This window comes from Ruegeria sp. CDSB013 (genome assembly GCF_059611165.1).
This window is the reverse complement of sequence record NZ_JBXWPA010000001.1, coordinates 1-226098: the sequence shown is the minus strand read 5'-3', so window position 1 is coordinate 226098 and position 226098 is coordinate 1. Positions and strand designations below refer to the sequence as shown.

228 protein-coding genes, 3 tRNA genes, 4 pseudogenes and 1 riboswitch (1 of these 236 only partly in view) are annotated in these 226098 nt (G+C 56.7%); of the genes and pseudogenes, 95 read left to right on the top strand and 140 right to left on the bottom strand.

The window, feature by feature from the left end; translation table 11 throughout:
* The 8 genes from folP to AC2FJF_RS01140 form a co-directional block, all read right to left on the bottom strand.
* A protein-coding gene (folP, locus tag AC2FJF_RS01175; protein WP_496722195.1) for a dihydropteroate synthase crosses the window boundary here: on the bottom strand, window positions 1–654 show its 5' portion. Its footprint begins 345 nt before the window's first position; 654 of the gene's 999 nt are visible here — the first part of the coding sequence; the start codon lies at window positions 652–654; its stop codon lies beyond the left edge, outside the window.
* Window positions 651–1571 carry a dihydroneopterin aldolase gene (locus tag AC2FJF_RS01170; RefSeq protein ID WP_496722194.1) on the bottom strand — a complete coding sequence of 307 codons (921 nt, stop codon included), beginning with the start codon at window positions 1569–1571 and terminating at the stop codon, window positions 651–653. The genes folP and AC2FJF_RS01170 overlap by 4 nt, the downstream gene beginning before the upstream one ends.
* Before the next feature lie 103 nt (window positions 1572–1674).
* Complete coding sequence (locus AC2FJF_RS01165; RefSeq protein ID WP_496722192.1) at window positions 1675–3045, bottom strand: multicopper oxidase family protein; 1371 nt, start codon at window positions 3043–3045, stop codon at window positions 1675–1677.
* A gap of 73 nt (window positions 3046–3118) precedes the next feature.
* Window positions 3119–3760, bottom strand: a complete 642-nt coding sequence (locus AC2FJF_RS01160) for a cell wall hydrolase (protein ID WP_058277625.1) — start codon at window positions 3758–3760, stop codon at window positions 3119–3121.
* Window positions 3761–3946: 186 nt separating this feature from the next.
* The gene (locus AC2FJF_RS01155; protein ID WP_496722189.1) at window positions 3947–6508 is read right to left on the bottom strand and encodes a putative PEP-binding protein; all 2562 of its coding nucleotides are present in this window, start codon (window positions 6506–6508) and stop codon (window positions 3947–3949) included.
* Between the two features lie 43 nt (window positions 6509–6551).
* Entirely contained in the window at window positions 6552–8771 is a 2220-nt protein-coding gene (glyS, locus tag AC2FJF_RS01150) for a glycine--tRNA ligase subunit beta (protein ID WP_496722187.1), read from the bottom strand.
* A gap of 9 nt (window positions 8772–8780) precedes the next feature.
* Complete coding sequence (gene gltS, locus AC2FJF_RS01145; protein ID WP_496722185.1) at window positions 8781–9995, bottom strand: sodium/glutamate symporter; 1215 nt, start codon at window positions 9993–9995, stop codon at window positions 8781–8783.
* A 7-nt stretch (window positions 9996–10002) separates the two neighbouring features.
* Complete coding sequence (locus tag AC2FJF_RS01140; protein WP_496722183.1) at window positions 10003–10527, bottom strand: DUF6446 family protein; 525 nt, start codon at window positions 10525–10527, stop codon at window positions 10003–10005.
* Window positions 10528–10618: 91 nt separating this feature from the next.
* Here AC2FJF_RS01140 and AC2FJF_RS01135 point away from each other — a divergent pair, with 91 nt between their 5' ends.
* The gene (locus tag AC2FJF_RS01135; RefSeq protein ID WP_058277621.1) at window positions 10619–11251 is read left to right on the top strand and encodes a MarC family protein; all 633 of its coding nucleotides are present in this window, start codon (window positions 10619–10621) and stop codon (window positions 11249–11251) included.
* A gap of 8 nt (window positions 11252–11259) precedes the next feature.
* On the opposite strand, the gene AC2FJF_RS01130 is transcribed toward AC2FJF_RS01135, so the two are convergent.
* Window positions 11260–12189: a glycine--tRNA ligase subunit alpha gene (locus tag AC2FJF_RS01130; RefSeq protein WP_058274256.1), complete on the bottom strand. Its 930-nt coding sequence runs from the start codon at window positions 12187–12189 to the stop codon at window positions 11260–11262.
* A gap of 205 nt (window positions 12190–12394) precedes the next feature.
* On the opposite strand from AC2FJF_RS01130, the gene AC2FJF_RS01125 reads away from it, so the two are divergent.
* A complete protein-coding gene (locus tag AC2FJF_RS01125) occupies window positions 12395–14128 on the top strand; it encodes a serine protease (protein ID WP_496722181.1) in 1734 nt (577 codons plus the stop codon).
* A gap of 55 nt (window positions 14129–14183) precedes the next feature.
* Here the strand turns inward: AC2FJF_RS01125 and AC2FJF_RS01120 are convergent, their stop codons facing one another.
* The 5 genes from AC2FJF_RS01120 to metZ all read right to left on the bottom strand — a co-directional run bounded on the left by AC2FJF_RS01120 (window position 14184) and on the right by metZ (window position 20726).
* On the bottom strand, window positions 14184–15758 hold the full coding sequence (locus AC2FJF_RS01120; RefSeq protein WP_496722179.1) for a thiamine pyrophosphate-binding protein: 1575 nt from the start codon (window positions 15756–15758) through the stop codon (window positions 14184–14186).
* On the bottom strand, window positions 15758–17206 hold the full coding sequence (locus AC2FJF_RS01115) for a TrkH family potassium uptake protein (protein WP_496722177.1): 1449 nt from the start codon (window positions 17204–17206) through the stop codon (window positions 15758–15760). The genes AC2FJF_RS01120 and AC2FJF_RS01115 overlap by 1 nt, the downstream gene beginning before the upstream one ends.
* Before the next feature lie 51 nt (window positions 17207–17257).
* Window positions 17258–17983, bottom strand: coding sequence for a hypothetical protein (locus AC2FJF_RS01110; RefSeq protein WP_496722175.1), 726 nt, complete (start codon window positions 17981–17983; stop codon window positions 17258–17260).
* Window positions 17984–18262: 279 nt separating this feature from the next.
* A complete protein-coding gene (folE2, locus tag AC2FJF_RS01105) occupies window positions 18263–19366 on the bottom strand; it encodes a GTP cyclohydrolase FolE2 (RefSeq protein WP_496722173.1) in 1104 nt (367 codons plus the stop codon).
* A gap of 169 nt (window positions 19367–19535) precedes the next feature.
* A complete protein-coding gene (gene metZ / locus AC2FJF_RS01100; protein WP_496722171.1) occupies window positions 19536–20726 on the bottom strand; it encodes an O-succinylhomoserine sulfhydrylase in 1191 nt (396 codons plus the stop codon).
* Window positions 20727–20791: 65 nt separating this feature from the next.
* A riboswitch (SAM riboswitch) is annotated at window positions 20792–20869 on the bottom strand.
* A 121-nt stretch (window positions 20870–20990) separates the two neighbouring features.
* Here metZ and AC2FJF_RS01095 point away from each other — a divergent pair.
* Together AC2FJF_RS01095 and AC2FJF_RS01090 are read left to right on the top strand one after the other, a co-directional pair.
* Window positions 20991–21680, top strand: a complete 690-nt coding sequence (locus AC2FJF_RS01095; RefSeq protein WP_496722170.1) for a glutathione S-transferase N-terminal domain-containing protein — start codon at window positions 20991–20993, stop codon at window positions 21678–21680.
* A 105-nt stretch (window positions 21681–21785) separates the two neighbouring features.
* Window positions 21786–22403: an imm11 family protein gene (locus AC2FJF_RS01090; protein WP_496722169.1), complete on the top strand. Its 618-nt coding sequence runs from the start codon at window positions 21786–21788 to the stop codon at window positions 22401–22403.
* A 13-nt stretch (window positions 22404–22416) separates the two neighbouring features.
* On the opposite strand, the gene AC2FJF_RS01085 is transcribed toward AC2FJF_RS01090, so the two are convergent.
* Window positions 22417–22548 carry a hypothetical protein gene (locus AC2FJF_RS01085; RefSeq protein WP_496722167.1) on the bottom strand — a complete coding sequence of 44 codons (132 nt, stop codon included), beginning with the start codon at window positions 22546–22548 and terminating at the stop codon, window positions 22417–22419.
* A gap of 200 nt (window positions 22549–22748) precedes the next feature.
* Between AC2FJF_RS01085 and AC2FJF_RS01080 the strand changes: the two genes are divergently transcribed.
* The gene (locus tag AC2FJF_RS01080; RefSeq protein ID WP_496722166.1) at window positions 22749–23483 is read left to right on the top strand and encodes an extensin-like domain-containing protein; all 735 of its coding nucleotides are present in this window, start codon (window positions 22749–22751) and stop codon (window positions 23481–23483) included.
* 4 nt (window positions 23484–23487) lie between these two features.
* Here AC2FJF_RS01080 and AC2FJF_RS01075 read toward each other — a convergent pair whose 3' ends face one another.
* Window positions 23488–23859, bottom strand: a complete 372-nt coding sequence (locus tag AC2FJF_RS01075; RefSeq protein WP_496722965.1) for an OB-fold nucleic acid binding domain-containing protein — start codon at window positions 23857–23859, stop codon at window positions 23488–23490.
* A gap of 127 nt (window positions 23860–23986) precedes the next feature.
* On the opposite strand from AC2FJF_RS01075, the gene AC2FJF_RS01070 reads away from it, so the two are divergent.
* Both AC2FJF_RS01070 and AC2FJF_RS01065 read left to right on the top strand, forming a co-directional pair.
* Window positions 23987–24310, top strand: coding sequence for a 2Fe-2S iron-sulfur cluster-binding protein (locus AC2FJF_RS01070; RefSeq protein ID WP_170383687.1), 324 nt, complete (start codon window positions 23987–23989; stop codon window positions 24308–24310).
* Window positions 24310–25032 (top strand): FG-GAP repeat domain-containing protein, encoded by a 723-nt coding sequence (locus tag AC2FJF_RS01065; RefSeq protein WP_496722163.1) that lies wholly within the window; start codon window positions 24310–24312, stop codon window positions 25030–25032. The genes AC2FJF_RS01070 and AC2FJF_RS01065 overlap by 1 nt, the downstream gene beginning before the upstream one ends.
* Window positions 25033–25113: 81 nt before the next feature.
* On the opposite strand, the gene purD is transcribed toward AC2FJF_RS01065, so the two are convergent.
* Window positions 25114–26376: a phosphoribosylamine--glycine ligase gene (gene purD / locus AC2FJF_RS01060; RefSeq protein WP_496722161.1), complete on the bottom strand. Its 1263-nt coding sequence runs from the start codon at window positions 26374–26376 to the stop codon at window positions 25114–25116.
* Between the two features lie 74 nt (window positions 26377–26450).
* On the opposite strand from purD, the gene xseA reads away from it, so the two are divergent.
* Window positions 26451–27944, top strand: a complete 1494-nt coding sequence (xseA, locus tag AC2FJF_RS01055) for an exodeoxyribonuclease VII large subunit (protein WP_496722159.1) — start codon at window positions 26451–26453, stop codon at window positions 27942–27944.
* Window positions 27945–27950: 6 nt separating this feature from the next.
* Here xseA and AC2FJF_RS01050 read toward each other — a convergent pair whose 3' ends face one another.
* A complete protein-coding gene (locus AC2FJF_RS01050; RefSeq protein WP_496722157.1) occupies window positions 27951–28346 on the bottom strand; it encodes a hypothetical protein in 396 nt (131 codons plus the stop codon).
* A gap of 132 nt (window positions 28347–28478) precedes the next feature.
* Here AC2FJF_RS01050 and AC2FJF_RS01045 point away from each other — a divergent pair, with 132 nt between their 5' ends.
* The 5 genes from AC2FJF_RS01045 (at window position 28479) to AC2FJF_RS01025 (ending at window position 32779) form a co-directional block, all read left to right on the top strand.
* Entirely contained in the window at window positions 28479–29117 is a 639-nt protein-coding gene (locus tag AC2FJF_RS01045; protein WP_496722155.1) for a lysoplasmalogenase family protein, read from the top strand.
* A gap of 58 nt (window positions 29118–29175) precedes the next feature.
* Entirely contained in the window at window positions 29176–30339 is a 1164-nt protein-coding gene (gene ftsY / locus AC2FJF_RS01040) for a signal recognition particle-docking protein FtsY (protein ID WP_496722153.1), read from the top strand.
* An 86-nt stretch (window positions 30340–30425) separates the two neighbouring features.
* A complete protein-coding gene (locus AC2FJF_RS01035; RefSeq protein WP_282118758.1) occupies window positions 30426–31328 on the top strand; it encodes a DMT family transporter in 903 nt (300 codons plus the stop codon).
* A 16-nt stretch (window positions 31329–31344) separates the two neighbouring features.
* Window positions 31345–31950, top strand: a complete 606-nt coding sequence (locus AC2FJF_RS01030) for an inner membrane-spanning protein YciB (RefSeq protein ID WP_496722151.1) — start codon at window positions 31345–31347, stop codon at window positions 31948–31950.
* 160 nt (window positions 31951–32110) lie between these two features.
* Window positions 32111–32779 carry a Crp/Fnr family transcriptional regulator gene (locus AC2FJF_RS01025; RefSeq protein WP_058274845.1) on the top strand — a complete coding sequence of 223 codons (669 nt, stop codon included), beginning with the start codon at window positions 32111–32113 and terminating at the stop codon, window positions 32777–32779.
* A 220-nt stretch (window positions 32780–32999) separates the two neighbouring features.
* On the opposite strand, the gene AC2FJF_RS01020 is transcribed toward AC2FJF_RS01025, so the two are convergent.
* From AC2FJF_RS01020 to rpiA, 7 genes are all read right to left on the bottom strand, one after another.
* On the bottom strand, window positions 33000–34436 hold the full coding sequence (locus tag AC2FJF_RS01020) for a Do family serine endopeptidase (protein WP_496722963.1): 1437 nt from the start codon (window positions 34434–34436) through the stop codon (window positions 33000–33002).
* A gap of 185 nt (window positions 34437–34621) precedes the next feature.
* Window positions 34622–34816: a DUF2065 domain-containing protein gene (locus tag AC2FJF_RS01015; protein ID WP_496704414.1), complete on the bottom strand. Its 195-nt coding sequence runs from the start codon at window positions 34814–34816 to the stop codon at window positions 34622–34624.
* The gene (gene hflC / locus AC2FJF_RS01010; protein ID WP_282118761.1) at window positions 34816–35712 is read right to left on the bottom strand and encodes a protease modulator HflC; all 897 of its coding nucleotides are present in this window, start codon (window positions 35710–35712) and stop codon (window positions 34816–34818) included. Before hflC ends, AC2FJF_RS01015 begins: the two co-directional genes overlap by 1 nt.
* Window positions 35712–36857, bottom strand: a complete 1146-nt coding sequence (hflK, locus tag AC2FJF_RS01005; RefSeq protein ID WP_108858948.1) for an FtsH protease activity modulator HflK — start codon at window positions 36855–36857, stop codon at window positions 35712–35714. The genes hflC and hflK overlap by 1 nt, the downstream gene beginning before the upstream one ends.
* 72 nt (window positions 36858–36929) lie before the next feature.
* Window positions 36930–38288, bottom strand: a complete 1359-nt coding sequence (gor, locus tag AC2FJF_RS01000; protein ID WP_496722148.1) for a glutathione-disulfide reductase — start codon at window positions 38286–38288, stop codon at window positions 36930–36932.
* 94 nt (window positions 38289–38382) lie between these two features.
* Window positions 38383–38829, bottom strand: a complete 447-nt coding sequence (locus tag AC2FJF_RS00995; protein WP_496722146.1) for a hypothetical protein — start codon at window positions 38827–38829, stop codon at window positions 38383–38385.
* 23 nt (window positions 38830–38852) lie between these two features.
* The gene (rpiA, locus tag AC2FJF_RS00990) at window positions 38853–39638 is read right to left on the bottom strand and encodes a ribose-5-phosphate isomerase RpiA (protein WP_496722144.1); all 786 of its coding nucleotides are present in this window, start codon (window positions 39636–39638) and stop codon (window positions 38853–38855) included.
* 167 nt (window positions 39639–39805) lie between these two features.
* On the opposite strand from rpiA, the gene AC2FJF_RS00985 reads away from it, so the two are divergent.
* Genes AC2FJF_RS00985 through AC2FJF_RS00970 form a run of 4 tightly spaced genes read left to right on the top strand, consistent with a single transcriptional unit; the run spans window position 39806 to window position 43271 of the window.
* Window positions 39806–40507, top strand: a complete 702-nt coding sequence (locus AC2FJF_RS00985) for a glutathione S-transferase family protein (RefSeq protein WP_496722961.1) — start codon at window positions 39806–39808, stop codon at window positions 40505–40507.
* 1 nt (window position 40508) lies between these two features.
* Window positions 40509–41882 carry an L-serine ammonia-lyase gene (locus AC2FJF_RS00980; protein ID WP_496722959.1) on the top strand — a complete coding sequence of 458 codons (1374 nt, stop codon included), beginning with the start codon at window positions 40509–40511 and terminating at the stop codon, window positions 41880–41882.
* Window positions 41883–41906: 24 nt separating this feature from the next.
* Window positions 41907–42317, top strand: a complete 411-nt coding sequence (locus AC2FJF_RS00975) for a GFA family protein (protein WP_496722143.1) — start codon at window positions 41907–41909, stop codon at window positions 42315–42317.
* A gap of 39 nt (window positions 42318–42356) precedes the next feature.
* Complete coding sequence (locus tag AC2FJF_RS00970) at window positions 42357–43271, top strand: DMT family transporter (RefSeq protein WP_496722141.1); 915 nt, start codon at window positions 42357–42359, stop codon at window positions 43269–43271.
* Here the strand turns inward: AC2FJF_RS00970 and AC2FJF_RS00965 are convergent.
* Complete coding sequence (locus tag AC2FJF_RS00965; protein WP_496722139.1) at window positions 43216–43893, bottom strand: thiamine diphosphokinase; 678 nt, start codon at window positions 43891–43893, stop codon at window positions 43216–43218. The genes AC2FJF_RS00970 and AC2FJF_RS00965 overlap by 56 nt on opposite strands.
* Window positions 43894–44044: 151 nt before the next feature.
* Between AC2FJF_RS00965 and AC2FJF_RS00960 the strand changes: the two genes are divergently transcribed.
* Window positions 44045–45676 carry a hypothetical protein gene (locus tag AC2FJF_RS00960; RefSeq protein WP_496722137.1) on the top strand — a complete coding sequence of 544 codons (1632 nt, stop codon included), beginning with the start codon at window positions 44045–44047 and terminating at the stop codon, window positions 45674–45676.
* 73 nt (window positions 45677–45749) lie between these two features.
* Here the strand turns inward: AC2FJF_RS00960 and AC2FJF_RS00955 are convergent, their stop codons facing one another.
* The 5 genes from AC2FJF_RS00955 to nthA all read right to left on the bottom strand — a co-directional run bounded on the left by AC2FJF_RS00955 (window position 45750) and on the right by nthA (window position 49120).
* Entirely contained in the window at window positions 45750–45992 is a 243-nt protein-coding gene (locus tag AC2FJF_RS00955; protein ID WP_496722135.1) for a DUF2842 domain-containing protein, read from the bottom strand.
* Window positions 45992–47284 (bottom strand): adenylosuccinate synthase, encoded by a 1293-nt coding sequence (locus AC2FJF_RS00950; RefSeq protein WP_496722134.1) that lies wholly within the window; start codon window positions 47282–47284, stop codon window positions 45992–45994. The genes AC2FJF_RS00955 and AC2FJF_RS00950 overlap by 1 nt, the downstream gene beginning before the upstream one ends.
* A 215-nt stretch (window positions 47285–47499) precedes the next feature.
* The gene (locus tag AC2FJF_RS00945) at window positions 47500–47835 is read right to left on the bottom strand and encodes a nitrile hydratase accessory protein (RefSeq protein ID WP_496722133.1); all 336 of its coding nucleotides are present in this window, start codon (window positions 47833–47835) and stop codon (window positions 47500–47502) included.
* On the bottom strand, window positions 47832–48509 hold the full coding sequence (gene nthB / locus AC2FJF_RS00940; RefSeq protein WP_496722132.1) for a nitrile hydratase subunit beta: 678 nt from the start codon (window positions 48507–48509) through the stop codon (window positions 47832–47834). The genes AC2FJF_RS00945 and nthB overlap by 4 nt, the downstream gene beginning before the upstream one ends.
* Window positions 48506–49120 (bottom strand): nitrile hydratase subunit alpha, encoded by a 615-nt coding sequence (gene nthA / locus AC2FJF_RS00935; protein WP_496722130.1) that lies wholly within the window; start codon window positions 49118–49120, stop codon window positions 48506–48508. The genes nthB and nthA overlap by 4 nt, the downstream gene beginning before the upstream one ends.
* A gap of 150 nt (window positions 49121–49270) precedes the next feature.
* Here nthA and secG point away from each other — a divergent pair, with 150 nt between their 5' ends.
* The 11 genes from secG to AC2FJF_RS00880 all read left to right on the top strand — a co-directional run bounded on the left by secG (window position 49271) and on the right by AC2FJF_RS00880 (window position 58157).
* On the top strand, window positions 49271–49636 hold the full coding sequence (gene secG / locus AC2FJF_RS00930; RefSeq protein ID WP_058276104.1) for a preprotein translocase subunit SecG: 366 nt from the start codon (window positions 49271–49273) through the stop codon (window positions 49634–49636).
* 158 nt (window positions 49637–49794) lie between these two features.
* Window positions 49795–51438, top strand: a complete 1644-nt coding sequence (gene pyrG / locus AC2FJF_RS00925) for a CTP synthase (RefSeq protein ID WP_496722128.1) — start codon at window positions 49795–49797, stop codon at window positions 51436–51438.
* Window positions 51439–51561: 123 nt separating this feature from the next.
* A complete protein-coding gene (locus AC2FJF_RS00920) occupies window positions 51562–52044 on the top strand; it encodes a bacterioferritin (RefSeq protein ID WP_496722126.1) in 483 nt (160 codons plus the stop codon).
* Between the two features lie 160 nt (window positions 52045–52204).
* Complete coding sequence (locus tag AC2FJF_RS00915; protein WP_496722125.1) at window positions 52205–52981, top strand: isocitrate lyase/PEP mutase family protein; 777 nt, start codon at window positions 52205–52207, stop codon at window positions 52979–52981.
* A 110-nt stretch (window positions 52982–53091) separates the two neighbouring features.
* Complete coding sequence (locus tag AC2FJF_RS00910; protein ID WP_058276107.1) at window positions 53092–53541, top strand: tellurite resistance TerB family protein; 450 nt, start codon at window positions 53092–53094, stop codon at window positions 53539–53541.
* A 20-nt stretch (window positions 53542–53561) separates the two neighbouring features.
* Window positions 53562–53999, top strand: coding sequence for a tellurite resistance TerB family protein (locus tag AC2FJF_RS00905; protein WP_496722123.1), 438 nt, complete (start codon window positions 53562–53564; stop codon window positions 53997–53999).
* Window positions 53996–54748 carry a phosphate/phosphite/phosphonate ABC transporter substrate-binding protein gene (locus AC2FJF_RS00900; protein ID WP_496722121.1) on the top strand — a complete coding sequence of 251 codons (753 nt, stop codon included), beginning with the start codon at window positions 53996–53998 and terminating at the stop codon, window positions 54746–54748. The genes AC2FJF_RS00905 and AC2FJF_RS00900 overlap by 4 nt, the downstream gene beginning before the upstream one ends.
* A 125-nt stretch (window positions 54749–54873) precedes the next feature.
* Window positions 54874–55650, top strand: coding sequence for an ABC transporter ATP-binding protein (locus AC2FJF_RS00895; RefSeq protein WP_058274821.1), 777 nt, complete (start codon window positions 54874–54876; stop codon window positions 55648–55650).
* A gap of 31 nt (window positions 55651–55681) precedes the next feature.
* Window positions 55682–56395, top strand: coding sequence for a transporter substrate-binding domain-containing protein (locus AC2FJF_RS00890; RefSeq protein ID WP_496722119.1), 714 nt, complete (start codon window positions 55682–55684; stop codon window positions 56393–56395).
* 71 nt (window positions 56396–56466) lie between these two features.
* Window positions 56467–57354, top strand: coding sequence for an ABC transporter permease (locus AC2FJF_RS00885; RefSeq protein WP_496722957.1), 888 nt, complete (start codon window positions 56467–56469; stop codon window positions 57352–57354).
* Window positions 57351–58157 carry an ABC transporter permease gene (locus AC2FJF_RS00880; RefSeq protein ID WP_496722117.1) on the top strand — a complete coding sequence of 269 codons (807 nt, stop codon included), beginning with the start codon at window positions 57351–57353 and terminating at the stop codon, window positions 58155–58157. The genes AC2FJF_RS00885 and AC2FJF_RS00880 overlap by 4 nt, the downstream gene beginning before the upstream one ends.
* 104 nt (window positions 58158–58261) lie before the next feature.
* On the opposite strand, the gene AC2FJF_RS00875 is transcribed toward AC2FJF_RS00880, so the two are convergent.
* Window positions 58262–58338: transfer RNA gene (locus tag AC2FJF_RS00875), tRNA-His, on the bottom strand.
* 47 nt (window positions 58339–58385) lie between these two features.
* The gene (locus AC2FJF_RS00870) at window positions 58386–58868 is read right to left on the bottom strand and encodes a GNAT family N-acetyltransferase (RefSeq protein ID WP_496722115.1); all 483 of its coding nucleotides are present in this window, start codon (window positions 58866–58868) and stop codon (window positions 58386–58388) included.
* Between the two features lie 77 nt (window positions 58869–58945).
* On the opposite strand from AC2FJF_RS00870, the gene AC2FJF_RS00865 reads away from it, so the two are divergent.
* Window positions 58946–59134 (top strand): DUF6324 family protein, encoded by a 189-nt coding sequence (locus tag AC2FJF_RS00865; protein WP_058274816.1) that lies wholly within the window; start codon window positions 58946–58948, stop codon window positions 59132–59134.
* Between the two features lie 4 nt (window positions 59135–59138).
* On the opposite strand, the gene AC2FJF_RS00860 is transcribed toward AC2FJF_RS00865, so the two are convergent.
* Entirely contained in the window at window positions 59139–59570 is a 432-nt protein-coding gene (locus AC2FJF_RS00860) for an MmcB family DNA repair protein (RefSeq protein ID WP_496722113.1), read from the bottom strand.
* A 116-nt stretch (window positions 59571–59686) separates the two neighbouring features.
* Between AC2FJF_RS00860 and AC2FJF_RS00855 the strand changes: the two genes are divergently transcribed.
* The gene (locus AC2FJF_RS00855) at window positions 59687–60007 is read left to right on the top strand and encodes an ArsR/SmtB family transcription factor (protein ID WP_108858970.1); all 321 of its coding nucleotides are present in this window, start codon (window positions 59687–59689) and stop codon (window positions 60005–60007) included.
* Window positions 60004–60429: an SRPBCC family protein gene (locus AC2FJF_RS00850; RefSeq protein WP_496722110.1), complete on the top strand. Its 426-nt coding sequence runs from the start codon at window positions 60004–60006 to the stop codon at window positions 60427–60429. Before AC2FJF_RS00855 ends, AC2FJF_RS00850 begins: the two co-directional genes overlap by 4 nt.
* 255 nt (window positions 60430–60684) lie before the next feature.
* Here the strand turns inward: AC2FJF_RS00850 and AC2FJF_RS00845 are convergent, their stop codons facing one another.
* Window positions 60685–60981 (bottom strand): hypothetical protein, encoded by a 297-nt coding sequence (locus tag AC2FJF_RS00845; protein ID WP_496722108.1) that lies wholly within the window; start codon window positions 60979–60981, stop codon window positions 60685–60687.
* 94 nt (window positions 60982–61075) lie between these two features.
* Between AC2FJF_RS00845 and AC2FJF_RS00840 the strand changes: the two genes are divergently transcribed.
* A complete protein-coding gene (locus tag AC2FJF_RS00840; RefSeq protein WP_496722106.1) occupies window positions 61076–61855 on the top strand; it encodes a helix-turn-helix transcriptional regulator in 780 nt (259 codons plus the stop codon).
* A 154-nt stretch (window positions 61856–62009) separates the two neighbouring features.
* Here AC2FJF_RS00840 and nusB read toward each other — a convergent pair whose 3' ends face one another.
* The 4 genes from nusB to AC2FJF_RS00820 all read right to left on the bottom strand — a co-directional run bounded on the left by nusB (window position 62010) and on the right by AC2FJF_RS00820 (window position 64864).
* Window positions 62010–62492, bottom strand: a complete 483-nt coding sequence (nusB, locus tag AC2FJF_RS00835; protein WP_058274810.1) for a transcription antitermination factor NusB — start codon at window positions 62490–62492, stop codon at window positions 62010–62012.
* A complete protein-coding gene (locus AC2FJF_RS00830) occupies window positions 62489–63040 on the bottom strand; it encodes a 6,7-dimethyl-8-ribityllumazine synthase (protein ID WP_496722104.1) in 552 nt (183 codons plus the stop codon). Before AC2FJF_RS00830 ends, nusB begins: the two co-directional genes overlap by 4 nt.
* 2 nt (window positions 63041–63042) lie before the next feature.
* Window positions 63043–64164: a 3,4-dihydroxy-2-butanone-4-phosphate synthase gene (ribB, locus tag AC2FJF_RS00825; protein WP_496722102.1), complete on the bottom strand. Its 1122-nt coding sequence runs from the start codon at window positions 64162–64164 to the stop codon at window positions 63043–63045.
* A gap of 112 nt (window positions 64165–64276) precedes the next feature.
* Window positions 64277–64864 carry a riboflavin synthase gene (locus AC2FJF_RS00820; RefSeq protein ID WP_496722100.1) on the bottom strand — a complete coding sequence of 196 codons (588 nt, stop codon included), beginning with the start codon at window positions 64862–64864 and terminating at the stop codon, window positions 64277–64279.
* A gap of 141 nt (window positions 64865–65005) precedes the next feature.
* Here AC2FJF_RS00820 and AC2FJF_RS00815 point away from each other — a divergent pair, with 141 nt between their 5' ends.
* From AC2FJF_RS00815 to AC2FJF_RS00805, 3 genes are all read left to right on the top strand, one after another.
* Window positions 65006–66304: a capsule polysaccharide biogenesis protein gene (locus AC2FJF_RS00815; RefSeq protein WP_496722098.1), complete on the top strand. Its 1299-nt coding sequence runs from the start codon at window positions 65006–65008 to the stop codon at window positions 66302–66304.
* A gap of 80 nt (window positions 66305–66384) precedes the next feature.
* Window positions 66385–67518 (top strand): polysaccharide biosynthesis/export family protein, encoded by a 1134-nt coding sequence (locus AC2FJF_RS00810; RefSeq protein ID WP_496722096.1) that lies wholly within the window; start codon window positions 66385–66387, stop codon window positions 67516–67518.
* Window positions 67518–69515 carry a capsule polysaccharide biogenesis protein gene (locus AC2FJF_RS00805; protein WP_496722093.1) on the top strand — a complete coding sequence of 666 codons (1998 nt, stop codon included), beginning with the start codon at window positions 67518–67520 and terminating at the stop codon, window positions 69513–69515. Before AC2FJF_RS00810 ends, AC2FJF_RS00805 begins: the two co-directional genes overlap by 1 nt.
* Here the strand turns inward: AC2FJF_RS00805 and ribD are convergent.
* The 6 genes from ribD to AC2FJF_RS00775 form a co-directional block, all read right to left on the bottom strand.
* On the bottom strand, window positions 69512–70612 hold the full coding sequence (ribD, locus tag AC2FJF_RS00800; RefSeq protein WP_496722091.1) for a bifunctional diaminohydroxyphosphoribosylaminopyrimidine deaminase/5-amino-6-(5-phosphoribosylamino)uracil reductase RibD: 1101 nt from the start codon (window positions 70610–70612) through the stop codon (window positions 69512–69514). The two genes, AC2FJF_RS00805 and ribD, sit on opposite strands and share 4 nt — an antisense overlap.
* Window positions 70609–71079, bottom strand: a complete 471-nt coding sequence (gene nrdR, locus AC2FJF_RS00795) for a transcriptional regulator NrdR (protein ID WP_037307671.1) — start codon at window positions 71077–71079, stop codon at window positions 70609–70611. Before nrdR ends, ribD begins: the two co-directional genes overlap by 4 nt.
* Before the next feature lie 121 nt (window positions 71080–71200).
* The gene (locus AC2FJF_RS00790) at window positions 71201–71614 is read right to left on the bottom strand and encodes a secondary thiamine-phosphate synthase enzyme YjbQ (RefSeq protein ID WP_496722089.1); all 414 of its coding nucleotides are present in this window, start codon (window positions 71612–71614) and stop codon (window positions 71201–71203) included.
* Window positions 71615–71632: 18 nt separating this feature from the next.
* Window positions 71633–72034, bottom strand: coding sequence for a hypothetical protein (locus AC2FJF_RS00785; RefSeq protein ID WP_496722087.1), 402 nt, complete (start codon window positions 72032–72034; stop codon window positions 71633–71635).
* 78 nt (window positions 72035–72112) lie between these two features.
* Window positions 72113–72628 (bottom strand): DUF4166 domain-containing protein, encoded by a 516-nt coding sequence (locus AC2FJF_RS00780; protein ID WP_496722085.1) that lies wholly within the window; start codon window positions 72626–72628, stop codon window positions 72113–72115.
* A gap of 33 nt (window positions 72629–72661) precedes the next feature.
* Window positions 72662–73096, bottom strand: coding sequence for a thiol-disulfide oxidoreductase DCC family protein (locus AC2FJF_RS00775; RefSeq protein WP_496722083.1), 435 nt, complete (start codon window positions 73094–73096; stop codon window positions 72662–72664).
* 306 nt (window positions 73097–73402) lie between these two features.
* On the opposite strand from AC2FJF_RS00775, the gene AC2FJF_RS00770 reads away from it, so the two are divergent.
* On the top strand, window positions 73403–74410 hold the full coding sequence (locus tag AC2FJF_RS00770) for a helix-turn-helix domain-containing protein (RefSeq protein ID WP_496722081.1): 1008 nt from the start codon (window positions 73403–73405) through the stop codon (window positions 74408–74410).
* Between the two features lie 193 nt (window positions 74411–74603).
* Here the strand turns inward: AC2FJF_RS00770 and rpoD are convergent, their stop codons facing one another.
* The 4 genes from rpoD to AC2FJF_RS00750 form a co-directional block, all read right to left on the bottom strand.
* The gene (gene rpoD / locus AC2FJF_RS00765) at window positions 74604–76592 is read right to left on the bottom strand and encodes an RNA polymerase sigma factor RpoD (RefSeq protein ID WP_058277324.1); all 1989 of its coding nucleotides are present in this window, start codon (window positions 76590–76592) and stop codon (window positions 74604–74606) included.
* 114 nt (window positions 76593–76706) lie between these two features.
* Window positions 76707–78656 carry a DNA primase gene (gene dnaG / locus AC2FJF_RS00760; protein WP_496722079.1) on the bottom strand — a complete coding sequence of 650 codons (1950 nt, stop codon included), beginning with the start codon at window positions 78654–78656 and terminating at the stop codon, window positions 76707–76709.
* Window positions 78657–78736: 80 nt separating this feature from the next.
* Complete coding sequence (locus tag AC2FJF_RS00755; RefSeq protein ID WP_496722077.1) at window positions 78737–79033, bottom strand: hypothetical protein; 297 nt, start codon at window positions 79031–79033, stop codon at window positions 78737–78739.
* A 153-nt stretch (window positions 79034–79186) separates the two neighbouring features.
* On the bottom strand, window positions 79187–80617 hold the full coding sequence (locus AC2FJF_RS00750) for a Glu/Leu/Phe/Val family dehydrogenase (protein ID WP_496704433.1): 1431 nt from the start codon (window positions 80615–80617) through the stop codon (window positions 79187–79189).
* Window positions 80618–80942: 325 nt separating this feature from the next.
* Here AC2FJF_RS00750 and AC2FJF_RS00745 point away from each other — a divergent pair, with 325 nt between their 5' ends.
* Genes AC2FJF_RS00745 through AC2FJF_RS00735 form a run of 3 tightly spaced genes read left to right on the top strand, consistent with a single transcriptional unit; the run spans window position 80943 to window position 83921 of the window.
* A complete protein-coding gene (locus AC2FJF_RS00745; RefSeq protein WP_496722074.1) occupies window positions 80943–82751 on the top strand; it encodes a Tad domain-containing protein in 1809 nt (602 codons plus the stop codon).
* Window positions 82748–83281 (top strand): TadE/TadG family type IV pilus assembly protein, encoded by a 534-nt coding sequence (locus tag AC2FJF_RS00740; RefSeq protein ID WP_496722072.1) that lies wholly within the window; start codon window positions 82748–82750, stop codon window positions 83279–83281. Before AC2FJF_RS00745 ends, AC2FJF_RS00740 begins: the two co-directional genes overlap by 4 nt.
* A gap of 1 nt (window position 83282) precedes the next feature.
* Window positions 83283–83921 carry a TadE/TadG family type IV pilus assembly protein gene (locus tag AC2FJF_RS00735; RefSeq protein ID WP_496722070.1) on the top strand — a complete coding sequence of 213 codons (639 nt, stop codon included), beginning with the start codon at window positions 83283–83285 and terminating at the stop codon, window positions 83919–83921.
* Here AC2FJF_RS00735 and AC2FJF_RS00730 read toward each other — a convergent pair.
* Window positions 83851–84348: a hypothetical protein gene (locus AC2FJF_RS00730; protein WP_496722068.1), complete on the bottom strand. Its 498-nt coding sequence runs from the start codon at window positions 84346–84348 to the stop codon at window positions 83851–83853. The two genes, AC2FJF_RS00735 and AC2FJF_RS00730, sit on opposite strands and share 71 nt — an antisense overlap.
* A gap of 158 nt (window positions 84349–84506) precedes the next feature.
* Between AC2FJF_RS00730 and AC2FJF_RS00725 the strand changes: the two genes are divergently transcribed.
* Window positions 84507–85418, top strand: coding sequence for a pirin family protein (locus AC2FJF_RS00725; protein ID WP_496722066.1), 912 nt, complete (start codon window positions 84507–84509; stop codon window positions 85416–85418).
* Between the two features lie 14 nt (window positions 85419–85432).
* On the opposite strand, the gene AC2FJF_RS00720 is transcribed toward AC2FJF_RS00725, so the two are convergent.
* The gene (locus AC2FJF_RS00720) at window positions 85433–86020 is read right to left on the bottom strand and encodes a TetR/AcrR family transcriptional regulator (RefSeq protein WP_058277332.1); all 588 of its coding nucleotides are present in this window, start codon (window positions 86018–86020) and stop codon (window positions 85433–85435) included.
* Window positions 86021–86119: 99 nt separating this feature from the next.
* On the opposite strand from AC2FJF_RS00720, the gene AC2FJF_RS00715 reads away from it, so the two are divergent.
* The 6 genes from AC2FJF_RS00715 to AC2FJF_RS00690 all read left to right on the top strand — a co-directional run bounded on the left by AC2FJF_RS00715 (window position 86120) and on the right by AC2FJF_RS00690 (window position 90940).
* Complete coding sequence (locus tag AC2FJF_RS00715) at window positions 86120–86368, top strand: hypothetical protein (protein WP_496722064.1); 249 nt, start codon at window positions 86120–86122, stop codon at window positions 86366–86368.
* 127 nt (window positions 86369–86495) lie between these two features.
* On the top strand, window positions 86496–87782 hold the full coding sequence (locus AC2FJF_RS00710) for a homoserine dehydrogenase (protein ID WP_496722062.1): 1287 nt from the start codon (window positions 86496–86498) through the stop codon (window positions 87780–87782).
* Window positions 87783–87851: 69 nt separating this feature from the next.
* Entirely contained in the window at window positions 87852–88835 is a 984-nt protein-coding gene (gene glpX, locus AC2FJF_RS00705) for a class II fructose-bisphosphatase (protein ID WP_058274789.1), read from the top strand.
* A gap of 90 nt (window positions 88836–88925) precedes the next feature.
* On the top strand, window positions 88926–90668 hold the full coding sequence (gene recJ / locus AC2FJF_RS00700) for a single-stranded-DNA-specific exonuclease RecJ (RefSeq protein ID WP_496722060.1): 1743 nt from the start codon (window positions 88926–88928) through the stop codon (window positions 90666–90668).
* 98 nt (window positions 90669–90766) lie between these two features.
* Window positions 90767–90841 (top strand) — tRNA-Glu (locus AC2FJF_RS00695).
* A gap of 24 nt (window positions 90842–90865) precedes the next feature.
* Window positions 90866–90940 (top strand) — tRNA-Glu (locus tag AC2FJF_RS00690).
* Between the two features lie 10 nt (window positions 90941–90950).
* Here AC2FJF_RS00690 and AC2FJF_RS00685 read toward each other — a convergent pair.
* The 8 genes from AC2FJF_RS00685 to AC2FJF_RS00650 all read right to left on the bottom strand — a co-directional run bounded on the left by AC2FJF_RS00685 (window position 90951) and on the right by AC2FJF_RS00650 (window position 99932).
* Entirely contained in the window at window positions 90951–92792 is a 1842-nt protein-coding gene (locus AC2FJF_RS00685) for a V-type ATP synthase subunit A (protein ID WP_496722058.1), read from the bottom strand.
* On the bottom strand, window positions 92789–93481 hold the full coding sequence (locus AC2FJF_RS00680) for a hypothetical protein (protein ID WP_496722056.1): 693 nt from the start codon (window positions 93479–93481) through the stop codon (window positions 92789–92791). Before AC2FJF_RS00680 ends, AC2FJF_RS00685 begins: the two co-directional genes overlap by 4 nt.
* A 1-nt stretch (window position 93482) precedes the next feature.
* Window positions 93483–94160, bottom strand: coding sequence for a hypothetical protein (locus AC2FJF_RS00675; protein WP_496722054.1), 678 nt, complete (start codon window positions 94158–94160; stop codon window positions 93483–93485).
* Entirely contained in the window at window positions 94160–94603 is a 444-nt protein-coding gene (locus tag AC2FJF_RS00670; RefSeq protein WP_050602715.1) for an ATP synthase subunit C, read from the bottom strand. Before AC2FJF_RS00670 ends, AC2FJF_RS00675 begins: the two co-directional genes overlap by 1 nt.
* On the bottom strand, window positions 94600–96396 hold the full coding sequence (locus AC2FJF_RS00665) for a V-type ATP synthase subunit I (protein ID WP_496722052.1): 1797 nt from the start codon (window positions 96394–96396) through the stop codon (window positions 94600–94602). The genes AC2FJF_RS00670 and AC2FJF_RS00665 overlap by 4 nt, the downstream gene beginning before the upstream one ends.
* Window positions 96393–96998 carry a V-type ATP synthase subunit D gene (locus AC2FJF_RS00660; protein ID WP_496722050.1) on the bottom strand — a complete coding sequence of 202 codons (606 nt, stop codon included), beginning with the start codon at window positions 96996–96998 and terminating at the stop codon, window positions 96393–96395. Before AC2FJF_RS00660 ends, AC2FJF_RS00665 begins: the two co-directional genes overlap by 4 nt.
* The gene (locus AC2FJF_RS00655; RefSeq protein ID WP_496722048.1) at window positions 96976–98337 is read right to left on the bottom strand and encodes a V-type ATP synthase subunit B; all 1362 of its coding nucleotides are present in this window, start codon (window positions 98335–98337) and stop codon (window positions 96976–96978) included. The genes AC2FJF_RS00660 and AC2FJF_RS00655 overlap by 23 nt, the downstream gene beginning before the upstream one ends.
* Window positions 98338–98528: 191 nt before the next feature.
* Window positions 98529–99932 (bottom strand): MATE family efflux transporter, encoded by a 1404-nt coding sequence (locus AC2FJF_RS00650; RefSeq protein WP_496722046.1) that lies wholly within the window; start codon window positions 99930–99932, stop codon window positions 98529–98531.
* Between the two features lie 548 nt (window positions 99933–100480).
* Here AC2FJF_RS00650 and AC2FJF_RS00645 point away from each other — a divergent pair.
* The 4 genes from AC2FJF_RS00645 to AC2FJF_RS00630 all read left to right on the top strand — a co-directional run bounded on the left by AC2FJF_RS00645 (window position 100481) and on the right by AC2FJF_RS00630 (window position 106168).
* Window positions 100481–102403, top strand: a complete 1923-nt coding sequence (locus AC2FJF_RS00645; RefSeq protein WP_496722044.1) for a DUF3604 domain-containing protein — start codon at window positions 100481–100483, stop codon at window positions 102401–102403.
* Between the two features lie 76 nt (window positions 102404–102479).
* A complete protein-coding gene (locus tag AC2FJF_RS00640) occupies window positions 102480–103310 on the top strand; it encodes a peptidyl-prolyl cis-trans isomerase (protein WP_496722042.1) in 831 nt (276 codons plus the stop codon).
* Window positions 103307–104308 carry a HupE/UreJ family protein gene (locus tag AC2FJF_RS00635; RefSeq protein ID WP_496722040.1) on the top strand — a complete coding sequence of 334 codons (1002 nt, stop codon included), beginning with the start codon at window positions 103307–103309 and terminating at the stop codon, window positions 104306–104308. Before AC2FJF_RS00640 ends, AC2FJF_RS00635 begins: the two co-directional genes overlap by 4 nt.
* A 306-nt stretch (window positions 104309–104614) precedes the next feature.
* The gene (locus tag AC2FJF_RS00630) at window positions 104615–106168 is read left to right on the top strand and encodes a serine hydrolase domain-containing protein (protein ID WP_496722038.1); all 1554 of its coding nucleotides are present in this window, start codon (window positions 104615–104617) and stop codon (window positions 106166–106168) included.
* An 87-nt stretch (window positions 106169–106255) separates the two neighbouring features.
* On the opposite strand, the gene AC2FJF_RS00625 is transcribed toward AC2FJF_RS00630, so the two are convergent.
* The 4 genes and pseudogenes from AC2FJF_RS00625 to AC2FJF_RS00610 form a co-directional block, all read right to left on the bottom strand.
* Entirely contained in the window at window positions 106256–106378 is a 123-nt protein-coding gene (locus AC2FJF_RS00625) for a hypothetical protein (protein ID WP_496722036.1), read from the bottom strand.
* A 21-nt stretch (window positions 106379–106399) separates the two neighbouring features.
* The gene (locus tag AC2FJF_RS00620; protein ID WP_496722034.1) at window positions 106400–106669 is read right to left on the bottom strand and encodes a hypothetical protein; all 270 of its coding nucleotides are present in this window, start codon (window positions 106667–106669) and stop codon (window positions 106400–106402) included.
* A gap of 30 nt (window positions 106670–106699) precedes the next feature.
* Window positions 106700–107226, bottom strand: a pseudogene (locus tag AC2FJF_RS00615) (hypothetical protein); the annotation flags it as partial.
* 129 nt (window positions 107227–107355) lie between these two features.
* Window positions 107356–108024: a TetR/AcrR family transcriptional regulator gene (locus AC2FJF_RS00610; protein WP_496722032.1), complete on the bottom strand. Its 669-nt coding sequence runs from the start codon at window positions 108022–108024 to the stop codon at window positions 107356–107358.
* A 68-nt stretch (window positions 108025–108092) separates the two neighbouring features.
* Between AC2FJF_RS00610 and AC2FJF_RS00605 the strand changes: the two genes are divergently transcribed.
* Genes AC2FJF_RS00605 through AC2FJF_RS00590 form a run of 4 tightly spaced genes read left to right on the top strand, consistent with a single transcriptional unit; the run spans window position 108093 to window position 112058 of the window.
* A complete protein-coding gene (locus tag AC2FJF_RS00605) occupies window positions 108093–109448 on the top strand; it encodes a flavin-containing monooxygenase (protein WP_496722030.1) in 1356 nt (451 codons plus the stop codon).
* Complete coding sequence (locus AC2FJF_RS00600) at window positions 109445–110359, top strand: bile acid:sodium symporter family protein (protein WP_282150874.1); 915 nt, start codon at window positions 109445–109447, stop codon at window positions 110357–110359. Before AC2FJF_RS00605 ends, AC2FJF_RS00600 begins: the two co-directional genes overlap by 4 nt.
* Complete coding sequence (locus tag AC2FJF_RS00595) at window positions 110344–111282, top strand: SDR family oxidoreductase (protein ID WP_496722028.1); 939 nt, start codon at window positions 110344–110346, stop codon at window positions 111280–111282. Before AC2FJF_RS00600 ends, AC2FJF_RS00595 begins: the two co-directional genes overlap by 16 nt.
* The gene (locus AC2FJF_RS00590) at window positions 111279–112058 is read left to right on the top strand and encodes an SDR family NAD(P)-dependent oxidoreductase (protein ID WP_496722026.1); all 780 of its coding nucleotides are present in this window, start codon (window positions 111279–111281) and stop codon (window positions 112056–112058) included. The genes AC2FJF_RS00595 and AC2FJF_RS00590 overlap by 4 nt, the downstream gene beginning before the upstream one ends.
* 4 nt (window positions 112059–112062) lie before the next feature.
* Here the strand turns inward: AC2FJF_RS00590 and AC2FJF_RS00585 are convergent, their stop codons facing one another.
* The 20 genes and pseudogenes from AC2FJF_RS00585 to AC2FJF_RS00490 all read right to left on the bottom strand — a co-directional run bounded on the left by AC2FJF_RS00585 (window position 112063) and on the right by AC2FJF_RS00490 (window position 132642).
* Window positions 112063–114267 (bottom strand): PAS-domain containing protein, encoded by a 2205-nt coding sequence (locus AC2FJF_RS00585; RefSeq protein ID WP_496722024.1) that lies wholly within the window; start codon window positions 114265–114267, stop codon window positions 112063–112065.
* A 3-nt stretch (window positions 114268–114270) separates the two neighbouring features.
* Window positions 114271–115440 carry an FIST N-terminal domain-containing protein gene (locus tag AC2FJF_RS00580; RefSeq protein ID WP_496722022.1) on the bottom strand — a complete coding sequence of 390 codons (1170 nt, stop codon included), beginning with the start codon at window positions 115438–115440 and terminating at the stop codon, window positions 114271–114273.
* Window positions 115441–115491: 51 nt separating this feature from the next.
* Window positions 115492–116169, bottom strand: coding sequence for a response regulator (locus tag AC2FJF_RS00575; protein WP_496722020.1), 678 nt, complete (start codon window positions 116167–116169; stop codon window positions 115492–115494).
* 92 nt (window positions 116170–116261) lie between these two features.
* Window positions 116262–116726, bottom strand: a complete 465-nt coding sequence (locus AC2FJF_RS00570) for a putative molybdenum carrier protein (RefSeq protein WP_496722955.1) — start codon at window positions 116724–116726, stop codon at window positions 116262–116264.
* Between the two features lie 40 nt (window positions 116727–116766).
* The gene (locus AC2FJF_RS00565; RefSeq protein ID WP_496722018.1) at window positions 116767–117201 is read right to left on the bottom strand and encodes a hypothetical protein; all 435 of its coding nucleotides are present in this window, start codon (window positions 117199–117201) and stop codon (window positions 116767–116769) included.
* Window positions 117191–119263: a glycosyltransferase gene (locus AC2FJF_RS00560; protein WP_496722016.1), complete on the bottom strand. Its 2073-nt coding sequence runs from the start codon at window positions 119261–119263 to the stop codon at window positions 117191–117193. The genes AC2FJF_RS00565 and AC2FJF_RS00560 overlap by 11 nt, the downstream gene beginning before the upstream one ends.
* Entirely contained in the window at window positions 119260–120342 is a 1083-nt protein-coding gene (locus tag AC2FJF_RS00555; RefSeq protein ID WP_496722014.1) for a hypothetical protein, read from the bottom strand. Before AC2FJF_RS00555 ends, AC2FJF_RS00560 begins: the two co-directional genes overlap by 4 nt.
* A gap of 5 nt (window positions 120343–120347) precedes the next feature.
* Window positions 120348–120668 (bottom strand): hypothetical protein, encoded by a 321-nt coding sequence (locus tag AC2FJF_RS00550; RefSeq protein ID WP_282150864.1) that lies wholly within the window; start codon window positions 120666–120668, stop codon window positions 120348–120350.
* 75 nt (window positions 120669–120743) lie between these two features.
* Window positions 120744–122753 carry a hypothetical protein gene (locus AC2FJF_RS00545; RefSeq protein ID WP_496722011.1) on the bottom strand — a complete coding sequence of 670 codons (2010 nt, stop codon included), beginning with the start codon at window positions 122751–122753 and terminating at the stop codon, window positions 120744–120746.
* 414 nt (window positions 122754–123167) lie between these two features.
* Window positions 123168–123476, bottom strand: coding sequence for a Dabb family protein (locus tag AC2FJF_RS00540; RefSeq protein WP_496722009.1), 309 nt, complete (start codon window positions 123474–123476; stop codon window positions 123168–123170).
* A 109-nt stretch (window positions 123477–123585) separates the two neighbouring features.
* On the bottom strand, window positions 123586–124341 hold the full coding sequence (locus tag AC2FJF_RS00535; RefSeq protein WP_058274761.1) for an ABC transporter ATP-binding protein: 756 nt from the start codon (window positions 124339–124341) through the stop codon (window positions 123586–123588).
* 9 nt (window positions 124342–124350) lie between these two features.
* Window positions 124351–125106, bottom strand: coding sequence for an ABC transporter ATP-binding protein (locus AC2FJF_RS00530; RefSeq protein WP_282118831.1), 756 nt, complete (start codon window positions 125104–125106; stop codon window positions 124351–124353).
* Between the two features lie 10 nt (window positions 125107–125116).
* The gene (locus AC2FJF_RS00525; RefSeq protein WP_496722007.1) at window positions 125117–126322 is read right to left on the bottom strand and encodes a branched-chain amino acid ABC transporter permease; all 1206 of its coding nucleotides are present in this window, start codon (window positions 126320–126322) and stop codon (window positions 125117–125119) included.
* A 3-nt stretch (window positions 126323–126325) separates the two neighbouring features.
* Entirely contained in the window at window positions 126326–127357 is a 1032-nt protein-coding gene (locus AC2FJF_RS00520; RefSeq protein WP_109311932.1) for a branched-chain amino acid ABC transporter permease, read from the bottom strand.
* Window positions 127358–127470: 113 nt separating this feature from the next.
* Window positions 127471–128817, bottom strand: a complete 1347-nt coding sequence (locus AC2FJF_RS00515; protein WP_058274871.1) for a substrate-binding protein — start codon at window positions 128815–128817, stop codon at window positions 127471–127473.
* Window positions 128818–129390: 573 nt separating this feature from the next.
* Window positions 129391–130094 (bottom strand): annotated as a pseudogene (locus AC2FJF_RS00510) (IS6 family transposase).
* A 92-nt stretch (window positions 130095–130186) separates the two neighbouring features.
* Window positions 130187–131446 (bottom strand): FCSD flavin-binding domain-containing protein, encoded by a 1260-nt coding sequence (locus tag AC2FJF_RS00505; RefSeq protein WP_496722004.1) that lies wholly within the window; start codon window positions 131444–131446, stop codon window positions 130187–130189.
* Window positions 131447–131470: 24 nt separating this feature from the next.
* Window positions 131471–131857: a c-type cytochrome gene (locus AC2FJF_RS00500; protein WP_496722002.1), complete on the bottom strand. Its 387-nt coding sequence runs from the start codon at window positions 131855–131857 to the stop codon at window positions 131471–131473.
* Window positions 131857–132189, bottom strand: a complete 333-nt coding sequence (gene soxZ, locus AC2FJF_RS00495) for a thiosulfate oxidation carrier complex protein SoxZ (RefSeq protein ID WP_496722000.1) — start codon at window positions 132187–132189, stop codon at window positions 131857–131859. The genes AC2FJF_RS00500 and soxZ overlap by 1 nt, the downstream gene beginning before the upstream one ends.
* 15 nt (window positions 132190–132204) lie before the next feature.
* Window positions 132205–132642 (bottom strand): thiosulfate oxidation carrier protein SoxY, encoded by a 438-nt coding sequence (locus tag AC2FJF_RS00490; RefSeq protein WP_496721998.1) that lies wholly within the window; start codon window positions 132640–132642, stop codon window positions 132205–132207.
* Between the two features lie 180 nt (window positions 132643–132822).
* Here AC2FJF_RS00490 and AC2FJF_RS00485 point away from each other — a divergent pair, with 180 nt between their 5' ends.
* The 9 genes from AC2FJF_RS00485 (at window position 132823) to pqqE (ending at window position 139902) form a co-directional block, all read left to right on the top strand.
* Window positions 132823–133569: an ABC transporter ATP-binding protein gene (locus AC2FJF_RS00485; RefSeq protein ID WP_496721996.1), complete on the top strand. Its 747-nt coding sequence runs from the start codon at window positions 132823–132825 to the stop codon at window positions 133567–133569.
* Window positions 133566–134357, top strand: coding sequence for an ABC transporter permease (locus AC2FJF_RS00480; protein WP_496721994.1), 792 nt, complete (start codon window positions 133566–133568; stop codon window positions 134355–134357). The genes AC2FJF_RS00485 and AC2FJF_RS00480 overlap by 4 nt, the downstream gene beginning before the upstream one ends.
* Window positions 134354–135955, top strand: a complete 1602-nt coding sequence (locus tag AC2FJF_RS00475; RefSeq protein WP_496721992.1) for a sensor histidine kinase — start codon at window positions 134354–134356, stop codon at window positions 135953–135955. Before AC2FJF_RS00480 ends, AC2FJF_RS00475 begins: the two co-directional genes overlap by 4 nt.
* 9 nt (window positions 135956–135964) lie before the next feature.
* Window positions 135965–136648: a response regulator transcription factor gene (locus AC2FJF_RS00470; RefSeq protein WP_496721990.1), complete on the top strand. Its 684-nt coding sequence runs from the start codon at window positions 135965–135967 to the stop codon at window positions 136646–136648.
* A 102-nt stretch (window positions 136649–136750) separates the two neighbouring features.
* Window positions 136751–136852, top strand: coding sequence for a pyrroloquinoline quinone precursor peptide PqqA (gene pqqA, locus AC2FJF_RS00465; RefSeq protein ID WP_085823998.1), 102 nt, complete (start codon window positions 136751–136753; stop codon window positions 136850–136852).
* 23 nt (window positions 136853–136875) lie between these two features.
* Window positions 136876–137772 carry a pyrroloquinoline quinone biosynthesis protein PqqB gene (gene pqqB / locus AC2FJF_RS00460; RefSeq protein WP_496721987.1) on the top strand — a complete coding sequence of 299 codons (897 nt, stop codon included), beginning with the start codon at window positions 136876–136878 and terminating at the stop codon, window positions 137770–137772.
* A complete protein-coding gene (pqqC, locus tag AC2FJF_RS00455; protein WP_496721985.1) occupies window positions 137769–138518 on the top strand; it encodes a pyrroloquinoline-quinone synthase PqqC in 750 nt (249 codons plus the stop codon). Before pqqB ends, pqqC begins: the two co-directional genes overlap by 4 nt.
* Entirely contained in the window at window positions 138518–138790 is a 273-nt protein-coding gene (pqqD, locus tag AC2FJF_RS00450; protein WP_496721983.1) for a pyrroloquinoline quinone biosynthesis peptide chaperone PqqD, read from the top strand. Before pqqC ends, pqqD begins: the two co-directional genes overlap by 1 nt.
* The gene (gene pqqE, locus AC2FJF_RS00445; protein ID WP_496721981.1) at window positions 138790–139902 is read left to right on the top strand and encodes a pyrroloquinoline quinone biosynthesis protein PqqE; all 1113 of its coding nucleotides are present in this window, start codon (window positions 138790–138792) and stop codon (window positions 139900–139902) included. The genes pqqD and pqqE overlap by 1 nt, the downstream gene beginning before the upstream one ends.
* A 3-nt stretch (window positions 139903–139905) precedes the next feature.
* Here pqqE and AC2FJF_RS00440 read toward each other — a convergent pair whose 3' ends face one another.
* The 7 genes from AC2FJF_RS00440 to AC2FJF_RS00410 are packed head-to-tail and all read right to left on the bottom strand — an operon-like array spanning window position 139906 to window position 145119.
* Window positions 139906–140502 carry an ABC transporter ATP-binding protein gene (locus AC2FJF_RS00440; protein ID WP_496721979.1) on the bottom strand — a complete coding sequence of 199 codons (597 nt, stop codon included), beginning with the start codon at window positions 140500–140502 and terminating at the stop codon, window positions 139906–139908.
* Window positions 140499–141248: an ABC transporter permease gene (locus tag AC2FJF_RS00435; RefSeq protein ID WP_496721976.1), complete on the bottom strand. Its 750-nt coding sequence runs from the start codon at window positions 141246–141248 to the stop codon at window positions 140499–140501. Before AC2FJF_RS00435 ends, AC2FJF_RS00440 begins: the two co-directional genes overlap by 4 nt.
* 6 nt (window positions 141249–141254) lie before the next feature.
* A complete protein-coding gene (locus AC2FJF_RS00430; RefSeq protein WP_496721974.1) occupies window positions 141255–142217 on the bottom strand; it encodes an ABC transporter substrate-binding protein in 963 nt (320 codons plus the stop codon).
* A gap of 15 nt (window positions 142218–142232) precedes the next feature.
* Complete coding sequence (locus AC2FJF_RS00425; protein WP_496721972.1) at window positions 142233–142481, bottom strand: PepSY domain-containing protein; 249 nt, start codon at window positions 142479–142481, stop codon at window positions 142233–142235.
* A gap of 15 nt (window positions 142482–142496) precedes the next feature.
* A complete protein-coding gene (locus AC2FJF_RS00420; protein WP_496721970.1) occupies window positions 142497–142934 on the bottom strand; it encodes a cupredoxin domain-containing protein in 438 nt (145 codons plus the stop codon).
* Window positions 142935–142953: 19 nt separating this feature from the next.
* Entirely contained in the window at window positions 142954–143925 is a 972-nt protein-coding gene (locus AC2FJF_RS00415; RefSeq protein WP_496721968.1) for a YVTN family beta-propeller repeat protein, read from the bottom strand.
* A gap of 12 nt (window positions 143926–143937) precedes the next feature.
* Window positions 143938–145119 (bottom strand): ABC transporter substrate-binding protein, encoded by a 1182-nt coding sequence (locus AC2FJF_RS00410; RefSeq protein ID WP_496722953.1) that lies wholly within the window; start codon window positions 145117–145119, stop codon window positions 143938–143940.
* 312 nt (window positions 145120–145431) lie between these two features.
* On the opposite strand from AC2FJF_RS00410, the gene AC2FJF_RS00405 reads away from it, so the two are divergent.
* Genes AC2FJF_RS00405 through AC2FJF_RS00395 form a run of 3 tightly spaced genes read left to right on the top strand, consistent with a single transcriptional unit; the run spans window position 145432 to window position 147717 of the window.
* A complete protein-coding gene (locus tag AC2FJF_RS00405) occupies window positions 145432–145971 on the top strand; it encodes an SRPBCC family protein (protein ID WP_496721966.1) in 540 nt (179 codons plus the stop codon).
* Window positions 145972–146008: 37 nt separating this feature from the next.
* Entirely contained in the window at window positions 146009–146902 is an 894-nt protein-coding gene (locus AC2FJF_RS00400; RefSeq protein WP_496721964.1) for a YncE family protein, read from the top strand.
* On the top strand, window positions 146899–147717 hold the full coding sequence (locus AC2FJF_RS00395; protein ID WP_496721962.1) for a quinoprotein dehydrogenase-associated SoxYZ-like carrier: 819 nt from the start codon (window positions 146899–146901) through the stop codon (window positions 147715–147717). Before AC2FJF_RS00400 ends, AC2FJF_RS00395 begins: the two co-directional genes overlap by 4 nt.
* Window position 147718: 1 nt before the next feature.
* On the opposite strand, the gene AC2FJF_RS00390 is transcribed toward AC2FJF_RS00395, so the two are convergent.
* The 7 genes from AC2FJF_RS00390 to AC2FJF_RS00360 form a co-directional block, all read right to left on the bottom strand.
* Window positions 147719–148273, bottom strand: a complete 555-nt coding sequence (locus AC2FJF_RS00390; RefSeq protein WP_496721960.1) for a PQQ-dependent catabolism-associated CXXCW motif protein — start codon at window positions 148271–148273, stop codon at window positions 147719–147721.
* On the bottom strand, window positions 148270–149067 hold the full coding sequence (locus AC2FJF_RS00385; protein WP_496722951.1) for a substrate-binding domain-containing protein: 798 nt from the start codon (window positions 149065–149067) through the stop codon (window positions 148270–148272). Before AC2FJF_RS00385 ends, AC2FJF_RS00390 begins: the two co-directional genes overlap by 4 nt.
* A 28-nt stretch (window positions 149068–149095) precedes the next feature.
* The gene (locus AC2FJF_RS00380) at window positions 149096–149599 is read right to left on the bottom strand and encodes a c-type cytochrome, methanol metabolism-related (protein WP_496721958.1); all 504 of its coding nucleotides are present in this window, start codon (window positions 149597–149599) and stop codon (window positions 149096–149098) included.
* Between the two features lie 69 nt (window positions 149600–149668).
* A complete protein-coding gene (xoxF5, locus tag AC2FJF_RS00375; RefSeq protein WP_496721956.1) occupies window positions 149669–151471 on the bottom strand; it encodes a lanthanide-dependent methanol dehydrogenase XoxF5 in 1803 nt (600 codons plus the stop codon).
* 132 nt (window positions 151472–151603) lie between these two features.
* The gene (locus AC2FJF_RS00370; protein ID WP_496721954.1) at window positions 151604–151960 is read right to left on the bottom strand and encodes a c-type cytochrome; all 357 of its coding nucleotides are present in this window, start codon (window positions 151958–151960) and stop codon (window positions 151604–151606) included.
* A gap of 55 nt (window positions 151961–152015) precedes the next feature.
* Window positions 152016–152849, bottom strand: coding sequence for an S-formylglutathione hydrolase (gene fghA, locus AC2FJF_RS00365; protein WP_496721952.1), 834 nt, complete (start codon window positions 152847–152849; stop codon window positions 152016–152018).
* A gap of 1 nt (window position 152850) precedes the next feature.
* Window positions 152851–153963 (bottom strand): S-(hydroxymethyl)glutathione dehydrogenase/class III alcohol dehydrogenase, encoded by a 1113-nt coding sequence (locus tag AC2FJF_RS00360; RefSeq protein WP_496721950.1) that lies wholly within the window; start codon window positions 153961–153963, stop codon window positions 152851–152853.
* A gap of 162 nt (window positions 153964–154125) precedes the next feature.
* On the opposite strand from AC2FJF_RS00360, the gene AC2FJF_RS00355 reads away from it, so the two are divergent.
* Together AC2FJF_RS00355 and AC2FJF_RS00350 are read left to right on the top strand one after the other, a co-directional pair.
* Window positions 154126–154740 (top strand): hypothetical protein, encoded by a 615-nt coding sequence (locus tag AC2FJF_RS00355; RefSeq protein WP_496721948.1) that lies wholly within the window; start codon window positions 154126–154128, stop codon window positions 154738–154740.
* 26 nt (window positions 154741–154766) lie between these two features.
* Window positions 154767–155546, top strand: a complete 780-nt coding sequence (locus tag AC2FJF_RS00350) for a pentapeptide repeat-containing protein (protein ID WP_496721946.1) — start codon at window positions 154767–154769, stop codon at window positions 155544–155546.
* Between the two features lie 4 nt (window positions 155547–155550).
* Here AC2FJF_RS00350 and AC2FJF_RS00345 read toward each other — a convergent pair whose 3' ends face one another.
* Window positions 155551–156582 (bottom strand): quinoprotein relay system zinc metallohydrolase 2, encoded by a 1032-nt coding sequence (locus AC2FJF_RS00345; protein ID WP_496721944.1) that lies wholly within the window; start codon window positions 156580–156582, stop codon window positions 155551–155553.
* A gap of 122 nt (window positions 156583–156704) precedes the next feature.
* Between AC2FJF_RS00345 and AC2FJF_RS00340 the strand changes: the two genes are divergently transcribed.
* On the top strand, window positions 156705–157517 hold the full coding sequence (locus AC2FJF_RS00340) for a quinoprotein dehydrogenase-associated SoxYZ-like carrier (RefSeq protein ID WP_496721942.1): 813 nt from the start codon (window positions 156705–156707) through the stop codon (window positions 157515–157517).
* Window positions 157518–157535: 18 nt separating this feature from the next.
* Here AC2FJF_RS00340 and AC2FJF_RS00335 read toward each other — a convergent pair whose 3' ends face one another.
* The 16 genes from AC2FJF_RS00335 to AC2FJF_RS00260 form a co-directional block, all read right to left on the bottom strand.
* On the bottom strand, window positions 157536–157871 hold the full coding sequence (locus tag AC2FJF_RS00335; RefSeq protein WP_496722949.1) for a hypothetical protein: 336 nt from the start codon (window positions 157869–157871) through the stop codon (window positions 157536–157538).
* Between the two features lie 47 nt (window positions 157872–157918).
* The gene (locus AC2FJF_RS00330; protein ID WP_496721940.1) at window positions 157919–158593 is read right to left on the bottom strand and encodes a hypothetical protein; all 675 of its coding nucleotides are present in this window, start codon (window positions 158591–158593) and stop codon (window positions 157919–157921) included.
* 45 nt (window positions 158594–158638) lie between these two features.
* Window positions 158639–160894 carry a hybrid sensor histidine kinase/response regulator gene (locus AC2FJF_RS00325; protein WP_496721938.1) on the bottom strand — a complete coding sequence of 752 codons (2256 nt, stop codon included), beginning with the start codon at window positions 160892–160894 and terminating at the stop codon, window positions 158639–158641.
* Between the two features lie 2 nt (window positions 160895–160896).
* Entirely contained in the window at window positions 160897–162054 is a 1158-nt protein-coding gene (locus AC2FJF_RS00320) for an FIST N-terminal domain-containing protein (protein ID WP_496721937.1), read from the bottom strand.
* A 9-nt stretch (window positions 162055–162063) separates the two neighbouring features.
* A complete protein-coding gene (locus tag AC2FJF_RS00315) occupies window positions 162064–162783 on the bottom strand; it encodes a response regulator (protein WP_496721935.1) in 720 nt (239 codons plus the stop codon).
* A 110-nt stretch (window positions 162784–162893) separates the two neighbouring features.
* The gene (locus AC2FJF_RS00310; protein ID WP_496721933.1) at window positions 162894–164075 is read right to left on the bottom strand and encodes a hypothetical protein; all 1182 of its coding nucleotides are present in this window, start codon (window positions 164073–164075) and stop codon (window positions 162894–162896) included.
* Window positions 164072–164746 (bottom strand): hypothetical protein, encoded by a 675-nt coding sequence (locus AC2FJF_RS00305; protein WP_496721931.1) that lies wholly within the window; start codon window positions 164744–164746, stop codon window positions 164072–164074. Before AC2FJF_RS00305 ends, AC2FJF_RS00310 begins: the two co-directional genes overlap by 4 nt.
* Window positions 164743–165642, bottom strand: coding sequence for a vWA domain-containing protein (locus AC2FJF_RS00300; protein WP_496721929.1), 900 nt, complete (start codon window positions 165640–165642; stop codon window positions 164743–164745). The genes AC2FJF_RS00305 and AC2FJF_RS00300 overlap by 4 nt, the downstream gene beginning before the upstream one ends.
* Complete coding sequence (locus tag AC2FJF_RS00295; RefSeq protein ID WP_496721927.1) at window positions 165639–166616, bottom strand: VWA domain-containing protein; 978 nt, start codon at window positions 166614–166616, stop codon at window positions 165639–165641. Before AC2FJF_RS00295 ends, AC2FJF_RS00300 begins: the two co-directional genes overlap by 4 nt.
* Window positions 166594–166965 (bottom strand): hypothetical protein, encoded by a 372-nt coding sequence (locus AC2FJF_RS00290; protein WP_496721925.1) that lies wholly within the window; start codon window positions 166963–166965, stop codon window positions 166594–166596. Before AC2FJF_RS00290 ends, AC2FJF_RS00295 begins: the two co-directional genes overlap by 23 nt.
* Window positions 166962–167867, bottom strand: coding sequence for a DUF58 domain-containing protein (locus tag AC2FJF_RS00285; protein ID WP_496721923.1), 906 nt, complete (start codon window positions 167865–167867; stop codon window positions 166962–166964). The genes AC2FJF_RS00290 and AC2FJF_RS00285 overlap by 4 nt, the downstream gene beginning before the upstream one ends.
* Window positions 167864–168820, bottom strand: coding sequence for an AAA family ATPase (locus AC2FJF_RS00280; protein ID WP_496721921.1), 957 nt, complete (start codon window positions 168818–168820; stop codon window positions 167864–167866). Before AC2FJF_RS00280 ends, AC2FJF_RS00285 begins: the two co-directional genes overlap by 4 nt.
* Before the next feature lie 84 nt (window positions 168821–168904).
* Window positions 168905–169831, bottom strand: coding sequence for a hypothetical protein (locus AC2FJF_RS00275; protein ID WP_496721919.1), 927 nt, complete (start codon window positions 169829–169831; stop codon window positions 168905–168907).
* Window positions 169832–169898: 67 nt separating this feature from the next.
* Window positions 169899–170612: an IS6 family transposase gene (locus tag AC2FJF_RS00270; RefSeq protein WP_496721917.1), complete on the bottom strand. Its 714-nt coding sequence runs from the start codon at window positions 170610–170612 to the stop codon at window positions 169899–169901.
* A 65-nt stretch (window positions 170613–170677) separates the two neighbouring features.
* Window positions 170678–171484 (bottom strand): phytanoyl-CoA dioxygenase family protein, encoded by an 807-nt coding sequence (locus tag AC2FJF_RS00265; protein ID WP_496721915.1) that lies wholly within the window; start codon window positions 171482–171484, stop codon window positions 170678–170680.
* 4 nt (window positions 171485–171488) lie between these two features.
* A complete protein-coding gene (locus tag AC2FJF_RS00260; protein ID WP_496721913.1) occupies window positions 171489–172547 on the bottom strand; it encodes an L-idonate 5-dehydrogenase in 1059 nt (352 codons plus the stop codon).
* A 69-nt stretch (window positions 172548–172616) separates the two neighbouring features.
* Here AC2FJF_RS00260 and AC2FJF_RS00255 point away from each other — a divergent pair, with 69 nt between their 5' ends.
* Window positions 172617–173384, top strand: coding sequence for an SDR family oxidoreductase (locus AC2FJF_RS00255; protein ID WP_170777660.1), 768 nt, complete (start codon window positions 172617–172619; stop codon window positions 173382–173384).
* Between the two features lie 47 nt (window positions 173385–173431).
* Here AC2FJF_RS00255 and AC2FJF_RS00250 read toward each other — a convergent pair whose 3' ends face one another.
* Genes AC2FJF_RS00250 through AC2FJF_RS00230 form a run of 5 tightly spaced genes read right to left on the bottom strand, consistent with a single transcriptional unit; the run spans window position 173432 to window position 178366 of the window.
* Window positions 173432–174022: a LysE family translocator gene (locus tag AC2FJF_RS00250; protein ID WP_496721911.1), complete on the bottom strand. Its 591-nt coding sequence runs from the start codon at window positions 174020–174022 to the stop codon at window positions 173432–173434.
* A gap of 16 nt (window positions 174023–174038) precedes the next feature.
* Entirely contained in the window at window positions 174039–174962 is a 924-nt protein-coding gene (locus tag AC2FJF_RS00245; RefSeq protein ID WP_496721909.1) for a 2-hydroxyacid dehydrogenase, read from the bottom strand.
* Window positions 174955–175803, bottom strand: a complete 849-nt coding sequence (locus AC2FJF_RS00240; protein WP_496721907.1) for a fumarylacetoacetate hydrolase family protein — start codon at window positions 175801–175803, stop codon at window positions 174955–174957. The genes AC2FJF_RS00245 and AC2FJF_RS00240 overlap by 8 nt, the downstream gene beginning before the upstream one ends.
* Window positions 175804–175814: 11 nt before the next feature.
* Entirely contained in the window at window positions 175815–177611 is a 1797-nt protein-coding gene (locus AC2FJF_RS00235) for an IlvD/Edd family dehydratase (protein WP_496721905.1), read from the bottom strand.
* Window positions 177608–178366, bottom strand: a complete 759-nt coding sequence (locus AC2FJF_RS00230; protein ID WP_496721903.1) for an SDR family oxidoreductase — start codon at window positions 178364–178366, stop codon at window positions 177608–177610. Before AC2FJF_RS00230 ends, AC2FJF_RS00235 begins: the two co-directional genes overlap by 4 nt.
* A 190-nt stretch (window positions 178367–178556) precedes the next feature.
* Between AC2FJF_RS00230 and AC2FJF_RS00225 the strand changes: the two genes are divergently transcribed.
* On the top strand, window positions 178557–179441 hold the full coding sequence (locus tag AC2FJF_RS00225) for an NAD(P)-dependent oxidoreductase (protein WP_496721901.1): 885 nt from the start codon (window positions 178557–178559) through the stop codon (window positions 179439–179441).
* Window positions 179438–180406, top strand: coding sequence for a D-erythronate dehydrogenase (denD, locus tag AC2FJF_RS00220; RefSeq protein WP_496721899.1), 969 nt, complete (start codon window positions 179438–179440; stop codon window positions 180404–180406). Before AC2FJF_RS00225 ends, denD begins: the two co-directional genes overlap by 4 nt.
* Here denD and AC2FJF_RS00215 read toward each other — a convergent pair.
* The gene (locus tag AC2FJF_RS00215) at window positions 180403–181053 is read right to left on the bottom strand and encodes a GntR family transcriptional regulator (RefSeq protein WP_496721897.1); all 651 of its coding nucleotides are present in this window, start codon (window positions 181051–181053) and stop codon (window positions 180403–180405) included. The two genes, denD and AC2FJF_RS00215, sit on opposite strands and share 4 nt — an antisense overlap.
* A gap of 198 nt (window positions 181054–181251) precedes the next feature.
* Here AC2FJF_RS00215 and AC2FJF_RS00210 point away from each other — a divergent pair, with 198 nt between their 5' ends.
* The 10 genes and pseudogenes from AC2FJF_RS00210 (at window position 181252) to AC2FJF_RS00165 (ending at window position 192256) form a co-directional block, all read left to right on the top strand.
* A complete protein-coding gene (locus AC2FJF_RS00210; RefSeq protein ID WP_480793242.1) occupies window positions 181252–182265 on the top strand; it encodes a TRAP transporter substrate-binding protein in 1014 nt (337 codons plus the stop codon).
* Window positions 182266–182344: 79 nt separating this feature from the next.
* Entirely contained in the window at window positions 182345–183514 is a 1170-nt protein-coding gene (locus AC2FJF_RS00205; RefSeq protein ID WP_496721895.1) for a mandelate racemase/muconate lactonizing enzyme family protein, read from the top strand.
* 16 nt (window positions 183515–183530) lie between these two features.
* The gene (locus AC2FJF_RS00200) at window positions 183531–184373 is read left to right on the top strand and encodes a TRAP transporter small permease subunit (protein WP_496721893.1); all 843 of its coding nucleotides are present in this window, start codon (window positions 183531–183533) and stop codon (window positions 184371–184373) included.
* The gene (locus AC2FJF_RS00195; protein WP_142634770.1) at window positions 184373–185995 is read left to right on the top strand and encodes a TRAP transporter large permease; all 1623 of its coding nucleotides are present in this window, start codon (window positions 184373–184375) and stop codon (window positions 185993–185995) included. The genes AC2FJF_RS00200 and AC2FJF_RS00195 overlap by 1 nt, the downstream gene beginning before the upstream one ends.
* Before the next feature lie 10 nt (window positions 185996–186005).
* On the top strand, window positions 186006–186956 hold the full coding sequence (locus AC2FJF_RS00190) for a phytanoyl-CoA dioxygenase family protein (protein ID WP_496721891.1): 951 nt from the start codon (window positions 186006–186008) through the stop codon (window positions 186954–186956).
* 24 nt (window positions 186957–186980) lie between these two features.
* Complete coding sequence (locus AC2FJF_RS00185; protein WP_496721889.1) at window positions 186981–188483, top strand: UxaA family hydrolase; 1503 nt, start codon at window positions 186981–186983, stop codon at window positions 188481–188483.
* Window positions 188480–189484, top strand: a complete 1005-nt coding sequence (locus AC2FJF_RS00180) for a Gfo/Idh/MocA family protein (protein ID WP_496721887.1) — start codon at window positions 188480–188482, stop codon at window positions 189482–189484. Before AC2FJF_RS00185 ends, AC2FJF_RS00180 begins: the two co-directional genes overlap by 4 nt.
* A gap of 100 nt (window positions 189485–189584) precedes the next feature.
* A pseudogene (locus AC2FJF_RS00175) lies at window positions 189585–190511 on the top strand (NAD(P)-dependent oxidoreductase); the annotation flags it as partial.
* A gap of 3 nt (window positions 190512–190514) precedes the next feature.
* Window positions 190515–191396, top strand: coding sequence for a DMT family transporter (locus tag AC2FJF_RS00170; protein WP_496721885.1), 882 nt, complete (start codon window positions 190515–190517; stop codon window positions 191394–191396).
* Window positions 191393–192256, top strand: a complete 864-nt coding sequence (locus tag AC2FJF_RS00165) for a sugar kinase (protein WP_058277412.1) — start codon at window positions 191393–191395, stop codon at window positions 192254–192256. The genes AC2FJF_RS00170 and AC2FJF_RS00165 overlap by 4 nt, the downstream gene beginning before the upstream one ends.
* Here the strand turns inward: AC2FJF_RS00165 and AC2FJF_RS00160 are convergent.
* Entirely contained in the window at window positions 192243–193439 is a 1197-nt protein-coding gene (locus AC2FJF_RS00160; RefSeq protein ID WP_496721883.1) for a mannitol dehydrogenase family protein, read from the bottom strand. The two genes, AC2FJF_RS00165 and AC2FJF_RS00160, sit on opposite strands and share 14 nt — an antisense overlap.
* Window positions 193440–194783, bottom strand: a complete 1344-nt coding sequence (gene uxaC / locus AC2FJF_RS00155; RefSeq protein WP_496722948.1) for a glucuronate isomerase — start codon at window positions 194781–194783, stop codon at window positions 193440–193442.
* A gap of 122 nt (window positions 194784–194905) precedes the next feature.
* On the opposite strand from uxaC, the gene AC2FJF_RS00150 reads away from it, so the two are divergent.
* The 7 genes from AC2FJF_RS00150 to AC2FJF_RS00120 all read left to right on the top strand — a co-directional run bounded on the left by AC2FJF_RS00150 (window position 194906) and on the right by AC2FJF_RS00120 (window position 201668).
* Complete coding sequence (locus tag AC2FJF_RS00150; protein ID WP_496721881.1) at window positions 194906–195922, top strand: Gfo/Idh/MocA family protein; 1017 nt, start codon at window positions 194906–194908, stop codon at window positions 195920–195922.
* Window positions 195919–196920 (top strand): Gfo/Idh/MocA family protein, encoded by a 1002-nt coding sequence (locus tag AC2FJF_RS00145; protein WP_496721880.1) that lies wholly within the window; start codon window positions 195919–195921, stop codon window positions 196918–196920. Before AC2FJF_RS00150 ends, AC2FJF_RS00145 begins: the two co-directional genes overlap by 4 nt.
* Window positions 196917–197969: a Gfo/Idh/MocA family protein gene (locus AC2FJF_RS00140; protein ID WP_496721879.1), complete on the top strand. Its 1053-nt coding sequence runs from the start codon at window positions 196917–196919 to the stop codon at window positions 197967–197969. The genes AC2FJF_RS00145 and AC2FJF_RS00140 overlap by 4 nt, the downstream gene beginning before the upstream one ends.
* Window positions 197966–199147, top strand: coding sequence for a mannonate dehydratase (uxuA, locus tag AC2FJF_RS00135; RefSeq protein ID WP_496721878.1), 1182 nt, complete (start codon window positions 197966–197968; stop codon window positions 199145–199147). The genes AC2FJF_RS00140 and uxuA overlap by 4 nt, the downstream gene beginning before the upstream one ends.
* Before the next feature lie 224 nt (window positions 199148–199371).
* Complete coding sequence (locus AC2FJF_RS00130; RefSeq protein ID WP_472723369.1) at window positions 199372–200262, top strand: NAD(P)-dependent oxidoreductase; 891 nt, start codon at window positions 199372–199374, stop codon at window positions 200260–200262.
* Between the two features lie 11 nt (window positions 200263–200273).
* Window positions 200274–201137 (top strand): sugar phosphate isomerase/epimerase family protein, encoded by an 864-nt coding sequence (locus tag AC2FJF_RS00125; RefSeq protein ID WP_496721877.1) that lies wholly within the window; start codon window positions 200274–200276, stop codon window positions 201135–201137.
* A 111-nt stretch (window positions 201138–201248) separates the two neighbouring features.
* Window positions 201249–201668 (top strand): secondary thiamine-phosphate synthase enzyme YjbQ, encoded by a 420-nt coding sequence (locus AC2FJF_RS00120; RefSeq protein ID WP_496721875.1) that lies wholly within the window; start codon window positions 201249–201251, stop codon window positions 201666–201668.
* Window positions 201669–201698: 30 nt separating this feature from the next.
* On the opposite strand, the gene AC2FJF_RS00115 is transcribed toward AC2FJF_RS00120, so the two are convergent.
* From AC2FJF_RS00115 to AC2FJF_RS00080, 8 genes are all read right to left on the bottom strand, one after another.
* Window positions 201699–202469 (bottom strand): SDR family oxidoreductase, encoded by a 771-nt coding sequence (locus tag AC2FJF_RS00115; RefSeq protein ID WP_496721873.1) that lies wholly within the window; start codon window positions 202467–202469, stop codon window positions 201699–201701.
* Complete coding sequence (locus AC2FJF_RS00110) at window positions 202466–203506, bottom strand: zinc-dependent alcohol dehydrogenase (RefSeq protein ID WP_496721871.1); 1041 nt, start codon at window positions 203504–203506, stop codon at window positions 202466–202468. The genes AC2FJF_RS00115 and AC2FJF_RS00110 overlap by 4 nt, the downstream gene beginning before the upstream one ends.
* A complete protein-coding gene (locus AC2FJF_RS00105) occupies window positions 203503–204603 on the bottom strand; it encodes a mandelate racemase/muconate lactonizing enzyme family protein (RefSeq protein WP_496721869.1) in 1101 nt (366 codons plus the stop codon). Before AC2FJF_RS00105 ends, AC2FJF_RS00110 begins: the two co-directional genes overlap by 4 nt.
* Window positions 204600–205598, bottom strand: a complete 999-nt coding sequence (locus AC2FJF_RS00100) for an ABC transporter permease (RefSeq protein ID WP_200833187.1) — start codon at window positions 205596–205598, stop codon at window positions 204600–204602. The genes AC2FJF_RS00105 and AC2FJF_RS00100 overlap by 4 nt, the downstream gene beginning before the upstream one ends.
* A 3-nt stretch (window positions 205599–205601) precedes the next feature.
* Window positions 205602–206579 (bottom strand): ABC transporter permease, encoded by a 978-nt coding sequence (locus AC2FJF_RS00095; RefSeq protein WP_496721867.1) that lies wholly within the window; start codon window positions 206577–206579, stop codon window positions 205602–205604.
* Complete coding sequence (locus AC2FJF_RS00090) at window positions 206564–208099, bottom strand: sugar ABC transporter ATP-binding protein (protein WP_496721865.1); 1536 nt, start codon at window positions 208097–208099, stop codon at window positions 206564–206566. The genes AC2FJF_RS00095 and AC2FJF_RS00090 overlap by 16 nt, the downstream gene beginning before the upstream one ends.
* Window positions 208100–208166: 67 nt before the next feature.
* Entirely contained in the window at window positions 208167–209141 is a 975-nt protein-coding gene (locus AC2FJF_RS00085) for an ABC transporter substrate-binding protein (RefSeq protein WP_496721863.1), read from the bottom strand.
* Window positions 209142–209195: 54 nt separating this feature from the next.
* A complete protein-coding gene (locus AC2FJF_RS00080; protein ID WP_496721861.1) occupies window positions 209196–210662 on the bottom strand; it encodes an aldehyde dehydrogenase family protein in 1467 nt (488 codons plus the stop codon).
* A gap of 238 nt (window positions 210663–210900) precedes the next feature.
* Between AC2FJF_RS00080 and AC2FJF_RS00075 the strand changes: the two genes are divergently transcribed.
* Together AC2FJF_RS00075 and AC2FJF_RS00070 are read left to right on the top strand one after the other, a co-directional pair.
* Entirely contained in the window at window positions 210901–211929 is a 1029-nt protein-coding gene (locus AC2FJF_RS00075) for a LacI family DNA-binding transcriptional regulator (protein ID WP_496721859.1), read from the top strand.
* A gap of 10 nt (window positions 211930–211939) precedes the next feature.
* A complete protein-coding gene (locus AC2FJF_RS00070) occupies window positions 211940–213577 on the top strand; it encodes a GMC family oxidoreductase (RefSeq protein WP_496721857.1) in 1638 nt (545 codons plus the stop codon).
* Window positions 213578–213720: 143 nt separating this feature from the next.
* Here the strand turns inward: AC2FJF_RS00070 and AC2FJF_RS00065 are convergent.
* The 9 genes and pseudogenes from AC2FJF_RS00065 to AC2FJF_RS00025 all read right to left on the bottom strand — a co-directional run bounded on the left by AC2FJF_RS00065 (window position 213721) and on the right by AC2FJF_RS00025 (window position 221269).
* Window positions 213721–214427 (bottom strand): annotated as a pseudogene (locus AC2FJF_RS00065) (IS6 family transposase).
* A gap of 78 nt (window positions 214428–214505) precedes the next feature.
* Window positions 214506–215249, bottom strand: coding sequence for a ribonuclease activity regulator RraA (locus AC2FJF_RS00060; protein WP_282120607.1), 744 nt, complete (start codon window positions 215247–215249; stop codon window positions 214506–214508).
* A 16-nt stretch (window positions 215250–215265) separates the two neighbouring features.
* On the bottom strand, window positions 215266–216189 hold the full coding sequence (locus AC2FJF_RS00055) for a sugar kinase (RefSeq protein WP_496721855.1): 924 nt from the start codon (window positions 216187–216189) through the stop codon (window positions 215266–215268).
* A 72-nt stretch (window positions 216190–216261) separates the two neighbouring features.
* The gene (locus tag AC2FJF_RS00050; protein ID WP_496721853.1) at window positions 216262–217005 is read right to left on the bottom strand and encodes an SDR family NAD(P)-dependent oxidoreductase; all 744 of its coding nucleotides are present in this window, start codon (window positions 217003–217005) and stop codon (window positions 216262–216264) included.
* 53 nt (window positions 217006–217058) lie between these two features.
* Complete coding sequence (locus AC2FJF_RS00045; protein ID WP_496721851.1) at window positions 217059–217994, bottom strand: NAD(P)-dependent oxidoreductase; 936 nt, start codon at window positions 217992–217994, stop codon at window positions 217059–217061.
* The gene (locus AC2FJF_RS00040; protein WP_496721849.1) at window positions 217957–218376 is read right to left on the bottom strand and encodes a GlcG/HbpS family heme-binding protein; all 420 of its coding nucleotides are present in this window, start codon (window positions 218374–218376) and stop codon (window positions 217957–217959) included. The genes AC2FJF_RS00045 and AC2FJF_RS00040 overlap by 38 nt, the downstream gene beginning before the upstream one ends.
* 19 nt (window positions 218377–218395) lie before the next feature.
* Window positions 218396–219682 carry a TRAP transporter large permease gene (locus AC2FJF_RS00035; RefSeq protein ID WP_010437285.1) on the bottom strand — a complete coding sequence of 429 codons (1287 nt, stop codon included), beginning with the start codon at window positions 219680–219682 and terminating at the stop codon, window positions 218396–218398.
* Between the two features lie 2 nt (window positions 219683–219684).
* Window positions 219685–220218, bottom strand: coding sequence for a TRAP transporter small permease (locus AC2FJF_RS00030; protein ID WP_496721847.1), 534 nt, complete (start codon window positions 220216–220218; stop codon window positions 219685–219687).
* Between the two features lie 76 nt (window positions 220219–220294).
* Window positions 220295–221269 (bottom strand): TRAP transporter substrate-binding protein, encoded by a 975-nt coding sequence (locus AC2FJF_RS00025; RefSeq protein ID WP_496721845.1) that lies wholly within the window; start codon window positions 221267–221269, stop codon window positions 220295–220297.
* A gap of 322 nt (window positions 221270–221591) precedes the next feature.
* Here AC2FJF_RS00025 and AC2FJF_RS00020 point away from each other — a divergent pair, with 322 nt between their 5' ends.
* Window positions 221592–222260 (top strand): GntR family transcriptional regulator, encoded by a 669-nt coding sequence (locus tag AC2FJF_RS00020; protein WP_496721843.1) that lies wholly within the window; start codon window positions 221592–221594, stop codon window positions 222258–222260.
* Between the two features lie 24 nt (window positions 222261–222284).
* Here the strand turns inward: AC2FJF_RS00020 and AC2FJF_RS00015 are convergent, their stop codons facing one another.
* Window positions 222285–222803, bottom strand: coding sequence for a redoxin domain-containing protein (locus AC2FJF_RS00015; protein ID WP_496721841.1), 519 nt, complete (start codon window positions 222801–222803; stop codon window positions 222285–222287).
* Window positions 222804–223328: 525 nt separating this feature from the next.
* Between AC2FJF_RS00015 and AC2FJF_RS00010 the strand changes: the two genes are divergently transcribed.
* Both AC2FJF_RS00010 and AC2FJF_RS00005 read left to right on the top strand, forming a co-directional pair.
* Window positions 223329–223949 (top strand): class I SAM-dependent methyltransferase, encoded by a 621-nt coding sequence (locus tag AC2FJF_RS00010; RefSeq protein WP_496721839.1) that lies wholly within the window; start codon window positions 223329–223331, stop codon window positions 223947–223949.
* Window positions 223950–224132: 183 nt separating this feature from the next.
* The gene (locus AC2FJF_RS00005) at window positions 224133–225863 is read left to right on the top strand and encodes an adenylate/guanylate cyclase domain-containing protein (protein WP_496722946.1); all 1731 of its coding nucleotides are present in this window, start codon (window positions 224133–224135) and stop codon (window positions 225861–225863) included.
* Window positions 225864–226098 lie beyond the last annotated feature (235 nt).

Here is a 226098-nt window from a genome sequence, read left to right as displayed (position 1 = left end):
ATCCAGCAGAACGTCGTCATAGGTCGGATTGTCTTGCATTGTGCCCGGATCGCCCTGCATGTGCATCACACAGACCGGAGCGCCAACTTGTGCGCAAAACGGCGCAAGCTGTGGGTCGAAGGTAAATCCTGTTACATCGTTGATCAGCCCTGCTCCGGCCTCCCACGCTGCTTTGGCGACGGCGGATTTGCGCGTATCTATGGATATCAACGCATCTGTGCGGGATTTGATCGCTTCGATCAGGGGGCGGGTCCGGGCGATCTCTTCATCTTCGGGCACGAAGGTTGCTCCGGGTCGGGTCGATTCGCCGCCGATATCCAGAATGGTTGCGTTTTGTGAAACCATCTGTTCAGCCGCAGATTGGGCCGCGCTGACCGAATTGTGCACACCGCCATCCGAGAAACTATCTGGGGTCGCATTCAGAATGCCCATAATGTGCGGGCGATCCATGGCAAGGCCCGCAGCATCGGCACGCGGACGCGTCAGTCGGTCCAGCGCATCACCTGGTACATCCTGCACGGCAATGATCATTGGACGTTCTTTTCGGCTTAACCGTTCAACATGGGTAAACCAAAGCGGCTGGCCAGCTAGCGGCACTGAACCCGGCGGACGGTTCGGACCATGCTGAACCAGAGGTCGAAAATAAGCGGTCACAGTTGTGCCTGATCCACCGAGATCGCACGCAAAGGGGTTTCAGGGGCGTCGGGCAGCGCGCCGCCGATCACCATCATCTCACTCGCCTCAAAAGTGGCAGCAAACCATGCCGCCAGCGCGACCGCATCCGAAGGTGCCGCCGATTGGCCGTCAACAGCATCCAGCACGATTTTCGAGGGCGCCCAGACGCAAATCTGACCATTTTTCATGGCCCAATCCAGCTCAGTCCGCGTTGAAACGACGACACAGCGGTGATCGCGGGCAGCTAAAACCCAGGCATTCTGTTCAATCGCCAACAGATCAATTCGGCGTTGGGTCATCGCGTAGCCAGTCTGTGAAACAGGCATATCCGCCGCACCGACGCACAGGATTAGGGGTCGTTCGCGGTTTTCCAACTGATCGATCCACCCGGTCAGATTGGGCGAGGCAATGGCCTCATTCGACAGGAAAGCCAGACGGGGATGCGGGCGTTCCTCTTCGACGACGTCGTGGTGAGTCTTGTCTTTTCCGCGCACGATCTCGACACCCAAAGCGCCAGGACCACGGTCCAGTTTTTCTATTCTGACAAAAGCTCTTACGGCCTGTGGCTCAAGTAAAATTCGCTCGGCCACCCGGTCTGCCAAAGTCTCAAGCAGGTTAAGCCGTTCCGCCGCAAGCTCATAAGCAATCGCCTCAGTCACCCGGTCGTAGGACAGGATGCGATCCACGTCATCGTCGATGGGATCACTCAAGGGGCGAACTTCCACTACTATGTTAAAACAAATACGCTGGGTCGTTCCACGCTCGGCCTGAAACGCGCCGATTTCAACCTCGACAATATGGTCGCGCAGAGAAATTCGATCCAACGGCCCCCGGGCAGCGGTCGCTTCGGACCGCTCGGACGGGTGCGCAAAGGCAAGACGGATTTCAGAGCTCATACAGGCGGACCTTTTCGGGCTTTGTGGACGTGTTTGCCCAAAATAAACGATGCGCGCGCGTATAGCACCGCAACATGCGTCTTTCCAGCCATCGAATGCGGCGTCAGCTGACGCGGAACCAGCTCATCATGCCCGAGGCGGCGTGTCCCAGCATGTGGCAATGCAGCAGCCAATCGCCTGGGTTATCTGTGACCAGAGCGATTTGACGGGTCTGGCCCCGGTCCACCAGTATAGTGTCGCGCCAAGGCCCCAAACTGCCATCCGGCAGGATGAGCCGGAAGTGGTGACCATGCAGGTGCATGGCATGAGGGAAAACGGTTTCGTTCACAAACTCGATCCGGTGCACCTGACCCAGACGCGCATCCAGAAACGGATCCTTGGGTCGCTCTGCGTATCCGTTCAACGCCCAGAACCGACCCAGTTGAGCCAACTCACGGCCTGTCAGGTCCTGATCGCCAAGCTTGGCCCCTTCCAGCCATCGCATCGCGCCGCCTTGCAGGGACATGCGATGCAGCGGTGCCTGATCATACTGAAATTCAGGCATATTGTTCGCAGGCAATGGTTCAATACCCTGCCTTTGCGATATGGAGGCCTCGGAAACTTGAAAGCGTACCAAGCCATAGCCGCCGTCCCGCTCGATACTGGCGAGACCCGCGACTTCCCCGGACGCGGACGTTACATCCACGACAAGGTCCGCCCGTTGTGCGGGCGCAAGTGGGAAGCTGTCCTCTACAGGCAATGGAACTGCCAGCGGCATCCCATCCAAAGCCACAATCCAACCTGCAAGCCCGTCCAACGCCAAATCAAATATCCGAGCGTTCGATGCGTTGATCAGACGTAATCGCAATCGTTCCCCCGATCCAACAGGGTATGCCGGATCGAAACCGCCATTGACGGACACCAGATTACCCAGCCGCCCCGCATGGCTAAGATCGTGCCCATTGTCAAAATCGTCCACGATATGCGCTGTTTCCGGGTCCAGCCGCCAGTCGTCCAGCATCAGCGTCAGATCCTGATCAACATCCGGCGGGCTGGATTCTTCAACAATCAGAGATCCATAGAGACCTCGGGCAACCTGTTCGGTAGACCGGTTATGCGAGTGATACCAATAGGTTCCTGCATCGGGTGCAACAAAGTCATAGTCGAAGGATTGGCCCGTCTCGACCGCGTCCTGCGTCAACCCCGGCACGCCATCCATGGCGTTGTCGATCCGAATTCCGTGCCAATGCACTGCCGTCGGTTGAGACAGGTTGTTTATTAGCTTGCGACTGACGCGCCCGCCCTGAAGCAACCGGATGTCGACACCGGGAACGCGACCGCCATAGGTCCAAACCGGCGTAGCTGGATATCCGTCAGGCGCAATCTGTTGCACCGCTTCTTGCGCAACCAGATCGGAGCTGGCCGCATGCGCCACCTTTGGCAGCAAGGCAAGCGCGGTCGAAGTTTGCAGAAACCGTCTGCGGGATAACATCATGGCGGACCTCCTGGTCCGCTACATAAGGCAGAAAACGCCCCGCGCCATCAAGGTTCCAGCGCGGGTGCGTCAATCAGTTGCTCGCGGTCCGATAGTTGTGGCGGTAGAAAATGTGAACGCCGATCCGGGCCGTTTCTTTGTAGACACGCGACCATGACGGGCGCACCGCCTTGGTGTGGTAATGGGTCGCCCCTTCGGTCAGCCCGACGCCAACGCCGTCGATTGCCGCACGGGCAACCTTGGACACACGCTCATAGGCTCTTTTCTCGCGAATAACTTCTTTCTGACCATCGCAGGTGTAGGTGAACTGGCATTGGTACTTCTTACCGGTTCCCTGCTTGATCACCCCGCACAGCGAACTTGGAAAGCGGCTACTTTTGACCCGATTCAGGATCACCTCGGCCACGGCAAACTGACCGCGAACGCTTTCGCCGCGCGCTTCGAAGTAAAGCGCCTCAGCCAGACATTTGAAATTCTCGTCACCAGCGGCAGTCGGCAGTTGATCCAGCCAATCCTTGGAATAGGACACCTGTTGCAGCACAGGTTCTTTACGTGGCTTAAACAGGCCTAAGTAATCACGAAACTTTTGCCCAGGCAATTCGCTCCGGGTTACTAGTTCGCGTTTGGCAGATTCGGTGGCTTCCCTCTCGGCGACGGAAACACTCGGCAGCACGGTTGCCGCCAATGTGGCAACAGCCAATATGTATCGTAGCATCAGATAACCTCGCACAGGCACAATTAGCGCCGTACCCTCCCCCGGCGGGCGCGATGAGGCTCATACCGAATTCAAACGGCGACGTCCAGTTCTGACGGAAAAGCAAGTGGAAAATCGCCGTTTCGTCAACAATATTTGACGACGGCGCTTTCTGTTACCTACTAATTCTAGAGTGCCGCCCTTCTGTCAACCCCCAAGTCTGGACGAAATCGCCAGTTGAGCGGCAGCCAGCCGAGCGACGGGCACCCGGAAGGGCGAACAGGACACATAGTCAAAGCCCAATTCCCGGCAAATGGCGATTGATTCGGGGTTCCCGCCATGTTCGCCGCAAACTGACAATGTGACTTCTGGTTGTGCTTGCCTGCCGCGTTCAGCCCCCAGTTTAAGCAATTCGCCAACTCCGTCCGCGTCCAACACATGAAACGGATCTTCGACAAAGACACCCTGCCGGACATAAGCCGACATGAACCGGCCTGCGTCATCGCGGGACAGGCCATAGGTCATCTGCGTCAGGTCGTTGGTTCCGAAACTTAAAAACGCGGTTTGCGGCGCGATCTCGGCTGCCCGCAAACAAGCCCGAGGGGTTTCGACCATCACGCCCAGCCGGTACTCAAATTCCTGCCCGCGTTCAGCGGCGACGGCTGCCGCCACGGAATCGATGCGCGCCTTGACCAGCTCGACTTCGCGCTTGGCAGAGACAAGCGGGATCATCACCTCGGGCACCACCGGTGCCCCGTCTTTGCTGGCTTCAAGCGTCGCCTCGAAAATCGCACGCGCCTGCATGTCGTATATTTCGGGAACCGTCACGCCCAGACGAACTCCGCGCAGGCCCAGCATCGGGTTGTATTCGGTCATGGCGTCGACCCTGCGTTCGACATCTGAGACCGGCAGGTCCAGCGCTTCGGCAAGTTCGCGTTGGCCGGTGCGCGTGGTCGGAAGAAACTCGTGCAACGGTGGATCGAATAGACGGATACAGACAGGCTGGCCTTCCATGATCCGGAATAGCTGCGCGAAATCATCGCGTTGCATCGGCAGCAAGCGTTCCAAGACCGCTTCGCGACCGGATGAGGTCTGCGCAAAGATCATTTCGCGCATCACGATCAGGCGGCCGGGGTCAAAGAACATGTGCTCGGTCCGGCACAACCCGATCCCTTGTGCCATGAAGTTCCGCGCGGTTTGCGCGTCTGCAGGTGTGTCCGCATTGGCGCGGATGGCAATATCCCGCTCTGCGTCCGCCCAGCCCATCAGGGTCTGGAAACAGTCATCCAGCGCAGCCTCCAGCATGGTCGGTTGCCCAGCCAACACCTGACCCGAGCTACCGTCGATGGTCAATGTGTCGCCTGTATTGAATACCCGCCCGTCGGGAGCCATCAGCTGTTTTTTCTTTGTCTGAAACCGCATCTCGGACGCGCCGACGATGCACGGCAGGCCCAAACCCCGGCCAATCACGGCCGCGTGGCTGGTCATGCCGCCCTTTTCCGTCAGGACCGCCACGGCGGCATGCATACCGCGCACATCTTCCGGGGAGGTTTCACGGCGCACCAAAATGCACGGCTCTCCCCGCGCGGCGCTTGCCTGCGCCTCGGCCGAGGTGAACACGATCTTGCCGGTCGCAGCACCCGGACTGGCGGCAATTCCGGTGGTCAGGATGTCCCGTTCCGCATCAGGGTGAACCTGTCGGTGCAACAGCTCGTTCAGGGAATGCGGATCCACCCGCATCACCGCCTCTTGCGGCGGGATGATCCCGTCTTCCGCAAGCCGCACGGCGATGCGCATCGCGGCCCGGGCACTGCGTTGCACCCGTACACCGTCCAAAATGTGAACGTGGCCGTTTTCGATCACGAACTCGACCTGCATTTCCTCGCGCAGCTTGACCCGCATCAGCGCTGCATGCGTCTTGAGGTCCGCAAAAGCCTCGGGCGCGACATCTTCCAAAGACACTCCGCGCGGGTCCTTTTCGAGGTACAGCGCCGCGACGCCTTCCCCTAGCGCATCCCGTCCCTGACTTTGACTCAGATACCGACCGGTGATCTGAGGCAATCCAGTGGTCGGGTCAATCAGTTGCAGCACGCCCGATCCGCATTCCCCCTGCCCAACGCCAGGGATCATCTCCTGGATCACAAGCCCCAAGCCTGCATCCGCTGGTGCACCCTTGGCCTGACGCAACAATCGGGCCGAGGTGCCCTCCCATGCGCGTGCCATCGAACGCAGCACGGCAATCAGCTGCTCACCGCGATCCTGCGGAAAGGCTTCGTCAGTCTCGTCTTCGTAAGCCCGCAGAGATTCCTGCAGCCCCTCACGGCCATCTGCATCGATCTCGTCAAACACATCCGGGTCCAGCCGCGCAACATGAACCGCGTAGCTTTGGACAAAGCGCAGATACAGCGCAGCCGCGGCCTCGACCCCCATCGAATCCGACAGGTCAACATAGCGCGCGTCATTCATGCCGATGTTCAGGATGGCACCCGGGCCGCCCCAATCGGGATCTTCTGAACTGGGCCGGACACACAGCAGCGCGGTCTGTTCAAACTGCTCAAGAACAGCGGCCAAATCCGGCACCTGCCCATCCGATATCTGATGCACCGCATCAAACGACAACGCGACCGTTCGTGGAACCGGCAGTTCCAGACGAACCAGACGTTGCAGACATTTCGCCCGCCCGCCATGCGTGTTGGCAGCAACGGGCGCTTCGGACGTGATAAGCGTAGTATGCGGATTATTCTGCACTGCGGCACCTTTTGATTTCACCGCAGCATAAGCCCCTGCACCAATGGCGCAAGGGCGTTCTGGATCAGCCTTCGATGCGGCTCAGATCAGCAACACTGGAGCAGACCTGACGGATCTGGCTTAGCAGGTTCAGGCGGTTACGGCGCAGGATGTCATTGTCGGTATTGACCTGAACATCCTCAAAAAACGCATCCACCGGGCCGCGCAGGTCGGCCATGGCCGACATCGCACTTGGGAAATCCTCGGCTTTCAGCGCCGGGTCGATCTTGGCCTGTGCAGCTTCTAACGCGCCGAACAGAGCCTTTTCACTGTCAGTCTCCGCAAATTTGATATCAGCGCCATAGGAATACTCGACCCCGTCCTTTTCCTCGGCCTGGGTCAGAATATTGTTGGCGCGCTTGAACCCCTGCACGAGGTTTTCGCCATCCTCGGTCGCGATCACGGCATTCAGCGCGCGGGCGCGCTTGACCAGCAGGTTGAGGTCATCATTGCCGTCCATCGCGATGCAGGCGTCGATGATGTCGTGGCGAATGCCCTCGTCGCGGAGGAAGGTTTTGAGTCGGTCGTGGAAGAAGGAGAGGAGATCGTCGGACGCGTCCGGGACTTTCTTCTCCAACCCCAGAAATTCAGCGGTCGGCTTGTCGCCGAGATTGTCTTTGACCGCTTTGAAGGCTGCACCGAAGACGCCGTGATCCGCGATTTCTTCCAGCAGGTCCTCGACATCTGATTTCGGCAACGCGTCATTGATGGCACCCTCTGCCCGAACCAACTGGCTATCAAAGAACCGATCCAATCTTAGACGCAAATCGTTTTCGAGTATCAATCGCGTCACGCCCAACGCCGCGCGGCGTAGGGCAAACGGGTCTTTCGATCCCGTGGGCTTTTCCTCAATCGCCCAGAACCCGGTCAGCGTGTCCAACTTGTCGGCCAGCGCCACAGTTACTGACAACGGCGCGGTGGGCACATCATCCGACGGCCCCAACGGCGAGTAATGTTCCTGCGCCACGGAGGCCACGGCGGCGTCCTCACCGGCGGATTCGACGTAATATCGACCCATAAGCCCCTGAAGTTCCGGGAATTCATAGACCATCTCGGAGCTTAAATCGGCCTTGGCCAGACGCGCGGCTTTCGCGGCCTGATCTGCATCCGCTCCGACCACCGGGGCCAGTTCACGGGCCAGTGCGGCGATACGGTCGATCCGCTCGGCCTGTGTGCCCAGCTTGTTGTGGAAGGTAACGTTCTCCAGCGCGCGGGTCCATTGGGCGATATCCGATTTGGCCACGCGCAGGTCGTTCTCCCAGAAGAACTTGGCATCCGCCAGACGCGCCGACAGAACCTTTTGGTTGCCTGCCAGAATGGTCGCGCCATTATCGGTGGTTTCGCGGTTTGCAACAGTAATGAACTGTTCGATCCGGCCGGTTTTGGGATTGCGGACCGAGAAGAATTTCTGATGCTCCTTCATCGAAGTCTGCAGCACCTCGGGCGGCAGTTCCAGGAACTCGTCGTCGATCTTCCCCATCAGGACGACCGGCCACTCGACCAGGCCGGCAACCTCGGCCAGGAGGCCCGCGTCATCGACCACTTCCAGACCCGCCGCAAAGGCAAGGTTCTGGGCGTCGTTCCAAATATGCTCAGCGCGTTCTGCAGGCGACAGCACAACGAACGCGCGTTTCAGCTTGGCGGCGTAATCCTCAAAGGAAGACACGGCGAACCGACCCGGCGCCATGAAACGATGACCCTCCGTGGTATCGCCGGACGTGATGCCTTCGATTTCCATCGGCACGACCTGCGCGCCGGTCTCATCAGTCAGGATGCACAGGATCGAGTGCAACGGACGCACCCAGCGCAGACCGCCACTGCCCCAGCGCATGGATTTGGGCCAGGGGAAGTTGCGGATCGTCGCCTCAAGCACCTCGGCCACGATCTCAGCCGCCGGACGGCCGGGCTTTTCGATAGTGGCGAAATAAACCGCGCCTTTGGGAGTTTCACGCTCTTCCAACTGATCGCGTGTCAGACCTGCGCCCCGCAGGAAACCTTCTATGGCTTTGTCCGGCGCGCCAACTTTCGGACCCTTGCGTTCTTCGCGGATCATCGGGCTTTCCGAAAGCAACCCTTCGACCGCCAGTGTCAGACGGCGCGGCGTCGTCAGAGAGGCAGCAGAGGCATATGTCAAACCGGCCTCGACCAAACCATCGGTGATCCGCTTTTTCAGGTCATCGCCGGCACGGGTCTGCATGCGCGCGGGGATTTCCTCGGAAAACAATTCGATCAGCAGGTCGGGCATTTTCTGTCCTTAGAAATTGACGATCGTCTGAATGACGATGGCATTAGCGATATCCACAAAGAATGCGGATACAAGGGGCAGCACGATAAAGGCAATAGGCGAAGGACCATATCGCTTGGTAACGGCGGTCATATTTGCGATTGCGGTCGGAGTCGCGCCCAGGGCGAAGCCCCCGAAACCTGCGGCCAGCACGGCAGCGCGATAGTTTGAGCCCATGACGGGAAATAGAACCCAGATCACGAAGGCGATGGCAAACAGTGTCTGGGCGGACATGATGACCACGATTGCCAGACCCAGTTCCGCGATGGTCCACAACTGCAGGCTCATCAACGACATCGCCAAAAACGCACCCAGCGAGAATTCCGAGATCAGCGCCAGTGAGGGTGTACGTTCAATCGGTGGACGGTTGGGGAAAAACGTTGCACGCAGATTTGCGATAACGATGCCCATGATCAGACAAGGCACAAACAGGGGCAGCTTCAGACCAGCGGCGCTGATCACCTCTCCCAAGAAATACCCCGCGATAATCGCCAGATTGAGAAACAACAAGACCCGCATGATTGTGACATGGTCGATCTTTACCGCCGTTTCGTCGGGATCCATCGGCAGGCCAACGGTGTGGTCCTCATCCGGGCGCGCGGGGCTAAGGTTGCGACCCTCAACCAAAAGCCTTGCGATCGGTCCGCCAATCAATGCGGCCAGAACAAGCCCAAGTGTTGCAACGGCAACGCCTAGCTCAGTTGCGCCGTCCAGGCCGGTGGCCTCGGCAACCTCGGGGGCCCAGGCAATCGCAGTTCCGTGCCCGCCGATCAGAGATGCCGAGCCGAACAGAACCCCAGCCTGCGCCGGATACCCGAACATAGACGCCCCAATTGCCCCGATCCCGTTTTGCGCGACAATCGTCGCCAAAGTCAGGATCAAAAGTAAAAACAGAGGCTTGCCGCCTGATATAAGGTCAGAGAGCCGCGCGTTTAACCCGATGCCCGCAAAGAACACCACTAACAGAAAATCCCGTGTGGCAAGGTCAAAGGACAGCTCAAGATCGAAGGCCAGATACAATATCAGCACGACCAGTGAGGCCAGCAGGCCACCCGTGACAGGTTCGGGAATGTTAAACTGGCGTAGTGCGGCGACGCGCGCATTGATCTCGACCCCCAAAAGATACACCGCAAAGCCCAACGTAGCGGTCAGGAAATCAGGTATCTGCAGGGTCTCGGCGGTCATCATATCCTCAATTCTGTGGCCGGTCCGGGCATTCTTCGCCAATCACGGTGCCGTCATAGGCCTTTTCGCCGCAATTGTTCAGCGCGTGCCAGACATAGCCTTTGCCGCCATTTGTAACGGCAACAATTCGGTCAACGCCAAAGTGGATGTTTTTGGCGCCCAGAAAGGCTTTGGCCTCACCTGATTTCAGTGCATCCGCCACCGCCACGGCGTCAAAGCAATCGAACCATCCGGGCGCGGTCAGCGGCTCTGCATTCTCGACCGCGACATGGGTTTCCTCAATCTGCGCAAGCGTCAGATCCGTTTCGAAACAGGCACGGTAGCGGATGGGTGAGCTGTCCGCGTCAATCGCCTGAAACGCACTGTAGGATATAGGCGTGGGCGCCTCGGCCCCTTCCGTCATCAACATGACATCCTGCCCGGGCTTGGATTCCACGTCATAATAAAATCCGTATATCTGCAGGTAATACATCCCAAAACCGGCTACTGCCGCCGAGATCAGCACTATGATCGCAAGCACTTTTCCTGTCATTGTCTTTTCCTTTTGCTCACGATGCCTCTTTCACGATCGGTAAAAATAGGACAGGTTCCAATTGATTACAGGCCGGAAAGAGACTTTTGAAATGGACAGCACCCTTGCCGTAGGATTCTTCGGAGCGCTTTTTGCGATCATGAATCCAATCACGAACCTGCCAGTATTCCTTAGCGTCACCGACGGCCTTGCCCCGGCTGAGCAACGCAAAGTGGCTACAAAGACGGCCCTCTACTGCCTGATCCTTGGCGCATCGTTTGCGGCTGTGGGAAGTCAAACGCTCAGCCTGTTCGGCATCAGCGTCGATGACCTGCGTGTCGCGGGTGGTCTGGTCGTTCTGATGATTGGCCTGAACATGCTGAACGGAAAGCCAAGCACGTCGCATCACGGAACCGAGGGGGAACGGCAATCCTACCCCGAACCTGATACGGTTGCCTTTTATCCGCTGGCTTTTCCGATCCTTGTCGGGCCGGGCACAATCACCACGTTGATCCTGTATGCAAGCCACATCCATAAACCGGTAGATGCCATTGTTTACGCTGGCGTTTTCCTGGCCGTCCTGCTGTTGCTGTTCGTGACATTCTGGAACGCCGCAGCCATTGCCAAACGTCTGTCTGACAATGCTCGTGTTATCATGAGCCGGTTCATGGGCATGATCCTGTCGGCCATCGCAATCAGCATGATCGCTGCTGGCCTTAAGGTTTTGCTGCCCGGACTGGCCTGAGCGGCGCATCAGGCCTGGAACCCGGCGGCCTCGGTCAGCAGGAATGCGTCTGCGCATTGCTTCGCCAAGGCCCGCACGCGGCCGATATAGGCCTGACGTTCGGTTACCGAGATCACGCCCCGCGCGTCCAGCAGGTTGAACACGTGACTGGCCTTGATGCATTGATCATAGGCCGGGTGGGCCATGATGATGCGCTTGCCGGTTTTCGGGTCGTCATGCTCTTGTGCCAGAATGGCGGCGCACTCAGCTTCGGCTTCTTCGAAGTGGCGCAACAACACTTCGGTGTTGGCCACGTCAAAGTTCCAGCGGGCGTATTCTTCTTCGGTCTGTTTGAAGATGTCGCCATAGGAAAGCGGGCTTGGTGACTGCGGATCATTGAATGGCATGTCCATCACGTGATCGATACCAAGTACATACATCGCCAGACGCTCCAGACCATAGGTCAGCTCGCCCGAGACCGGTGCGCAATCATGGCCACCGACCTGCTGGAAATACGTGAACTGGCTGACTTCCATGCCGTCGCACCAGACTTCCCAACCCAAACCCCAGGCACCCAGAGTGGGGCTTTCCCAGTCGTCTTCGACAAACCGGATGTCATGCAGGTTCATGTCGATGCCGATGGCTTCGAGGCTGCCGAGATACAGGTCCTGCAAATCCGGCGGGCTGGGTTTGATCAGCACCTGATACTGATAATAGTGCTGCAACCGGTTGGGGTTCTCGCCGTAGCGTCCGTCCGTCGGACGGCGCGAAGGCTGCACATAAGCTGCGGCCCAGGTTTTCGACCCCAACGCGCGCAAGGTGGTCGCCGGGTGGAACGTGCCTGCACCAACCTCCATGTCATAGGGCTGCAGAATAGCGCAGCCTTTCGAGGCCCAATAGGTCTGAAGCCGCAAGATAATCTCTTGAAAAGAACGTGGTGCGCTGGACTGGTCGGTCATGACATTCCCTTTGGACGCCACTGCGCCCGGTTCCGTTGGGTTTTGCCCTTCCTATGCAAGGGGCCGTTGGGCGTCAACGGGCGGCAAAGCCTATGCTGTCACTGCGCAGCCACACTGTAAATTCCCCGTATTCCGGGCATGGCTTTCGGTACGTGAGTTCGCGTAGGGTCCGGCAAAGATAAAACACTGCGGACACGGGCAGACAATGACTCGCATATTCACGGCAATTTTGTTTCTTTTTCTCATCGGCGCGCGCGCTGTTTTTGCACAGCAGGACGCAGGCGTCTGGGTGCAGGTCGAAGCGCAGCCCTCGCTGCGCGAAGCGCAGGAACGTGCGCGGGTCTATGCCAGCACCCTACCGGACGTAAACGGGTTTCGCTTGAACTCTGGTTGGTATGCCATTGTTATCGGGCCTTATTTACGCAACGATGCGGAACAGGTTCTAAGCGTTTACCGCGCCGAGGGGCAAATCCCTGCGGACAGCTACATCGCTTTTTCCAGCGCATTGGGACAGCAATTCTGGCCGGTTGGAGAGAACATTCTGGACCGGGGCGTCGTGACGCCACCAGTTGAATCCCAGCCTGAACAGCCTGCTGTTGGCGTAACCCCGCAGGCCTCGGACGAGACACGCTCACAAGCGTTGCAAAGCGAGCGTCTTCTAAGCACGCAGGAACGCATGAATTTGCAAACCGCCCTGCAGGCCGCGGGTTTTTACAATTCAACGATCGATGGCGCATTTGGCCAAGGCACGCGGCGCTCCATGGGCGACTGGCAACGGTTCAACGGCTTTGAAGCAACCGGCGTTCTGACGACCGCACAGCGCAAGGCGTTGATTGACGATTTTAATGCCCCCCTTCTGAGCGTCGGGATGGAGCGTTACTCCGACCCGCAGGCCGGTATCGATTTGGATCTGCCGCTGGGTGTCATCGCATTCGACCGTTATGAGGCCCCGTTTGTTCACTTCAAAAGCACAACCGATCTGGACGCCAAGGCCCTGTTGATCAGTCAGAAAGGCGACAAAGCCACGCTGCGCGCCCTTTATGAGGTGCTGCAATCGCTGGAAATCGTTCCGCTCGATGGCCCACGGCAGCTGCGTGGCGACAGCTTTACGCTGGAAGGGCGCGGTAATGGGATCGTGACCTATAGCGAAGCACGGCTGGACGATGGCCAGATCAAAGGCTTTGCACTGGTTTGGCCCGAGGGTGACGATGCCCGGCGCGCCAGAGTGCTAGCCGCAATGAAGAGCGGCTTTACCGCAACTGGCACCGTGCTGGACGCCGCAGCGGGTGCCAATGCCGAGCAGCGGATTGATCTGGTGTCCGGACTGCAGGTACGCACACCGCGCCTGTCCCGTTCGGGCTTCTTTGCTGATACCAGCGGCACGGTCCTGACCGTATTTGAGGCAGCGGACAGCTGCACACGCATCACGCTTGATGACGATCAGGAGTTCCAGGTCGCCTTGTCAGATGCAGATCTGGGCGTGGCGGTTCTGCGCCCCAGCCGCAATCTGGTTCCGGTCAACGTGGCAGAATTCAGCGCCGATGCGCCGCGTATTCAATCTGAGATCGCGGTGTCGGGTTTCTCGTATGAGGGCGCCTTGGGCGCACCGACGCTCACCTTTGGTCAGATCGCTGATGTGCGTGGCCTGAACGGAGAAGACGGCGTGAAACGTCTGGCATTGGCGGCCCAACCCGGCGATGCGGGCGGACCGGTTTTTGACGGCAATGGCCAGGTTGTTGGCATGCTGCTGCCAACCCCGACCGAAGGACGCACCCTGCCCGCGTCCGTCAGCCTTGCTGCAACGGCCAACAGCCTGAACGAAGTTCTGGCCAAGGCGGGCGTGTCCGGTCAATCGGGTCAGCCGACGGCGCAAATCTCGCCCAATGAACTCAGCCGCCGGGCGACCGGAATGACCGTATTGGTTCATTGCTGGGATTGATCTCTGCGCCAAATCGCACAAAGCGCCGCTCGTCCGAGCGGCGCTTTTTTGTTGGCTAAAGGATATCCGGCGTGACACGGATCAGTGTCGGGACCGGGGCCGTAAAGGCGGCTCGGACCGCCTCTTGCATCTCGGGCAAACTGGAGGGCGCAGAGGACAACGCGCCAAAGGCCTCGGCGAGTTTGCAGAAATCCGGGTTCCGCGCGACAACCGCATTTGGGGCGATCTGACCTCGGACCATGCTGTCCTCAATCTCTTTGAGCTTTCCGTTGTCCCAAAGAATAATCGGCAGAGACAGGCCCAGTTCGACTGCTGCCCCAAGCTCTTGCATCGTATAGTGAAAACCGTAGTCCCCGGCGATCACCGCTGTAGGCTTGCCTCGGCGCGCCACAGCCCCGCCAATTCCAGCCGGCAGCGCATAGCCAAGCGTGCCGAACCCGGTCGGATGGTGCCAGTGATAGGGATAGCCCATATCCCAAACCTCTTTGGCGACATAAGCGAACTGGGTCATGTCAGAATAGATCATAGTGTCGCCGGGCATCGCCGCGCGAAGGGCATCCAGGACCGGGACGATACCTGGCCGTTCCGCATCCACTTCGGCCCGCCAACGGCGGCGCGTGTCAGCTACGTCCTCCGCTGTCCACCCCGTTGCAGGTTTGACATGATCAATGGCAGCCCAAAGTGCATGGGCAAAGCTTTCCCCGTCAGCTTGCAGCTTGACCGCTGCGCGATGCTGATCCGACAGCACCTTCGGGTCCACATCTATACGCACCAGATTGCCCGTGTGGCCCAATGTGCTTCGCCACAAGTCGACCTCGCCCAATTCCGCGCCCACGACGACCACAAGATCGGCCGAGGCGATAACATCAGCGCTGCCCGGTCGTGGCAACATGGCTCCATAGTCCAAGGCATAGCCCAACCCCGCCATTCCGCGCCCGGCATACGTGGTGAAACAGGCCGCGCCCAACTGCGTCAGGATTTGCCGCCACAGATTCGACCGCGCGCCCCCACCCAGAATAAACAACGGGCGCCGTGCGATGTTCAGCATGGACATTACCGGAGCCAAATCCGGCGGCAAAACTTTTGAGCGCAAACCAGGTTGGTGGGGAAACGGTGCAGGATCAGCATCGGCCTCAAGCTGTGCAATCGGCACTTGGATGTGTTTTGGGCGTGGGCGGTTGAGTTCGAACTCCTCAAAAGCACGCTCGACCAGATTGTAGGCTGCCTGCGCCGTATTGGCCTGATGCGACCAGTCCGTCACGGTCTCAGCTGCGGCGCGCTGGTCTTTCATCTGGTGCAACTGCCCGTGCACCCCTTGCGTTTCATCAAGGCACGAGGACATCACCAGCATCGGGACCGAGTCCGCATAGGCCTGCCCCATCGGCGTCATGATATTGCACAACCCCGGTCCGGTGATGACATATGCAACACCCGGCTTGCCGGTCGCACGGGCATAGCCGTCGGCCATGAACCCTGCCCCCTGCTCGTGCCGGGCCAGCACATGGGTGATTCCGGCCTCTTCGATCCCGCGATACATTTCTTGATTGTGCACGCCGGGAATACCAAAGATCACATCCACTCCGCGATCCCGCAGCATATGCGAAAGCTGCGCACCAAGGGGTCTTTTCATCAATTCCTCCAGAACTGGACAGTGAAGAGTGCGTATACGGCCAAAAGCTCAAGCCGTCCCACCAGCATTCCGATTGAAAGCAGCCATTTCGCGGTGTCGCTGAGCCCTGCAAAATTGCCGGCCGGTCCGATTTGGTCTCCCAGTCCCGGCCCTACATTGGCCAGCGCTGTGGCCGCCCCGGAGACGGCAGTTATGAAATCCAATCCCGTCAATGCCAGCGCCCAGGCCAGCACGCCCAACGAGAGCACGAAAAACATGAAGAAGCTCATAACCGAGGTCAGGACGTCCGGACCAATCGAACGGCCATCATATTGCGGCTTAAAAACCCCATGAGGTGAGCGGATGCGGCGGATCTGGGTCTTGATCGAAGCAAACAGCAGTTGATACCGGAAGATCTTGATCGAACAGGCGGTTGAACCCGCGCAGCCGCCAATCAGACCGATCAGGAAGAACATCATGATCGGGAAACTGCCCCAACCCATGTAGTCGACGCTGGCATACCCGGTACCCGAAATGATCGAGGTGATATTGAACAGGGATTCCCGAACAGCTTGTTCCCAATGATGCGGGAAAACGGAGGTCAGAAAGACCGCCATAATGACCACCAGCACAAGAATGGTCGCCAGAAAGGTCCGTATCTGGCTGTCGCGGAAAATGGACCTCGTATTGCCATTGGCGAATTGGACGTAGCGCACGAAAGGCAGTGCAGCGAGAATCATGAAGACAGCGGCCGCATATTCTGCTGGGCCGGAAAACGTGCCAAAGGACGCGTCATAATTTGAAAACCCGCCCGTTGAGATCGTCGTCAGGGCGTGCACCACGGCATCAAAGAAGCCCATTCCCAGACCTGCATAGACCAACGCGCAAACAATCGTCAGAAAGACATAGATCAGGGAAATCTGGCCCGCGATCTCTTGCGCCCGTGGAAGAATTTTCCCCATGGTTTCAAATCCTTCCGAGCGGAAGATTTGCATCCCCCCGACGCGAAGCTCGGGCAAGAAGACCATGGCCACGACGATGATGCCGATGCCGCCCAGCCATTGCAGCAGGCCACGCCAAAGCAGCAACCCCTGTGGCAGGTTATCGAGGCCGGAAATCACGGTCGAGCCTGTCGTCGTCAGGCCCGACATCGCCTCGAAATACGCATCGACAAAGCGCAGTTCGGTCTCGCCCAAAAGAAACGGAATGGCGCCAAAAAATGGCAATGCGACCCAGACCCCTGTGGTCAGTAAAAAGGTCTGACGGATCGTCAGACCTTCGCCCACCCCGTTCGAGCAGCTCATCGCCAGAATGACGCCGGTCAGAATCGTGATGACGCCGCTTTCCAGAAAAACGTGCCATTCGCCCCGGCCTTCGATGAAGTCCGCAAGCATAGGCAGCAGCATGGTCGCCCCAAGAATGGCGACCAATAGGCCAATCACATATCCAACCGGGCGCATATCCGTCATGAGGCGCAGCGTTGGCGCGCCTGCACGACTGTGTCAAGCCGGTGTCGGGTTTTACCCGTCCGTTTTGCGGGCCGTTGTTGGCATCGCGGGCGGATTAGACGGGGCGCGCGGGCGACGCGCCGCAGCTGCCTGTGCCCCCTCGAGCTTTGTGGCAACGGCTTTTGCAGGCGCAGGCTGCGCCGCGACCGGCTTGCCGGGTGCTGGTTTCGCCGCGACCGGCTTGGGTGCGGCCGGTTTGGCCGGGGTCTTCGGCGCAGTGGTGTTTGCCGCCACAGGTTTCGGCTTGGCAACCGCTGCCGGTTTTGGCGCAGGTGTTTTTCTAGCAACGGCAGGCTTTGGTTTGGCTGCCGCTGCGGGTTTGGCCTCTGGCTGCCCTTTGGCGACGGCAGGATTGGCGGTAGGCTTTTCTGCAACTTCAGCCGATTTGGCTGCCACCGGTGTGGGTTTGGTTACAGCAGCCACCGTTTTGGGCGCGGTCGGCTTGGGTGATTCGACCTTGGGTTTTGCGGCGGCTTTCTTGCGGGCTACAGGCTTGGGCTTGGCCACCACCACAGGTTTTGCCTTGGCGACCGGTTTGGCCTTGGGCGCGGGTTTTGCCGAGGGTGCAGCCGGGGCCGGAGCAGCAGCCGACGCGTGCAAGGCACTAACCGACACAAACGGCAGCTCCATCGCCGAACGGGTCAAAATCTGCATAATTTTCATTTGGTTGCTAACCGCATAGCCGGCCATTCGGATGGCCGCAGCCTGAAATTCCAGCGGTTGGGAAATTGGATTCATACTTTAGTTCTCCTCTGAAAGCGATGCAGCCTGCAAAAGAGTGAATTGAGCTGCCCGTCCCGATTTTTCGGGCGGATCAAGCAGTCACGAAGTCCTGAGCGTCGCACGTCTCAGCTTCCTTTCAGAGTGGCAGACGCACGAACAGAAATTCGCCTGCCACGGCTGCATTCCACACCAGTGTTACTTGAACGATCGTGCAAATGCAGCACGAATTGCCGCGCTGCGGCGGAAAACCGCCCTTAGTCTAAAAGTGATACTTTTTTGATCCACCCTGCCCTGTCACCCGACGTGGAACAGTGTAGTGAACAGCCGCGGGTCCAGGCTGGGTGACACAAAGGTCGGACCTTCGGTCAGAACCGACACCGCATCGTGGCTGTGCAGGCTTTCCTGGTGGCTTGCGACCACGCGGAAATCGCCGATATGGTGATCGGCCAGCAATTCGGCACAGAACAGCCGGGCGGCGTCTTCGACAAAGATCGGATTGGCCGCGTTAAGCTCGGCAAAGGCCTGTTCATCCTCGCGTTTGACCATCACCTGCGTTTCTGTCGGAACGGCACGGCGGCACATGGCAATCAGATCCTCGAACCATAGGCAATCCGTGTCGCAGTCGACCACAACAGAAATCCGCGCCACTGAACGTTGCGAATGCGGTGTGGCCAGCTGTCCACGTGTTGCGCGTGCGTGCTCGCTAAGTTCCAGCGAACAGGGACATGTTGAGGAATAGACATAGTCCAGATGCATGATCTTTTGGCGCACTCCGCCCTGTTCAACCAGCTCAAGTGCGATGTCGTAATACTGGTACCCTTCCAAACCGGACCGCAGGCTTTGCACCCGGTCGGGATAGGAAAACCGCATCTGGATACGGGCGTCAAAGCTGTCCAGATCGGTCATATAGTCATCCAGCGCGGCCTCCATGACTTCAAAGCTGAACGTACGCTCGGCGTGTTTGTAAAACGAGCGCATGATCCGGGACATGTTGATGCCCTTCTTTTCGGCATCCAGACTGACAGTCCCGGTCACCGAGGTCTCCAGCGTCAGGTCATCGCCGCGCTTGCGATGAAAGCGGATCGGCAGGCGAAAGTTCGAGATACCAACATGCTGGATTTGCTGTTTTGCGCCCCGGATCAGACTGGACGGGCCATTCTGCAAATCCGGCAAGGACGCGCGATACGCACTGTCGACCGTGAACCCCTCGGGGTATTCGCGCGACAGGGACGGATAGTTCACGGGCACCAGACCGGGCACAAGGCGCGCAATCGCCGGGTCGAGCTGGCTGATCTCGGCCTCGGTTGCGGACTCGGCCCATTTGCGCAGCGTCTTTAGAGCGGCTGCGGCTTCGTCATTGTCGGGCATATCCTCAATGTCGCGGGGGTGCACGTTCATCGATCGGGTTCCTCGGTTGGTCGCCGAACCTTATTCGTGTTCGGCTTGCTTTCCAGTGTAGCTTTATACGCTGAAAAACACAGCCCGGATCGAAATTCGGCGAAAATCGCATGACTTACGTCATTTTCACCTAGGTTCGACCCGGTTGTCAGTAAACCACCGCCGCAATTTAACGTTGCGACACGTCCAGCGCATGCTTGATGTCTGCAAGCAGATCGCCCGCATCCTCCAACCCTACGGAAAAGCGGATCAGGCCGGGCGTGATGCCCAATTCGTCCTTCTGATCGTCGCTCAGACGCTGGTGCGTTGTCGTGGCCGGATGTGTCGCAATCGACTTGGCATCGCCCAGATTGTTCGAAATGACAGGGATCGTCAGCGCGTTCAGGAATGCAAACGCTGCGTCCTTGCCGCCCTTGATGTCCAGCGACAGAACAGTTCCGCCTTTGCCGCCCAATTGGGTTTGCACCAATGCGTTTTGCGCATGGGTTTTCAGGCCCGGATAAAGCGTGCGTTCCAGCGCCGGATGCCCCTCCAGTGCTTCGGCAATGGTCTGTGCCGTCTCTGCCTGAGCGTTAACGCGCAGCGCCATCGTTTCCAGACCTTTCAGCATGACCCAAGCGTTGAACGGGCTCAGCGCTCCACCGGTGTGTTTTAGATAAGGCTCAACTGTTCCCCGGATGAAATCCTTTGTGCCAATGATGACACCGCCTAAAGCACGCCCCTGCCCGTCGATATGTTTGGTCGCGGAATAGACCACGACATCCGCCCCTTGTTCGATCGCGCGCGAAAAAACCGGGGTGGAAAACACATTGTCCACGATGACAAGCGCGCCAACCGCATGGGCCAGTTTGGCAACCGCCTCGATATCAATGACCTCAAGCGTCGGGTTTGACATGGATTCAAAGAAAACCGCCTTGGTCTCAGGGCGGATCGCCGCTTTCCAGGCGTCCAGATCGGTGCCGTCAACAAAGGTGACGTCCACACCATAACGGGAAAGGATGTTTTCGAGGATATACAGGCAGGACCCGAACAATGCCTTGGCCGAAACCACATGGTCGCCCGCCTGCAACATGGAGGTCAACGCCGCGTTCACCGCAGCCATGCCGGACGCTGTGGCAAACGCGTCCTCGCCACCTTCCAGCGCGGCAATGCGCTGTTCGAACATCGAAACGGTCGGGTTGCCATAGCGGGCATAGATGAACTCATCCGGGCCGGATTCGATGAACCGCGCCTCGGCTTGTTCGGCTGTCTCATAGACAAAGCCCTGTGTCAGAAAAATTGCTTCGCTGACTTCGTTGTATTGGCTGCGACGGATGCCGCCATGGACGGCTTGGGTGCGTTTGTTCCAGCTCTCGCTCATCTCATTCCTCTCGACCCTTGTCTGGCAAGGGCATCAAAAAAACCCCAGACGCGGTCAAGCGAAAGGGGCCTTTCATCCTGACCTTTTAGCGGTGTTGTTTAGCGTGGCCCGCAATCCGGTAACAAATCGCCACGTAGCTTCTGCGATGCAAATACGCCGCGCATTCTTGGCCGTCAAGCCCGGTTGCCCTGTGTCACGCTTTCGTAACCGCCTCTTGCCGATTGCGCAGAATACCGCATCATCGCTTCAACCTGAGGAGGCACCATGATCGATCTATATTTCTGGCCCACGCCGAATGGCTGGAAGGCGTCCATCGCTTTGGAAGAGATGGACCTTCCCTACACCACTCACCTGATCAATATCGGCAAGGGTGATCAGTTCGACCCCGAGTTCCTTAAAATCGCGCCTAACAACCGGATGCCTGCCATCGTTGACCCGGACGGCCCGGATGGCGCGCCGATCTCGGTTTTTGAGAGCGGCGCGATCCTGATGTACCTGGCCCGCAAGACAGGTCGCTTTTACGGCAACACCGAGCGTGACCGGATCGCCGTCGAGGAATGGCTGATGTGGCAAATGGGCGGCGTCGGCCCAATGGCCGGTCAGGCGCATCACTTCTTGAAATACGCGCCAAACCTCGAGCCGCCGCAGGACCTGCCTTATGCCAAAGACCGCTACCGCACCGAGGTCGGGCGGCTGTACGGAGTATTGGACCGGCGGTTGGCCGAAAATGAATACGTCGCGGGCGATTTCTACTCGATCGCGGACATGTCGGTCTGGGGCTGGGCCAGCCTGTGGGAAGGTCAGCAGCAGGTATTGGATGACAAACCCCATTTCGCCCGCTGGCTTGAAACGGTAAGTGCCCGCCCCGGTGTTCAGGCCGGACGCGCGCTACATGCGGAGTTGCGCGGGGATCATCGGGACAAGCGAGCTCAGAGCAACCTTTTTAAACGGTGAAGCTCAATTCACTCTTGAAACACAACAAAACACTGTGCCATCGCTGGCATTGCAATGGCGCGACACATATTTGATTTAAAACACATTTTCAGGCGAGAAGTTTAAATGGCATATGTTTGTTACTACCCTGCAACCGGTCGTTACCTAAAAGGGTTCAAGTTGCCCGGTTGGAGCGAAAAGTACCACTCCGGCGAAATTGCGGATGATGTTGCGAGCGTCTTTCATACTGGTCAACGGCGCTTAGAACCTGGTGAGGCACCGAAAAAAGTGCTACTCAAGAAACAGGCGGCAAAGCTCCCAGACATATTCTCTGCGTCGGGTGGTGCTCGGATTATCACTGATCGCGTGCGTCAAATTTTGGAAGCATTCGATCCGGGTGTACACCAAATCCTTCCGATCGAAGCCTTTTACAGAGATGGGTCAAAGCCCGATACAGCATATTTTTTCATGAACGTGACCAAGCGCCTAGACACAGTCATCGATGAGGCATCCAGTGTTGAGATGTCTTGGCAATTTTCAGGTATCAAAACGACTGAGCGAATGGAGTTGTCCCCTCCATCCTCAAAAGACTTAGTTTTGCGAAAGGAGAAAACTGCTGGGAACAATCTTTGGCGTGAGAAAAGATACCTACATCTGCCACTGTTAATGTCCGACGAAATGCATGCCGAGTTCAAAGCCCAAAAGATCAAGGCCTACCATTTTTGGCGCGCTGAAGAGCGATAGTCTTATTCTGGGGTCAGCCCGACCCCTCTCCCCGCACCAGCATGTCCAGCATGCCCGAGATATCCTCGACCTCTTCCGCGATCACATCGGTCATCGAATGCGCCCGCTGAATGTTGATTTGAGCTCGGGCAACCGGGACAAGCAAGCGCAGAGCAGTTTGTTCAAGCGATAAGGTTTTTCTGCTATACTCTGGCTTTGTATAGGAAAAGGATTGTACAAAGCCCCGCCCTATCCGCACTTCGCGCAGACGTACCAAGGCCGGTCATGATACAATCGGTCCGAGCTGACAAGGGAACGAGTTATTTTATGCGAGTATTGGCCCCTCTGTTTGTATTATGCGCAGGCATGGCGAGTGCTACGCCGGATTGCGAAGAACCTGCGCAGGCTCAAGCGCATGAGCTTGTTGCGTTTGAACCGTCCACTGAACTGGACGTTCTCTTGGAGGAAGGCACCGCACCTGTTCCCCCTAAGCAAGAGCTGACTGTTTCCCCCAGACCGCGGCTGCGGCCCTGCAAGTTTCGTCAGATCGAAGTCGGCCGCGAAAGGATGCGCGAACGTGGTGCAGTCTGTGGCGACTGGACTATTCTCGGCGAAAAGCGAAAACCCTTTAGAGGAAAGTACCAGGGATGCGGCATTGCTGATCCCGTGCGCATCCGCATGGTATCTGACGTCCTTCTCAGCCAGTTGGCGTTGATGGATTGTGAAACCGCCGTCACACTCAAAACATGGTTGGAGAACACAGCCAAACCGGCCTTTGCGAATCTGGGCGGCGGCCTGAAAGGATTGCGTCTGGCTGGTCATTATGCGTGCAAGACGCAGAACAATCAGCCACGCGCGCGGATTTCGGAACATGCCCGTGGCCGCGCAATCGACATTTCATCCTTCATACTTTTGGATGGCACCGTGATCACTGTGCGCGACGGATGGGCAGCCGAAGATACAAGCGATGTTATGCACGAACTGCACGCAGGCGCCTGCGGTCTGTTTGGCACCGTGCTGGGTCCTGACGCCGATCGCTATCACAAAGGGCACTTCCATTTTGACACAGCGCGCCGCCGTAGTGGACCCGTTTGCCGCTGACGGACTACCCCTCCCCCCGCACCAGCACATCCAGCATGCCCGAGATATCCTCAACCTCTTCCGCGATCACATGGGTCACCGAATGCGCCCGCTGCATCCTGCCCGTGACCCGCAGCAGCCGCCCCGAGATCACCGCCCGGCGGAAACGTTCATAGATCTTGCGCCAAACCACCACGTTCACGATGCCGGTCTCATCCTCGAGCGTGACAAAGATCACCCCCTTGGCCGTCCCGGGCCGCTGCCGCAAGATCACCAGCCCCGCGACCGCCACCAGCGCGCCCTCGGGCGGGTCGTTCAACCGATTGGCGGGCAGACACGCGGGCGGCCGCGGCCAGTTCCGGTTCGTAGATATAGGGCGGGTAGGCAACACAATCATGAGAACAAAAATAGAACATCCGCAAGGAAAGTCCATAGACGGCGTGACGAGTCGCAAATGAGGCTGGAAAGACCTAAATGCCTTCACTAAGGAAGAATTCGACAAGCGAAAGAGGAAGACGCAAGCAATGGCAAAGATCACCTATGTCGAGCACGGCGGTACCGAACATACAGTCGAAGTCGCCAACGGCCTGACCGTCATGGAAGGGGCCCGTGACAACAATATCCCAGGCATCGAGGCCGATTGCGGCGGCGCCTGCGCCTGTTCGACCTGCCATGTCTACATCCACCCGGACTGGGTCGAGAAAGTTCCGGCCAAGGACGACATGGAAGAGGACATGTTGGACTTCGCCTTTGAACCCGACCCCGCCCGCTCACGTCTGACTTGCCAGATCAAGGTCACTGATGAATTGGACGGGCTGGTTGTTCAAATGCCCGAAAAGCAGATCTGATGCTTTTCAAAGCGATCGCGGCGGCCGCGATCGCAATTGGAATCTGTCCGAGCCAGACAAGATCTCAGCAGCCATGGCAGTATGAACCGCTGGGTTCGGCAGAGTACTCCGAACCCACTGCGCGATACCCGCACGGCGTACTCGGTGATCAGATTGAATACGGCGCTCTGATCCTGCAATATGCGCCGGAATGGGCGAAATACACAATCCGGCTGCCAAAAGAGCGCGTTTTCGAAGATATTCGTCCGCGCCTGATTGATGTTGACAATGATGGCCGTCGCGAAGCTTTGGTGGTTGAAAGCCATCGTGATAAAGGTGCACGGCTTGCAATCTACAATGGCGGCGGTCTGATCGCCGCTACGCCCTACATCGGCACCCGCTTTCGCTGGCTCGCTCCGGTCGGTGCCGCCGACCTGGATGGCGACGGCAACGTCGAGATCGCCTATGTTGATCGCCCTCACTTGGCCAAAACCCTGCGCATATGGCGATTTACAGACGGCGAATTGATCGAAATCGCATCGCTGCCCAATCTCACCAATCACCGCATTGGAGAAGATTTCATCTCCGGCGGTCTGCGCGATTGCGGCGGCACTCCGGAACTGATCCTTGCCAACGGCAACTGGACCCGCGTCATCAGCGTCACTTACGAAAACGACTGGACCACCCACGACCTCGGCGCGTTTACCCGCCACAAAAGCCTGAACAACGCACTCAAGTGCTGATCCGCCTCTTCATCTGGCTAAAAATTTCCTGTGAGTGAGGCGATAGGCCGAAGGGGCAAAGCCCCCTGACCTAGCGACTGTTCAAAGAGCCCGCCAGCCGATATCGCGGCGGTAAAAGCCTTCGGGCCAATCCACACCCTCAACCATCGCATATGCCCGGTCCCGCGCCTCTTGCAATGTATTCCCACGCGCGGTCACATTCAGCACGCGCCCGCCTGCGGCTTGCACTTGCCCATCAACGGCCTTGGTGCCCGCGTGGAAGATCATGTTGCTGCTGTCTTCAGGAAGCGCTTCCAACCCCTTGATCGCAGATCCTTTTACGTAGGAGCCCGGATACCCCTGTGCCGCCATCACAACAGTGATCGCATGATCGTCGGCCCAGTTTACCTGCGTCTCGCTCAAACGGCCCTCGGCCGCGGCATGAAGTAGGTCCAGAACCTGGGCACCAAGCCGCATCATCAGAACCTGGCATTCCGGGTCACCAAAGCGGACGTTGTATTCGACCAACCTCGGTTGGCCGTCCTTGATCATCAGGCCAGCATACAAAACGCCCTGAAACGGCATACCCCGGCGCTTCATCTCGGCCATAGTCGGACGCACGATCTCTTCCATCGCCCGCGCCTCAATCTCGGCGCTCAGAACGGGTGCAGGCGAATACGCCCCCATGCCGCCGGTGTTCAGACCCGTGTCGCCTTCTCCCACGCGTTTGTGGTCCTGCGCGGTGCCGATGGACAGGATGTCCTCACCATCACACAGCACGAACAAAGATGCCTCTTCGCCTTCCATAAACTCTTCGATAACGACCTCGGCACCCGCGCCCCCAAAAGCGCCGCCGAACATGTCGTCGATAGCCTCCAGCGCGGCCTGTTCGTCCATCGCGACGATCACACCCTTGCCTGCCGCCAAACCATCGGCTTTGACCACGATCGGCGCGCCCTGTTCGCGGATATAGGCTTTGGCAGGATCGGCCTCGGTGAACTTTGCATAAGCTGCGGTCGGAGCGTTCGACGCGTCACAGATTTCTTTGGTAAAACTCTTCGAGGCTTCCAGCTGTGCTGCATCGGCCGACGGCCCAAAGACCAGCACACCCGCTTCACGCAGACGATCTGCGACGCCAGCGGCCAATGGGGCCTCGGGGCCAACAATCACGAAATCAATCGCGTTCTCTTCAGCAAAGCTGACAACCGCGCCGCCGTTTTCAGTATCGAGCGCTGCGCACTCAGCGATCTGCGCAATTCCGGCATTTCCCGGCGCAACGATCAGACGGTCACATTTGGGGTTTTGCATCACCGCCCAGGCGAGGCTGTGTTCGCGCCCGCCGCTGCCGAGAATAAGGATGTTCATGAAGGTCTCCGATCTGCTTGGCCTCGCCTTCCGGGCGTTCTAAGCTGGCCGGGCATTTGACACAAGGCGCTGAAATGTCCGACCTGCTTGATGACCCGATCCCGGGCCAAAACACACCAGAATATACCGTTTCGGACATCTCGGGTGAGGTGAAACGCACGCTGGAAGGCACGTTCGGGCGAATCCGTGTGCGTGGTGAGGTCGGCCGCGTGTTCACGGCGCGGTCGGGCCACCTGTACTATGACATCAAGGATGACCGGAACGTGTTGGCCTGCACAACATGGAAAGGTCAGGTTTCCGGCCTATCGGTGGTGCCGGAAGAAGGTCTTGAGGTCGTGGTCACCGGTCGCCTGACGGCTTTTGGCGCGCAGTCGAAATACAACCTGAACGTCGATGAGGTCGCGGTCGCCGGGCAAGGCGCTTTGATGGCGCTGCTGGAAAAGCGCAAGAAACAGCTTGAGGCTGAAGGTTTGTTCGCACCCGAATGTAAAAAGCCTCTGCCCTACCTGCCCCAGATTATTGGCGTGGTGACATCACCATCTGGCGCTGTGATCCGTGACATCCTGCACCGCCTGCGGGATCGCTTCCCGCGCAAGGTGCTGATCTGGCCCGTCGCTGTACAGGGCTCCAACTGCGCACCAGAAGTTGCGCGGGCCATCGACGGTTTCAACAAACTGACGCCGGGCGGCTCGCTGCCCCGTCCCGACCTGATCATTGTCGCCCGGGGCGGCGGGTCGATCGAGGATCTTTGGGGCTTTAACGAAGAAATTGTCGCGCGAGCGACGGCCGCTTCGGACATTCCGCTGATTTCAGCCGTTGGTCACGAAACAGATACGACGCTGATCGACTTTGTATCAGACCGCCGCGCGCCAACACCGACCGCCGCGGCCGAGCTTGCCGTGCCGGTTCGAATGGAACTTCTGGCTTGGACGGGTGAGCAAGGCGCGCGTTTGTCTCGTGCCGCGACGGATGCGGTTCAAAGGCGGTCTCAACGGCTTCGCGACCTGTCCCGCGCGTTGCCGCGCCCGGAAAGCCTGTTGAACACCCCACGCCAACGACTTGATTTGATTGCAGATCGACTGGCGCCCGCACTGAATCGCGGCGTCCAGAACCGGCGTTTGCAGGTGGTCGAACTGTCTGCACATCTGCGCCCGTCGACTTTGCGCAACCTGGTGTCGACCAGAAACGAATCTTTGCGCAACCTGTCATCCCGTCTGTCCCTGCGCCCGATCCAGCGCGAGGTCGAACAGCAACGACATAATATCAACAGGTTGGCAGAACGAATGAACACGGCGCAGGCCACGCGACTGGATCGGATGCGACAACAGCTGGACGCCGCCGACCGCCTGCGTGAAACACTAAGCTATAAAGCTACACTGCAACGTGGTTATGCTGTGGTCCGGGCCGAGGGAGAGGTTCTTACAACCAAGAAACAGGCCTCAAAACACAGCACGTTCGAGATCGAATTCGCGGATGGCCTCCTAAATACCGGTCAGCCCACGGCTTCGCGGGCGGCACCAAAGAAACCGGCCAAGAAAGATGCACCTGATCAGGGCTCTCTGTTCTAGCGACCTTCAGACGCCAATCTCGGGGCCGAGACAGACCATCTCTTCATTGATATCTTCGGCCTCGTACAGCTCGGTGGCTTCCGAGTTGCCTTCGAACAAGGCGGTCAACCCCCTGTCGGTCTTGGAAAAGACCCAGCATTGCGGATCAATCCTGTCTTCATAGATGAAGCAGATCTGCCCTCCTTGTTCGTACCAAACGCCCTCTTTGCAATTGCCATCCAGAAACGACCAGATCACGCGTTTATTGGGCAAATAGCGTTCCACCCCGTACACCGTACCCTGAAACCCGTAGAACAGTGTTTTCCCACGCGTGTAGTTGTCAAACTCAGACCCGGACAAGGCCGGCTGGGCAACGGCCGCCTGCGCAGTGAGTGTCATAAGAATCGCAAGACGCGTCAGCATGAGATCATTTTGGCAGATGCAGTTCGGCATCGCCAATAAACAATTCCCCACAAACGGCTGCCTTCACGTCACCGGTTGAGTTGTTGTGGCGATCCCGGTGATGCTGCAGAAAAACCAACTGGGGGATAGCTTATGACAACCGCTCTTTTCTGGATCGCCGCCGCGTCTGCTCTGGCCTATTTGCCGATGTCACCACGCCCCGCAAGCGCCCTGCGATCCCTCTTCAAGACGGCCTCTGTCGCGCTTCTGGCGCTGACGGCGGTCCTAAGCGGTGCTCCGATGCTATTGACCCTTGCCTTGGCTCTATGTGCTCTGGGCGATGCGCTGCTATCACGCGAGACGGATTCAACCTTCATGGCAGGGATCGGCGCATTCGCAGCTGGCCATCTGGCCTATATCGCTCTGTTCCTAAGCCACCCAGCCAGCGACACTGCCCTGATCTTTGACAAGCCCGGTATCTTCTGGTCCCTAATCATCCTCGGCATCGTGGCCGCAACCCTGCTCGCCCCCCGCGCCGGAGAGCTCAAGATACCGGTGCTGGGCTATATCCCGATCATCCTTGGTATGGGCATCGCGGTTCTCACACTGCCCGAAACAGGCGCGCTGCGTTGGGCCCTGCCTGCCGCACTGGCCTTCATAGCCTCAGACCTGATCCTTGCGACCGAGAAGTTTCTGCTCCCCTCCAATCATCCGGCGCTGCGCTTAACGCCCTATATGATCTGGATCCTGTACTGGGGCGCTCAGGCGGGGCTTTTGATTGCGTTTTTGTGACCCTTTGCAACTGCCGCAAATCCGCATTAGGTGAGAGGAACACCTGCGGAGACCAAAAATGGCGTTTTTCTCAAAGCTCAAGGACAAGCTGTTCAAATCCTCGTCCCGCCTCGAACAGGGGCTGGATGCGATCGTCGAAGACGGTGGTGAGGAAACGACAGCCCCCGATCCGATAATACCCGAGCCCGAGCCGCAGCCAGAACCGGTTCCCGAAGTTCCACAGCCGGTGCCAGAGACACCTGAACCCGCCCCTGTGCCACAGCCGGTCGAAACACCTGAACCCGCACCGGTCGATCCAACCCCTGCTCCGCCACCGCCCGAGGCCGCGCCATCCAAAGGGGTGTTGGGACGGCTGTTTGGCCGCAACGAAGCCAAGGCAGTTGTCCGTCGCACGTTGGACGACGACATGCTTGAGCAGCTAGAGGAATTGCTGATCGCCTCGGATATGGGCGTCGACACCGCTTTGCGGGTCACATCCAACATGGCCGAGGGGCGGTTGGGTCGAAAGCTCTCCACGCAAGAGATCAAGCAATTGCTGGCCCAGGAAGTCGCCCGTGTGATGGAACCGGTTGCCAAGCCTCTGCCCATCTACCCCAAGCGCCCGCAAGTCGTGCTGGTCGTTGGCGTCAACGGGTCCGGCAAAACCACGACCATCGGCAAGCTCGCCAGCCAGTTCAAAGCCGCGGGCAAAAAAGTCGTCATCGCCGCCGGGGACACCTTCCGCGCCGCCGCCGTCGAACAGCTCCAGGTCTGGGGCGACCGCGCCGGTGTGCCGGTGCTGACCGCACCCGAGGGGTCAGACCCGGCCTCATTGGCTTTCGACGCCCTGACCCGCGCGCAGCAAGACGGCGCAGACCTGCTGATGATCGACACGGCCGGGCGCCTGCAAAACCGATCGGACCTGATGGAGGAACTGGCCAAGATCGTCCGCGTGATCCGCAAAATCGACGAGACCGCCCCGCACAACACGCTGCTGGTGCTGGACGCCACCACGGGCCAGAACGCGCTAAGCCAGGTTCGGACATTCCGCGACCTCGCTGACGTGTCAGGGCTGGTGATGACCAAACTCGACGGCACCGCCAAGGGTGGCGTATTGGTTGCACTGGCCGACAAATTCGGCCTGCCAATCCATGCCATCGGCGTTGGAGAACAGATCGACGACCTCGCCCCCTTCGACCCCGAAGAGTTCGCCGCCGCCCTCACTGGCCTGGACCAGGCCTGATCCCCCCTCTATCTGGCCCCAAATATCCTCCGGGGGTCTGGGGGCGGAAAGCCCCCGGCCTCTCCACCCAGCGAAAAGACTGACATTTGAGCGACTGGCTGATTTCTCTCGAAGGCACCGAAGCGGGCCATCAGCTGGCTCTTGGCCTCGCTCTGATGGCCGCCTTCCTGCATGCGGTATTTGGAGCGCTGCAGAAAGGCCGTCACGATCCCTGGCTGTCCCGTGGGGCAATCGACGCCTGCTATTGCCTGATGGCCGCCCCTTTTGCCTTTTTCGTGGTACCGTGGCCTGAACCCTACATGTGGTCCATCTTCGCCGTGGTCTGGGTGATCCACATCGCCTACAAAGTCCTTCAGGCCATGGCCTATACAAAGGGTTCATACACTGTCGTCTACCCGGTCGTACGCGGCACTGGCCCCCTATTCACGGTCATCGGCGCCTATCTGCTCTTTGGCGAGACCTTTACTGGGATTCAATGGTTTGGAGTTTTGGTCCTGCTGGCCGGTATCTTCGGCCTGGCCGCCTATAATTTGCGTTTTCTGGAAACCAACCGGGAAACGCTGGGCATAGCGCTGGTACTGGCCATCGCAACCGGCCTGTTCGTCGCGCTCTACACCACTTATGACGCCTATGGTATCCGGGCCACCGCCGACCCGTTCACCTTTCTGGCGTGGTTTTTCATGATCGACGGTTTTGCGATGCCGATTTACGCATTCCTAAGATGGCGCGCCATGATCAACCGCCCTGCCGTTGGCCCATTAATGTTGCGGGGCTTGGCCGGAGGCATCATCGCCCCTATGTCCTTCGGAGCAATCATGCTGGCCACCCGTCTGGACAAGGTCGGCGAAGCCGCCGTTCTGCGAGAAACCTCGACAGTCTTCGCGGCGCTTATCGGGTGGCTGGTGTTAAAAGAAACTGTGGGGCCAAGACGGGTCGCGCTGATGGCATTGATTGCATTGGGCGCCGTAATAGTTGAAATGGGCGGGTAAAAATCAGGAAACCGACATGCCAGGCAAAAAAGAAATCAATCCATTTCTGAAACAGGCGTTGGAGCTTGGGCCCCCACTGGCCTTTTTTTTCATCTACCTACGCCTGCGTGACGACAGTTTCCTGATCGGAGGTACCGAATATTCCGGCTTTATCGTCGCCACGATCATCTTCGTCCCGCTGATGCTGGCCGCTATGGGTATCCTCTGGTACTTGACCGGGAAACTGAGCCGGATGCAGATATTTACTGCCTTCATGGTCATCTTCTTTGGGGGCCTGACCGCGTGGTTCAATGATGAGCGGTTTTTCAAGATGAAAACCACGCTGGTTTACGGTTTCTTCTCGGTCATCCTTGGTATTGGCCTTCTGCAGGGGAAATCCTATCTAGCCTATGTCCTCGAAGATATGCTCCCGATGCGCCATGAGGGCTGGATGATCTTGACCCGCCGGTTGTGCGGCTGCTTTGCGGTTCTGGCCGTAGCCAATGAATTTGTCTGGCGTACCATGTCGACGGACTTATGGGTCAAAATCGAAACTTTCGCCTTTCCCATCGCGCTGATGGCGTTTCTGATGCTTCAGTTCAGTCTGCTGCAACGCTACATGGATGACCCCGACCACCAATAGGCGAACACCGATAAATGGCGCGCAGCTTAAGCGTTTGCTTTCATTTTGAGCCGTCACACAGCGCGCAATCAGGCAAACCAATAAAAACCTTGGAATAATAGCCCGGCTGTGGAACATTGGGGCACCACTCAACACCAGCAGCCGGAGACCCCTCAACCACATGAAGGCACTCCCAAACAGCGGATTCCTGTCCGAGGCATCAGACCGACTCAGGGCTATGCTTTCGGCACTCGCGACCGAGATTTCCTTGGATCAGGGCCAGGTGCTGTTTGAGCAGGGGGACGAAGGCGATGCGCTGTATGTGATTTCTGAAGGTACGCTTGAGGTTTCATTCCTTGCGATGAGCGGGCGCAAGCTGTCCTTGACACTTATGAAGCCGGGCGAAGTGTTTGGCGAAATCGCGTTGTTTGACAGCGGGCCGCGTACCGCCACGATCGCAGCGGCCGAGCCATCGAGTGTGCTGCGCGTGCGCCGCAGCGACGTCATGGACCAGATCCGCCAGCATCCCGATCTTGCCGTCGACATGATCCGTCTGGCGGGGCTGCGCATGCGCTGGATGGGGTCACAGCTAAACGAACAAGTGTTCTTGCCGATGCCCATTCGTCTGGCGCGCAAATTGCTGCATCTGTCTGCCCTTCAGGACGACCCCGCCATGCGCATCACCCTGTCCCAAAGCGAATTGGCCGAGTTCGTCGGTGCCACGCGCGAGGCTGTATCCAAGACGATTTCCACTTGGAAACGCGACAATGTTGTCGAGGCATCTCGCGGCGGGCTGATGATCCAGGACTTCAACGCCCTGAAAGAACTGGCCGAATCCGACTTAATCTGACCTTGTGACCTCCTTCACATACGGCGCATGCCAAAATAGCTAATGTCTTAGTTGTTACCGTAGGGGGCCAGAGAATCATCCCCGATATCTGTCCACTGGCCTCTCCCTGTACCAGAGCCATGCGCCTCCCCGGCGTGTGGCTCACTTACTTTCAGCGCCACGTAGAACGGAAAAGGCCGAGGCATTGCCCCGGCCTTGTCACAACGTCTGATGTGGTGCGTTACTCGCCCAGGCTCAGCGCCACAAAGCGGGGGTCGCCACCGCGACGTACAAGCAACAACAGCGATTTACGCCCGGCCTCACGCGCCTCTTCCATGCGTGCTTCCAAGTCTCCAATCGACGTTACCTTTTGCTGTCCAGCCTCGGTGATCAGATCGCCGGCGCGCAACCCTTTGGAAAACGCCTCAGAGGCTTCATCCACTTCGGTCACAACCAGCCCATCGGCGTCTTCTTCCAGACCAAGATCCGTGCGTAGCGTGTCCGTCAGCGGCGAAATGGTCAGACCAAGAATGTCAGCATTCTCTTCCGTTGGAGCCTCAGACGTTTCCTCGTCGCCCTGATCGGCCCGTTCGGCATCCTCACGACGCCCCAGAGTAACCAGGACGGTCTGTGTTCCGCCATCGCGATGCACGACAACACGCACGGCTTTGCCCACGGTTGTCTCGCCGACCTGACGCACAAGGCCGCGTGTATCTTCGACCTCGACCCCATCAAAACTGAGGATCACGTCACCAGCCAGCAGACCAGCATCTTTCGCCGGCCCATCCGGAACATCGCTGATCAGCGCACCGCCCGGTTTGGCCAACCCCATTGCCTCGGCCATGTCCTCGGTTACGTCCTGAATGCGAACGCCCAGCCAACCACGGCGGGTTTCGCCGAATTCACGCAGTTGGTCGACCACCTTGACCACGACGTTGGACGCCATTGAAAAGCCGATCCCGATCGAGCCGCCGTTGGGCGACAAAATCGCTGTATTCACACCAATCACTTCGCCATTCATGTTGAACAGCGGACCGCCCGAGTTGCCCCGGTTGATGGCCGCGTCGGTCTGGATGTAGTCGTCATACGAGCCGCTCAGCGCCCTGTTGCGGGCCGAAACGATCCCGGCCGAAACCGAGAAGCCCTGCCCCAAAGGGTTGCCCATGGCAATAACCCAATCACCGACACGGGCGACGTCACTGTCGCCAAACTGTACGTATTGCAGCGGGCCCGGGGCCTCGACCTTCAGCAACGCAATATCGGTTTTCTCGTCCGTGCCTATCACCTTGGCAGGCAGTTCTTCAGGCGGCTGTCCATCACCGGGGAAGAACTCCACCAGGATTTCATCGGCCTCGGCGATCACGTGATTGTTGGTGACGATGTAGCCGTCCTCGGAAATCACGAACCCCGAACCCAGCGCGTTGCTGCGGCGCGGGCGATTTTCATCATCACCGTTCCGGTCCTGAAAATCGCGAAAGAAATCTTCGAACGGTGATCCCTCGGGCACTATGCCCTGCGGGCCGGTCTGGCCTTCAATCAACGTTGAGGTGGTAATGTTGACCACGGCCGGGCTGATCTTTTCTGCCAGCGGCGCCAAGCTTTCGCTCCGCGCCTGTGCTGCGACGGTTTGGGCCAGAACAAGAATCATCCCCGCAATGGCCAGCCACATCAGCCGCATGAAACCAACACCCTCGTCCTGCCGGACTGAAATACTGCGTGCTTGTGCCTGCACTTGGGAACTCCTTGTCAACAAGTCTTGTAAAACTGCCCTCGGGCAAATCTTCTCAGGAACCAATGTAGTCGGTTTGTCCTTGCCCGCAACTCGGGATCGCGGGGAAATCACCTGCAAGTGAGGTCACCGCATCAAAACCCAACCTGATAAGCCCCCCATAGCAGGACAAACCCACTAACTACGCTCAGCAGACCGACCAGCCGCCGCGCCTGCTCGGGCAATGACCGCAATGCCTCTAACATGCGCTCAATAAGCGAAGGGGCCAGCGCATAGGCCAGCCCCTCTACAATCAATACCAGCCCGAAAGCCAGAAGGATCAGCCCCATTATTCGGAGGCCGCAGCAGCCGGAGCTTGCCGTCCGGTTGGCGAACCGAGGTAGTTGAAGAACTCGGAATCCGGGCTCAGAACCAACGAGCTATTGCCGCCCTGCAACGCGTTCTCATACGCGGTCAGCGAACGGTAGAATTCAAAGAACTCCGGGTCCGCGCCATAGGCTTCGGCAAAGATCGCGTTGCGTTCGGCGTCCGCTACACCACGGGTGATTTCGGCCTCACGACGTGCATCTGAAACCAGTTCGACCACCGTCCGGTCAGCTTGCGCACGCACACGCTGCGCCGCCTCGTTACCACGGGCACGCTCGTCTGTTGCTTCACGCTCCCGCTCGGCCTTCATGCGATCGAAAGTCGCCTCAAGGTTGGCCTGTGGCAAGTCGGTCGCCTTCAATCGCACGTCGATTACAGTCACGCCCAGCGCCTGTGCTTCGGCAATCGCGCTGTTTCGGATGCGCAACATCAACGCTGCACGGTCCGAGCTCAGGATATCACGGGACGATACCGAACCCAGCACTTCGCGGGTTTCGGCCCGCAAAATACGATCCAGGCGATCCTCGGCAACCGGAATACCGCCGACACCAACGGCCTGACGGAACTGGTTCAGATCGGAAATCCGATAACGTGCGAATGCATCAACAACCAGACGCCGATCGTCCAGAGGGGTCACCTCAAGGGGCTGTACGTCAATTGACAGGATACGGTCGTCATAGCGGACAACTTCTTGAATCACCGGGATTTTGAACGCCAGACCGGGATCTTCCTTGACCGCGACAACACGACCAAATTGCAAGACCAGCGCACGTTCACGTTCATCCACGATAAAGATCGAAGACAGGCCAACGACGCCAAGGATCACGACAAGAATGAGGATAATGGGTGATTTACGCATCAGTTGCTCTCCCCGGCTGGGCTACGACGCAGCTCGTTCAGCGGCAGATAGGGCACGACACCCTGCCCTTGCCCGGATGAGTTCTGGTCCAGAATGATTTTGTCAACGTCACCCAGAATCTGCTCCATTCGCTCCAGATACAGACGCTTCCGCGTCACATCGGGTGCTTTGGAGTATTCTTCCAGAACTGCGCTAAAGCGGCTGGCTTCACCCCGCGCACTGTTGATCTGTTGGGCGCGATATCCTTCCGCCTCTTCCAGAACCTGCGCAGCTTCGCCGCGCGCTTCTGCCAACACCTTGTTCGCATAGGCATCGGCTACGTTCTGCAACCGGTCCCGTTCCTGCGCAGCAGCCTGAACGTCGCGGAAGGCGGCGATCACATCCTGAGGCGGGTCGGCTTTGTCAAAGTTGACGCGGACAATGTTGATCCCTGAATCATAACTGTCCATCGTGGATTGGATCAGTTCCTGCAAGCGATCCGCGATAACACCACGATCCCGGTTCAGGATTGGTGCAAGCTCGCTTTGAGCGATAATCTCGCGCATCGCTGATTCCGACACCGCACGGATCGTTTGGCGCGGATCACGCAAGTTGAACAGGAACTTCGCAGGGTCGTTGATGTTCCAGACGACTTGATAGTCGATATCGACCACGTTTTCGTCGCCGGTCAGCATCAAGCCATCATCGCTGCCGCGCGCGCCGCCCATATCTTCGTTCTGTTCACGGGTGACCGGGATGACTTCGGCGGTAACGAAAGGCCACGGCGCAAAGTTTAGACCCGGATTTCCGACGGCCGAGAATTCGCCGAGGAACAACTCAACCGACTGTTCTTCGGGCTTGACCGTGTAAAAACTGGCCGCCCCCCACAATACCGCCGCGACGACGACACCAATAAGAACCGTACCTTTTGTGAAGATGGGGCCACCGCCGCCAGAGCCCTGACCGTTGCCACCGCGGCCTGAACCACCGCGGCCGCCCATCAGGACGCGCAGCTGTTCCTGGCCTTTCTTCATCAATTCATCAATCTCGGGGATTTGCGGACCATCGCCTTCGGGGGGCTTGCGCCCATCACCGTTATCACCCCGATTTCCTCCGCCGCCCGAAGAGCCTCCGCCCCCCCAGGGGCCGCCGCTATTGCCCGCCATATGTATCTATTCCCTTGTGTTGGACCGTGTGATCACGGGTTCCCTTGTAACTTGTGTGCGCGCGGTTGCAAATCAAGCAGTGCGCACAGGTTGCCGCATTGTTACCAATTCCTCTGCCATCACCGGATGAACGGCAACCGTGCGGTCGAAATCTTCCTTGGTTGCGCCCATTTTAACGGCGATGCCAGCCAGCTGGATCATCTCACCCGCGCCCGGCGCGACGATGTGGCAACCCAGAACCTTACGGGTCGCCTGGCTGACAATCAGCTTCATCAACACGCGCTGCGTTCCACCGGCAAAGGCCTTTTGCATCGGCTTGAACGATGTCGCGTAAACCTCAATCGGTTCCTGTGCCGCGCCTTCTTCTTCGCTTAGGCCCACAGTGCCGAATTCCGGTTGGGTGAAGATCGCGGTCGGGATCAGTTCATGATCCACCGGAGTCGGGTTGCCTTTGAAAACGGTCTCTACAAACGCCATGCCTTCACGGATCGCAACCGGCGTCAGATTTACGCGGTCGGTAACATCGCCAATGGCATAGATCGAGGGCACGCCTGTCTGGCTGTACTCATCGACTACAATCTCACCTTTGCGGCCACGTTCCACGCCCAGCGCCTCAAGGCCCAGGTTGTCTGCATTCGGCGCACGCCCTGTGGCGTACATGACCACGTCGAACTGATCCTCGGTGCCATCGGTGGCCTTGACGCGGATCTTGTCGCCTTCCTTGGTCATTTCCAGCACGTTGGTGCCCAGACGAACATCAATGCCGTTCTGGCGCATCTCTTCGCAGATCAGGCCACGTGCTTCTTCGTCGAAGCCACGCAGGATTTGCGCACCGCGATAGAACTGAGTGGTCTGGACTCCCAACCCGTTCATGATTCCGGCAAACTCGCTGGCAATGTAGCCGCCACCGACGATCAGAATGCTTTGGGGCAGTTTTTCAAGGTGAAAGATCTCGTTCGACGTAATCGCCAAGTCCGATCCCGGGAACTCAGGCACGACCGGACGACCACCTGTGGCGATCAGGATGTGCTTGGCTGTCTTGCGTGTCCCATCCGCCAATTCGACCGTATGTGGATCGACTACGGTTGCACGTTGATCAAAGCTTTCGACGCCGTTGTTTTTCAGGATATTGCGGTAGATGCCTTCAAGCCGGTCCAGTTCGGTCACCAGCTTGCCGTGAAAGGTATCCCAATTCAAAGCACCGGTCTGAATGTCCCAGCCATAGGCCTGCGCATCACCGACCATGCCCGAGAATTCACTGGCGAAGACCATCAGCTTCTTGGGCACACAGCCCCGGATGACACAGGTTCCGCCATAGCGATCCTCTTCGGCCAGCGCCACTTTGGCACCGTTTTCGCCAGCTGCCACACGCGCCGCACGGACCCCGCCTGAGCCTCCGCCGATAACGAACAGATCATAATCAAAGCTCATTTGTCCCGCCTCTTTCAAATTTCCGCAAGCGCCCGCAGGCCTTGCATGGGGTGTACTCTATCTCGCGCTGCTGTCCAGAGTGATCCATGGTTGGCTAGCCACCCGTGATTTCACGAACTTCCACTGGGAATTGCTGCAACGCTGCAAGCAATCGTTCAGATATAGAACCGTCGAGCAGATTCAACGGTAACCGGATCGTCTTTGGCCGATCTTTTGTCGTGTTGAAGTGAACAAGGCAGAAATCGCGTGAAGGCCCCACTTCAATCGTGTCAATGCGGGACCAGGGGATGGAGCGATAGACGGTGTTCAGTGCGCGAAACCTGAGCGCATGATCAGTCAGGATGACCAAACGAGGGTCCCGCAATACCCCAACTAAACCGGCAAAGGAAATACTTAGCAACGCCGTTATCAATAGTAAGCCTGCCAATTGCCAAGCAACGTTCATTATATCACCGGACAACGTTTGCAACATGATGAGCCACATCAACAACAAGAACCAGAACCCAGCAGGCGCGCGCCAAAGTGCGGTCGAGCGCGACATTAGGAATTCTGTGGGCTTAACACTCAATCCGCCAGATCCGAAAACAGGTTTTCACCACCATCGACCAAATGATCCAAGTCGACCATTCCATCGTTGATATCGCGCAGCTCGACCCGGCCATCGCCGTGGCCGATCACAACTTTGTCACAGATGTCGATGAATAAACCATTTTCGACCACACCCGGCACCTGATTCAGCACCAGCGCCAGTTGCCTGGCATTTCCGATGCGCTGAAGGTGAAGGTCCAGAATGTGATTGCCCTCGTCCGTGACACACGGTGCTTCGCCGTTCATACGCAACACCGCCGAAGTGCCAAGAACGTCCATCGTATCGAGCGCTTCTTGAATCAGAGTTCGCGTGGTCTGCCAGCCAAAAGGGATCACCTCAACCGGCAACGGGAATGCGCCCAGCGTTTCGACCTCTTTCCCGGCATCTGCAATAACGATCATCTGATCGCTGGCCGTGGCTACAATCTTTTCCTGCAGATGCGCGCCGCCTCCACCTTTGATCAGGTTCAGATCGCCGTCAAATTCATCTGCGCCGTCGATGGTCAGGTCCAGCCAGCCCGCCTGATCCAGCGAGACGACCTCAATCCCCAACTCACGGGCCAGTTGCGCGGTGCGGGTTGAGGTCGGAACAGCCTTGATCCGCAAACCTTCCTGCTGCACCCGCTCTCCCAGACGGCGGACCATCCAGGCGGCCGTTGATCCGGTGCCCAGCCCAACGCGCATCCCGTCCTGAACCATGTCAGCGGCCTGCCGCGCCGCGGCATATTTGGCTTTGTCTATAGGTGACAAATCTCCGGTCATTGTTGCATTCCCCCTTGGTATTGCGGAATTTATACGGAATGTCCGACCCAACTGCGAGCGCCAATTCGCCGATCCAACAGGCCAACTTGTCGCGAAACTACGCGTTTCCTATTGGAAACGTCGCAATCGAGACGTTCGACATCTCTGCTGGTGTATACATACAGCCCATGAACGCGCCCTACAGATTGCACTTTGCCCCCGACAATGCCTCTCTGGTGATCAGACTGGTGCTGGAAGAGATGGGCCTGCCTTATGAGACGGCTTTGGTGGATCGTCGGCAAAACGCACAGGATGGCGCGGCTTACAGAGGGTTGAACCCGAACGGTCTGATCCCTGTTCTTGAAACGCCGCACGGCCCGATCTTTGAAACAGCCGCCATCCTTTTGTGGCTGGCAGATACGCATGCGCAACTGGCCCCCACTGCGGACAACCCGGATCGGGCTGCGTTCCTGAAATGGCTTTTCTTCGCGTCGAACACGTTACATGCCGATCTGCGCATCCTGTTCTATGCCGAAAAATACATTGATCCGGCACATGCTGAACCTTTGCGCAACGGTATCCGCCCGCGCCTGCGCCAACATCTTCGGGTTCTGGATGACGTGGCCAAAACTGCGCCCAGCTGGTTGAACGCGGATCAGCCCTCGGTTCTTACATACTACCTTGCCTGCCAGATGAGGTGGATGGCCCTTTACCCGGAGCGCGCTGATCGCAGTTGGTATCAATTGGCGGATACGCCATACCTGCAATCCATTCTGATGCGCCTGGAAAGCCGTCCCGCAACCCGGGCTGCCATCGCGGCCGAGGGGTTGGGGGTTACCCCCTTCACCAGCCCATCTTATGCTCACCCTCCAGAAGGCTCTGCTACCTGATATGTTCTTGTCTGTTTTTGATATGTTCAAAGTGGGCATCGGCCCGTCCTCGTCACACACAATGGGGCCGATGGTTGCCGCCGCTCGGTTTCTGGACCTGATGCGCGCCTCACCGTTTGAATTCGCTGGTCTTCGCGGATCGCTGCACGGATCGCTGGCCTTTACTGGCGTAGGTCACGCAACAGACCGGGCTACGATCCTTGGGCTGGCCGGGTTTGTTCCTGACACCTATGACAACGACAAGGCCGAGGCCGCGTTGGCTGCTATTGCTGAAACGCACTCAGTCACGCCCGAGGGGTTGCCGACCCTGCAATTCGATCCAAAGGCCGATCTGATCTTTGACTACGACCACAACCTGCCCGGCCATGCTAATGGGATGATCCTGATGGCCACCGATGCGCAGGGCGACGTGATCCTGCGGCAGGTCTATTATTCCGTAGGCGGCGGTTTTGTCCTGACCGAGGAAGAACTGGCCGAAGGCAAATCCACCAATGACGGCCCTGCCGTGCCTTTCCCGTTCCACTCGGCGGCCGAAATGCTTGAGATGGCAAACGCTAGCGGCAAAAGCATCGCCCAGATGAAGCGCGAGAATGAAATCGCGCGTGGCTGTGCGGACAGTTTCGCCAAAGGCACCGCCCGGCTTTGGGAAGTCATGAACAACTGTATCGAACGTGGACTGAAGACGGATGGCATTCTGCCCGGCGGCCTGAAAGTGCGCCGCCGCGCCAAGGGCATCCATGACGCGTTGTTGGCCGAACGGGGTATGAACTTGAACGCGCCGCACACCATCAACGACTGGATGAGCGTCTATGCGATGGCGATAAACGAGGAAAACGCGGCTGGCGGGCAAGTCGTCACTGCTCCCACAAACGGGGCAGCTGGTACGATGCCTGCCGTACTGCGCTATTACCTCGACCACGTTCCGGGTGCCTCGGAAAGCCATATCGAGGACTTCCTCCTTACGGCAGCGGCCATTGGCGGGCTGGTCAAATACAACGCCTCGATCTCGGGTGCAGAAGCCGGTTGTCAGGCCGAAGTTGGCAGCGCCTCGGCAATGGCTGCAGCGGGCCTCTGCGCTGTGATGGGTGGTACGCCCGAGCAGGTCGAAAACGCCGCCGAAATTGCATTGGAGCATCATCTGGGCATGACCTGCGACCCGGTCGCTGGTCTGGTGCAAGTTCCTTGCATCGAACGCAACGGTTTGGCGGCCATCAAAGCTGTCTCGGCTGCTTCACTTGCGCTGCGTGGCGATGGGAAACACTTCGTACCGCTGGATTCAGTGATCGAAACCATGCGCCAGACCGGGCATGATATGCATGAGAAGTACAAGGAAACGTCTCTGGGCGGGTTGGCCGTAAACGTGCCAAACTGCTGACAGTGAAAGCAACGGAGGTCAACGATGCAAGGACATTGCCTGTGCGGCACCATCCGCTACGAGGTTGATCCTCCGGTCCTGTCCTGCGTGAGCTGCCATTGCGATAGTTGCCGCAGGCAATGTGCGGCCCCGATGACGACCTATTTTGGCGTGCGCGACGGGCAATGGCGCTGGACTGGCGAGCCGCCGAAAACCTTTAATTCCTCGCCCGGTGTCGAGCGCAGCTTTTGTCCCGATTGCGGCACGCCGATCTCGTTTCGATCGCAAGCCATGTCGGACGTGCTGCATCTGTATGTCGCCACATTAGAGGATCCCAATCAATTGCAGCCCACACTGCACGTGGCTCATGAGGAACGGCTGAATTGGCTGAAACTGGATGACGACCTGCCCGTCTGCATCGGACCCGACTACACAAAGGTGCAGACGATTTCATAGACGCTTTCAACCGGGTGCCAAAACCCGTAGCGTCGCCGCATGACCCAGGATCGTCCCGTCTTTGGCATCTTCTTGATGCTGTGTTTTTGCGTGATTGCACCGATGGGCGATTCCATCGCCAAGCTGTTGGGTGGGACGACACCGGTCGGCGTTTTGGTGTTCATCCGCTTTGCCGTTCAGTCGTTGATCCTGATACCCTTGGTGGCCCTGACCGGTCGGCACTGGCGCATGCGCGGACATCTTGTCTGGCTGGCGCTTATCCGAACAGTTCTGCACATCATTGCTATCGCGGCAATGTTCAGCGCACTGCAGTACCTGCCGCTGGCGGACGCTGTCGCCATCGCCTTTGTCATGCCCTTCATCATGCTGTTGCTGGGCAAGTGCGTGCTGGGTGAAGAGGTTGGTATGCGCCGCCTGATCGCCTGCGGTGTCGGGTTCGCGGGCACTCTGCTGGTCATCCAGCCCAGCTTTGTTCAGGTTGGCGCCGCAGCTCTGTTGCCCTTGGTCGTTGCGGTGGCCTTTGCCCTTTTCATGCTGGTGACACGACAGATTGCCAAGGACACCGATCCGATTGCCTTGCAGGCTGTATCCGGAGTGATGGCGACGGTTCTGCTGCTGCCGGTTCTAGCGCTGGGAACACTCGGCAATATTTGGGAGCTGTCCTTCATTGTTCCCGAGCGCGAAAGCCACCTGCTGCTGATCGGGGTCGGTGTCTTGGGCACAGTCGCGCATCTGTTCATGACTTGGTCCTTGCGCTATGCGCCGTCCGCCACGCTGGCCCCCATGCAATATCTTGAGATCCCAGTGGCCACGTTCTTTGGCTGGTTGATTTTCCATGACCTTCCGGACAGCATGGCCGCCGTCGGCATCGGCATCACCGTCGCCGCGGGCCTGTATGTCATTCTGCGCGAGCGGGCCAGCGCCCGGTCTGCCCCGACACAAACGCCTGCATAACCTGATCCAGCGCATACCTTGGCACCATCACCAGCAATCCCGGCGCATCCACCGTCAGCTCAACATCTGCCAGCGCACGGTTGGATGTGCCTACTTGCCCGCCGGGTTCCATAACCAGATCGTCGATGGCCCATTCAAGGCCTTTGCTGGCACCGGTTACCCGTTGGAACGGAAACAGTGAAACGACATCGCCGGGTGTGATACTAAGGGAAACCCGCGGCGGCGCGTGAAAGACGACCTCAGTCTCACCCAATAAGACGCAGGGGCGATCCTGCCTCAGGACCAATGTGTTAAGAACAGCAAGCTGATGATCCAGCCGCCCGCCCAGGAACCCGGCCCCCAACACGACAGGCGCTTCGATGCTGCGCAGAGCCTTGTCAAAATCCGTGCTGTTTTGTTCCCGTATAGGATACAACCGGTCCACCGGAATTTGGTCTTTGTGCCGGCTGTCCAGCGAATCGAAATCGCCAATCACGGCATCCGGAATGCGACCTGATTCTACCAAAGGGGCGGCCCCACCATCGGCCGCCACAACCGTCTTGGCGCGAATCAGCATCACATTTAGGTCGTCAGGGCCGATTTCCCCGCCTCCGACCAGTGCAATTGGCTCAAATGACCGCACAATTGGGCGTTTTTTACTTAGATTGACCATTTTTTCCGGATTTGGACACATTGAGACCACAAAATGATAGGTTCATGCAAAGAGTTCCGAGCCAATAGGTGTGCCTGCATAAGGTGGTTGGCTCTCGTAGTTTGTAGAGGACGTGCGTCTGATGGTACAGAACAACAAGGTATTGACCGTTTCTTATGGAACCTTCTCCTGCACTTTGGAAGGATTCGACGATTCATTCGAAACGATGAAGGCAATCGCTGAATACTTCCGCGATCTTTCTGCCGATGATCGGTATTTTGGTTCTGAACCCCCGCAACCTGACGCAGAAATGCTGACCCGGATCGCACAGCGCGACGCCGCAAAACATGTAGAAGCCAGCCAGAGCGATTCCGGCCTGTTGCTGCGTGCAACCCAGCAGGCTGCAAAGCCAGCCCCTGCTGCGGTTACAACCGCTGCGCAAACAGACCCCCATGTGATGAGCCCCAATGCCACCCCCCCTGCACAAGGGGCCGACTCGTTTTTCGCTGACGCCGAGCCGGTCGAAAGCGCGCCTGCCCCGGCTGCGGACAGCATTGCCGCCAAACTGCAGCGCATCCGCGCCGTCGTTTCGCATTCCGAAGAAAACTCGGTGATTTATACAGAAGACGAGGACGCAAGCCTGGGTAATCAGCCAGCTGCACCGATGGATGCGATCGCCGCCGCGTTCGAGGCAGGCTCGCTCGACGCATCGGACCTTTCGGAAACGGACAAGGCTGACGCAGCCGTTGAACCGATGGCACCGGCTTTTGAAGCAGAAGAAATCGCGGATACCCCCGCCGTGGCAGCGCCAGCGGCAGAGGCCGAAGCAACGGAAGAACCGGTAGAATCCGTGCAGCCATTCTCGATGCAGCAGGACGCAGATTATGAAGACGAGGAAGAGGCGCCTGCACCCTCGGCGCTGTTCACCGATCTTGAGGAAACGACCGAAACTGATGAGCCCGTCAATATCCTGAGCGAAGAGACCGAAGAGGATCTGATAGATGAAGTCGCAGAGACCCAAGAGGGTTATCTGACCGCCGAGGATGAGGCCAATGTTCTAAGCGAGATCTCGAAGGTTGAGGCCGCAATGGGTGGTCAATCACCGAACGAAACGGCCCTGGATCAGGATTTGTCCCGCCTGATGGACAAGGCGGACAGCCAGATGGATGACCCGGCGACCAGCACGCAGCGCGAAACATATTCACATCTGCGCACGGCAGTCGCTGCGACCGAAGCTGAGCGCGGGAACCAGCCGCGGGACGAAGACTCCGAAGAAAGCGGATATCGTGGCGATCTGACGTCGGTCGTAAGCCCGCGCCGCCCCGAGATTCAAGTCACCAGCATGCGCCCGCAATCCGACACTTCATCCCCCTTGAAGCTGGTTGCAGAACAGCGGGTTGACACAAATGAACAGGACGCCGGCCCCGTGACCCCCCGCCGCGTCACGTCCAAATCAGAAGACGAAGCCGACGATTCCAACGAAGAAGGTGGTTTTGCCCTTTTTGCACAGGAACAAGGTGCACAATCTCTGCCTGACCTGTTAGAGGCTGCCGCCGCTTACCTGTCGTTCATCGAAGGTCAGGAACAATTCTCGCGCCCGCAGCTGATGAATAAGATCCGCTCACTCAAGCAGGACGACTTCAACCGCGAAGAAAGCCTGCGCTCGTTCGGTCAATTGCTTCGGGACGGCAAGATCGAAAAAGCCGGTGGTGGTCGTTTTGCCGCCTCAACACAGATCGGGTTCCGCCCCGATGACGAGCGCGCTGCAGGCTGAACTTAAGAAAATCAAAAGAAACGGGGCCGATGCAATCATCGGCCCTTTTTTGTACGGGAAATGAATCGCCCTCTCAGTCTTGCGACTGATCCGGGTCTGCTTGCCCAACGCCTTTGAACACGAATTTGAAAGGCAAGGCCCACACGATGCCCAGACCGATATAGACTAGCAGCTCAAGCCAGAGCGGCGGGCGGTCTAGCCAATTCACAACCGTCACGACCGCCACAATATAAAGAGGCAACCCAACCAGCAGCAGCACTAGTGACCAGCGACGGCGCGCTTTATAGCTGAGGCCTCGTTTCTGTTCCTCTGCCATCAGTCTGCAAACGGGTCAGTCACCAAAATGGTGTCATCCCGCTCCGGGCTGGTGGACAAAAGGGCGACAGGGCAATCGATCAGCTCTTCGACCCGGCGCACGTATTTGATGGCATTGGCCGGCAGATCCGCCCAGCTGCGCGCCCCTTCGGTGGATTCGCTCCAACCCGGCATCTCTTCGTAAATCGGTTTGCAGCGCGCCTGTTGATCCGCGGCCGTCGGAAGGTAGTCCAGACGTTCGCCGTCCAGCTCATACCCAACGCAGATTTTCAGGGTCTCGAAACCGTCCAGAACATCCAGCTTGGTCAGCGAGATGCCGTTCACACCGCTGGTCGCACAGGTCTGGCGCACAAGGCAGGCGTCAAACCACCCACAACGGCGCTTACGGCCCGTGGTGGTCCCGAACTCGTGCCCGCGCTCACCAAGCCGCTGACCATCGTCGTCGTCCAACTCGGTTGGGAACGGGCCCTCACCCACGCGGGTTGTATAGGCTTTGACAATGCCCAGAACGAAGTCAATCGAACCGGGACCGATGCCGACGCCTGTTGATGCCTGACCGGCAATGACGTTGGACGAGGTTACAAACGGATATGTACCGAAGTCGATATCCAGCAGCGCCCCCTGTGCGCCCTCGAACAGGATGCGTTTGCCAGCCTTGCGCTTTTCGTTCAGCACTTTCCAAACCGGCGCGGCAAAGGGTAGGATTTTTGGCGCGATCTCTTTCAGCTGGGCAATCAGTGCATTTCGGTCAATTGGCTCCAGTCCAAGCCCGTTTCGCAGCGCATTGTGGTGAACCAGAGCGCGATCAACTCGCAATGCCAGCGTTGCATCGTCAGCCAGATCAGCCACACGGATCACGCGGCGACCAACCTTGTCTTCGTAACAAGGACCAATTCCGCGACCGGTCGTCCCGATTTTCGCAACCGAGTTTTGACTTTCACGTGCCCGATCCAGTTCCCCGTGGAAGGGCAGGATCAACGGTGTGTTTTCCGCAATCATCAGGTTTTCAGGGGTGATTTCAACGCCCTGCGCCTGGATGGTTCCGATCTCTTTGATTAGGTGCCATGGGTCCAGAACGACACCGTTGCCGATGACACTCAACTTGCCGCCACGCACAACACCCGACGGCAGCGCGTGCAGCTTGTATACTTCTCCGTCGATGACCAGCGTGTGCCCGGCGTTATGTCCGCCCTGAAAGCGTGCAATCACGTCTGCACGCTCGCTGAGCCAGTCGACGATCTTGCCTTTTCCTTCGTCACCCCACTGGGCGCCGACAACAACCACATTGGCCATATCCGGTCCTTTTGCGCTGAGTTATCAAACTCGGCTCGTATAACGGGGGGAAAGCGACAGGGAAACCGGTAATTCGACGCATGCAGAGATCGTGCTGCGCACGATGCCTCCGGCGGGGATATTTTTGGCCAGGTGAAGAAACGGATCCCCCGCTTCATCTGGCTGAAGATACCCCCGGGGGAAGTGCCCGGCACGGGCAACGAGTGCAGAGCCCCCTACCCCTTGGCCAACCGCACCGGCTGTCCATGAGAGGTGGTCAAATAAGCCTCTTCCCACTTGTCGCGAAATTGGACCACTTCATCTGGAGCTGCGACACCTTGCTCGGCCAAAAACACCTCGAGCGTTTCCAGCCAGGCAAAAAAGTAGTCATCCCCTCCATTCAGTTCGCGATCCAAACCGTTCTGTTTCAAGCTGGCCGAAAAGCGCGCCGCCCAATCCGGCCAGTCGAACCGTCCGGCCTCGTTTAAGGCAACCGTCACAGCAAAGACCTGAGCGTGCCAGGGCTCTGCGAAGGCTGGTTCGGGAGCAGTATGAGTTATGCAGTCGCTCATGCGAGTTCCAGATAGCTTTGCCAAAGATCCAAAACGACTTCATCCTGCGAGTGTTCGGGATTGGCCCAAAGCTCGGATGCCGGAAAGACCACGGCGTAAAGCGGCTCGGGTGCATCCCCCAACCTATGAGCACTAGAGTCCGGCAGCACATGCGTTCCGTGCATCATAAGGATGCGCCCTTTTGCCCCGGTGGCGTACATGGGCAAACGCGTATGCCCGCCGCCGACAAGGCGGTTCGCGGCTTGACGGGCGGTCACAACTTTTTGCCCCGGTTCAAATTTCACCCGCACATTTGAAGGGCGATCCGCAGGCCCGCCGCTGGCCAACACTTTCGCAACCGCGTCAGACTTCAGCACGCGGCTTGCCAGGGGGTGATTGTCGCCGTCTGTCTCGCCGCGCAGATCCTCATCTGTCAGCACGCCTGTTTCGACGAGAAGGTCCGCAAGCCCCGAAATCCATTTCTCGTAATAAGAAAAACGGGCGTAGTCCTTAGGCGACAATCTCTCGCGCGCATGCCGGGATACGTCGATGTTCCACTGCCCAAGCGATCCCGCTGCCAGTGTTACGGCCAATGCCCTTGCATGCCAGTCTTCGGCAAAGACCGGGGCATCTTCGGGTTCAGGGAGCACAGGCCCATCGCCAAAGCGCCCGCCCATATCGTGAACTCGGGTCATGATGGCACCTTTGGCAAACCGGTTCCGATCATGCTGTCGCGTGTGACAAGCGCCGCCAACTCGTCTTCTGTTAAGCCATCCGTGTCTTCTGGCCGCATCGGAAGTACAAGGTACCGCACCTCGGCCGTCGAATCCCAAACGCGAACCGAGGACGTCTCGGGCAGGGTCACCCCGAACTCAGCCAGAACCTTGCGCGGCTCACGCACAGCCCGCGCCCTATAGGCATCTGATTTGTACCAACCCGGCGGAATACCAAGCAGCGGCCACGGGTAACAACTGCACAGGGTGCACACGACCATGTTGTGCTGTTCAGGTGTGTTTTCGACGACAACCATGTGTTCGCCCTGACGCCCGTAATAACCCAGATCGGCGACAACCGATGTGGCATCTTTCAGCAACGCGGCTTTGAAGTCCGGGTCAGTCCAGGCTTTGGCAACGACGCGGGCGCCGTTCTGCGGGCCGATCTTGTTCTGATAGGTATCAATAATTTCATCCAGCGCCGCCGGATCGATCAGTCCCTTGCGAGTCAGAATCGTTTCCAGCGCCTTTACCCGCAGCGCAGGATCAGGTGGCAAAAGGGTGTGCGGGTGGTCGTGATCATCATGTGGCATGGCCGCAGCCTGCGCGAGGTGCGGCCATGCTGTCCAGTCCCTTTGCCGTGATCCGGAACATCACCGATCTTGATGCCAACTCCTCACTTGCCCCCGCTGGCAAACTTGCATAAGTACCACGCGATACACGCCACGCTGTACAGGAACACCATGGAAAACGTCGTTCTCATCATCCACCTCCTCCTGGCCTTGGGCCTGATTGCCGTTGTTCTGATGCAGCGGTCCGAAGGCGGTGGCCTTGGCATGGGCGGCGGGGGCGGCGGCGCCATGACCGGACGCGCCGCAGCGACTGCTTTGGGCAAGGTGACGTGGATCCTGGCCGCTTGTTTCATCGTGACTTCAATCACGCTGACCATTCTGGCCGCTCAGAAATCCTCGGGCAGTTCGGTGATCGACCGTTTGGGCGTTCCGGCCCCGGCACCAACCGAGGAAAGCACACCTGCGGTTCCGTCGGCTGACGATCTGCTGCCTCCGGCAGATGGCGACAACGCGCCGCTGATCCCACAAGCCAACTGATCCACAAAACCTAGAAACCTGAAAGAGAACTGCAACAGCATCTTGCGGTTCTCTTGCGCTATTGGCGCGAATCCTTTATATGTGAAGTCCCGTGGTGCAGCGGTTTTTCGGAACCGTCGGGCAGCTGATTTTGACGTCTCACGGGAGCAGCCGAAAACATGGCGCGTTTTATTTTCATCACTGGTGGTGTGGTTTCGTCTTTGGGCAAAGGACTGGCTTCGGCGGCTTTGGGCGCGCTGTTGCAGGCCCGAGGGTATTCGGTGCGTCTGCGCAAGCTGGACCCCTATCTGAACGTTGACCCCGGCACGATGTCGCCGTTCGAGCATGGCGAAGTGTTCGTGACCGATGACGGGGCCGAAACCGACCTGGATCTTGGTCACTACGAACGATTCACCGGCGTGGCGGCCCGCAAGACCGACTCGGTTAGTTCAGGTCGGATTTATTCCAACGTGCTCGAGAAAGAGCGCCGCGGCGACTATCTGGGCAAGACCATTCAGGTGATTCCGCACGTCACCAACGAGATCAAAGACTTTATCTCGATCGGTGAGGATGAGGTCGATTTCATGCTGTGCGAGATTGGCGGCACCGTCGGCGATATCGAAGGCCTGCCCTTCTTTGAAGCTATCCGTCAGTTCAGCCAGGACAAGCCGCGCGGCCAATGCCTGTTCATGCACCTGACCCTGCTGCCCTACATCAAAGCCTCGGGCGAACTGAAAACCAAGCCGACCCAGCACTCGGTGAAAGAGCTGCGCTCGATCGGTCTGGCCCCTGACATTCTGGTCTGTCGCTCCGAGGGTCCCATCCCGGTCAAAGAACGCGAAAAGTTGGCGTTGTTCTGTAACGTGCGCCCCGACAGCGTGATCGCGGCACAGGATCTGTCGACCATTTATGACGCCCCGCTGGCCTATCACCGCGAAGGATTGGATCAGGCGGTTCTGGATGCGTTTCAGATCAGCCCTGCCCCCAAGCCCGATCTGGCCAAATGGGAAGACGTCAGCGACCGCATCCACAATGCCGAAGGCGAAGTCAAAGTCGCCATCGTTGGAAAATACACTCAGCTTGAAGATGCCTATAAGTCGATTGCCGAGGCCCTGACCCATGGCGGTATGGCCAACCGGGTTCGCGTCAAGGTCGAATGGGTCGATGCCGAGGTATTTGATACCGAAGACGCAGCCCCGCATCTGGAAGGTTTCCACGCGATCCTCGTTCCCGGCGGATTTGGCGAACGCGGCACCGAAGGCAAGATCAAAGCCGCGCAATACGCGCGCGAACACAAAGTGCCCTATCTGGGAATCTGCCTTGGTATGCAGATGGCTGTAATCGAAGCAGCCCGCAACGCCGCTGGCATCACAGAGGCGGGCTCAGAAGAGTTCGACCACGAAGCGGGCAAAAAACGTTTTGAGCCTGTTGTTTATCACCTGAAAGAATGGGTGCAGGGCAATCACAAGGTCGAACGCAAGGTCGGTGACGATAAAGGCGGTACCATGCGTTTGGGCGCCTATGACGCGGTACTGGCCGATGGCTCGAAAGTGGCAGAGGTATACGGCGGCACCAATATCGAAGAACGCCACCGGCACCGCTATGAGGTGGACATCAAGTACCGCGACAAGCTGGAAAAAGCTGGCTTGAACTTCTCGGGGATGTCGCCCGATGGCCGTCTGCCGGAAATCGTAGAATGGTCAGACCATCCGTGGTTCATCGGCGTACAGTACCATCCGGAACTGAAGTCCAAGCCATTTGATCCACACCCCCTGTTCCGCGACTTTGTGCGCGCAGCGAAAGACACCTCGCGCCTCGTTTAAGTGGTGTCTGTGTCGGACTGTCACCCCGCATTGTTTTGTGGGGTGTAACCTCCTAACTATTTGAACAAGCAGGTCCACCTGCCGTGCACCATGGATGCAGTTCAAAGATTTAGGAGTTTTCAGATGAGCAATGCGACAACGATCACAAACCTCCAACAAGCGCTTCACATGGAAATGACCGCAGCGCATCAGTACCAGTTGCATTCGCATGTACTGAACGATTGGGGTTTGGACATCCTGGCCGAGAAGATGCGCGGCGAGATGCAGGAAGAGTTGGGGCATTCTGATGCCTATATCGAACGCATTCTTTTCCTTGGCGCAAAGCCAGAGCTTGAGCTTCAGAAAAACCCAAAGGCGGCGGACGACCTGGAAGAGATGTTTACCGCGGACCTGAAGGATGAAATGGAAGCCATCGACTTCTACACCCAAGCTGCGGCACAGGCGGCTGAGGCCGGTGACGTGGGAACCCGAACCCTGTTTGAGCGAATTCTGTTGGAAGAAGAAGGTCACAAGGCGTGGCTGGAGACCGAGTTGTCGCTGCTCAAACGATTGGGTGAGCCGGCGTTCAGCGCTCGATACGTGTCGAGCACAGCCGGCGAAGACTGATTCCTCAGCAACTGATCTCACCATGTCGAAGAATTCGGGCCAACAAATGTTGGCCCATTTTCGTTCGTCACCGCAAAGTGACGCTGTGCGGCCAAAAAACACTACTCGGGCACAGTTCCAAGTGGTTACTGTTAAGTAAATGATGACAGGAGAGGCCCAAATGACCGATCAAATCCAAAACGCAGAAACCTTTGCGGCCCTGCACAAAAAGGGCGATCCGGTCATCCTTTTTAACATCTGGGACGCTGGCAGCGCCGGTGCCGTGCGGGATGCAGGCGCCATGGCATTGGCGACCGGCAGCGCGCCAGTGGCAATGGCGCAGGGGTTTGGCGACGGCCAGAATATCCCCTTGGATGTCGCCCTGGACAACGCCCGCCGAATCGTCAGTGCCGTTGATCTTCCTGTCTCATTAGATTTCGAAGGGGCCTATGCCGAGGACGCGGTGGGGGTTATCGCCAATGTCCAGAACGCGCTTGAAACAGGTGTCGTTGGCTTCAACTTCGAAGACCAGATTGTCGGCACCAAGGACCTATACGACATCGAAACCCAAGCCGCCCGCGTTGGTGCGATGCGCGAAGGGTGTGACGTCGCTGGCGTCCCTGCTTTTATCAACGCCAGAACGGACATCTTCCTGAAGGCTGCGCCGGAAACGCATGACGAGGCGATGCTGGACGATGCGATGGCCCGCGCCAAAGCCTATGCCGATGCGGGTGCCAACGGGTTCTTTGCACCCGGCCTCAAGGATGAGGACATGATCGCCCGGCTTTGCGAATCGACTGATCTACCTGTGAATATCATTGCCCTGCCCGGGACGCCGGATACCGCGACGCTTGCGTCGCTGGGCGTCGCCCGGATCAGTTATGGGCCTGTGCCGTATCGGAAGATGCTGGGCTGGCTGCAGGAACAAGCGAAACAGGCACTGCAGTCAGGCGCCTAGCCAGCGGGTAGATACCGATACAAGCGGATACCGGCAAAGTTGTGACCATTCAGGGCTATGACGGGTAGTCAGCGCTTGGCGGGCCACAAAATATGGAATAACCTCGCGGCATGTTGAAAAAATTCCTTCAGGCGTTTCGCCCGCCACAGCACGACCATTTGCCCGATCCTGACGCCGAACTGGCTTTGGGTGCTTTGATGGTGCGCGTGGCGCAGGCGGATCGGGATTACAAACTGGAAGAAATCAGCCTGATCGACCGCATTCTTGCGCGGCTCTATCAGCACAACGCGATCGAGGCCGCCAAGGTCCGCGCCACCTGCGAAAAATTGCACGCCGCCGCGCCAGACACCGATACATTCGGCAAGTTGATCCGCGAAACAACCGACCTGCAGGAACGTCTGGCCGCGCTGGACGCTTTGTGGGAGGTCGTTCTGGCCGATGGCAATTCGGACGAAGGCGAAATGAAGATCGTCGAAGAAGCCCGCATCGCCATGGGCCTGAGCTTTAAAGACAGCCAAGAAGCGCATGAACGGGTACAAACGCGCTTGGAACAGAAGTAGTCCGCTTCTATAACCAATTCATGTTCAGCGATTTTCTGTCCCGGCTCACGCAGCCGCAGCCCGACCCACTTGCCGATAACGACGCCCGTTTGGCCCTTACGGCCCTTCTGGTTCGCATCGCCAGATCCGACAACGACTATGCCGACACGGAAATGGCCCGAATCGACCGGATTTCGACGGAACGCTATGGCCTGTCCCCTTTTGAGGCCGCAGCCCTTCGCGCTAGCGCCGAGGATCTAGAAGCCGAAGCCCCCGATACTGTCCGCTTTACCCGCGCGATCAAAGAGGCTGTCGCTTACGATGACCGATTGGCCGTGGTTCAGGCGATGTGGTCGGTCGCACTGGCCGATGGGCATCGGACCGGCGAAGAAGACTCGCTGCTGCGTCTGGTAGTCAGCCTGCTGGGTGTCAGCGATGTCGATTCTGCCCTGGCCCGGCAAAAGGCAGCCAAATCGTGATTGCAATGCTGGGCATGTATGACATGCCCGCGCTGCAACCAGCCAATGATCGTTTCTGGTCGTTGATTCGGGCGCATCTTGGATTTGGCGCCGCGCATCTGACACGTGGCGCTGACGTTTGGGATGTCTGGCATAGCCCTGACCTTGTTTTCTCCCAAACCTGCGGCATGCCTTACCGCACCCGATTGCATGGGAAGGCTCAGCTTGTCGGCACGCCGGACTACGGTTTGGCAGGCTGTCCGCCAGGGTACTACCGGTCTGTTATCGTGGCCCGAAGAGACGATACCCGCGATCTGGACCAGCTTGCCGACGGCACCTTTGCTTACAATGAATCGCTTTCTCAGTCCGGTTGGGCTGCGCCAATGGTCCATCTGTCACGTCACAGCCGCCTTCCAAGTTCCGTGCTGGAAACTGGCGGTCATGCCCTTTCGGCAGCCGCTGTTGCGGAAGGCCGCGCGGATTATGCCGCGCTGGATGCGCTTACGTGGGAATTACTCAAGGAACACTCGAATTTGGGGACTGAGCTTCGCGAGGTCGCAGCAACCGAACCTTCGCCCGCCCTGCCCTACATCACGGCCAATGGTCAGGATGCGCCCCAGATTGCAAAGGCGGTTCGTGCAGCCATCAACGATCTTTCCCCCGCCGACCAAAAGATGCTGCACTTGCGTGGTCTGATCAACATTTCAGCCGAGCATTACCTTGCCGTTCCCGACCCGTCCCCTGAGGCTGCCAAATTGATCGATCCGTGACCACTTTGGTCAGAACGTCTGGTCATTTTGACAGTTTGTGGCCCGTTCCGTGTCATTTGCGCATTGCATTGATCTGAAATTTCAGCCCTAGTACCGCACCAACACCAATAGCAGCTGGACCACCCGTGACAGATTCCACTCCGGTCATCGAGATCAAGAACCTACACAAGAGCTTTGGCAATCTTGAGGTATTGAAAGGGGTGGATATCACCGCCAGACGCGGTGATGTCGTCTCACTCATCGGTTCGTCCGGTTCTGGCAAATCGACACTTCTGCGTTGCTGCAACCTGTTGGAAGACAGCCAAGAGGGCGAAATTCTGTTCAAGGGCGAACCGGTCCGCTGGACTGGCAACGCACATAACCGCCGTCCGGCCGATCCCAAACAGGTCCTGCGCATTCGCACAAACCTGTCGATGGTGTTTCAGCAGTTCAATCTGTGGGCTCATATGACCATCCTGCAAAACGTGATGGAGGCCCCAGTAACCGTCATGGGTCGCGACAAGGCCGAGGCTGAAGACAGCGCCCGTAGGTATCTGGAAAAGGTCGGCATCGGCGACAAATGCGACGCGTACCCTGCGCAACTGTCAGGCGGTCAGCAGCAACGCGCCGCGATTGCGCGCGGCCTGTGCATGGAGCCTCAGGCCCTGCTGTTCGACGAACCAACTTCGGCGCTGGACCCCGAACTGGAACAGGAAGTGATCAAAGTGATCAAGGATCTGGCCGCCGAAGGCCGCACCATGATCATCGTGACACACGATATGAAAATGGCTGCCGATATCTCGAGCCATGTGGTGTTCCTGCATCAAGGCCTCATCGAAGAAGAAGGCCTGCCGGAAGACATCTTCACGACCCCTGAATCCACGCGACTTCAGGGTTTTCTCTCCGCCACCATGGCGGCATAAATTCAGGACAGAACCAAAAAGGGGAGTAACAATGAAAAACCTGATTCTGACCACAGCAGCACTGGCGCTGAGCGCCGGTATGGCCATGGCCGATACGGTCCGCATGGGCACCGAAGGCGCCTACCCTCCGTGGAACTTCATCAATGACGCCGGCGAGATCGACGGTTTTGAGCGTGAGCTGGGTGATGAGCTGTGCAAGCGCGCAAATCTGGAATGCGAATGGGTCAAGAACGACTGGGATTCGATCATTCCGAACCTGGTGTCGGGCAACTATGATGTCATCATCGCGGGCATGTCGATCACTGACGAGCGCGACGAAGTGATTGATTTCACTCAGAACTACACACCACCTGATCCGTCGGCTTATGTCGCGACCTCTGACGACGTTGACGTCGCGAACGGCGTGATTGCGGCGCAGACCGGTACCATTCAGGCCGGTTATATTGCCGAATCCGGTGCAACTCTGGTTGAGTTCGCCAGCCCCGAGGAAACCATCGCAGCCGTGCGCAATGGTGAAGCTGACGCCGTTCTGGCCGACAAGTCTTTCCTTGCACCGATTGCAGATGAAGACGCGGACCTGCGCTTTGTCGCCGAAGATGTCCCGCTGGGCGGTGGTGTCGGCATCGGTGTGCGCGAGTCGGACGGTGATCTGAAAGAAAAGCTCAACACTGCCATCCAGTCCATGAAGGATGACGGCAGCCTGAACGAGCTGATCACCAAATGGGAAGTGTCCTCGACCTTCTGATCTGAATCAGGTTGCGCGCCCCAATACCGGGGCGGGCTGCCCCTGCGCCTTAGCACCTCAAGAGGCCCGCCATTTTCTCGTTTTGCACTGATCCCGATACGCTGGGCACGTTCCGCTGGTTTTCCTGCTATCTGACCAACGGCGTACACTGGTCGTTCTACCTGTCGTTCCTGAAGGTCCTGCTGTTGCTGGCCGTCACAGCGCCCGTAGCGTTGAGTTTCGGGTTCGTTGGTGCCATGGCCGCCCGCTCGCATATCCCCCCCGTCAGCTGGCTGGGCAAGGGCTATATCGCGATTGTACGGGGTGTGCCGGACATCGCCTTCTTCATGTTCTTTGTGATCGCGCTGGATCAAGCTTTTGAATGGACGCGCCATAAGATCCTTTGCCCTGACTGGACGGACCCGATCCGGCAGGGCAATGACTTCATCGTCTGTCAGGCGGCGAAACTGCCGCTCAGCACCGCGCCGGAGATTGTGCATGAAACCTACGGTTTCTTCCTTGCGGTCATCACATTCTCGATTGTCTTTGGTGCCTTCGCGGCCAATGTGCTGTTCGGCGGCATGCGGGCGGTGCCCCATGCGCAGCTGGAAACAGCCGCCGCATATGGTCTGACCCCCAGCCAGACATTCTGGCGTATTCTGGTGCCGCAAATGTGGGTCTATGCCCTGCCCGGCCTGTCGAACCTGTGGATGGTGCTGATCAAAGCCACTCCATTGCTGTTCCTGCTTGGTATCGAAGACATCGTCTATTGGGCCCGCGAATTGGGCGGCACGAAAACCACAAAATTCACACAATACCCCCATGGCGATTGGCGCATGTGGTACTTCCTGGCTCTGCTGATCTTCTACCTCGGCATGACCCGCGTCTCGGAAATCGGGCTTGAAAAGCTGATGCGCCGCCTGTCCCACGGTCAGGCCACGTCGGGCGGAGAGCTTCTGCGCAAGGAGACCACCGCATGAGCTGCATCCAGACCATCCAAGATTACGGCCTGCGTTCCCTGGGCCTTGGTGAGCGGCTACTGCCGCGCAACGACTTTACCCTGTGCGAGCAATTCACCCTGATCGGTTCAGGTATGATCTGGAATATCTATTTCGGCATCATGGCACTGGTCACCGGGTTCTTTCTGGCAACCGCCGTGGCAATGGGCAAAGCATCCACCAACAAGTGGCTGCGCAAACCGTCCGAGTGGTTTATCTTTATCTTCCGCGGCTCACCGCTATTCATCCAGTTCTTCTTTGCCTATTTCTTCTTCCTGTCGCTGAAGAAGTCCTATCCCATGTTCGACGCCCTGACATCGGCATGGCTGGGGGCGTTGATCGTTCTGTTCCTGAACACCGCCGCCTATACCGGTGAGATCTTCTATGGCGCGCTGCGCTCGATCCCCAAGGGTGATATCGAGGCCGCTGATGCCTATGGCATGTCGGGCTGGTCGCGGTTCCGTCGGATCATCTGGCCCACCATGCTGCGTCTGGCCTGGCCTGCCTATACGAACGAAGCAATCTTCCTGTTTCACGCCACCACGCTGGTCTTCTTCTCGGCCTTCCCCGCCTGGCAGCAACGTGGCGACGCGCTGTACTACGCCAGCTATTTCGCCGACAAGACGTTCAATCCGTTCATTCCCTACCCGATTCTGGCCTTTTACTTCATCCTGCTGACACTAGTAGTTGTCGGGGTGTTCGGGCAGATCAACAAACGGCTGAACCGCCACTTGCCAGCGGCCAGAAAGGCCAAGATGAGGTTCCGTCTGAACCTGGCGCGCTAAGTCAGGCAACCACACAATTCGACAGCCGGGCTTGTTTTTGGCCCGGTTTTTTCTTGCCGAGAATCTCAGGAAAGTACTGAGAAAGCGTTATGAATAAGGGAAAATGGTACCGCCTGCTGGATTCGAACCGGCGACCTCTGGATCCACAATCCAGCGCTCTAACCAACTGAGCTAAGGCGGCACTCGTGAGGGGCGATGTACCGAACACGCGCAGGGAATGCAAGAGAATTAAAGACGAATTTCCCAGCTTTGTTCGACAAGATCACAGCCAAAGGAATGAACCTTTTTGCTGCCGGTTAATTGCCATCCGGAAGCCCTGTAAAGTGCACAAGCTGCCCGATGGCTTTCATGGGTCCATAAGGCCATATCACGATAACCGGAATCGCGGGCGAACCCCATGCATGTGTTGAGCATGCGTTTACCCAAGCCCTGTCCACGGGCCTCTGGCATCAACAGAAACAACCTCAATTTTGCGGTGTGGTCGTTCAGCGCGACACAAAAGATACTGCCAAGGCGCACGCCATCCCGCACCGCGATCCAGCCCTTCTCACGTGTTGGATCGTGTGATGCCATGAAATCCGCCAGAATCCTTTCAACCAGTGGCGCGAATGTGTCATCAAACCCCTCGTTCCGCTGATAGAGGCAGCCGTGCTGTTCTACCAACCAGGGCGCATCATCTGGCCGGAATGGTCTGATCAGAATATCATTCATACCTTACCTGACCTCAAAGGCGGCTTGATTCTCAACCCTTTGCGCGCTAGCAGGAACGCTCAGTCCCGGAGGCGCAAATGGGCATTAACACCGAACGTGACATTCAGGCGAACCTTCAGATCGGCCCGACCGACCATGGCATGGTGCGCCTGTTCATCGAGGCCGACGGCGTCGAAATTCCAATGGACTTCGAACCTGAAGAAGCGGAAGAAATCGCTGACGAAATCCTCGCCGCTGTGCAAGCTGCCCGGATCGTAAAAGACTGACAGTTCAAATTCTTGGATCACGCAATGCCTGCAATCTGCGGGCTGTGTCTGTTGCAAACTTCTGAATCATCTTCTTGCGCCGCGCTGGCGCCAGCTTATCTTCCGGTGCCATTCGGATGATTTCGGCGTCATAGGCATCTGCGATGATCAGACCGGTCTCTACTGGCAACAAGTCTGTCGGGAAATCGGTGTCCACCGCCCAGAAAAAGCGATCACACCAATCCAGATACCCCTGCCATTTAGAATCCGTCAGATAATCTGCGCGGCTGGATTTGCACTCGATCACCCACAGTTCCCCCTTGGGACCCAATCCCATGACGTCGACTCGCAGACCGCGGGTGGGGACAAATTCCTCAACAGATACAAAGCCATGCGCCAATAAATGGCGCGAAACCCCACGGGCCAGTTTTTGTCCGGGCTGTAAATCCAGTGTCATTCCCGAAATGTGAACAATTCGTGAACAAAAATCAAGCGCCTGAAAGACTCTTGACGTGATACCATTTGGTATCCCATAAACTACAATACCAAATGGTATCACTATTGAGGTGACGAATGCAGACGCAAATTCAAAACGCGTTCCGCGCCCTTGCGGACCCGACCCGACGGGAGATCGTCCAGATCCTTGCCTCTGGCGACATGACGATCGCGCAGCTGACCGATCAGTTCGATATGACCCGTGCAGCGGTCAAAAAGCACCTGACCGTTCTTTCCGATGGCGGCCTCATCACCGTCGAGGCACGTGGACGTGAGCGCATTAACCGGCTGGAGCCGAATGGAATGGCCCCCATCCTCGACTGGTTCAGCTATTTTGACCAGTTCTGGGATGATCGCCTGAATAATCTGAAGGAAGCTATTGAAAGGAATAAAAAATGACGAATGCAGTTCTGCAAAAACAGATTTTCCTGAGGGCCACGCCGGAAACCGTATGGGCCTATTTGACCGAACCCGCCCGCTTGGCAGAGTGGTTTCACAAACCAGAGCGTCCGTTGGCCACCGGTCAGAAACTTGAGATGTTCGGGACTACCAGTGGCGATCTTCTGATCTGGGGTGAGGTACGCGCTGCCCGTCCGCCCGAATATCTGGAATATACATTCACCATCAAACCCATGGGAGACGCTGTTAGTGTCGTAAAATGGACGCTGGACCCTGTACCGGGCGGTACCCGGCTGGGCTTGGTTCACGAAAGGCTGCCGCAAGGCGCAGAGGCATTTGGCCTGATCCTTGCACTCGATGACGGTTGGGACGAACATTTGGGCAAGATGCGCAATGCGCTGCACGAAACTGTTGACGCCTGACCCCTTGTGCAAACCCGCCGCAACCCCTACTTAGGCCCGTGGCGGGTTCTGCCCTTCTTGTGATTGGTAGCATTCTGGTGGCCTTAAGCAATTCCGAGGGGGCTGGCTCTGTTCAGGTCCTGGCCTGATTACCTGGCGCCCACCTGTACATACAGGTCCTCGGGAATCACACCGCACGGTTGACTGGCGGTCCCGCCACATAAACTTATCTCTCGCCCGGTCTGGGAGAGTCTTCATTTTCCGAAATAGGTTGGCTCAGCCCTTGTCCACCGCAACGCGGGCGGGTTCGAACTTGGCCGCAACGGGTGTACCGCGCCTGGGGCCTGTTGGCTTTTCCGCCAAGCTCATGATCGCGTAGGCGAACTGAACACCGGCGAACACGATGCCGTTCATGAACCAGATCATTGCCAGAGCGATCAACCCGATCTCGGATCCGAAAATCAGGCCGCGCAAGTTGGCCACGTTCAGGGCCAGCAGCACCCCGACAAACAGGGCCGAGATGACAAATCCCCATGCAACTTGCGTGATGTAAAGGCGGATCAGTTTGGGCACGACAAAGCTCCTTGTCTGATACCGTGATGATAGCGCATGGTCGTGCTGAGTAAACCGCGGCCTCAACGGGTGCGACACTATATTCGGAGTCTCTATGAATGCCCTCAGCCTGTTCACGCTTGATCTTCTCGAAGAGCTGTCATTGCGCCATGATGATCAGGAACGTTGGGAGTTCACGTTAGACCGTCTGAATGAGATCGGGTTTAACGCCCTGAACATGCTTTGCTTCACACCCGAGACTGGCGCCATTCATTGGGTTCGAAGTTCAATGTCCAAAGGTTGGCTGAACCGCTATGACAGCCAAGGTTACGCCGAAGCAGATCCGATGCTGGCGCAGGTTCAAAATGGCAAGGAAAGCCTCTACGTGCAGGCCGCAAGCCTCCGGTCTGCGGACGGCCATTCCTCCAAGGCGCTGGGTCTGAACCACGATCTGGAAAAGGCCGGATATATTCACCTTTACTCTCTGGTGGTTCCCTGCCCCGACAACGAGGCCAAGCTGGTGGTTCTGTCATCGGACCGACCGGACGCCCAGGTTCAGATGACTGAACGGCAGCGCGAAATGCGTGTCCTGGCAACCGTGCTGGCCACCAATCTGGGATCGGATATCCCCAGCAATCACGGTCGTGTGTACGACATCACAAGCATTGCTCCAACCGCTCCGGACCTGACGCCACGAGAGCTGCAGGTCCTGAACCTTTTGGCTCTTGGGCACCGAAACGATAGAATCGCCGAACTTTTGAACCTCTCGGAAGTTACGGTACGAACCCATTTGAAGAATGCGCGCGAAAAATTGAGAGCCCCGACCCGAGAATCCGCACTGGTCCGTGCGATGCAACTTGGCCTGATCAATCCGCCGGGCTATCGGAATCGATAGGTGGCACGCCGGCTACGTTCCGGTAAAATGTTGGTGTCTTTGGAAAAAACTGTGAGTGGTGGAGGCCGAAGACTTGTTTGAACAAGTGTATTTTTAGATTTCAGGCGCAGCGCTTTGTGTGGCTGCGCCTTATTCAACTGGACTAAGGCTTAACTCAAAACGCCTCTGGCTGTGCTTCGCGGGCCATGTGATCCAAAACTGCGTTGACGAATTTCGGTTCTTTACCTTCCGGGAAGAACGCGCGCGCCACATCAACGAACTCGGTGATGACGACCTTTGGTGGCGTATCGCCTTGGGTCAGTTCGGCCCCGGCTGCACGGAAGGTGGCGCGCAGGGTCGGGTCGATGCGCGCGATCGGCCATTTGGCGACCAAAGCGCGGTCGGTCATCTGGTCAATCGGCGCCTGATAATTCACCGCGTCTTCAACCAACTTGCGGAACACGCGGATATCGCCGTCCAGCATTTCCTCACCCTCATAGACAGCGCCAAACCGATGATCCAAAAACTCGTTCACGACTGCTTCCGTCGTTTGGCCCGATTGCTCCATCTGGAACAGCGCCTGCACGGCATAAAGCCGGGCGGCGGATTTCATCAGGCGTTTCTGGTTGGCCGGTTTCGGCGCGTCTGTCTGGGTCATGCTGTTGTGGGTCCGTTGTTGTCGCCCGCCACAAGGATGGACTCGGACGGCGGCTTGAACCCGACGCCCTTTTTGGAAGAGCCCCACTTACGGCTGAGTGCGATCAGATGCAAGGCCGCAGCGGCCGCACCACCGCCTTTATTCATCTTTTCGGGATTTGCGCGTACTTCGGCCTGATCGTCATTCTCGACCGTCAGGATGCCGTTGCCGATGCACACGCCTTGCAGGCCCATCAACTGGATCGCTCGGCTGGAATCGTTGCACACCGTTTCATAATGCGTGGTTTCACCCCGGATGACACAGCCTAGCGCCACGTAGCCATCATAGTTGCACTGGCGATCCGCCATGGCGATGGCGGTCGGGATTTCCAGCGCGCCCGGAACCTCAACAACTTCGCAGGTGCCGCCAGCGGCTTCGATCTCGGCCTTTGCACCAGAAACCAGATTGTCGGCAATGGCGCGATAGAACGGGGCCACCACGATCAAAAGTTTCACAGGCTTGTCGAATGTCGGCGTTGGCAGTACGCCGTGTTTGTCTTGTTCAGCCACGATCAATCATCCTTGAGAATGGAACGGGTTCCGACGATGGAGATTCCAAACGCGTCGAGACCCAGATATTTCGTTTCCGGTGTATCGGTCAGCAGCACCAGTTCCTGGATGCCCAGTTTGGACAAGATCTGCGCCCCAAGACCTGTTTGTTTGATGGTGCGCGGGCCTTCGTCATCGGTTGCGTAAAGCGCATTGCGCGGTTCACGAAACAGGCAAACTACGCCACGTCCTTCGGCGGCGATCTTTTCCATAGCACGCGGCAGTTCCTGTGGCGATTTCGGCCCCAGGCCCAGAACATCAGGCGCTTCATGCAGTGCATGGGTTCGGGTCAAAACCGGCTCGGGCGTGGTGATGTCACCCTTGATCATGACGACGTGTTCGATGCCATGTGTCTGATCCGTGAACAGGCGCATTTCCCATTCGCCGCCATATTCAGACGCCACCGTCCTGCGCGAGGTTTCGACAACCAGATTGTCGTTGCGCGAGCGATATGTGATCAGGTCGCTGATCGTGCCGATCTTCATGTCATGTTCTTTGGCGAACGCGACCAGATCAGGTAGGCGCGCCATGGTGCCGTCGGGCTTCATGATCTCGCAGATCACCCCCGATGGGTTCAACCCGGCCAGCCGAGAGATATCGACCGCCGCCTCTGTATGACCGGCGCGCACCAGCACCCCGCCCCTCTTGGCGCGCAGCGGAAAGATATGGCCTGGTGTCGCGATGTGCGCCATCGTATTTTGCTCGTTGATCGCCGTTTCAACGGTCAGAGCGCGATCTGCTGCCGAGATGCCGGTTGACACGCCTTCGCGCGCCTCGATGGACACGGTGAATGCGGTTTCGTGACGGGATGAGTTGTTCACGGCCATCATCGGCAGGCCAAGGGCTTCGACGCGCTCCGCCGTCATCGGCAGGCAGATCAGCCCGCGCCCATGGGTGGCCATAAAGTTGATCGCCTCGGCATCCGCAAACTCGGCCGCAATGACCAGATCACCCTCGTTCTCGCGATCTTCATGATCGACCAGAATATACATCCGGCCCTTGCGCGCCTCTTCGATGATATCTTCGATCGGACTGATCGCGTCGCGCAGCAGGGCCTCGACGGGACCGGGGGTTTCAAAGCTCATGGGGCAGCCTTTCACAAGAGCGTGTCTGGACGGCTGGATAGACCACCAAGCACTCAAATACCAGAGCGCTTGCTGCTACACTCCGCCGAAACGCGACGTCTCAACCTGTGGTTCAGGACATCTCAGCCAAGCGGGCGACGTAGCGGGCCAGGGTGTCGATCTCAAGGTTTACCTGATCTCCGACCGAGACATCGCCCCAGGTCGTCACTTCTTTGGTGTGGGGGATGAAATTGATCCCGAAATCGCAGCCGTCCACATCATTGACCGTCAACGATGTGCCATTCAGCGCAACCGATCCCTTTGGCGCTATAAAGCGGGCCAATTCCTTGGGCGCACGCAACGTTACACGGGTGCTGTCGCCTTCGTTCTGCAGGGCAACAACTTCGGCCACGCCGTCGATATGGCCGGAAACGATGTGCCCCCCCAGTTCGTCCCCAACCTTGAGGGCGCGTTCAAGGTTCACGCGTTTGCCAACTTGCCATGTGTTGAGATTGGTTTTCGACACCGTCTCGGCGCTGATCTGCACGTCGTACCAATCATCCCCAAGGGCGATCACGGTCAGACAGACGCCGTCACTGGCGATGGATGCGCCAATATCGATACCCGCAGTGTCATAGCCGGTTTTGATCCGGGCGCGCAGATCCCCTTGCTGGTCCAACTCGGTAACAATTCCGATATCGGTGACGATCCCTGTGAACATTGCTTTCACCCTTAGCTTATAACCTGTGCGTATGTGTAACCGCCGAGGTAAGCCCAAGAAACGCTGCGGGCAAGCCCTGCCTTGCCCGGATTGATGTATACAGGCATAATTTTGGTACCAAACGATAAAGAGCAGACCAGGATGCATCCACTCGCCTCGCGCTCGCATCGCCGTGTATTCCTGTTTTTGCAGGGACCGCATGGCCCTTTCTTTAGCGCACTGGCACGCGCTTTGCGCGCCGCCGGGGCTGATGTTTTGCGCGTGGGGTTTAATGCGGGCGATCAGGCGTTCTGGTTTGACCGCAGCACCTACATCCCGTTTTTGGACAATTCCGAGCAATGGCCCGAAACCCTTAGGGAACTGATCCGGTCACAGTCGGTCACAGATATCGTCCTATACGGCGACACCCGTCCGGTTCATGCCAATGCTGTGGATATTGCGCGCGAAATGGGAGTGACTGTCCATGTTTTCGAAGAGGGGTATCTGCGCCCGTGGTGGGTCACTTACGAACGGAACGGATCAAATGGACACTCACGACTGATGTCTTTGGACGTCGCGCAGATGCAGGATGCGCTTGACCAGTCCGAGGCGCCGGTTCCACCACCACCATCCCATTGGGGCGATATGCGGCAACACATATTCTACGGCGCGCTTTATCACTGGTTTGTCCTGTTCCTGAACCGGAGGTACTCCAACTTCAAGACGCACCGGGAATTGCCCGTTTCAAAAGAGTTTCGCCTGTACTTCAAACGACTTGCACTGATGCCTTTCCACAGGATTAGGCGTCGCTGGGCCACCATGCGCGTTCGGCAAAACGGTGCACCCTATCACTTGGCCCTGTTGCAACTGGGTCATGACAGTTCGGTGCAGGCCCATTCAGACTATACCTGCATGTCGGATTTTCTGGAGCATGTCATATCAGGTTTCGCCAAAGGCGCTCCGGCCCATCACCTTCTGGTTCTGAAGGAACATCCGCTCGAAAACCACCGCGAGCCGCTGCGCCGCAGGGCGCGCGAAATAGCCCGCGCGCACCAAGTGGCGGATCGCGTGCACTACGTTCCCGGCGGCAAACTGGCCGGATTGCTGGATGACGCGAACACAGCCGTGACGATCAATTCCACAGCCGGTCAACAAGTTCTGTGGCGCGGAATCCCGTTGCGCAGTTTTGGAAAGTCCGTCTACGACAAACCCGAGTTTGTCTCGCAACAACCCATTGCCCAGTTCTTTGCCGACCCGGACGTACCAGACCACGAATCCTACCAAGCTTACCGGAAATTTCTATTGAAAACCAGTCAGTTACCCGGCGGCTTTTATTCGCTGCGTGGGCGACGGCAACTGCTGCGCCGCGCCGCCGACATGCTGCTGCAGGCGCATGACCCCTATCAGTCCGTTCTGTCCGACAACGAGGCGTCGACGCCACAGTTGAAACTCGTCGATTAAGCCGGGTTGGTTGGTGCTGGATGTTGGACCCCGAACAAGCTAACTTGACGCAAACAAAAGACGACTGAGGATAATCGGCAGTGCAGTGCTTTCCAATTCGCTGGGTGCGAGGGGCCGCCCTTGTGGCTGTATGTGGCGTGCTGGCCGCGTGCCAGCTCCCTAAATCTGGCCCCAACAAGTCCGAGATTTTGGCGGGTTCAGTTGAAAATGGTGGCAATGCCTTTGTCGTCGAGGTGGATGACAGGGTCGCACGAGCGACATCCAAAATCCCCCAATTCGGTTTCTCGTCTTCCTTCACCAGCGCGCAAAGCCTGACGGCGGATACCGTTCGCCCTGGAGACGTGTTGGGATTGACGATCTGGGAAAACGTCGATGATGGCCTGCTGTCAGGTGACGTCGGTTCTGCCACATCACTCAATGAAGTTCAGGTAGACGCCGATGGCTTCATCTTTGTGCCCTATGCAGGACGTGTGCGCGCCGCTGGAAACACGCCCGAGCAACTCCGTCAAATAATTACTGGAAAATTGCAGGACCAGACTCCTGACCCCCAAGTCGAAGTCCGCCGGGCTGCGGGAGATGGTGCGACCGTTTCACTAACAGGAAGCATTGGGTCGGCGGGGATCTATCCAATTGAACTTCCTACTCGTACCCTCTCAGGCATGCTGTCACGTGCAGGTGGCGTATCCGTTGGTTCCGACATAGCGGTTGTGACGCTACTCAGGGGCAACCAAAAAGGGACGGTGTGGTACGACGACCTGTTCAGCAACCCAAAGCTGGATGTCGCTCTGCGCGGCGGCGATCGCATTCTGGTTGAAGCCGACAGCCGGTCGTACATTGCGCTTGGCGCAACTGGTGGCCAATCCCGGGTTGCGTTTGACACCCAGGACCTTTCGGCGCTTGAAGCATTGGCGCAGGTTGGCGGATTGCTGCCCCTATCCTCGGACCCTACCGGCATATTCGTGTTGCGAAAGGAACGTCAGGATATCGCACGCTCGGTGATGGGCCGTCCGGACCTGCAGGGCGATCAGCGTATGATTTACCTGCTGAACCTGACGGCACCAAACGGTCTGTTCATTGCACGGGATTTCGTCATTCGCGATGATGACACTATTTACGTGACCGAAGCACCATATGCGCAGTGGACCAAGTCTATTTCCCTGATCTCCGGTGGCCTTACACCCCTGGCCAATGTCGCCACGCTGACAGGCAACTGATGTCGCCTGAAACAACAGCCGGGTCTGAACGTACCCGGCTGCTTGTCTACAATGGTGGTTTCCTGACATCCCGCCGAATTCGCCGAATATTGTCCCTGTCCGGTTACGACATCCGGATTGGCCTGCCAAAAGGCGGTGATGCCGTCGGGGTTTGGGGCAATAGCCCGACGGCCCATCGCGGCCTTGCTGTCGCGGATCGGCACAATGCCCCGGTGCTGCGCGTTGAAGATGCCTTTCTTCGGTCTTTGCATCCAGGTCGCAGCGGAGAGCCGCCTCTTGGCCTGTTGCTTGATCGATCCGGCTTACATTTCGATGCGGCTCAGACGTCCGATCTGGAAACGCTGTTGGCCACCGATCCTTTGGACGACACCGCCCTGCTGAACCGCGCACGGGGCGGGATTGAACGGATGCGCGACCTGCATCTCAGCAAGTACTCGGCCTTTGATCTGACCGCTCCGCCCCCTGACCCCGGCTACGTACTGGTGGTTGATCAGGTCCGCGACGACGCGGCTGTGACGGCCAGCGCCGGGGATGAGGCCCGGTTTCGCGAAATGCTGGTCATGGCGCAGGAAGAGAATCCCGGCGCCAAAGTTCTGATCAAGACACATCCCGACACCATCGCCGGGCATCGTTCAGGTTATTTCTCCACCGCTGACCAATCCGATCGCGTCTCGGTCATCAGCACACCGGTCAGCCCGTGGTCTTTGTTGGAAGGTGCGGTTGGCGTTTACACCCTATCCTCACAGATGGGGTTCGAGGCAATTTTGGCCGGGCATAAACCGCGTGTTTTCGGCCAGCCCTTCTATGCAGGCTGGGGGCTGACGCAGGATGAAGCACACCTGCCACGCCGCCAACGCAACCTGACGCGCGCGCAATTGTTTGCTGCAGCGATGATCCTCTATCCAACCTGGTACGATCCATACCGGGACCAGCTGTGCGAGTTGGAAACCGTTCTGGACACGCTTGAGGCGAGAACCCGCGCCTGGCGGCAGGATCACAAGGGATGGACCGCCTCGGGTATGCGCCTGTGGAAACGCAAACACCTGCAACGGATGTTTGGGCGCGAGAAAACGGTCCGCTTCACTGACGATCAACCAGCGCAGTCAGATCGTCCTCATATGGTCTGGGCAAGTAAAGCCAAGGGCACGGAAAGTGCCGTCAGGGTAGAAGATGGATTTCTGCGCTCGCGCGGGCTGGGCGCAGATCTTGTTCCGCCCCTGTCATTGGCAACGGACAATCAGGGGATTTACTACGACCCGACGCATCCCAGCCAACTGGAAGGGTTTATTGCCGCCCGGGAAACTCTGCGGCCAGATCAGGAATTGCGTGTCGAAAGGTTGATCGCTCAAATCGTGTCCGCCCAAATCACCAAGTACAACACGGGGGTCGGCGCACCGGATTTGCCAGTTGGGCATCGCATACTGGTGCCCGGTCAGGTCGAAGACGATGCTTCGATCCAGTTGGGCACCAGCACTGTTCGCACAAATACCGATCTGTTGCGCGTCGTTCGCGAGGCTAACCCAAACGCCATTCTGGTCTACAAACCGCACCCCGATGTCGAAGCGGGCCTGCGCGATGGGGCAATCGAGGCCGCAGACCTCGCCGATGTCATCGCCACCCATTGCGACCCGGCAGCTCTGCTGCCGCAGGTCCAAGAAGTCTGGACCATGACCTCATTGCTGGGGTTTGAGGCTTTGATGCGCGGTGTCGGTGTTACCACCCTGGGCGCGCCTTTCTATGCGGGTTGGGGGCTGACAAACGATTTGGGAACCGTCCCAGTCCGCAGGGGCGCTCGACCACCGGTTTTAGGTTTGGTCCACGCGGCGCTGATCGACTATCCCCGGTACTTGGACCCTGTGACAGGTGAGCCCTGTCCCGTAGAAGTTGCGGTTGAACGGCTGTCACAAGGTGCTGCACCCGCAGGCGGTCCACTGCTTCGAGTTCTATCAAAACTACAAGGCGCATTCGCGACCCATGCACATATCTGGCGTCGTTAACGCAGCGCCCGCGCCCAACGGTGCATGATGTCCGGCCCGATGACCTGGGTCTCGATCAACTCAAAACGCGAGGCATTGTCCAACTTGTCCAGCCCCAGCGTGCCGATGGCTGACAACCCTTCGACACCGATCGCAAGCCCGGCGGTGAACCCGACCAATTCATCGACCATATCCGCGGCAAGTAACGACGCGGCCAAAGCCGCTCCGCCCTCGCAGAACACGCGGGTCAGACCTGCTTTACCCAACTGCTGCAACAAGTCCGCTGCATCGATCTGGTGGTCGTCCAGCGCGCAGGGCAGCAAGCGCGCGCCCAGCCCTTCCCACGCGCGGGCACGCTCGGCATCCGGGGATGGGCCATGACATAGCCAAACGGGTATCTCAGCAGCCGTGCGCGCCAGCTGCCCCAATAAGGGAATGTCCAAATGGCGCGAGACCACAATTCGCACAGGCTGAGCGTCGACCCCAATATCCCGAACGGTCAGGGATGGGTCATCGGCGCGCGCGGTTCCCGCCCCGACCATCACCGCATCATGACGCGCACGCATGGCATGCACCGCACGCCGCGCCTTTGGGCCGGTGATCCATTGGCTATGCCCCGTCGCGGTGGCAATGCGCCCGTCAAAACTGCTGGCCAGTTTCAGGGTGACGAAAGGGCGCCCCTGTTCGGTTTTCAGGAAGAACCCCGCAAGATCCTGGGCTGCTTGGTCGGCCAGAACACCGGTGACAACTTCGATCCCCGCCTCGCGCAGCATGGCAAAGCCCTGCCCCGCAACACGCGGATCGCTGTCTTCGATGGCCGCGACAACACGGGCCACACCGGCAGCGATCAGGGCCTCGGCGCATGGGGGTGTTTTGCCGTGGTGGGCGCAGGGTTCAAGCGTGACATAGGCCGTTGCACCCCGCGCCGCGTCTCCGGCTTGAGCCAGCGCTTGGGGTTCGGCGTGTGGGCGGCCACCCGGCTGGGTCCAGCCGCGCCCCATAATGCGCTCATCACGTACGATCACGCAACCGACGGCTGGGTTTGGCCAGCACGTTCCTTGACCGCGCCGCCCCAAAGACAGGGCAAGCGCCATATATCGCTTATCTGTTTCGCTCACTCGTCCGTCGAAGGCTGCGGCGGGCGCAGTTCGTGGACAAACTCCTCGAAGTCATCGGCCGCCTGGAAATTCTTGTATACGCTCGCAAAGCGAACATAGGCGACGGTGTCGATCCGCGCCAGAGCTTCCATGACGATCTCGCCAATTTTGCTGGACGGGATGTCGGTCTCACCCATGCTTTCCAGACGACGCACAATTCCAGAAATCATCTGGTCAATACGTTCCGGATCAATCGGGCGTTTCTGCATCGAAATGCGGATCGAACGCTCCAACTTGTCCCGATCGAAGTCTTCGCGTTTGCCGTTGGTTTTGATCACCACCAGGTCGCGCAACTGGACACGTTCGTAAGTCGTAAAACGTCCGCCGCAAGCAGGGCAGAACCGGCGTCTGCGGATCGCGACGTGATCCTCTGCCGGGCGTGAATCTTTGACTTGAGTATCGATATTTCCGCAAAACGGGCAGCGCATCCACCGTCTCCTCGTCCCTGGTTCCGCCTCTTTTTGTAAGCACTACGACCTACTTATCCACAACTATAGGGTAGCCGCTAGGATTTGGGTAGTCGGAAATTTCCACCGCAACATAAAGGGGTCAGGCGAAGTGCGCAGCGACCTTTCGCACATGCGCTGCGGTGCGGTGTTCAAACAAGTAAATGCCCTGCCAAGTTCCCAGCACCGGTTGCCCCGCGGACACGGGAACAGAAAGCGAAACAGGCAAGAGAGCCGCCTTAATATGGGCGGGCATGTCGTCTGGGCCTTCGTAGGTATGGCGCAGATAGGCCATAGCGGGGTTGTCGGACGGCGGCACCAAACGTTCAAAAAATGCGTGCAGATCTGTTTGCACCTCAGGATCAGCATTTTCCTGAATGGTCAGCGAACAGGACGTATGTCGTACGAAAAGCGTAAGTAATCCATCGCCTGAGACCGAGTTAAGCCAGTTGCGCACGTCCCGGGTAAATTCGTACAACCCTGGTCCGTTCGTCGAAATAATAAACTCGGTCTGCATATGGCGATCAGTCCTCGATCAGTCGCGGAACGGGCGGATGTTGCAACGTCCGTTTGCCCCCTGAACCGACATGCTTTCGCCAGCCTTAAAGCCGACCGAGATCGAGCTGCTTTGCTGGGCAACGTTTGTAGGTTGCTGCAGCGAGAATTGAACGGCTGTGCGGCGACCCGTCGCTTCGCTGGGGCCATAGCCGCGCCAGACGTAAATTCGCTGCTGCCAACCGGCACCCAAAGTTCGACGCGCATAGTCCGCAGCCGCGCACCAATACCCATCCACATCCTGTCGTGCCCGCGGGATCACTTCGAACACAGTGTTGTTGACTGAAACCGTCTGATACCCGTTTCGTGCGGCCGAAGCCGATGACACTGGCACGGTCAGCAAGATCGCGGCGGAAACCGCCAAAGTCATAACCTTTTTCATAATCATACTCTCATTCGCTTCGAGGTAATTTTTCAAATAGTATACATTCTTACCGGGCAAAGCTGGTTCACAATCATTTCAGTTCAGGCTGGCCAGCGCGTGATCGTACGTAAGCCAGCCCTTGTACCGGATCAAGTCCCCGACAAAGGGCATTCGGGCCGCAACATCAAACCGGAATCGTCCGTCATCATCCTGCCATTCCGCGGTCTTTGATTGCGGCAGAAGCACCTTTGGGAAAGGTACTCGCAGCAGGCTGAGGCGCAGGATCTGGATCTCTAACCGCTCGTTCGCAACAACCGGTTTCAGCCAAACGCAAACCTGTCCAAACTGCTCGCGGACGCATCCCATGTCCTGGTCCAAAGTCAGCTGCGATCGGGTGATGTGACCATCGAAATCGCGCGTCCAGATCCAAGCGCTCCCTTCTTTCTCGACGCCGAGCCGCACCGGGATATCGTCGCACCCAAACGGCATACCGGCAAAGCGCAACGCGAGTTTGGCCAGCCATCCCCTGCCCGGCGTGACCGAACATCGCCCGGAATAAAACCCGCCCGTACTATGCAATGCCTGCAACGCTTTGGGCAGGCTTGTTCCCATCGGCAACGTTTGCAAAAAAGGATCAGGCTGCACTCAGAACCCCTCGGGCAGGAAACGAGCCCGCAGAGCTTTGTCCGGGACCATGCAGGTCGGTGAACGCCCAAAGATGGCATACCGGTTTCTGGCGATCGCGTAGTACAGGGGGTCTTTGATGATACTTGGAAGGTATTTGCAGATCGAAAGAGCACGCCAGAACCCTGGCAGCTTGTGAATCGCGGCAGCGAAAGCATCCAACCGTTGATGCACCACGCCATCGGTCACAACGAGATTGGTTTCAAAATCCCGGGTCGGCAGTCCAAGTTCTTTGTATAGCCTTTGTCCCAAAGGCGATTGCGCGGTGGCAAATTTGAACTGTTGCACTTTATCCCGCGCGACGATGAAACGAAAGAAGCCCGAACACAGAACGCATTCGCCGTCAAAGACGATGAAATCCTGACCATCTGCCGCATCGGTTCCCAGTGTGGTCATATCAGTTACGCCCGCTAACCCAATTTGACGCACATTCCCACCACTGCGCCTTTCCGGCAATGCGACACTGGGCCATCTTTGCGAATTGATATGTGTCGGGGAGCCTCGGGTCATCTGCGCGACAAGTTTCCTGGGCTCTGGCCTCATCCCCACAAGGCCTAACCCGACAGCACGCGGAAAATACGCTTGATGGTCACTGTAGTCTTGCGAAGTTCAGCCATTGTCATTTGAATAGGTGACAACACTGTCACCAGCGGCCGGAACTTCGGCTGTGATAAGAAACATGCTGCTAACTCGGGTTTGAACATGGACGTCGATATTGCGCGCATTCAAGTGTTGTCCAAAACGTTGGATCAACGGGCAAAAGATCCTTCGATTGGTGACCGCGTTCTGGCCAAATCCGGTTTGAGCCGCAGCGATATTGCGCCACCTGCAACAGCCTATAGCGCGCACAAAGAGGCGTTGTTTGTCCGCTACGCCTGCGACGCGCTGAATGACATCACCTTTTCGGCCAGTGCTGGGCTTGGCTTCAGGTCATCCTCCAGCCTGACGGCGTATATCAGTAAATACTCGCGTGATCTGAAGCAGGTGATCGAAAACTCGTCGCGATTTCACGGGATGATAGACCCGGCGCTATACTTCAGTCTGCGCGTTTCTGGAAATTTTGCTTCAATCGAAGCCGACTGGAAGGATGCCAGTTTTGCCCGATATCACCGTCGTACCGAATTTTTGATTTTCGCGGCCCTCGCCCGCATTCGCTCGTTAACGCAGACAAGTTTCTTTCCTATCGAAATCCGCTTTCAGCACGAGGTCGGCGAAGCCAGAAAAGAGTTTCAGAAACTAGCGGGCTTTCCTGTGTCCTTTGGTGCAGAACGGTTGGAATTAATACTGACGCTGTCTTCATTGGATCTGCCGGTGCCGACATATGACCCCTCTCTGCGCGAGCATCTTCTGTCATATGGCGACAGGGTTCAGGCCGAAAATGACCAGCCTGCGCAAAAACTTAGGGCGCAAGTTGAGGGGCTTATCACCCGGTCGATGCCCGGCGCGATTATTCAAGCGGACGACGCAGCCTCGAACCTTGGGATGAGCCCGCGCACCTTTGCCAGACGGTTGAATGACGAAGGCACAAGCTATCGTGAGATTGTCGAAGACCTGAGATGTGATCTGGCGCAGACTTTTATCACCAACGGGATGCCCTTATCGGAAATCGCCTATTCGCTGGGTTATGCGGATCAACCTGCGTTTTCTACGGCTTTCAAACGCTGGACCGGTCAGGCACCCAGCACGTTCCGCACTCGGTTGGAACCGTAACACGGAAAGGGTGGCCGGGGGTCGTCAGCGGCACAGCCTCGCCCCGGCCTGTCCCATGAGTGGACAAGTCAGAAATAGGGGCCGCAACGTCGCTTGCCTTGTGAGTTCTCGCCAATTTGAGGTTTGAACCGGTCACCGTGATCATCGCGTGAACGGATAAGAAAAAGGCGCCTCGGTTGAGGCGCCTTTTCGATTACTGATCCAGGAACGACCGCAGTTTGCGCGATCGGCTAGGATGTTTGAGTTTGCGCAGCGCTTTCGCCTCGATCTGGCGAATACGCTCGCGGGTCACGCTGAACTGTTGACCAACCTCTTCCAGAGTGTGGTCGGTATTCATACCGATGCCAAAACGCATCCGCAGAACACGTTCCTCACGCGGCGTGAGCGAGGCCAGAACCCGTGTAGTCGTTTCCTTGAGGTTTTCCTGAATGGCGCTGTCCAAAGGCAGCACGGCATTCTTATCCTCGATGAAATCGCCCAGTTGGCTGTCTTCCTCGTCGCCAATCGGCGTTTCAAGGCTGATCGGTTCCTTGGCGATCTTCATCACCTTGCGAACCTTCTCAAGCGGCATCTGCAGCTTTTCGGCCAGTTCTTCCGGCGTCGGCTCACGTCCGATTTCGTGCAGCATCTGACGACCGGTCCGGACCAGCTTGTTGATCGTTTCGATCATGTGAACCGGGATACGGATCGTACGGGCCTGATCCGCGATGGAACGCGTGATCGCCTGACGGATCCACCAGGTCGCGTAGGTCGAGAACTTGTACCCGCGACGGTATTCGAACTTGTCGACTGCCTTCATCAGGCCGATATTGCCTTCCTGAATAAGATCAAGGAATTGCAGGCCACGGTTCGTGTACTTTTTGGCAATCGAGATCACCAGACGCAGGTTGGCTTCGACCATTTCCTTCTTGGCCTGACGCGCCTCTTTTTCACCCTTTTGAACTTGCTGCACGATACGGCGGAATTCAGGGATATCCAGACCGACATACTGACCGACCTGAGCCATATCGTTGCGCAGTTCCTCGACCTTGGCGGTCGAACGTTCGATGAACATCTGCCAACCTCGGCCCGGCTTTTCTGCCATCTCGGTCAGCCAGTTCGGGTCCAGTTCGCGTCCACGATAGGCGTCGATAAACTCACGACGGTTGATGCGCGCCTGATCCGCCAGTTTCACCATCGAGCTGTCCAAAGACATGATGCGACGGTTAATGCCGTACAGCTGGTCAATCAGCGCTTCGATACGGTTGTTATGCAGATGCAGACCGTTCACCAATTCGACGATCTCAGACCGCAGCTGTTGATAGGTCGCCTCTTGTTTTTCCGAGAACGTGTCGTCTTCGTTCAGGGTCGCCGAGATCCGGCTATCCTGCATTTCCGAAAGCATCGAGAAGTCGGTCGAGATCCGTTCCAGCGTGGTAAGAACCTGATCTTTCAGCGCGGCTTCCATCGCTGCCAACGACATGTTGGCCTGCTCGTCGTCGTCATCGTCGTCGTCGTTGTTCAGCGGGTTGCCGTCGGCGTCCAGCTCGGGGCCGGTATCCTTGGCGGGTTTCGCCGCCTGAACCGCAGACGTGTCGACAACCGGCTCTTCAACATCCCCGTCTTCGTCTAATTGGTTGCCAAACGTGGCCTCCAGATCAATGACGTCGCGCAACAGAATGTCTTCGGACAACAATTCGTCGTGCCAGATGGTGATCGCCTGGAAGGTCAGCGGGCTTTCGCACAGACCGGCAATCATGGTGTTGCGACCGGCTTCGATCCGCTTGGCGATGGCAATCTCGCCTTCGCGGCTCAGCAGTTCGACGCTGCCCATCTCGCGCAAATACATGCGGACCGGGTCATCTGTGCGATCCAGCTTTTCAGCACCAGCACCCGCCAGCGCAACCTCTCGGTTGCTTTCTGCAGCAACCAGTTCGGTCGAGCCTTTGTTCTCTTCTTCCTCGGCCTCTTCATCTTCGATGATGTTGATGCCCATCTCGGACAGCATCGACATAACGTCTTCGATCTGTTCCGAGCTGACCTGATCAGGCGGCAGAACCTGATTGAGCTGGTCGTAGGTGATGTAACCTTTCTCGCGGGCCTCGGCGATCATTTTCTTGACGTTGGCCTGGCTCATGTCCAGCGAGATTTCCTGTTCCTGCTCGTCGGATTTGCGGTCTTCGTTTGTATCCTTGGCGGCCATTCAATGCTCCTGCAGGGATGGGTGATTCGTTTGTACCGAATCATTAGCGCGTAGAAGTGATTCGGCCACCCGTTTACCCGTTTTTCTTTTCCAGTGCCTTACGAAAACACCACTTTAGCGACGTTTCCGTTCAAAATTGATGCCAGACATGATCGCCTGAAACGCGTCTTTCTCGTCGCGGTTGATTCGTGCGCCGTTATCGGCGATGTCAAAAACCGCTCTATCCTCGTTCTGACTGCGGCTTGTGCGGTTACGCTCTTCGGCGGCTTGGGCCAGCCGGTATGTCAGCGCTTCATCAGCCAGATCAGACAGTTCCTCTGCAGCTTCGGCAATCTCGGCATCCAATCCCCGGAGCGCTTTGATTTTCGCGAGTTCCTCGGCCAGAGTCATCTCGGCCTTTTCGACGTCGCCTGGTTTGAACACACAAGGGATTACTGCGACATGGCGAAGGGCCAGCAGGTTTTCAAGGATTTCGCCGCCCAAAGTTTCAAAAATGTGGTCTTTCAGATGCTCTGGGTCGTCGATCGCATGTCGAAGGATGGCGGCGCGCAAGGCGGCATGATCGGGATCGTGGCACTCCATCTCTTCAAGTTGATGTTCGAATTGGACCACAACAGTGGGGTTCAGGATGGCGATTGCCAGAATCGCAGCCTCGCGCATCTGGATATCCGCAGTTTCTGAAGACGCCAGAAAAGATGAGCGCGCACCGGGGGTTGCTGGCTGTTTCGGAGGTTGCCACTTGCCGCGTGGCTGCCATTGGCGATTTTGCGGCTGACGTTGCGGGCGGAACAATTGCCAGCGCAGGTCTTTGATCTCTTGCCCGTAATGCGCCCGGATCGAGGGGTCGCGGATCAGTTTGATCTTGTCCCTCAGCGACTTATCCAACGCAGCTTTGCGTTCCGGGCTGTCGAACACCTTGCCCTCTGTCTCACGCTGCCACAGCAGCTTGACCATCGGAATCGCGCCTTCAAGCACTGTTTTCACGGCTGCCGGTCCCTCGGCCCGTAGTAAATCATCGGGATCCTTGCCCTCGGGCATCAGGGCAAAGCGCAGAGATTTCCCGGCCTCTAACAGTGGCAACGCCAGATCAACGGCCCGCATCGCGGCACGCAGGCCGGCCGTGTCGCCATCCAACGCGATGATCGGCTCATCCGAGATGCGCCACAGGAGCTGCAACTGATGTTCGGTGATCGCCGTGCCCAATGGGGCGACCGACGCCCCGAATCCGGCTTCGGCCAGTGCGATCACATCCATGTACCCTTCGGCCACGATCAGAGGTTGCCCTTTGCCTGCGCCCTGACGCGCAGGGCCGTGGTTATAAAGACTGCGCCCCTTGTCGAACAATTCCGTTTCGGGAGAGTTCAGGTATTTCGCATTGTCATTGGGGTCCAATGCCCGACCGCCAAACGCGATGCACCGCCCGCGCGGATCGCGGATAGGGTACATGATCCGGTTGCGGAACGTATCATAAGGCTTTTTGCCCTTGTTTGAAGGTTTGGCCAGCCCTGCCCCAAGGATCAGGTCCTCGGCCACATTCTTTCCGCGCAGGTGATCCCACAAACCTTGCCAGCCATCAGGCGCAAACCCGATCTCCCACCGGTCCAACGCCTGTGCATCCAATCCTCGACGCGTCAGGTAGTCTCGCGCCGCGCCCCCTGCCCCGGTCTTGAGTTGCAAGCGGAAGAATTGCGCGGCCTGCTCCATGACGTCGGCCAGTTGCGACCGGCGATCTTTTTTTTCCTGTGCCTTTGGATCACGTGCGGGCATCGGCATGCCCGCCTCACGTGCTAGAATCTCCACCGCTTCGATGAACGAGACGTTCTCGGTCTCTTTCACAAAGCTGATCGCATCGCCTTTGGCGTGACAACCAAAGCAGTAATAAAACCCCTTTTGGTCATCTACGTGGAAGGACGCGGTCTTTTCGTGGTGAAACGGGCATGGCGCCCACATGTCCCCCTTGCCTTGATTGGACTTGCGCTGATCCCACATGACTTTGCGCCCGACGACCTGAGACAGGCTTAGGCGGGTGCGCAGTTCATCCAGAAATCCGGGGGGCAGTGACATGGGTCAAACCTGACAGAAACAAGAACGCGCGCCAAGGGTATGACGCGCGTTTGTCCACAGGGAAATGATGGGGCTGTGGATTATTGCTGCAAACACAGCTCAAGCCAGGCGGCGCCCAGATCCTTTTTGCGCACGTCGCGCATCTTTTGTTCGTAGACCCAAGGCGCGATCAACGGGATGGCAGCATTGTAATTTTCGGGCCAAGTCGGGCTGGTTTCGGCAACTGCCTGGGGCACGTTGCGCTCTTTTACACGGTCCAGCCGTGCCTTCTGGATCGCCGCAACAACGTCTGCCTGATATTTGCAGCTTTGCTCTTTGGTCTCTTCCGCAGCTAATGGGGTAGCCAGCAAAGCGGCTGCAATGGCGATACGCAACATAGAAAACTCCGGTAATCGATTCTGTCGCTGCAGCTTACCTGTCGCAGGCACGGCCCGCCATTACCGTTTTCGGCGTATCTGCCGGGGTTGAGGCCGCCAGCCCTTATCGTAGGGGCAGCCTGACAAAGCCAGGCTGCCCCTGATTTCAAACCATCATAGCCCTTTAGCGCGATAGCTTTTGGACACACGGTCGATGGCCACAATATAGGCCGCCGTCCGCAGATCCTCGACATCATCACGGCTGTGCCAGACTTCGCGCATGGATTGATAGGCAATGCGCATCGTGTCATCGAGGCCCGAGCGCACCAGTTCCAACTCGTCCGCACCGCGAAGGTACTTGGCCTTAAAGTCCGGCGACATCGACCAGGCATCGCCTAGGTAACGATCCAGCCGCTCCAGTTCGCTGACGATCAACTCATGCCGCGCCTCTTCTTGACGGCGCTGCATACGGCCAAAGCGAATATGGCTGAGGTTCTTGACCCATTCGAAATAGGAAACCGTCACACCACCCGCGTTTGCGTACATGTCCGGAATGATCACCGTGCCCTTCTTGCGCAGAATCTCATCCGCACCGGCAGTCACCGGGCCATTCGCAGCCTCAATGATCAAAGGCGCTTTGATCCGGTCTGCATTAGACAGGTTGATAACCGCTTCCAGAGCAGCCGGGATGAGGATATCGCATTCTTCTTCAAGAACTGCACCACCCTCGGCCGAGTGCGTCGCATCTGGATAGTCACTGACACCGCCATGCTTGACGATCCACTGGCGTACGGATTCCACGTCGATCCCGTCGGGATTATACAGCGCACCATCCCATTCGATGATGCCGACAATTCTGGATCCGTCCTCCTCGCTCAGGAACTTTGCGGCGTGATAGCCCACATTGCCCAGTCCCTGAACAATGATACGTTTCCCATCCAGCTTGCCGGACAACCCTGCCTTTTGCATGTCTTCCGGGTGGCGGAAGAACTCTCGCAGAGCGTATTGGATGCCACGGCCCGTTGCTTCGACCCGGCCGGCGATGCCGCCCGCATTCAGCGGTTTACCGGTCACACAGGCGCGCGCATTGATGTCCGTCGTGTTCATCCGGGCGTATTGGTCCGCCATCCACGCCATCTCACGCTCACCCGTTCCCATGTCGGGAGCGGGAACGTTTTGCGAGGGGTTGATCAGATCGCGCTTGGCCAGCTCATAGGCAAAGCGGCGGGTGATCTGCTCCAACTCGTGCTCTTCGTATTTACGGGGATCGATGCACAATCCCCCTTTGGATCCGCCAAAGGGTGTTTCGACCAGAGCACATTTGTAAGTCATCAGAGCGGCAAGCGCCTCGACCTCGTCCTGGTTCACAGCAAGGGCGTAACGAATACCGCCCTTTACAGGCTCCATATGCTCGGAATGAACCGAGCGGTAGCCGGTGAAAGTATGAATATCGCCGCGCAGGCGGACGCCGAACCGAACGGTGTAGGTGGCGTTGCAGACACGGATCTTTTCCTCAAGCCCCGGCGGCAGGTCCATAAGGGACGCCGCCCTGTTAAACATCAAATCTACACTTTCGCGAAAGCTTGGTTCATTAATGGCCGTCATGTAATCCTCCGTGCCGACGAACGACGAGCGTTCTGACGTTTTGTCGCACCCATTGGCTAAACGATCAATAATTAAGCAACAATAAAACTCGAAATCGTCATTAAGGCGCTCAGACCGGGCTGAGTCGCGCGTTGGGCTCAACACCTGAGAAATTGTCGCTCGCCCGAAAACAGAGGCGATAAAGTCGTTCAATTATCTACGGTTCCAGCCCAAAGTTGCCATAACTCTGGCGCTTCCGCCCAATTCACGCCACGATTCGCCGTTAGTTTTCATACGTTAACTTTTCCTTAGCAGCGTCGGATATCTGCTCAGCGAGGTCGGCTAGATGAAAATGCGCGTATTTAAGTGCAACGCCAAGAATTATAGGAACGCAGCCGCTGCTGCTCGTCGTTTTTCACGCGACGAGGACGGTGGCGTATTCACGATCTTTGTGGTTGTTGGGTTTTTGCTCATATTTGCGACGGCAGGTATCGGCGTTGACATTATGAATTTTGAGCGTGACCGAGCGAGCCTTCAAGGAACTCTGGACCGTGCGGTTCTTGCAGCGGCCAACGTCAAACAAAAACTCGCCCCAAAAGATGTAGTCATTTCTTACATTGAGAAATCCGACGTCCGCGGCGATCTTACCGAAGAACCTATCGTTTTTGATGATCCGACCATCGGATCAAGAAAAGTTACCGCAAACGCTAAAGTCGACGTCCCTACACACTTCATGTGGTTTTTTGGGTATCCCACACTGACAGCTTCGGTAACAAGCGTCGCTGAAGAGGCCATTGGGTCGCTCGAAATCGCGTTGGTTCTGGATATTTCCGGCTCTATGGGCGATCCATCCGCAACGGCGGGTAAAACAAAGATACAGGCGCTTCGAGAGGCCGCCGTACAATTCGTGGATACGATCTATCTTGGCGAAGACCCGGACAAGATTTCTATCTCGATCATACCCTACAACAACCAGGTGAACGCTGGCGCGAACCTTCTGGACAACATGCCGGGTGTTACGACGGAACACAGTTATTCCCATTGCGTGGATTTCAAGGACACTTCAATCGAAGACCAATTCAAAGAATCTTGGATTGATCCGAACAAAACACTCAATCGGACGGCCCATTTCGACCCCTTTGGCAAAAGTGACCGATATAATCGAGAAGCCCCCACCTCTTCAGTCTGCACTACCCGAGCCGGCAGTTCCATCACGCCGGTAACCAATATCGTCACTGACCTGCACAAACAGATAAACGCCATGACTGCGGGCGGAAACACGTCGATTGATATCGGAGTCAAATGGGGTGCCGCGCTGCTGGATCCCCAATTCCAGCCGGTCATCAGCAGACTGTCAACGCAGAACGCCGACCCGAATGTCGTAGTTGATCCGGAAACGGGAAAAGACGCGGATGGAAACATTCCCCCCAAAGTCGTTCCACCGACTTTTAGCAACCGCCCACTGGCATATGAATCTAATGTCAAAAAGATCATGATTGTCATGACAGACGGACAGAACACCAGCAATTGGATTTTGGACGAGGACTTGCGCGATGGATTGTCGGATGTTTGGTACAATCCCAGCACAAGTTATGAAAGGGAATATAGGAACTGTCGCGAGTATTACGACTGGGGCGCCGGATTATGGATTAAATACGACTGCACCAGAACGCTTACCCGCTCCGGTGAGTACAGTGTTCAAATCTCGGAAAACCCACCTGAGTATTTATATACCCGACGCGGAACAAGAGGGCACTCGGAACCCTTCAATGAAGAGGGTGAATCCGTCCGACTGACCTACCCGGAACTGTGGAATCGTGTGAACTTGGACTGGAACGCCGAGTATAACTATGCATTCGAATACCAGCGCACTCGAGACTGGTACAATAATGCCTTCACAACGATTGGTAGCGGAACCAAAAACACTAGGGTGAGTGATATTTGCGGTGCGATCAAGGCTAAGAACGTTGATGTCTATGGCATTGCATTCGAGGCACCGGAAGCAGGTGCCACGGTCATCGATAACTGTTCTAGCGGCGACGGCTTCTTTTTCAAAGTCAACGACGGCGGCGGCCTGGGCGACGATAACCTCTCGCTTTCACAAGTTTTTGACTCCATTGCCGTTTCAATCAAACAACTGAGACTGACGCAATGATCCGCAAAGCTCTGGGAAAAGTGATCAGGTTCAAACGAACTGAGGACGGTTCGTTGACCGTCGAGTTCGCCATACTGTTCCCTTTGTACATATTCTTCATTCTAGGCGTCATCGAATACTCGTTGGTCACGATTCAGAAAGCGATGCTGGATCGCTCTATGGATCTGGTCGTGCGCGACATTCGACTTGGGATCAATTTGCCGGATACTGAGCACGATACAATCAAGAATGCCATCTGCGACCATATGGTTGTTATGCACGCATGCTCTGACAACCTGCTATTGGAGATGATTGTTCAGAATCCGCGTGGCGTTTTGGATTTTCCGGTCGAGCCCACCTGCGTTGACAGAGCGGAAGAGGTTCAACCTGTTACCGTGTTCCAAAACGGCGGATCCAACGCACTGATGATCATGCGCGCCTGTGCAAAGGTCGATCCAGTATTTCCCACGACGGCAATGGGGCGAGCTCTGTCAGGCGAAGATGGTCTGGTCACTCTTACGTCGACGACGACCTTTGTTCAGGAGCCTTAAAATGACGCGTATTGCTTCACGTATCCGTCACTCGCTTGGCACTTTTGCGAGCAACGAAAACGGCAACCTGTCCGTGGAGACGGCTATTATTTTACCTCTCCTCGTATGGACTGTTACACTTACATATACGTACTTTGATGGTTTTCGCGAAAACACCGCCAACCTAAAAGCTGCGTACACAGTAAGTGACTTGATTTCACGCGAAGGTGAGGATGCAATTACCGATAACTATGCGGAATCTATGTATTTGGTATACAACCGTATGGTGACCGACAATTCACCGCTAAAAATGCGTTTGTCGGTAATCCAGTACATCGCTGCAGATGTAGATGCGGGTACAGAAGAGCGCTATAGAATTGAGTGGTCGACAACTTGCGGGTTCGAGGGCAATTGGACCAATGACAACCTCGACCCTTTGGTTGAATTGCTTCCGGAAATGGCGGATTTGGACACTATGATCATTGTCGAAACGTCGAAAGACTACGTTCCATTGCTGAACACCACTTGGCTGGACAGAGATCACACATTCAATAACTTTGTTTTCACGCGTCCGCGTTTTGTTCCAATCGTCAAGGGGAACGTTTCTGATCACTTCTGTCAGCAGGATGTAGAGCCAGTGGGTGTAGCACCTGTATCATGAATTTTGTTTCGGCGGCTGTGGTCAGGCCGCCGATGCCAACACGGCGCCCCAATCGCCACCACAGTCCCGGTGCCCAGCTGTTTCCTGCGCTTTCCGTAGTCTTCAACAAAAATCCATTTGACGGCTTGAACGCAAACACCCCCTGATCGATCGACTCGATATCTTCGACACGCGCAATCACCTGCCCTGAACCGGTCCGCAATTCAGTCTCGGTCAGCTCGATCCAGTCACTGGTGGCTTGCCACATGCGATAGGCCAGCCAGAACGCCGCCACACCAACGACAAGTAAAAAGACCAGCCAGGCCGGTTCCGGTGGCGTGGTCAAAGCGACATAGATGACCAGCACACCCACGGTCGACAGCATCCCCACCCCTATCCAACGTCTGGATGATGAAGGTCGGACCGTGGCCAGAATTTCTTGTTGCATTGACGTCCCCTGCTCTGCTCGGTCCGGGTTTATCCGCTTTGTCTGCCGAAAAACAGAGGGAAGCCGACTATGGAATTGCGCACAGCACCCGTGTTTGCACGCAAATTGACGCATATCGCCAACAGCATACATGATCCCCACAAATTCAGGAGGCCATCATGTCCCTTAGACCAACATTGGAAACCCGCAAAGCCATGCCAACCATGGAAGGCGCAGGCGTCAAATTGCACCGGGCCTTTGGATTTCAGGACCCGTCCGAGCTTGACCCGTTCCTGTTGTTCGACGACTTCCGCAATGATCACCCCAAGGATTATCAGGCAGGCTTCCCCTGGCATCCGCATCGCGGCATCGAAACCATCACTTATGTCCTGTCCGGCTCGGTCGAGCATGCGGATTCGCTGGGCAACACCGGCACTTTGGGCGCAGGCGACGTTCAGTGGATGACCGCCGGGTCCGGAATCCTGCATCAGGAAATGCCCAAGGGAAACGGTGCGGGCCAAATGCACGGTTTCCAGCTGTGGGGCAATCTGCCGTCAGATCAAAAGATGACAGCCCCCCGCTATCAGGATGTCCAAAGCAAAGAGATCCCCGAGGTCATTGATGATGACGGCACCACTGTGCGCGTTATTGTTGGTGAGTTCTGGGGCAAAACCGGCCCGGTAGTCGGTATTGCCGCCGACCCGCAGTACTTGGATATTCAGGTTCCGGCCGGTGTGAGAAAGACCTTTCGCATCGACACCTACCGGCGGGCGTTTGCCTATGTGTTCCAAGGACAGGCGGCCTTTGCCGATGCATCACAACCTACCGGCGTGCTTTTGGAAAAAGAGGTCGCGGGCCAAGAGGTCAACATCCGCGATCTGTCCGGTGACCGCACTCTGGTTCGGTTTGGCACCGGTGATGAGGTCACGGTTCAAGCTGGTCCGGAAGGTGTCCGGTTTCTGTTGATCTCGGGTGCGCCGATTGATGAGCCTGTCGCATGGCATGGTCCAATTGTTATGAACACGCGTGCCGAGCTGGAACTGGCGTTCAAAGAACTGCGCAATGGCACATTCATCCGCGCCGCGCACTGATTAAGCAAAGTTGGTCAGGCGGTTACGGCGCGTCTGACCATATCCCAATAAACCTGCTCTACTTCGTCCAGCGACAAGCGTCCGCCTGCACGGTACCAGGTCATCACACCATTCAGCATCGCGATCACGGCCAGGGTCGCGATTTTGGTATCGGCAACCGAAAAGAGCCCAGACTTCTGCCCATCCTGCAAGATGGCTTCAAGCGAATCCTCATAAGCCCGGCGCAGGCCTTCGATTTCCGAGAAGTTTTCGGGCGTGAGGTTGCGCAGCTCCATATAGGCGATAAAGACTTCATCCGGTCGCTCCATATGAAACCGAATGTGAAAGCCGACAAAGCGGCGCAGCGCGGTCTCGGCATCGGCGGGTTTTTCAAGTTCACCATAAGCGGCCAACAGATCCTGCATGTGATCCTGCATCAGGCGAAACAGCAGGCTTTGCTTGTCGGGCGTGTAGTTGTACAGCGCCCCCGCCTGCACACCCACGTCTTTTGCGATCTGGCGCATGGACACGGCTGCATAGCCATGTCGGGCAAACAGCCCCAGCGCTGCTTTTCGAATGCGCGGGCCGGTGATATCCGAGTGTGAGCCTTGGGTACGTGCCATACTGCCATCGTATATGAACAAGCGTTCATATAGAACCCCGCTTGAACGACCGCCGCAAAAGGTGCATCACGGGGTCAGTCTCCATTGAAAGGGTTCGGTATGAAGCCCCTGCCACTTTTGGTTCTGCTTCTGACTTGCGCAGCCTGCACGGACTTCCCGGAATTGGAAGGACGCGAACAGCCGAATGTGCGCTCGGCCGCGTATCCGAAGCTGGTCCCACTTCAGAACATTCTTGGCCCGCCCATAGATCCCGTGAACGAAGCGGCCGAGGTTGAAGAAGACCTGACCGCGCGCCGCGAAGCGCTGGCCAAAAGGGCCGAAGCGCTGCAGAACGCGCAAACCAACTGACCTTTCGCGTTTCAACCGACTGTTACCGCTGTCCCGGATTGCGCCTCGACGCCGAACCCGTTAAGGCACCTTTGAACGGGCAAACAGCCCGAAACCAAGGACATTCGAGCGGAAAGGAACCCACGGGATGACACAGGCGCTGCGGCTGGGAATTGCCGGCTTGGGAACAGTTGGCGTGGGTGTCGTGCGGATCGTGCGCCGCCATGCCGAACTGCTGCAGGCGCGTACAGGTCGCGCGATCGAAATCACCGCTGTTTCTGCGCGCGACGCAAACAAAGACCGTGGCGTAAACCTGTCGGAGTATGCATGGGAGACTGATCCCGTCTCATTGGCGCAGCGCGACGATGTCGATATTTTTGTCGAACTTATGGGCGGCGAAAACGGCCCCGCCAAAGCATCTGTCGAGGCCGCGTTGGCCGCTGGCAAGGATGTGGTGACCGCAAACAAGGCTTTGTTGGCCATTCACGGTCAGGAGCTGGCTGAACAAGCGGAGGCCGCAGGCCGTGTGATCCGTTTTGAGGCCGCCGTAGCAGGCGGTATCCCCGTGATCAAATCCCTGACCGAGGGGCTGGCCGGGAACGAGATCACCCGCGTCATGGGCGTGATGAACGGCACCTGCAACTATATCCTGACGCGGATGCAATCGCAGGAACTAGGGTATAACGCGCTGTTCGAAGAATGCGCGGAACTGGGCTACCTCGAGGCTGACCCGAACTTGGACGTGGGCGGCATCGACGCGGCGCATAAGCTGGCGCTGTTGTCCTCGATCGCATTTGGCACCAAACCGAATTTCGACGGCATTCAGATCGAAGGCATCCAGCATATCAGTCTGGATGACATTCATCAGGCAGCCGACATGGGCTATCGTATCAAGTTGCTGGGTGTCACTCAACGCTCGGCACGCGGTCTGGAACAGCGGATGCAGCCGTGCCTTGTCCCCAGCGGCTCGCCCTTGGGTCAGCTGGAAGGCGGCACCAACATGGTGGTGATCGAAGGCGACGCGGTCGATCAGGTCGTCCTGCGCGGCCCTGGTGCGGGCGAAGGTCCAACGGCAAGCGCCGTTATGGGCGACGTCTGCGATCTGGCGCGGGGATTGCAGATCCCAACTTTTGGCCGTCCCGCCACGACACTGGAAGAGGCAAAACCTGCCATAACCGGCCTGCCCGCCCCCTACTATCTGCGCCTTGCACTGTTCGACAAACCGGGTGCTCTGGCGAAAGTGGCGGCTATTCTGGGTGATGCAGGCGTCTCAATTGATCGAATGCGCCAGTACGGGCACACCGAAGCCACCGCGCCGGTTCTGATTGTTACGCACAAGACCACACGTGCCACGCTGGATGTCGCTTTGGAAGGCCTCCGGACGACCGATGTCGTGTCGGGTGAGCCCGTTGCACTGCGGATTGAAGAGGTTTGACCCTTGCGGCTTGCACAAAACGCAGGCTATGCCCGATGAAACGCCTTTATTGACCTGAGGATACGAAAAATGAGCGCTGCCAAAATCGATTTCAACGACCGCCTGTTGTCTCTGGGCCTTGCACGGGTCGCAGAGCAGGCCGCACTTGCCTCGGCCTCGCTGGTCGGACGTGGTGACGAAAAGGCTGCGGATCAGGCGGCTGTAAACGCGATGCGCGAACAGCTGAATCTGCTGGACATTGCCGGCGTGGTTGTCATCGGCGAAGGCGAGCGTGACGAAGCACCGATGCTGTATATTGGCGAAGAGGTCGGCACCGGAAACGGCCCCGGTGTGGATATCGCACTGGACCCGCTTGAGGGCACGACTCTGACCGCCAAGGACATGCCGAACGCGCTGACCGTGATCGCGATGGGCCCGCGCGGCTCGATGCTGCACGCACCCGATGTTTATATGGACAAGCTGGCCATTGGTCCGGGCTTTCCGGAAGGCGTCGTGAACCTCGACATGAGCCCACGCGAGCGTGTTGAAGCGTTGGCCAATGCCAAAGGCTGCAAGCCTGCCGACATCACCGTCTGCATTCTGGAGCGTCCCCGCCACGAAGCGATGATCGCTGAAGTGCGCGAAACCGGCGCCTCGATCCGCCTGATCACCGATGGTGATGTGGCCGGCGTGATGCACTGTGCCGAAAGCGAAGAGACCGGCATCGATATGTACATGGGGCAAGGCGGAGCACCCGAGGGCGTTCTGGCCGCTGCCGCGCTGAAATGCATGGGTGGGCAGATCTTTGGCCGCCTGCTGTTCCGCAATGATGACGAGCGCGGTCGTGCCGCCAAGGCGGGTATCACCGATCTGGACCGCGTTTATTCTCGCGATGAGATGGTGACCGCAGACGTGATCTTTGCCGCAACTGGCGTGACCGGTGGCTCTTTGCTGCCGCGGATCAAACGCCAGCCGGGTTGGGTTGAAACCACCACCCTGCTGATGCGTTCCAAAACCGGTTCGGTGCGCCGCATGTCCTACCGCACGCCAACCTGGCCGCACGACAACGCGTGATGGCTTGCACCTTTGCCTTTGGCAGAGGTTTCGATAGATACAATGAGGCCGGACCCGAGAGGGTCCGGCCTTAGCATATGAGAGGCAGGCATGAGCTTTTTAGGGGTTGAGCAGTCACTGACCGGGCGGCGTTGGATCGGACCGGAGGCCGAGGTCGAACGGGCCACGGAAATGCTGGTGCAACAGTCCGGGCTGCCACGTGCGCTATGTCAGGTTCTGGCACGGCGCGGAGTGCCACCCATGGAAGCCGAAAGCTTTCTTGAACCAAAGCTGAAGGAATTGCTGCCCGATCCCCGGTCCATGAAAGATATGGAGACCGCCGCAACGCGGTTTTTGGAAGCTGTCCGAAACAAGCAGCGGATCGCGGTTTTTGCCGATTACGACGTCGATGGGGGCAGTTCGGCGGCTTTGTTGCTTGTCTGGATGCGTCAGATGGGGCTGCAAGCCACGCTGTATGTGCCAGATCGAATTGATGAGGGTTATGGGCCGAACGTGCCTGCAATGCAGGAACTGGCGGCTGCGCATGACCTAATCATCTGCGTGGATTGCGGAACGCTTAGCCATGAACCTATCGCGGCGGCAAAAGGCGCGGATGTCATTGTGTTGGACCACCACCTTGGTGGTGAAACGCTGCCGGATTGCGTGGCGGTAGTGAACCCGAACCGGCAGGATGAAAGCGGCGACCTGGGTTATTTCTGCGCTGCTGCGGTGGTGTTTCTGATGCTGGTTGAGGCCGGACGGCAACTGCGTGAGGCTGAGGTTAAGGGTCCCGACCTGATCGGGTTGCTGGATCTTGTGGCATTGGCAACCGTTGCAGACGTGGCCCCGCTGATTGACGCGAACCGGGCGCTGGTGCGGCAAGGCCTTAAGGTCATGGCACAGAGGCAACGACCAGGATTAGTGGCGCTGTCGGATGTGGCGCGTATGGATTCAGCGCCTACCAGCTATCACCTGGGTTTTCTTCTGGGTCCGCGCGTCAATGCGGGCGGGCGGATCGGTCAAGCGGATCTGGGCGCGCGACTGCTCAGCACGGACTCGATGACCGAAGCCGAAGCGCTTTCTCAAAGATTGGATGAGTTGAACACCGAGCGTCGTGATATCGAAAACGCAGTCCGTGCAGCGGCGCTGGAACAGGCCGAGGAACGTGGGCTGGATGCCCCCTTAGTCTGGGCGGCGGGCGAAGGGTGGCATCCCGGCGTTGTCGGCATCGTGGCATCCCGCCTCAAGGAAAGCGCCAACAGACCCGCCATTGTCATCGGCTTTGATGGTGATGAAGGAAAGGGTTCAGGGCGGTCGGTTTCTGGCGTTGATCTGGGGGCATCAATCCAACGGTTGGCGGCCGAGGGGCTTTTGGTTAAAGGCGGCGGGCACAAGATGGCCGCAGGGCTGACCGTTATGCGGGATCAGTTGGAACCGGCCATGGAACGCCTCAGCGAGTTGTTGGCCAAGCAAGGCGCGGGCAAGGGCGGTCCTGCAGACATGAAGCTAGACGGAGCGCTTATGCCGGGCGCAGCTTCGGTCGATCTGATCGAACAGATAGAAAAAGCCGGTCCTTTCGGGGCCAGCGCCCCTGCCCCGCGCTATGCGTTGCCGGACTTGCAGGTGCGATTTGCCAAGCGCGTGGGGGAATCGCATCTGAAACTGTCGCTGTCCGACGGGGTTGGTGGTGGTCTTGATGCCATTGCCTTTGGAGCCTTTGACGGACCAATGGGTGAAAAGCTGTCCAACCATGGCGGCGCGCGCTTTCATTTCGCCGGACGGCTTGAAGTGAACACATGGGGTGGACGGCAAAGCGTTCAGCTGAGGTTGGAGGACGCGGCAGAGGCAAACTGAGCCCATTTCCGGCCCTGCCAAAAAAGTTTCGCATCCCTGCATTTTTCGGCTTGCGGGGGTCAGAGGTAAACCGTAAAAGGCCCTCCACAAGCCAGCGTGGCCCGTTCGTCTATCGGTTAGGACGCCAGGTTTTCAACCTGGAAAGAGGGGTTCGATTCCCCTACGGGCTACCACTTGTGCTAATGCCACTACCAGATGGCCCGTTCGTCTATCGGTTAGGACGCCAGGTTTTCAACCTGGAAAGAGGGGTTCGATTCCCCTACGGGCTACCATATCCCTGACCTACACTCCAAATTTTCCACGACTCAGGTCCTGTATCTGTCCCCACAGCGACTTGAATTCCGGCGTGTTTTCCGCGGCGTAGTGGAAGTTCTTCATAAGACCTGTGAGCTGGGTGAACACCTGACGCACTTCACCCTTATCTTCGAATTCCGCAGTTGATTGCGTAACATCATAGACCAGCTTGAATGTCATCTTCTGACGCTCTAGCGGGACGGTTGCGTCGACTTTGTCAAAGGCATCCTGCTGTAGGTACACCATGTCCACGAACAGCGCTTTTTGCTGCGTGACGAAGTCCTCGATGGTGACACCTTCTTCGCCGGTCACCTGCATCATCTGGTCGACCTGTTCGCCTTTTTCAATTAGGGCCAGCAGATCGCGCACCTTGCCTGTCCAACCGGGCTCAGCGTTATTGTCGTACCAATCCGAGAGCTGATCGGTATATCGCGACCAGCTAAGCATTGGGTCAACCGCAGGATAGAACCGTTTGTAAGCCCGTTCCGAGGACAGCCCCAGAAAGCACTTCACGGTAGACAACGTGGACTGCGTCACTGGCTCGTCAAAATTGCCACCCGCGGGGGAAACTGTGCCAATCAGCGTAAGGCTGCCCAGATCGCCGTCATTTGTTTTCAATGCGCCCGCGCGCTCGTAAAGGCCCTTGATCGAGCTTTCCAGATACGCTGGAAAGCCCTCCTCACCCGGAATTTCCTCGAGCTTGCCCGAAGTTTCGCGCATCGCTTGCGCCCAGCGGCTGGTGCTGTCGGCAATCAGCAGCACATCATAGCCCATCTGCCGGTAATACTCGCCCAGTGTAATTCCGGTGAAGATTGATGCCTCGCGGGCCGCAACGGGCATGGAAGAGGTGTTGCAAATGATGATCGTCCGATCCATCAGACTGCCGCCCGACATCGGATCGGTCATCTTGGGGAATTCGTGTATCGTTTCAACAACCTCGCCCGCGCGTTCACCACAGGCAACGACGATCACGATATCCACTTTGGAGTTCCGCGCGATCAGGTTTTGCAGCACGGTTTTGCCCGCCCCAAACGGACCGGGAATGCAGGCCGTGCCGCCGCGGGCAATGGGAAAGAACGTGTCGATTAGGCGTTGCGAGGTCAGCACCGGCTCGGTTGGGTACAGGCGTTCTGACAGGGAGCGCTTCAAGATGCTTTCGGGCAAAGGTCGCCGAACTGGCCACTTCTGACACAGCGTCAATGTGTGCTCACCCCCCTGCTCGTCTTCAAGTCGGGCAACAATCTCATGGATCGACGCGGCCCCTTTCTGAACCCAAACGACCTTGTATTCGCCAACCCAATTGAAGGGCAGCATAATTTTATGGGTGAACCGGCCTTCCGGAACTGTCCCAATGCTGTCGCCTGCCGTGACTGTATCTCCGACCTTAACCGAAGGCGTGAAGGACCATTTCGCCTGATCGTCCAGCGGCGCCACATCAGCACCGCGCGGCAGGAAGGTCCCAAACTCGGCCGCAACCTTCGGCAAAGGCGATTGTAGGCCGTCAAAGACCTGACCCAACAGCCCCGGCCCCAGTTCTACGGACAGCAACTGACCCGATTGTTCCACCGGATCGCCAACGGCCACGCCGTCTGTGCTTTCATACACCTGTACATCAGCTGTGTCCCCGCGCACGCGCAGCACCTCGGCTTTGAGCCGTTCCTGTCGCCCGCCCGGTCCAGCACGGGTCGGCAGGATGAACACCACCTCGTTCTTGACCAGTTGCCCGGGAACTCCGGCTGCATCTTGGTTGGCCTGAATCTGCACCAGCCCTTCCTGGACCGAGACGACACGGGCGGTTGCGGTTTGAACTGGAGGTGTTTGGGCAGTCATGCGCTTACTCTCTCAAAATCGAATTCTTCGACATTGGCCATGGCCTGCTGGGCCAGTTTCTCAAACCTGGTGGCTGCGTCCTGAGCGTTGCTTTGCGCCCATCGATCAAAAATGTTCCAGATCAGGACGTATATTGCCACGGCCTCAAAATCGAACAGGTGGCGGGCGGCGTATCGTTTCAGTTGCTTGTGGTTGACCGACAGCAACAGCCGTTCCAGACCCAAAGGGTCCTCGGCTTCTAGCAGCTGACGCGCTTCCCTGATCCACGGCATCGGCACCGAAAGGCGGAAATCCGGGTCCCCCCAGTTGGCTGGAATATGGCGGCTCCAACGTCCAATGCCGTACGCTCCCGAGGGCGGATTGCCTCCACGCGCGCGCAAGCGCAGTGCAGCAACAACAGTGCGCAAGTCCATCCGCTCAAGGAACAGTCTACGCAAGGTTGGTTGCGGAATTTTGCCCAACGCCTGATTGCATCGCTGTACTGCCTGCGCATCCGTGACATCCATGTCATATGCACTCCAGTTCAGCGCCTGCTCCAACGCTTTCAGAACACGCGCATCCTCAGATGCAAGCGCGGTCAGGCGACGATCCAACCGCAGCCGTGACAGCGGTGGCTGCTTGGCCACAAACAGCCGTTCAGATCCCGGCAGGCTGCTGATCAGCGCGATATAGGCGTCAGGGTCTGACATCTCAGCGGATCACACCTTCCAGCACGGCACGGAACCGCGGCTGAAGATGCTCCATCAGCAGTGAGGCGACCGCCTTGTCCGTCAGGTCCAGCACAACGCCCTGATCTTCGGCCCGAACGCGGATACCATCTTGGTTGTCGTCCGATGCATGCAGCTCTACCTGTTCGCGCAACATTTCAGCTGTCAGCCCAAGAACATATTTGGTCAGCTTGCCAGACTGGATGTCATCCGCGTTCTGCTTGATGTCTTCCTGCGTCGCGACTTTGGCAGGCAGAATGACCTGGACCTTGCCATCCAGATTGACGCCATCAGCCTCTTGACCGACGACCTCCAAAATCATCTGTTTCAGCAATTTCGGGTCAGCCATTTCCTTGGTCACCAGACGTTCGACATCTTCACGAAACCGGTCGGTCAATCCACCTTTCATGGTCAGAACTGCATCACGCATGGCGGTATTCAACGCCTCTTCTCCCGCCGCGCGGTATTTGTCGGAATCGCTGCGCGCCTTTTTCTGATAGTCGTCCGCTTCGCGTTTCGCGTCAGCCAAGATTTTGGCGGCTTCGGCCTTGGCCTCTGACCGCAGTTTTTCAGCGTCAGCCTGACCAGCCGCCACGCCATCATTTCGCAGCTTATCGATCAGGGCATCCACACCGTGTGAAATCATGCCATCCTGCGCCATCAGCTGATCCCCGCGCTGATCACCAGAGCAAAGACAAAGGCAAAGACGCCGAACCCTTCGATGATCGCCGCCGGAGCCAGTGCCAGGCCAAAGATCTCGGGCTTTTCCTTGGTGGCGTTGATCGCCGCAGCACAGGCCCGACCCTGCCAGATCCCGCAATACATCAATGCGATGCCTGACAGGATACCTATCCCGAACAAGCCGCCCGCGTTTTCGGGTGTCACATCTCGGTTCAAGGTAAACATGATGACGATGCCGTAAATCACCATGGTCGACGGAAAGGCTGATACGCCAACAAAGCGACCATAGCCGCCTTCAGTTTCTGTCATGGCGCCAATACTGGCCATGCCGGCGATGGAGCACCCGATCGCGCTGGAGGCCGCGCCCAACGCCATAGGCGCGTAAATGCCCAGCCAACCCAATGTCAAAACAAGCTCATTCATTCCTGAACCTCCTTGCGGGCGAACGGGCGAAAGACAACGCCTTCGTCCGGCAGACCCCATTTAAAGAATTCGATGTAATTGAGACGTAATCCGTGGACGACGCCGCTCATCATGGCGAGGGCGAAGTTGAGAATATGGCCGATGATTAGGATCAGCAGGGCAAGCAGAACGCCGAGCCCCTTGAGGGACTGCATCACCGACCCCGCCAGATCGTTGAACGTGATCGCCAATGAGGCTGAGGCCAGACCTAACGCAAACAGCCGCATGTAGCTAAGCACATCGCCAAATGCACCCATCGCCCCGGCAAGGCTTTGCAGCCCTTCGATCAGCCGCCATAACCAGTCGGTTGGTTTCTTGATGACCCGCTCGCTTGAGAACCAGACGATGGCCAGAACCCCGATCCCCATCAAGGCCGCACCCGGCACCGGAGAATTGCCCTTCATGTAGCTAAGCCACAAAATGAATCCTCCAATCAGCGCCGCGATCCAGCCCAGATTGGCAATGGCGTTTCGGTGCCCCCAAGCCGCGCGGGCGGCAAGCGCATTGGCCAGCACCAGATGCAATACGCCAACGACAATCGAAACCATCATCATCGCGCCGAAATTGTTCAGGTCGAGCAGTTTGAGCTTGGACCAGAACGACCCCTCAGTTGGCGATACGCCGAAATAGCTGCCGACCAATATGCCGTACAGGATCGTCGCCCCCGAGATGATCACGCCAAAGCGTCGCCAGGAACGCTCATGTGGTGTGCGATCAAGGCGTTTCCAAAACAACAAGAGCCCCGCCAAGATAATTGCCCCGTACCCGGCATCGGCCACGATCATCGCAAAGAAGATCGCGAACGAAACGGCGACGATGACGCTAGGGTCCCAATCCTTGTAACCCGGCACTTGATAAAACAGTGCCAAGTCTACAGCAGCACTGCGCTTTTCTGGTTGTTCTAACAAGGTGGGCGGGCTGTCTTCGGGGCCGGGTTCTTCGATCAGCACAGCGGCATCCTTGGCGTTTGCCATGTCCAGAACCGCATCTATACGATCCTCGGGCACCCAGCCCTGAAGGGCAAACATCGCCTCTTCGTCGCGCACCTTTTGGGTAGCATGGGCCAGCTCAGCCGCACTTTCGGCAACCGACAGGTTCCGGCGCATCAGTGTCAGGTATCGGGTCTGCGCGACGCGCTCAGCCTCAAGCGCTTCGATGGCGATCTCAGCCTCTTCCAGTTGCGCCTCAAGCTCGTGAATGGGCAGCGATCCTGTGTGCGTGCGCGGGACTGGAAGGATATCGTCATCCGGCTCATCCGGGTCGATCAGCACGGCATAGATGAACCTATGGTCCTGCTCGAGTATAGCCCAGGGCATATCCAGGGCTTCCAACGCATCGCGATGCTTGAGCGGCAGTTGATAGAACCACAATCGGTTCCCTGCTAATACATCGTCGGGTGGAAAATCCAGGTCACCCCAAGGGCGAACCTGCGCGATCCGGTTGGCCAGAAAATCCCTTTGGTCCGTCATGTCACGGGTCCGTTGCATCAGGTCCAGCACATCCTTGACGAACTGCTCCATGTCAAAACCGGGGTCGCGCTGGATTTGTCGGCGCGGTTCGGACACGTCATGCAGGAACCGCAGCGCCTTATAGGCGTCCCGCGCACCACGCTCGCTGATCTTTTCCGGTTCAGAGGGCGGCGGGACCAGCGGCAGGACGTGCATGCATCCCAATTCCTGCAGCGCCTCAAGCGTTTCGGTCTTTTGATTTGATCGCCCGACCAGTGACAGTTTCTTGAGGCGCGCGACACTCATGACACCGCCTCCTGCGCATGTTTGCGCTTTGAGATTTTCGACCGGACCACGGCCTGCATCTGTTCATCACTCAGATAAATGCGGATTTTCTTTATGTTCGCTTTGGCGCGCGGGATCAGAACCTTTTCGAACAGATTGACACGCTGGGTGATGGTGGCCACAGCCCTATCGAATATCTTCACCCGCTCTTCGGCCACTTTGACCCGTAGACGCGCCTCGATCATATCGTGCAGCAACCGGGCCGCCGCATCGACCCAATGAGGTTTGGCCAGATAGGAATACAGACGCACCGCGACCTCGATCCGGTCTAGCGCAGGCATCTTTACGCCCACGACGTTGACCTCTTTGACTTTGTAGTCTTTCAGCGCGACCAACCCGTCCAGATCAACGCCTTGCTGCGCCAGCATCGGCAGTTTTTCTCCAACCTTTTGCGCCAGTTCCTGCACCTCATCCTGAAGGCGCTGCACATCTTCGCGCGCCTTCGCGCGCTCGGCCATCAATTGCTGACGCTTAAGGTCCAGCGATGGCAAGAACCGCTCATAGCTTTTCAGCTGCGTCTGCTCGCGCGCGAGCGACGATTTATTCAGCTGCAACCGCGCCATCGGCATCCTTTGGGAAATACTTTTCGATCAGGGCCTGTTTCATCAGTAGCTGCTCAGGTGCGAAACACTCGGCCAGAGTTTTCCACCCCAAATCCAGCGCATCTTCCAGCGAGATTGAAACGTTGATGTCCATGAACCGGGTTTTGAACAGGTCACCAAACTTCAACAACTGATGGTCGTAATCCGAAAGGTCGAACGCCATTGCCTGTTTCTGCGCGGCGTCGCGGCTTTCTGAATAGAACCGGATCATGGTGTTCATGATCTGCCCGTGATCCTCGCGCGTCGTCTTGCCGATCACGTTCTGCTTGAGCCGCGAGAGGCTGCCGAACGGGTCAATCACACCCGAGTGCAAATAGATCTGCCCCTCGGTGATATAGCCCGTGTTATCCGGCACAGGATGGGTCACGTCATTACCGGGCATCGTCGTCACGGTCAGCACAGTGACCGATCCGCCCTTGGCATAATCACAGGCCTTTTCGTACCGACGGGCTAATTGGGAATAGAGGTCACCCATATAGCCACGCTGCGACGGCACGCGTTCCTGGCTGATCCCGACCTCTTTCATCGCATCAGCATAGGCGGTCATATCGGTCAGCAGGACCAGAACGCGCTTACCTTCCTCCACCGCGAATTTTTCGGCCACGGCCAGCACCATATCGGGTACCAGCAGCCGTTCGACCAGCGGATCCATCGCCTGATTGACGAACATCACCGTTCGGGAAAACACGCCTGCATCCTCGAAGGACGTCCTGAAGGTAAAGTAGTCGTCAAAGATCAACCCCAGCCCGCCAAACACCACGATATCCGCGTCCGCCTGAATGCCGATACGACTGAGGAACGCGTTGAACGGCTCACCTGAAACCGAAAAGATCGGGATTTTCTGACTTTCGACCAGCGTGTTGAACACGTCGATCATGGGCACATCGGTTCGGATCATCTTGTTGGGAACGGCGCGTTCCGCCGGGTTCACGGTTGGCCCGCCAATATCCACGCGCGGCTCAGACGACAGGTCAGGTCCACCATCAATAGATACACCCGCGCCGTCAAAAACGCGGCCCAGTATGTTCTGTGAATATGGCGTCTGCATCGGGTGGCCCAGGAACGTCGCCGTCGCCTCGGTCGAGATGCCCTTGGTGCCGGAAAACACCTGCAGGGTGACAACATCCCGGTCAATGAAAATGGCCTGCGCCAGCGTCTTGTGGCCGTCCACGGTTTCGATTACGGCCAGATCATTGAAACGCACCGCTGCGTCGGTCGATCCGTCCAGAGGCACCCTGACTTTGATCGTGTCTCCGACAATCTCAAGAACACGCGTGTACTTCAAAAGACTTCCGGACATTGCTCATCCTCGGTCGTTAAAGGTGTTTTTTGAAATCAACGCCCCGTAATAACTTGGCGTTTTTTGCAATCATAAGCTCAGCTTACAACGAATTCATGAATTGGCAAATGAGGATGTCTTTGTTGCGACAAAGGAGACGAAAACTGCCTCTGGTGACCAAAAACGTTGGTATTCAAACGCGCTGGGAAGGCTCACCACCCCCTGCGCCCGAACAGGGATTGCAGCCGGCTTTGCCCGGCAAAAGGATCGACCTCTGATGGCGCAGTCAGGCCCGAGACAACGCGGCGCACCATTACCCAGCAGATTACAGCAAATATCACACCGCCCAGCGCCTGCCCCAACAACACTCCCGGAGCGCCTGCGAAATAGGCTCCGGCCACTGCAAATGGCCACGTGCCCAGCGTATGTCGCCCCCAGTTAACCCACGTGGAGTAAATGGGATAGCCAAGGTTGTTGAAGCTGGCATTCGCAACAAAGATCACCCCGTTGAAGAAGGACGCAAGGGCCAGCGGCCCGCAAAACAGATAGATCAGCGCCCGCGTCTCGCCTTGGGCCTGAAACAAGTCGGCGATGGGGGCACGCAGGACGAACAGCACCGCAGCCATCAGAACCACATAGACGGCAGTAAATTTCACGCCCGCCAGGAACGCGCCCTTCACCCTGTCATACTGCCCTGCCCCAAAGTTCTGCCCGACAATCGGGCCTATCGCCCCGGATAGAGCAAATACCACGGAGAATGCGACGGGCATCAACCGCCCTATTACCGCCATGCCAGCCACGGCGTCTGTTCCAAACTGTGCAACCTCACGGATCACGATGGCGTTGCCGACCGGCGTGGCGACATTGGTCAGAACTGCCGGTATTGCAATCGCCCGAACCGGTTGGAGGTCATCCATCACTTGCCTCAGCGACGGTCGCGCAAATCCATGGTGCACGCGCACTGCGGGCCGGACCGCCGCTATCAGCATACAGATACGTGCAATAACCGAGGCAATCGCCGCCCCGTCCAGGCCAAGACCGACAGCGAAAATCAGGATCGGATCCAGAACCGCGTTCGCAAGCCCGCCATAAATCGTGGCCTGCATAGACCGGCGCGCATCACCATGCGCACGTAGCACAGCCATACCCGTCATTGCCACTGCCATCACCCACATGGTCGGCAGAATAATGCTGACATACCGTGCGGCCAGTTGCAGAACCTCGCCCTGCGCGCCCAGCAAGGACAGCAAAAACTTGATGTTGATCATGACTATGGCAGACACAATCAATCCCATCAGAATACCAAGAAGGGCAACGCTTGTACCGAATTGCCGGGCTTTTTCGAGCCGCCCGGCCCCCAACTCGCGGGCGACAAGAGCCCCGGCTGCGATGGACAGCCCCACATTGATCGAGTTGGTGAAAAACAAAAGCGTGCCCGCATAGCCGACCGCTGCGGCCAAGGCGTCATTGCCCAGCATTGAGATGAACACCATGTCCACGAAATCCACGGCAAAGATTGCCATAAGACCAATGCTGGTGGTCAGCGACATTCGGGTCACATGCCGCATCAGACTGCCGGTCAAAAAGACAGCCATGCCCGTGGATTGTTGTGTCATTGGCTGGTCCGTCCCTTTGTCCTGGAAATCAATCTGCCCGCGATGGGCACTAGTCAGCAACCTCAAACTTGTGCCGTGCGCGCCGATTACAGCCCTACCTTTTTTGGCAATCCGCATTTTGCGCCGCTGCGATGATGTTGCAGTACGAAAATCCTTACCGCTTTGGATATCGGCGTCCGCCGCTGCGTCCACTGGCGCCTCGCATCCAGCATTATAAGTCAACGGATTTTGCCGGGAATGCCTGATCGACGGGAAGGTTGCCGTTCTCAACGAACAGGACAAACTCACCCAACCCGGCGCGTACTACCTTTTCGGCGCATACGTTCGCGCAGTGTTTATCAAGGGCGGGCACGCAAGTGGCCGCCGTGCGAAACGGTCGATGGCGGTGAGGTACTCTGACCGCGGGTACCGCCACGCGGGGCATGAGCCTGCACTGGACGAGGTCTAAAGATAGAAAAATCAGTACCAAAACTCGCTCAATACATTATAAGAAATGAATATACTGAGTTTACGATATTCGATTAGCGCGAAGACCTGGGGAGGGTTCAATGCTTCGACTTACAACCTGTTTGATCTCTTTGCTGACACTACCAGCGCTTGTTTGGGCAGACGCGGTCCCCAGCAAAGAGGCTGCTGAAGGCACCTTTGCTGACCGCCCATATTCGCCCTACGCCAACCGATCGTTCCCCGAACGGCCGCTTTGGGGTGATACACACCTGCACACCGGTTTGTCGCTGGATGCGGGCGCATTCGGAAACACCTTGCTTCCTGATGAGGCATGGCGGTTCGCAAAGGGGGAACAAGTTATTTCGTCAACCGGTCAGGCCGTCAGGCTGGCGCGGCCCCTGGATTGGATGGTGCTGACGGATCATACTGATTTGATGGGTTTCGCCCCGGACCTGCAGGCCGGTAAACCTGGCGTTATTGGTGACCCAAAAGGCTTGGAGTGGTACGAAGGTTACAAGGCGGGTGGTGAAGAAGCCGGGAAAGCGGCCTTCGACATTATTACTAATTTCTCTCAAATGACCCTGCCGGAAATCCTACTTGAGTCATACAGCCCAGGCGCGGACGCATTCGCATTTACATGGGAAAACATCGTTATGGCAGCGGAACGGCATAACGACCCCGGCAATTTCACCGCCTTTATTGGGTTTGAATGGACGTCCGTTCCCAAGGGATTCAACCTGCACCGCAATGTCATGCTACGTGACGGACCAATTCGGGCACTGCAAATGGTGCCGCCGGTGACTCAGCCTCCTTACGGCGACACCGACCCCAAGGCGCTTTATGCGTGGCTTGAAGAATATCAGGGTAAAACCGGCGGTCGCGCGGTTGCTTTTGCACATAATGGCAACCTGTCAAATGGCTGGATGTTCCCCACTGAGGATACTTATCACGGCGGCAAGGTAGACGAAGAATACGTGCAGAACCGCGCCAAGTGGGAGCCGCATTATGAGGTCACCCAAATCAAAGGCGACGGAGAAGCACACCCCTTCCTTAGCCCGGAAGACGAATTTGCGGACTATGAAAACTGGGACGTCGGCAACCTCGATATTACCGAGCTGAAAACAGAGGACATGCTGGCCGGTGAATATGCCAGGGAAGCCTTGAAACGTGGCCTGATGCTGGAAGAAAAATTCGGGGTGAACCCTTATAAGTTCGGAATGGGTGGGGCAACAGACAGCCACACATCGCTGGCAACAGCTGAAGAGGACAACTTTTTCGGAAAATCCGTCAGCGTTGAACCGTCGGCCACAAGAATCCAGCACCCCTTCATCGCCAATGATCTTGGCGAAATCCCCGGCGACCTTCTTGTCGCATCTGGTTACACTGCCGTCTGGGCCACCGAGAACACGCGTTCGGCGATCTTTGATGCTTTCAAACGGCGTGAAACCTATGCCACGACTGGTCCTCGGATCGGTCTGCGGTTCTTTGGTGGATGGGAATTTGACGAAGCAGATCTTGAGACCCGGTTCCTTGCGGACGTTGGCTACACCAAAGGCGTTCCGATGGGCTCGGACTTACGCCCTAACGAAGGTGATGGAGCGCCTTCATTCCTGATTGCAGCGCTACGCGATCCGGTTGGGGCCAATCTGGACCGGGTACAGGTCGTAAAAGGGTGGCTCGATGGCGAAGGAGAATTGCACGAGAAAGTCTACGACGTTGCATGGTCGGATGACCGGGCTGCTGATGAAAACGGCAAAGTCCCGGCTGTCGGCAACACCGTCGATATCGAAACCGCCAGCTGGAGTAACACGATTGGCACCGCCGAGCTTGTGTCGGTTTGGGCCGATCCAGACTTTGATCCAAATGCGCGGGCCTTCTACTATGTCCGGGCGCTTGAAATTCCCACACCCCGTTGGGTCCTGTACGACAAGGTCCGGTTCGGTATTGAATTGCCGGAAGAGGCGCAACTGGTTCATCAGGAGCGCGCATACTCCTCGCCGATCTGGTACACTCCTAGCGAGTAACCGAACAATACACTAAAGACATTGCCGGGCGGCCAACCCCGCCCGGCAATATTGCGACACGACATTGAGAACCCGCATGCAAATTTTAAAACAACCTTTAGTCCACTTCATTTTGATCGGGGTTGCCATTTTCGGTTGGTTTGCATGGATTTCCCCGCAACAGGACATCGTTGAAGAAACCGACACGATCACAGTCGATGGTAACGATGTCGCCCTACTGAAAACACGTTTCCAAAACAGCTGGAACCGCCCACCGACGGAAGATGAGTTACAGGCCCTGATTGACGGGGCGATCCGCGAAGAAGTTCTTGTGCGCGAAGCACGCAAGCTTGGGCTGGATCAAGGTGATCAGGTCATCCGTGCACGTCTGGCGCAGAAGATGGATTTTCTGACTGACGCAATCGCAGCTTCGATCGAGCCCGAGCCCGAAGTGTTGCAGACCTTTCTAAACGAAAACCCGGAACGGTTCACCAAACCGGCACAGATCGCTTTTGACCAGATCTATCTGGGCGAGAACGCTGATCCGGATGCCATCGAACGCACGATCGAGGCTGCAAACACTCAGCAGGACTGGAGCAGCATCGGACCGACAACTTTGCTTCCAAAGTCGATGCCTCTGACAGTAGTGCGCGTGGTGGACGCAAACTTTGGCACTGGCTTTTCGGCGGCTCTGAATTCGTTGGAGCCAGGCAGCTGGTCCGGCCCTGTCCGATCCGCATATGGCATCCACGTGGTTCGTGTTACGGACAAACAAGAACCCATATTGCCAAAGCTGGAAGATATCCGCGATACCGTTTTACTGGAATGGCGCCGCGAAGCCGGGTCGGATCTGGCGCAGGCACAATATGAAAGCCTGGCGTCGAATTACCAGGTCGAAACACCCGACATGGACAAGGCGGTCGAATGAAGCGGCTCTTTTGCCTGTTATTCTCGGGCTGGCTGATGTTCGCCGCACAAGCGGGACATGCACATGCACTTGACCCCGGTTATTTGGACCTGCGGCAATTGGCGAGCAACACCTGGCAAGTGTTATGGCGCAAGCCTGATGTGAATGGCCGCCCCATGGGTATCGATGCCATACTACCCGCTCAATGTGCCCAAAACCGAGGACCCGAGCCACGATCCGACGGAACAGCTTGGATCACGACCTGGGTTCTTGAGTGCGAGGAGGATATCGCCGGTCACACCATCACCATTGAAGGGCTGGAGCAACAACGAAACGACGTTCTGCTGCGCATCCAACCCATATCGTCGGAACCCTCCACCTTGCGGTTCACACCCGAGACGCCTGCTTTGATCATACCAGAACAGCCAACGACCTGGTCGGTTCTGAGCAGTTACTTCCGCCTTGGGTTCGAGCATATCCTGGAGGGTTGGGATCACCTTCTGTTTGTTTTCGCTTTATTTGTGCTGGTGCGCGACCCATGGCGGTTGGTCGGGGCGGTTACAGCCTTTACCGTCGCGCATTCCATTACGCTGGCGCTTGCCACGCTGGGCGTTCTGAACGTGCCCGGTCCACCGGTCGAAGCCGTGATCGCCTTGTCGATCGTGTTCCTCGCTTTGGAAATCCTCAACCGAAAGGATGGTGAGCTGCGCCTGTCCGAACAATATCCCTGGATCGTCTGCTTTTGCTTCGGATTGTTGCACGGACTGGGATTTGCTGGCGCGCTGGCCGATATCGGAGTTCCAACAGAGGATATCTTCGCGGCACTGCTGGCCTTCAACATCGGGGTCGAGACCGGTCAGCTTCTGTTCATCGCCGCACTGTCGGGCCTGATCCTGTTATGGCGTCTTGCGCTGCCAACGATTTCGCAAAAGGCTGGCGTCGTCGCAGTACCCGTCACCGGATATACCATCGGCTGCGTGTCGCTGTACTGGTTAGTTGAACGCGTCAGCGGGTTTTGATTGGCGTGTCCGCTAATTCGCGGCCTCTTGCAGCAGCAGTAAACACGCCTGAACCCGGTCCGTTTCGACCTGCGCCCAGCCTTCGTTTGTTAGTTTCTGGTGCTGGCGCGCCTCGATCAACACCTGCTGGGCGCCCTCGGGATCACCGGCCGAAAAAAATCAGCTTGGCGATCAAAATCAACGGGTACGGTTGTAGTTCCCTGCACCACTGACCCACCTGGCCTCGGCCGCCTGACGCACCCCACTGATGTTGTCAAAGGTCGGCGCATCATAGCCAGTCACCTAGCTACGCTCGGAAAATCGCAATTGCTGGTCCAGTTACCGGCGTCACCGACGGGACATGTCACCATCAAGGACGACACCAAAGCTTTGGCCAAGTGCTACGACAAGGGCGGGTCGACGGGCGCATTTGGTCGGAACCTACGCGACGGAAAGGTGGCAACCAAAGCCGATACGCTCTTAACTCGGACGAAATCCGGAGAGAAACGGGAGGGGGCCGGTACGACCGGTTCAGAAAATCGATTGATCATCAAAGCGCTGAAAATTATCGCGGGCACGCTTATTCTGGGTGTCGTCGCAATTGTGGGCTATCTGCTGATCGCCCCGCCTGACCTTTTGAAGGTGGGAACAAACTATTCGGCCAAGATCGTCTGCTCCAATGTCTTCATTGCCGGGCGCGACCCGGAAGAGGTTTTGACCGTCGATGTTCAGGCCCCGGGGCATCCATTGCTTAAGCAGATATCGATCGACGTGGACGCCGAGGCCCAAACCGTGACAGCGCGGATATTCCGGTTCTTTGCCCCCGCGACCTCGCAATATCGCGAGGGGCTTGGCTGCACCAATATCCATGACGCGACACTCAGCACTGCGACCTTAGCCGCAATCGAGCCCTTGCCTACTGGTCTCTGGCCCGCCGGCGACGAAGTTCAATTGTCACAAGATCCTGAAGTTGCGCGTATCCTGGCAGATAGCACCCTTCTGGGCGAAGGATACCGCGCCGTGGTTGTCGTGCGGGGTGGGCGTATCGTTGGCGAGACCTATGCGGAGGGGTTTGACGAAAACACGCCTTTGCTTGGGTGGTCGATGACCAAGACGGTTACTGCGGGCTTGATCGGTACCCTGATCAAATCCGGCCAGATGTCGCTGGAGGATACGCTGACCGACAGTTATCCGGACTGGGCACAGGACGGACGCAAAAACATCACCCTTAAGGACATGCTGGCCATGTCCAGCGGTCTGCAATGGAATGAAGAATATGGCGACGTCTCGGACGTGACCAAGATGCTGTATCTTAATGATGACATGGCAGGTTTTGTCTCGGGCCGTCCGGCGGAAAGTGAGGTTGGGGCGGACTTCAACTACTCATCGGGGACGACCACAGCCTTGTCGCGCGTCTGGCAGAACAAGCTGACCGATGGCAGCCTAACCTATCCGCAAGAGGCTCTGTTCGAACCATTGGGCATGACATCCGTCGTGCTCGAGACCGACGCGGCGGACACATTTGTCGGGTCCAGCTATATGTATGCCACTGCGCGTGACTGGGCGCGTTTTGGGCAACTGCTATTGCAGAAAGGCGAATGGAACGACCAACAAATCCTGCCCGAGGGCTTTACGGACTGGATGTTTGAGCCGGTTGCCGCATCTGACGGGATGTATGCCAAAGGTCATCTGTGGCTGGACTCTCCGGGAGGGTTGCCGCCCTATGAGGACGCCGTCTGGCTTCAGGGGCATGACGGGCAGTTCATCGGTGTATTCCCATCCCAAGACATGGTCGTTGTGCGGTTGGGTTTGACGCCCTCCCGGCACGGATATTCCTCGTTACCGCTGGCCGAGGCGCTCATCTCTGCCTTGCAGAATTGATAAGAACGGCCCGCTGGTCCGGCCTTTGCTCTATTCCAGAATTTGCGTTGCAATACCGGTGCTTGCCAGCTCATCTTCTACAAGGGCCTAGATCTGATCCGGCGGCGTGTTCAGAGAATAAAGCATCAAAGCAGGATCGACGCCCAATTCGATCAGTTGCTGCATTGCTTCGCCTTGCCCCTTTTGGATGCTTTCAACGGCAAAGACCACGGGGATCAGGCGTGGTTGGTCTTAGTAATGCTGATGAAGTCCGACAATGCCTTGCAATGACACGATACGCGCGACCCCATCGGCCAGAACATATGGACAGGCGGACGTGCAGACCGCGCCCGGCTGTACAGCCGATGACAACCCGGTCTCGCGAATCTGCGCGCCGATCAACAAAGCTTCGGACACGTGGCCGCCCGGGCTGAGCAGCGCGACCATGTCGGGTTGTTCTTGCATCTCGGACAAATAAGTTTCGAACCTTTCGGCATCGCCCGTTTCGATCTGACCACTCATCAGAAGGACACGCCGCAGATCACCGGCTTACTCCAGCTCAGCCAGATCTTCGAAGCTTTGACGCGCGCGCTCGACCTCTTGCCCCAGCGCCTGACCGCTAAGTGCAATGTCATGCGCTTGCTCAAGCGCTGCCTGGTAGTCGCGCACGGTGTTTTCCAAGTGCTGTTCGACCGCTGCGGCACCAGCCAGTGCAGTGGCGTTAAGCCAGCTGGACATGGCTATAATTGCAACGGATCCAACGATCGTCGACAACGTCAGGCCAACGAACCGCTGGCCGTGCAAATCGACGGAAGTAACCGCAGCATATGGCTCCAGAACAAAAAGATGCCGACGGACACCGCGATCGAGTATGCGACCGCTGCGAAAAAGATTACCGCACCATTGTCTTCCAACAGTAACGAAACACCAAGGTAAGTGTAGATTCCCTAAGCGATCGCCAAAACACCCAAAGCGGCTGGCGTGAACGTGTCCAACCAGGCCAGATGCGCCTCAAGCTCTTTGGCCGTCCGCAGCCCCCTCGCCTCCTCCGCGGTCAGGCGGTCCCTTTTCTCTGTCATGTCACCCCACGCTCCCAATCGATAAACTTGGATAATCACTAGATAATAACGCATGCGACCATTTGATTTGGTCCCATGCGTAACTTCAAGTTGAGCGGGTTGGGGCGAAGTGTTGTGATCGTTCCAAGATTACCGCGACGGGTTCAAAACACCGGCGAGCCCAGCATGACAGAACTGCAACAGGTTCCCGATTGCGCCCTCGGCGTCGCGTTTTTGGTCAGGGCCGGAAAGTGCCCCAATCCGCCACTCCGACGTGCACAACGCCAGCATGGACGACACTGAAAAGACCAACGCCCCGGCAACGTTCGCCGGGTCGGCCTTGGGATATTTTGTGCACAGCTTGTGAACGACCAGCGAAGCGACGGGATCAAAATGGGTTTTGGCCAGCGCATGCCAGCGCGCATCAGCGGAAACAATCGCCACAATGCGCGCGTACGCCAGCCACTGCGGGTCATTACTGAATGCGCGGGCCAAAAACGGCCTCATGAAGGCTGACATCAGGTCCGCGGCGTCCCAATCGCCGCACTCCTCCAATCGGCTGATGGTTTCACGGCGCTCTTGCGATAGTTCACTGGCGCGACGCGCAACGATGCGTTCAAAAAGCTCATCCTTTGGACCGCCGTGAAAGTTCACGTTGGCCTTCTGAACCTGCGCCCGCTCGGCGATGTCGCGAATCGAGGCACCGTCGAATCCCTGCTCGGCAAAGACCAGTTCCGCAGCGTCAAGAATACGCTCCCGTGCCGCAATGGATCGCTGCGAAGGCGCCCTTTTTCTTTCTTTTACAGCGTGTTGTGCCATTTCAAAAACTAATTTGCCTTATTTCGAACGATCGTTCAAGATAAATAGTGTCGCAGGAGGAGAAACGAATGGAACAGGTGCAAGTCGGAGCGGGCCAGCCGGTCACGGTGAAGGCCCGCCCGGAAGAGTGTTTTGCTCTGATCGGAGCCGGGCCCATGGGTCTGGCAATGGCCAAGACACTTGTCGAGCAGGGAGTGCCATTTCAAGGATTTGAACTGGCTGATGATGTGGGTGGCCTGTGGAACATCGATGCCCCTCGGTCTACGATGTACGAGACCGCCCACCTCATATCGTCCAAGAAAATGACCGAATTCACCGACTTCCCTATGCAGGAAGAAACGGCGGAGTATCCATCACATCGCGAGCTCAAGACGTATTTCCACGACTTCGCAAACGCATTTGACCTGTACCAGCACTATCACTTTGGTGCCGAGGTCCTGAGTACCTCACCGCTGGATGCAGGCGGATGGGAGGTGAAATGGCGTGACAAGGCAGGCACTGAGCACTGCCAGATCTTTGCGGGTATCCTGATCGCCAACGGCACATTGTCCGAACCCAACCTACCCAAGTTTGAGGGAGAGTTTTCAGGCGAGCTGATCCACGCCTCGGACTATCGTTATCCGACGCAATTCACAGGCAAGCGGGTTCTGGTCATCGGGGCCGGAAACTCGGGCTGCGATATCGCGGTTGACGCCATTCACCACGGGCAGTCCTGCGATATCTCGATGCGCCGGGGGTACTATTTTGTACCCAAATACGTCTTCGGTGTTCCGGCCGACACGATGGGTGGGAAGATCAAACTGCCCATGTGGCTGAAACGAAAAGTCGACGGTGCAATCCTGAAATGGTTCGTGGGTGATCCGCAGAAATATGGCTTTCCCAAGCCAGATTACGCCCTCTACGAGTCCCACCCCGTCGTCAACTCGCTGATCCTGTTCCACGCCGGGCATGGCGATTTGAAGGTGCGCCCTGACATTGAAAGATTTGACGGCAAGACGGTCCATTTCCGTGATGGCACCAGTGCTGAATACGACATGGTTCTGGCCGCGACCGGATATAAACTGCACTACCCGTTCATCGATAAGTCACACTTGAATTGGCAGGGCGACGCCCCGCATCTGTACCTGAACTGCATGCACCCGACCCGCGATGATCTGTTCATTCTGGGAATGATCGAGGCGTCGGGCCTTGGGTGGCAAGGACGGCACGAACAGGCCGAGATGGTGGCGCGCTATATCGCGGGACTAAGATCCGGAAACTCTGCCGCAAAGGCCATTCACGCGACCAAATCCCAAAAATTCGAACGTGCGACCGGCGGCATGAACTATATCGACCTGCCCCGGATGGCCTATTATGTCGACAAAGCGACCTACCGCGGTGAAGTGACCCGACAGATCGCGGCGTTAAAAGCGGCCCAGTCATGAACGGGATCGACGATGTCGCGCTGAACTTCGATGCAGGCAACCTAAAGCTGCTGAACGTCATCCTTGCCGTCGTGATGTTCTCAATCGCGCTGGATCTTAGGATGGATGACTTTCGCCGGATCCTGCGCGGACCGAAACCGTTGCTTGTTGGGCTGGCGTCCCAGTTTTTGGTTCTACCCGCACTCACGTTTCTGATGCTGCTGGTGGTCAATCCACTACCGTCGGTCGCGATGGGGCTGATCCTTGTAGCGGCCTGCCCGGGAGGGAACATCTCGAATTTCATGACGCACCGTGCTGGCGGAAACGTGGCGCTTTCGGTGTCGATGACAGCGTTCGCAACCGTCGGCGCGATCATCATCACGCCCGCTAATGTTGCGTTGTGGGGGAATCTTTACGCCCCAACACGAGAAATCCTGCAAAGGACAGAAATCGACCCGGTCGCAGTGGCCATTACGGTCGGCTTCATGCTGATCCTACCGCTGATCCTTGGCATGCTGGTCAATGCGCGTTTCACAGCCGTCGCCGATAAAATCCGCCGCCCGATGCAGTGGCTCTCGATGGCGATCTTCATCACTTTCATCCTGGTGGCGCTCGCTGCGAACTGGGGAATTTTCCAACATTTTGCGACCGCGATCATCGGAATCGTCATCCTGCATAACGCGCTGGCTTTTATGGGCGGGTATCTGACCGCGACGGCCGCCAACCTGTCGGAACGCGACCGCCGATCTGTCACAATCGAAACTGGGATACAGAACTCGGGCCTTGGCCTCATCCTGATTTTCGCCTTTTTCGGAGGGCTTGGCGGAATGGCGGTGGCCGCCGCACTTTGGGGCATCTGGCACGCAATCTCGGGGTTGGCTCTGGCCGCCTTCTTCGCAAGACGAGAGGTGCCCGAATGCGCCACATCCTGATCACCGGGGCCGCCGGTGCGGTGGGAACTGCCTTGCTGCAACGGTTGGGCGGTCGGGCCGACATCAAGATCACTGCAACCGATATTCAAGAGCCCGCCAACTTGCCGAAAAATGCACGGTTCGTACGGATGGATGTCACCGGCAACGCGCCTCTCAACGTCATTCTGGCCGAAGAACCGGACACCATTGTTCATCTGGCGTCCATCGTGACCCCCGGTCCGAGCTCGACCAGAGACCATGAATATCAGGTTGATGTCGAAGGTACCCGAAATGTGCTGAGTGCGGCGATTGCCGCCGGGGTCAAGCGTCTGGTGGTTACCTCTTCGGGGGCCGCTTATGGGTATCATGCCGATAACCCGGTTCCCTTGCGCGAAACGGATACGATACGAGGCAATAAGGAGTTTGCCTATTCCTGGCACAAGCGGCTGGTCGAAGAAATGCTGGCCGAAGCCAGACAAAGCGCGCCCGACCTCGAACAGGTTGTTCTGCGCGTGGGCACAGTATTGGGGCCCAAGGTCGAAAACCAGATAACGGCTCTGTTCCACAAGCCCAGTCTGCTGGGCTTGAAAGGCTCCGACAGCCCTTTCGTGTTCATTTGGGACGAAGACTTGGCCGATATACTGGTTCGTGCGGCCACGGACGGGCCTGCCGGCGTTTTCAACGTTGCGGGTGACGGCGCGCTGACCATCTCACAGATCGCGTCACAAATGGGCAAATCGGTGCGTTGGCTGTCCCCTGCGGTGGTCAAAATCGCCCTGTCCATTGCCCGCCCGCTGGGTTTGTCGCGCTATGGGCCAGAACAAGTGCGTTTCCTTCTATACCGTCCCGTGTTGAACAATGCCGCGCTGAAAGGCGAATTCGGCTATCACCCCAAATTCACAAGTGCCGAGGCGTTTGATCGCTGGTGGGAGGCTGCCCAATGAAACCAACCGCTGTCATCACCGGAGGCGCTGGCGGTTTGGGCCGTGCGCTGTCCGCCGCGCTGAGGGCCGACGGCTGGCACACGGCGTTGATCGATTTACCGGGGCCAGAGCTTGACGCGCTTGCCAATCAGGATGAAGTCAGCATCTATGCCTGTGATCTGACCGACGCTGATCAATGCAAAGACACCTGCACCCGGATCATTGCGGCAAGAGACTCCATAGATCTGGTTATTTATAATGCGGGCGTCTCGCAGATTTCTGCGTTTTCTGACAGCGATATGACATCTCACCGAAACCTGTTCGAAATCAATTACTTCGCTGCGGTTACTTGCGCCCAGAATTTTCTGGAGGCGATCAGGCAGGCCAAGGGAACGCACCTTGCAATCTCTTCCGTCGCGGGTTTTGCACCGCTCATCCATCGAACCGCCTATGCAGCCAGCAAACACGCGATGGAGGGGTTCTTTAAGTCCCTTCGCGCCGAAGAATCCGCCCACGGGGTTCGCGTTTCCATCGCCGCGCCATCCTTTGTTGCGACCAATATCGGGCGACCCGAAACTGCTGACGCTGGGTTCGTTCGTCCCGGCTCAGCCTCAGATGGCATCGACTACATGGAGCCGGAAGCAGCGGCGCAGGTGATTTTGCAAGGTTATCGGCGACGTAAAGACTACATCCCTGTCGGACGGATCGCACGGATCGCCAATTTGGTGAACCGTCTGGCGCCAAAGTTCTACGTCCGGCAGATGATGCGCACAGTCGGCAAAGGACCAACGCCCTGACCTGTCAACTGACCGAAGCCTCTAACACTGATTTTAGCTTTTGTGCATCAATCGGCTTATGCAGCAAAAGGTAGCCTGCCGTTTTGCAAGAGGTCGCCAATTCGGTCGAACGATCAGCGGAAATGATGCAACCGGGCAGTTGCCCGAATTCGCGCTCCAGTTCGGCAATGGCATCGGTCCCGGTCTTGCCGCCGTCCAGCTGATAATCGGCGACAATGACATCCGGTAGGATCCCGATCTCGCGCAGCAGGTTTGCAGCCTCATCTTTGCTGGCCGCTTCCAATACCTGAACGCCCCAGTTTTCCATCGTCATGCACAGCGCGCCGCGCAGGTTGTCATCGTTTTCAATCAGCAAGGCGACCGTCCTGTGCAGCACGTCCGAGCGCGGCGGTATCGACGGTTCACCACTATTCAGCGCGTCGCGTGCCTGGCCTGCTGATGGAACCGTGATTGAGAAAACGGTTCCGCGCCCCAGTTCGGACTGCAGACGTATCGGATGTTTCAACAAACCACAGGCGCGTTCCACAATGGCAAGGCCCAAACCCATCCCTTCGGCCGCACTGGCGTCTGAATGAATACGTTTAAATTCTTGAAAAACAACGTCTCTTTGGTCAGGTGCGATCCCAATGCCGGTATCCCAGACCTGAATCGATATGGTTTTCCCCTGTCGTCTTACACCGACCAGAACCCTGCCCGTTTCCGTGTACCGGATCGCGTTCGACAAAAGGTTTTGCAGAATACGCCGCAAGTAACTGGCATCGCTTCTGACAACCGCATCGGTACCCACAAATCCCAATCCAAGCCCTTTTGCTTGCGCCATAGGCCTAAAGGCGTCCTCCATCTGGAAAAAAAGCTCTCCGACCGGGACGGAAGACAAGTGAACCGATGCCCGCCCGGAATCCAGTTTCGATATGTCCAGCAGCGCCTCAAGAATGTGTTCTACACTGTTGAGCGCGCTTTCCGCCTTCGCAGCGACATCCCGCGCGTCAGCCTTGTCCAATCCACTGCCCAGCGTCGAGACGTAGAGTTTTGCAGCCGACAGAGGTTGCAACAGGTCGTGGCTGGCCGCCGCAACAAAGCGCGATTTTGATGCGTTCGCGCGTTCTGCCTCGTTCAGCGCGTCCGCGAGCTCCATTGTCCGCGATGCAACGCGCTGTTCCAACAGTTCCTTGGCCTCGACCAGGGCTTGCGCGGATTTTCTGTCTTCCGTCACATCAGTGAAAGAAATCACAAATCCCTGATCCGGCATTTCCTGCGCAAAGACTGACAAAATCTTGGCACGACCGCTGTGCATCTGGAATTGCAGCGGCGGACGTTCGGTCGAGCGATTGACCCAGGCCAGCAGGTCAGCGTCGCTCACACCGCCCTCAAAACTGATTGTCGCGCTTAACCGGTGAAACAACGTCTGGAACGGTGCGCCAATCTGAAATTGCGCATTGGGAATGGCCAGAAGTTCGCTGGCGCGGTTGTTCCACCCGACCAGACGCAGCTTGCTGTCAAAGATACAGACCCCCTGATCGATATGTTCCAGTGTCGCGCGGATCAGGCGCGCTTTGTCATCGAGGATACGGTCCCTTTCCTGCCGCTCGAACCGCATGATGTCGGTCACATCCGTCTGCAGGATCACCGTGCCGCCATCCGGCGTCCGGTGTTCGGATACCTGCATCCAGCGGTTGCCGCTAAGGCGGATGTTAAAGACAACGTGATCTTCAGCATGGCGTGCCATGCGCCGCTGTACCCAGTCCTTTGGGGAAACGACCCCGGGCAAGGACAGGAACCTGGACTGGCTGACCAACCAGACATAATCGGTGAACCGCAACCCCGGTGTCAGCTTGGTCTGAATGTCGGGCATATGCAGGCCAAAGCGGCTATTGCACAGGACCATTTCTTCATCCCGATTGAACAGCGCAAACCCTTCCTGTACCGCCTCGATCGCATTGGCGAGGTTTGCGCGGGCGGCTTCGGTTTCCTGATTGGCCTGCGCCAAGCGCGCGTTCGAGTCGTTGAGCAAGTCCAACGCCCGCTCAAGGTCATCTGTTCGGGCCCGCACTTCCTGTTCAAGCATGGCAGCCCGCTGAAACTGTGCGTAAGCCGCGCCCGAGGCGTCAGTGGATTCCTCGACCCGCCGCATCAGGGCCGCGACGATCTTCAGCAGCTTTTCATTCTGCCGATCAAGCGGATCATTGGGGTCGGTCAGGGATTCAATCATCGCCTACCCGTCTTCCGGAGGGTAAATCGCGACGCCGGTCAGCGTCTGATTCACATGGATCGAATTGAATTGCTCGCCATAGGTCGAAAACCCGACGACATGGTTCTCGGCCAGCAGGCGCGAAATTTCGCCCGTCTTTTGCTTTTCCTGTGCCTCCAGCCGGCGCAGGATGCAATCGCAGCCCAGGATCGTGTCCGGACGGGTGGTCTGTGTCAGCGCAGCGATTTCTTCCTCGAGATGCGAAACCATGTCGCGAGGTTCGGCCAGCGTCAGCACCAGCCCCTCATCAATCGCGGAAAAGAACACAAGGTCACCATTGCCCGCGACGCGCTGGATGGCCCGTACATGATGCTGGCCGCCGATCTGCACAACCAGCGGGTGGGCCGCAAAGGTAAAGGTCGTCAACTGTTCAGGATCTTTACCAAGCAGACGGGCATATTCGCGCGCGGCTGGCTCGGCGTTGATTTCCTGCACGATACGGTTTGCCGGATCGGCCTTGGTGACGACCATACGCCGCGCCGTTGGCAACAGGTGATCCGTCTTGAACACTTTGATCGGACAGCGCGTGCGAACCTGCGTCAGGATCGCCGCGTTCTGCATGGCCTGACCGTCCATCAACACATAAGTCGCGCCGAAATAGGTTCCGTCCCCTGCGGACCCGCCGAACAAGGGCACCGGCCCCAGTCCAACAGCGAGTTCCGACGTCAGCGCATCCTCTTTCGTCGACAAACCGTCGATCATCAAAAAGGAAAACTCGTGCTTCCAATCCGGTACGGACGCCGCCATATCGTTACGGTTGCGGATCATCTGGTCGATGATGTCCTGCGCCGAGAAATTCCCAAGGTCGGGCACCAACAGAGTGCGCACCTCGAAATGCGAAGACGGTAATCCGATGGCGACAATCTGATCTTCGCCATAGCCGCAATCTGCAAGCTCGCCCGCTGTGGTGCATCCGATTACAGGCGTTGGCGCAAAGGCAACTACTGCCTCGGAAATAACCGCCGCCGCATCCGCGCCGGAGCTCACGAACATAATAACCAAGGACAAAAGATCATCGCCCAAGGATCCCGCGAGTTTTTCAATCGCGTGATCCGTGTTGCGATGTACAAAGCCCGTTTTGACGATACCTGGCGCACGGGCGGCAGCTGTCGCCCACCCGACTGCTTGGTTCATCCTGCCCTCCTCCCTGAAGCGCAACGTTTTCATATGATATGGCGCGAGGGCTTATTCTTGCAAGACGCTGGCAAGAGAAGCCTTCTTGGCAAGCAGCACGGCTTGCGTACGGCTTTGCACGCCGAGTTTACGCATGATTGCAGTTACATGCGCCTTGACCGTGGTTTCGGCAATGGACAGATCAAACGCAATCTGCTTGTTCAGCTTACCCTCACAAATAAGCTGCAGAATGCGCGATTGCTGATTGGTCAATGTGGCAAGCCGATTGGCGGCGTCGCTGTGTTCGGTTTCCGCATCGTCGTCAATCAGTGCAAAACCGTCCGGCACAAAGACGCCCCCGGAATGAACTGTCTCGAAAGCTGTACGAAACACATCTCGCTGGCTGTGCTTGGGGACATAGCCTGAGGCACCCGCACGGATCACCTGACTGATCACGCGGTTCTCTGAAATCGACGACACCACGATGACCGGTGCATCGGTGGCCGCTTTGACGCGCACCAAACCTTCAAGCCCGTCCACATCCGGCAGGTTGAGGTCCAGTATAACCGCATCTGGTCGCAACCCACTGGCAATCAGAGCAATCGCGTTTTCCAATCGATCTGCGGTGTGGATTTCACCAATTCGAGTGACACTTTGCAACGTCATCGACAAAGCATCACAAAACAATGGATGGTCATCGACGATCAGGACCTTGCCAAAATCAATCTGTCCGGAGGTTTTTGCAAACATGAAACTTGGCCTTCGCAATCTGGTTGTCCCAACCCTAGCAACCGGCGGGTGCCGCGCCTACTGGCGAAACGTCGTATACCCGGAACCCATGCTTAGTTAACATTCCTTTTTTTAGGCAAAATCGACTGACGTAGTACTGCTGTCACCTTGGCTCCGATTTGGGGGGCTTCGCTTTCTCTGGGACCCGCGACGTTCAATACCGCATTGGGTCTCGCCATAACCCAATGCTTTACTTGGCGCGCGCACGCCTCAAGCCCCTGCCCTAGATCAACGACCAGATTAGGCTTTCCGATCTCTTGCGCGAAATCGATGGTCAACTGCGTTCCCGGACTGGTCGATCCATCCAAAAACACCAGCAACGCGTCGCAGGACAAAACGTTCATCCTTGTTCGCTCGGCAACATCTTCAGACTGCGTTTCAGACAAATTGGTGAAGCGATCCGGAATGCGGCCCGCCTCATTCAAGCGGCCTTTCGGAACCCAGCCGCCATAGGGAATCTCGTTTTCCAAAGCGAACTGGAAAGCCGCCAGATCAACGCCCGTTTGTCCGCCGGTCATGATTTTCACAAAACGCTCCTTGCCCTAAATCGGCGTCTCGCTAGCCCAACAGACCGATTTCATGCCCGTCAATGATAATCGCCAGGTCCCAGTATTTTCTGATTTCTTCCTCGGCGGCCTGGGCTGCAGCGGCCTCCTCGGGAACGCGTTCGACACGAAACCCGAACCGTTCAAGACCGCAATAATCAACGCGGCTGAGAATGACCGGAAAAACCTCCCGCTCCATCGCGGCGGCGGCCAAAAGCCTGGCGATGCGATACGGTATCTCTGGCGGTTCATGCACCCGCACGCCGATATGCACCGGACCACCGGGTTCGCGGTCCCACAGCATAAGCGACGGTGCCAGCCGCATGTTCGGAAAGACAACCTTGCCAAGCGGCTTGGCGCCGTGATCCTCATTGATCAGATCGTCCAGCGGCACGGGCCGATTTGGCGACGTTCGGCTGAGGATTTCGAACCATAGATCACTGGTCATATCCGGCCCCCAATTCGGTCAACAATTCGGCGGCCTTGACTGCCCCCGTTTTTGGCAGCTCAAAATCATTCAAAGCGGATCGGTACAATTCGGCTCCGTCATGATCCAACCAATCTGCGACCGTGCGTTCAAGCTTCATGAATTCGCGCTCTGTGATAGCGGCGCACAAGTCACGGTCGGCCATGGCTGTGGCGCGCCGTTCCTGATCGTCCAGATAGGGTGCTGACTGCGGAATAAATATCGCCGGGATGCGATGGTACAGCATCTCAAGGACCGAGTTGTAACCGGCTGCAGATATAACCACATCCGCGGCAAGACAAAGCTTGGTCGCCTCTAACGTCTGAACCACCTGGGTGTTTTTCCAACCAAATGTGGCAGGCTGAACCGTGCTTCCGGGCCACGTTACAACAAGGTGCAGGCAATCTTTGCGCGCCTCTAGCATGCCCGAGATCGCCTGCAATTGTGCAGACCTGTCCGAGGCAACCCCACCCCCTAACATGCTGACAACCAGTTGCTTGAAGTCGCGCCCGAAACGTTCCGCCAGCCGGGTCTTGAGCTGTTCTATTTCCGCGGCGGATTGTTCCACCTGACGCACGATTGGCCCGACATAATGGACATGGTCACCATAGCTGTAAGCGTCGTTCAGCTCGTCTAATGCCTCGGAGGGCACGATGACACGGTCAAACACGCTTTCGCGGCGCAGCATGGTCTGCCTTGACCGGCCTTCGGGCCACAACCCGCGCCGGATCCAAGCCGCCGACAGTTTGCGTTCACGGATCACCCGGTAGACGGAGTCAAACACATAGCCGCCGTCAAAAACCAACGTGTCGTTTTCCTGAAGTACCCCACCAAGACGCCGATAGGTCAGCACGTCATTGCCATCAGAATTGGTCTTTGTATCGGTGCGCTGAACCAGCGGGATGCAGTCGATACCTTCACGGCGAACAAGCGGAATGCAGCTGGGAAAGGCCGCGAACATTTTTGTCATGGTGTCCGGCATTTCACGGGCAATGATACTACACCGCTGCGCGTGGCCCAGCCCCACCCCGTTTGTCGGGAAAAACAGGGTTTTGGGCTTGTCCTGTTCCGTCTGACGCCGTTTCGGTTTCAGACCTGCAGCCGTTTCCAGACGAGAAATATCAACTGTGTGCAACCATTGCGATTTTGAGGCCTGTTCGACAATTTGCGGCACGTTCCCGATCACATTGCCGATCAGATACCCATCCAATGCGAAAGGAGTCTTGGGGCCCAGCAATGCAGGTGCGCCCGAGGACATCAGAACCTCATCGTCGGTACAGTCAATGGCAACGCCGCCCGTTGCAATCAGCTCAACCGCAAAAGCGGCCATGCGAACTCCGGCAATTCCATTACCGAACATCGCCAGAATATCCGTCGAAATTGCCAAAGTCAGCGGCGACAGTCCGGTATACAAGTAGGTCGGCAAATCGTGAAACGGCGACGCCTTGATCGCCTCATTCTGTGCGCCGCTAACAATGAGTTTCAGGTTATAGCCACTCTGGCTGCTCATCCGGGAAAAACAAGACAGCGTCTCGGGGTTGTCCAACTCCATCGAACCCAGAACAACAGTCACGTTCGGCACCACCCGTTTGGACCGCCGCGATACGGGCCGAACATCCGCCACCAAAGGACTTGAGGTCGATGGCAACACCGGTCGCGGTTGAAAGTCTGTCAGGTCGATCACCTGGGCTTCGCGCCCAAGCGCATAGGCCAGCCGGGCCTTGGCCGCGATATAGCTTTGCTGAGTCACAAAGCGGCCCGTCGCAACAACCGGGACACTCGGGTCGAGCTGTTTGTTGCGCAACGACGCAAGAAGAAAATCATCGATCTCTTCTGCACCCAGTACGAATACGCTCTGCGCCTTGTTCTCGCCCGGGTCGACAAGAAACTTGGCTGCCTCGTAAATCCTGCCACGCCCTGCATCCTCGGGCAGATAATCGGCATCAATGCACACATTGAAGCCACGTGCGGCAAGCTGCTCGGCAAAGATCAACTGCGTGTCAAACGACCGCAATGAGCGTGTGCCCACTTCGACATAGATCATTTGTTCACCCCGCTATCGGCGGACAAAACCCCCGACAGCATCGCTTTGAATTTCCCTGCAGAGTAGTTCTGCAGCGCCGATTGCGATCTGGCCACCTGATCATGATATTTCTGCGGCTGGGCGATCAGGTCGGCAATGATTGTGTCCACCTGAGATGGCTGGCAAGCCAAGACAGCATTTCCGAACGTAGCGCCAGTATCAGTGTTGGTTAGAACCACCTTACCCGCGGCAACCGCTTCGGCCACAACGCGACCAAAGCTTTCCTGCCAGGTCGGCGCGGTGAAATATACAAAAAAGTCAATCATTCCAAAGAACTCTTGCACAGTTATGGCATCAAAGGGAAGCAAGGTCCAATGCGCACGAAGAACACGGGCATTCAACAAAGCATCCGCCCCGAGAATTACATTGCACTGCGAATGGCTTGGAAAACAGCTGTCCAAATCAGCAATAACCGGGAACTTCTCGAATCCGGGTCGTGAATGACGCCCACGGCGGTCCTGTGGTGTTTCACATGGGGCGCTCATCTCGGTCTCGCAAATGTTGAACCAGTCAGAGCCCAAAACGTCCCACTGTCGCGCCACACGAGAAGTTGCCAACCAGTCGACGACGCCGCTTCGATTAAACGGTGATATCGGCGCGAGTGTTTTCCTGAGCGAAATTGTCGAGGCTTCAATCTGGCTTAAACAGCTTGAAACATCAAACCCCTCTGCCCCACCCGGACGCAGAAAATTCTCATGCGTGATCACGTACAGCTCGCGCGCAATGATCCTTGTGCCAAGCGTGTCCTGAAATTTCAAAAAAGACGGGTTGTGCAAAAACACGAAATCCGCGCTGATCCGGGGTGCATCCCAAATGATCGGAATGTTCAGCTCGTCCAGCACCTGCCGCAAAACCGGTGAAACGTGTTGGTTGGTGCCAAACGTCCTGGACGTGATCGCGTGCACGACCACCTGCCCGCATTCGGCGGCCACCGGCAATTCGGCCGCCACAGCCGCAGAAGTCCCGCCAGAGAACCGCGGCTCGATGACATAGGCGATCGTTGGTGTGTTCGATCGCCCGAAGGCAAGCATTTCTGACATCCGACTCAGTGTTGCCGCGAGGCATCGAATGCCTCGTTAGCCGCACGGTTCTCGCTGCTGGCCGGTGCACTGGTGGCATAGCTGAAATCCAGATTGCCAACAGATGCGACCTCGTGAAAGCTCCGCAGCTCCAGCGACAGTTCATCTTCGCCGGTCAATAGCTCCGGGTTTTTGTCGAGGTAGGAATACAGTGCCTGAATGTCATTGGTGGACAGCATTTGGTCGATGGCCAGCAGATGCTCAAGCGTAATTTCGGCACGCGCGTTTTGGGTCGTCGATAAGAATAGCAGAGCAGTTACGATGCCGATAAGTCGTCTATCCGTCATTTTGGATACCTCGTCGGAAACAATTAACAGTACAAAATCTTGTATCAGCCTTTTCAGTATAGCTTAAAAATACAGTCATTGGGTCGTCGCTTTCTTAAGTTTGCTCAGGACCTGACTTTTCAGTTGATTGACGCGGTTAGGGGCCTGGGTTCTGGCCGTGCTGCGTGTGTTGGTTCGCTTGACACTGGCGACGCCAGAGCCTTTTCCTGCCAACCATAACTCTACGATTCCACTAGGAGTTTTGTTGTTGGACCCTGTGAAATCCCGCAGCAATGCACCGGAGTCTCTGGCAAGGGCGGCGGCTCTTTCCTCGTCCTGCTTGTGATAGAAGCGAACGTTTGACTGGGTGATCTTAAACCCCACGCGGGCTTGCCCGTTAAGCTCATGTCCGGTCGAAGTCAGGTTGGACACAACAGAATCCACAACGCTCTGCGGAACATTGGTCGGCGCATAGATCCGGAAGGTCACGGACATGTTTGCCGGGGCAGGCTCTGGTTCCGGGGGTGTGATTGCATCATTCAGCAGAGCCGGTGCCCGAGGCAAGACCGGTGGTTCCAGTGGGCTTGGTGTCACCGAAAGGACCGGTGCCCGTAAAGCCAATGATGTCTCGTAAGCGGCCGGTGTGATCAATGGGGCCGGCGCGTCGATTGGCTTTGGCGCGATTGGCAATGCCGCCAATTCGACAGGCTCGGGCTGGGGTTCGTATGGCAACGGTTGCGCAATCTCGGCAGCAAGGTTTGTTCCCTCTGGTCGCACGGCAATGTCCGAACCGGTTGCTTCGCTTGTCTGAAAACCCTGTTCCGGCTGAGTACCATTCTCGGGCTCGGTCAAGAGGACATCCAAAGATACTTGCGTCACTGTATAGTCCAGTACACCGGGCTGGATCGGAACTACAGGCGGACGCATTGTTTTTGGGGTTGCTGCTACGTTTACGCCTTTCAAAAACTCTTCGGGTTTAACCACAGTCACCGTTGTTTCAAGCAAAGCGACAGAAGTGCTGAAAATTTCCGCCGTGGATTGAAGCCGGACAAAACCAAGATTCAACTCTTCCCGAGGTCGATAGCTTGGCAGGGTTATCGGCAATGGTGGCTGGACAAGGGTCGGCACGAAAGACCGAACACTAGGTGCCAAGCGCGACAATTCTGGTTTGAAACCGCCCGGTTGCTCGGACAAATCTAACAAGGGTCGCGACAACGAGGCCAAATCCTGTGACGCGGCTGCGTCACCGTCAGGCAAATTCGATTCAGATGGTACATCGAACACGGTTTCAGAAGTTACAGTCGGGTCCGCCGCATCACCTGTAATGTCGGACGGCGGCACCGATCGCTCGGCGAGTTCCGCGTCTTGTTGCATGATCGCGCCTGTTGCCGCGGTCTCTTGGCTCACCAAACCTGCGTTTTCGGTTGGACCGGGGGCGTTCAACCCAGACAAAATCAAAAAAACCGACGACGACGCAACAACACCGATGCCGCATCCTGCCGCGACCAGTCCCAACCGCATCTTGAGACGCTTGCGATTCTGATCGTCTGTTCTTTCCTGAAGGGTTCTGCGCAATCGATCCGCGAACCCTTCCTCGGGAAGCTTTTGACCTGATTTCGGGTCGGCTAGATCCTCTGGCGTGTTGTCGGGATGGATGCCCGGCGCGGGCCTGCCATCGGGCGGCACAGTGTGTGCTTCTCCTCGAGCATCGCGTGTCACGTTTTCAGTCGCGCGACTGTCATCATTGACGGTTTGACTGTCAAATCGTCCTGCCGTCGCTTTTTGAACCGACTCACCAGATTGGTGAGAGCTGGTAGCTTGGGCAGACTTACCAAAGGTTCCCGACAGCCCCGCCGCTGCGTTTAGCGCGTTCGCTGGTTGCGCACCATCGGTTGAGTTCGTGGCTTTGGGTTGGTCTGGATCAGATGACTGTGAAGCAGCGGCTTTTGCCTTGCGAGTGGCGATGTTTATTTCTCGTTGTTTCCGAGCATTTTCAAGCATCTCCTGCCAGTCAGGAGATTGCACAAAGTCATAAACACCCGACACTTTGTTAGCGTCATTTTTGGCAACTTCAGGGCGAGCTTTTGGATCGCTGGCCTTTGTCATCAATACCCCCGAACTGGCCGCCGGAACACGCTCTTTGCTGTCGCAACTCGGGCAAACCAAATACACTCGTGAACATCAAAAAATTCAAAAAAATGTACAAAGTAGTATAAAAAATTGACCGCTTGAAGACAAGTAACCCGGTGTTCGACGTACATCTATTGCCATTTTCGCAAGGGCAGAATGCGCCGCCGTTCGCCCCTTCTGCGCCCTAACGCTATCTGCGTTGGCGACGCGAATTCAGTAAAATTGGGTCCGTCAAATCATTGGTGATCAAGCTGATCAGGGCTGTTTCCGCAGATCAAAAATCTTGCCGTCGAACGGTTACAGGGACACAGGCGCGCGGCGCCACGCTGCGACGGTCAGCACACCGTTTCAGTCAGCCATTCGGAATCTGGTTAAACCCGCTTTACTGTCTCAGACCTCTAAATCCAGGACCAGAATTCCGTCGATGCCGCCCACGGCGTTTTCGACCAACTGCGCGCCCAGCGCTTTGTGCCTCTCGTTGCTTTGATAGCTTGCCAATGCGGCCCAATCATCGAAATCAATCACAAACCCATGCTTGTAACCGCGTTCGATCTGTTCAGGGCTTTCGCTGCGGCCACCGGCAAACCCGCCTGCACCCGGCAGGGCGTCGGTTAGGTCCGACAGGCCCCTGTAAATCTTCCCGATGGTTTCTTCGGTCACGTCGGACCGGAATTTTGTCAGGACTATATGGCGGATCAAAGTTAGCTGCCTTTATCATGAGTGCAGGAGCGCAAGCGTCCGAAGAATTCGAGCGTCACCATAACTAAGGCGTTTGCAACCAGAATGTTCCTAAGACTTCGAGCCTGCCTTAGATCGCCAAATACTCCTCGCGAAGGCCGGTGTCTTGAAGCACCTCGTTCGCCGTCCCATCAAATACGATAGTGCCGGTGTCCAGAATGATCGCGCGATCGGCTAACTCCAATGCTCGGACGGCGTTCTGTTCGACGATGATCGTAGTCATACCCTGTTGCTTGACGTGAGCCAGTGTTTTTTCAATCTCGTCGACAATGACCGGCGCCAGACCTTCGTAAGGCTCATCCAGAAGCAGGACTTTGATATCCCGAGCAAGGGCTCTTGCGATTGACAGCATTTGCTGTTCGCCACCCGACAAGGTAATCCCCTCTTGCTTTCTGCGTTCGCCTAGGCGCGGGAACAACTCATACAGCCGCTCCAGAGACCAACCGACAGGCGGGGCAATCTGGGCAAGCTGCAGGTTTTCCTCAACGGTCAGCCCTGGGATAATTCGTCTGTCTTCCGGCACAAGGCCAAGGCCAACAGACGCCGCTTCGTAGCTTGTCATATTGTGTAGCGGCTGATGATCCAGCCAGATTTCACCGTGCCTTACTTCAGGATCGCCTACCCGCGCTATCGACCGGAGTGTCGAGGTTTTGCCAGCGCCGTTCCGTCCAAGCAGGGCCAGAATCTCGCCTTCGTGCACGTTAAAGCTGACGCCTTGCACGATATAGCTTTCTCCGTAGTACGAATGCATGTCCCATACAGACAGGAACGCAGGCGCGGTGCTTGCCCTATTGGCGTTTTTTGAAAAGTCGGGTTTCTCGTTCATAGCTTTTCCTTACGCCGCCTCGCCCAAATAGGCTTCACGAACCTTGGGATGTCCACGGATTTTCTCTGGAGTATCTTCGACCAGCGGCGTCCCTTGCGCCAGAACTGTGATGCGTTCCGCAAGGCTGAAGACCACATGCATGTCATGCTCGATAATAGCGATGGTTATGTCGCGCTCATCCTTGATCTGTTTTAGCAAATCAATGGTGTTGTTGGTGTCCGCCCGTGCCATGCCAGCCGTAGGTTCGTCCAGCAACAACAGCCGCGGATTTTGACTAAGGCACATGCCAATCTCAAGTCGCCGCTTGTCGCCCCGGGACAGCGACGCCGCGTGCATTTCGCGTTTGTCGGCCATGTTCATTTCTTCCAGCATGACTTCGGCCTGTTCGACGACCTCACGTTCGCTAGCGATGGTCTCATAGGCATGCATCCGGAATGCCCCATCCCGCATCGCGAAGATCGGGATCAGCATGTTCTCCATCACAGTCAACTCGCCAAAGATCTCAGGCGTTTGGAACACGCGGCTGATGCCCATCTGGTTGATCTGGAACGGCTCGAGTCCCAGAACCGAGTTGTTGTTGAACAACACCGATCCGGTGTCTGGCATCAGCTTGCCCACCAGACAGTTCAGCAGTGTCGATTTTCCCGCGCCATTGGGGCCGATGATCGCATGAACCGAGTTCTCTTCGATATTGAGGTTCACATCTGTCAGCGCCTTGAGGCCACCGAAGCGTTTGCTGACGTCTTTCACTCTTAGAATTGCCATTTCTCGCCCCTTATTCGGCCGGTTCTGTTTTGCCCGAGGGCGCATCGTCGGTGTCTTTATTCTTGCGCTTGAAGCGCTTGAGCAAACGTTGCCCACCTTCGACAAGACCACCCGGCAGATAGATGACAACCAGCATGAACAGGATGCCCAGCGTCAGGTGCCAGCCTTTGCCGATGAACGGGTGGATCACGAACACCACGGCGTCCTCCAGTCCGTCAGGCAGGAATGCGAACCAGCTATGCAGGACGTTGTCGTTGATCTTCGAGAAGATGTTCTCGAAATACTTGATGAAACCTGCGCCCAGAACCGGGCCGATCAACGTGCCCGTACCACCGAGGATCGTCATCAGAACCACCTCGCCCGAGGCCGTCCATTGCATCCGCTCGGCACCTGCCAGCGGGTCCATGGCGGCCATCAGACCACCGGCCAGACCGGCGTACATGCCAGAAATCACAAAGGCCGCGAGCGTATATGGCTTGGAGTTCAGACCCGTATAGTTCATCCGCTGTTGGTTCGACTTCACCGCACGCAACATCATGCCAAAGGGTGAGCGGAAGATGCGGATCGACAAGTAGAAAACGACCATCATGATCACTGCACACAGATAGTAGCCTGCGTTGAAGTCAAAGCTCCACGCGCCGACGTCCATCGTGTACGTCGCGCGCATTGGTAAGCCGAACAGATGCGGTAGGTCGGGCGCGTTGGCGCCCTGCAGAATCTGCGGATCGTCTGCATAAACCTGCAAGCCAGTTTCCCCGTTTGTCAGGTTAAACTTGGGGTTTGACAGCACCGAGTAGGCCAGCGCAAAACTCATTTGTGCGAAGGCCAGCGTGAGGATCGAGAAATAGATCCCCGACCGCCGCAGGCTGATGAACCCGATAAGTAGTGAGAACAGGCCCGCGACGACGACACTCAGCGCGATGGCTGGAATGACGTTGTAGCTGAGCAGTTTGAACATCCAAACTGCCGAGTATGATCCTACGCCCAGAAAGGCCGCGTGACCGAAGGACAAGTACCCGGTCAGGCCAAACAGAATGTTGAACCCGATGGCAAAGATCCCGAAAATCACGAACCTCTGCATCAAATCCGGGTAACCCGCGTTGAACTGCGCCATGGCGCTGCCCTCTGGAAACGGGTTCAGGATGAAAGGCGCCAGCAAGGTCAGGAGTGCGACGACGATCAGCAGGCTGGTGTCTTTTTTATTCAGTCCCAACATTGATTATTCCTCCATCACGCCCTTGCGCCCCATCAGCCCGCGCGGACGCGTCAGCAGCACGATGATGGCGACAAGGTAGATGATGATCTGATTGATGCCTGGGATCGTTGTGGTGGCCCAGGTGGTCGAGGCAAAGCTTTCCAGAATGCCCAGCAAAAAGCCTGCCAGAACGGCGCCTGGCAATGACCCCATTCCGCCAACAACAACCACGACGAAGCTAAGGACCAGAAAGTCCATTCCCATGTGATAGTTCGGCGGGTTGAGCGGCCCGTACATCACACCGGCCAGACCGGCGACACCGGCGGCAATGCCAAACATAATGGTAAACCGGCGGTCAATATTGATGCCCAGCAGGCCCACCGTTTCCCTGTCAGCCATTCCGGCGCGGACAACCATCCCGAAAGTGGTGAACTGCAGGAACGAAAACACTGCCCCGATTATGCCCACGGCAAAGCCAAAATAGACCAATCGCCAGATCGGGTAGATGATTGCATTGGGATCAAAACCAACCATGGTGCCCAGATCGACAGATCCGCTCAGCACATCGGGCGGCGGGGTCTGGATCGGGTTGGCGCCAAAGAAATACTTGACGATTTCCTGCAGAACGATCGCAAGACCAAAGGTCACCAGGATCTGGTCTGCATGCGGGCGCTTATAGAAGTGTTTGATCAGCCCGCGTTCCATCACATAGCCAACCAGCAGCATGATCGGGATCGCAAACAGGATGGCCAACGGGACGGACCAGTCGATGATCGTTGCGCCGACTTCGGGGCCGAACCAGGCCTCGATATAAGGGGTTTCGACCTTCAGCGGATTACCCAAAAAGTCTTTTTGGGTTTCATCCAGGGTCACGAAACTCAGGTTCAGCAGCTTTTGCAAAGTAACGGCGCAGAACGCGCCAATCATGAACAAAGCCCCGTGGGCAAAGTTCACGACGCCGAGCGTCCCGAAGATCAGAGTCAGACCCAGCGCGATCAGCGCATAAGCCGAGCCCTTGTCCAGACCGTTGAGTATTTGCAGTAGGATGGCGTCCATTGGGCCCACCTCAGGGTTGGTCAGTGTGGATTGAGTGGTTGGGACCAGGCCCACAGGCCTGGCCGTAAGTCGCCTGACCGCCGAGAACGACGGTCAGACATGCCCCAAAAGGCTTACGCGCCCGGATTGCACTTGCCCAGTTCGCCACCGGCGAACATTGGGTGCTCGGGATCGTATTCGACCTGCGAACGCGGCGTGATCTCGACGATTTCAAGCGTGTCATAGGCGTTGGTCGGGTTCTCGTTGCCCCGCACAACCAGCACGTCCTTGAAGCACTGGTGATCGGCACCGCGATACCATGTCGGACCGTTGCCCAATCCGTCGAACTCAAAGTCTTCCAGAGCTTCGGCAACACCACATGGATTGAAGGTGCCCGCACGCTCACATGCATCCGCATAAAGCAGCACTTGTGCATAACAGGTCTGAGCGGAGTTGGACGGCGGCTTGCCGTATTTCTCACCAAAGGACTTCACGAAGGCCTTGGTGCCCTCATCCTGCAGCTGCCAGTTCCAGTTCATCGAACCCAGCACGCCCTTGATGTTCTCGCCCGCACCAGCGGCCATCAGCTCGGAATACAGCGGCACGACGATCTTGAAGTCCTTGCCGTTTGCAACCTTGTCGAGCAGACCGAACTGGATCGCGTTGGTCAGCGAGTTTACCATGTTCCCGCCATAGTGGTTCAGAACCAGCACGTCCGCGCCAGAGTTCAGAACCGGTGCGATGTAGGACGAGAAGTCGGTCGACGCCAGCGGTGTTTTGACCGTGTTGACCGTTTCCCATCCCAGGGCTTCGGTCGAGGCAACGATCGACTCTTCCTGGGTCCAGCCCCAGTTGTAGTCCGCCGTCAGGTGATAGGCACGACGTTCCTTGCCCATCTCAGCCGCCAGAACTGGCGCCAGCGCCGCACCCGACATGTAGGCATTGAAGAAGTGACGGAAACCGTTGGCCTTCTTGTCCTTACCCGTAGTGTCGTTTGCATGGGTCAGGCCGGCCATGAAGATCACGCCCGCCTCTTGGCACAGGCCCTGAACCGCAACAGCCACGCCCGAGGACGAACCACCGTTGATCATGATTGCGCCGTCTTTTTCGATCATCGACTTGGCCGATGCGCGGGCTGCATCCGATTTGGTCTGGGTGTCGCCGGTGACGAACCCGACCTTCTTGCCGAGGATACCGTTCCCCTGCAGCGCCTTCGACGAGAAAGTGTTCAGGCAACCACCGTCGCCTTCGCCGTTCAGATGTTCGACCGCCAGCTGTTGCGCCAGCAGTTCATCATTGCCTTCGTCGGCATAAGGTCCGGTTTGCGGAACATTGAAGCCCAGAGTGACGGATGACCCTGTCGGCTCATTAGTAAAGGCAGCGGCCGACGAAGCCGTAAAGATCGTAGGCAGGGCCAGACCGGTACCTGCAACGGCACCGGACTTTAGCACGCCGCGGCGCGTGACATTTTTCTTAGTCATTTATTCCTCCCATTTCCATTTTTCGTCCTTTGGCTCCTCTTCCAGCAGACGAAAGCGCACTTTTGTGCATTCCAATAATGGAAATCGGACAGAAAATTTCTCAATAAATTACTAGTCTTGAAACAAAATTTTGTAAATTTGTTCACGAAATTTGGGATTTTTTGTAAAGAAAGTAACAGTCAGCTATGCCCAGGCATTGTCGCGCAAATCATCGTGGGGGGCTTATCTTGTGCCTCCAGCATGGTAGCCGGAGCGCTTTAGCAGTTGGGTTCAAGCTGAGCATGAGACCAAGAACTGGTCCCCCCTACGGAACTGCATCAAAGCAACGCGGCTCGCTGTCTGTTTCGATTAATCCTGATGTAAACCGGGCGCTCAGGCCAATCGGCAATGGGATTGGGTTGCGCGAATCCGGACTGCAGTGAATTTGCCGTCACCCGAAACGTGATAGTTCGAGCGCGCCGATATTTGGGTAAGGTCTTGCGGCGGAAAGCACATTTGAATTGAGGCGGGTATGAGTGGCGGTGCCGTCAGACAAATTCGAACTAGTCTCAGCTAAGCCAATATAGGTGCCCTTTATGCCATACCAAGTTCGCGCCACTCGGCAAGAGCGACGGTGCGTGTCAGCTTGAAGGTGTCTCGGCTGGCGAGCGATCTTTCCTGGTTGAAGTGGTTATAGACTGAGGAATGGACGGAGGCGAGTTTTTGCAAACTTCGCATACGCCTGAAACACTGCATTGCGCGTTCGTGTCGCCGGAACGGCAGGTGCGAGCTCTCGAACCGGTTATTGAGCCACCTGCCCGTCTGCTTTTTTTCGGTAGCACCAAGCTCTCTGAGAGCGGCCCCATACGATGCGAAGCGATCCATGACGACGTTTTCCGCTTTACCATGTCGCTTCACCAGTTTCTTGAAGAATTTCAATGCTGCAGCTTTGCTTCGACGTTTGGTTACGACGCCTTCCAGCACGTCGCTCTCGTGATCAACAGCCCGCCAAAGTAATGCCGCTTGCCATTCACCTTCACAAAAACCTCATCCACGTGCCATTTCATTTGGTGTATGCGAAGTCGCGGAACAGGCTTCCTTCTGATCTCAACAGTAAACATCGGGCCAAACCTGTTCCACCAGTATCTGACAGTTTCATGGCTTACTTCGATACCTCGCTCATGCAGCAGTTCTTCGACACGCCGAAGCGAGAGCGGGAAACGGATGTACAGCATCACTGTCAGGCGGATGATCTCGGGGCTGGTCTTAAAGTATTTGAAAGAGGCAGGTCTGGTCATGGGCAAAAGCTACGCAACACCCCTGCCCCGCTCAAGCAAAATTCTTCTGACAAGACCCTCCGAAGTTGGTAAAAAATTTCGCAATAAAGCTTCTAGTGGAACATATCTGCTGTGATGGCGGCGTACCAAATCTCGGATTCTTCGTAGGTTGTCTTGCGCAGGTTAGCGTCCTCACCGACTTGGCTGACAAAGCCGTCAACTCGTGCTATCTTTTCTTCAGTCGCTTCGTATGTCGCACCGACTTTGACACCGTCATTTACAGCGATCAATGACCAGCACGTGTTTGCGTATCTAGGCGGGAATATTCGGGACCCGGTCAGCGAACCCCGGACAGCATTGGCGCAGACCTTGGCTTGCGAATTGGCCGAGAATCCAGATTTTGGCATGTCGCCCTGTTGACAGGCATCGCCCAGAACATAAACATCCGGGTCGGTTTTTGACGACATGTCAGCCGAATTGACCGGCGCCCATCGGCCATCCGTAACACCCGCAAGTTCGGCAATACGTCCGGCTTTCATCGCAGGGATGACATTGCAAACATCAACAGCCATTTCTTCGCCGTCAATCGTCAGAGTCATCTGATCCGGGTCTACCGATACGTCTCCGCCGCCAAAGTCTTCGCCGATCCAGTCGATCATGCCCGGATAGTGCGTGGCCCAGCCATCCTCGAACAGAGCCATTTTAGAGAATTTTGGTTTAGGGTCGGCAATAACAATTTTGGCCGTAGGGTTGGTGGTTTTCAGAACATGCGCCACCATCGAAATACGCTCGTATGGACCGGGTGGGCAGCGATAAGGGTTTGGTGGCGCAACCATTGCATACACCCCGCCTTCCGGCATGTTATCGATCTGGGCACGCAGAAGCTGAGACTGAGAACCGGCCTCATAAGCGTGGGGCATTTTATTCTGCGCCGATAGATCCCAGCCTGGAACAGACCCTTCGATGAAATCGATACCGGGTGACAGGATCAGCTTATCATAGGGCAGCACCTGACCACCTGCCAAAGTCACATTTTTGTCGACCCGATCGACCGCAACGGCCCAGTCATGGATAACGTTGATACCATAATTTGCAGCAAGCGCACCGTAAGTGTGCCCGATCTCATCGATCGATTTCAGGCCGCCGATGTAGAGATTAGAGAAGAAGCAGCTGAAATACACCTGTGACGGCTCGATAAGAGTGACATCGATTGCACCATCGCTATCCTTGGCAATGTATCGCGCGACCGTGCCCCCCCCGGCCCCACCACCAACGACGACGACACGGGGCTTTCCGCTGCCCTCCGCCAGAACTGCTGGTGCTGACAAAGCGCCCGTCGCGGCACCCAGAAATTCGCGTCTGTTCCAGGTCATCTGAACCCCTCCCTGCGGCCCATGTCACTCTAACGTGCTAAAGTAGGCCGCCAACGCCACTATTTCGTCATCATTTAAACGCCCGGCCATCATCTGCATGATGGGATGTTCACGCTGTTTGGCCTTATACGCCAGCATCGCGGCCACAAAAGCGTTGGGATCAAGCCCGACAATCTGTGGGATTTCGTCCGTCTGCGCATTTGCCTGATGGCAAGTCACACATTCCGCAGACAGATATGCCCCAAGCTCCACGTCCCCGTCCTTCGCTTCTGCCCTTAACCCGGCAACGGGGAGAATGCCAAAGCAGGCACAGGTGGCGAGCATGGCCTTCCGCACTTTTGATCCACAGTCTTTCAACGCCCAACGCTTGCAAATTCCACGCTCGATCAGAACCACCACTTTCGTCGGCATCATGACACGACCGAAATTGCGCGGCTATCGGTGTAGATCGCGCCGTCATCGTCAAACCAACTGAAGGTAAAAACGCCAGGTCCTGGAACAAGTGCCTGGAACTCAAAAAACGGGTTTGTAGAAATGCCCGGGCCGGTGTCGAGGTCGATGACCACCTCGCCTTCGAATTCGCACAGAAAACGATGGATGATCGACCGGGGTATAGGCTGGTTTTCTGAATCAAGGCGATGCCCAGACTCCATACGGTGGGTGATCAAGGTCTTGATCGTGACCACCTCACCGGCTCGGACCCGTTTGGGTAGCTTGACACGGGTTTTGACGCCTGCGGCCATGTCACAGCACCTCTGTCATGCGCAACCGCCAACAATAACTGACACTGCCTGTGCACCACGGTTGACACTGCCGTCCGGCAGGCGCGCGAGGGCAAAAACCTCTTGAGATTGCCCCAGGCGCATGCGCGTTGCGATAGACTGTGCGCCAGCCAAAGGTCCGAACCGCGCCCTAAGAACCGGAAGAACCGGATTGCCCGGCGCGATCAACATGACCTCCTCTGCTGAGGGAGCGTAAATTGTCACCGGTACCCGATAGCCATCCTCGGCAATGGCTTCCATACCGATGAAGACGCCACCTTTCTCAGGCGTTGCATCACCTGCAAAACTGTAGATTAGTTCTTCCAGCGTCGCGACGTTTGGCAGAGCCACCAAATCCTGCGCGCGTAACGGCGAAGCGAGGCACATCAAAGCCCAAAGGCTCACCTGCATTGCATCGCGCCGATTTAGGGTCATTGCGGCTCTTTCTTTCTGGTCAGACTCTGATGTTACCTGCGCCATCTCTTTTCGGATACATAACATATCCGTGAACCTTCACATACTTAAGTCGCGGTTACACATCGGACTGCAAGGTTGAGAAACGTGACCCGACATTGCAAGCTGCCGTCAAAACCCACTGTTCGGGACGGAGGAAGTATGCCAAACACGCGGTCCCCGGCAGAAGCCAACCCCGGTCTCGCCGTACGCGAGCTAAGCTTTCACTTTGGTGCCAAAGCGGCGCTGGATTCTGTCTCGTTCGACGTGGTGCCTGGGACCTTTTGCGCCCTGCTCGGGCCGAATGGTGCCGGGAAGTCGACCTTGGTGTCTCTACTTACAAGGCTTCTTGTGGCGCCAGATGGTGAAATCAGTGTGGCGGGCTATGACCTTCGCCGAGCACCGCGTAAAGCGTTGGCAAAACTCGGCGTGATTTTTCAGCAGCCGACTTTGGATATGGGACTGACGGTGCGCCAGAACATGACCTATTTCGCCGCCCTGCACGGGTTGCCGCGATCAGCGGTTCCAACCCGGGTCGACGCAGCACTAGACCGGTTGAACATGCGGGAACGGGCCGGGGAACGCGTGAGCGACCTGAATGGAGGTCATCGACGCCGAATGGAACTGGCGCGCGCGCTGATGCACAACCCTTCGGTTTTGCTGTTGGATGAGCCAACCGTCGGACTTGATACTGCGGCGCGGCGGTCAATAACCGACCATGTACACGATCTGGCGGCACAGGGGCTTTGTGTTTTGTGGGCCACGCACCTCACAGATGAAGTGCGCGACGATGACCAATTGTTGGTGCTGCATCGCGGTCGGATTCTGGCCCGCGGACAGTCGGGCGACCTGCGCGGTGATCAAACGCTGTCCAATTGGTTCTTGTCCCAAACCGAGGTCCAAGCATGAGCGGGTTCTGGGGTGTCGCCCGGGCTATTATCGGGCGCGAGTTTCTGCGCTTCGTCCATCAACGCGAACGGTTTCTTGCAGCTCTGGTCCGGCCAATGGTGTGGCTAGTGATCTTCGCCGCCGGGTTTCGCGCGGCCCTCGGCCTATCGATCATCCCGCCCTATCAGACTTACATCACGTATGAGACCTACATCGTACCCGGCCTGTGTGCGATGGTCCTGCTGTTCAACGGGATGCAAAGTTCGCTCAGCCTTGTCTATGACCGCGAGATGGGTTCGATGCGCCTATTGCTGACCAGTTCGTTCCCGCGCTGGTGGCTGTTGTTCTGCCGCCTGCTGGGATCAACGGCAATCTCGATCCTACAAGTCTATACTTTTCTGGCTTTGGCGGCGCTGTTTGGAATTGTCCTCCCCCTGCCCGGCTATGTTGCAGTACTGCCGGGTTTGGTTCTGGGTGGTCTGATGCTGGGGGCGCTGGGTCTGGTGCTGTCCAGTTTCGTCAAACAACTGGAGAATTTCGCCGGTGTAATGAACTTTGTCATCTTCCCTATGTTCTTCCTGTCATCAGCACTCTACCCCCTGTGGAAAATGGCCGAAAGTTCGCCCTTGCTGCGCAATATTTGCGCCTTCAACCCTTTTACGCATGTGGTCGAGTTGATCAGGTTCTTGCTTTACCTGCAGATCAATTGGGCGGCCTTAGTCTGGGTTCTTGGGTCCACAGTTGTTTTTTGCACGATTGCCGTTTGGGGATATGATCCGGCCCGTGGTCTTATGAAGCGGAAGTCATGAAGAACCAGCTCAAAACCACGAAACGCAGCCTGCTTCTGAAAACCCGTTTAGGTCTCGGTGCGGTTGTGCTTGGATCTGGCACCTTGTTGACTGCTGCTATTCTCTATTTCGGGATGCAAACCGTCGCCAACCGTTTGGAGACCGCGCTGGCTTCAGAAACACGGATGGCGCGCTATGCCGCTTTGTCGGCACAGGCCGCCACATTTCTTGTGATCGTTACCGAGTCGATCCAGACCGATCAATCCGTCGAAACCCGACTGGAACGCCTATCCCCGATCCGGGACCAGATCGGGACAACCTTTTTGCAACTGCGCTCCGATGTGGAGGAGGCCGTAGCCGCCGTTCAGTCGCTCGGACTGGACGAGCAATCTCGGTATGGAACCCAATCCCTCGGCCTGGCTAGGATGGAGGCGCTGCTGGCCAATACGCTGGACGGGCTTGCTGATACAGATGCCGATCAAGCACGGCTGCGTGCCCATATCGACTCGTTTGCATCCGCTTTCGATCCCTTGCTCAGTCAGGCAGTCAATACCGAGGTTCTGTTTCGAAACGCGACATTGGCCGGAATCGAACGGACCCGCCTGACGCTGACCTGGGTCGCATTGGCACTTGCGCTATTTGCTTTGCTCAGCACGGCATGGTTTTACTTTGGTCTGGTAAGGCCACAGTTTTCTCGTCTGGACCGGCTGCACAATGCCGCAGTTCAGGTTGGCCAATCAGAGTTTGCTATTTCGCTGCCAAAAACCCGCAACGATGAGATCGGTCAATTGTATGGTGAGACCAACCGAATGGCGGCTGCGTTGAAGCAGCGTCAGGATGAGGTTGATGCGGAATGGGCCGGATTGAACGAAACGATTGATCAGCGGACGCGGGAACTCAGCGCGGCGAATGATACCTTGTCCAGGATTGATGAAAACCGTCGTCGCTTTTTTGCAGATATCAGCCACGAATTACGCACACCGTTGACAGTTATCATGATGGAGTCGCAGATTGGCCAACGGGACAGCCAGACCGCGCCAGAGGCTTTGGAAACTATCGAAACCAGTGCGGCAAAACTGAACCAGCGTATTGACGATTTGCTGCGTGTTGCGCGGTCTGAAACCGGGGAATTGGCTTTGGAACCGCGAGATGTTGCGTTGCGCGCGTTGATACAAACCGTTGTGGGTGACATCCAGCCCGAAATCGACAACGCTAATATGCAGCTCGAGGTCGAAAAATTCCCGGATTGTGCATTGCATTGCGATCCGAACTGGATGCGTCAAGTTTTGCTCAGCCTGTTGCGCAATGCGATCCGGCACGCGCGCGATGGAAAAGCATTGTCACTTTCCGGCCAATCAAAAGATGGGAGTGCTCAGATAAAGATAATCGACAACGGTCCGGGAATTCCTGAAGGCGCACAAGATCAGATATTTGAACGGTTTGTTCAAGGTGCTGCAGCGAACAGTCAGGGATTTGGCGTCGGGCTAGCTCTGGCCAGATGGGTCGTCGAGGCGCACGAAGGATCGATCTCGATCACCAGCCCGGTCGCGCGTGAACGTTCCTTAGGCGTAAATCCCGGTACAAATGTCTGCATTCGATTGCCGTTGGCAGAGGCTTAGTGTGGTCCCATGGCTTCGAGACTCTTGATCATTGATGACGACCCAAAAATTGCTTCGGCGCTTGTGCGGGGCCTCTCGCTGCACGGCTACTCTGCCGAAGCAGAAAATCGCGCCGTTCAAGGGCTGGAGCGGTTGAAGAGCGGTGAATACTCTGGTGCAATTGTCGATGTCATGCTGGGCGCAGACAGTGGTATCGAGCTGGTTCAATCTGCGCGCGCGGCCGGTGTCGCGATTCCTATCCTGATGTTGTCGGCCCTCTCTCACGTCGATCATCGCGCCGCCGGGCTTGAGGCCGGAGCTGATGACTATGTCGTGAAACCCTTCAGCTTTGACGAGCTTGTTGCCCGGCTGCAGGTACAGGAACACCGCGTAGCATCGCAACGCCCCGATCCAGCGCGGATTTCAACAAAAGACAGAACGCTCACTATCCGCGGAACATGCATCGCGCTAACAGAGCGCGAATTCGATCTGCTCATGCTGCTCAATAGCAAAGCGGGATCGCCCATCTCACGCGGTGAGCTCTTTGACACGCTCTGGTCGCAGGAGGGGTCCAGTAACGAAAACGTGGTCGACGTCTACATCGGGTATCTGCGAAAAAAGCTGGCGTCTGATGATTTTGGGTTTGAAATCATAACAATACGCAATCAAGGTTTTTGCCTACAAGGGCTTACTCCGTTGTTGGATGACACCTGAGTACCGACCAAAGTCTAAATCCTTCTTATGAATTAAGAGTCGCACGGGCGCACCGGACCTGCCACATTGATTGAAAGCACATCTTAGGAGGAGGACCCCGATATGGCTTGGAGCAAACCTGTTATCCGCGAAATCGAGTGCGGCATGGAAATCAACATGTACGGCCCAGATCATGATGATGAGCGTGGCGGCGGCCTGATCTGATCAGCCGTAAGCGCCAACACTAGATGACGTTGCGCGCGATAATTCTTGGGGCCGCTGCTGGCGGCGGCCTTCCGCAATGGAACTGCGGATGTGAAAACTGCAATCTTGCGCGACGCGGAGAAATTCCTGCGCAAACGCAGTCATCTCTGGCCGTGTCCCCCGATGGCCGAAACTGGGCTATCCTGAACGCTTCTCCAGATATTCGCATACAGCTGGGCAACACGCCCGTCCTGTTTCCAACAGGATTGCGAGAGATGCCGGTTCAATCGGTGTTGGTGACAAACGGGGATATCGACCATGTGGCGGGTTTGCTTACGCTGCGCGAGATGCAACCTTTCTCGCTGTTTGCGACCAACGGCATTCATGACGTGATTGCAGAAAACCCGATTTTCGATGCCTTGAATGCCTCGGTCGTGAAACGCAGGCCGGTCTTGCTGAATGAGTCCTTTGAACTGGTTACAAACCTTACTGCGACCCTTTTTCCAGTACCCGGAAAAGTGCCTCTGTATCTGGAAGGTGAACAGGTCCAAACGGATCTGGTCGGCGAACAGACCGTCGGGGTGGCGCTGCGCACGCAAGGAAAGACAGCCTATTACATCCCAGGATGCGCTGCTTTGACGCCGGAATTGCGCGCGCAGCTTGAGGGAGCCGACCTTCTGTTTTTTGATGGCACGCTTTGGCAGAATGATGAGATGGTGCGCGCCGGGCTGGGTCAGAAAACGGGCAAGCGTATGGGGCATATGTCTATGGATGGCCCCGACGGCTCGATCGCGGGATTTGCTAATATGCAGATCGGACGCAAAGTGTTCGTCCATATGAACAACACCAACCCAGTTCTGCGTCCGGGCAGTACCGAAAACGCCCAGGCGCAGGCCAAAGGCTGGACGATCGGTCAAGATGGAATGGAGATCACGCTATGACTCAAAGCCGCGACGGTTTTGAAGCCCGGCTGCGCCAGATCGGAGCCGAGCGCTATCACGACCTGCATCCGTTCCATCATCGCCTGCATGGCGGTCAGTGTACCCCCAATGAAGTCCGCGCCTGGGTGATCAACCGGTATTATTATCAGCATTCCATCCCGATGAAGGACGCGGCCTTCATGTCGCGCGTTGAAGATCCGTCCCTACGCCGCGCCTGGCGGTCACGGATCGAAGATCATGACGGCACGGATGAGAACGAAGGGGGCATCCGGCGTTGGTTGCGGCTGGCCGAAGCGGTCGGGCTTGATCCGGACTACGTTGCCTCGTGCGAGGGCGTCTTGCCTGCCACCAAATTCGCGGTGGATGCCTATGTGCGATTTGTCCGTGAAAAGACATTGCTTGAGGCGGTTGCTGCTTCGCTCACTGAACTTTTCGCGCCAAAAATTCACGCCAACAGGATCGAAGGTTTGCTTCAGCACTACGATTTTGCAGATGACAGATCCTTGTCCTATTTCCGCAATCGCCTGAAAGAAGCCCCGAAAGACGTGGCTTTTGGTCTGGCGTGGGTATTGGATCATTCGGATACTGCTGAAAAGCAGGATGCGGCAGCCAAGGCCCTAATTTTCAAGACAGATGTTCTGTGGTCACAACTGGATGCCCTGTGGGGTGCCTATGTCGAGCCCGCCCGCACTCCACCGGGTGCCTGGAAACCGGACACAGGTCTTCTGATGCGGCGGGCATCGTGATGCTGGCGCAGGAGGTCCCATTGCTCCCGCGTGGTGTGCGCATCCATTTCGATTCCGTACGGGATAAATGGGTTTTATTGGCACCAGAAAGGGCCGTGACGTTGGATCAGGTTGGACATGCGATTTTGACTGAAGTCGACGGCCAGCGCAGTTTTGGCCAAATTACAGCGATTTTGTCGAAAAAATTTAACGCCCCGAAAGATCAGATCGCCGAAGACAGTTCTGGTTTTCTGGATGCCCTGCGGGCGCGGCGTTTCCTGGATGTGATGTGATGCAGGCCAATCCCCCACCACCCATCGCCATGCTGGCCGAATTGACCCATCGTTGCCCGCTATCCTGTCCCTATTGCTCCAATCCGGTCGAAATGGCGAAGCTCGACAGCGAGTTGGATACTGAGACCTGGACAAGTGTTTTCCAAGAGGCTGCTGCACTTGGCGTGTTGCAATTGCACCTGTCAGGTGGTGAACCCGCATCGCGCCGCGATCTGGTCGCTTTGGTCAAATCCGCGCGCGAGGCTGGGTTATATACTAACCTGATCACATCGGCGATCGGCCTGTCTGAACGTCGTCTGAATGAATTAGACGAGGCTGGTCTGGACCATATCCAACTGTCCCTTCAAGGCACCGACGCGGTGATTGCGGATAAGGTTGGCGGTTATCGGGGCGGTTTTGACCGAAAGATGAAGACGGTCGAATGGATCAAACAGATCGGGTTCCCACTCACCTTGAACTTTGTCCTGCACCGTCACAACGCGCACCAACTGCCGCGCGCGTTGCAACTGGCACAGGAGATGGGCGCTCGGCGGATTGAGGTTGCAACGGTGCAATTCCACGGCTGGGCTTTGAAGAACCGGGACGCTTTGATGCCCACACGGGAACAGGCGCAGCAGGTGACGAAGCTGGTAACCGAGGCGCGAAGAGACCTGAAAGGACAATTGGTCATCGACTATGTCCCGGCGGACTATCATGATGACTATCCCAAGCGATGTATGGGCGGTTGGGGCACCACCGGGCTGAACGTGGCACCGGATGGTCAGGTTCTGCCCTGCCATGCGGCACAATCCATACCGCATCTTACATTTGATAAGGTACAGGACAAACCGCTTGCAGATATCTGGTACAATAGCTCCGCGTTCAATGCTTATCGCGGGACGGACTGGATGGCAGATCCCTGCAAATCCTGCGAGCGAAAAACCATAGATTTCGGTGGCTGCCGCTGTCAGGCTATGGCCATTGTCGGAGACGCAAGCGCCACTGACCCGGTCTGCATCAAATCGCCCCATCATCGGGCCTTGCAGGATCAGGCGAACGAACATGCCGCCAAAGCGGACGCGCCTTTCGTCTATCGCCTTTCACCCGGAGCAGCAACCGAGCCTGCAGAGTAAACCCTAACCCAAAACGGCCCCGTCCGGCCCGGATATCAGGTTGAGTATCAGGTTGGAAAGACGTTGTGCTTCGGATTGGGAGTGGGTCACGAACAGGGTGGCAGGGCCATGCTGTGCGATCAGATCCTCGGTCAAGGTCAGCATCGTTTCGGCTGTTTCGGCGTCCAGAGACACAAAGGGCTCGTCCATAATCAAAAACTCGGGCTGCCCGGCAAAGGCACGCGCCAGCGACAAGCGACGCTGCTGACCCAGGGACAACTGACCGGGAAACAGATTCCCCTTTCCGTCCAAACCGACGTCTGTCAGAGCGGCCTCAACATCAGCGCGAGACAAGCTCGGGTGGACCAGGATCAGATTATCAAAAGCCGAACGCCAGGGCAGCAAGGTGGGTTCTTGAAACACAATCGCCAGCCGATCCGGCCGTACGATTTGGCCGTCAAAGTCAGGATCAATACCGGCCACCAACCGGAGCAGAGTGGTCTTGCCGATACCCGATGGTCCTGTCAGCGCGATCGTTTCCCCCGCAGCGATATCAAAAGAGACGGGTCCCAAGACGACATCGTTGCCAAAGCGTTTCTGTCGGATGTCAATGCGGATCATGCTACTCTCCACCGCCGTGCCTTACGCTCCCATGGTTGCAAAACCAGCCATTCGACGATCAGCATGACCGCAATGAAGGAAAACGCATAGACAAGCACCATCGCCACATCAAATAGCTGAAAATACAAGTGGATTTGAAATCCAACGCCAGATGAACGTCCCAGAAATTCGACCACAAGCACGATCTTCCAGATCAGGGAAAGCCCCGACCTTGCAGCAGCGGCGATAAAAGGGGCCAGCTGCGGCAGGATCACATGTCGCAGTCGCGTTTGCCTCGGCAGCCGGTAGACTTGGGCCATCGCGTCCAAATCCGGGCTCAGCGCTCTGCCGCCTTCGCGCAGGATCGTCGCGACATTGGGAATTTTGTTCAATGTCACGGCTGTGATTGCCGCTGCCTCGGTCAATCCGATCCAGAGATAGCACAGCACGATCAATACCAACGCGGGCAGGTTCAGGAAAATGACCAACCACGGGTCGAGCCAGCGGTTCAGCGTATCCGAACGCCCCATGGACAGCCCAATGATCGTTCCCATGGTCATCGCCAATGCGAAAGCCCAGATCACGCGCACCAAAGTCACACCAAGGCTGCGCTGCAATTCGCCCGATACCAGTTCCTGTTTAAAACGTGGGATCAGGTCCCAAGGCTGTGGCAGAATCTGAGGGTCTGCCGTAAGAATGGCCGCAACTATCCACAACGCCACAAGGCCCGCGATGGACAAAAGCGGCGTGAGGCGCGTGTCTTGCATCGCTTCTTATTCCACGTCTGCAAACAGACTTTGTGGCACTGTTGTTGCTTCGCCCACCAGCTCGGCCCCACCCAACTCGGCCATCAGTTCCAGCATCTTGTTGGCGGCTTCCGCGTCGACTGGGCTGCGATCAGGAATCCCGGCGATCCAATCGGATTTGAGCTGTTCAAATTGCGCATCGGACTTGGCGTTCATAAGAGGGCGGATCGCCTCCCACGCCTCAGGAGAATTGGCCAACAGATCCTTGGCTTCTCGGCTGGCGGCGAACAGGTTTTGCGCAATATCTGGATTTTCAGTCAGAAAACTCTCTTTCATGTAATAGCCCAGCAGCGGCGTATTTGTATCAAGGCCAAGCGCCTGCCCGGCGTCTTCCACCGAGATCAACTCTTTCATACCTGACGCTTTCATCTTGGCCAGGAAGTGCCAGAAATTGATTGCCCCCGCATAATCTCCCCCGAGAGCGGACTTAAAGATCAGTGGCGGAGCACCGAACACCTGCTCGGTGTCGGTTTTCAGATCCATCCCATATTCCTGCGCTGCATATGCACGCAGGATCAGCCAGGATTTGTCCAGCGGTCCACCGGCAATGCCGATCTTGCCACCTGCCAAATCCTTCAAACTGGTCGCCGGGCTGTCAGCAGGTACAACAACCCCACCGACAGCTTTGGAATAAGGGATGAATACATAATCCTTGCCAGCAGCCCTTTGGCGGGCAACCCAGATCCAGTCAGCGACGGCCAGATCCGCTTCGTCACCTTCAACAGCGATGCGGGTCGCGCCATTGTCGGCAAAGGGTTGAACATCAAGAATGAAGCCATGTTTCTTGTCCAGACCGTTCTGGCGAATGGTCTCCAGCTCCCAATTCACCGTCCCGATCTTGAGCACCGCTGCGCGAATGGTCGGCAAAGTATCTGCGGCCAGAGCGCCCGCCGTGAAGGTCAGCGCAAGACATGCTGCAATCAAATTCATCATGGCTTCAACCCGCTATTCCGCCTTGCGGCTCACTTCATTCAGGTCCTTGTCCAACTTAATGTCGAACTGGTTGCCACCCTTACAGATGACGTCGTCCAGATCGTAACCGTCAACTTCAACCTCGATATCATCCGGGTCCATTTGACACGCAATGGATGCAAGATAGGCTTCGATCTTTTCGACCGTTGCCGCATCAATTTCGTCGGCGAAAGCCGGTGCCGCTATAAGTCCAGCGATCAACAAAATCCCAAGCTTTTTCATAATGCTATCCTTTCTCTATTGAATGCTGACCGTGATGCGTTGCGATTCTCCGGTGGAACCGGGGATGCGGATTTCATGGCTGCCAGGTTTGATTGCGATAAACGACAGTTCCGCCACACCGGCCTTGTCAAACTCGATACTATCCACCGCCATTGGGCGGATTTCGATCTTGTTGATCACGATCTCATTCATCCAGATCGCACGAAAGAACGAAGGCCCCTCGATCGCCAATTCCGCCGAGCCATCGGCAGTGATCTCAAGTTTGTAATACGCGCCGGATTGCAGAACTACGTCCTCGCCCAGTGGCTGCCCCGAGGCGAGCGTCAGCTTGATGGTGTCACCGCGATTGCATTTCGCCAGAAGTCCGGCAAATCCCAGATCGTCACAGAGCGGTGCCGCCGAGACCGGCCCACCGAACGCCGCGACCATCGCTGCGATCATAAGTTTCTTCATTCCCGTCCCTCCTAGAACTTCAGTCAATGGTCACCACGCCCCAAGGCTGTTGACCGACCTGTACCGATTTGATCGCCTTTTCCGCCGCTACATCGATAATTGTAATGTCGTTTGAATTGCCATTTGTGGTCAGCAGGTATTTCTCATCCGGCGTGAAATCGAGCTGCCAGACCCGCTGCCCCACAAGGATGTAGTCCAGAACCTCAAGGCTTTGCGCGTCGACGACGGCAACCCGGTTTGCAGGTCCCAGAGCAACAAACAGACGCTTGCCGTCCGAAGTTACCTTGGCCCCGACGGGCTGCAGCCATTCCGGTTGCACGCCGGGCACCTCAAAGCCGATCTTGCCAACCACCGTGGGCGCTCCGTCCTCTGCAATATCCATGACCGAGACGGTTCCGCCAATTTCCGACGTTACAAACAGCCGTTTGCCATCGGCGGTGTACTGGGCATAACGTGGACGCTGGTCGACCAAAATGTTATGCTTGATGGTGTAATCCTCGGTGGAGATGAAATGCGCCATGTTGGTGGTTTCAGAGGTGTTGACCACAAATTTTGCGTCCGGGCTCATCCCCATGCCTTCGGGTTCGACGCCAACTGGCACCTCAGCCAGAATGGTGCGAGTTTCGGTGTCTGTGACCGTCACCAGATTGTCGTCCTCATTGGCGATGTAGAGCCGCTTGCCAGAGGGTTCGAGGATGAAAAGCTCGGGGTCCGGACCAGAGGGCAGACTGGGCAGTTCCTCGTAGGTCTCGGTATCAAACACCCGGATGATATTGTCGTCCGAGGCACAGACATAGAGCGTCTTGCCGTCCGGGCTGACGGTAATGCCACGCGGGCGGTTGCCGCCGGGAAATTCGGTGATCACCTCCCAGGTTGCGGTATCCACCACGGTAATGGTGTTACCCCGCTCGTTTGAGACAAAAGCCTTGCCCGCCAGTGCAGGACCCGAGGTCAGCGCAGCGCAGGCGACGGTCAGCAATAGTCGTTTCATCAAAACCTCCGGTTATTCAAATGCCTGACAGCTGGATTCCGTCCGATCCAAACCCAGCGTATCGAGCGGTGAGACCTGGTGCAGAAACCCCTCTTGCGGGCTGACGCTGACGGTGATCGATCCGTCATACAGAAGGATCGGTTGGCGCAACTGCCCATTCCAGTCGCGGAACGTTACCTTTTGCCCTTTGAAGGCAGCCAGTTCGAATTCCTCCGACAAGGCATAGTCACGCACTCCATCGGGGTCAGCTGTGCTGGCACGGGTCACGGCCTCGCCAATCACACGCAGCGCAAGCCAGGTGTTGTAGTCCTCTGGCTGAACATATCGGCCGGTCAGTTCCTCAAAACGGGTCTGGAACTGGGTTGCCCCCCATGCCTCATGGGCACCGTGAAACGTCGTCGGGCGCAACCCGCCTGATCCCATCACCGGGCGCGGGGTCCAAAGGTGGTAAGACAGGTAACGCCCGAAGTAATCGGTTTCGTCAGCAGCAATCACCACGTCATGATCTCGCACGTCCTGCGTATCCAGTGGCAATTGACGCTGAACCAGAACATGACCGGAATCCGTCCGCCGAGAGCCTCCGGTATCCGCAAAGATTCGATCCTCGGCAATCTTTGCGCCAAACTTGGTAGCCGCGCGGCGATAGGCATCTGCCAGTTTCACATCTTCGGGGTTTGAACCGGCCAGCAGGAACCAATCCCCCCATTTTTTCCAGACCGCAAACTGCGCCACTGCATCGGCTGTCATGGCACGGGACGGCGCAATATGCAGCAGGTTGCCGCGACAGTTCACGTCCCGCAAATCGATATCCGGTGCCGATACATTGAACACCAGCACCCCGGCCTCAGCCGCCTTATCCGTCAGGCGCAAAATGTCGGGGGCTTCGGCCATCAGAACGATTAGGCGTACTCCGTCGGCGATGATCTGATCCATCGCGGCGTCGGCCTCTTCCGGCGAAACTGCAACAGTTGCAGTTTCATAGGTATGCCCCAGAAATCCGCCGGTGGTGCCGTTATCCTCGTCCCCAAGCGCGGCACCGGCAAAGCCCAGATCGTCCGGCTTCAGATCATAGCGTGAGATCGGCAGAAGCGACGGATAGTCGATCCGCAGCACCGCAGCTTTCACATCGATCGCCGCAGCTGTCACTGCGGACACACACCAGAAAAGCGCCGCAAACAGCGGCAGCACGCGCATAGTCAAGATGCCCTCCCGTTCACCGAAAGATCAGGCTGGCTCATCAAGGTCGAAACGCCCCAAGAACGGAACCGATACTTTTGGCCGTGTTGTATAACAAAGCCTATCAGCTTCATGATTAAGCTCGATTCTTATTTTATAAGAATGCGCGTATGCGGTTGATCTTGCTATGGTTTCCCGCGGCCAACTGCGTTTTTGCAGGGGGGTCGTATAGGGTGGCCGTTTCAGTGTGTTTGATTGTTGGAATTAACAGGGAACGCACGATCGGGAGACGGGCCAACGACCGCCAAGCGCATTCAGGGAGGATACAGAATGAATCGACGAGTGCTTCTTGTGACGACCGCTGCGCTATTGGTTCCGGGCATGGGCTGGGCGCACGGACCAACCCGGCAAAAGGTCACGTTGACCGCCGAAGTCGCAGCTTCACCCGAAGAGGTTTGGACCGTCGTCGGGAACTTCGATGACATGTCTTGGCATCCCGCGGTGTTCTCGACCGAGGGCAAAGGCGGCAATGAGATTGACGCGACGCGGTTGCTGACGTTGGGTCAAGAAGATGGGCCGGCGATTGACGAAGTCCTCTACAAATTCAGCGACGATAAGATGAGCTATTCCTACCGGATCACCGATGTCGCGGTTGAGGTACTGCCAGTAACCAATTACTCGTCGCATCTGACAGTCAAACCGCGTGACGGGGGCGGTTCGATCATCGAATGGCGCGGGGCCTTTTATCGTGGCTATCCAAACAATGACCCGCCAGCCGAATTGAATGATGAGGCCGCCATCGCCGCCGTGACCGGAGTGTATCAGGCCGGACTGGATGCGCTGGTCGAGCGTTTTGGTGCGGCAAGCTAGCCGATTGTTCACGTTGCTTGCGGCGATCTCTGCTAGCATGGCGCTGGCAGAGACGGCATTCATAACTTGTCAAAACGGCGAGGAACTCAGCCGGATTGATCTCTCCGAAATGCAGGAAACCGCCCGTTGGCCCCTGCCCGGCAAGCCTGCGGGCGTGGCCGTTGGGTTGGACGGAACGCTGTTCACCGTGTCCCCGGACAGCAAAACGGTGCGGCGTTTGTCCACTGAGACGGGTGAGACGATAGCGCAGATTGCGCTCAATGGCGGACCCATCGGAATCGCATTGGACTCAGAACGCGGACGGGTATTCGTGTCGGATTGGTACAACGCCCGTCTTTGGGTGCTGGACAGCGAAAACTTGGAGGTTCTGACGGAACTGCCAACAGGCGCCGCCCCGGCCGGGATCGCGATTTCAGCCGATGGTCGTTTTCTAGCGTCGGCTGACAAGGACGCAGATCAGGTGTCGGTTTTTGATGCTGAAACTCTGCAACCACTTCATCGAATAACCATCGGCACCCGCCCCTTCGGATTGCGCTTTGCCCCTGATGCGAGGCTGTTTATCGGCAATGTCGGCAACAATGATGTCAGCGTTATCGATGTTGAAACCGGCGCAGTCACCGCCACGGTCACTGTTGGCGAACGTCCCTATGGGATCGCCTTTGCCCATGGTCGAGCATTCGTCACGAACCAATATTCCAATACGCTCAGCGTGATCTCTCTTAAGACGTTGGAGCATGAAGCACTGATTGAGGTCGGAGAGTACCCGGAAGGCATCGATGCAACCGCCAGCGAGAATCTGGTGGTGGTCGCAAACTGGTTCGACAACACTGTCAGCATCGTGGACCCAAAGGCGCTCTCCGTGATAGAAACGATAGAAACCTGCGACGGGCCGCGTGCCTTTGGCAGATTTCTGCAAGGAGGAAGACAATGAAGGCTTCTCACCTGATTGCATCTGTATTTTTTGTGCTGGCCGCGCCGACCTGGGCATCAAATGAGGCCTGGGAAAATGTCAAAGCGCTGCTTTACGGCGACCGGCCAATGGAAAATGGCGATGCGTTGATCGCAATTGATGCGCCTTATCGCACACCCGATGACGCGCGAGCCGAACTGGCCGCTCAGGTCATCGCCCCCCGAGGGACAGATGTAGCCAAAGTGACCCTGGTGCTGGACGAAAATCCAATGCCGGTTTCTGCAGTGTTCGAGTTGGAAGAACCGCTGCCGAGCTTCTACTTCGACGTGACCATGCGCGTAAACGGCCCGACGCCGATGCATGTCATCGCTGAAACTACGGATGGACGCCTTTGGGTGTCGGAAACCTTTGTCAAAACATCCGGCGTTGGGGCCTGCGCCGCACCTCCCGGGACGGATCCGAAACTGGCGTTGGAAAATCTGGGAACGATGGAGGCCGAATTGGTCGGTCGTGTACCCGCGCTGGATACGTTGACACGCCTGTCCAATTTGGGTGCAGATCGCGCAAACAAGATGGACCTGAACATTGATCACCCATCGCATTCGGGAATGCAGATGGACCAGATTTCCCTGTTGTTCATCCCGATGCGATATGTCGAAAGCGTGGATATTGATCTTGATGGCGTGGGCTATGTCCAGATGACCGGATCAATTTCTCTGTCTGAAAACCCACGTGTCGGTATTTCCGTCCCAAGCCGGGCGCAAGCGGTCGACGTGACGATGACAGACACGGACGGAACGGTCAGTCATTTGCACAAGAGGCTGGCGGGCTTCTAGGTCAGCCGCCCCCGGTTACGGGCTGACCTGGAAAGGGTTCGACCCATTCCAATGGATACCCCCACAAGGCCCAGCCATCCGTGCCTTCTGGGAACCAATAGATGTTGGTATAGCCCCATTCGATTGCGCGGCGGGCTGCGTTCCAACTCATCCAGCAGTCTTCAAGACAGAAGAATACAACTCCGTGGTCAACGTCGCCACGGGTGCCGGCCTCCAACCCCGATCGAAAATAGTCCGCTGTGACATCCGCGATTGCACCATAGCCCACATTGGGCAACCAGGTTGTTCCTGGAATGCTGTCGCGCGGCTTGTCGCGCCAAATCGTGCCCTCAGGCAGATTGGCAGGTTTGGGGGGCTGGGGCAAAACGTCGATAAACGCTGCACTCTGATCTTGCCAAAGGTTGTGGGCGTCTTCCGGGCCGATGGTTGTGCCGCCGGTTATCCGGTCCGGCACTGGCGCGCGGTAGTGATCCATGCGGTAGTCACTGGGTTCGGGGACGGTTTGCGCCGTCGCGGCGGTTGAGATCAGCGCGATTGTAACTGTTGCGCGTATCATTGCGACAGGTCCAGAACCTCGGTCCCCAGATCATTCACCAGCGGAACACCGGCCCCGGCCAACACAACGTTGATCTCCTCCTGACTGCGCCGGATCAATGAATTCAACTGCCGCTGCCAAACCTTTTCGCCCTGCCGCACACCCATGGTGATGCGGTAGAACAAACGTGGAGGCAGGTCTTCGCCAATCAGCGGAATCACTTTGAAACCTGGGTAGTCCGCCTTGACCAATGGTCCGCCCAACGGGCCCCAGAGGATGGCCGCGTCAATCTCGCCCGATTGCAGATCATCCAACATATCGATAGCCGGACTTTCTACGCGCCGATCGACGAAAAGGTTGTATGGCTTGGCCTGACCGATCAACCCGTTTCGCGCCATATGCGCGGCCGGAGGAGTACCTGCTACAATCCCGATCTTTCGCCCCTTGAGCGCCGGGTCATTCAATCGATCCACCTCTGTCAGATCGCTGTCCATCGGCACGATAAGCGCATAGGCGGACGTATAGTAGTGATTGGTGTTCTGCACCAACTCATGACCCTGCGCGTAGCCGATCACCACATCGCAACGTTTAGCGGCCAAAGTATTTCGAATGAACCCCGTCGCTTGGGGAAACCAGACATACTGAACAGGCAATTCCAACTTAGCAGCAATTAGCTCGGCCAGTTGGTTTTCGTACCCCGATCCGTCCTCGGTCGACACAGGGTAGTTGGCGGGGTCCGCGCAAACGCGAAAGGCTGTCTTTGATACTAGGTCAGAAGTTTGGGCCTGCGTAGGCAGCGCCTGACCGAGCCACATGCCAAGTGCCGTCAGAGCAATACAAGCATTAACCCATGCACGCATCTTCATCCTCGCGGATCACGTCAGATTTCGCCTCTTTTTTGGGTGGGCGACCGCGCGGAATCGCGCCCGATCCATGAGCCTTCAAGTATACATAGATGTCATCCAGAAAGCACATCACATTCGGGTTGTCGCCAAATCCCGGCATCACCGAGTTTTCAGCGGCGTTCACCACTTGGCGACCGTTCGTAGCGATGTCGACAAAGTCGTAGTAATCCATATCTAACGCCGACTCTTTCAAAGCAGGCGCATAGGTCGAACCTTCACCATCTGGTCCGTGACAAACATGGCATTCCGCGTGATAGCGCCGGAAGCCGGAAAAGGTCATCCAGTCCACCGTTCCATCCTCGGCCACGTTGAATGTCGGAATATCGTCTTCGGTGTAGTACCGCCCATCCTCGGAATACGAGACTGCCAGATTATCTGCGGCCGCAGCAACAGGAAGGCAAGACACAAGAACAGATGCAAGAAGACGTACAGAGTGGTTCATTGAAAGCTCGTTTCTTTACAGGTGAAAACCGGCGCGGTCCGTTTGGGCCGCGCCGGTCGGTTCTTTGGCTTAGTTCGGCAGCGCGAACACAGTCAGCTGACCGCCAAGCGCGGTGTAGTCGCTGAGAGCAGCATAGCCACCCACGGCGCCAAGACCGTCATTCGGGTTGGTCAGACCAGCCGCCAGACCAATTCCGGCCCAGCCACCAACACCCGACAGGATGCCGATATACTGCTTGCCACCTTGCTCATACGTCATGACGTTTCCGATGATGCCAGAGGGTGTTTTGAACTTGTACAGTTCTTCACCGGTTTCAGCATGAACGGCCTTCAGATACCCTTCGAGAGTTCCGTAGAAGACAACGTCACCTGCTGTTGCCAGTGCACCGGACCAGACCGAGAATTGCTCGGGCAGCGACCACTTGATGCTTCCATCAGTGTTGTCCCAAGCAATGAAGTTACCCATACCACCATGGCTTTCAGGTGCTGGATACATCGCCAGCGTCGCACCTACATAGGGCTGACCAGCGGTGTAGGACACGCGGAACGGCTCATAATCCATGCAGACATGGTTGGTCGGCACGTACATCAGCTGAGTCTTCGGCGAATAGGCTGCAGGCTGTTGGTCTTTGGTACCCAGAGCCGCCGGGCAGATACCGGTCGAGTTTACGTCCTCGCCGTTCTGTTCCGTCGAATACTGCGCAACCACAGCCGGACGACCATAGGTGTCGCTGCTAGGATCCATGTCGACGCCTGTTGTCCAGTTCACAACCGGGTCGAATTTTTCGGCCACCAGCAGTTCACCTGTGACGCGGTCCATCGTGTACCCCAGACCGTTGCGGTCGAAATGGGTCAGCAGCTTGCGCTCGGTGCCATCAATTTCCTGTTCTGTAAGGATCATTTCATTGATGCCGTCATAGTCCCATTCATCATGTGGCGTCATCTGGTAGAACCATCTTGCCACACCGGTGTCGATATCGCGCGCCATGACGGTCATGGACCAACGATTGTCACCGGGGCGCTGCGCCGGGTTCCAGGTCGACGGGTTACCCGTGCCATAATACATCAGGTTCTCGTCCAGATCGGCAGAATACCAGCCCCAAGTGGTGCCGCCACCGATCTTCCACTGATCGCCTTCCCAGGTATTGGTGCCCGAGTCCGCGCCAACCGGCTTGCCCAGATGAGTGGTTTTGTCCGGATCAACCAGGATGTCCGAATCCGGCCCCATGGAATAGGCGCGCCAGACTTGCTCACCCGAGTTCATATCGTAGGCCGTAACCGACCCGCGCACACCGAACTCACCACCTGAAATGCCGACGATGACCTTGTCCTTGATAGGCAGAACCGTAGCGGTGTTCGTTTCACCAATCGCCGGGTCACCATTTTGGACTTCCCAAACAACATCACCGGATTTGGCATCCAGCGCCACAACCTTGGTGTCCGCCTGATGCAGGAAGATCTTGCCGTCTGCGTAGGCCACACCACGGTTAACAGTGTCACAGCACATCACCGGAATTACATCCGGGTCCTGCTTGGGCTCGTACTTCCAGACGATCTTGCCGTCATTGGCCAGATCCAGAGCATAGACAATATTCGGGAACGGCGTGTGGACATACATCATGTCGCCAATCACCAGCGGCGAACCTTCGTGCCCGCGCAGAACGCCGGTCGAGAAAGTCCACGCCACCTGCAGATCACCAACGTTGTCTGCGTTGATCTGATCCAATGCCGAATAGCGCTGATTTTTGTAGTCGCCCGTCTGGATCGCCCATTGTTTCGAGTTCTCCATCTGGGCAACCAGGTCGTCATTGGCATAAGCCGCAGTGGCCAGTGCAACGGCAATCCCGGAGGTCCAAAGCGATAGATTTTTCATTCAATCTCCTCCCTTTCGTGCAGCGATCTCGCTGCATTGCAACACCTCACCCAGGTCGGATTGCGGTGTCTGTTTATGCTCGCCCAGACCGGCCCTTTTCCGGTCACATCGACGGGCAAGCAACTCGATCTCTTACGACCCGGTGTCCTCAAAGGTCGCAAGATATGCGATGATATTGGTGCGATCGTCCTCCTTACGCAGCCCAGCAAAGGTCATCTTGATCCCCTTCGCATAGTCGCGTGGTTTGGTCAGAAACGCGTCCAGTTCTTCGGGTGTCCAAACCAGCCCTTCTTCGGACAGGGAAATCAGCACTGGTGAATAGCCAAACCCCTCAACGGTGGCAGCCTGACGGCCAACGATACCATTCAGCATTGGACCCACCTTATTTTCGGCCCCCTCGCCCACAGCGTGACAGGCTTTGCACTTGCGGAAAACTTTCTCACCCGCTTCGGGATCGCCTTCGGCACTTGCGAAGGTGGGTGCAAGCATGAGGCAGGTTGCCATGAATACCGTTCTGAACACTATCATTCTTTCCTTTCTGTTTTCATTGGCTTAGACGTTCGGCGTGCCATTCGACGTGGTCCCGCGCAAAGCTATTCACGAAGAAATACGAATGGTCATACCCTTCCTGAATTCTGATCTGTCCGGGTTGGCGGCGCTTGGCCATCATGTTGGCCAGGGCCTCGGGTTTGAGCAAATCGAGAAACTGATCATCCGCACCCTGATCAATCAGCAGATCGCCTTTCCAGCCGTGTTCTTCCAACAAAAGAGTTGCATCATGCTCGACCCAGGTGTTTTCGTCGTCACCCAGATAGCTGCTGAGCTGTTTGCGGCCCCAATCCGAACGCGTCGGATGAGCAATCGGTGCAAATGCTGAAAGAGATCCGAATTTGTCGGCGTTCCGTATCGCGATCGTAATCGCGCCGTGCCCCCCCATGGAATGACCCGTGATCCCATGTCGATCCTGAACCGGGAAGTTCCTCACAACAATGTCGCGCAACTCGTCGACGATGTAATCATACATCCTGAAATGTGACCGCCACGGATCGCGGGTGGCGTTCACATAAAACCCTGCCCCCTGCCCCAAATCATAGGCGTCGTCATCCGCAACGTTGTCGCCGCGCGGAGAGGTGTCAGGAAACACCACAGCAACGCCGTAATCCGCCGCGGCCTCCTGAAAGCCGCCTTTGGTCATCGCGTTTTCATGGGTGCAGGTCAGGCCGGACAAATACCACAACACCGGCACCGGACCGGATTTTGCCTGAGGCGGCAGGTAGATGGCAAAGATCATCTCACAATCGCATGTCTCGGAGGAGTGTGAGAAGACAGTCTGCTCCCCTCCGAAACTGCGATTTTGTGAGATGGCCTTTAGATCCATGTTAGTACTCCACTACCGCTCTGATCGACTTACCTTCGTGCATCAGGTCAAAGCCCTGATTGATCTCATCTAGCGTCAGCTTGTGGGTGATCATGGGATCGATCTCGATCTTGCCGTCCATGTACCAGTCGACGATTTTTGGGACATCCGTCCGACCCTTAGCGCCGCCAAACGCCGTTCCGCGCCACGTCCGGCCGGTGACCAGTTGGAAGGGACGGGTCGAAATTTCGGCTCCAGCTGGCGCAACACCGATAATGATGCTTTCACCCCACCCTTTGTGCGCGCATTCCAAAGCGATGCGCATCACTCCAACGTTGCCCGTGGCGTCAAAGGTGTAGTCTGAACCACCCCCAGTCAATTCAACCAGATGCGCCACCAGATCGCCTTCGACATTTGCTGGGTTGACGAAATCGGTCATCCCGAAACGCGTCGCCATTTCTGCCTTGCCATCGTTCAGATCGACACCAACGATCTGATCCGCGCCAGCCATGCGAAGTCCCTGAATGACGTTCAGGCCGATACCTCCGAGACCGAACACAACACCGCGCGAACCGATCTCGACCTTGGCGGTGTTGATTACCGCCCCGATACCAGTGGTGACGCCACAGCCGATGTAGCAAATCTTGTCGAAGGGCGCGTCTTTGCGCACTTTGGCCAACGCGATTTCTGGCACCACCGTGTGATTGGCGAAGGTCGAACAGCCCATGTAGTGATGGATCGGCGTGCCATCCAACATGCTGAACCGGGTTGTTCCATCCGGCAACAGACCCGCCCCCTGCGTCGCGCGGACTTTCTGACACAGGTTCGTCTTGGGGTTCAGGCAATATTCGCACTCGCGGCATTCGGGGGTGTAAAGCGGGATCACATGGTCCCCAACCTCAAGGCTGGTCACACCTTCCCCAACCTCCAGAACAACTCCAGCACCTTCATGTCCCAGAATTGCAGGAAATATCCCTTCGGGGTCATCGCCCGAACGGGTAAACTCGTCGGTATGGCATAGACCGGTCGCCTTCACCTCGATCAGGACTTCGCCTGCTTTCGGGCCATCAAGTTCAACCTCCATTATTTCCAAAGGTTGGCCTGCCGCCACAGCAACCGCCGCGCGTGTTCTCATTTCTGTCGGTCCTCCCCTGCGCCGGAATCATTCAGACCGGCAGCTTGGGTCGAGTATGAGGGTCAGCCCCTTGTTCAAACAATTAAGACAATGGTGTGTATTGGGTTAAATGGACTTAGCGCGCAGATTTCATGCATAATATCCGCGTGGAGGAGAGCTGCGATGTCGAACGGCAAGCTGATTGTTATGGCACTGGCTTGGCTCGGTACGGCTGGTCCAAGTATTGCAGCGGATTTTTCCGATCCAACCTGGCCGTGTGTTCAACGCAAAGTCGAAGATCTGTCGTTGGGTCTTATGTGGCCGCACCAGGTTAGTGAGAGTGAATCCACACAAAACAGCGCCGACATTGACGAAATCGTCGGACTGCTGGCCCTGAGACGGATCGAACTGGAAGACCTGAAGCCCCAAGTCGCGGATTTTGCAGCGCGCTACAGCGGGGATTCGGATGTATTAGGAATGGTGTTCCAGCGTGTCTTCGAAACCTTGTCGAAACGACGCAAGCGCATCATCGCCGGGATCGGAGAGTTTTCACTGAATCAGATCGACATAGCCAAAAAAATTGATCTGGCCCGAGTGGAAATGGAGCAAGCCCTTTCTGCTGACCCGCCGGATTATGACCGCGTCGATGCCCTTGAAGAGCAGTTGGATTGGGACCAGTTGATTTATACAGACCGTCAGCGCTCGATCACCTATCTCTGCGAAACTCCTCAAATAATTGAGCGCCGTCTGTTTGCGATCTCGCAAATGCTGCAGCAGTTGACGTCGGATCAGGGTTAAAGCGCCAGCCAAAAACGGAGGGATACATGAGACCCTTACTGATCATCTTGTTAGCTCTTACGCCACCATACGCTTTTGGCCAGTCACCGCTCAGTGGCGTTGACATGACATTGCCTAAAATGACCGAAACGCAGATGACCCGCGCCGACGTTGTCGCCCGGTTGGACACCGCCATGACCGACAAACCCGCCGATTTCACCCGGGTTTGGCTAAACAATCTGGACTTGTCCGAACTGGATTTCAGCAATGCGATTCTAAGGGCGGCGTCAATGAACGGCGCGGATTTGTCCGGATCAACTCTCGACGGTGCGATTCTGAGCCAGGCCTGGATGATAGGCGCTAACCTTTCTGGCGCATCGCTTATTGGGGCGGAGCTCTTTCAGACCCAGCTCAGCAAGGCAGACCTGAGCGACACTGATTTCACAAATGCCAGAACGGCTGCTGACTTCACCAAGGCGAACCTGACCCGCGCAGTGTTCAGAGGGGCAGATTTCTCGGCTGATATGCGCAATCAGTCCATGGGGCTAATGCGCGGCGTTTTAACTTCGGCTCGTGGATCGGACGTGGATTTCACCGACGCGAATATGTCCCGCGCCGATCTGGAATTTGCCAAGCTGCCAAACGCGAATTTCACCGGGGCAGACCTGTCGATGGCCACATTGGGCGGCGCAGACCTGTCTGGAGCCACGTTGTCTGGTGCTGATTTTAGAAACGCTGATCTAACCTCAACACGGCTGACGGATGTCCAGGACGCAGATCAGACCAACCTGGAAGCAGCAAAAAACCTGACGCGCGCCATTCGTTAACGGGTTATTCCCATTCAAGTTCGGTAAACGCGACCGTTGCGTTGCGCGGATTATAAGCCTCAAACAGTTCCCAGTTTGCCTCTTCGCCTTGCGCAATTGTTTCAACCGCATCGCCCAGACGTTCGCCGCCGTCAATTGCTGCCCGCGTGTCCGCCTCGAGCACAACCAGATAGCGAACCATATCCTCGGCACCTACCGGCCAGGCCAGGACCGGCCCGCCATGACCAGGCACGATTTGGGCGACATCCATCCCGGTCATCTTTTTGAGAACACGCTGCCAACCGATCAAAGCGCCATCCAGGGCCGGAGTGTGCCGATGAAACACCAGATCGCCGGTGAACATAACACCGGTGTTCACATCCAATACCGTCAGATCATTCCCGGTATGGGCCCTCTCCCAGGCCCGCAGGATCAGTTTCCGCCCGCCCAAATCAATCTCTTCCTCGGATTTAACCGCGATATCGACTGTAATTGGCCCAACACCCACATAAGCGTCGGGGCCGATCGCGGCGCTCAGGCTTTCGACGTAGTTGCCGAGCCTGTCCAGAAGCGCTCTTTCCAAGCCCACATGACCAACAACCAGCGCCCCTGAAAGAGTCAAAGGTGCCGTTCCGAGTGTGTGATCGGGATGCATATGGGTCAATATTACGTGACTGACGGGTTTGTCCGTCTCTGCCCGAACGGCACGCCAGACGGCCTCGCCCATCCAGGGTGCTGTTCCCGTATCGATCACCGCAACACTGTCTTGGCCGACGACAAATCCGATATTCGAGACGTCGCCCAGATTGTCCGCGTTCGGCTCCTCGATCAAACCACGATGCACAAACAGGCCGGGTGCAACTTCATCGAATTTCAATTCCACCCCAATAACTTGGCAGAAGGGATCACCTCTGTGTCCATCAGAAAGCGACGGAGGCCGCGCCTTTAGCTTCTGCTCGCAGTCAGCTTGGTATTCGGCTTCGTAGCCCGGCAAAAGCTGCTCTCTGCACGGCTCGGTCGCGGCCTGCGCGCATAGCAAAATCACGGCCTCAAACATGGCAACCCTCCGTTCGGAACACTGGCACAGTTCGCTGCCAGAACCACACCACCTTTCGTCGGCATGTATTTTCTTGGTGTTTTATGACATATTCTGCGACACCGGTTGCCGGAGGAGACGACATGGCCAGAACACTAGCACCCGCAACGATCCTTTCACTTGCGCTATTCTTGCCCGCGTGGGCAGATCAACCGGTGAAGAATCCGCTGGTCGACGGCGAGACCTGGCATGACCTTCAGTTTGATGTGGTGGGTGATGCCAAGATCGGGAACGCGGACACGCTGCTTTCGCTGGATGCTCCCTATCGGGCGCATGACGCAGCAACAGTGCCCATCGTTCTGAAGCAACTTGATCCCAATGCCAAGATATCCGCCGCCACCGTTGTAATCGACGAAAACCCAGCTCCAATTGCAGGTGTCTTCACCTTTTCACCGGCCATGGGAGAACTGGATTTCGAGATGCGCGTTCGGGTGAACCAGTATTCGAATGTCCGCGTGATCGCTGAAACGCCCGACGGGCTCCACATGACAGGCCGGTTTGTCAAAGCCTCGGGCGGCTGTTCAGCGCCAGCCAGCAAAGACCCCGAGGTCGCTTTGGCGTCGATGGGCAAGATGAAACTGCGCAGTTTTGGGCAAGAAGCACAGGTATCGACACCGCGCCGTGAAGCTCAGATCATGATCCGGCACCCGAACTATTCCGGTCTGCAGCGCGATCAGGTCACGCAACTGTTCATTCCGGCGCACTTCATCGACCATATCGAAGTTTGGCAGGGCGAAGAGCTGTTGTTCACCATGGACGGCGGCATCTCTATCTCGGAAAACCCTGCTTTCCGGTTTGCCTATAACGACAACGGCACGACCATGTTGACGGTCAAGGCCACAGATACCGAGGGCAATACTTTTGAGAAAGACCTGCCCAAGGCTGCGGCCAGCTAAGCGCCCTCAGCGTCAATCTCAGAAGCAGACAACCTCGGCTTCAGCCTGCGCCCGGCGCAGGTCAGCCACCATGGTTTCGGCTAAAACCGCATTTTTGAAGAACGCCATGCGTTCGCCTCCGACGCGGCGCATCGAAAGGACGGTTTCCGCCTTTTCGTATTGCTCATATGGCAGGATCGAAGCGATCAGATCGATTGAGCATGAACACCGGTCCAACATCTCGCGGGTTTGGCCGTTTGTGACCATGCAAGCGAATACGTAGTCCGCGCGTGCGGCGGTCGGGTAGTCGTTAAGCCGGTCTGCAACGCTTTGCGCCGACACTACGACCGGCACGATCAGTAAAGCCGCGAACATAGCATTGAAAGACATGCGACTACGTTCCCATTTACGGACCCATGTTATCATTCGCGACTCTCCTGCAAACCTTCAAACTGAATCTCCGATCTATAGACAGTCAAGTCGCCGCCTTCCGGCACGACTTCCGCCACAAAGCTCAGATACCAACCGGGAACTTCTTCTGACACCGTGACGCTCAGGACGAGATCCCCGAACCCTTGCATCCGGTCCCGGTTCGGATCCTCGGCAAAGGGCCGCATGAAGATGGTCTGTACAGGGATGGTTTCGCCATTGAGCAACGCGTCACCCTCGATAATTTCGGCAGGTCGAACCAGCGCGTCTTTGACGCGGTTTCGGATGTAGAACGGGCTGCCCCCTGCAGACTCAGCCATATCCCGGACAACGCTTTCATAAAACACCATGATCATCGGATTCCCGACACTGGCCGGAAAAACTCCCATGGCGCGATGTTTGTCATTTTGGCGAAACTCCAGATGCGCCATCTCGGTTCCATCGTCCGCGAAGCTGAGCGCGATATCGCCGGTATCACGCTCGGCTGTGTCGGCCCGAAGCTGGTTTGTGACTGTGCGTTGGTAAACCAATTCTTTGTCACGTGCGATTGTGTCCAGAACACCATTGTGGAACAGCAAACCATAGGCCTGTTCCGCGTCAATCGAGGCCGCGGCCAAAGGATTAAGGCTCAAAAATGAAACCGCCAGCCCGCAAAGAAACAGTCTCATGATTTTGTCCTCCCATGAATGAAAGTATTGGCTATTCGCCCCATGTCACCGCCGACTTTTGTCGGTGTCGAGCGATTGAGTGGCCAGAGCGTGCTGAACCTTCCAGATGATCAAGGACCGGAGACGGGGCAGCTTGACCGGTTTTGTCATAACGGAAATCTCATGCCGCAATCCGTCTTTGCGCAAAGCTTCGCTGCGATCCGCCGTGATCAAAATCGCCGGAATCTGAGTCTGCGTCATCTCTCTGATTTGGCGAATTGTGTTCACACCAGTTTCACCATCATCCAGTTGGTAATCCGCTAGAATGATATCAGGCGGCATTCCTATATCTGTGATGAACTGCATGGCTTCCTGCGGTGACGGGGCTGGCAGAACACTGGCGCCATTCTGTTCTAGCCATTGCGTTGTGCCAAACAGAACATCACGGTCATTTTCGATAACCAATACGATGAAATCCAACGGCAGATCTCTGACGTTCGTCAAAAGATCCAATGGTTCAACAACACTTTGCTCGGTTTCGACCTTGTCCATTTCGATGCTAAAAACCGATCCCATCCCGGGTTTTGACCGAAGAGCCAGTTTGTGGCCCAAAAGCCGGCACGCGCGGTCCACGACGGACAAACCCAGTCCCATACCGGACCCAAGAGGCCCGTTTTCAGCGCGTGTAAATTCTTCGAACACACGTTCCTGATCTTTGCGTGCAATGCCAATACCCGTGTCCCAGACTTGCAGGATGACTTTGTCACCACGTCTGCGACACCCCACCAATACCCGACCACCGGGCTCAGTGTATTGGATGGCATTCACTACAAGATTCTGGATCGAGCGTAAAAGATAGACCGGATCGGAGTTCACGATTACCGAGCACAGAACCACATCAAGCTTCACATTTTTGTTCTCAGCGACCAGCATCTGGTCGCCTTGTATCCCTGCAATTATCGAGGCGAGGCTGACATCTGTGGGCGAGACCGTATCCGGGTCATCTGTTTCGAGCCGTGAGATATCCAGCAATGAATGCAACAACTGCTCGGCAGAACCGAATGCACCGTCTAGTCGCTCCATCATCTCATAAAGCTCGCTCTCGCGCGTGATCTCCAGCAAAGTTGAGATCATCAATTTTGCCGCATTGATAGGCTGAAGCAGGTCGTGACTGGCCGCAGCAAGGAACCGTGTCTTGGAAGACACCGCAGCTTCAGCGCGTTCTTTTGCGATCCGCAGCGCCTCTTCCACCTGGGCTTTTTCTTCGTATTCCTGAACCAGCTTGGCATTTGCATGGGTCAATTCTGCCGTACGTTCCATGACGCGGTTTTCCAGAGTCTCGGTCGCACGGGCTTCTAGCGTGACGTCTTTGAGTTCGACCAGAAAACCACCATCAGGCAGTTGGTTGACTTGTATATCCAAAACACGGTCCGATCCATCGCGTACACGTTTGCGCAGCCAGCCCCGATTTTTCAGCTCGTGCTGCCATCGACCGATTCTACGTTCATCATCGACCTTAATCAGCCCCCGTGTTCGCATCAGATCCAAAAGCGTTTTCACAGGTACGTTTCCCCGCAAAAGAGAGAGAGGCAGGTTCAGAATCTCTCGAAACCGCGCATTGTGCATCATGATCTGGGACTCAGACGAGAAGGTGCAAACGCCAGAGCTCATGTTTTGGAAAACCGCCTGAAGGTAGTCTTCCTGCCGGTCGATCAGGGTCTCTTTCTCGTCGCGGTTCCGACGCACAACCGAAGTGATATCGGTGAGCAGAATAACCACGTTCTGAGGTGACGTGTATTGCGCGCTGAATTGATACCAGCGATCGCCACGCAGTTCGACCACTTCACTTGACACCATGCCCGTATGGCAATTGCGTTCAAGCGTGTCCAACATGTTCGAGATACCATGGTCGGACGATACGAACTCAGGGCTGTTTTGTACCAATAGAAAGAACCGCCCAAGGCTAAGTCCAGGCCCGACAATGTCCGACATATCCGGGAAGATCGCCTGAAACAGCTCGTTACACAGGTTTAACTCACCATCAGTGAACAGCGCGAATCCTTCTTCCATGGAAGACAGCGCTTTGACGAGGCTTTTGCGTGTTTGCTCCCGTTCGTATCTGGCGCTTTCAAGTTCGGTGGTTGCCCGTTCCAGATCGCGGCTCTGCTCCATCACCTGCTGCTGCAACTCGATCGCGGACTGAAACGCCAGGAAGGCGGATGGCCCGACGTCCTTTTGGCGAATGGCACGCCGCATCAGCGCATCAATGATCTTGGCTTGTTTCGAGACCTGAATCTCGAGCGGATCGTCTGGATTAAGCATGGTCAGCTTAGGTCCCGCTTCTCCGGTTCAAAGAAGGCGACCCCCACAAAGGTCTGATTCATGTGTACACCGGATTGCTGTTCTCCGTAGGTGTTGAAACCAACAACCCGGTGGGATTGCAAAACGTCCGAGACCTGATTGCTCAGCTGTTTCTGTTCGATTTCCAGCTTGCGCAAAATACAGTCGAACCCAAGGATGAAATCCGGTGCCGTTCCGGTATTGCTGCGTACATCGAGCCCGGCTTTGAGCGTTTCGATGATCTCCTTCCCGCGTCCCAAAGTCATAATCAGGCCATCGTCTATCGCCGCAAGAAAGGACAGCGAGCCCCCGTCCATCGGTTCGCGAATGGCGCGCACGTAGTAATTCAGATTTTGCCGCAGAAGCAGCGGGTTTTCTGCAAAAACCAGCGGCGAAAGATCCTCGGCTGTGCAGCCGACCAGCCGCGCGTATTCCTGCGCCGCCGGGGCACCATTGATCTCATAGACCACACGCTCTTCCGGATTGGCATCGGTGATAATAATCTCTGACCCGATTGGCAGGAAATGGTCAAAACCGATGCCTTGAAAACCAAGGTTGGTCTCAATCAACAACAGGATAGCGGCATTGCTGTAGGCACTGCCGCCATGTAAAACAAACGTTTCTTCATATTGAAGGCCATCTCCGGCAGAGCCGCCAAAGATCGGCAATCCGTCAAGAACCGTTTCCAGAGTTGAGACCAGCAGATCTTCTTGCTTGGACAATCCATCCGAGAACACCAAAGCCAAACGGTTCCATCCCGCCGTATGACGGAATCTCTCGGCCTGACGTTGCGCGGTGGCTGCGATTTCCGTTGAATCCAACGGCCTGAGTTCCTCGTACAGAATGGAGGAGCATCGAAAGTTGGATTTCGGAAAGGCCAGCAGCAACAGCGCATCTGCTTCATAACCTGATCGCGTTATTTGCCCCGCAGTGGTGCAGCCGAAAACGGGAACGCCCGCGAGTTTCCAGTTCAGGCATCTCGACACTTCCGCCGGATCAAGATTGCTGGGAACAAAGGCCAAGACGAAGCACGATAAGTGACAATCCAATTCCGCACAGGCTTCTTCAACAGCGGTTTTTGCGTCCGAGTTTGTGGAACGGCCAATAGCGATGAAATTCGGTCCGTGCTCCAGATCCCGCATTTGCGCCCCCTAGTGCTGAAGAAAGGATTTAACCTCCGGCTCATGTCGCGACTGACGGGCGACAACCGAGTCGACCAGAACAGCGGCCTGGGTTCGATTGCGCACCCTAAGTCGACGCAGTAAAGCGGTGATATGCGCCTTGACGGTCGCCTCGGCCAACGACAGCTCGTATGCGATCTGTTTGTTCGATTGGCCCACACAAATAAGTTTGAGAATTTTGACCTGTTGCGGCGTCAGTGATGAAAGTTCAGGGCTGGATTGATAGACAATGCTCTCTACTGGCTTTGTCTCTTCAACCCGACTGTATTCGGCGGGCACATACTTACGGCCAGACGCGATTTCATGAATCGCGATCTTGAGTGTTTTCGCTGGCGTATCTTTGGGAAGGAACCCCATCGCACCATGTTCCAGCAAAGATCGCACAAGCTCTCCGGATGCAAGAGAGGAAATAACCAGAACCGGCACCTTCGGACAACGCTGTCGGAATTGTTGAAAACCCGAGATCCCTGTGACGTCTGGCAATTTGAGGTCAAACATGATCAGGTCAGGTTTGAAGCCCTCGCCAAGTATCTCAAATGATTGTGCGAGCGTGCTGGCTTTTTCAATCCGGCAATTCTCGAAACTCAGTTGCAACGCCGCAGCCAGTGCGTCGCTAAACAGCGGATGATCATCGACAATAAGCACGCTGGACACTCGGTCCAACGGTTCAGGGCATCCCGCAGTAAGCATGGCCTCTCCTCCAATGGGAAAAGTACATCATTTCTTGATCAGTTCAACTGTTTCATTTTGATACTTTCAAAAGATTCCATAGATAACAGAAGTTTGATAACTCGGAGGGTCTAATTTTTGAGGAATTTCCTGACAAATTCATTCAAATCAGGTGCCGCTACCTTGGGATCGAACACCTGCCTGTCAAAGTCTCGAATTTGTTCAAGGTGCCCGGATGAGGGTCCGTCCCGACGTAAGATCGCAACAGCAGTTTGTCGCATCCCGTTTGCGCGACCGGCCTTGGCGTAACCCCGCAAATCACGAACCAGGGGATCGAAAACCCTAATACGCTGCAATGCCTTTGAAGCGGCCACTTTATGCCCAGACATGCCTAAAACCAGACCAGCCAGAAAAACGACAGCGGCGATTGTGAAAGCTGGCCATTTCAGCAACGTCACAGGTGGCGCTACCTCCTCGGGGTCGTCAGTGGGCACCGCTCCGGTGACTGTGCCGTACGCAATGCGTTGTGGTGAAATCGTGACCTCACGAGCTTCGCGCGCGAAGGTGTCAAAATAGCTGAATTGCAGGGGTTCAACAATGCCCGACGTATCGTTAGACGGGCGAATGGTCCAGCGCCAGAATGCATAGGTTACTGGCCCCTCCGGGGTCAATTCGACTAGACGTTTCTCAGGATGCGCGAAGATCAGAGCCGAAGGTGAGGTCAACTCTGGCATCGGCGGGATCATCTCGGGGGTTGCACCTAAAGCCTCCAGCCGGATGACACGCAACACACCCTCACCCGGGGCGAGTTGATCCGGGGCATTGGACCATTGGTCTGAGATTTGCAACTTGCGTACCGGAAACCACCAATCCTTCGTGGCCGGGGCTTCAGTGACCTGAATGGACAGTGGTTCCGATTGAATCTCATGTTCAAACCAGTCGTCATTTTCGTCAGTCAGCGTCAACCGGTGAACGAATGGACCAATCGCAAGCTCGCCCGCCTCGACCGGATAGATTGCCATGCGCCGGGTAAACACTTTGAACTTCCGACCATTGATCCTTTCTTCCGACCAACTGTCCGGCCCAAGCTGCGCCCAGCTAAACCCTTCAAAATCGGGTTGGACTAGTTCCTCACGAGTGATGTGCCGGCGGTAAACACCCCGGATCGTCAAAAGCACCATCTCCCGGGTGAAGGGAACAGATCCGTTGTCTTCAATGGTAACCTCTATCGATGCCTCGGATGGCAGCACGGTCTTTAATTGGGCCAGCACCTGAACTGGGAAAACGATGAGAAGTAAGACCAACCACTTCATTCCGGGCTCTCCGCTTCAGGAGGCGAAAGGCCCAGCTTGACCCTGCGTTTGTATTCCTGCGCGATACGGGCCGCCATGAACTCACCCGGAACATCGGAAAGCTGATTGAGCCATCGTTGGTCCGCAACCATGAATTTGTCATCAAAGATTCGTCGCACACCCAATCGCCCGCGGCTGTCCAATTCCGCCAGTCCCAGCATCGTGTTCGAGTTTGTGACCTCGCTGCCCGTGCCCGCCGCGCGCGCATTTCCACGGGCCACAAAGCTTTCGGCTTTGGGACCTGACTTGCGTTCCGGGAAAAGGCCCAACGCCTCTGGCTCGATCTGCTGCGCCGCATAATAGGCGGCCAGCACATCGAAATTTGCCTGTGCATCCGGGCTACCCTTGCCGATGGCCTGATCATACGCCTCCAGTGCGGCGGCCAATTTACCGTTCTGGGCCTCGGCATTGCCGAGATTGTACTGGTCACCGGCGCTTTTGAACGCTTCGGCGGCTTCGTCGAAATCTCCAGAACGGTATAGGGCGACACCTTGCCAGTTGGGGTCAGATAACAGGTTTGCCGCCAACGGATATAGGCCAATCGCCAAGGCAACGCGGCCAAATGGGGCGGCACCGCCCAAAGCAAGAGCAAGAACGAAACATGCAACACCCGCGATCGCAAGCCATCTCATGCGCGTTCCCTCCAAAACAATACCAAGAGGGGGAACAGCGCCAAGAACAACAGATACCGCCCCAGATCGTGCCAAAACAATACCGGATAGTCTGCACGTTCCAACCGAGTTGCGGCATCATCGGCCAACCAAAGAGCCAGATCATCCATCTGGTCCAACGTAAACACGGCACCACCGCCTACACCGGCATGCGTTTGCGTTTGCGCCGTCGGAGACTGTAGCGACACCAAAGACACGCGCGCACTGCGCGACGCAAGAGACGCGACCTGTTGCAGCGAGAGTGAGCCCAATCCGGCTCCGTCCGTGAATATCACCACGTCCCCGGCCAAAATCCCGGCTTCTTCAATCCGTCGGAGCGCCAGTGCGAGTGCACGCTCAGGACGTGACCCTTTGTCGGGAACGGTTTCTCTGTCGATGAGAGAGAATGTTTGTCCCAATTGGCGGTGATCCGTTGTCATGTCCGTTGCGACATAGGCATCACCTGCAAATACAATGATGCCACCGGGCCGGGATCCAAGCGCGCTGACGCCAAAACGCCCCATGCTCAGCATTTGTGGCCAGCGGCTGTCATCCACCACGCTGTCTGATGCATCCACAAGGAACAGCACACCATCCAGATTGTGATAGGTTTGCGCGTCGCGCCGTTCGATGGCCGGGCCTGTAAGCGCGATGACAACGATCCCGCTGGTCAGCAGAAAAGCGACTGGCGTGAACGGGATCGAACCGCCTTCGATCCTGCCAATCGCCGCCATCGCTTTCATAAGCTGAGGATCGGTTACTCTGTCCCAGGCACCAAACCCACCGGGGCGAGATATTACCCACCAGCCCATCGCGCATAGGAAGAACACGGAAAGTCCCCAAAATGGCCTAAGAAGAGTGACATCCAAATCAGTCATTCCGCCTGCCTCCACGCCACAATTAAAGCAAGGGCTGCCGCCATTGCTGCGGGCCATGTCCAATAAGATTTGTGAACCTCAGCCGTAAGGCCCGCGCTATCCGTCGCTTCCAGCCGATCCAGAGCTTGAGCCACTTCGATCAGATCATCGGTGGTTTTGACGCGAAAAGCCTCTCCGCCCGATACCTCGGCAATGGCGCGCAAAGTCGCCGCATCAACCACTCCGCGTTCACCGACCTCAGCGCTTTGCAGGTCTTTGGGGCCAAGCGCAATTGTGTGAACCCGCACGCCCATTTCAGCGGCCAGCTCTGCGACGCCCCGAGGGTTCGTAGCCCCCGCGTTGTTCACCCCGTCCGATAACAGGATCACAACGCGCGACGCTGCCTGACTGTCAGCGAGCCGCTTCAACGCGAGGCCCAGTCCATCGGATATGTTGGTTGCACGACCCGATATGCCTATCGTGGCCTCTTCGATCCTTCGCGCAACAGCCTCGGTATCGAATGTGAAAGGCGTGGCGAAATAGGCTTCAGAGCCGAACACAATCAAAGCCACCCGGTCGCCAGCGCGGCGTCGGGCGAACTCGGACCCAACGCTTGTCACTGCCTCCAGCCGGGTGATCTGGCGCCCATCGAGATGAAAATCATCCCGCACCATCGAACCCGAAAGATCCAAAACAATCGCAAGATCCCGCCCGGAAACTTTCAACGCACTGACTGGTTGCAGCTCACGCGGACCGGACAAGGCAAAGACAGTCAGCGCCCAAATGGCCCACAAGATGAGGCGATCCGCCAAGCGATGGTTCGCGGCGTTAACCTGAGGACTTGCCGCCAACAGCATCCCGCCAATGCGATCCGGAACAGGGAACCCGCGTTCAAAGACTGGCCGTGGTTTGATCAGGCGAACAATCACCAAGGGCAACGGCAACAGAAGCAAAACCCAGGGATCAGCAAGCTCAAACACGGCCCGCAACCTCATCTAGCAGAGTCTCCAGATCGGGTCCTCCGCCGGGTTGGTAAAGCTCACCCCTTAGTTCCGCATAACGCGTCGGGTTCTGAACGCGTAGCCTATGTAAAAGCGCCACCTTGCGCCGATCCGCAGACCAACCGGGTCGATCTGCGAATAGTTCGGGCGTTTTCAAAGTTTTGTTTGCGGTGTCCTTGATACTCAGAAACCGAAGGATGGCAACGCAACCTACTGAGGCCAACGCTGCGATCCCGAATACAGCTGCGTATTCGGCGAACACCCCGCCCGCAGCCTCGGAGGGTAAGTGGATGTCTCGCAGACTGGCCAGCATTGTGGCCTCAGTGAGGGCCTTCTCGCTCATGGCACGTATCTTGCCGCAAAGGCCGAAGAAATGCGGCGAGAGGTTTCCTCAACCGGGTCGCTGGCGTTCACAACAAGCGCCGTATGTGCAGCAACCTTCTGGTAAATCAGCGCATCATCAGTCGTTGTCTTACCCAGGTAAACGCGCCTTTGCTGCCCGTCCGACAGGCGGATCGGATACCAACCGCTTGGCATCTCAAGTGTTTTGCTCTCAGTCAAAAGGACCAGACGTGGGTTTCGGCGATGATCAAGCCGATCCAACAGATCAGAAAACCCATCACCCTGATGATCAAAACCAGACGCGATGATGATCTCGGACCCGCTGGGCGTCAGTCTTTCAACACCAGTAAGCGATTGTTCCAGCGTCCACCTCTCATCCTCGCCGTTCTGCAAGGCGCTCAGACTGCGCGAATGAGCCTGAACCAGGCCGCCGATCACATCCAGCATCCCGCGTGTCTTGCCTCGTGGCGGAACAATCACGGATGTGTCGGTTGATATCGCCAGCAAGCCAACACGCCCGCCGCCTTCAACCATATGCCATCCGATCAAGGCCAGAGCCTCAGCGGCAGCAACAGAGAGAAACGCCCGCTGCAGGCCCCAAAACATCGGCGCGCGGAAATCGGCAACCAACAGGGCGACCCGATCCCGTTCCTCCTGAAACTGTCGGATATGCAGACGCCCTGTTCGGGCGGTGGTGCCGCGATCCAGATGTCGAATGTCATCCCCGGCTACGTATTCGCGAACATCTGCAACTTCGACGCCCTGCCCGCGCTTACGGGTCAAAAAACCGCCGGGCAAGGCAGCCAATTGAGGATTCTCGCGGTCGGCTATCGCAAGGTGCCGCAATGCAATCAGGGCATCTGTCCTCAGGCTTACGCCTGCATGTGCCAGCGCACCGCTCACAGCGGTTCGACCGTTTTCAGTATGTCGGCCACCAGCTCGCGCGGCTTTTTCCCATCCGCTACCGCCCTCCAGGTCATTACCATCCGGTGCGCCAGCGCATCCGGTGCAACGGCGGCCACATCCTCGGGCAACGCGAAATCTCGGCCTCGCAAATAGGCGCGCGCGCGCGACGCCGAAGCCAGAGCCAGTGACCCCCGAGGTGAGACTGCATGTTCCACATGTTCGGCAAACGGGCCTTCCCGGGTCGCGGTCACGAGGCGCACGATATAGTCTCGCAATTCCGGCGCCACATGCACAGCCTGTGCTTCAGCGCGCGCAATCATCAATTCCGCGAGCGTCATCTTTTGAACATCTGGCGGAGCATCCTGCGTTTCAGCAATGACCAAGTCGAGAATCTGACGTTCCGTTTCCAGATCCGGCAAGTTCAGAACCAAATGTAATAGGAATCTGTCCAGCTGCGCCTCGGGCAAGGGAAACGTCCCGTCATGTTCGATCGGGTTTTGTGTGGCAATGACCAGAAACGGGTCCGGCAGAGCGTGTGTTTCATTGCCAACTGTAACCTGATGCTCTGCCATGGATTCCAGCAGGGCGGACTGCACCTTTGGTGGAGCGCGGTTGATCTCGTCAACAAGCACCAAAGTGTGAAACACAGGCCCCGGTACAAATTCAAATCGCCCCTCCTGGGGCTGGTACACAGGCGTTCCTGTCACGTCGGAAGGCATCAGGTCCGGTGTGCACTGGATACGGGCAAAGCTGCCCTCGACAGCGTTCGACAGCCTTTTGACCGCGCGCGTTTTTGCCAGCCCGGGCGGTCCTTCCACAAGAAGGTGACCGCCTTCCAGCAACGCGATCAGCAAGGATTCCACCAGATGCTCGTGACCAACAAGCCCCTGGGACAAATACCCCGACAATCCCGCAATCGCGCACGGCGGGTTTTCAGACCTTGTGTCCATATGTCCTCCCATAGACTCCGAGGGCGCAATACCTGCGCTCAGGCTACCCGGAGTCGCCCGTTCAGCAAAACACAGCAGATGGTATTACCTGGGCACGAGGACGGATGTTGAGCAGCCTTCGTCAAACAAGGCTGCAAATTGTGGATCAGCCAGAGTCTCATCCGCCTGAGCCCAAAGGCGATCGTATTGCCGATCAATGTAGTCGATGAAGCCTGGGTCAATGGTTTGATCCGCAGGAGATTGCGCGACAGCATGCATCATGAAGATGTCAAACGCACACAGACCGCTTGGGTTCGAATTCAACAGAGCGCGCATAAATTCATGCGAACTCCACGGCAGCCGCTGCAAGTTCACAGGCGTTTCCTGCAGCTTGGACAAGAACCCCGTGGACTTATCATATAGCAGGATGTCCATGCCAAATGTGAAAGACTGAAACAACTCTTCCAGCAGGATCGACTTGTGAAAGTCCTTCTCAAGCTTGCCCGGGCGATCATGCGCCGGTTGCTTGACTACAATATGGGTCCCCTGCCCCCGACGACCAAAAAAAGTCTGCGCCATCGCCGGAGACGTCACCACATAGGCGCGCCCCTGAGGCAACCCAAGCTGATGTACTTCATTAAGCCAGTCGATATCAGCTGAAAGATCGCGATTGGGAGGGTATCCAGAATATAGCCGCAAAATCACAGTTCGGCCGGTTCCACAGTCCCGCGCTGAAAGTCCAGCGTAACGCATCGGGGTCGGATGACCAAAACTGTGCTTCAGCAATTCTCGAAATGTACTCAAAACCGCCAAAGTCTGTGGATGCGGCTTTTCGCCTACAAGGCACAGGGCTGCGCCCGCCAGATCGCGCCCGTTTATGTGAACGGGGATCGCCATGTCGCGCCCCAACATCGTTGAGCGCAGTTCATACCCCCATCCTTGCTGCGCAAGCTCGATATAGTTGCGTTTATCCGCATGAAGCGCGCCTGCAAAAGCAACAAGCAAAGTGATTTGCAACAGAAGATAGCGCATGCAATCCCTCATGAGGTGCTGTCAGACGAATTCTAACCAGTCTCAGTTTGCCGCAGAAACCGTGAACCTATCCAGAACAGAGTTGACGCCACTCGGCAAGAGCGGCGCTGCGTGTCAACTTGAAGGTGTCTCGGCCGGTCAGTGATCTTTCCTGGTTGAAGTGGTTGTAGACGGAGGAATGAACGGAGGCGAATTTCTGCAAACTTCGCATGCGCCTGAAACGTTGCATAGCGCGCTCTCTTCGTCGGAAAGGCAGGTGCGAATTCTCAACGCGGTTGTTGAGCCAACTGCCCGTCTGTTGTTTTTCGAGAGCACCCAAATCTCTGAGCGCTGCTTTGTAGGATGCAAACCGGTCGGTCACGACCTCCGCGGCGCAACCGTACCGTTTCATCAATTTCTTAAGGAATTTCAGTGCTGCAGCTTTGTTTCGGCGTTTGGTGACAACGGCTTCCAGCACCTCGCCCTCGTGATCAACAGCCCGCCACAGACAGTGTCGCTTGCCATTCACCTTCACAAAGACCTCGTCGACGTGCCATTTCCATTTCGAGTGTGCTCGCAATTGCTGAACTCGCTTTTGTCTGATCTCGGAGGCAAACATCGGGCCGAACCTGTTCCACCAATATCGGACGGTTTCGTGGCTCACGTCGATGCCTCGCTCGTGCAGCAGATCTTCGACATTCCGAAGCGAGAGCGGGAAACGGATGTAAAGCATCACGGCCAAGCGGATGATCTCGGGACTGGTTTTAAAGTATTTGAAAGAGGCAGGTCTGGTCAGGGGCAAAAGCTACGCAACACCCCTACCCCGCTCAAGCAAAGTTCTTCTGACAAGACCCTCGAAGGGAGTCATTATACTCCGGCGAAGAGTATTTGTTTTTTGCGATCTGCATCCCTTTGACACAAAACGAAATCGTTCTCATGCAAAAAGCCCTGAGGGGAGGACGCAACTAAAAAATGCCCAAAATCATCTCGCCCTGCGACTAGCGCAACCAAAGTTTTCACTCTGTTTTGCTGTTTCATTGAGGGCTTTATGAAACGCAACGCCGCACCAATGCGTCTATCGTCCGTGTTATTGGGCCCTGATGCGTGAAAGAGATGCCCGTGATGCATGGAAGCCTGCCCTGCACGCAATTCGGCAGCAACTGCATCTTTTTCGTTCACATCGACTGTGATTTCCTGCCCACGTGACAAAAGATTGTTTTCGCTGAAGGTGTCCACATGAGGCACGATACGGCTTTTATGGCTGCTAGGAACAAACCTCATACACCCGCTTTGCTCAGACGCTTCTGAAATCGCAACCCAACAGGTTACCTCTTCAGCATCATCCAAACCCCAATAGGTCAAGTCTTGATGCCACGAGACTATCTTCGATGATCGCGCTTCTTTTACGAAAAGTGCACCGCTCCAAACCATGAGGTCCGGCCCCAACACTGTTGAAGCAGCCTCAATCAGCTTCGGATGGCGAAGAAGTGCATCGAATGATGGTATCAGCCTGTCCGGATAAGAATATAGAAGCTTGAGTTTCTCTGGGTCGTCTCTGAGAATGCGCTCTGCTTTTTCAAAATCATCGCGCAGCGTTTGGACCTCGTAAGCTGTCAGGATATCCAGCGGAGCTACGAAACCGTCTCTTTCATAAGTCTTTGCAATATCACGCATTCGTCTATCCATCGTCATTTTCCGGAAACGTTAACTGCACTTTCATTGATTGGCTTCGATCAGACGCGACCTCAAAGGCAGTTACAGCCTCGCCAACTTCGAAGGAATGCGTCACCAACTGGTCGACGTTTATTAGTCCGCTTCGCATCATCTCGACCGCGACTGAGAACTCGGAATGGAAACGGAAAGACCCACGAAGCACTATCTCTTTTGCAGTCAACGCCTGCATCGGCACAGTCATATCTCCACCCAGACCAAGCTGAACCAATGTTCCACCCGGTCGCAAGCATGCGACGCCAGAAGCCAGAGCCGATTGAGCCCCAGAACACTCCAGTTGGACATCAACCTGGCCCTTGTCGTTTTCAAACCGCTCCAGTTTTTGCGGATCGGCGTAGGTGTTGATGACATCGTCTGCCCCGCATTCACGCGCCAGAGCGAGGGTCTGGTCCGAGATATCCGTCGCCACTATTCTGGCCGCTCCAGAACGACGTACCGCCAAGATCGTGAGGCAGCCAATCGGACCGCATCCCGTGATAAGTACCGTTTTGCCTAAGAGGTTCCCGGCTTGTTTAATCGCGTGCAAACAGACAGCCAGAGGTTCGGCCATAGCGGCCTGCGCAGGGCTCAACCCATCTGCCGGAACACATTGACTGGCTTTCGCCACGAGTTTGCTTTGAAAAGCGCCTTGGATATGCGGGAACGGCATCGCGCTGCCATAGAACTTCATATCAAGACAGTGGTTTTGCTGCCCGTTCAGACAATAAATGCAGGCTTGGCAAGGGCGGGATGGAGAAACTGCAACCAGTTGGCCTAAGTGCAGCCCCTGCACACTTGACCCGACTTTCACAATTTCTCCGGCGACTTCATGTCCTAGCACCATCGGCTGACGCAACTTGATCGCACCGAAACCACCGTGGTTATAATAATGCAGGTCAGAGCCGCAAATCCCACCCGCGCGCATGGCAATCAAGACTTCGTCTGGCCCCACGTCGTGTACGTCCCGGTTTTCCAACCTCAGATCTTTTGCGGCATGGATAACAACAGCAACATTGGCCGAAGACATTGCACAGACTCCCTATACATATTGCCAAAAGATACGGATAGTCGGTGCTGACAACCAAGGGGTTTTTGCATGATGCTTGAAATGTTCAACCTAGAGGGAACACGCGCACTAGTAACAGGCTCTAGCCAAGGCATTGGATTTGCGTTGGCCCGTGGCTTGGCTGCCGCTGGTTCGCAAGTCGTTTTGAACGGGCGCGACACCGCGAAACTAGCGGCAGCAGCATCCGAGTTGAGCGAAACAGGCGCCTCGGTACGTGAACTTTCGTTCGATGCAACCGATCATGAAGGTGTCCGATCTGCCGTGGACAACTTTGAAGACAATGTCGGCCCCATAGACATCCTGATAAACAACGCCGGAATGCAACACAGGACGGAGCTACAGGATTTCCCCGCTGATGCCTTCGAGCACCTACTACAGACAAATGTAGCGTCCGTCTTTCATGTCGGTCAGGCTGTGGCACGGCACATGATTGAAAGAAAGTCAGGCAAGATCATTAACATTGCGTCGGTTCAATCCGCATTGGCAAGACCGGGTATTGCGCCTTACACGGCGACAAAAGGTGCCGTGACCAACCTTACAAAAGGAATGGCGACTGATTGGGCTAAGTATGGCCTAAACTGCAATGCCATTGCGCCTGGATATTTCGATACACCTTTGAACGCCGCATTGGTTGCTGACCCTGAGTTTAGTGCATGGCTCGAGAAACGCACCCCGGCCGGTCGCTGGGGCAATGTGGAAGAACTTGTCGGCGCCGCCATATTCCTTGCCTCCCCTGCATCCAGTTTCGTCAATGGACATACTCTCTACGTTGATGGCGGAATAACGGCGTCACTTTGATTTATGTCTTTCAACCGTCTGCTAGGTACGACTGACGCAGGCTTTGTTTAAAGCGCCGACGCCAAAGCAATCACCACAACAACCATCAATGAAGCCGCCATCGCAAAGTTGATCCTTTGATGTGATCTCTCACTTAAATCAAGGCTGCCTAGCTTTGCGCCAGCACCCAGCCAGATCATGTGCACTGGCACCCAAACCATATTGAATATTACGATTTTTATGACGACCTCCCAAACGGGCGCATCGGGCAAAAAGGCAAACCCTGAAAACAATGCTGTGCCGACCACGTAAGCCTTGGGATTAATGAACTGAAGTGTCAGCCCGTTCGCAAATCCAAGTGGCGAGACCGCAGGGGAAAACCCGACCTTTGAGCCAGCTCTTGCAATACGCCAGGCAAGAAATCCCAAATACCCAACAGAGGCAAATAGCAGCAAAGTTCTAAGTACCGGTATAGCCAAAGCTACTGCAGCGACTCCAGAGACAACAAACATCATGTTGATGAACCCGCCCAGCATCAAACCGGCCACAAAAGCTAGCCCAGATCGAAAACCAAATGCTGATCCAATACCCGCAGTTGTCAAAACACCTGGGCCAGGCGTAATCAGCAGAAAGAAAACCGCAACGGCAAACTCAAACACTATTCAGATTGGCCTTCTACAGATCTCTGCATTCCGGCACAGCTGTGATCACCGATCCGTCCTTAAGGTGTTGCAGGAGATTGTCGACAGTTAGGTCACCCATAGCTGCACGTGTCTCAATAGTCGCGCTACCAGCGTGAGGGAGCAGAACGACATTGGACAACTCGCGCAATGCTTTTGGAACGCGCGGTTCGTCTTCAAAAACATCAAGCCCTGCCCACCCGAGCTCACCGTTTTGCAATGCATTGATTAGGGCAGTTTCGTCGACAACCGAACCTCGACTAACGTTTATAAGAGTGCCCCCTGCCCCCAACGCGCGCAACACCTCAGCGTTGACCAGCCTATTGGTCGACGGGCCGCCGGGCGTGATGCATATGAGGACATCCACATGTTCTGCCATTTCAACCAAACTGTCGAAATATCGGTACGGGACATCCTTTTGATTGCGGGTATTATAAGAGATTTCGGGGGCCCACGGCTCCAACTTATCAACGATCGCCTGACCAATGCGACCAAGACCAAGAATGCCTATTCTTTGATTGTCCGCTGATCGTGTCAAAGGGGCATTACCTTCAACTTCCCACCGTCCGGACCGAACGTAATCGTCGTCACGTATGAGCTCTCGATAACATGACAGCAACAGCAGAACGGCGGTGGTTGCGACTTCTTTGTTCAAAACATTGGGCGTGTGCGTCACAACAATCCCGCGCTCAGCTGCTGCATTTGCGTCGACGGCGTCGTAGCCGACCCCATAGACACTGATCATCTTCAGATTACCGAGTGATGTCATCAGTTTATGCGGAACACCATCGTGCCCGTTCGTAACGATATGCGTAACATTTTCCGCGTTGAAATCGTCCAATTGATGAATGTCGAACGCTGCGGACAGGCGCTCTCGCATCCGTTCTGTGATCCCTCCGATTTGCAATAAGTCAGTCATCTTGACCGACCTTTTGCCGCTGAACACCAAGCCCATCGATGCGAAGCTCCATGACGTCGCCTTTTTTTAGGTAAACTGGTTTCGGTTTGATCCCCATTCCGACACCGGGCGGTGTTCCAGTTGAAATGACGTCACCGGGGTGCAATGTGAAAAGTTGACTTAGATGCTCAATGATCTCGGCAACCGAAAAAATCATCGTAGCAGTATTCCCGGTTTGCATGCGCTGACCGTTTACATCCAGTGACATACCAAGACTTTGAGGATCAGGCACTTCATCCCGGGTCACTAGCCACGGACCAGTAGGGCCAAATGTGTCGCACGACTTGCCCTTGGTCCATTGACCGGTCAGTTGAGTTTGAAAATGCCTTTCCGACACATCGTTTACGATGCAATAGCCCGCAACATGTTCGAGCGCATCGGCCTTGGAAACGTATTTGGCCGTCTTACCGATGACGACCCCCAGTTCGCATTCCCAATCGGTGCAGGTAGATCCGCGCGGCATGACAACATCGTCATATGCCCCTATGACCGCTGAGTTAGCCTTGAAAAAAAGTATCGGATGCTCGGGAATATCTGCGCCGGTTTCTGCAGCATGGTCCGAGTAGTTCAAACCGATGCAAAGAAATTTTCCGATTTCGCCGACACACGGTGCGATACGAGGATCACCCTCCACAATTGGCAGGTTGTTCGGATCCAACGAACGCAAATTATCTAGCGTTCCATCATCCAGCATATCCCCCGTAATATCGTTGATATGAGCTGACAGATCCCGCAATTGACCCTCAGAGTCGACCAACGCAGGCTTTTCCGAGCCCTCGGCTCCGTAACGAACAAGTTTCATTTCTGTTCCTTTTAGTGGTTATCGCGTGGCATGAAGCCTCGTGCGATATCGCGGTAGTTTTCTGCACCCTTGAGCGTCATACCGCGATCCAACCGATCTACTTTTTCGCGGAATATCTCCTGCCAGGGGGATTGGTTGGGCGGCATTGAATACCCACCCTTTGCCTCCAGATCGCGAGCGCGTTCATGCAGCTCTTCGAGCGAAACCAGCATATCCGCTGTGCCTTTGCCAAGATCGATGCGCAGTCGGTCACCATTTCTCACTAAGGCCAACCCACCACCCTCTGCAGCTTCGGGTGAGGCATTCAGGATAGACGGACTTCCTGATGTACCGGATTGCCGTCCATCACCGATGCAAGGAAGAGCTTCGATGCCCTGTTTCAACAAATATGCGGGCGGCCGCATGTTCACGACCTCTGCAGCACCCGGGTATCCTTTTGGTCCCGCTCCGCGCATAATCAGAATACAGTTTGCGTCGATGTTTTCTGCGGGATCATCGATCCGATGGTGAAAGTCCTCAGGCCCATCAAACACAATCGCCCTGCCCTCAAACGCATTTGGATCATCCGGGTTCGACAGGTAGGTCTCTCGAAATGCCTTTGAGATCACAGATGTCTTCATAATCGCACTCTCGAACAGGTTGCCCGAGAGATTGATGAACCCCGCCTGTTGCTTAACCGGGCTACTGACAGGCTTGATTACGTGGCTATTCTGAGACCGGCGCGTCGAGCAGTTGTTGCCCATCGTCTTACCGTTCACCGTTATCGCATCGGGATGCGGCAGCAATCCAGCATCAAAAAGCTCACCGACAACGGCGGGTACACCTCCGGCCTGTTGGTAATCTTCGCCCAGATACTCACCCGCTGGCTGCATGTTAACCAATAGAGGAACGTCGTGGCCAAGTTTCTGCCAGTCATCGTTGGTCAACGGAACACCAAGGTGCCGAGCGATCGCATTCAGGTGAATCGGCGCGTTCGTCGATCCGCCAATCGCAGAGTTGATAACAATCGCATTCTCAAAAGCCTGACGTGTCATCACATCGCTGGGGCGTAGATCCTCCCAGACCATGTCCACAATGCGTTTACCCGTTTCATAACTGATTTGACCGCGCTCTCTATACGGGGCTGGAATGGCTGCTGATCCGGGCAATTGCATACCCAAGGCCTCAGCAAGCGAATTCATGGTCGTTGCTGTTCCCATCGTATTGCAATAGCCCACCGAAGGTGCTGCGGCGGCTGCGATTTCCATGAACTCATCGGTGTCGATTTCGTCAGCCGCAAGGTCTTCGCGCGCTTTCCATATAACCGTGCCCGATCCAGCGCGTTCACCTTTCCACCAACCGTTGAGCATGGGGCCGACCGACAGGGCGATCGCCGGGATGTTGACAGTCGCAGCGGCCATAAGAAGTGCGGGCGTGGTCTTGTCGCAACCAATGTTGAGAACAACGCCATCAATTGGATACCCAAATAGACTCTCAACCAAGGACAGATAAGCCAGGTTGCGGTCGAGTGAGGCCGTTGGCCGTTTACCGGTCTCTTGTATCGGATGGACCGGTATTTCGATGCACGTTCCCCCGGCGGCGATGATTCCATCGCGAACACGTTTGGACAATTCGATATGATGCCGATTACAGGGGCTCAAATCACTGCCGGTCTGGGCAATGCCAATGATCGGTTTGCCTGATTGCAGTTCCTCACGGGTCAAACCGTAGTTCAGGTATCTTTCCAAATACAATGCAGTCATCTCAAGGTTCTCAGAATTCATGAACCACTTGCGAGATCGCAAATCGTTTTTTGATACTTTTGTCATTGGCCTGACCAACCCCCGTCAATTATGTGCGTGTGTCCTGTGGTGAATGCACTTTCATCGCTCGCCAGATAGACGACCAATGCCGCAATCTCTTCTGCTTTCGCTACACGCCCCATAGGCTGTCGCGCCACAAATTGTGCAAGGGCCTCTTCTCTGCTGCCCAGTTGCTCGCCCAACGCATCTACGCGGTCACGCCAACTGGGACTGTCGACTGTTCCCGGACAAATGCAATTGCACCGGATTCCATTTGTTATGAAGTCCACGGCCACCGATTTCGTCAGCCCAACAACAGCGGCTTTTGTCGTTCCATATACAAAACGATTTGGCGCACCGATTGTGGAACCCAGTGCGGAAGACATATTGATTATCGAGCCTCCTCCGCGCTCTAGCATTCCCGGTAATACAGCCTTTGTCGTGCGCACCATTGAGCGCACATTAAGGTCCATGGCGAAATCCCACTCTTCATCGGTTGCATCCAGAATAGTTCCGTGATGCACGAACCCTGCGCAGTTGAACAAAACGTCCGGATTCGCTCGCGCGACCCCATGATGAATGCTGTCATTATTCGTCACATCCATCTCGAATATTTCGAGATTTTCGAGATTCTGACCGCGAATCAAATTTAGTTTTTCAGGGTTAATATCCGTCGCATAGACTTTTGCACCCTCTCTTGCCATTGCAATTGCGCTTGCAAGTCCGATCCCTTGTGCGGCGGCTGTGACCAAGACGCTTTTTCCCTTAAGTCTTTCTGACATATAAATATTCCGACCTCAGAAGTGGCGACTGGACAAGTGTTACTTCGTCCCACAGATCAACAGAGAAGCAAAGAAACCTTGGCGGATTTGCAACGACTTCTGGCATGTGGGCACAGAGCCGTTAGCGTATGACAGAGATTTTGGTTTGGCCATAACCATGCGTGGCGCACCTTCGGAAGGACAGTAAATGATGGGCAAGCAGTTCAAAGTGGCTCTGTTGGGAACCGGCCTGATGGGAGCTCCTATGGCGCGAAATATTTTGCGCGCCAAGTTTCCGCTCACTGTATGGAACCGCAGCTTGAAAAAGGCAAAACCGTTGACAGCAGAAGGCGCGACATTGGTGGAAACTGCCCCGCTGGCGGTTTCAGGTGCAGACGCAATAATAACCATGCTCTCGGATGGATACGCGACCGGCGCGCTAATTTCTGACGAGGCTTTCCGTGAACAACTCAAACCGGGGATGATCTGGATTGATATGTCCAGCGCCAAACCCGCACACGCCAGAGAGCAATCCGCGCAATTGTCCTCGATGGGGGTGCAACATCTGGATGCCCCAGTTTCCGGTGGCACCGTAGGTGCCGAAGCTGGCACCCTTGCGATCATGGTCGGTGGCGATCAGGACGTTTTGGAGCGCGTGCGGCCGGTTCTGACGGCAATGGGACGTCCTGTGCATGTAGGCCCAAGTGGTTCTGGTCAATTGTGCAAATTGGCCAATCAAACAATTGTCGCTGTGACAATATCGGCCGTCGCCGAAGCGACACTACTGGCTCAGCAAGGCGGTGCAGACCCCACCGCGTTGAGGGCCGCACTGAAGGGGGGCTTTGCGGACAGTATTATCTTACAACAACATGGCGAACGCATGTCTGATGGAAATTTTGTACCAGGAGGTTTGTCTAAGTTGCAAATAAAGGATTTGGACAACACGCTAGAAGAAGCGCGCAGCCTTGGCGTTGAGCTACCCAGCATCCAATCCGTGCGCAACCGTTTCGAATATTTGATAAACGAAATGGATGGGGCCGAACTGGATCACTCGGCTTTGTATCTGGAACTCAAAAAACGGAATGGAATGTTGTGACGCGGGTACTTGTTATAGGCGGTGGAGGAATGCTGGGCCAGAAACTGGCCCAACGCGTTTCGACCCAAGAAATTTTTGGAGCAGATTCCCAAATCTCACTGTTCGATCTCTCATTCCCGTTCGACAGTGCGCCAGGTAAGCAAATTGTGGGAAACTTGACCACGTCAGGCATCGCCAAGTCGGTTGCAGCTCAGCGCCCGGACGTCATATTTCACCTTGCAGCTATCGTTTCAGGCCAAGCTGAAACTGACTTTGCGTTGGGTTGGGATGTCAATCTTATGGCGACCTGGACACTGCTGAACACACTCAAGGATGAACACGAGGCGTCAGGAGGCGAGTACACGCCTCGTCTGGTTTTTGCCTCGTCCATAGCAGTTTTCGGGGCACCGTTCCCCGAAAAGATAAGCGATGAGTTTCTATCGGCTCCTTTGACCAGTTACGGAGCGCAGAAAGCGGCGTCTGAATTGATGATCACGGATTTCAGCAGGAAGGGATATATCGACGGTGTTTCCTTACGCTTGCCCACTTTGTGTGTGCGCCCTGGCAAAGCCAACGCTGCCGCTTCGTCCTTCTTTTCAGGTATTATCCGAGAGCCATTGAATGGGGTTGAGGCTGTCTTGCCTGTTGCCGAAACTGTTCGCCACTGGCACGCCAGCCCCCGCGCCGCTGCGACTTTTTTGACCCACGCAGCAACAATCGACACGCGGCTTTTGAATGACCGACGCGCGTTGAACATGCCGGGCGTAAGCTGCACCGTCGCAGAACAAATCGAAGCGCTGCGCGCCGCGGCCGGCCAAGATGCAGTTGGCCTCATCAGACGAGAACCCGACGAGGCAATCGAACGAATAGTCAAGAATTGGCCGCGCGACTTTCAAACAGATCGCACTCTGGAGTTGGGGTTCGAGGCGGAATCAAGCTTCGACGAAATCATTCAGGTGTATTTGGAAGACGATTTTCGGCGCTAGTCGCCCATCGTCTTTCCAGTTAGGTGGCGTTTCAGATGATCGTGAATTTTCTCTCGTGTTAACTGTTCATCCCCTGACAATGCTGCCTCCAGTATATTGGCATGGTGTCTTATGTTCTGAGAAATGAACTCAAAGTTCCGGTCTGCCACCATCAACTGCTGTCTGAATTGCGCGTAAACTCGGCCATGCATTTGTTTTAAGGTTTCCGAGCCACAGGCAGAAATAAGCGTTTGGTGAAACTCCTTCTCCGAGGCAAACCATATCTCGATAAGGCCGCTCGGGTCGTCTGTGGCATGTATGCGTTTTTCGATGTGGCTAAGTTTGTGATGCGCGGCCGTCAGTCTTGCTTCCCAATCCACCCCGCCACTACGGATTGACATTGTTGTACCTTCGGCCTCCAACAAAACACGGACATGTGTCAATTCGATAAGCTTCTGCGGCGAACGCATTGGCACGCGGAAACCTTTTTGTTCCTGAAAGTCCACCAATCCAACAGCGGACAATCGAAAAAGGACTTCACGAACTGCGCTCGCAGAACAGCCATACTCTTTACGTAGTTCTTCGGCCCTCACCTTGGCTCCATGCTCGAATCCGTTCGAGACTAGGCGCATTTTAAGATCTTGATAAATATCGACTTCTTCTTTCATCCCGGTATGCGCCTTCAATTTTTGTCCAAGTAGCGTCCTAAGCCTATTTTCGAATTTATGCAAGAATCTCGAAATTATCAGAAATTTCAAATTCTTCTTGTTGCATTCGATTCGTCGGCTTAACGTTTATCTGCGTGACGGCAAAGGAGGCGGCAAGATCTCCCACTCCGCGCGTCGCTCAACGTCTGGGAGGACAATATGAAAATAGTCAAGACAGCGGCCGTGGCGGCCGTAGCAACGACAATGGCAGCCGGTTTCGCGATGGCTGAAACCACGAAGCTTAGAATTCAAACCCATTTTTCACCCGAAACTCTGTCTGGTCAGATGGCTGCAAAATTCGTTGAAGACATTCAGGAGATGTCGAACGGCGAAATCGAAGTTGAAATGTTCTATTCCTCTTCGGTGGTCAAATCAGTTGAAACCTTCGATGCCGCAGCTACGGGAATTCTGGACTGCGACATGACGGGCGGCGGCTATCAGACGGGAAAAAATCCGGCCTTCCAGTTTGCGGGCGACCTGCTCGGCGGGTATCAGAACCCATATCAGCAAATGGCTTGGCTTCTTCATGGCGGCGGAAGAGAAGCTGTGAATGATCTATACAACGGCTATGACATGGAGTTCATCGGATGGTGGATTCCCGGGCCGGAGTCGCTTTCTTCGACCAAGCCGATTGCAAAAGTGGACGACTTCAAAGATTGGAAATTCCGCTCCCCTCCAGGCCTTGCGACCAAAGTGTTCGCGGAACTTGGTGCTTCTCCGATCGTTATGGACTTCAACGAAATCTTTACGGCTTTGGAAACCGGCATCATTGATGGCGCGGATGCCGCGAACCTGACTAACAACGTGGGACTGGGTCTGTACGAGATCGCAGGTCACACAAACTATCCCGGTTTTCACTCGATGCCTGCAGATCACCTAGCCTGTCGCAAAGACGTTTGGGAAGCGATGCCTGCGCACCACAAGAAGATCATGGAAGTCGCAATGGATAGCTTGGCATTGCACAATGCCACAATCAATGAAGTGCAGAACGCTCAGACTGCAAAAGACCTGAAAGCAAAAGGTGTTCAGTTGTACGAATGGTCGCCTGAAGACCTGGCAGCGTATCGCGCGGCCGTTCAGGTAGGTTGGACTGAGTTCGCGACGACCCCTGAGGCACAGGCGCTTTTGGAAAGCCACATCAACTTCCTGCGTGACCTGGGCGCAATGCAATAGTCAGACTTCGACCGAATTACGACGCACGGAGAGGCCGCATTAGCGGCCCCTCTGGATCGGCGTCTGGATCCATAACTTCATGAAAATCAACAGAATAATAAGCCATGTACTGCAGTACGACATGCCGGAAGTTCTGGGCTACTCGCAACAGTATTATGACAAACGTACAACCCATCTGGTCGAGATTCGGACAGATGAAGGGGTAACCGGTTGGGGGGAGTGTTTTGGTCCCGGAAACGTAGCCATTGCCAACAAGTCCATCGTAGAAAAGGTAATCCAACCATTGGTTCTTGGCATGGACCCTTTGGACAAAGACGTGGTCTGGCACAAGGTGTACAACCTTCTGCGAGACCATGGCCAAAGCGGAATGCCAATACAGGCTTTGTCCGGGGTAGACATCGCACTTTGGGACATCACCGGCAAAATCTCTGGCCTACCCCTTCATAAGCTTGTCGGCGGCGCGCATCGCACAAGCGTTCCTTGCTACGGCTACGGCATGATGCTTCGGGATGAACCGATTTCTAGTCTGGCCAGCCGTTTTGAGGAGGAAGCCGCGAAGATCAAGGAAATGGGATTTACCGCCACCAAAATGAAAACGGGCTTTGGCCCGAAGCCTGATGTGAAGTTGTGCGAAGCAGTTCGACGCGGAGTTGGTGACGACTTTCCTTTTATGGTCGATGCGAACCATGCCTATACGACTTCGGACGCATTTTTTGTCGGTCGGGCGCTGGAAGAGCTGGACGCATATTGGTTCGAAGAACCGGTCGCGCCAGAAGACATTGACGGGTACCGCGAACTGCGCACTTCGCTTAAAGTCAACATCTCGGGCGGAGAGGCGATATTCAATCGTTGGGCCTGGCGCAATCTTCTTGAAAATCGCGGCATTGATATAGCGCAGCCAGAAGTATGTGCTTTGGGCGGTGTTTCAGAGTATCTCAGGGTACTGGCCCTATGCCACGCACATTTCACTCCGGTCGTAAATCACGTCTGGGGCAGCGCCATCGCCGTCGCAACTAATCTACACCTACTGGCGGCTATGCCAGCAATTCCAGGCGGTTTGCATCCATGGGAGCCGATGCTGGAGTTCGACACAACGGACAACATGTTTCGGGACGATCTGCTGACCGTACCGCTGGAAATTCAAAATCAGGTCAAGGCCAATAATGGCCGTGTCATGATCCCGGCTGGCCCCGGACTGGGTGTCGAGCCGGATCGAGACTTTATCGATCATTACAGGATCGAAGGATAGGGACGAGGGTTACGCGATGCACAAGAATTCAGGCGGACCAATTGAATGGCTCATACCGTTGGCCTTCGTCGCGACTGCCAGTTGGCTTGTTTGGCATCTTCCAGCATTCCTGTTGGATTGGCTGCCTTACACCTCTGAATCCCTAAAAAGTCAGGTAACGGAAATATATCTGCGCAGCGACGTCACGCCTGAATTGCCTGGTGTGTTCGGGGGGGTTGTCGACATCATCGACGTGGCCGCGCTAGTACTTCTGCCGTTTCTTGCAGTGATTGGTACAAAGACCGTGCGCCCGGCGACGATGGAGTTCGAAGGCTCGACGGTTATGGATCGTTTCGCCCTGTTCATAGGCCGAGTTACGATGATGATGATAGCAATCATGACTGTCGTCATGCTCTACGAAGTCTTTATGCGCTATATCCTGGAGAAGCCGACCGAGTGGGCCAACGAAATGACTCTCTGGTTCGCCAGCTTTGTGTTTTTGATGTCTGGCTACTACGCCATGCAGCAACGCAGTCACATACGAATATTCCTGCTTTACGACGCAGTTCCACGTTGGCTTCAGCGCGTTTTTGACACGGTTTCAACAATACTGATCGTCCTGTTTGCCTTCTTTCTGGTCTACGGCAGCTACAAACAGGTGTTCGTCAACAAGCTCTATAAATGGGAGCTTTATGGCTCCGCCTTCAATCCTCCGATCCCGGCGACGTTGCAGCCGATGGTGCTGATCGTAATTTCGCTCGTCGCAATGCAAGCAATTTTGAACTTGGTCGCGGATTGGAACAAAGAGCCGGAAATCCACACAGATGAACCGGACGAAGACGAAATTGAAATGATCAAACGAGCAGTGGGACAAGACTGATGGATATTGGAACAATCTCACTCATCCTGATGGTCGCTCTGATCGTGCTTCTGGCGATCGGGATGCCTTTGGGTCTGGCCTCGGCTTCCCTTGCGGTTCTGGTTCTTGTCCTGAAGTTCGAACCGACACTGCTTTTGAACCCATTTTCATTCGGCGACGGGGTTCTCACCGGTCGGCCAGGCACTGGGCCGCTCTATATCCTGGCGCAGAAGATATATGGGCTCTTAACGGACTACGTGCTCATATCAGTGCCATTGTTTATCTTCATGGCGTCGCTGCTAGAGCGGTCCGGGATCGCGCGTGACATGTATTCGTCGCTGAATGTCTGGCTTTCCAGAACACGCGGCGGCATCGCGATCGTGACCTCGATCATGGCGGTGATCATGGCAGCCATGTCCGGCATAATCGGTGGTGAGGTTGTCCTGCTGGGACTTATCGCCCTGCCCCAGATGCTGCGCCTAGGGTACGATCAAAATCTCGCGATCGGCGTCATCTGCGCCTCGGGCTCGCTGGGCACCATGATCCCTCCCTCCATCGTTCTGATCATCTATGGGCTGATCACCGAAACCTCGATCAAGTCGCTGTTCACCGCGTCTTTCATTCCCGGCTTCATGCTGGCCTCGATGATCATCCTGTACATCATCATCCGCACGCAGTTGAATCCTCATCACGCTCCGCTGCCGGAACCGGATCCGAACGACCCCGAACCGGCCGAAAAACGCAAACTGTTTGGGGCCTTCATGAGCATCGTCGTCGCCGGATTTTCCACCGTTCTGTTTATCCGGGCCGCGTTTTTCGAGCTCTCAGGCTCGAACGCTGCCAGCCAGGGCGAGCCCGCGAGGCTGGGAACGGCTGACTACCTGCCCTGGTTTGCCGGCATCACGATCGTTGCCCTTCTGCTGATCTTCTTCGTCTTTGGCAGAGAGCGCGCTAAAATCGGGTGGGAAATGGGCAAAGGCCTCGTCGCTCCGCTGGTCGTCATCGGCGTCGTGCTCGGCTCGATCTATGGCGGGATCACAGGCATCACCGAGGCTGCGGGCATGGGCGCCTTCGCCGTTCTGATTATCGCCATCCTGCGGGGCGAAGGATCGTTCGAGCTGGTTTGGGACAGCTTGATGCGAACCCTAAAATCCACAGGCACCATCATCTGGGTTACGATCGGGGCCGCCGCGCTGGCGGGTGCCTACACCATTGCTGGCGGGCCCCAATACGTGGCCGACCTAATCGTCGGCCAGGAGCTGCCAACCATGCTGGTCATTCTGGTGATGATGCTGATCTTGCTGTTCATGGGCGCATTCATGGATTGGGTCGGCATCGTGCTGTTGATTATTCCGGTCTTTCTGCCGATCGTCCTGCGCCTTCCTATCGAAGAAATCGGAGTCTTTGGCCAGTTGGAGCCGAGTCATGTCGCCATCTGGTTCGGCGTCGTGTTCTGTATGAACATGCAGGTCAGCTTCCTCTCGCCCCCATTTGGCCCGGCCGCGTTCTACCTGAAGTCGGTGGCCCCGCCACATATCAGTCTGACGGATATCTTCCGCGGCTTCCTGCCATTCATCGGGATCCAGTTGCTGGCGCTTTCCGTTCTTCTGATTTGGCCGGGCATCATCGCGCTGCTGTTGTGAGGTCGCACCCATGCTGACACAAGATCAGATTGGCAAGTTCCAGACGGACGGATACCTCGTGGTCGAGGATGTTATCCCTGCCGATGTCCTTGATCGGGTACAGACCGAATACTCGGATGTCCTGAGCCGGCTCTATGACGGTTGGTACGAAAAAGGGCTGGTCAAGGACGAACCGTCTGGAATGACCTTCTGGGACAAACTTCTGTCTGCCTATCAGGCCGGTTGCGACTATTTCCAGCCGCTGGACATCTCGTTGCCCGGCGATCGGATCATGGCGGACACACCGTTCCATATCGGGCCTGCAGTGTTCGACTTGCTAACGGCCCGGCCCATGCTTGACATTGTCGAGCAGTTGATCGGGCCAGAGTTGGTGAGCAATCCAATCCAGCACGTCCGGCTGAAGCCCCCCGCTCTCAAGCTATCCAAGGATGAGGTGCGCGCGCATATCACAGCGACGGACTGGCATCAGGACCGGGCGGTTGCGTTGGAGGATGCGGATCAGACCGACATGGTCACGGGGTGGATTGCCGTCAACGATGCAACGGTCGAAAACGGCTGCCTGCAAGTGCTGCCAAAGGCACAGGACCAATCCATCCTGCCGCATTGTGCGCGGACGCAGACTGGTATTGCCGACGGATTCATTGACGAAGGCCGGGCTGTGCCCCTTCCTGTCAAGGCGGGCGGGATCATCCTGTTTCACCCTCTGACGCCACATGCTTCGCTGGTCAATGAAACGGACCGGTTCCGCTGGTCGTTCGACATCCGCTTCAGTGCGGCAGGCCAGCCCACCGGTCGAGACCATTTCCCCAGCTTCATCGCGAGGTCCAGATCGCGCCCCGAAACCGAACTGCGAGATTGGCGTGTCTGCAAATCCAATTGGGAAGCGGCGCGAGCAAGGCTGTCCGGACAACCGCACATAGATATTCACCGGTGGACATCGGACTCACCGTTCTGCGCCTAGCTGCTGCCGCCAGGAAAGCTGATTATGACTTTTGTACGTTTAGATCGAACGGATAGCGTGGTTGTTGCAACTCGGTACCTGGAGGCCGGCAGTATGGTGGAGGATGTCATGACCAATACGCGCATCCCTTCGGGACACAAGGTCGCCACGCGGAATCTTGCACCCGGCGATCCTGTCAGAAAATACGCCCAGATTATCGGTTACGCCAACCAACCGATCGAACCTGGCGACCATGTGCACACCCACAATATCGAGTTCCGCAACACCAGTGTGGACTACGAGTTTGCGACGGATCACAGGCCCATGAAACCCGCCACCTCGGTTGATACGTTCATGGGCTACCACCGGGACAGTGGTCGGGTCGGCACGCGCAATTACATCGCGGTTCTGACCACAGTTAATTGTTCGGCGACTGCGGCCCGTATGATTTCCAACCACTTCACGCCGGACAAGCTGGCCGAGTTTCCGAACGTCGACGGCGTGGTGGCCTTTGTCCACGGAACGGGCTGCGGAATGGCGGATTCCGGCGACGGTTTCGAAGCTCTTCAACGGGTCATGTGGGGGTTTGCGAAACATCCCAACCACGCTGCCGTTCTGATGGTCGGCCTAGGCTGCGAGATGAACCAGATCGACTGGCTGCTGGACGCGTATGGGCTGAAGCAGAGTCCTACCTTCCAGACGATGAACATCCAGAACGTTGCCGGATTGCGCCGCACCGTCGAAATGGGCATCAGTAAGATCAACCAAATGCTGCCCATTGCCAATGAGGCGGGACGCAGTGAAGCCCCGGCGTCCGAACTTATGGTTGCGCTGCAATGCGGTGGATCGGACGCCTGGTCAGGTGTGACCGCCAACCCGGCGCTCGGGCATGCCTGCGACCTGTTGGTTGCCCAAGGCGGCACAGGGGTCCTTGCGGAAACGCCCGAAATCTACGGAGCCGAACATCTTTTGACCCGCCGCGCCCTTAGTCGCGCAACTGGGGAAAAACTGATCGGACTGATCGATTGGTGGCAGGACTATACCGCCCGCAATCACGGTTCGATGGACAACAACCCAAGCCCCGGCAACAAGCAAGGCGGTCTGACGACCATCCTTGAGAAGTCGTTGGGGGCAGCGGCGAAGGGCGGAACCACGCCTTTGACCGGTGTATTCAAATACGCCGAACCCATCACCGCCAAAGGCTTCACTTTCATGGATAGCCCCGGTTATGACCCGGCCTCGGTGACCGGGCAGATCGCGGCCGGCTGCAACCTAGTGTGCTTCACCACGGGGCGCGGTTCTGCCTTTGGGTCCAAACCGGCGCCTACGCTGAAAATCGCTACAAACTCTGAGTTGGCAGCGCGCATGCCAGAAGACATGGACGTGGATGCTGGCGACATTCTGACCAAAGGTGCCAGCGTCGAAGAGAAAGGACAGGAAATATACCGACGGCTGCTCCAAGTCGCCTCGGGCGCGCGAACCAAGTCCGAGGCGCAGGGCCTGGGCGACTACGAATTCGTTCCCTGGCAAATCGGAGCGGTGATGTGAAACGGATCCTTGTAGCCGGCGGTGGATTGATCGGTATCCGCCACGTGCGCGCCGTGATCGAGCACCCCGGCTGCGTGTTGGTCGGGTTGGCCGATCCAGATGGCTCGATCCAGATCGACGCGCCGCGTTTTGCCAGTATGGACGAGGTGAAGGGCCCGGTGGATGGCGTCATCATCGCGACGCCGACCCGCCTGCATGCCGAACATGGCATTCTGGCCGCATCCCGCGGTTGGCACATGCTGATCGAAAAGCCGGTTGCCGCATCGGTCGATGATGCCCAGCGCCTTAGGGCGGCCGTTCGCAAGGCCGATGTCTGCAGCCTTGTAGGCCACCATCGACGGTATCACACAACCTTGCAGCGCCTGAAAGAAGTGATCAAGCAAGGTACTATCGGACAAGTCATCAACGTCTCGTTGCTGTGGGCCATGCGTAAACCCGAGAGCTATTTTGAACAGAACTGGCGGACTTCCGATGGCAGTCCAGTCATGATCAATCTGGTGCATGATATCGATGTCCTGCGCTTTGTGATCGGAGAAATCTTAGATGTCGTCGCCCTGCCTGGCGCGTCGATCCGCGGATCGGATCGGATAGAAAGCGGGGCTGTTGCGATTGCGTTCGAAAACGGCGCGACGGGCACTATCAGTTTTGCCGACACCGCACCCAGCCCTTGGGGATTTGAAGCCGGAACCGGCGAAAACCCGAACATCGGCACGACCCATCAGGACATGATGTGGATCACGGGAACCAGCGGCGCTGTGAGTTTTCCCTCCATGACTCTGTGGCGTGGAAAGGATTGGGGCACTGCGGCCCAAAAAAACCAACTTACACGACCGGAACAACAACGCGCACCGCTTGAAGCGCAACTGGATCACTTCCTTGACGTGATCAACGGCGTCCCTCCACTAATCGATGTCGAGGATGCAGCCCGGACGCTCGAGGTCACATCATGGATCGAACAGGGGCTGAAGGCGCGAACAGCTCGAGCGCGGGCGCCGGCCTGATTGACATGCGGCCCGGCAAAATACCGGACCACCCAAAGGCCAATGATTATCCGTCGGGCAATATGAGCATTCAAACTGCAAAGCCGCACGCGCCAGACACAAGAATGAAAACCAGACACATTCACGGAAAGGGAAACCAATGAGCAAACCATCAATCGGGTTTATCGGCTTGGGACTAATGGGCGGAGCCATAGTGAGCCGACTGTTGGACCAAGGATACTCGGTCGCTGTATTGGGAAACCGCGACCGCACATACCTGGACGCCGCGATTGACCGTGGCGCCCGCGAGATGCAAAACGCCCAAGAACTGGCTGAAGCCAGCGACATCGTGATGTTGTGCATGGGCACCTCGGAACAGGTCGAAAGCCGTATGCGCGGCGCAGATGGAGTGATCGCGGGATTGAAACCCGGGGCGATCGTCATCGACTTTGGCACCTCGCTTCCAGGCAGCACACGCGCCTTGGCCGAGGAGGTTGCCGCAGCCGGCGGAAGCTATCTTGATGCGCCGCTTGGCCGTACGCCTACGCACGCGCTAGAGGGCAAGCTCAACATTATGACTTCCGGCGACAAGGCTGCCTTTAACAAGGCCGAGCCGACACTGAAAGACTTGGGCGAAAACGTTTTTTACCTTGGCCCCGTTGGGTCCGGACACACGATCAAGCTGATCAACAACTTCTTCGGAATGACCGTTGCGAACGCGATGGCCGAAGCCTTTGCCATGGCTGATATCACCGGTGTTGACCGTAAACAGGTGTATGACGTTATGGCCGCAGGGCCTCTGCATTCTGGAATGATGGATTTCGTCAAAGCCTACGGCGTTGAGAGCGACCCAAATCAGCTGGCCTTTGCCATCAAGAACGCGGCAAAAGACCTTGGGTATTATGACCGTATGGCACGCGATGCAGGCGTTTCCAGCGTGATGTCGCAGTGCGCGCTTTCGGCGCTGAATGATGCGCGCGACCACGGTCAGGCGGATGACATGGTCAGCCAGATGGTTGACTACTACGTCAAGCGTTTCAACACCTGATCGATGGCTGTCACCGCCAACCCCAATGCGGACCTGCCGCGCCTTGGCATCGTGCTGATGCTGACGGCGTGGCTGTTCTTTTCGCTGGTAGACCTTGGGGCCAAGTGGTTGGCGTTGGCCGGCGTGCCGGCATTTCAGTTGGCGTTCATGCGCTACGCGGGGCACTTTGTGATCTCTGTGGGTGTGATCGCCAAAGGCGGGATTGAGGCCAGCCGATTCAAGACCGACCATCCATGGCAGGTCATTAGCCGGGCCTTACTGCTGATCTCGGCGACCGTTTTCAACTTTTATGCCTTGCGGTTTTTGCCTCTGACCGTCGTGTCGGCAATCATGTTCTCAAGCCCGGTCATCGTGTGCTTCCTGTCCGTTTTCGTGTTGAAGGAGAGAGTAGGCCAATGGCGTTGGGCGGCTATCATCCTGGGCTTTCTGGGGGTGTTGGTTGTCGTGCGGCCGTTTGGTTCGGCCTTTCATCCGACCATGCTGCTGATCGTCTATAACGCCACTGCGCTGGCCTTGTATTCGATCATGACGCGCAGGCTGTCCGGGGTTGTTGCGGTGGATACCATGCAATTCTACCTCGGGCTTACCGGGACGGTGGTCCTGCTGCCCTTCGCCATCTGGTTTTGGGTCCAGCCGGAAAACACCTGGAGTCTGATAGTCCTGATTAGCCTTGGCGTCTTTGGCTGGTGCGGGCATCAACTGCTGACTAACGCGCATCGGTTCGGAACGGCGAACCAGTTGATGCCATTCACCTATTCGTTCCTGATCTACGTTGCGATCTGGGGCTATCTGTTCTTTGACACTGTACCGGACGCATTCACGTTGGCAGGGGCTGCGCTGATCATGGTTGCCGGGCTCATCATCTGGAAAAGAGAAAAGAAATGACGCGAATTGCCTGCATCGGCGAAGCAATGATCGAATTGTCCATGCTGGAGACCGGCGCGAAGTTGGGCGTCGCCGGGGATACGCTGAACACAGCCATCTACATGCACCGCGCGGCTCCTGATCTGCAGGTGGAGTATGTGACATGTCTGGGCGACGACCCGTTCTCAGGGCGCATCGCGGACTTTGTCGCCAGCCATGGCATCGGGACATCCGGCATCCGCATCATTCCCAACGCTTCTCCGGGACTATACGCGATCACGACCTCTGCGGACGGTGAACGCAGCTTTACCTATTGGCGCAGCGAGGCGGCCGCCCGCCAGCTTTTTGCCGATCATGACTTCAGCTCGCTGAAAGGTTACGACGTGCTGTACTTGTCAGGGATTTCCGTGGCCATTCTTCCGCATTCAGTAAGGCTTGCGCTTCTGGACTGGCTCGAAGGCTCTTCTGTCCGGTTGGTCTATGACAGCAATTTTCGTCCGCGTCTTTGGGACAGCGCCGAACACGCCCGGCAGATCAACCAACGGCTTTGGCAGCGTGCAGATATTGCCCTACCATCCATCGACGACGAGATGGCACTGTTCGGGGAAAGCGCGGATCAAGTGGCGGCACGCTTTACCGATCATCACGGTGTCGGTGCATTGAAACGCGGAGAGGATGGCCCTCTGCCCATTGGTCAGAACATTGACCAAACCTATGAGCCTGCCAAAAACGTGCTGGATACCACAGCGGCGGGCGACAGTTTCAACGGTGGGTACCTCGCAGCCTTGCTGACAGGAAAATCGCAGGCCAAGGCCCTGATGGCCGGACACAATCTGGCGTCCACCGTTGTTCAGTTCCGCGGCGCGATCATTCCCGGATAAGTGACGCGAGATCCTCAGCGCCAACAAGGTCCAAAAGTGGCACTACCGGATCTGGCTGTTTGACAGCCGAGGCGATTTCCAACGCGCAAGGATCGTTCAGCGTCCTGCCCTTGGCGGTCTCGGACATGCAAAAGGAGATCCAGGCCCGCATCCCTGCAATCACCGCCTGAGAGCCGGTCTCACGGAGTGTGGGAACAAACCGATACGGCAGCTTTTGGCTGCCATCCATCGCGATTTGGTCCAGACGGTGCGCCAGCTCGAGGTTTTCAAAGCGGCGCAACAAAGCCTCGGCATAGTCCGGAACCTGTACTTGCAGTGCTGCGGGCAGCGTTGCGCCCGCATCCTTCATCAACTCGGAAACCAGCGGGCGCAAAACCGGGTCTCGAACCGCTTCGTGGACGTAGGTCAGGCCTCGCTCCAAGCCGCCATAAGCCAACAGGGAATGGGCACCGTTCAACATGCGCAGCTTTCGCATCTCGTGCGGGGCTACGTCATCGACCAGTTGCACGCCCGGCCAATCCGGGTGCGGACCGGCGAAACTGTCTTCGATCACCCACTCCGAAAACGCCTCGGTCGGAACAGCCATAGGATCGCCGCTGATTGCGCGAACGGCGTCCGTGGTAGCCGGGGTGATCCGGTCGACCATCGCGTTTGGAAAGCGAACGGCATTCCAATTCACGTCCAGGCCGGCTGCATTCGCAAAATCGGCAACTGCCATTTCGAGCGTTTTGCCGTTTTCCATGCGATTGTCACAGCTTAGCACCGTTACTGGCTTGCACCGTTCCGCAAGGCCATAAGCTAAAAACCCGATCAGCGTCGCAGGCCCTTTCCCTGCCAGATCGGCGGCAATCGCTGGGTCCTGAAGGTTCAGATTGCCCGCGGCGTCCAAATGGTAACCTTTCTCGGTGACGGTCGCCGAGATGATCTCGGCATCCGCCATCACATCGAAAATCTCTGTGCGATCATTGGGCACGACCAGAACGTCACGCAGAGCTTTGATGCGCCGGACGCCCTGCCCCTGTACGCACAAATCGTACTCGAAACCTTGTTGGGCCAATCCATCCCGAACCGAGGATGAACGCAGGCTGACGCCGACAACGTCCCATCCGCCAGCTTGATCCGTGTAGTCCAGCAAATGCGCCCGGGCGAAGTTTCCAAGGCCAAAGTGAAGAATTGTACCCATCTAGCTTTGCAATCCGTAAACTTGTTTCGCCAAATCGACAGCCAGCAACCGCGCAAGATGCTCAGCACTATCCCGACCGAAATAGCCGCGCGCAACCTGATCGGCCAAATGAATCGCCACTCCCCGTCGCCACAGGTCGTGCCGTGCAGGAATGGACAGAAAGGCCCGCGTGTCGTCATTGAATCCGGCCAGATTGTAGTATCCGGACGTTTCAACAATCTGATCGAAATACCGCGCTATACCGGCTGGGCTGTCGTGGAACCACCAAGGCGGCCCGATCCTAAGGCACGGCCAATGTCCCGCCATGGGCGCCAGTTCACGGGCATAGGTGCTTTCGTCCAATGTGAAGAGTATGATGCGCAGTTCCGCCGAGTTTCCGACCCGGTTCAAAAGCGCCTCAAGGCCCGTGACCCAATTCATAGCGATTGGAATGTCCGCCCCCTTGTCCCGTCCGAAGTCCCGCATTACCGCGTCGTTCGTGTTGCGCTTGCTGCCAGCATGTATCTGCATGGTCAGACCATCATCGATAGACATCTGCGCCATTTCGATCAGCATATGTCCATAGAACCGGCGAGCATCCTGTTCGGCCCCTTCCCGCCGTCTCAGCCGTTGGTACAGCGCATCCGGGTCGTCCAGCCACTCGGTCTGCACACGTTCGATACCGTGGTCAGTGGCCGTACAGCCCAGCTGGATGAAATAAGCCCGCCGCATTCGCAGCGCGTTGAGGTAGCCATCGTAGCTGCCCAGATCGCAGCCCGTCAGCTCGGCCAACTTTTTCAGGTTTTGTACGAACTCCGGGTCCGCCCCATCCAAAACCCCGTCTGGGCGGAACGCCGGAATAACTCGCCCACCCCAATCGCTTGTACGAATCTCCCGATGCTCAACGAGGCTGTCGAGAGCGGAATCTGTGGTGGCCAGAACCTCGATCCCAAATCTGTCGAACAAAGCCCTCGGACGAAATTCAGGTCGCGCCAGCTTTTCTGAGATCTTATCGTAAACCTGGTCTGCTGTGCGCGAAGACAACTCCTCAGACACGCCCAGCGTTTCATGCAGCACGTAATTCATCCAGATCCGGGATGGCGTTCCCAGGAACAGATGCCAGTGCTCGGCAAAAGTGCGAAAAACGGCGCGAGGATCCTTCTTTCGCCCCTCTTCCCCAATGCCAAGTTCGGACAAGGGAACGCCCTGCGAATAGAGCATACGGAACACGTAATGGTCGGGAACCACCAGCAGTTCTGCCGGGTTGGGAAACGGCGCATCGGTTGCAAACCACCCCGGATCGCAGTGACCATGCGGAGACACGATCGGGAGGTCCTTGATGCCCAGGTACAGGCCTTCTGCCATGCCATTCAAATTACCAGTCAATTCTGCCTCCGATACTGCTGCCCGCAATTGTTAACACAGTTTTTATGGTTGCATCTTTCCCGTTCGAACCCGCAGACTGACCGGGTGATCCGGGGGAATGAATGAATATTGCGCTGATTGGTTTGGGGATGGTTTCGGGAACGCATGTTGCTGCCATTCAGGCATCGGAGCGAGGTCTCAATCTTGCTGGCGTCTTAGGGCGCAATCCTGAAAAAGCAGCTGAGTTCGCGCAGCGAAACGACACCCGCGCGTTCAGCTCGGTTGAGGAAATCGCAAACGACTCAAACGTCGACTTTGCGATCATCGCAACCCCGCCTGATCAGCGCACAGAGTTGGTGCGGGTTCTTTCGACCGCTTCGAAACCGATCCTAATGGAAAAGCCTATCGAAAGAACGCTGGGCGCCGCGGCAGCCATAGTCGAGCAGTGCGAGGTGTCTGGCGTGCTGCTGGGCATCGTTTTTCAGCACCGCGCTCGCGCCGCCTCGCAGGCGCTGAAATCAGCCATTGTACAGGGTGAGTTGGGCGCGATCGCCACGGTGGAAATCCGTGTCCCCTGGTGGCGCGATCAGAGCTACTATGACGAGCCAGGTCGCGGCACTTATGCACGCGACGGAGGCGGTGTCATGATTTCGCAGGCAATCCACACGCTTGACCTCGCGATGTGGCTGCTGGGGCCGATCTCGGACATTCAAGCCATGATGAGAAAAACTCCGTTGCACGATCTCGAGGCCGAGGATTGGGCAGGTGCAATCTTTGAAATGGATAACGGCGCGGTGGGAACGTTGATGGCAACCACCGCCGTATATCCCGGGGCCGCAGAGTCCATCACCATCCAGGGCACGCACGCCAAAGCGCATCTGGAGTCAGGTGTCCTGACCTTAACCACTTTCGATGGTCAGAAATCCACGTTTGGCGAAACGTCCGCCACAGGCGGCGGGGCCGATCCCATGGCGTTCACCCATGAATGGCACCAGGCGGTCATAGAGGATTTTGCCAACGCACTCGCCGGTGGAACGCGACCCATGGCCACCGGACGCAGTGCCCTTTTGACCCACGCCGTCATAGACACGATGCAGATCGCCAATCGAACCGGCCAGAAAACACGAGTCATCTCATGAGCCTGACCTGCGTCGCCCTAGGCCTGGACCACCGCCATATCTATGGCATGACGGAAAACATGCGCAAAATCGGCGTGGACTGCGTTGGCTTTTGGACACAAGGCGAACCCGAAACGCTGGCGGGCTACGTCAAAAGGTTTCCCGATATTCCACGGCTGGCCCGACTGGAAGACGCCTTAACTTGCGGGGCGGATCTGGCGCTAATTTCGGCAATACCGGCAGATAGGGCCGCTTTGACAATCCGCGCCATGCAAAACGGCATGGACGTCATGAGCGACAAGCCGGGCTGTACGACGTTCGAGCAACTCGACCAGATCAAACGGGCGGTTGCGGACACCGGTCGCATCTGGTCGGTGAATTTTTCCGAAAGGTTTGAAACGCCCGTCAGCACCCGGGCGACCGAGTTGGTCGAGGCCGGTGCCATCGGGCGCGTGATCCAGACGGTCGGACTTGGCCCGCACCGATTGAACCGGGCAACTCGTCCGGAATGGTTTTTTCAGCGTGAACGCTATGGCGGTATTCTGACCGACATCGCCTCGCATCAGATCGATCAGTTCTTGCACTACACAGGTTCGGAAACCGCGGAAATCACAAACGCTTGTGTGGCGAACTACGCAAACCCCAAAGATCCCGGATTGCAGGATTTCGGAGAGCTCAATCTACGAAGCAAGAATGGCACCGGGTACATCCGGGTTGACTGGTTCACTCCGGATGCCTTGCCAAACTGGGGAGATGGTCGCCTGACGATCCTGGGCACCGAAGGCTATATCGAGTTGCGGAAATACGTTGATGTGGGTGGAGCCTCGGGAACAGACCATCTGATCCTCGTCAATGGTGAAACCTGCCAAAAGATCGACGCATCTGACGCCGGCCTTCCCTACTTTTCGCGCCTGGCCGATGACATCCGTAACCGGACCGAAACCGCGATGATCCAAACCCACTGCTTTACGGTCATGGAACTGGCATTGCACGCGCAGGAAATGGCGGAACGCAAATGATCAACGTTGCGATCCTTGGCGCAGGTATCGGTGCGCAACATATAAGCGCACTGGAACGGCTTGACTGCAAATTCCGCGTAACCGCCGTGGTCGACCAGAATACGGACCGGATCGAACAGATTCGACAGAACTCGGATTTTCGATCTCTGACCAACATTCAAGACGCGCTGGATGATCCGGAGATTGATGTCATCGACATCTGCCTGCCGCCCCATCTACATGTGCCGACCACTCTTGCGGCATTGGCCGCAGGAAAACACGTTGTCTGCGAAAAGCCCCTTGCGACCTCGATGCAGGATGTGGATCGGATCGCGGCAGCCGCCCACAGCACGGGCAAGCATGTGTTTCCGGTTTTTCAATACCGGTGGGGCCCGTCACTGGCCCAATTGCGCCACCTGCAACGCGCCGGCCTGACCGGAACGGTCCAAACTGCCGCGCTTGAAACCCATTGGTCCCGAGGGGCAGATTATTACGCGGTGCCGTGGCGAGGAACATGGGCCGGTGAACGCGGCGGCGCAGTGCTTGGCCATGCCATCCACAACCATGATCTGCTGACACATATCGCGGGTGATATCGCCTGGGTGTCAGCAATGACCACAACGCGGGTCAACCCGATCGAGACCGAAGACTGCGCTGCGATCTGCTTTGGCATGGCTACCGGAGCTTTGTGCACAAGCAATATCACACTAGGCGCCGCCACGGACGAAACCCGCTTGCGGTTCGTCTTTGAAAAGGTGACCGCCACCTCTGGCACGGAACCCTATGCGCCGGGTCAAACGCCTTGGACATTCGTTGCGCGGGACCCGGTGGATCAAGCCGCTATCGACGAGGCCCTTGCAGCCGCCGCTGCCGAACCAACAGGTTTCGAAGGGTTCTTTACCGAAATCGGCAAGGCGCTGCGGTCCGAGGCAAATTCGGCCGTTACGCTGCAGGACGGCGCCGCATCCATCGGCCTTGTGACTGCGATTTATTACGCGGCGCGCACCGGGCAGCGTGTTGCCCTTCCCATCAGGCCCGATCACCCGCTGTATGAAGGATGGCTGCCATGAAACAATGCTGGCGTTGGTTCGGACCCGATGATCCGATCGCTCTGGCCGATCTACATCAAGTCGGGGTTCAGGGCATCGTTACTGCGTTGCATCACATCCCGCCTGGACTGCCCTGGGACGAACCGAGCATCGCCGATCGGCAGGCAGTTCTGGCCGCGGCCGGGTACAGTTGGGAGGTTGTCGAAAGCCTGCCCGTCTCCGAGGCGATCAAGACGCAGTCCGCAGACATAGCCGAACATCTGCAGGCGTATAAGTCCAGCCTCAGGGCCCTGTCCGCCCGTGGCGTCAAAGTCGTGTGCTACAACTTTATGCCGATTCTGGATTGGACACGCACCGCCCTTCGCTCCCCGCAGCCGCATGGCGGAACGGCCATGCTGTTCGACCTGACTGATTTTGCAGTTTTCGACATATATATTCTCGAACGTCCGGGCGCGTCGGAAGACTATTCCAACGACGTCCAGCAAACGGCCGAGGATCGCTTCTTGCGCCTGTCGGATGAATCCAAAGCCCAGTTGCAGCACAATGTCACTGCGGGGCTGCCCGGCGCCAACGATCAGTGGAGCGTGCAGGACGTGCGCTCTTTGTTGCGGACATATGCCGAGATAGACCGTGACCGGCTGCGCACAAATCTCATCGACTTCCTGTCTGAGGTCGCCCCGGTAGCTCAAGAATTGGGGTTGCGCTTGTGCTGTCACCCGGATGATCCACCCTTCTCGTTGCTCGGTCTGCCGCGGATCATGTCCAGTACTGAGAACTACGGCGCCGTGCTGGATGCGGTTGATATGCCCGCGAACGGCGCAACCTTTTGTACCGGATCGCTGGGTGTTTCCTCCGAATTCGATGGGCCGGACTTCGTACGCAGGCATGGCGGCCGGATTCACTTTGTTCACTTGCGAAATACCCGACGCATCGCGGGGTCGGACAGACAGAAGCCGGATTTCTATGAGGCTCCGCATCTGGAGGGCGACACCGACATGGTCGGCACCATTCGCGAGCTGATGAACGAACAACGCCGCCGCAAATCTCAAGGGCGGGACGACTGGCAAATTCCGATGCGACCCGACCACGGACAAGAGCTGCTGAGCGATCTGGGCGGACACAGCACTCCTGGCTATCCGCTGATCGGACGAATGCGCGGGCTGGCGGAACTGCGCGGCATCATGGCGGCGTTTTCCTGACACGTCGGATCAGGCTGTTTCTTTCCGTCCGTAACACTTCTTTGCTTGCCTGTGCGCGGTATTCTTCGTTTACTTACGGCACGTAAACGGGCAGCGGGGTGTCTTCCGGACTCGCCCGACGTCTGTTCAAGACGCGTGAAACTCCCGCGAAAACCGATGCCTTGAGGCATCAATTTTCGAAACGTCTGCCAGACGGCAAAGACGGAAGAACGGGAGGAGTCCAAATGAAAACCACAGGCGTAATAGGTCTTGGCGACATGGGCAGCGGCCTTGCCAAGAACCTGATCAAGAATGGCTTTGAAACATCCGGTTTCGACCTGAGCGAGACACGCATGGCGGCATTTACCGACATGGGCGGCCTGCCCAAGGACAGCGTGGGACAGGTCGGTCGTCACGCCGCCAGCGTGTTTGTCATGGTGATGCACGGAGATCAGGCCCGCGATGTCATTCTGGGTGAAAACGGACTGGTTGCGAACATGGCCGAAGGCGGAACTGTCATCCTGTCGGCGACCATTACACCGGCCGAAGCAAGCGCCATCGGGCATGACATGGAGGGCTCCGGCATCCACCTGATCGACACTCCGGTCTCGGGTGGGTTTCCCGGCGCGCAGAACGGCACATTGACGATGATGGCTGCCGGTGCCGCTGATGTGCTGGACCAAAACGCCGAAGTCATGCAGGCAGTGTCGGCAACCATTCACCGGGTCGGAGAAAACGCCGGTGACGGGCAAACCGTGAAAGCCTGCCTGCAATCCCTTATCGGGTCGATCTTTTCCGCCACATTCGAGGCTGCGGCCCTGGCGGCCAAAGCCGGTGTCACCGGTCAGGCATTGCTTGACGTGTTCTCATCCTCCAGCGCGGGGTGCGGCGTCGTGAATACCGCCCTTGAAAACATCATTGATCGCAAGTTCGAGGCTACCGGTAGTCATATCGCAACTATGCACAAGGACCTGACGATCTCTCTGGCACTGGCCGGTGCGTTGGGCGTTCCTATGCACACTGCCTCGTCCGCAATGCAGATCTTTCACGCCGGAAAAACCAAATACCCGAACGGCGACAACTGGGTGTGTACCCGCGTCATCGAAGAGATCGTTGGCGCAGAATTGCATCGCTGAGAGGACCGGACATGAAACTAGGTGTGATTTGCGACGGCATTTCCCGCGATCTGCGGCAGGCCGTGGATGTAATGGACGAATTCGGCCTGGACTATGCAGAGCTACAGTTCGTGGGCGACACCGAGGTCGGGGACCATTCCCCGCAGGAAATTGCCGAGATCGACGCGCTCTTGCGCGACCGGGGCAAGCTTGTGTCGTGTCTGTCGCGCCATATCTTTGCGGGGATGACAGCTGCCAACAGGCCCGGCGACAACCTGCACACCCGACACATGGACGCCTTGAAACGCGTGATCGACATGGCGCATATCGTGGGGTCTCCGCTGGTTCGGATCATGACCCAACGAAAAGAGCAGATACTCTGGGGAAAAAACGGCGCCGAGAAGTGGAACGTGGCGCATGGGGTATGGGACTCGATGCCGCCGCTGATCGCGCCGGCGGTTGAACTTGCCAGGGCTGAGGGCGTGACGCTTGTCGTAGAAACCGGAAACGGCACGCTGGTCAATTCCAACTATACAGCCCGCAGACTGATCGACGAGTTGGATGCAAAGGATGCGTTGAAAATTCTTTGGGACCCCGGAAACAATTGCTGGTGCCATGAACTGGCATACCCGGACGGTTACGAAGAACTGCGCGGCGGCTATCTGGGGCACATTCACATCAAGGACGTAAAGGTCGACACGCCACGGGCAACGCTGGAAGTGCGCCGCATGGGGGAAGGTCAGCTTGCGCCTCTGTTCCATCCCATCGCGGACGCGCTCAGATCCGACGGCTATGATGGCGTGATTTCCTTCGAAAGCGTTTATCATCCCGGCAACGGAAATTTCGAAGATGGGTTTCGTCTGTGCATAGACAGGTTCAAAGGCCTGTTTGCATGAATGAAAGCTCTAGCGTGTTACAAATTAAATACTTAAGCCTCAAAGTTGAATGCCGAATGGGGTGCGGAAAGCTGGGCGGATTCGCGCAAGATCAAGGAAAGGATCTGATGGATGAAGCAAGAGTTTTTTGAGTTGTCCATTGAAACGCCCGGCAAATCCCTCACCGACATCAGCGGGGTGGTTCAGCGTACGGTGTCTGAACATGGATTTGGCTCGGGCCTACTGACCCTCTGGTGTGTCCATACAGGTGCCGCGCTGTTGGTACAGGCCAATGCCGATCCCGAGGTGGTCAAGGATATCGAGACGTTCTTCGAAGAACTGGTCCCCAAGTCACCAGGCAAATATCACCACCGCCCGACCGAAGACGACAACGCGCCATCGCATCTGCGCGCGCTGGTGACGCAAACGCAGGTGTCCATCCCGGTCGAACAGGGGCAACTTCCGCTGGGCCGCGTACAAAGCCTGTACCTGTTCGAACACCGCGAGGCACCCAAGACGCGGCGATTGAAGGTGCACTACATCGGGACGTGATGCCTTGGGTCTCGTGGCGCGTTGACGGTGTTACCGCCCCATCCAGCCCCCGTCGACAACAAGGATTTCACCGTTGACGTAGTCCGACGCTGCAGAAGCCAGAAAAACCACGGGTCCGGCAAAATCACCAGGCGTACCCCAACGGCCCTGGGGTGTTCGTTCCAGAATCGACTTCGACCGAACCGGATCGTCCTGCAAAGCTTGGGTATTGTCGGTCGCGATGTAGCCGGGGGCGATTGCATTCACGTTCACACCCTGCCCGGCCCATTCATTGGCCAAGGCCTTGGTCAGCTGTCCAATCCCACCTTTCGAGGCCGCATATCCGGGAACGGTGATGCCGCCCTGAAACGTCAGCAGCGACGCGGTGAAGATGATCTTGCCCGAGCCGCGCGCCAGCATGTCCTTACCGATCTCGCGAGTCAGAACGAACTGCGAGGACAGGTTTACCTCGATCACTTCGTCCCACCAGTCGTCCGGGTGTTCAGCGGCGGGTTTTCGCTTGATCGTGCCGGCATTGTTGACAAGGATATCAGGAGTTTGTCCGTCGGCCCTCAACTGATCATTGAACGCATGCAGCGCAGCGCGATCCGAGAAGTCGCATTGGTAAGCCCGGAAACTGCGTCCCATCGCCGTAACGGCTTTTTCGACATCCGACCCGGACAGCTCGAGCGAGGCCGACACTCCGATGATATCAGCTCCGGCCGATGCCAATGCCTCGGCCATGCCGCGCCCGATGCCGCGTTTGCACCCGGTCACAAGCGCTGTCTTTCCCGTCAGGTCGAAACTTTGCAAAACACTCATGAACGCGGTCCTACTTCGATCAGGCTTTTCATTGCGGTTGGGCTGCGATCCAGTGCTTCGAACGCAGCCTGAATGTCTGACAGAGGGCTGACGTCGGTAATCACAACATCCGCGTCCACTCCGCCCGAGGCGACAACTGCGATCGCCTTCTCGTAATCCTCCGGCTCATAGACCCGAGCACCGATCAGTTGCAGCTCTCGCCAGAAGAATTGGAAAAGGTCGATATGAGGCTTTTGGGCATGGATCGCGACCATCACGATCCGAGCCCGCGTCGCGGCAACGGCGGTCATCGCATCAACACCGGGCTGCGTTCCTGATACCTCGAAAACTACATCCGCCCCTTTGTCGCCCGTGCGCCCGTTGATCGTGGCCACCAGATCGGTTTCGATTGGGTTGATCGTGTCAAAACCAAGCTTTTCGGCAATGGCCAAGCGGTTTGGGTTCACTTCGGAAATCACGACGTTTCCGCCCGCGTCCCGCGCAACCATGGCAACCAGGATGCCGATCGGGCCGCCGCCGATGACGACGACGTCCTCGCCAGGTTGCAGGCCAGACAAGCGCACATCGTGGCAGGCAACGGCGACCGGCTCGATCAGCGCCGCGTGATCCATGCGCAAGTCATCCGGTAGAACGTGCAAGGTGTGGGCCGGAACGGTCCAGATCTCTTGCATGGCACCATCGGTATCGAGGCCGAGAAACTTGAGGTTCTGACAGATATGCTGATGCCCCCGTTTGCAGGCCGGGCATTCTCCGCAGTGATCCAGCGGTCGGACCACGACCTTCTGGCCGGGTTTTACCGTATCGACGCCCTCGCCCACCGCTTCGACGACACCGGACATCTCGTGCCCGATTACCCGGTTCAGACCGACACGGGCATCCATGTTGCCGTGGTAGACGTGGATATCCGTCCCGCAAATCCCGCAATACGCAACGCGAATGGCGGCCTCGCCGGAGCCCGGAGCCGTCGCCTTGGCCTGTTCCACGGCAAAGCTCTTGTTGCCCCTGTAGTACGCCGCAGAGATCGTCTGGGTCGTCATGTATGCATCTCCCTGTGTTCCGCATTCAGTTTGTCCCAGTCGAATTCCACTCCGGTCCCCGGCGTATCCGGGGCCACGGCCAGGCAGTCTTCCACGACAAGCGGACGGGTCGTGTACTGGTCTATCGGGAATGAGTGTACTTCCAGCCAACCCGCATTGGGTTGCGCAGAAACAAGGCTGACGTGCAGCTCCTGCATACCATGGCTACAAACCGGAATGCCGTGCTGGGCGCTTAGCGCGGCCACGCGCAACCAGCCGGTAATCCCGCCACAGTTTGAGGCATCGGGCTGAATGAAACTCAGCTTTGCGTCTTCGAAGGCGTACTCGAATTCGTGAATCGTGTGCAGGTTTTCACCCATGGCAAGGGGAACGCCCGTGGCTTCGGCAATTCGGCCATAGCCTTTGTAATCGTCTGGAATTGTCGGCTCCTCGAACCACAGGATATCGCAGTCGGCGAACCCTTGGGCGGCCTCGATGGCCTGCTCGACGCTCATGGAGTAATTCGCATCGACCATGAAGAACCGGTCCGGCCCCAGCATCTCGCGCACTGCCCGGGCACGTGCAAGATCGTCGGCCAGATCCGGTTGCCCAACCTTGATCTTGACCGCGTTGAACCCACGCGCAAGGTAGCCTTCGGTCTGCCGCAGCAGTTTCTCCAACGAGAAATTCAGGTCGATCCCGCCGGCATAGGCCTTGCACCGTTTGGACGCTCCACCAGCCATTTGCCACAGTGGTGCATTCTGCGTTCTGCCACGAATGTCCCAAAGGGCAATATCCACGGCCGAGATAGCGAACGAGGCGATCCCGCCCCGTGCAACGTAGTGCACATGCCACTGCATGGCATCGTACAGGCTTTCGATCTGTTCGGCGTCTTGCTCAACCAGGAACGGCGCTAGGTCATGCTGGATCATCGCCAGAATGGCATGACCGCCCTTGCCGCCCGTATAGGTATACCCAACCCCCTCGACCCCATCGGTCGTTTGAATGGTGACGGTGATCAATTGAAAGAACGTGTGATCCCCATGTTTGGCATCGACCAGGACCTCTGCTAGCGGGACGTTGAACAGCCGCGCTGAAACACTTTTTATGCGATTCACGAACCCAAAACCTTCTGCTGCCTGGCAATAACTCGAGACTGTAAAAGGATGACCGCAAAAAGAAAGCCTCCACGTATGACCATCTGCCAATAGGCACTGAAACTGATGGTGCCCTGACCGTTTTCAAAGTTCAGAACGTTGAAAACCAAACCCAGCAAAAGCGCTCCGGCAACCGTCGCAGGGATCGAACCCATCCCACCCGTCAACAAGGTACCGCCCACAACGACGGACGCGATGGCCGACAATTCCCAACCAATGCCCTCAAGGGGTTGTCCGGCTCCAAAACCCGAGGCCAGAAAGACGCCAGCCACCCCCGCGCAGCCCCCTGACAGCAGGTAGACGAAAGCCTTGGCGCGATTGACTTTCAGGCCCATTAGGTTCGAGGCATCCTCGCTGCCACCGATCGCCAAGACGGTCCGCCCGATGGTTGTCCTTTCCAGCACCAGCCAAAGTACCAGCGTCAATCCGGCTACGATGACGATTGCCCAAGGAAACAGGCCAAACGCCTGCCCCATGCCAAGCTTGGTGAAGTTCGACCCCCAATCGACCGAAATTGTCTGGGCGCCTGAAATTACCAATGCGCCGCCTTTGGCGGCTAGCATGGTTGCCAGTGTGGCGATGAAGGGCGGGATCCGAAGGATGATTATGCAAAAGGCGTTGATCGCTCCGAAGCCAACGCCGGCAAGAACGGCCCCCGGCAGCGCAACCTGAATCCCGTAGGGGCTGAGATAGGCCGCAACAACCGAAGTAAAGGCCGCCACGGATCCGACCGACAAATCAATCCCGCCGGTCATGATCACGAAGCACATGCCCAGCGCGATCGCAATGAACATCGCGTTGTAATTCAGGAAAGACGAGAAATTGTAGGCGCTTCCAAAGTTGTCATAGCGCATCAGCCCAAACAGGATCAAAGTCAGCAGTGCGATCCACACCGTCACCGAAGCCGAATTGCGCCGAAGGTATTTTCGCAGGTCAAAAGCCGTTTCATCCAACACCAATCATGCCCTCCGGAATTGCTGGACCCAAACGGCCAGGATAATGATGACGGCTTTGGCGATTAGTGCAACTTCGTCCTCTACCCCGTTGGCCAACAACGTATATTTGACCAATTGGATGATGACGGCTCCCAGTATGGCACCAAAGATCGGCGCCCGCCCGCCTTGCAAAAGAGCCCCGCCAACAACCGCGGCCGCGATGGCATCAAGCTCCATAAGATTACCGTTGCGCGCCGCGTCCGAAGCCGAGTTGATAGCAACGACGATCAGCCCCGCCAGACCCGCAAGCACGGCGCAGATGACATAGGCCCCAATCTTGACCCGCCGGACGGGACCGCCCGACAGATAGGCCGCGCGTTCATTGCCGCCGATAGCCAGCAGGTAACGACCCCAAGTGGTTCTGGTGATAACCCAAAACAGAACACAGGCAATGACCAGCGCCAGCCACCCTTGGAACGGCAAGCCAAGCACTTTGCCGGTTCCAAGATAACTGAATGAAGGGTTGGAAAACGTCTGCAGGTTCCCGCTCGTCAAGACTTGGGCAATACCGCGACCCGAGATAAAGAGAATGAGCGTCGCAATAATGGGTTGCACATTCAACACGGCAACCATCACACCGTTGAACACCCCGCATAGCCCGGCGATAAACAGCGGTAGGACAATGGCCAAAGTGACGCCCAGCATCGGATAGGCAGCGCCCAGATCCGACAGGAAAATCAGCGGAGCAACTGCCCCCGCCAGTGCCATGACCGCACCGACCGAAAGATCGATACCACCCGTGGCGATCACCAGCGTCATGCCCATGGCCACGATGGCGATCGTGGCAACCTGGCTGATATTCACGAACAATGTTTGCAGTTGCAGGAAATTGGGGGTGAAAAACGCGTTGAACACCAATAAGGCGACCAACGCGGCGATGCCGCCGTGAAAGCGGAAGGGCATTGAGGCGACCCGTTGCGGCAACTTCATTGCTCGGTCCATGAACTAGATCCTCCTTCATGATGCGCAAGCGCGCGCACCAGTATGTTCTCGGTAATCCCGGGGTTGGTCAGTTCCTTGACCGAGCGCCCCTCGTGCATGACCACGATGCGGTCGGCGCCTTCTACCAGTTCTTCGAATTCTGAACTGATGAGGACCACGCCAAACCCCTTCTCAACGTAAGACCGAATGAACGATTGGATCTCTCGCTTGGCGCCGACATCCACGCCTCGGGTCGGCTCATCGAGTATCAGGATGTCGGGCTGCGTCGCCAGCCAACGGGCAAGCAGCACCTTCTGCTGGTTGCCGCCGGACAACTCGCGAATGGGTTGGTCCATATGCGCCGCCTTGATGCCCAGATCGTCGATGAAGGCCTGAACGATCTCGCGCTCGCGGGCAAAATCGATCTGACCACGGCTGGCTAGTTTCGGCAACAGGGCCAACGTTATGTTCTCACGCACGGACATGTCGGGAATAATCCCTTCGGCCTTGCGATCTTCGGTCAGAAAGCCGACCCCGTTTGCTATCGCTTCACCCGGTCCGGACGGTTGCCCGACCGCACCGTGTATCTCGATTGCGCCGCTGCGTGCTCCGTCCACTCCGAACAAGGCCCGCGCCGCCTCGGTCCGGCCAGAGCCCAGCAGCCCGCCCAGCCCAACAATTTCCCCGCGGTGGAGTGTGAGGTCAAAATGCGTCAGTCGTGGGCCAGTCGAAACAGAGTCGGCCCGCAGAACGATATCGCCTTTCTTAGCTTTGGCGCCGGCGAAGTCCGTCAAACCGTCTGCCGCAATCTCGTCCTTGTTGCGGCCCAGCATGTCCGCGATCATTTCCAGCTTGGTCGTGTCCTGGACATTGCGAGTGCTGACAGTGCGCCCGTCTCGCATCGTTGTGACCCGATCGCAGATCTGGAACAGCTCATCAAGGAAATGCGAGACATACAGAACGGACACGCCCTGTTTCTTCAACTCGCGCACCACACCGAACAAAACCTCGACCTCGCTGGCATCAAGCGACGACGTCGGCTCGTCCATAATGACCAGCTTCGCGTCCAGCGACACCGCTCGCGCTATCGCGACCAACTGCTGGATCGCAGTCGAGAAATTCCCCAGAGGCTCGGTTACGTCGATATCTATGCCAAAGCGCGCAAGAACCTCGCGTGCGCGCCTGTTACCCTCGCGCCAGTCGACCAGAAAGCCCAGGCGTTTGGGCTCGTACCCCATGATGATGTTCTCGGTCACTGACCGCAGCGGCACCAGGTTGAGCTCTTGATAGATTGTGGCAATTCCGTATTTCTGCGCTTCGCGCGGGGTAGAAATGCGGCTTGGCGCGCCCGTCAGATAGACGTCACCGGCATCCCGGCCGTAAACTCCGGTCAGGACCTTGATCATCGTCGATTTGCCGGCACCGTTCTGCCCGATGAGTGCGTGAACTTCGCCGGGTGCTATTTCCAGACTGGCCTGGCTGAGTGCTGGAACCTCAGCAAAAGACTTGTCGATCCCCGACATCGAAACGAGCGCGTTCATGATATCTCGTACTCCAATTGCTTGCGGGCAGCGCTGACACTCAGCCAGCACCACCCACCAGGGAGAATCAATAGGCTTCGTCGATGTGATCAGCGGCGTTGTCTTGCGTAAAGATCCGGTCTTCGACCTTTACCCACTCAGGGATCTGCTCGCCCGCCGCATACTTCTTCATGACATCACAAGCCAATGGGCCAAAGAAGGGTGAGCTTTCTACGGTCACACCCATCTTGCCATCGATAATTGCCTGAAGCGCATCACGCGTTCCATCAATCGAAACGATGGTCACGTCCTCGCCTGGCTTGCGGCCGGCCAGTTCCAGAGCCTGGATCGCGCCGATCGCCATCTCGTCATTGTGGGCGTAGACCACGTTCACGTCGGGGTGCGCCTGCAGCAGGGTTTCCATCACCTGACGACCCAGATCGCGCGCAAAGTCACCGGTCTGAGAAGCCACGATCTCAAAGCGGTCGTCCGCTGCGATCGCGTCGTCGAAACCCTTTTTACGGTCATTTGCAGGTGAAGAACCAGTTGTGCCCTCCAACTGGACGATAACGCCCTGGTCGCCGTCAAAATTGTCCATCAGCCATTGCGCGGCCCGGTTGCCCTGATCAATGAAGTCCGATCCTAGGAATGCTACGAAATGCTCGCCTGGCTTGGCGACGGCCGGATCAACCGAGCGGTCCACGAGAAAAGTCGGAATGCCGGCAGCGCGTGCTTTCATAACGGCCGGAATCAGTGGCTTTTCTTCCCTTGGAGGCAGAAACAGAACGTCGATGCCTTGTGCGATCATGCTGTCCACATCTGCTACCTGCTTGGCCGCTGATCCAGCTGCATCCGTCGCGATAAGGTCCCAGCCGCAGGCCTCGGCCGTGTCATGGAACGATTTGGTCTCGGCAATACGCCACGGATTGTTCGACTCCATCTGCGCAAAGCCGACTTTGTAGCGCTCCTTCTGCTCAAGCTGTGGCAGATCCTGCGCTATCGCAGTCGTGCCCAACAGCGCACCCGCGACAACCGTCGAGATCAAAAGAGTTCTGCGTTTCATGGTTATTCCTCCTCCATTGGTGCGGTCGCCTCCGTTTTGACCGCGAGTTTTAGGTCATGCCCAATTCATGTAAGTCGTCTGTTTCCTCAGATAGCCATCGAAGCCATAAGCGCCGTCTTCACCCCCAACCCCGGAAATACCCCAACCGGTATGAAATCCCTGCACGGCCTCGCCATTGGAGCGGTTCAGGTACAATTCGCCGAACTTCAAGCGGCTCGGGGCCTCCATCAATCGCCGGTGCGATGCCGTAAAGAGATAGGCAGACAGCCCGAATGATGTGTCATTCGCTGCGTCTATCGCCTGATCAAAATCATCGACTCGCATTGCTGTCGCCACGGGGCCAAAGACCTCCTCTTGCATCGCGGCATTGCCGTTGTCTGAGACCTCAAGAACCGTCGGGGACATCCAGTGCCCCTTATGGTGCGCCCCGTCTGTCAGGGGCCCGCCTGCAAGATGAACCGTGGCGCCTTCGGCGATGCTGCGCTGGATGATCTCGGCGACCTTGGTCACTTCGGCCTTGCTGACTTTGGGACCCAAATCGCAGTCGTCCATCGGATCCCCGATCGACAAAGCGCGGGCCGCGGACACAAATTTTTCCAGGAACTGATCCGCAATGCCGCGATGCAGATACATACGCTCGTTGCAGGTGCAAATCTGGCCGCAATTGGCAAACCGGGCGGCAATGGCGGCCGAAACGGCGGCGTCAATATCCGCATCCTCCATCACGATGAACGGAGCCTTACCGCCAAGCTCGAGCCGAACAACCTTGATCCGGTTGGCCGCAGCGCGAAAAATCTCTTTCCCGGCGCGTGTGCTGCCGGTCATTGTAATCAGTGAAGTATCGGGGTGTTCGACCAACCGCTGCCCTACCACCGGCCCCTTGCCTGTCAGAACATTAAGAACACCAGGCGGAAACCCGACCTTGTTGGCAAGCTCGGCGACCGCAAGACCGGACAGCGGCGTGATTTCGTGCCCCAACAGAACAACGGTGTTGCCCGCGACCAGCGCGGGTCCGACCTTCCTGGCGGCCAATGCCAACGGATAGTTCCAGGCCGTCAACGCAACAACAACGCCATAAGGATGACGCCGGATCTGGATTTCCTCGGACTCGTTGTCCGATGCAACTATGTCACCCGAAATCCTCCGGGCCTCTTCAGCCGCATGGCAAAGAAAGGTGACGGCAGCATCCACTTCACCTCGGGCTTGCGAGATCGGCTTGCCCTGCTCGGCGGTTATCAGAGCAGCCAAACGACCGGCGTCGACCCGGACGGCCTCAGCGAGCCTCAGGACCAGCCGAGCCCGCTCGATCGCCGGGCGCGAGGACCACGAGCCAAAAGCCCGATGTGCCGCCTCGACCGACGCATCCGCGTGAGCGGCGGCGCCATCTGGAACCAGCGCAACGATCTCTTCATTTGCAGGGTTTTCGACAACAACCGTGTCCGCGTCAAAGTCGACAAAGCGGCCATCGATGAACATCGAATGCCGAACGACTGGACCCAGCTCCCCTACTACAGACCGCAATTTCGCCTCCCGCGCTTACTCGGTCAAACCACAATGGCGACCGCATCACCCATCAAAACACTAATAATATTATTTCGTCAACACTAATATTAATTACTATCCACTAATATTAGTTGCACGTCCTCCGCATTGTCGATAAAAAGGATACGAACAAAAAGGTTGAACGATGAACGATCAAGCGAACAAGGCCAGGCAACACAGGGGAGTAGGACGAGTCGCGGGCCGGCAGCGCATAACGATGCACGACATTGCACGCGTCGCCGGATGCTCACAAACGACAGTATCGCTGGTTCTGAACAAGAACGATTCCGTCAAAATCTCCGAGGACACAAAGCAACGAGTCCTAGATGCCGCCAACACGCTTGGATACGCCATGCCCTCTCAACTCAGGAAGCCCCAAGACAGCGCGCGCCGACCCTCGGTACTAGACGACACCATCGCTTTTGTCGTGGACGATCTGGCGTCGAGCCCCGAAATGGTAAACGCGTTTAACGGCGTGAAACAGGCCGTTCGGGACACAGGAAATCTTGTATTGCTGGCAGAAACCCAAAACGACCCCGAGGTCGAGCCCAATACGCTCCGGTATTTCCTCGACCAACAGGTTGCGGGCATCATTTACGCAACCGTTTTCACCCGGCGGGTGGTCGTTCCGAAAATCCTCACGCAGACCGCAACCCCGGTTCTGCTGCTGAACTGCTTTTGCGACGACCTCTCTTTTCCTTCGGTGATCCCGGGCGAAGTCGCTGCTGGACATACGGCGACCAACGCTCTGATCAAGGCCGGGCACAAACGGATCGCCACTATCACCGGCGAGCCGTTCATGGAATGCGCCGCTGGACGAACGACCGGGTACAGAAACGCCTTGGCTTCCGCCGACATTCCGTTCGACGAGGACTTGGTTGTCGAAGGCAATTGGTTGCCCAGCGCCGGATATGCCGCCACGCGTGAATTGATGGACCTGCCCTCTCCGCCAACCGCCATTTTCTGTCAGAATGACCGCATGGCAATCGGTTGCTATGAGGCACTCAAGGAACTTGGCCTGTCAATCCCCGAGGACATCTCGGTCATCGGATTTGACGATGACGAAACCGCGCGACACCTGTCGCCGCCTCTGACCTCGATGATCCTTCCCACCCGGGCGATGGGACGCTGGGTCGTCGAACAGCTATTCCACGGGCCGACGGATGGTCAGAGGCACCCACTCGTGAAGCTTGAATGCGAACTGGTCGAGCGCGACTCGATCAGCGAACCCAAACGCCGGACCTGAAGGCGAAATCATGACGGAAACCTTCGATCACATCGTCATCGGCGGCGGCTCTGCCGGCGCCGCAGCTGCAGCGCGACTAGTCAACCAGGGCAAGTGCAGGGTTCTGTTGCTGGAGGCCGGGCATTCGCACCGCCATCCGTTGCTGGACATGCCGCCGGGTATCTTCAAGATGATCAACGGGTCCAAGTTCATGACCTATCACCAGACCGAACCGCAGGACCACCTTGACGGCCGCGTGCATGACATTCCGCAGGCCAACGTACTTGGCGGCGGGTCGTCCGTGAATGCGCAGGTCTATATGCGCGGTCGCCCTTCCGATTATGACGCTTGGAACGACCTACTCCGAAATACCAACGACAGGGTTGGTTGGGGATGGGACGATGTGCTGCCCTATTTCCGCAGGATGGAAGACAACAACAGACTTCACAATGACCTGCATGGCAGCAACGGTCCGCTGCAGGTCTCGGATCCGGGGCATATCGACGAAATGTCCCGTTGGTTCGTTCAGTCGGTGCAGGCCCTTGGCGAACCATTCAACACTGACTTCAACGGCGCAACACAGCGCGGTGTCGGCTTCTATCAATTCACCAATCGCGCCGGAAAGCGCAGCTCGTCAGCTTATGCTTTCCTCGACCCTCTCGAGAAAAACTCTAATTTGATCATCCGGCTTGGAGCAACGGTCAGCAAAGTCATTGTCGAAAACGACAGGGCTGTCGGTGTGCAGTATCGCGACAAACGCGGGTTCCACACCGTCCAGTGTGATGGTGAGGTTGTCCTTGCGGCGGGCGCTCTGGTCACGCCAAAAGTCCTAATGCTGTCGGGTATCGGACCGGATGCACATCTTGCCGAACACGGTATTCCCGTGGTCTGCCCACTGCCCGGGGTCGGTCAGAACCTGATGGATCACCCCGAAGTTCCCATCACCGCATTTGCCAACGGTCCATACGGATATTTCAAACAAGGTCAGGGCTGGCGGATGCTTCGAAACGGCATCCAGTTCAAACTGTTCGGCAGCGGCCCGGTAACTTCGGCCGGGGTCGAAGCCGGCGCGTTCGTCAATCCGTCGGCTCCTGATGGAGAACCAACCATCCAAGCCTTTTGCGTTCCCATCGTATATCTGGATCGCGACGCGCTGGACGAGGTGCAGGATGACTTTGGCCTGACCGTTACGACCGTCGTGGTCAAACCGAAATCACGCGGAGAGGTTCAGCTTCGTTCGAACGATCCTCTCGCCATGCCTGTGGTCTCGCCCAACCTTCTGAAGCATGAAGACGACATGCAAGAGATGATCCGGGGACAGCGGTTCTTTCGCCAGGCATTCACGTCCGGCCCGCTTGCACAAAGGATCCGCGAAATCGTCATTCCGATAGCGGACGACGAACAGACGCTGCGAGCACATTGTAAGAGATTCGTAAAAACCAACTATCACCCGGCGGGCACTGCCAAAATGGGCCGGGACGGCGACGGAATGGCAGTGCTGGACGCCAGAATGCGTGTGCGCGGGATCGAGCGTTTACGGGTTTGCGACATGTCCGCAGTGCCTGACATCAACGCCGGCAACACAAACGCACCTGCCATGATGCTTGGCGAACGATGCGCCGACCTGATCCTTGGCATCGGATCAGCACGCGAGGGACGCAATTCTTAACCTAAGCTGCAGCGTCGTCCGTCATTGATCCGATTTCTGGCGCAAAAAATGGCGTCGCGTTGCCCGCCCGACCGAAAACGGATTTCCCTAGATGTTTTCCGACTAATTCGAACTAGCCTCAGTTTGCCGCGGAAACAGCGAACCTATCCGGAACAAAGTTGACGCCACTCACTAAGGGCGGCGGCGCGGGTCAGCTTGAATGTATCTCTGCTGGTGAGATCGCGCCTTGTTAAAGTGGTTGTAGACGGAGGAATGGACGGAGGCGAATGTCTGTAAACTTCGCACCCGCCTGAACCGCTGCATTACGCGTTCGCGTCGTCGAAACGGCAGGTGCGAATTCTCGACGCGGTTGTTGAGCCACCTGCCCGTCTGTTGTTTTTCAAGCGCGCCCAGTTCTCTGAGAGCGGCTCTGTATGAGGCAAAGCGATCCGTGACGATGGTTTCCGCTTTGCCGTGTCGCTTCATCAATTTCTCAAGGAATTTCAATGCTGCAGCTTTTTTTCGGCGCTTGGTGACAACAGCTTCCAGTACCTCGCCTTCCTGATAAACGGCCCGCCAAATATAATGCCGCTTGCCATTTACCTTCACGAAAAATCTCGTCAACGTGCCACTTCCAGTTGGAGAACGCGCGCAGCAGCTGAACACGCTTCCGCCTTATATCAGCAGCAAACATCGGGCCAAACCTGTGCCACCGAAATCGAACAGTTTCGTGGCTCACGTCGATGCCTCGCTCGTGCACCAGATCTTCGACATTCCTAAGCGAGAGCGGGAAACGGATGTACAGCATCACCGCAAGGCGGATGATCTCGGGACTGGTTTTGAAGCATTTAAATGGTGATCGTCTTTCCATCCACAAAGGCTAAGAATGCCCCCTGCCCGCCCCAAGGCAAGTTCTTCTGACAAAACCTACATGGCAGCGATTCAGACATCAGTCAGAGAGCCGTGCGCGCCAGACCTTAAATCGTTCAAGAACGTCTGGGTCGGTTGCAGGATAAAGTCCGATTACGGGGGTGTTTTTTCGTACCTCTTCCAGAACAAAGCGTTCGAACAGCTCCATTGGGCCTGCCTCGATCGCAATGTCATCGGCAAGGTGACGTGGGATAATCATGACACCATCGCTGTCACCCAGAACGATGTCACCAGGATAGACCGCCACACCGCCACACCCGATTGGCAATCCGACATCAACCGCATGATGTTTCGTAAGGTTGGTTGGGGCAGACGGTTTGGCAGCAAACACTGGCATCTCTAGTGCGGCGGCACCGTCGGCATCGCGAATGCCACCATCCGTGACGACGCCCGCTGCTCCGCGCATTTCCAGTCGCGTCAAAAGGATCGAACCGGCCGAGGCCGCCGAGGCATCCTGCCGACAATCCATGACCAATACCGCGCCTTCCGGACATGTCTCCACGGCCACGCGCTGCGGGTGATCTGGCTCACGAAACGCCTCGATTGGGTCGGTATCAGGTCGCGTCGGAATGTAGCGCAGCGTAAAGGCCGGGCCGACAAGAGTGGACTTGCCCTTGCCCAATGGGGCAACGCCTTGAACATAGGCGTTTTGGTAACCGCGTTTGTAAAGCAGCGTGGCCACGGTTGCCGTGCTGACCTTTGACAAGCGATCAAGCGTATCGGGATGCAGTTTGATCGTTTTGGCAGGCTGAGGGTTCGGCATGGGCTGGATCCTTCTGCTAAGGCTGTGGGCAACTGTCGAGCAGGCTTTGGTTGATGGGAACAAGGGCACCTTTGCCTTGCACGACATGCCCTGCCAGTTTGCACGCCAGCGCTATGCTGTCTGGCAAGGGTGTATCTGCTGCCAGCCCCGCCAGAATGCCAGCGTTGAAACTGTCACCGGCAGCAGTCGTATCCACAACCGAAGCCAGAGGCGGAACATGGACAGAGCCCTCTGCGTCACCGCTACGATAAAGGACCGTTTCTGCGCCATTCTTGACAACGATCGTTTCCGCACCCGCGCTTGCATAGCGCCGCAAAGTGGCCGCAGGGTCCATGTCGCTGAACCAACGTGCCTCGTCCTCGAACGATGGCAAGGCGATATCGCTAACGGCCGCCGCCTGCATGATAGTATCGGTCATCTCGGACGGGCTGTCCCAAAGATGCGGGCGTAGATTGGGATCAAAGGCAATCCGTTTTCCATCGCGCCGCGCCGACCGAGCAGCGTCGAGCAAGGCGGCGCGCCCTTCAGGGTCCAAGATTGCCAGAGTGATACCCGAGAAATAGATGAGATCTGATTGCGTCATGGCATGGGCGAGTGCTTGCTTGTCTTGCGCCAACAGACGTGCGGCTGACTGACCACGCCAATAGGTGAAACTGCGCTCCCCGTTGTCCAGCGTGATAAGATACAACCCCACAGAACGGTTTCGCACGATCCGCACCTGCTGGGTATCCACCCCACTTTCGCGCATGGCACCCAGCATCCGGGACGAGATGGCGTCGTCTCCGACGGCGGTAAAATAGGACAAGGGCGTTTCGGGAGTGAGTTGGGCCAGATACCAAGCTGTATTGAACGTGTCTCCGGCGAACCCCATCTGATACGTGCTTGGCGCGTCAGTAGGGGCCATTTCGGCCATACATTCACCAATCGAGAGAATACGCATAGTCCGGTGTCCAGTACTTTGAAGGTTGACGAACAGTAGCGTTTGACACTTACGCCAACTGTGCTGCTGCGATCACGAGAACAGCATCCCACCATTGATATCAACATTGGTCCCGGTCAGATAAGCCGAGTCCTCGCTTGCCAGAAACGTCACGAGGTTCGCAACGTCCTGAGACTGGCCTTGCCGCTTGAGCGGCGCAGCAGCTTCTAGCCCCCGACGGCCTGCATCGGGAGTATGTATGTTATGGAAATCCGTGTCGATCATGCCTGGGCAGATTGCGTTGACACGGATATCAGGACCCAGTTCTTTTGCAAGACCACGGGTGAGCGTCATGACCCCGCCTTTTGACGTTGCATAAGCCGACGCACCCGGGCCACCACCGTCGCGACCCGCCTGACTGGCGATGTTTACAATGGCCCCGGATTTCATATGCAGCAGTGCCGCTTTGACCATAAGAAACGTGCTGGTCAGGTTGAGATCCATGACAGCCTGCCAATGCTCAAGCGACATCTCGGCGATTTTCTTGCGCGCGATCAAACCTCCGGCATTGTTCACCAGAATGTCCAGGCTGCCATAGGTATCGACCGTCTTGGCGATCAACGCATCGACCTCTTCGGGTTTGTTCAGGTCGCCTTGCATTGCAAACGCCTGTCCACCGATCTTTTTGATCTCGGCTACGGTTTCCTCGGCGCCGGCACTACTGGCGAAGTAGTTCACCGCGACATTCACCCCTTCGGAGGCGAGTTTGACAGCGCAGGCGCGCCCGATATCGCGGCCACCACCCGTGACAATTGCGGTCTTTCCCTGAAGTTTCATGGTTGCTTTTCCCGTTCAATTGGTGCTGCTATGCGTGACTGATGGATCTGACGCTAAAGCTTGGCAAAATAGTCGAAGATTTCCGGCACGTTGCCGTCGCCCATGCCTGCGTCCGCGGCTGCCTGAAGGTTGTTCGCGGTTCCTTCAGCGATCTCGGCACGAGTGCCCACGTCCTCGGCCAGCTTCAGGAAGTAACCAAGATCCTTGTTGGCGTTGTTAATCGAAAACCCCAAATCGCTGACACCATCCACCGCGTAGTTCTTACAAAAGTGCATAAAAGGGGAATTGGACGGTCCAGCTGACATGATGTCAAAAAGCTGCTGTTTGTTTACACCTGAGCGTTCAGCCACAGCAAAGGCTTGGCTCATGGTGCAAGCTGTCGTCATGCCCATATAATTGTTGATGAGCTTGGTCACATGGCCCGCACCCAGCTCGCCGAGGTGAAAGACATTTTCCCCCAGTGCATCCAGGACAGGTTTCACCTTCTCAAAGGTGGCTATATCGCCCGCTGCCATAATGTTCAGCAAACCATCCTTGGCGTGCGCGGGTGTGCGTCCCAGCGGCGCATCAATCATACCAGCACCTTTTGCGGCCAAGTCTGTGCCGATTTTGCGTGTGGACGCTGGGATCGAGGTACCAAAGTCAATGACCACAGCACCATCTTTGATGCCTGCCAGGATGCCGTCATCGCCGTAGATCAGGCTCTCGACGACATCCGATGTTGTTACACAAAGCATCACGATATCGCTGTTTTCAGCAAGCTCTCGTGGCGTTGTAACCTCTACAGCACCGCGGTTGACTGTGGCTGCGACGGCTTCCTTGTTCCGACCCATAACAACCAGATCAAAACTGTTGTTTTGCAGGCACTCTGCCATGTTACCGCCCATAAGACCGAGGCCGATGAAACCGATGACGGGTTTTGTCATATCTGACTCCTTAAACTCTTTCCAATTAGGCTTCGCAGAGTGCCGTGACCCCTGCCTGTGCAACTTCGAGATCCTGAGCTGGCGAACCCGAGCTGACACCAATCCCCCCAACCACCTGTCCGTCGACCGTCACGGGAAGGCCACCTGCAACGGTCACCATTCGTCCGCCCAGCGTTGAGGATATTCCGTGTGCGGCCATGCCAGGCTGATTTGCTTCACCAAGAGCATCGGTTCCTTTTTGGATACCGGTTGCAGTGAAACTCTTGTCGATGGCCAAAATGATGCTGGTAATCTTGCCACCATCCATCCGCTCAAACGCGATGAGGTTGCCGCTTTCGTCTGTGACGGCAATACACATCGGTACACCAATTTCCTGCGCCTTGGCTCGCGCTCCTGCGATCAACTTGCCCGCGTCATCTATGTCCAGGCGTCTTAGTGTCAGCATCGCCTCATTCTCCTTTGATTTAGGGACCAATGATCAAGTTCGGCAGTGTCAGCGATATTGCCGGTACAAAAGTGATCAGCATGAGCGCGGCAAAGATGGCGAGGTAGAAAGGCCAAATCGTTTTGACCGCTTTCTCCATCGGTAGTTTTCCAACAGCACACCCCACAAAGAGACAGGTCCCGACAGGTGGTGTGCAAAGACCAAGACCGAGGTTCACCAAAAGGATCATGCCGAACTGTAGCGGGTCGATGCCCAGCATGTTCATCACCGGCAGGAAAATCGGTGTGCAGATCAGGATCAACGCGGCCATGTCCATGATCATCCCTAAGAGCAACAGCACAGCGTTGATCATCAACAAGATCAGGATCGGGTTTTCTGTGATACCCAACAGGAATTCGACTGTTTTTGTCGGCACCCGGTTGAACGTCAGCATATAGGCAAAGGCACCGGCACAGGCGATCAGGATCATCACCATAGACGTTGTGCGCACCGAAGAGATAACGGCGGTTTTGAAGTTTTCCCAGGACAGGCTGCGATAGACAATAAGCGTCACCACAAAGGCATACATTGCCCCGAACGCGCCGGATTCAGTGACCGTAAAGACGCCTGACAAGACCCCTCCAACAATGATCACGGCCGTCAACAAGCCAGGGATCGATCCAACAAAGGCGATGGCCAGTGCGGTCCAACCCGGAAACTGTTCGGCCTGATAGCCGCGCTTGACCGCCACGACATAGGCGGCAATCGCAAGGCAGCAACACATAAGGACACCGGGCACAACTCCGGCCAGGAACAGTTTTGAGATTGAAACTGCACCGCCTGTTGCGAGGGCAAAGATGATCATGTTGTGGCTGGGTGGGATGATGATCCCGGCAATTGATGATGTCACTGTGACGTTCACCGCATAGTCGGCGTCATAACCTTTGTCTTTCATCACCGGGATCAGGATTGACCCAAGCGCCGAGATATCTGCAATTGCCGATCCGGAAATGCCACCAAACAACATGGACGAGAAGACATTGACGATACCAAGCCCACCGCGCACAGCGCCTACGGCGGCCTGCGCAAACCGAACCAACCGGATCGCGATTCCACCGTGAAACATCAGCTCGCCCGCAAAGATGAAAAACGGGATCGCCATTAGGGAAAAGACGTTGATCCCGGACACGATACGCTGGAACCCAACAAACATCGGCAATCCTTCAAACCAAAAGGAAGCCAATGCAGCGATACCAAGGGCGTATGCCACTGGAGCGCCGATGATGACACATAGGGCAAAAACCCCCAACAGAATCATGAGTCCCATGACTATCCCTGATCTATGTTGTCTTGGCGTTCGTCTCGGCCCAGAAACAGGCGGATCAGATGGCCAGTGGAAAAAAGGAACACCAACGCGCCGCTGATTGTCAGTGGCAAGGAGCGCAAGCCCTCTGACCATTGGATGAGCGGGATCAGGGTGTTCCATTTGAATATTGTCAGCTCGATCCCGTACCAAAACATCATGCCACCGAAACCTGCCATCAGGACATCAGTGAGCACGACGAATACCGTTCGCACAGAGGGTGGGACTAAATTGCGGAACACGACAACAGAGAGGTGCGTGTGATTGTGCACACCCGCAGCCGCCCCGAGAAACGCGATGACCATAACCAAAAGCAGTGAAACCTGCTCAACCCAAGTGGGCGTGTTGTTCAGAACGTAGCGCCCGAACACCAGCCAGGCAAAGATCGCAGTCATAACCACAATGGCGACGCCAGACAGCAACATGCAAACTCGTGCGAGCAGATCAAGAATCCTGTCCATGTTGCGCATGGCGGCAGGGGAGGTATCGGGCTCTTGCATTGGATTTCCTCTGAGACAAAACGCCCGGCATCCAATTGGCGGAGCCGGGCGCTCAAAGTTGAACTGTTAAGACAACTTATTCAGTGGCTTGCGCCATTTCTACCAACGCTTTCATATCAGGATTTGCAGCCAAGTAGTCTGCATAAACCGAATCCATTGCGGACTGGAATGGGCCTTTGTCGGCGATTTCATTTACGGTGATGCCGGCCGCTTCAACATCTTTACGCGCTTGTTCAGAACCAATTGCCCAAAGCTCACGCTGGACCAATGCGGCTTCTTCTGCGGCACCGCGCACAGCGGCTTGCAATTCAGGAGACAGCGCATTGAATTTGGTCGTGTTCACGCAGATGCACTCGGGGATAATCAGGTGTTCGGACAAAGAATAATTTGTGGTCACTTCATAGTGACCGACATTCTTGAACGACGGGAAGTTGTTCTCCGCACCATCAACAACGCCGGTTTTCAGCGCTTGCTGAACTTCGGAGAATGCCATTGGAGACGGGTTACCGCCCATAGCTGAAATCATAGATGTATAAAGATCGTTGTTCATTACACGGATTTTCAGACCTTCGACATCTGCGGGCGTGTTGATCGGCTTTTGGCTGTAGAAAGAACGCGCACCGGCATCAAACCATGCCAGTGGCAGAACACCTGCTTCACCCATCGCAACTGAAACAACCTCACCGGCGTCGCCGTCCAGCACGCGGAACATGTGCGGCACATCTTTGAAGATGAAAGGAAGCGATACAAGGTTAGCTTCTTTCACCATTGGGCCAATAGGACCGAGGTTGAAGTTACCAACCTCGATTGCGCCGATACGAACCTGTTCTAGGGCATCCGGTTGGGAACCAAGAACACCACCGTGGAACACATCGACGGTAACTTCGCCGTCTGTAGCGGCGTCAACCAGTTCGGCAAACTTGTCCATTGCAGCCGTGTTGGGATGGCCGTCGTTGTGGATATTCCAGGCTCGCCAGTTTTCGGCTGAAGCTGACGTTGCAATGAATGCCACAGCGGTCGCAGTTGCAAAGAACGATTTCGTGAAAGTCATGGGTTCTCCTCCCCGATTAATTTTGGACAGGATTTGGCTTTCATGGAATTTCAGAGACCGTAAGCCACGTAGCTTTCGATTTCCCCCAAGAACCAGAATCGCTGCTGCCCTTAAAGGGACACTAGGATCCAAGTTATGTCAACTGTAGGCTTTTAGTATGTCAGATTGCTTGACAGTCGAAAGCGCAGGGCGTTTGATAGGTGACAGGCCTACATTGGTTCGCTCAAGCAAAACAAAATAGAATATTCTATTTGATTCAATGCTATAACGGTGAATCTGTAATTTGAAACGTGACTAAGACAGAGGGCGCAAGCAACATACCGTGGAAGAAATTGTCAGACGAACTACAACCGATGCGGTCTATGAAGCGCTACACGACGAGATCGTTTCGCTTGAAATTCTTCCCGGTACAAAGCTATCCGAAACAGAGGTAGCCAGCCGATTCGGCGTATCACGCCAACCTGTTCGCAACGCATTCACAAGGCTCGGCAACGAAGATCTGCTCTTAATACGACCACAAAAGGCGACCGTAGTTCGAGGGTTTTCTATGGAGCGTGTAGCTCTCGCGCGATTGGTCAGAATGGCGGTAGAGCTGGAGATTGTCCATCGAGCAATGGAAGTCTGGGACGCAACACGTGAAGCAAAACTTGCGGAAAATCTCGCCTTACAAGAGCAGGCGATCAGTGACGGTGATCTATCGGCGTTTCACGCGCTGGACTATGATTTTCACAAACTGATCTACGTGCTCAGCGGCAATCCGATGGCATTTGATGTAATGCTAGAAGCCAAGCAAAAGGTTGACCGGCTTTGTATGCTCAGTCTTGAAAAGGGCAGCGCCGCAGACGCCATCCTCGCCGATCACCGAGAGATTGCACAGGCCATGGCGGCAGGAGACCATGATCAAGCGCAAGCCGCTGTCAGAACACACCTGTCCCGCCTCGACGAAACCATCGACTTCATTCACAAGACGCACCCAGGCTACTTTGAGTAACCGAGGCCATGCGATCTGGTCGGCTCAGGCCGTTCCTCGTTCCGGACGATCATTATCAATATTGAATTTCATGCCGTCCAAAAGCTCTTCCAAATCGGGACGTGCCGCAGGGCCGTTGGAGATATCGGCCAGCATCAGCGTCCCATTCGGACGGATGGCAAACGCGCCAGGTTCGGCGAACAGACCCGTCGTTTCTGCATCAGATAGAGGCGATGACACGTAAAGACCAAGCGCGCGCATTTGCGCTTCAGTCATTCCATAGCAAAGATCAAAATCCCAGCCGAATTCTGCTTTGTCTGCCGCAGCTTTTTCTTTGGTGTCGGCAGAGACAACGATAACGTCCATAACGTCAGCCCATGCTGACAGCGCCGCATTCAACTTGTTCAAGAAGCGCTTGCAGCGAGGACAATGCTTGCCTCGATAAACAAACAACATGGTCCAGCGGTCTTTTTGTTGACCGATCGTAACCTTGCCCTCAGACCCCAGCCTAAAAAAACTCATTTGCTCGATTTGCGCGCCAACATTTGGTTTGGCTGAGGTCATGAGTCGTTCCTTTCTTCTACAAACAAAGGCTTTGCGCGGATACCGTTAGCTTAGTTCATGTCACGTCAAGGCAATTATTGAAACCAAGATCGCGATTTTATTTAGTGCTTGAAAGGCACGCTCGATCTAAGATTGCTGTCAGTTAACGAGGAATCACCGATACCTACCCGCCGTCACTCTACGCCCCTCATTGCAGCCGGGCTTCTAATGCCGTAACAGGTGTGAGCGCAACCAGCGTACTTGTGTCGAATTCAACGCGACCTGATCACCTGTGGCCCCCAAGAAAACTTTAGAATCGAGACCAGAACGATCAAACGATCGGCCCGGTGAAACCCAAAACGTCACCGTTACTACTTAATTGTAACTTTAGGCTGGAAGCCGTCGTTCGTTGCGCTTTGTACGAATGGCCGGTTTTGGTGAAAGCAACCATCAGCCGATTGCATCGTCAATGACCGCTATGCGGACATTGCAGTCATTGAACCAAAGTTACATGATCACCATCTGAAGGGCTTTAGTGGAGACACCATGGCAGACGAGAGAGTGAGCCACTGGGAGGAGGTCTACCGCGAGAAAGACGATACCCAGCTGAGTTGGCATCAGGATGATCCCTCGATCTCGTTGGAGCTCTGCGACGTGGTCGGCGTCGATAATGCCTCCTCCGTGATAGACATAGGCGGAGGCACTTCACGCTTCGCAGAACGCCTGATCGAAAGAGGGCTGAGCGACGTTTCTGTGCTCGATTTATCCAAAGCTGCGCTTGATCGATCTCGTGGACAACTTGGCACCGTAGGCGAGCAGATTGAATGGATCGCAGCCGATGTCACAACCTGGAGCCCGGAGAGAAGCTATGATCTATGGCACGATCGCGCCGTATTTCATTTCCTTGTCGATGCGGACGACCGTTCCGCCTACCGGGACCAGTTGTACCGCTGCCTTCTCCCAGGTAGCCATGCGATTATCGCAACGTTTGCGCTCGACGGTCCGGAGAAGTGCAGCGGTTTGCCAATCGTTCGCTATGATCCAGAGGGGCTATGCGAGGTATTAGGCGATCGTATTTCTCTGGTCACGCATCGGAAGCACACACACTATACTCCCTGGGGAAGCTCTCAGTCCTTCCAATTCAGCTTGTTACGCGTGGGCCAGTAGCGCTGCTGTTGCGCTGCTAATGCTCTTTGGCACGACTGTGACATCCAATGGCCTTGCTCATGCCTTCGGTGCAACTTTACTCATCCGGCGGCCGTCTTGCGGACGAAGTCGCCCTTCGGTTTCTTTCCAAGCCTGCGCATGATAATCTTTGATAATTGCACTTTGCTCGGAGGAGGATGACCTCTGAAACGCAGGCTGACCGCCATACTAGCAGCCGATCTGGTTGGGTATTCCCGCCTTATGAACTCGGATCAAAGCGGAACGCTCAGCGCGTTGCGAGAGCTTCGATCTGGGCTTTTTGACCCTTCTGTAGTCGCGCATCGCGGCAATTTAGTGAAATGCATGGGGGATGGTTGGATAGTCGAGTTTCCATCAGTCTCTGACGCTGTGACCTGTGCTGTCGCCATTCAGAACTCTTTGGCCAGCGAGAATACGCTGAAGTTGAGAATTGGGATACACACAGGTGAAGTCGTTTTCGAGGAGGATGATGTCTTTGGTAACGGCGTTAACGTCGCCGCTCGTTTGGAAGCGCTTGCCGAAGCCGGGCAGGTTCTTATCTCCGGCTCCGCCTATGAATGCCTGGACAGCAAAACGGCTTGCGCGTTCCAAGGCGGAGAAAACCGTGAGCTTAAGAACATTGATCGACCGGTGCCAGTCTGGTGGTGGGGGAACGCCGAGTCTGTAGATCCGCTTGATGATTTTGAACCGCCTGGGTCCCCTGACGGAACTGCAATCGCCGTATTGCCATTTGACAACATTTCAGGCGACCCCGAACAGGAATATTTTTCGGACGGGTTGTCCGAAGACATAATTACTGCTCTGTCGAAACACCACTGGCTCGAGGTCGTCGCGCGCAACACGACCTTTGCCTACAAGGGAAAATCCCCGAATGTTCGGCAGCTCGCCGATGACTTGGACGCCGACTACGTTGTCGAAGGCTCGGTCAGGAAAGCGGGTGCGCGTATTCGAGTCACGGTTCAGCTGATTGACGCATCGACTGGCAACCACGTGTGGGCGGAAAAATATGACCGTCAGTTGGAAGACATCTTCGATGTTCAGGACGAGATCACGGAAACAATTGTTGGCAGACTGGAGCCCGAGGTCGGAAATGCGATCCGGCGCAAGTTAGAAGATTCGCCGCGCCGAAACCCCCATGCCTGGGACTGCTATCATCATGGGCTTGCGCACTTTTACAAGTTTACTGCCGTAAGCAACCGTGAAGCTCAGAGGTTGTTTCTCCAAAGTCGCGAACTGGACCCCAGATTTCCCGAGGCACATGCTTGGTGGGCCTATGCCACGATTCTCGGGATGGTGTATTGGGACACGGAACCGGATTCTGCCCTTATGGACAAAGCGCTGGCTGCCGCTCGCACCGCCGTTTCAATGGATAACCAGAATGCGCTGCTCTACATGCTGATGGGCAGAGTCCAATTGGCCCGCCGGGAATACCGCAGCGCGCTGGCTGAGAATGAAACCGCAATCAAATTGAACCCGACGCTGGCCCCAGCATATTGCGGATTGGGAGACTCACTTTCCTATGAGGGACGATACGAAGAGGCGATTGCTAATTTCGAGAAAGCCGTGGAGATGAGCCCCAACCATCCGCAGCTTTGGGCTTTTCTGAGTTATGGCGCGCTGACTCTGCTTTTCGATCACCAGTTCGAGAAAGCTCTGGACTGGGCAGAGCGGGCTCGCGATTTACCAAATTGCCAATACTGGGCTACCGCGCATGCAGTCGTGGCGCTTGCCAATCTCGGCCGGGACAAAGATTTGGCGAAGATGGTGCATAACTTAATGGTGCAAGAGCCGAAATTCTCGCGGTCATTCGCAAAAAAGAAGCTGTTCTATCTGAAGCGGGACGATCAAATGGAACTTTACCTTGAAGGGCTTGCAAAGGCAGGTATCCCGGCCTGATTTTTCCTGTGAGCGGCCCTAGCTTTGCCGCTTGTCTTGAATGCTTGCGTCAGGTCAAGCCGAATGACCGCAAAGGGTTCGAAGCCGTCTTTCGCCGCACGCGGTATGAATGACCACTCTGCGGGACAATTCCGCCGTTAGCTACAACAAATTCCAATGACATGGTGTGATCGCGGTGGTCGCTCTCCTTGGGCAAACGAGGCCTGATATTATCAGCCTCACCAATCAAAAGCCG

Bases quoted from the DNA above. Each gene is read 5' to 3' on its own strand.
- AC2FJF_RS00850 (WP_496722110.1), top strand. From the start codon at position 60,004: ATGACGAATGCAGTTCTGCAAAAACAGATTTTCCTGAGGGCCACGCCG.
- AC2FJF_RS00995 (WP_496722146.1), bottom strand. From the start codon at position 38,829: ATGTCGCGCTCGACCGCACTTTGGCGCGCGCCTGCTGGGTTCTGGTTC.
- AC2FJF_RS00125 (WP_496721877.1), top strand. From the start codon at position 200,274: ATGAAACTAGGTGTGATTTGCGACGGCATTTCCCGCGATCTGCGGCAG.
- AC2FJF_RS00775 (WP_496722083.1), bottom strand. From the start codon at position 73,096: ATGACCACACTGGGAACCGATGCGGCAGATGGTCAGGATTTCATCGTC.
- AC2FJF_RS00240 (WP_496721907.1), bottom strand. From the start codon at position 175,803: ATGAAACTTGTTCGTTACGGAGCCGAGGGCTCGGAAAAGCCTGCGTTG.
- AC2FJF_RS00525 (WP_496722007.1), bottom strand. From the start codon at position 126,322: ATGTTGGGACTGAATAAAAAAGACACCAGCCTGCTGATCGTCGTCGCA.
- gltS (WP_496722185.1), bottom strand. From the start codon at position 9,995: ATGACCGCCGAGACCCTGCAGATACCTGATTTCCTGACCGCTACGTTG.
- fghA (WP_496721952.1), bottom strand. From the start codon at position 152,849: ATGGATCTAAAGGCCATCTCACAAAATCGCAGTTTCGGAGGGGAGCAG.
- AC2FJF_RS00275 (WP_496721919.1), bottom strand. From the start codon at position 169,831: ATGCGCTATCTTCTGTTGCAAATCACTTTGCTTGTTGCTTTTGCAGGC.
- AC2FJF_RS01170 (WP_496722194.1), bottom strand. From the start codon at position 1,571: ATGAGCTCTGAAATCCGTCTTGCCTTTGCGCACCCGTCCGAGCGGTCC.
- AC2FJF_RS00330 (WP_496721940.1), bottom strand. From the start codon at position 158,593: ATGAGACTGTTTCTTTGCGGGCTGGCGGTTTCATTTTTGAGCCTTAAT.
- pyrG (WP_496722128.1), top strand. From the start codon at position 49,795: ATGGCGCGTTTTATTTTCATCACTGGTGGTGTGGTTTCGTCTTTGGGC.
- hflK (WP_108858948.1), bottom strand. From the start codon at position 36,857: ATGGCGGGCAATAGCGGCGGCCCCTGGGGGGGCGGAGGCTCTTCGGGC.
- nthA (WP_496722130.1), bottom strand. From the start codon at position 49,120: ATGCCACATGATGATCACGACCACCCGCACACCCTTTTGCCACCTGAT.
- AC2FJF_RS00095 (WP_496721867.1), bottom strand. From the start codon at position 206,579: ATGGACCGAGCAATGAAGTTGCCGCAACGGGTCGCCTCAATGCCCTTC.
- purD (WP_496722161.1), bottom strand. From the start codon at position 26,376: ATGAACATCCTTATTCTCGGCAGCGGCGGGCGCGAACACAGCCTCGCC.
- AC2FJF_RS00235 (WP_496721905.1), bottom strand. From the start codon at position 177,611: ATGACAAAAGTATCAAAAAACGATTTGCGATCTCGCAAGTGGTTCATG.
- AC2FJF_RS00975 (WP_496722143.1), top strand. From the start codon at position 41,907: ATGCAAGGACATTGCCTGTGCGGCACCATCCGCTACGAGGTTGATCCT.
- ftsY (WP_496722153.1), top strand. From the start codon at position 29,176: ATGGCGTTTTTCTCAAAGCTCAAGGACAAGCTGTTCAAATCCTCGTCC.
- AC2FJF_RS00295 (WP_496721927.1), bottom strand. From the start codon at position 166,616: ATGAGGTTGCGGGCCGTGTTTGAGCTTGCTGATCCCTGGGTTTTGCTT.
- AC2FJF_RS00405 (WP_496721966.1), top strand. From the start codon at position 145,432: ATGAATCGACGAGTGCTTCTTGTGACGACCGCTGCGCTATTGGTTCCG.
- AC2FJF_RS00680 (WP_496722056.1), bottom strand. From the start codon at position 93,481: ATGTCAGACCCTGACGCCTATATCGCGCTGATCAGCAGCCTGCCGGGA.
- AC2FJF_RS00600 (WP_282150874.1), top strand. From the start codon at position 109,445: ATGAACGGGATCGACGATGTCGCGCTGAACTTCGATGCAGGCAACCTA.
- AC2FJF_RS00670 (WP_050602715.1), bottom strand. From the start codon at position 94,603: ATGAATGAGCTTGTTTTGACATTGGGTTGGCTGGGCATTTACGCGCCT.
- AC2FJF_RS00815 (WP_496722098.1), top strand. From the start codon at position 65,006: ATGCATCCACTCGCCTCGCGCTCGCATCGCCGTGTATTCCTGTTTTTG.
- AC2FJF_RS00880 (WP_496722117.1), top strand. From the start codon at position 57,351: ATGAGCTGCATCCAGACCATCCAAGATTACGGCCTGCGTTCCCTGGGC.
- recJ (WP_496722060.1), top strand. From the start codon at position 88,926: ATGAGCTTTTTAGGGGTTGAGCAGTCACTGACCGGGCGGCGTTGGATC.
- AC2FJF_RS01045 (WP_496722155.1), top strand. From the start codon at position 28,479: ATGACAACCGCTCTTTTCTGGATCGCCGCCGCGTCTGCTCTGGCCTAT.
- pqqA (WP_085823998.1), top strand. From the start codon at position 136,751: ATGGCTTGGAGCAAACCTGTTATCCGCGAAATCGAGTGCGGCATGGAA.
- AC2FJF_RS00435 (WP_496721976.1), bottom strand. From the start codon at position 141,248: ATGCAAGACACGCGCCTCACGCCGCTTTTGTCCATCGCGGGCCTTGTG.
- AC2FJF_RS00715 (WP_496722064.1), top strand. From the start codon at position 86,120: ATGAAGCCCCTGCCACTTTTGGTTCTGCTTCTGACTTGCGCAGCCTGC.
- secG (WP_058276104.1), top strand. From the start codon at position 49,271: ATGGAAAACGTCGTTCTCATCATCCACCTCCTCCTGGCCTTGGGCCTG.
- AC2FJF_RS00360 (WP_496721950.1), bottom strand. From the start codon at position 153,963: ATGAGAACACGCGCGGCGGTTGCTGTGGCGGCAGGCCAACCTTTGGAA.
- AC2FJF_RS00185 (WP_496721889.1), top strand. From the start codon at position 186,981: ATGACTTTTGTACGTTTAGATCGAACGGATAGCGTGGTTGTTGCAACT.
- AC2FJF_RS00075 (WP_496721859.1), top strand. From the start codon at position 210,901: ATGCACGACATTGCACGCGTCGCCGGATGCTCACAAACGACAGTATCG.
- AC2FJF_RS00190 (WP_496721891.1), top strand. From the start codon at position 186,006: ATGCTGACACAAGATCAGATTGGCAAGTTCCAGACGGACGGATACCTC.
- AC2FJF_RS00855 (WP_108858970.1), top strand. From the start codon at position 59,687: ATGCAGACGCAAATTCAAAACGCGTTCCGCGCCCTTGCGGACCCGACC.
- AC2FJF_RS01135 (WP_058277621.1), top strand. From the start codon at position 10,619: ATGGACAGCACCCTTGCCGTAGGATTCTTCGGAGCGCTTTTTGCGATC.
- AC2FJF_RS01065 (WP_496722163.1), top strand. From the start codon at position 24,310: ATGCTTTTCAAAGCGATCGCGGCGGCCGCGATCGCAATTGGAATCTGT.
- AC2FJF_RS00110 (WP_496721871.1), bottom strand. From the start codon at position 203,506: ATGACGACCCAGACGATCTCTGCGGCGTACTACAGGGGCAACAAGAGC.
- AC2FJF_RS00530 (WP_282118831.1), bottom strand. From the start codon at position 125,106: ATGGCAATTCTAAGAGTGAAAGACGTCAGCAAACGCTTCGGTGGCCTC.
- AC2FJF_RS01120 (WP_496722179.1), bottom strand. From the start codon at position 15,758: ATGAAAAGACCCCTTGGTGCGCAGCTTTCGCATATGCTGCGGGATCGC.
- AC2FJF_RS00890 (WP_496722119.1), top strand. From the start codon at position 55,682: ATGAAAAACCTGATTCTGACCACAGCAGCACTGGCGCTGAGCGCCGGT.
- AC2FJF_RS00490 (WP_496721998.1), bottom strand. From the start codon at position 132,642: ATGACCCTAAATCGGCGCGATGCAATGCAGGTGAGCCTTTGGGCTTTG.
- AC2FJF_RS00905 (WP_496722123.1), top strand. From the start codon at position 53,562: ATGTTCAGCGATTTTCTGTCCCGGCTCACGCAGCCGCAGCCCGACCCA.
- AC2FJF_RS00090 (WP_496721865.1), bottom strand. From the start codon at position 208,099: ATGAACGCGCTCGTTTCGATGTCGGGGATCGACAAGTCTTTTGCTGAG.
- uxuA (WP_496721878.1), top strand. From the start codon at position 197,966: ATGAAACAATGCTGGCGTTGGTTCGGACCCGATGATCCGATCGCTCTG.
- AC2FJF_RS00725 (WP_496722066.1), top strand. From the start codon at position 84,507: ATGTCCCTTAGACCAACATTGGAAACCCGCAAAGCCATGCCAACCATG.
- AC2FJF_RS00345 (WP_496721944.1), bottom strand. From the start codon at position 156,582: ATGTTTGAGGCCGTGATTTTGCTATGCGCGCAGGCCGCGACCGAGCCG.
- AC2FJF_RS01110 (WP_496722175.1), bottom strand. From the start codon at position 17,983: ATGAATCCAATTTCCCAACCGCTGGAATTTCAGGCTGCGGCCATCCGA.
- AC2FJF_RS00560 (WP_496722016.1), bottom strand. From the start codon at position 119,263: ATGATCTATGTCGAAGTGGGCACACGCTCATTGCGGTCGTTTGACACG.
- nthB (WP_496722132.1), bottom strand. From the start codon at position 48,509: ATGACCCGAGTTCACGATATGGGCGGGCGCTTTGGCGATGGGCCTGTG.
- AC2FJF_RS00130 (WP_472723369.1), top strand. From the start codon at position 199,372: ATGAAAACCACAGGCGTAATAGGTCTTGGCGACATGGGCAGCGGCCTT.
- xseA (WP_496722159.1), top strand. From the start codon at position 26,451: ATGTCCGACCTGCTTGATGACCCGATCCCGGGCCAAAACACACCAGAA.
- AC2FJF_RS00260 (WP_496721913.1), bottom strand. From the start codon at position 172,547: ATGTCTTCGGCCAATGTTGCTGTTGTTATCCATGCCGCAAAAGATCTG.
- AC2FJF_RS00960 (WP_496722137.1), top strand. From the start codon at position 44,045: ATGGTACAGAACAACAAGGTATTGACCGTTTCTTATGGAACCTTCTCC.
- AC2FJF_RS00395 (WP_496721962.1), top strand. From the start codon at position 146,899: ATGAAGGCTTCTCACCTGATTGCATCTGTATTTTTTGTGCTGGCCGCG.
- AC2FJF_RS00085 (WP_496721863.1), bottom strand. From the start codon at position 209,141: ATGAAACGCAGAACTCTTTTGATCTCGACGGTTGTCGCGGGTGCGCTG.
- AC2FJF_RS00310 (WP_496721933.1), bottom strand. From the start codon at position 164,075: ATGAAGTGGTTGGTCTTACTTCTCATCGTTTTCCCAGTTCAGGTGCTG.
- AC2FJF_RS00585 (WP_496722024.1), bottom strand. From the start codon at position 114,267: ATGATTGAATCCCTGACCGACCCCAATGATCCGCTTGATCGGCAGAAT.
- AC2FJF_RS00660 (WP_496722050.1), bottom strand. From the start codon at position 96,998: ATGGCGCGGTTGCAGCTGAATAAATCGTCGCTCGCGCGCGAGCAGACG.
- xoxF5 (WP_496721956.1), bottom strand. From the start codon at position 151,471: ATGAAAAATCTATCGCTTTGGACCTCCGGGATTGCCGTTGCACTGGCC.
- AC2FJF_RS01020 (WP_496722963.1), bottom strand. From the start codon at position 34,436: ATGCGGCTGATGTGGCTGGCCATTGCGGGGATGATTCTTGTTCTGGCC.
- AC2FJF_RS00820 (WP_496722100.1), bottom strand. From the start codon at position 64,864: ATGTTCACAGGGATCGTCACCGATATCGGAATTGTTACCGAGTTGGAC.
- AC2FJF_RS00370 (WP_496721954.1), bottom strand. From the start codon at position 151,960: ATGCTTGCACCCACCTTCGCAAGTGCCGAAGGCGATCCCGAAGCGGGT.
- AC2FJF_RS00390 (WP_496721960.1), bottom strand. From the start codon at position 148,273: ATGATACGCGCAACAGTTACAATCGCGCTGATCTCAACCGCCGCGACG.
- AC2FJF_RS00860 (WP_496722113.1), bottom strand. From the start codon at position 59,570: ATGACACTGGATTTACAGCCCGGACAAAAACTGGCCCGTGGGGTTTCG.
- AC2FJF_RS00685 (WP_496722058.1), bottom strand. From the start codon at position 92,792: ATGACTGCCCAAACACCTCCAGTTCAAACCGCAACCGCCCGTGTCGTC.
- AC2FJF_RS00010 (WP_496721839.1), top strand. From the start codon at position 223,329: ATGGCAGACGAGAGAGTGAGCCACTGGGAGGAGGTCTACCGCGAGAAA.
- AC2FJF_RS00025 (WP_496721845.1), bottom strand. From the start codon at position 221,269: ATGACTTTCACGAAATCGTTCTTTGCAACTGCGACCGCTGTGGCATTC.
- AC2FJF_RS01165 (WP_496722192.1), bottom strand. From the start codon at position 3,045: ATGATGTTATCCCGCAGACGGTTTCTGCAAACTTCGACCGCGCTTGCC.
- AC2FJF_RS00570 (WP_496722955.1), bottom strand. From the start codon at position 116,726: ATGACCGGCGGACAAACGGGCGTTGATCTGGCGGCTTTCCAGTTCGCT.
- ribB (WP_496722102.1), bottom strand. From the start codon at position 64,164: ATGAGCTTTGAAACCCCCGGTCCCGTCGAGGCCCTGCTGCGCGACGCG.
- AC2FJF_RS00430 (WP_496721974.1), bottom strand. From the start codon at position 142,217: ATGAATTTGATTGCAGCATGTCTTGCGCTGACCTTCACGGCGGGCGCT.
- AC2FJF_RS01090 (WP_496722169.1), top strand. From the start codon at position 21,786: ATGGCATATGTTTGTTACTACCCTGCAACCGGTCGTTACCTAAAAGGG.
- AC2FJF_RS00380 (WP_496721958.1), bottom strand. From the start codon at position 149,599: ATGAACCACTCTGTACGTCTTCTTGCATCTGTTCTTGTGTCTTGCCTT.
- AC2FJF_RS00205 (WP_496721895.1), top strand. From the start codon at position 182,345: ATGAAAATCAACAGAATAATAAGCCATGTACTGCAGTACGACATGCCG.
- AC2FJF_RS00610 (WP_496722032.1), bottom strand. From the start codon at position 108,024: ATGGCACAACACGCTGTAAAAGAAAGAAAAAGGGCGCCTTCGCAGCGA.
- AC2FJF_RS01030 (WP_496722151.1), top strand. From the start codon at position 31,345: ATGCCAGGCAAAAAAGAAATCAATCCATTTCTGAAACAGGCGTTGGAG.
- AC2FJF_RS00655 (WP_496722048.1), bottom strand. From the start codon at position 98,337: ATGTCCGGAAGTCTTTTGAAGTACACGCGTGTTCTTGAGATTGTCGGA.
- AC2FJF_RS00015 (WP_496721841.1), bottom strand. From the start codon at position 222,803: ATGACCTCAGCCAAACCAAATGTTGGCGCGCAAATCGAGCAAATGAGT.
- AC2FJF_RS01160 (WP_058277625.1), bottom strand. From the start codon at position 3,760: ATGCTACGATACATATTGGCTGTTGCCACATTGGCGGCAACCGTGCTG.
- AC2FJF_RS00675 (WP_496722054.1), bottom strand. From the start codon at position 94,160: ATGGCGCAGGATGGCATGATTTCACACGGTGTGGATGCCCTGATCGAT.
- AC2FJF_RS00145 (WP_496721880.1), top strand. From the start codon at position 195,919: ATGAGCCTGACCTGCGTCGCCCTAGGCCTGGACCACCGCCATATCTAT.
- AC2FJF_RS00410 (WP_496722953.1), bottom strand. From the start codon at position 145,119: ATGCGCGTGCTGCCGCTGTTTGCGGCGCTTTTCTGGTGTGTGTCCGCA.
- AC2FJF_RS00805 (WP_496722093.1), top strand. From the start codon at position 67,518: ATGTCGCCTGAAACAACAGCCGGGTCTGAACGTACCCGGCTGCTTGTC.
- AC2FJF_RS00280 (WP_496721921.1), bottom strand. From the start codon at position 168,820: ATGGACACAAGGTCTGAAAACCCGCCGTGCGCGATTGCGGGATTGTCG.
- AC2FJF_RS00225 (WP_496721901.1), top strand. From the start codon at position 178,557: ATGGGCAAGCAGTTCAAAGTGGCTCTGTTGGGAACCGGCCTGATGGGA.
- uxaC (WP_496722948.1), bottom strand. From the start codon at position 194,783: ATGGCAGAAGGCCTGTACCTGGGCATCAAGGACCTCCCGATCGTGTCT.
- AC2FJF_RS00515 (WP_058274871.1), bottom strand. From the start codon at position 128,817: ATGACTAAGAAAAATGTCACGCGCCGCGGCGTGCTAAAGTCCGGTGCC.
- AC2FJF_RS00060 (WP_282120607.1), bottom strand. From the start codon at position 215,249: ATGCCGAACCCTCAGCCTGCCAAAACGATCAAACTGCATCCCGATACG.
- AC2FJF_RS00555 (WP_496722014.1), bottom strand. From the start codon at position 120,342: ATGTCAGAAATGCTTGCCTTCGGGCGATCGAACACACCAACGATCGCC.
- AC2FJF_RS00755 (WP_496722077.1), bottom strand. From the start codon at position 79,033: ATGTTGCGTATCGCCATTGCAGCCGCTTTGCTGGCTACCCCATTAGCT.
- AC2FJF_RS00620 (WP_496722034.1), bottom strand. From the start codon at position 106,669: ATGAGTGGTCAGATCGAAACGGGCGATGCCGAAAGGTTCGAAACTTAT.
- AC2FJF_RS00355 (WP_496721948.1), top strand. From the start codon at position 154,126: ATGTCGAACGGCAAGCTGATTGTTATGGCACTGGCTTGGCTCGGTACG.
- AC2FJF_RS00150 (WP_496721881.1), top strand. From the start codon at position 194,906: ATGAATATTGCGCTGATTGGTTTGGGGATGGTTTCGGGAACGCATGTT.
- dnaG (WP_496722079.1), bottom strand. From the start codon at position 78,656: ATGTCACTGCCCCCCGGATTTCTGGATGAACTGCGCACCCGCCTAAGC.
- glyS (WP_496722187.1), bottom strand. From the start codon at position 8,771: ATGCCCGACCTGCTGATCGAATTGTTTTCCGAGGAAATCCCCGCGCGC.
- AC2FJF_RS00055 (WP_496721855.1), bottom strand. From the start codon at position 216,189: ATGCGTATTCTCTCGATTGGTGAATGTATGGCCGAAATGGCCCCTACT.
- AC2FJF_RS00535 (WP_058274761.1), bottom strand. From the start codon at position 124,341: ATGAACGAGAAACCCGACTTTTCAAAAAACGCCAATAGGGCAAGCACC.
- AC2FJF_RS00575 (WP_496722020.1), bottom strand. From the start codon at position 116,169: ATGTTTGCAAAAACCTCCGGACAGATTGATTTTGGCAAGGTCCTGATC.
- gor (WP_496722148.1), bottom strand. From the start codon at position 38,288: ATGAGCTTTGATTATGATCTGTTCGTTATCGGCGGAGGCTCAGGCGGG.
- AC2FJF_RS00550 (WP_282150864.1), bottom strand. From the start codon at position 120,668: ATGACGGATAGACGACTTATCGGCATCGTAACTGCTCTGCTATTCTTA.
- AC2FJF_RS00425 (WP_496721972.1), bottom strand. From the start codon at position 142,481: ATGAAAAAGCTTGGGATTTTGTTGATCGCTGGACTTATAGCGGCACCG.
- AC2FJF_RS00595 (WP_496722028.1), top strand. From the start codon at position 110,344: ATGCGCCACATCCTGATCACCGGGGCCGCCGGTGCGGTGGGAACTGCC.
- AC2FJF_RS00290 (WP_496721925.1), bottom strand. From the start codon at position 166,965: ATGAGCGAGAAGGCCCTCACTGAGGCCACAATGCTGGCCAGTCTGCGA.
- AC2FJF_RS00315 (WP_496721935.1), bottom strand. From the start codon at position 162,783: ATGCTTACTGCGGGATGCCCTGAACCGTTGGACCGAGTGTCCAGCGTG.
- AC2FJF_RS00340 (WP_496721942.1), top strand. From the start codon at position 156,705: ATGGCCAGAACACTAGCACCCGCAACGATCCTTTCACTTGCGCTATTC.
- AC2FJF_RS00580 (WP_496722022.1), bottom strand. From the start codon at position 115,440: ATGAACCAAGCAGTCGGGTGGGCGACAGCTGCCGCCCGTGCGCCAGGT.
- AC2FJF_RS00915 (WP_496722125.1), top strand. From the start codon at position 52,205: ATGACCGATCAAATCCAAAACGCAGAAACCTTTGCGGCCCTGCACAAA.
- AC2FJF_RS01140 (WP_496722183.1), bottom strand. From the start codon at position 10,527: ATGACAGGAAAAGTGCTTGCGATCATAGTGCTGATCTCGGCGGCAGTA.
- AC2FJF_RS00605 (WP_496722030.1), top strand. From the start codon at position 108,093: ATGGAACAGGTGCAAGTCGGAGCGGGCCAGCCGGTCACGGTGAAGGCC.
- AC2FJF_RS00870 (WP_496722115.1), bottom strand. From the start codon at position 58,868: ATGAATGATATTCTGATCAGACCATTCCGGCCAGATGATGCGCCCTGG.
- AC2FJF_RS00350 (WP_496721946.1), top strand. From the start codon at position 154,767: ATGAGACCCTTACTGATCATCTTGTTAGCTCTTACGCCACCATACGCT.
- AC2FJF_RS00030 (WP_496721847.1), bottom strand. From the start codon at position 220,218: ATGCAAGAGCCCGATACCTCCCCTGCCGCCATGCGCAACATGGACAGG.
- AC2FJF_RS00945 (WP_496722133.1), bottom strand. From the start codon at position 47,835: ATGAGCGACTGCATAACTCATACTGCTCCCGAACCAGCCTTCGCAGAG.
- AC2FJF_RS00325 (WP_496721938.1), bottom strand. From the start codon at position 160,894: ATGCTTAATCCAGACGATCCGCTCGAGATTCAGGTCTCGAAACAAGCC.
- AC2FJF_RS00640 (WP_496722042.1), top strand. From the start codon at position 102,480: ATGCAAATTTTAAAACAACCTTTAGTCCACTTCATTTTGATCGGGGTT.
- AC2FJF_RS00790 (WP_496722089.1), bottom strand. From the start codon at position 71,614: ATGCAGACCGAGTTTATTATTTCGACGAACGGACCAGGGTTGTACGAA.
- soxZ (WP_496722000.1), bottom strand. From the start codon at position 132,189: ATGGCCGCAGGCGTCAAAACCCGTGTCAAGCTACCCAAACGGGTCCGA.
- nrdR (WP_037307671.1), bottom strand. From the start codon at position 71,079: ATGCGCTGCCCGTTTTGCGGAAATATCGATACTCAAGTCAAAGATTCA.
- AC2FJF_RS00485 (WP_496721996.1), top strand. From the start codon at position 132,823: ATGCCAAACACGCGGTCCCCGGCAGAAGCCAACCCCGGTCTCGCCGTA.
- AC2FJF_RS00415 (WP_496721968.1), bottom strand. From the start codon at position 143,925: ATGAAACGACTATTGCTGACCGTCGCCTGCGCTGCGCTGACCTCGGGT.
- AC2FJF_RS01015 (WP_496704414.1), bottom strand. From the start codon at position 34,816: ATGGGGCTGATCCTTCTGGCTTTCGGGCTGGTATTGATTGTAGAGGGG.
- AC2FJF_RS00980 (WP_496722959.1), top strand. From the start codon at position 40,509: ATGTTCTTGTCTGTTTTTGATATGTTCAAAGTGGGCATCGGCCCGTCC.
- AC2FJF_RS00520 (WP_109311932.1), bottom strand. From the start codon at position 127,357: ATGGACGCCATCCTACTGCAAATACTCAACGGTCTGGACAAGGGCTCG.
- AC2FJF_RS00665 (WP_496722052.1), bottom strand. From the start codon at position 96,396: ATGAGTGTCGCGCGCCTCAAGAAACTGTCACTGGTCGGGCGATCAAAT.
- AC2FJF_RS00305 (WP_496721931.1), bottom strand. From the start codon at position 164,746: ATGAGATGGCTTGCGATCGCGGGTGTTGCATGTTTCGTTCTTGCTCTT.
- AC2FJF_RS00865 (WP_058274816.1), top strand. From the start codon at position 58,946: ATGGGCATTAACACCGAACGTGACATTCAGGCGAACCTTCAGATCGGC.
- AC2FJF_RS00710 (WP_496722062.1), top strand. From the start codon at position 86,496: ATGACACAGGCGCTGCGGCTGGGAATTGCCGGCTTGGGAACAGTTGGC.
- AC2FJF_RS00230 (WP_496721903.1), bottom strand. From the start codon at position 178,366: ATGTCAGAAAGACTTAAGGGAAAAAGCGTCTTGGTCACAGCCGCCGCA.
- AC2FJF_RS00785 (WP_496722087.1), bottom strand. From the start codon at position 72,034: ATGAAAAAGGTTATGACTTTGGCGGTTTCCGCCGCGATCTTGCTGACC.
- AC2FJF_RS01125 (WP_496722181.1), top strand. From the start codon at position 12,395: ATGACTCGCATATTCACGGCAATTTTGTTTCTTTTTCTCATCGGCGCG.
- AC2FJF_RS00035 (WP_010437285.1), bottom strand. From the start codon at position 219,682: ATGGGACTCATGATTCTGTTGGGGGTTTTTGCCCTATGTGTCATCATC.
- AC2FJF_RS00480 (WP_496721994.1), top strand. From the start codon at position 133,566: ATGAGCGGGTTCTGGGGTGTCGCCCGGGCTATTATCGGGCGCGAGTTT.
- AC2FJF_RS00160 (WP_496721883.1), bottom strand. From the start codon at position 193,439: ATGGGTACAATTCTTCACTTTGGCCTTGGAAACTTCGCCCGGGCGCAT.
- AC2FJF_RS00730 (WP_496722068.1), bottom strand. From the start codon at position 84,348: ATGCAACAAGAAATTCTGGCCACGGTCCGACCTTCATCATCCAGACGT.
- AC2FJF_RS00115 (WP_496721873.1), bottom strand. From the start codon at position 202,469: ATGAGTGTTTTGCAAAGTTTCGACCTGACGGGAAAGACAGCGCTTGTG.
- AC2FJF_RS01080 (WP_496722166.1), top strand. From the start codon at position 22,749: ATGGCGAGTGCTACGCCGGATTGCGAAGAACCTGCGCAGGCTCAAGCG.
- AC2FJF_RS00120 (WP_496721875.1), top strand. From the start codon at position 201,249: ATGAAGCAAGAGTTTTTTGAGTTGTCCATTGAAACGCCCGGCAAATCC.
- rpoD (WP_058277324.1), bottom strand. From the start codon at position 76,592: ATGGCCGCCAAGGATACAAACGAAGACCGCAAATCCGACGAGCAGGAA.
- pqqB (WP_496721987.1), top strand. From the start codon at position 136,876: ATGACGTTGCGCGCGATAATTCTTGGGGCCGCTGCTGGCGGCGGCCTT.
- AC2FJF_RS00505 (WP_496722004.1), bottom strand. From the start codon at position 131,446: ATGACCTGGAACAGACGCGAATTTCTGGGTGCCGCGACGGGCGCTTTG.
- AC2FJF_RS00590 (WP_496722026.1), top strand. From the start codon at position 111,279: ATGAAACCAACCGCTGTCATCACCGGAGGCGCTGGCGGTTTGGGCCGT.
- pqqD (WP_496721983.1), top strand. From the start codon at position 138,518: ATGCTGGCGCAGGAGGTCCCATTGCTCCCGCGTGGTGTGCGCATCCAT.
- AC2FJF_RS01095 (WP_496722170.1), top strand. From the start codon at position 20,991: ATGATCGATCTATATTTCTGGCCCACGCCGAATGGCTGGAAGGCGTCC.
- AC2FJF_RS00335 (WP_496722949.1), bottom strand. From the start codon at position 157,871: ATGTTCGCGGCTTTACTGATCGTGCCGGTCGTAGTGTCGGCGCAAAGC.
- AC2FJF_RS00245 (WP_496721909.1), bottom strand. From the start codon at position 174,962: ATGACTGACTTATTGCAAATCGGAGGGATCACAGAACGGATGCGAGAG.
- AC2FJF_RS00950 (WP_496722134.1), bottom strand. From the start codon at position 47,284: ATGGCCAATGTGGTTGTTGTCGGCGCCCAGTGGGGTGACGAAGGAAAA.
- AC2FJF_RS00470 (WP_496721990.1), top strand. From the start codon at position 135,965: ATGGCTTCGAGACTCTTGATCATTGATGACGACCCAAAAATTGCTTCG.
- AC2FJF_RS00165 (WP_058277412.1), top strand. From the start codon at position 191,393: ATGACGCGAATTGCCTGCATCGGCGAAGCAATGATCGAATTGTCCATG.
- AC2FJF_RS01075 (WP_496722965.1), bottom strand. From the start codon at position 23,859: ATGATTGTGTTGCCTACCCGCCCTATATCTACGAACCGGAACTGGCCG.
- AC2FJF_RS00920 (WP_496722126.1), top strand. From the start codon at position 51,562: ATGAGCAATGCGACAACGATCACAAACCTCCAACAAGCGCTTCACATG.
- AC2FJF_RS00300 (WP_496721929.1), bottom strand. From the start codon at position 165,642: ATGACTGATTTGGATGTCACTCTTCTTAGGCCATTTTGGGGACTTTCC.
- nusB (WP_058274810.1), bottom strand. From the start codon at position 62,492: ATGACCCAGACAGACGCGCCGAAACCGGCCAACCAGAAACGCCTGATG.
- AC2FJF_RS00985 (WP_496722961.1), top strand. From the start codon at position 39,806: ATGAACGCGCCCTACAGATTGCACTTTGCCCCCGACAATGCCTCTCTG.
- AC2FJF_RS00750 (WP_496704433.1), bottom strand. From the start codon at position 80,617: ATGACGGCCATTAATGAACCAAGCTTTCGCGAAAGTGTAGATTTGATG.
- pqqC (WP_496721985.1), top strand. From the start codon at position 137,769: ATGACTCAAAGCCGCGACGGTTTTGAAGCCCGGCTGCGCCAGATCGGA.
- AC2FJF_RS00170 (WP_496721885.1), top strand. From the start codon at position 190,515: ATGGCTGTCACCGCCAACCCCAATGCGGACCTGCCGCGCCTTGGCATC.
- AC2FJF_RS00565 (WP_496722018.1), bottom strand. From the start codon at position 117,201: ATGACCAGTGATCTATGGTTCGAAATCCTCAGCCGAACGTCGCCAAAT.
- AC2FJF_RS00200 (WP_496721893.1), top strand. From the start codon at position 183,531: ATGCACAAGAATTCAGGCGGACCAATTGAATGGCTCATACCGTTGGCC.
- rpiA (WP_496722144.1), bottom strand. From the start codon at position 39,638: ATGACCGGAGATTTGTCACCTATAGACAAAGCCAAATATGCCGCGGCG.
- AC2FJF_RS00955 (WP_496722135.1), bottom strand. From the start codon at position 45,992: ATGGCAGAGGAACAGAAACGAGGCCTCAGCTATAAAGCGCGCCGTCGC.
- AC2FJF_RS00140 (WP_496721879.1), top strand. From the start codon at position 196,917: ATGATCAACGTTGCGATCCTTGGCGCAGGTATCGGTGCGCAACATATA.
- AC2FJF_RS00970 (WP_496722141.1), top strand. From the start codon at position 42,357: ATGACCCAGGATCGTCCCGTCTTTGGCATCTTCTTGATGCTGTGTTTT.
- AC2FJF_RS00320 (WP_496721937.1), bottom strand. From the start codon at position 162,054: ATGCGGGATCTGGAGCACGGACCGAATTTCATCGCTATTGGCCGTTCC.
- AC2FJF_RS01050 (WP_496722157.1), bottom strand. From the start codon at position 28,346: ATGCTGACGCGTCTTGCGATTCTTATGACACTCACTGCGCAGGCGGCC.
- AC2FJF_RS00770 (WP_496722081.1), top strand. From the start codon at position 73,403: ATGGACGTCGATATTGCGCGCATTCAAGTGTTGTCCAAAACGTTGGAT.
- AC2FJF_RS01070 (WP_170383687.1), top strand. From the start codon at position 23,987: ATGGCAAAGATCACCTATGTCGAGCACGGCGGTACCGAACATACAGTC.
- AC2FJF_RS00645 (WP_496722044.1), top strand. From the start codon at position 100,481: ATGCTTCGACTTACAACCTGTTTGATCTCTTTGCTGACACTACCAGCG.
- AC2FJF_RS00545 (WP_496722011.1), bottom strand. From the start codon at position 122,753: ATGACAAAGGCCAGCGATCCAAAAGCTCGCCCTGAAGTTGCCAAAAAT.
- pqqE (WP_496721981.1), top strand. From the start codon at position 138,790: ATGCAGGCCAATCCCCCACCACCCATCGCCATGCTGGCCGAATTGACC.
- AC2FJF_RS00745 (WP_496722074.1), top strand. From the start codon at position 80,943: ATGAAAATGCGCGTATTTAAGTGCAACGCCAAGAATTATAGGAACGCA.
- AC2FJF_RS01115 (WP_496722177.1), bottom strand. From the start codon at position 17,206: ATGACGGATATGCGCCCGGTTGGATATGTGATTGGCCTATTGGTCGCC.
- AC2FJF_RS00040 (WP_496721849.1), bottom strand. From the start codon at position 218,376: ATGCTGACACTAAGACGCCTGGACATAGATGACGCGGGCAAGTTGATC.
- AC2FJF_RS00840 (WP_496722106.1), top strand. From the start codon at position 61,076: ATGAATGCCCTCAGCCTGTTCACGCTTGATCTTCTCGAAGAGCTGTCA.
- AC2FJF_RS00735 (WP_496722070.1), top strand. From the start codon at position 83,283: ATGACGCGTATTGCTTCACGTATCCGTCACTCGCTTGGCACTTTTGCG.
- AC2FJF_RS01130 (WP_058274256.1), bottom strand. From the start codon at position 12,189: ATGACCGACCAGTCCAGCGCACCACGTTCTTTTCAAGAGATTATCTTG.
- AC2FJF_RS00500 (WP_496722002.1), bottom strand. From the start codon at position 131,857: ATGCCGACGAAAGTGGTGGTTCTGATCGAGCGTGGAATTTGCAAGCGT.
- AC2FJF_RS00050 (WP_496721853.1), bottom strand. From the start codon at position 217,005: ATGAAACTTCAGGGAAAGACCGCAATTGTCACGGGTGGTGGCCGCGAT.
- folE2 (WP_496722173.1), bottom strand. From the start codon at position 19,366: ATGAACGTGCACCCCCGCGACATTGAGGATATGCCCGACAATGACGAA.
- AC2FJF_RS00650 (WP_496722046.1), bottom strand. From the start codon at position 99,932: ATGACACAACAATCCACGGGCATGGCTGTCTTTTTGACCGGCAGTCTG.
- AC2FJF_RS00780 (WP_496722085.1), bottom strand. From the start codon at position 72,628: ATGGGAACAAGCCTGCCCAAAGCGTTGCAGGCATTGCATAGTACGGGC.
- AC2FJF_RS00720 (WP_058277332.1), bottom strand. From the start codon at position 86,020: ATGGCACGTACCCAAGGCTCACACTCGGATATCACCGGCCCGCGCATT.
- AC2FJF_RS00210 (WP_480793242.1), top strand. From the start codon at position 181,252: ATGAAAATAGTCAAGACAGCGGCCGTGGCGGCCGTAGCAACGACAATG.
- AC2FJF_RS00635 (WP_496722040.1), top strand. From the start codon at position 103,307: ATGAAGCGGCTCTTTTGCCTGTTATTCTCGGGCTGGCTGATGTTCGCC.
- AC2FJF_RS00215 (WP_496721897.1), bottom strand. From the start codon at position 181,053: ATGAAAGAAGAAGTCGATATTTATCAAGATCTTAAAATGCGCCTAGTC.
- AC2FJF_RS00910 (WP_058276107.1), top strand. From the start codon at position 53,092: ATGTTGAAAAAATTCCTTCAGGCGTTTCGCCCGCCACAGCACGACCAT.
- hflC (WP_282118761.1), bottom strand. From the start codon at position 35,712: ATGCGTAAATCACCCATTATCCTCATTCTTGTCGTGATCCTTGGCGTC.
- AC2FJF_RS00400 (WP_496721964.1), top strand. From the start codon at position 146,009: ATGGCGCTGGCAGAGACGGCATTCATAACTTGTCAAAACGGCGAGGAA.
- AC2FJF_RS00070 (WP_496721857.1), top strand. From the start codon at position 211,940: ATGACGGAAACCTTCGATCACATCGTCATCGGCGGCGGCTCTGCCGGC.
- metZ (WP_496722171.1), bottom strand. From the start codon at position 20,726: ATGAGCGAGAGCTGGAACAAACGCACCCAAGCCGTCCATGGCGGCATC.
- AC2FJF_RS01025 (WP_058274845.1), top strand. From the start codon at position 32,111: ATGAAGGCACTCCCAAACAGCGGATTCCTGTCCGAGGCATCAGACCGA.
- AC2FJF_RS00420 (WP_496721970.1), bottom strand. From the start codon at position 142,934: ATGAAGAAACTTATGATCGCAGCGATGGTCGCGGCGTTCGGTGGGCCG.
- AC2FJF_RS00265 (WP_496721915.1), bottom strand. From the start codon at position 171,484: ATGCGTGATATTGCAAAGACTTATGAAAGAGACGGTTTCGTAGCTCCG.
- AC2FJF_RS00255 (WP_170777660.1), top strand. From the start codon at position 172,617: ATGATGCTTGAAATGTTCAACCTAGAGGGAACACGCGCACTAGTAACA.
- AC2FJF_RS00740 (WP_496722072.1), top strand. From the start codon at position 82,748: ATGATCCGCAAAGCTCTGGGAAAAGTGATCAGGTTCAAACGAACTGAG.
- glpX (WP_058274789.1), top strand. From the start codon at position 87,852: ATGAGCGCTGCCAAAATCGATTTCAACGACCGCCTGTTGTCTCTGGGC.
- AC2FJF_RS00475 (WP_496721992.1), top strand. From the start codon at position 134,354: ATGAAGAACCAGCTCAAAACCACGAAACGCAGCCTGCTTCTGAAAACC.
- AC2FJF_RS00440 (WP_496721979.1), bottom strand. From the start codon at position 140,502: ATGATCCGCATTGACATCCGACAGAAACGCTTTGGCAACGATGTCGTC.
- AC2FJF_RS00195 (WP_142634770.1), top strand. From the start codon at position 184,373: ATGGATATTGGAACAATCTCACTCATCCTGATGGTCGCTCTGATCGTG.
- AC2FJF_RS00385 (WP_496722951.1), bottom strand. From the start codon at position 149,067: ATGTGGCTCGGTCAGGCGCTGCCTACGCAGGCCCAAACTTCTGACCTA.